165 protein-coding genes, 3 tRNA genes and 3 pseudogenes (1 of these 171 only partly in view) are annotated in these 166,581 nt (G+C 70.5%); 87 read left to right on the top strand and 84 right to left on the bottom strand.

Going from position 1 to position 166,581, the window contains the following annotated elements; all coding sequences use genetic code 11:
* Positions 1-160 precede the first annotated feature (160 nt).
* The 7 genes and pseudogenes from ACGF0J_RS28525 to ACGF0J_RS28495 all read right to left on the bottom strand — a co-directional run bounded on the left by ACGF0J_RS28525 (position 161) and on the right by ACGF0J_RS28495 (position 7,509).
* The gene (locus tag ACGF0J_RS28525; RefSeq protein WP_393150514.1) at positions 161-1,057 is read right to left on the bottom strand and encodes a hypothetical protein; all 897 of its coding nucleotides are present in this window, start codon (positions 1,055-1,057) and stop codon (positions 161-163) included.
* Positions 1,054-2,091, bottom strand: coding sequence for a CU044_5270 family protein (locus tag ACGF0J_RS28520; protein WP_393150512.1), 1,038 nt, complete (start codon positions 2,089-2,091; stop codon positions 1,054-1,056). The genes ACGF0J_RS28525 and ACGF0J_RS28520 overlap by 4 nt, the downstream gene beginning before the upstream one ends.
* On the bottom strand, positions 2,084-2,701 hold the full coding sequence (locus ACGF0J_RS28515) for an RNA polymerase sigma factor (protein ID WP_393150510.1): 618 nt from the start codon (positions 2,699-2,701) through the stop codon (positions 2,084-2,086). Before ACGF0J_RS28515 ends, ACGF0J_RS28520 begins: the two co-directional genes overlap by 8 nt.
* Before the next feature lie 324 nt (positions 2,702-3,025).
* A pseudogene (locus tag ACGF0J_RS28510) lies at positions 3,026-3,400 on the bottom strand (transposase); the annotation flags it as partial.
* A gap of 489 nt (positions 3,401-3,889) precedes the next feature.
* Positions 3,890-5,521: a hypothetical protein gene (locus ACGF0J_RS28505; RefSeq protein WP_393150508.1), complete on the bottom strand. Its 1,632-nt coding sequence runs from the start codon at positions 5,519-5,521 to the stop codon at positions 3,890-3,892.
* Between the two features lie 223 nt (positions 5,522-5,744).
* A complete protein-coding gene (locus ACGF0J_RS28500; RefSeq protein ID WP_393150506.1) occupies positions 5,745-6,938 on the bottom strand; it encodes a CU044_5270 family protein in 1,194 nt (397 codons plus the stop codon).
* Entirely contained in the window at positions 6,931-7,509 is a 579-nt protein-coding gene (locus ACGF0J_RS28495; protein WP_393150504.1) for an RNA polymerase sigma factor, read from the bottom strand. Before ACGF0J_RS28495 ends, ACGF0J_RS28500 begins: the two co-directional genes overlap by 8 nt.
* A gap of 189 nt (positions 7,510-7,698) precedes the next feature.
* Between ACGF0J_RS28495 and ACGF0J_RS28490 the strand changes: the two genes are divergently transcribed.
* Together ACGF0J_RS28490 and ACGF0J_RS28485 are read left to right on the top strand one after the other, a co-directional pair.
* Entirely contained in the window at positions 7,699-8,115 is a 417-nt protein-coding gene (locus ACGF0J_RS28490) for a hypothetical protein (protein WP_393150502.1), read from the top strand.
* A gap of 30 nt (positions 8,116-8,145) precedes the next feature.
* The gene (locus ACGF0J_RS28485; RefSeq protein ID WP_393150500.1) at positions 8,146-8,553 is read left to right on the top strand and encodes a hypothetical protein; all 408 of its coding nucleotides are present in this window, start codon (positions 8,146-8,148) and stop codon (positions 8,551-8,553) included.
* 24 nt (positions 8,554-8,577) lie between these two features.
* Here ACGF0J_RS28485 and ACGF0J_RS28480 read toward each other — a convergent pair whose 3' ends face one another.
* From ACGF0J_RS28480 to ACGF0J_RS28465, 4 genes are all read right to left on the bottom strand, one after another.
* On the bottom strand, positions 8,578-9,072 hold the full coding sequence (locus tag ACGF0J_RS28480) for an SRPBCC family protein (RefSeq protein ID WP_393150498.1): 495 nt from the start codon (positions 9,070-9,072) through the stop codon (positions 8,578-8,580).
* Complete coding sequence (locus tag ACGF0J_RS28475; RefSeq protein WP_393150496.1) at positions 9,069-9,440, bottom strand: metalloregulator ArsR/SmtB family transcription factor; 372 nt, start codon at positions 9,438-9,440, stop codon at positions 9,069-9,071. Before ACGF0J_RS28475 ends, ACGF0J_RS28480 begins: the two co-directional genes overlap by 4 nt.
* Before the next feature lie 29 nt (positions 9,441-9,469).
* Positions 9,470-10,198 (bottom strand): class I SAM-dependent methyltransferase, encoded by a 729-nt coding sequence (locus ACGF0J_RS28470; protein WP_393150494.1) that lies wholly within the window; start codon positions 10,196-10,198, stop codon positions 9,470-9,472.
* Positions 10,199-10,437: 239 nt separating this feature from the next.
* The gene (locus tag ACGF0J_RS28465) at positions 10,438-10,899 is read right to left on the bottom strand and encodes a nuclear transport factor 2 family protein (protein WP_393150492.1); all 462 of its coding nucleotides are present in this window, start codon (positions 10,897-10,899) and stop codon (positions 10,438-10,440) included.
* A 153-nt stretch (positions 10,900-11,052) separates the two neighbouring features.
* On the opposite strand from ACGF0J_RS28465, the gene ACGF0J_RS28460 reads away from it, so the two are divergent.
* Positions 11,053-11,829: a neutral zinc metallopeptidase gene (locus ACGF0J_RS28460; RefSeq protein ID WP_393150490.1), complete on the top strand. Its 777-nt coding sequence runs from the start codon at positions 11,053-11,055 to the stop codon at positions 11,827-11,829.
* A gap of 7 nt (positions 11,830-11,836) precedes the next feature.
* On the opposite strand, the gene ACGF0J_RS28455 is transcribed toward ACGF0J_RS28460, so the two are convergent.
* Positions 11,837-13,075: a hypothetical protein gene (locus tag ACGF0J_RS28455; RefSeq protein WP_393150488.1), complete on the bottom strand. Its 1,239-nt coding sequence runs from the start codon at positions 13,073-13,075 to the stop codon at positions 11,837-11,839.
* A gap of 106 nt (positions 13,076-13,181) precedes the next feature.
* Here ACGF0J_RS28455 and ACGF0J_RS28450 point away from each other — a divergent pair, with 106 nt between their 5' ends.
* The 3 genes from ACGF0J_RS28450 to ACGF0J_RS28440 are packed head-to-tail and all read left to right on the top strand — an operon-like array spanning position 13,182 to position 15,790.
* Positions 13,182-13,922 (top strand): TetR/AcrR family transcriptional regulator, encoded by a 741-nt coding sequence (locus ACGF0J_RS28450; protein WP_393150486.1) that lies wholly within the window; start codon positions 13,182-13,184, stop codon positions 13,920-13,922.
* A 10-nt stretch (positions 13,923-13,932) separates the two neighbouring features.
* Positions 13,933-14,697, top strand: a complete 765-nt coding sequence (locus ACGF0J_RS28445) for a DNA-formamidopyrimidine glycosylase family protein (protein ID WP_393150484.1) — start codon at positions 13,933-13,935, stop codon at positions 14,695-14,697.
* 19 nt (positions 14,698-14,716) lie between these two features.
* Entirely contained in the window at positions 14,717-15,790 is a 1,074-nt protein-coding gene (locus ACGF0J_RS28440) for a spore photoproduct lyase family protein (protein ID WP_393150482.1), read from the top strand.
* 69 nt (positions 15,791-15,859) lie between these two features.
* Here ACGF0J_RS28440 and ACGF0J_RS28435 read toward each other — a convergent pair whose 3' ends face one another.
* The 3 genes from ACGF0J_RS28435 to ACGF0J_RS28425 all read right to left on the bottom strand — a co-directional run bounded on the left by ACGF0J_RS28435 (position 15,860) and on the right by ACGF0J_RS28425 (position 19,519).
* Positions 15,860-17,638 carry a PA14 domain-containing protein gene (locus ACGF0J_RS28435; protein ID WP_393150480.1) on the bottom strand — a complete coding sequence of 593 codons (1,779 nt, stop codon included), beginning with the start codon at positions 17,636-17,638 and terminating at the stop codon, positions 15,860-15,862.
* A 258-nt stretch (positions 17,639-17,896) separates the two neighbouring features.
* Positions 17,897-18,919, bottom strand: a complete 1,023-nt coding sequence (locus tag ACGF0J_RS28430; protein ID WP_393150478.1) for an NAD-binding protein — start codon at positions 18,917-18,919, stop codon at positions 17,897-17,899.
* Positions 18,920-18,955: 36 nt separating this feature from the next.
* On the bottom strand, positions 18,956-19,519 hold the full coding sequence (locus ACGF0J_RS28425; protein ID WP_393150476.1) for an ArsR/SmtB family transcription factor: 564 nt from the start codon (positions 19,517-19,519) through the stop codon (positions 18,956-18,958).
* Between the two features lie 79 nt (positions 19,520-19,598).
* Between ACGF0J_RS28425 and ACGF0J_RS28420 the strand changes: the two genes are divergently transcribed.
* Genes ACGF0J_RS28420 through ACGF0J_RS28390 form a run of 7 tightly spaced genes read left to right on the top strand, consistent with a single transcriptional unit; the run spans position 19,599 to position 24,427 of the window.
* On the top strand, positions 19,599-21,056 hold the full coding sequence (locus ACGF0J_RS28420; protein WP_393150474.1) for an alpha/beta hydrolase family protein: 1,458 nt from the start codon (positions 19,599-19,601) through the stop codon (positions 21,054-21,056).
* 39 nt (positions 21,057-21,095) lie between these two features.
* The gene (locus tag ACGF0J_RS28415) at positions 21,096-21,452 is read left to right on the top strand and encodes an MmcQ/YjbR family DNA-binding protein (RefSeq protein WP_393150472.1); all 357 of its coding nucleotides are present in this window, start codon (positions 21,096-21,098) and stop codon (positions 21,450-21,452) included.
* A gap of 10 nt (positions 21,453-21,462) precedes the next feature.
* Positions 21,463-22,059: a GNAT family N-acetyltransferase gene (locus ACGF0J_RS28410; RefSeq protein WP_393150470.1), complete on the top strand. Its 597-nt coding sequence runs from the start codon at positions 21,463-21,465 to the stop codon at positions 22,057-22,059.
* Positions 22,060-22,073: 14 nt separating this feature from the next.
* Positions 22,074-22,451 carry a hypothetical protein gene (locus ACGF0J_RS28405; RefSeq protein WP_393150468.1) on the top strand — a complete coding sequence of 126 codons (378 nt, stop codon included), beginning with the start codon at positions 22,074-22,076 and terminating at the stop codon, positions 22,449-22,451.
* A gap of 18 nt (positions 22,452-22,469) precedes the next feature.
* Positions 22,470-23,372 (top strand): DMT family transporter, encoded by a 903-nt coding sequence (locus tag ACGF0J_RS28400; RefSeq protein ID WP_393150466.1) that lies wholly within the window; start codon positions 22,470-22,472, stop codon positions 23,370-23,372.
* Positions 23,373-23,382: 10 nt separating this feature from the next.
* Positions 23,383-24,006 (top strand): GntR family transcriptional regulator, encoded by a 624-nt coding sequence (locus ACGF0J_RS28395; RefSeq protein WP_393150464.1) that lies wholly within the window; start codon positions 23,383-23,385, stop codon positions 24,004-24,006.
* A 58-nt stretch (positions 24,007-24,064) separates the two neighbouring features.
* Complete coding sequence (locus ACGF0J_RS28390) at positions 24,065-24,427, top strand: hypothetical protein (RefSeq protein ID WP_393150462.1); 363 nt, start codon at positions 24,065-24,067, stop codon at positions 24,425-24,427.
* Between the two features lie 115 nt (positions 24,428-24,542).
* Here ACGF0J_RS28390 and ACGF0J_RS28385 read toward each other — a convergent pair whose 3' ends face one another.
* From ACGF0J_RS28385 to ACGF0J_RS28370, 4 genes are all read right to left on the bottom strand, one after another.
* Complete coding sequence (locus ACGF0J_RS28385; protein WP_393150460.1) at positions 24,543-25,589, bottom strand: 2-oxoacid:ferredoxin oxidoreductase subunit beta; 1,047 nt, start codon at positions 25,587-25,589, stop codon at positions 24,543-24,545.
* On the bottom strand, positions 25,582-27,426 hold the full coding sequence (locus ACGF0J_RS28380; protein WP_393150458.1) for a 2-oxoacid:acceptor oxidoreductase subunit alpha: 1,845 nt from the start codon (positions 27,424-27,426) through the stop codon (positions 25,582-25,584). The genes ACGF0J_RS28385 and ACGF0J_RS28380 overlap by 8 nt, the downstream gene beginning before the upstream one ends.
* 143 nt (positions 27,427-27,569) lie before the next feature.
* Complete coding sequence (locus tag ACGF0J_RS28375) at positions 27,570-27,644, bottom strand: putative leader peptide (RefSeq protein ID WP_357911006.1); 75 nt, start codon at positions 27,642-27,644, stop codon at positions 27,570-27,572.
* Between the two features lie 38 nt (positions 27,645-27,682).
* Positions 27,683-29,596, bottom strand: a complete 1,914-nt coding sequence (locus tag ACGF0J_RS28370) for a polysaccharide deacetylase family protein (RefSeq protein ID WP_393150456.1) — start codon at positions 29,594-29,596, stop codon at positions 27,683-27,685.
* An 85-nt stretch (positions 29,597-29,681) separates the two neighbouring features.
* On the opposite strand from ACGF0J_RS28370, the gene ACGF0J_RS28365 reads away from it, so the two are divergent.
* The 5 genes from ACGF0J_RS28365 to ACGF0J_RS28345 all read left to right on the top strand — a co-directional run bounded on the left by ACGF0J_RS28365 (position 29,682) and on the right by ACGF0J_RS28345 (position 33,294).
* Positions 29,682-30,053, top strand: a complete 372-nt coding sequence (locus tag ACGF0J_RS28365; RefSeq protein WP_393150454.1) for an NADH-quinone oxidoreductase subunit A — start codon at positions 29,682-29,684, stop codon at positions 30,051-30,053.
* 135 nt (positions 30,054-30,188) lie between these two features.
* A complete protein-coding gene (locus ACGF0J_RS28360) occupies positions 30,189-30,710 on the top strand; it encodes an NADH-quinone oxidoreductase subunit B (protein WP_393150523.1) in 522 nt (173 codons plus the stop codon).
* The gene (locus tag ACGF0J_RS28355) at positions 30,707-31,252 is read left to right on the top strand and encodes an NADH-quinone oxidoreductase subunit C (RefSeq protein ID WP_393150452.1); all 546 of its coding nucleotides are present in this window, start codon (positions 30,707-30,709) and stop codon (positions 31,250-31,252) included. Before ACGF0J_RS28360 ends, ACGF0J_RS28355 begins: the two co-directional genes overlap by 4 nt.
* Positions 31,245-32,186 carry an NADH-quinone oxidoreductase subunit NuoH gene (gene nuoH, locus ACGF0J_RS28350; RefSeq protein WP_393150450.1) on the top strand — a complete coding sequence of 314 codons (942 nt, stop codon included), beginning with the start codon at positions 31,245-31,247 and terminating at the stop codon, positions 32,184-32,186. Before ACGF0J_RS28355 ends, nuoH begins: the two co-directional genes overlap by 8 nt.
* Positions 32,187-32,421: 235 nt before the next feature.
* Positions 32,422-33,294, top strand: coding sequence for a hypothetical protein (locus ACGF0J_RS28345; RefSeq protein ID WP_393150448.1), 873 nt, complete (start codon positions 32,422-32,424; stop codon positions 33,292-33,294).
* A 43-nt stretch (positions 33,295-33,337) separates the two neighbouring features.
* Here ACGF0J_RS28345 and ACGF0J_RS28340 read toward each other — a convergent pair whose 3' ends face one another.
* Complete coding sequence (locus ACGF0J_RS28340) at positions 33,338-34,603, bottom strand: serine/threonine-protein kinase (RefSeq protein ID WP_393150446.1); 1,266 nt, start codon at positions 34,601-34,603, stop codon at positions 33,338-33,340.
* A gap of 208 nt (positions 34,604-34,811) precedes the next feature.
* On the opposite strand from ACGF0J_RS28340, the gene ACGF0J_RS28335 reads away from it, so the two are divergent.
* The 15 genes and pseudogenes from ACGF0J_RS28335 to ACGF0J_RS28265 all read left to right on the top strand — a co-directional run bounded on the left by ACGF0J_RS28335 (position 34,812) and on the right by ACGF0J_RS28265 (position 53,048).
* Complete coding sequence (locus tag ACGF0J_RS28335; protein ID WP_393150444.1) at positions 34,812-36,086, top strand: 4Fe-4S binding protein; 1,275 nt, start codon at positions 34,812-34,814, stop codon at positions 36,084-36,086.
* Positions 36,083-36,745 carry an NADH-quinone oxidoreductase subunit J gene (locus ACGF0J_RS28330; protein ID WP_393150442.1) on the top strand — a complete coding sequence of 221 codons (663 nt, stop codon included), beginning with the start codon at positions 36,083-36,085 and terminating at the stop codon, positions 36,743-36,745. The genes ACGF0J_RS28335 and ACGF0J_RS28330 overlap by 4 nt, the downstream gene beginning before the upstream one ends.
* Positions 36,745-37,029: pseudogene (gene nuoK, locus ACGF0J_RS28325) on the top strand (NADH-quinone oxidoreductase subunit NuoK); the annotation flags it as partial. The gene ACGF0J_RS28330 and the pseudogene nuoK, both read left to right, overlap by 1 nt.
* Before the next feature lie 254 nt (positions 37,030-37,283).
* Complete coding sequence (locus tag ACGF0J_RS28320; RefSeq protein WP_393150440.1) at positions 37,284-39,203, top strand: NADH-quinone oxidoreductase subunit L; 1,920 nt, start codon at positions 37,284-37,286, stop codon at positions 39,201-39,203.
* A complete protein-coding gene (locus tag ACGF0J_RS28315) occupies positions 39,203-40,921 on the top strand; it encodes a NuoM family protein (protein ID WP_393150521.1) in 1,719 nt (572 codons plus the stop codon). The genes ACGF0J_RS28320 and ACGF0J_RS28315 overlap by 1 nt, the downstream gene beginning before the upstream one ends.
* Entirely contained in the window at positions 40,918-42,525 is a 1,608-nt protein-coding gene (locus ACGF0J_RS28310) for an NADH-quinone oxidoreductase subunit N (RefSeq protein WP_393150438.1), read from the top strand. The genes ACGF0J_RS28315 and ACGF0J_RS28310 overlap by 4 nt, the downstream gene beginning before the upstream one ends.
* Positions 42,526-42,835: 310 nt before the next feature.
* Positions 42,836-44,203: a non-hydrolyzing UDP-N-acetylglucosamine 2-epimerase gene (gene wecB / locus ACGF0J_RS28305; protein ID WP_393150436.1), complete on the top strand. Its 1,368-nt coding sequence runs from the start codon at positions 42,836-42,838 to the stop codon at positions 44,201-44,203.
* 25 nt (positions 44,204-44,228) lie between these two features.
* Positions 44,229-46,022, top strand: a complete 1,794-nt coding sequence (locus tag ACGF0J_RS28300; protein ID WP_393150434.1) for a DUF2334 domain-containing protein — start codon at positions 44,229-44,231, stop codon at positions 46,020-46,022.
* 46 nt (positions 46,023-46,068) lie between these two features.
* On the top strand, positions 46,069-46,230 hold the full coding sequence (locus ACGF0J_RS28295; protein WP_393150432.1) for a hypothetical protein: 162 nt from the start codon (positions 46,069-46,071) through the stop codon (positions 46,228-46,230).
* Positions 46,227-47,471, top strand: a complete 1,245-nt coding sequence (locus ACGF0J_RS28290) for a glycosyltransferase family 2 protein (RefSeq protein ID WP_393150430.1) — start codon at positions 46,227-46,229, stop codon at positions 47,469-47,471. The genes ACGF0J_RS28295 and ACGF0J_RS28290 overlap by 4 nt, the downstream gene beginning before the upstream one ends.
* Positions 47,468-48,145 carry a hypothetical protein gene (locus tag ACGF0J_RS28285; protein WP_393150428.1) on the top strand — a complete coding sequence of 226 codons (678 nt, stop codon included), beginning with the start codon at positions 47,468-47,470 and terminating at the stop codon, positions 48,143-48,145. The genes ACGF0J_RS28290 and ACGF0J_RS28285 overlap by 4 nt, the downstream gene beginning before the upstream one ends.
* An 88-nt stretch (positions 48,146-48,233) precedes the next feature.
* Positions 48,234-48,938: a response regulator transcription factor gene (locus ACGF0J_RS28280; protein WP_393150426.1), complete on the top strand. Its 705-nt coding sequence runs from the start codon at positions 48,234-48,236 to the stop codon at positions 48,936-48,938.
* A 5-nt stretch (positions 48,939-48,943) separates the two neighbouring features.
* Positions 48,944-50,422: an ATP-binding protein gene (locus ACGF0J_RS28275; RefSeq protein WP_393150424.1), complete on the top strand. Its 1,479-nt coding sequence runs from the start codon at positions 48,944-48,946 to the stop codon at positions 50,420-50,422.
* 107 nt (positions 50,423-50,529) lie between these two features.
* The gene (gene htpX / locus ACGF0J_RS28270; protein ID WP_393150422.1) at positions 50,530-51,381 is read left to right on the top strand and encodes a zinc metalloprotease HtpX; all 852 of its coding nucleotides are present in this window, start codon (positions 50,530-50,532) and stop codon (positions 51,379-51,381) included.
* 119 nt (positions 51,382-51,500) lie between these two features.
* Positions 51,501-53,048 carry a hypothetical protein gene (locus ACGF0J_RS28265; protein ID WP_393150420.1) on the top strand — a complete coding sequence of 516 codons (1,548 nt, stop codon included), beginning with the start codon at positions 51,501-51,503 and terminating at the stop codon, positions 53,046-53,048.
* A 388-nt stretch (positions 53,049-53,436) separates the two neighbouring features.
* Here the strand turns inward: ACGF0J_RS28265 and ACGF0J_RS28260 are convergent, their stop codons facing one another.
* Positions 53,437-53,937, bottom strand: coding sequence for a YajQ family cyclic di-GMP-binding protein (locus ACGF0J_RS28260; RefSeq protein ID WP_393150418.1), 501 nt, complete (start codon positions 53,935-53,937; stop codon positions 53,437-53,439).
* A 238-nt stretch (positions 53,938-54,175) separates the two neighbouring features.
* Here ACGF0J_RS28260 and ACGF0J_RS28255 point away from each other — a divergent pair.
* Positions 54,176-54,257, top strand: a tRNA-Tyr gene (locus ACGF0J_RS28255).
* Between the two features lie 176 nt (positions 54,258-54,433).
* Here the strand turns inward: ACGF0J_RS28255 and ACGF0J_RS28250 are convergent.
* The 8 genes from ACGF0J_RS28250 to ACGF0J_RS28215 all read right to left on the bottom strand — a co-directional run bounded on the left by ACGF0J_RS28250 (position 54,434) and on the right by ACGF0J_RS28215 (position 62,487).
* Positions 54,434-55,669, bottom strand: a complete 1,236-nt coding sequence (locus ACGF0J_RS28250; protein ID WP_393150416.1) for an HNH endonuclease — start codon at positions 55,667-55,669, stop codon at positions 54,434-54,436.
* A gap of 48 nt (positions 55,670-55,717) precedes the next feature.
* Entirely contained in the window at positions 55,718-57,094 is a 1,377-nt protein-coding gene (locus ACGF0J_RS28245) for a tyrosine-type recombinase/integrase (protein ID WP_393150414.1), read from the bottom strand.
* A gap of 1 nt (position 57,095) precedes the next feature.
* Entirely contained in the window at positions 57,096-57,290 is a 195-nt protein-coding gene (locus ACGF0J_RS28240) for a helix-turn-helix transcriptional regulator (protein ID WP_393150412.1), read from the bottom strand.
* Between the two features lie 197 nt (positions 57,291-57,487).
* On the bottom strand, positions 57,488-58,597 hold the full coding sequence (locus ACGF0J_RS28235) for a DUF3631 domain-containing protein (protein ID WP_393150410.1): 1,110 nt from the start codon (positions 58,595-58,597) through the stop codon (positions 57,488-57,490).
* A 110-nt stretch (positions 58,598-58,707) separates the two neighbouring features.
* Complete coding sequence (locus tag ACGF0J_RS28230; protein ID WP_393150408.1) at positions 58,708-59,619, bottom strand: bifunctional DNA primase/polymerase; 912 nt, start codon at positions 59,617-59,619, stop codon at positions 58,708-58,710.
* Between the two features lie 112 nt (positions 59,620-59,731).
* Positions 59,732-61,597, bottom strand: a complete 1,866-nt coding sequence (locus ACGF0J_RS28225; RefSeq protein ID WP_393150406.1) for a DNA polymerase — start codon at positions 61,595-61,597, stop codon at positions 59,732-59,734.
* Positions 61,594-61,875: a hypothetical protein gene (locus ACGF0J_RS28220; RefSeq protein ID WP_393150404.1), complete on the bottom strand. Its 282-nt coding sequence runs from the start codon at positions 61,873-61,875 to the stop codon at positions 61,594-61,596. Before ACGF0J_RS28220 ends, ACGF0J_RS28225 begins: the two co-directional genes overlap by 4 nt.
* A 102-nt stretch (positions 61,876-61,977) precedes the next feature.
* Complete coding sequence (locus tag ACGF0J_RS28215) at positions 61,978-62,487, bottom strand: single-stranded DNA-binding protein (protein ID WP_393150402.1); 510 nt, start codon at positions 62,485-62,487, stop codon at positions 61,978-61,980.
* Positions 62,488-62,605: 118 nt separating this feature from the next.
* On the opposite strand from ACGF0J_RS28215, the gene ACGF0J_RS28210 reads away from it, so the two are divergent.
* Positions 62,606-62,872, top strand: coding sequence for a hypothetical protein (locus ACGF0J_RS28210; RefSeq protein WP_393150400.1), 267 nt, complete (start codon positions 62,606-62,608; stop codon positions 62,870-62,872).
* Positions 62,873-62,894: 22 nt separating this feature from the next.
* Here the strand turns inward: ACGF0J_RS28210 and ACGF0J_RS28205 are convergent, their stop codons facing one another.
* The 12 genes from ACGF0J_RS28205 to ACGF0J_RS28150 all read right to left on the bottom strand — a co-directional run bounded on the left by ACGF0J_RS28205 (position 62,895) and on the right by ACGF0J_RS28150 (position 70,886).
* Complete coding sequence (locus ACGF0J_RS28205) at positions 62,895-63,944, bottom strand: phosphoadenosine phosphosulfate reductase family protein (protein WP_393150398.1); 1,050 nt, start codon at positions 63,942-63,944, stop codon at positions 62,895-62,897.
* Positions 63,945-64,036: 92 nt separating this feature from the next.
* On the bottom strand, positions 64,037-64,255 hold the full coding sequence (locus ACGF0J_RS28200) for a hypothetical protein (RefSeq protein WP_393150396.1): 219 nt from the start codon (positions 64,253-64,255) through the stop codon (positions 64,037-64,039).
* A gap of 140 nt (positions 64,256-64,395) precedes the next feature.
* Entirely contained in the window at positions 64,396-66,681 is a 2,286-nt protein-coding gene (locus tag ACGF0J_RS28195; protein ID WP_393150394.1) for a cell division protein FtsK, read from the bottom strand.
* Positions 66,678-66,947 carry a DNA sulfur modification protein DndB gene (locus tag ACGF0J_RS28190; protein WP_393150392.1) on the bottom strand — a complete coding sequence of 90 codons (270 nt, stop codon included), beginning with the start codon at positions 66,945-66,947 and terminating at the stop codon, positions 66,678-66,680. Before ACGF0J_RS28190 ends, ACGF0J_RS28195 begins: the two co-directional genes overlap by 4 nt.
* Complete coding sequence (locus ACGF0J_RS28185) at positions 66,944-67,909, bottom strand: hypothetical protein (protein ID WP_393150390.1); 966 nt, start codon at positions 67,907-67,909, stop codon at positions 66,944-66,946. The genes ACGF0J_RS28190 and ACGF0J_RS28185 overlap by 4 nt, the downstream gene beginning before the upstream one ends.
* Positions 67,906-68,418 (bottom strand): hypothetical protein, encoded by a 513-nt coding sequence (locus tag ACGF0J_RS28180; RefSeq protein ID WP_393150388.1) that lies wholly within the window; start codon positions 68,416-68,418, stop codon positions 67,906-67,908. Before ACGF0J_RS28180 ends, ACGF0J_RS28185 begins: the two co-directional genes overlap by 4 nt.
* Positions 68,415-68,816: an RRQRL motif-containing zinc-binding protein gene (locus ACGF0J_RS28175; RefSeq protein WP_393150386.1), complete on the bottom strand. Its 402-nt coding sequence runs from the start codon at positions 68,814-68,816 to the stop codon at positions 68,415-68,417. Before ACGF0J_RS28175 ends, ACGF0J_RS28180 begins: the two co-directional genes overlap by 4 nt.
* Before the next feature lie 17 nt (positions 68,817-68,833).
* Positions 68,834-69,283 carry a transcriptional regulator gene (locus ACGF0J_RS28170; protein WP_393150384.1) on the bottom strand — a complete coding sequence of 150 codons (450 nt, stop codon included), beginning with the start codon at positions 69,281-69,283 and terminating at the stop codon, positions 68,834-68,836.
* Positions 69,280-69,627 (bottom strand): WhiB family transcriptional regulator, encoded by a 348-nt coding sequence (locus tag ACGF0J_RS28165; protein ID WP_393150382.1) that lies wholly within the window; start codon positions 69,625-69,627, stop codon positions 69,280-69,282. Before ACGF0J_RS28165 ends, ACGF0J_RS28170 begins: the two co-directional genes overlap by 4 nt.
* A gap of 81 nt (positions 69,628-69,708) precedes the next feature.
* Positions 69,709-69,885, bottom strand: a complete 177-nt coding sequence (locus ACGF0J_RS28160; RefSeq protein WP_393150380.1) for a hypothetical protein — start codon at positions 69,883-69,885, stop codon at positions 69,709-69,711.
* A 105-nt stretch (positions 69,886-69,990) separates the two neighbouring features.
* A complete protein-coding gene (locus ACGF0J_RS28155) occupies positions 69,991-70,650 on the bottom strand; it encodes an NUDIX domain-containing protein (RefSeq protein WP_393150378.1) in 660 nt (219 codons plus the stop codon).
* Positions 70,647-70,886, bottom strand: a complete 240-nt coding sequence (locus ACGF0J_RS28150; RefSeq protein ID WP_393150376.1) for a hypothetical protein — start codon at positions 70,884-70,886, stop codon at positions 70,647-70,649. Before ACGF0J_RS28150 ends, ACGF0J_RS28155 begins: the two co-directional genes overlap by 4 nt.
* Positions 70,887-71,201: 315 nt before the next feature.
* On the opposite strand from ACGF0J_RS28150, the gene ACGF0J_RS28145 reads away from it, so the two are divergent.
* The 3 genes from ACGF0J_RS28145 (at position 71,202) to ACGF0J_RS28135 (ending at position 75,771) form a co-directional block, all read left to right on the top strand.
* Entirely contained in the window at positions 71,202-72,041 is an 840-nt protein-coding gene (locus tag ACGF0J_RS28145) for a GntR family transcriptional regulator (protein WP_393150374.1), read from the top strand.
* Positions 72,041-72,742, top strand: a complete 702-nt coding sequence (locus ACGF0J_RS28140; RefSeq protein ID WP_393150372.1) for an HAD family hydrolase — start codon at positions 72,041-72,043, stop codon at positions 72,740-72,742. The genes ACGF0J_RS28145 and ACGF0J_RS28140 overlap by 1 nt, the downstream gene beginning before the upstream one ends.
* Positions 72,743-73,107: 365 nt before the next feature.
* Positions 73,108-75,771 carry a tetratricopeptide repeat protein gene (locus ACGF0J_RS28135; RefSeq protein WP_393150370.1) on the top strand — a complete coding sequence of 888 codons (2,664 nt, stop codon included), beginning with the start codon at positions 73,108-73,110 and terminating at the stop codon, positions 75,769-75,771.
* Between the two features lie 210 nt (positions 75,772-75,981).
* Here the strand turns inward: ACGF0J_RS28135 and ACGF0J_RS28130 are convergent, their stop codons facing one another.
* The 3 genes from ACGF0J_RS28130 to ACGF0J_RS28120 all read right to left on the bottom strand — a co-directional run bounded on the left by ACGF0J_RS28130 (position 75,982) and on the right by ACGF0J_RS28120 (position 79,656).
* Positions 75,982-76,407 carry an HIT family protein gene (locus tag ACGF0J_RS28130; RefSeq protein WP_393150368.1) on the bottom strand — a complete coding sequence of 142 codons (426 nt, stop codon included), beginning with the start codon at positions 76,405-76,407 and terminating at the stop codon, positions 75,982-75,984.
* Between the two features lie 2 nt (positions 76,408-76,409).
* Positions 76,410-76,988 (bottom strand): hypothetical protein, encoded by a 579-nt coding sequence (locus tag ACGF0J_RS28125; protein ID WP_393150366.1) that lies wholly within the window; start codon positions 76,986-76,988, stop codon positions 76,410-76,412.
* Positions 76,989-78,087: 1,099 nt separating this feature from the next.
* Positions 78,088-79,656: a hypothetical protein gene (locus ACGF0J_RS28120; RefSeq protein WP_393150364.1), complete on the bottom strand. Its 1,569-nt coding sequence runs from the start codon at positions 79,654-79,656 to the stop codon at positions 78,088-78,090.
* Positions 79,657-80,616: 960 nt separating this feature from the next.
* On the opposite strand from ACGF0J_RS28120, the pseudogene ACGF0J_RS28115 reads away from it, so the two are divergent.
* Positions 80,617-81,857 (top strand): annotated as a pseudogene (locus ACGF0J_RS28115) (IS256 family transposase).
* A gap of 118 nt (positions 81,858-81,975) precedes the next feature.
* Here ACGF0J_RS28115 and ACGF0J_RS28110 read toward each other — a convergent pair.
* Both ACGF0J_RS28110 and ACGF0J_RS28105 read right to left on the bottom strand, forming a co-directional pair.
* Positions 81,976-82,989, bottom strand: coding sequence for a hemolysin family protein (locus ACGF0J_RS28110; protein ID WP_393150362.1), 1,014 nt, complete (start codon positions 82,987-82,989; stop codon positions 81,976-81,978).
* Positions 82,986-84,332 carry a hemolysin family protein gene (locus tag ACGF0J_RS28105; RefSeq protein ID WP_393150360.1) on the bottom strand — a complete coding sequence of 449 codons (1,347 nt, stop codon included), beginning with the start codon at positions 84,330-84,332 and terminating at the stop codon, positions 82,986-82,988. Before ACGF0J_RS28105 ends, ACGF0J_RS28110 begins: the two co-directional genes overlap by 4 nt.
* Before the next feature lie 317 nt (positions 84,333-84,649).
* On the opposite strand from ACGF0J_RS28105, the gene ACGF0J_RS28100 reads away from it, so the two are divergent.
* From ACGF0J_RS28100 to ACGF0J_RS28070, 7 genes are all read left to right on the top strand, one after another.
* Entirely contained in the window at positions 84,650-85,483 is an 834-nt protein-coding gene (locus ACGF0J_RS28100; RefSeq protein ID WP_393150358.1) for an ion transporter, read from the top strand.
* A gap of 149 nt (positions 85,484-85,632) precedes the next feature.
* Positions 85,633-86,673, top strand: a complete 1,041-nt coding sequence (locus tag ACGF0J_RS28095) for a sporulation protein (protein ID WP_393150356.1) — start codon at positions 85,633-85,635, stop codon at positions 86,671-86,673.
* 655 nt (positions 86,674-87,328) lie between these two features.
* Positions 87,329-87,916, top strand: coding sequence for a helix-turn-helix domain-containing protein (locus ACGF0J_RS28090; RefSeq protein ID WP_393150354.1), 588 nt, complete (start codon positions 87,329-87,331; stop codon positions 87,914-87,916).
* 238 nt (positions 87,917-88,154) lie between these two features.
* Complete coding sequence (locus ACGF0J_RS28085) at positions 88,155-89,018, top strand: class I SAM-dependent methyltransferase (protein WP_393150352.1); 864 nt, start codon at positions 88,155-88,157, stop codon at positions 89,016-89,018.
* Positions 89,019-89,238: 220 nt separating this feature from the next.
* A complete protein-coding gene (locus ACGF0J_RS28080) occupies positions 89,239-89,586 on the top strand; it encodes a metalloregulator ArsR/SmtB family transcription factor (RefSeq protein WP_393150350.1) in 348 nt (115 codons plus the stop codon).
* A gap of 255 nt (positions 89,587-89,841) precedes the next feature.
* On the top strand, positions 89,842-90,675 hold the full coding sequence (locus ACGF0J_RS28075; RefSeq protein WP_393150348.1) for a universal stress protein: 834 nt from the start codon (positions 89,842-89,844) through the stop codon (positions 90,673-90,675).
* 106 nt (positions 90,676-90,781) lie between these two features.
* Positions 90,782-91,618 carry a universal stress protein gene (locus ACGF0J_RS28070; protein WP_393150346.1) on the top strand — a complete coding sequence of 279 codons (837 nt, stop codon included), beginning with the start codon at positions 90,782-90,784 and terminating at the stop codon, positions 91,616-91,618.
* A 52-nt stretch (positions 91,619-91,670) separates the two neighbouring features.
* Here ACGF0J_RS28070 and ACGF0J_RS28065 read toward each other — a convergent pair whose 3' ends face one another.
* Entirely contained in the window at positions 91,671-91,937 is a 267-nt protein-coding gene (locus tag ACGF0J_RS28065) for a DUF1876 domain-containing protein (RefSeq protein WP_393150344.1), read from the bottom strand.
* Between the two features lie 193 nt (positions 91,938-92,130).
* On the opposite strand from ACGF0J_RS28065, the gene ACGF0J_RS28060 reads away from it, so the two are divergent.
* Positions 92,131-92,952, top strand: a complete 822-nt coding sequence (locus ACGF0J_RS28060) for a universal stress protein (RefSeq protein WP_393150342.1) — start codon at positions 92,131-92,133, stop codon at positions 92,950-92,952.
* Positions 92,953-92,986: 34 nt separating this feature from the next.
* On the opposite strand, the gene ACGF0J_RS28055 is transcribed toward ACGF0J_RS28060, so the two are convergent.
* The 3 genes from ACGF0J_RS28055 to ACGF0J_RS28045 form a co-directional block, all read right to left on the bottom strand.
* On the bottom strand, positions 92,987-93,853 hold the full coding sequence (locus tag ACGF0J_RS28055; RefSeq protein WP_393150340.1) for a universal stress protein: 867 nt from the start codon (positions 93,851-93,853) through the stop codon (positions 92,987-92,989).
* 85 nt (positions 93,854-93,938) lie between these two features.
* Positions 93,939-94,352: an Hsp20/alpha crystallin family protein gene (locus tag ACGF0J_RS28050; RefSeq protein WP_393150338.1), complete on the bottom strand. Its 414-nt coding sequence runs from the start codon at positions 94,350-94,352 to the stop codon at positions 93,939-93,941.
* Between the two features lie 127 nt (positions 94,353-94,479).
* Positions 94,480-94,887, bottom strand: coding sequence for a hypothetical protein (locus tag ACGF0J_RS28045; protein WP_393150336.1), 408 nt, complete (start codon positions 94,885-94,887; stop codon positions 94,480-94,482).
* A 360-nt stretch (positions 94,888-95,247) separates the two neighbouring features.
* Between ACGF0J_RS28045 and ACGF0J_RS28040 the strand changes: the two genes are divergently transcribed.
* Both ACGF0J_RS28040 and ACGF0J_RS28035 read left to right on the top strand, forming a co-directional pair.
* Positions 95,248-96,183, top strand: a complete 936-nt coding sequence (locus tag ACGF0J_RS28040; protein WP_393150334.1) for a TerC family protein — start codon at positions 95,248-95,250, stop codon at positions 96,181-96,183.
* Between the two features lie 157 nt (positions 96,184-96,340).
* Positions 96,341-96,871: an STAS domain-containing protein gene (locus ACGF0J_RS28035; RefSeq protein WP_393150332.1), complete on the top strand. Its 531-nt coding sequence runs from the start codon at positions 96,341-96,343 to the stop codon at positions 96,869-96,871.
* 41 nt (positions 96,872-96,912) lie between these two features.
* Here ACGF0J_RS28035 and ACGF0J_RS28030 read toward each other — a convergent pair whose 3' ends face one another.
* Positions 96,913-97,116, bottom strand: a complete 204-nt coding sequence (locus ACGF0J_RS28030) for a DUF1918 domain-containing protein (RefSeq protein WP_393150330.1) — start codon at positions 97,114-97,116, stop codon at positions 96,913-96,915.
* A gap of 231 nt (positions 97,117-97,347) precedes the next feature.
* On the opposite strand from ACGF0J_RS28030, the gene ACGF0J_RS28025 reads away from it, so the two are divergent.
* From ACGF0J_RS28025 to ACGF0J_RS28005, 5 genes are all read left to right on the top strand, one after another.
* Complete coding sequence (locus tag ACGF0J_RS28025) at positions 97,348-98,244, top strand: universal stress protein (protein WP_393150328.1); 897 nt, start codon at positions 97,348-97,350, stop codon at positions 98,242-98,244.
* A 1-nt stretch (position 98,245) separates the two neighbouring features.
* Complete coding sequence (locus tag ACGF0J_RS28020; protein WP_393150326.1) at positions 98,246-100,783, top strand: cation-translocating P-type ATPase; 2,538 nt, start codon at positions 98,246-98,248, stop codon at positions 100,781-100,783.
* 68 nt (positions 100,784-100,851) lie between these two features.
* A complete protein-coding gene (locus tag ACGF0J_RS28015; protein ID WP_393150324.1) occupies positions 100,852-102,534 on the top strand; it encodes an NADH-ubiquinone oxidoreductase-F iron-sulfur binding region domain-containing protein in 1,683 nt (560 codons plus the stop codon).
* Positions 102,531-105,254 (top strand): formate dehydrogenase subunit alpha, encoded by a 2,724-nt coding sequence (gene fdhF, locus ACGF0J_RS28010; protein WP_393150322.1) that lies wholly within the window; start codon positions 102,531-102,533, stop codon positions 105,252-105,254. Before ACGF0J_RS28015 ends, fdhF begins: the two co-directional genes overlap by 4 nt.
* A gap of 132 nt (positions 105,255-105,386) precedes the next feature.
* Positions 105,387-106,565: a MalY/PatB family protein gene (locus ACGF0J_RS28005; RefSeq protein ID WP_393150320.1), complete on the top strand. Its 1,179-nt coding sequence runs from the start codon at positions 105,387-105,389 to the stop codon at positions 106,563-106,565.
* Positions 106,566-106,606: 41 nt separating this feature from the next.
* Here ACGF0J_RS28005 and ACGF0J_RS28000 read toward each other — a convergent pair whose 3' ends face one another.
* The 6 genes from ACGF0J_RS28000 to ACGF0J_RS27975 form a co-directional block, all read right to left on the bottom strand.
* The gene (locus ACGF0J_RS28000) at positions 106,607-106,990 is read right to left on the bottom strand and encodes a hypothetical protein (RefSeq protein WP_393150318.1); all 384 of its coding nucleotides are present in this window, start codon (positions 106,988-106,990) and stop codon (positions 106,607-106,609) included.
* 145 nt (positions 106,991-107,135) lie between these two features.
* On the bottom strand, positions 107,136-108,410 hold the full coding sequence (locus ACGF0J_RS27995; RefSeq protein ID WP_393150317.1) for a cytochrome P450: 1,275 nt from the start codon (positions 108,408-108,410) through the stop codon (positions 107,136-107,138).
* Positions 108,407-109,015: an ATP/GTP-binding protein gene (locus ACGF0J_RS27990; RefSeq protein ID WP_393150315.1), complete on the bottom strand. Its 609-nt coding sequence runs from the start codon at positions 109,013-109,015 to the stop codon at positions 108,407-108,409. The genes ACGF0J_RS27995 and ACGF0J_RS27990 overlap by 4 nt, the downstream gene beginning before the upstream one ends.
* Positions 108,996-109,352 carry a DUF742 domain-containing protein gene (locus ACGF0J_RS27985; RefSeq protein WP_393150313.1) on the bottom strand — a complete coding sequence of 119 codons (357 nt, stop codon included), beginning with the start codon at positions 109,350-109,352 and terminating at the stop codon, positions 108,996-108,998. Before ACGF0J_RS27985 ends, ACGF0J_RS27990 begins: the two co-directional genes overlap by 20 nt.
* Complete coding sequence (locus ACGF0J_RS27980) at positions 109,352-109,768, bottom strand: roadblock/LC7 domain-containing protein (RefSeq protein WP_393150311.1); 417 nt, start codon at positions 109,766-109,768, stop codon at positions 109,352-109,354. Before ACGF0J_RS27980 ends, ACGF0J_RS27985 begins: the two co-directional genes overlap by 1 nt.
* Positions 109,765-111,129 (bottom strand): ATP-binding protein, encoded by a 1,365-nt coding sequence (locus ACGF0J_RS27975; RefSeq protein ID WP_393150309.1) that lies wholly within the window; start codon positions 111,127-111,129, stop codon positions 109,765-109,767. Before ACGF0J_RS27975 ends, ACGF0J_RS27980 begins: the two co-directional genes overlap by 4 nt.
* A gap of 259 nt (positions 111,130-111,388) precedes the next feature.
* On the opposite strand from ACGF0J_RS27975, the gene ACGF0J_RS27970 reads away from it, so the two are divergent.
* A complete protein-coding gene (locus ACGF0J_RS27970) occupies positions 111,389-112,162 on the top strand; it encodes a glucose 1-dehydrogenase (protein ID WP_393150307.1) in 774 nt (257 codons plus the stop codon).
* Positions 112,163-112,206: 44 nt separating this feature from the next.
* On the opposite strand, the gene ACGF0J_RS27965 is transcribed toward ACGF0J_RS27970, so the two are convergent.
* Both ACGF0J_RS27965 and ACGF0J_RS27960 read right to left on the bottom strand, forming a co-directional pair.
* Entirely contained in the window at positions 112,207-114,576 is a 2,370-nt protein-coding gene (locus ACGF0J_RS27965) for an ATP-binding protein (RefSeq protein ID WP_393150305.1), read from the bottom strand.
* Between the two features lie 81 nt (positions 114,577-114,657).
* On the bottom strand, positions 114,658-115,545 hold the full coding sequence (locus ACGF0J_RS27960; RefSeq protein ID WP_393150303.1) for an NAD(P)-dependent oxidoreductase: 888 nt from the start codon (positions 115,543-115,545) through the stop codon (positions 114,658-114,660).
* A 44-nt stretch (positions 115,546-115,589) separates the two neighbouring features.
* Between ACGF0J_RS27960 and ACGF0J_RS27955 the strand changes: the two genes are divergently transcribed.
* Positions 115,590-115,940, top strand: a complete 351-nt coding sequence (locus ACGF0J_RS27955; RefSeq protein ID WP_393150301.1) for a winged helix-turn-helix transcriptional regulator — start codon at positions 115,590-115,592, stop codon at positions 115,938-115,940.
* Between the two features lie 209 nt (positions 115,941-116,149).
* Here ACGF0J_RS27955 and ACGF0J_RS27950 read toward each other — a convergent pair whose 3' ends face one another.
* Entirely contained in the window at positions 116,150-117,163 is a 1,014-nt protein-coding gene (locus ACGF0J_RS27950; protein WP_393150299.1) for a hypothetical protein, read from the bottom strand.
* A gap of 225 nt (positions 117,164-117,388) precedes the next feature.
* Between ACGF0J_RS27950 and ACGF0J_RS27945 the strand changes: the two genes are divergently transcribed.
* On the top strand, positions 117,389-117,730 hold the full coding sequence (locus ACGF0J_RS27945; RefSeq protein WP_393150297.1) for a hypothetical protein: 342 nt from the start codon (positions 117,389-117,391) through the stop codon (positions 117,728-117,730).
* A 34-nt stretch (positions 117,731-117,764) separates the two neighbouring features.
* Here the strand turns inward: ACGF0J_RS27945 and ACGF0J_RS27940 are convergent, their stop codons facing one another.
* The 7 genes from ACGF0J_RS27940 to ACGF0J_RS27910 form a co-directional block, all read right to left on the bottom strand.
* Entirely contained in the window at positions 117,765-118,475 is a 711-nt protein-coding gene (locus tag ACGF0J_RS27940; protein ID WP_393150295.1) for a hypothetical protein, read from the bottom strand.
* 270 nt (positions 118,476-118,745) lie between these two features.
* Positions 118,746-119,147, bottom strand: a complete 402-nt coding sequence (locus ACGF0J_RS27935) for a hypothetical protein (protein ID WP_393150293.1) — start codon at positions 119,145-119,147, stop codon at positions 118,746-118,748.
* Positions 119,148-119,181: 34 nt separating this feature from the next.
* Positions 119,182-119,397, bottom strand: coding sequence for a hypothetical protein (locus ACGF0J_RS27930; protein ID WP_393150291.1), 216 nt, complete (start codon positions 119,395-119,397; stop codon positions 119,182-119,184).
* Between the two features lie 101 nt (positions 119,398-119,498).
* Positions 119,499-119,798 carry a DUF6204 family protein gene (locus tag ACGF0J_RS27925; RefSeq protein WP_393150289.1) on the bottom strand — a complete coding sequence of 100 codons (300 nt, stop codon included), beginning with the start codon at positions 119,796-119,798 and terminating at the stop codon, positions 119,499-119,501.
* A complete protein-coding gene (locus ACGF0J_RS27920; RefSeq protein ID WP_393150287.1) occupies positions 119,786-120,439 on the bottom strand; it encodes a TetR/AcrR family transcriptional regulator in 654 nt (217 codons plus the stop codon). The genes ACGF0J_RS27925 and ACGF0J_RS27920 overlap by 13 nt, the downstream gene beginning before the upstream one ends.
* 136 nt (positions 120,440-120,575) lie before the next feature.
* Positions 120,576-120,893, bottom strand: coding sequence for a hypothetical protein (locus ACGF0J_RS27915; RefSeq protein WP_393150285.1), 318 nt, complete (start codon positions 120,891-120,893; stop codon positions 120,576-120,578).
* A 164-nt stretch (positions 120,894-121,057) separates the two neighbouring features.
* Positions 121,058-121,669, bottom strand: coding sequence for a class I SAM-dependent methyltransferase (locus ACGF0J_RS27910; protein WP_393150283.1), 612 nt, complete (start codon positions 121,667-121,669; stop codon positions 121,058-121,060).
* 206 nt (positions 121,670-121,875) lie between these two features.
* On the opposite strand from ACGF0J_RS27910, the gene ACGF0J_RS27905 reads away from it, so the two are divergent.
* Positions 121,876-122,289: a VOC family protein gene (locus ACGF0J_RS27905; protein WP_393150281.1), complete on the top strand. Its 414-nt coding sequence runs from the start codon at positions 121,876-121,878 to the stop codon at positions 122,287-122,289.
* Positions 122,290-122,374: 85 nt separating this feature from the next.
* Here the strand turns inward: ACGF0J_RS27905 and ACGF0J_RS27900 are convergent, their stop codons facing one another.
* Positions 122,375-122,761 carry a nuclear transport factor 2 family protein gene (locus tag ACGF0J_RS27900; RefSeq protein ID WP_393150279.1) on the bottom strand — a complete coding sequence of 129 codons (387 nt, stop codon included), beginning with the start codon at positions 122,759-122,761 and terminating at the stop codon, positions 122,375-122,377.
* Between the two features lie 330 nt (positions 122,762-123,091).
* On the bottom strand, positions 123,092-124,606 hold the full coding sequence (locus ACGF0J_RS27895; protein WP_393150277.1) for an FAD-binding oxidoreductase: 1,515 nt from the start codon (positions 124,604-124,606) through the stop codon (positions 123,092-123,094).
* A gap of 101 nt (positions 124,607-124,707) precedes the next feature.
* Here ACGF0J_RS27895 and ACGF0J_RS27890 point away from each other — a divergent pair, with 101 nt between their 5' ends.
* Positions 124,708-125,184: a MarR family winged helix-turn-helix transcriptional regulator gene (locus ACGF0J_RS27890; RefSeq protein ID WP_393150275.1), complete on the top strand. Its 477-nt coding sequence runs from the start codon at positions 124,708-124,710 to the stop codon at positions 125,182-125,184.
* A 90-nt stretch (positions 125,185-125,274) separates the two neighbouring features.
* On the opposite strand, the gene ACGF0J_RS27885 is transcribed toward ACGF0J_RS27890, so the two are convergent.
* Positions 125,275-126,276 carry a substrate-binding domain-containing protein gene (locus ACGF0J_RS27885; RefSeq protein WP_393150273.1) on the bottom strand — a complete coding sequence of 334 codons (1,002 nt, stop codon included), beginning with the start codon at positions 126,274-126,276 and terminating at the stop codon, positions 125,275-125,277.
* A 355-nt stretch (positions 126,277-126,631) separates the two neighbouring features.
* Here ACGF0J_RS27885 and ACGF0J_RS27880 point away from each other — a divergent pair, with 355 nt between their 5' ends.
* Positions 126,632-127,624, top strand: coding sequence for an anti-sigma factor RsbA family regulatory protein (locus ACGF0J_RS27880; RefSeq protein WP_393150271.1), 993 nt, complete (start codon positions 126,632-126,634; stop codon positions 127,622-127,624).
* A gap of 16 nt (positions 127,625-127,640) precedes the next feature.
* On the opposite strand, the gene ACGF0J_RS27875 is transcribed toward ACGF0J_RS27880, so the two are convergent.
* A complete protein-coding gene (locus ACGF0J_RS27875; RefSeq protein WP_393150269.1) occupies positions 127,641-129,620 on the bottom strand; it encodes a serine/threonine protein kinase in 1,980 nt (659 codons plus the stop codon).
* Positions 129,621-129,741: 121 nt separating this feature from the next.
* Here ACGF0J_RS27875 and ACGF0J_RS27870 point away from each other — a divergent pair, with 121 nt between their 5' ends.
* Together ACGF0J_RS27870 and ACGF0J_RS27865 are read left to right on the top strand one after the other, a co-directional pair.
* Positions 129,742-130,554 carry a hypothetical protein gene (locus ACGF0J_RS27870; protein ID WP_393150267.1) on the top strand — a complete coding sequence of 271 codons (813 nt, stop codon included), beginning with the start codon at positions 129,742-129,744 and terminating at the stop codon, positions 130,552-130,554.
* A gap of 131 nt (positions 130,555-130,685) precedes the next feature.
* The gene (locus tag ACGF0J_RS27865; RefSeq protein WP_393150265.1) at positions 130,686-131,039 is read left to right on the top strand and encodes a hypothetical protein; all 354 of its coding nucleotides are present in this window, start codon (positions 130,686-130,688) and stop codon (positions 131,037-131,039) included.
* A 36-nt stretch (positions 131,040-131,075) separates the two neighbouring features.
* Here ACGF0J_RS27865 and ACGF0J_RS27860 read toward each other — a convergent pair whose 3' ends face one another.
* From ACGF0J_RS27860 to ACGF0J_RS27850, 3 genes are all read right to left on the bottom strand, one after another.
* Positions 131,076-133,001, bottom strand: coding sequence for an amino acid transporter (locus ACGF0J_RS27860; protein ID WP_393150263.1), 1,926 nt, complete (start codon positions 132,999-133,001; stop codon positions 131,076-131,078).
* A gap of 15 nt (positions 133,002-133,016) precedes the next feature.
* On the bottom strand, positions 133,017-133,685 hold the full coding sequence (locus tag ACGF0J_RS27855; RefSeq protein WP_393150261.1) for a response regulator: 669 nt from the start codon (positions 133,683-133,685) through the stop codon (positions 133,017-133,019).
* 185 nt (positions 133,686-133,870) lie between these two features.
* Complete coding sequence (locus ACGF0J_RS27850; RefSeq protein WP_393150520.1) at positions 133,871-136,336, bottom strand: ATP-binding protein; 2,466 nt, start codon at positions 136,334-136,336, stop codon at positions 133,871-133,873.
* Positions 136,337-136,670: 334 nt separating this feature from the next.
* Here ACGF0J_RS27850 and ACGF0J_RS27845 point away from each other — a divergent pair, with 334 nt between their 5' ends.
* From ACGF0J_RS27845 to ACGF0J_RS27835, 3 genes are all read left to right on the top strand, one after another.
* A complete protein-coding gene (locus tag ACGF0J_RS27845) occupies positions 136,671-137,702 on the top strand; it encodes a saccharopine dehydrogenase family protein (protein ID WP_393150259.1) in 1,032 nt (343 codons plus the stop codon).
* Positions 137,703-137,848: 146 nt separating this feature from the next.
* Complete coding sequence (locus ACGF0J_RS27840) at positions 137,849-138,304, top strand: PPOX class F420-dependent oxidoreductase (RefSeq protein ID WP_393150257.1); 456 nt, start codon at positions 137,849-137,851, stop codon at positions 138,302-138,304.
* A gap of 94 nt (positions 138,305-138,398) precedes the next feature.
* Positions 138,399-139,202, top strand: a complete 804-nt coding sequence (locus ACGF0J_RS27835) for an aminotransferase class IV family protein (RefSeq protein WP_393150255.1) — start codon at positions 138,399-138,401, stop codon at positions 139,200-139,202.
* An 87-nt stretch (positions 139,203-139,289) separates the two neighbouring features.
* On the opposite strand, the gene ACGF0J_RS27830 is transcribed toward ACGF0J_RS27835, so the two are convergent.
* On the bottom strand, positions 139,290-140,564 hold the full coding sequence (locus ACGF0J_RS27830) for a serine hydrolase domain-containing protein (protein WP_393150253.1): 1,275 nt from the start codon (positions 140,562-140,564) through the stop codon (positions 139,290-139,292).
* A gap of 183 nt (positions 140,565-140,747) precedes the next feature.
* On the opposite strand from ACGF0J_RS27830, the gene ACGF0J_RS27825 reads away from it, so the two are divergent.
* The 4 genes from ACGF0J_RS27825 to ACGF0J_RS27810 all read left to right on the top strand — a co-directional run bounded on the left by ACGF0J_RS27825 (position 140,748) and on the right by ACGF0J_RS27810 (position 143,791).
* Positions 140,748-141,026 carry an FmdB family zinc ribbon protein gene (locus ACGF0J_RS27825; RefSeq protein ID WP_393150251.1) on the top strand — a complete coding sequence of 93 codons (279 nt, stop codon included), beginning with the start codon at positions 140,748-140,750 and terminating at the stop codon, positions 141,024-141,026.
* A 189-nt stretch (positions 141,027-141,215) separates the two neighbouring features.
* Positions 141,216-141,866, top strand: a complete 651-nt coding sequence (locus ACGF0J_RS27820; protein WP_393150249.1) for an AmiS/UreI family transporter — start codon at positions 141,216-141,218, stop codon at positions 141,864-141,866.
* Between the two features lie 80 nt (positions 141,867-141,946).
* Complete coding sequence (fmdA, locus tag ACGF0J_RS27815) at positions 141,947-143,194, top strand: formamidase (protein ID WP_393150247.1); 1,248 nt, start codon at positions 141,947-141,949, stop codon at positions 143,192-143,194.
* 165 nt (positions 143,195-143,359) lie between these two features.
* Positions 143,360-143,791, top strand: a complete 432-nt coding sequence (locus ACGF0J_RS27810) for a hypothetical protein (protein WP_393150245.1) — start codon at positions 143,360-143,362, stop codon at positions 143,789-143,791.
* Positions 143,792-143,827: 36 nt separating this feature from the next.
* Here the strand turns inward: ACGF0J_RS27810 and ACGF0J_RS27805 are convergent, their stop codons facing one another.
* A complete protein-coding gene (locus ACGF0J_RS27805; protein WP_393150243.1) occupies positions 143,828-144,826 on the bottom strand; it encodes an LLM class flavin-dependent oxidoreductase in 999 nt (332 codons plus the stop codon).
* Between the two features lie 74 nt (positions 144,827-144,900).
* Between ACGF0J_RS27805 and ACGF0J_RS27800 the strand changes: the two genes are divergently transcribed.
* A complete protein-coding gene (locus ACGF0J_RS27800; protein ID WP_393150241.1) occupies positions 144,901-145,569 on the top strand; it encodes a TetR/AcrR family transcriptional regulator in 669 nt (222 codons plus the stop codon).
* Positions 145,566-146,660, top strand: a complete 1,095-nt coding sequence (locus ACGF0J_RS27795) for a calcium:proton antiporter (RefSeq protein WP_393150239.1) — start codon at positions 145,566-145,568, stop codon at positions 146,658-146,660. Before ACGF0J_RS27800 ends, ACGF0J_RS27795 begins: the two co-directional genes overlap by 4 nt.
* Before the next feature lie 8 nt (positions 146,661-146,668).
* Here ACGF0J_RS27795 and ACGF0J_RS27790 read toward each other — a convergent pair whose 3' ends face one another.
* On the bottom strand, positions 146,669-147,412 hold the full coding sequence (locus ACGF0J_RS27790) for an ABC transporter permease (protein WP_393150237.1): 744 nt from the start codon (positions 147,410-147,412) through the stop codon (positions 146,669-146,671).
* Positions 147,393-148,343 carry an ATP-binding cassette domain-containing protein gene (locus ACGF0J_RS27785; protein ID WP_393150235.1) on the bottom strand — a complete coding sequence of 317 codons (951 nt, stop codon included), beginning with the start codon at positions 148,341-148,343 and terminating at the stop codon, positions 147,393-147,395. The genes ACGF0J_RS27790 and ACGF0J_RS27785 overlap by 20 nt, the downstream gene beginning before the upstream one ends.
* Before the next feature lie 275 nt (positions 148,344-148,618).
* Here ACGF0J_RS27785 and ACGF0J_RS27780 point away from each other — a divergent pair, with 275 nt between their 5' ends.
* From ACGF0J_RS27780 to ACGF0J_RS27765, 4 genes are all read left to right on the top strand, one after another.
* The gene (locus ACGF0J_RS27780) at positions 148,619-149,641 is read left to right on the top strand and encodes a GH25 family lysozyme (protein ID WP_393150233.1); all 1,023 of its coding nucleotides are present in this window, start codon (positions 148,619-148,621) and stop codon (positions 149,639-149,641) included.
* Positions 149,642-149,697: 56 nt separating this feature from the next.
* Positions 149,698-150,258 carry a C40 family peptidase gene (locus tag ACGF0J_RS27775; protein ID WP_393150231.1) on the top strand — a complete coding sequence of 187 codons (561 nt, stop codon included), beginning with the start codon at positions 149,698-149,700 and terminating at the stop codon, positions 150,256-150,258.
* Positions 150,259-150,331: 73 nt separating this feature from the next.
* Positions 150,332-150,535 (top strand): transposase, encoded by a 204-nt coding sequence (locus ACGF0J_RS27770; RefSeq protein ID WP_393150229.1) that lies wholly within the window; start codon positions 150,332-150,334, stop codon positions 150,533-150,535.
* 56 nt (positions 150,536-150,591) lie between these two features.
* A tRNA-Thr gene (locus ACGF0J_RS27765) sits at positions 150,592-150,664 on the top strand.
* A 197-nt stretch (positions 150,665-150,861) separates the two neighbouring features.
* On the opposite strand, the gene ACGF0J_RS27760 is transcribed toward ACGF0J_RS27765, so the two are convergent.
* Both ACGF0J_RS27760 and ACGF0J_RS27755 read right to left on the bottom strand, forming a co-directional pair.
* Positions 150,862-151,287, bottom strand: a complete 426-nt coding sequence (locus ACGF0J_RS27760; protein ID WP_393150227.1) for a PASTA domain-containing protein — start codon at positions 151,285-151,287, stop codon at positions 150,862-150,864.
* A gap of 140 nt (positions 151,288-151,427) precedes the next feature.
* A complete protein-coding gene (locus tag ACGF0J_RS27755) occupies positions 151,428-152,015 on the bottom strand; it encodes a phosphotransferase (RefSeq protein ID WP_393150225.1) in 588 nt (195 codons plus the stop codon).
* Between the two features lie 318 nt (positions 152,016-152,333).
* Here ACGF0J_RS27755 and ACGF0J_RS27750 point away from each other — a divergent pair, with 318 nt between their 5' ends.
* The 8 genes from ACGF0J_RS27750 (at position 152,334) to ACGF0J_RS27715 (ending at position 157,709) form a co-directional block, all read left to right on the top strand.
* On the top strand, positions 152,334-153,083 hold the full coding sequence (locus ACGF0J_RS27750) for a hypothetical protein (protein ID WP_393150223.1): 750 nt from the start codon (positions 152,334-152,336) through the stop codon (positions 153,081-153,083).
* A gap of 230 nt (positions 153,084-153,313) precedes the next feature.
* Positions 153,314-153,387: transfer RNA gene (locus tag ACGF0J_RS27745), tRNA-Met, on the top strand.
* A gap of 71 nt (positions 153,388-153,458) precedes the next feature.
* Positions 153,459-153,623 carry a 50S ribosomal protein L33 gene (gene rpmG, locus ACGF0J_RS27740; protein WP_101786011.1) on the top strand — a complete coding sequence of 55 codons (165 nt, stop codon included), beginning with the start codon at positions 153,459-153,461 and terminating at the stop codon, positions 153,621-153,623.
* Positions 153,624-153,826: 203 nt separating this feature from the next.
* The gene (locus tag ACGF0J_RS27735) at positions 153,827-154,276 is read left to right on the top strand and encodes a MaoC family dehydratase N-terminal domain-containing protein (RefSeq protein ID WP_393150221.1); all 450 of its coding nucleotides are present in this window, start codon (positions 153,827-153,829) and stop codon (positions 154,274-154,276) included.
* Positions 154,276-154,704: a MaoC/PaaZ C-terminal domain-containing protein gene (locus ACGF0J_RS27730; protein ID WP_393150219.1), complete on the top strand. Its 429-nt coding sequence runs from the start codon at positions 154,276-154,278 to the stop codon at positions 154,702-154,704. The genes ACGF0J_RS27735 and ACGF0J_RS27730 overlap by 1 nt, the downstream gene beginning before the upstream one ends.
* Before the next feature lie 48 nt (positions 154,705-154,752).
* Positions 154,753-155,781 carry a hypothetical protein gene (locus ACGF0J_RS27725; RefSeq protein ID WP_393150217.1) on the top strand — a complete coding sequence of 343 codons (1,029 nt, stop codon included), beginning with the start codon at positions 154,753-154,755 and terminating at the stop codon, positions 155,779-155,781.
* 59 nt (positions 155,782-155,840) lie between these two features.
* The gene (locus ACGF0J_RS27720) at positions 155,841-156,881 is read left to right on the top strand and encodes a UDP-N-acetylmuramate dehydrogenase (RefSeq protein ID WP_393150215.1); all 1,041 of its coding nucleotides are present in this window, start codon (positions 155,841-155,843) and stop codon (positions 156,879-156,881) included.
* 258 nt (positions 156,882-157,139) lie between these two features.
* Positions 157,140-157,709 (top strand): TMEM165/GDT1 family protein, encoded by a 570-nt coding sequence (locus ACGF0J_RS27715; RefSeq protein ID WP_393150213.1) that lies wholly within the window; start codon positions 157,140-157,142, stop codon positions 157,707-157,709.
* A gap of 21 nt (positions 157,710-157,730) precedes the next feature.
* Here ACGF0J_RS27715 and ACGF0J_RS27710 read toward each other — a convergent pair whose 3' ends face one another.
* From ACGF0J_RS27710 to ACGF0J_RS27700, 3 genes are all read right to left on the bottom strand, one after another.
* Positions 157,731-160,601, bottom strand: a complete 2,871-nt coding sequence (locus tag ACGF0J_RS27710) for an ATP-binding protein (RefSeq protein WP_393150211.1) — start codon at positions 160,599-160,601, stop codon at positions 157,731-157,733.
* A gap of 133 nt (positions 160,602-160,734) precedes the next feature.
* Complete coding sequence (locus ACGF0J_RS27705) at positions 160,735-160,881, bottom strand: hypothetical protein (RefSeq protein WP_393150209.1); 147 nt, start codon at positions 160,879-160,881, stop codon at positions 160,735-160,737.
* Positions 160,882-161,359: 478 nt separating this feature from the next.
* Positions 161,360-161,590, bottom strand: a complete 231-nt coding sequence (locus ACGF0J_RS27700) for a hypothetical protein (protein WP_393150207.1) — start codon at positions 161,588-161,590, stop codon at positions 161,360-161,362.
* A gap of 219 nt (positions 161,591-161,809) precedes the next feature.
* On the opposite strand from ACGF0J_RS27700, the gene ACGF0J_RS27695 reads away from it, so the two are divergent.
* The gene (locus ACGF0J_RS27695; protein ID WP_393150205.1) at positions 161,810-163,021 is read left to right on the top strand and encodes a sensor histidine kinase; all 1,212 of its coding nucleotides are present in this window, start codon (positions 161,810-161,812) and stop codon (positions 163,019-163,021) included.
* Positions 163,009-163,731 carry a LuxR C-terminal-related transcriptional regulator gene (locus ACGF0J_RS27690; protein WP_393150203.1) on the top strand — a complete coding sequence of 241 codons (723 nt, stop codon included), beginning with the start codon at positions 163,009-163,011 and terminating at the stop codon, positions 163,729-163,731. The genes ACGF0J_RS27695 and ACGF0J_RS27690 overlap by 13 nt, the downstream gene beginning before the upstream one ends.
* Here ACGF0J_RS27690 and ACGF0J_RS27685 read toward each other — a convergent pair.
* A complete protein-coding gene (locus ACGF0J_RS27685) occupies positions 163,664-164,689 on the bottom strand; it encodes a CPBP family intramembrane glutamic endopeptidase (RefSeq protein ID WP_393150201.1) in 1,026 nt (341 codons plus the stop codon). The genes ACGF0J_RS27690 and ACGF0J_RS27685 overlap by 68 nt on opposite strands.
* 184 nt (positions 164,690-164,873) lie before the next feature.
* Here ACGF0J_RS27685 and deoC point away from each other — a divergent pair, with 184 nt between their 5' ends.
* Both deoC and ACGF0J_RS27675 read left to right on the top strand, forming a co-directional pair.
* Positions 164,874-165,803, top strand: a complete 930-nt coding sequence (deoC, locus tag ACGF0J_RS27680; protein WP_393150199.1) for a deoxyribose-phosphate aldolase — start codon at positions 164,874-164,876, stop codon at positions 165,801-165,803.
* A 2-nt stretch (positions 165,804-165,805) separates the two neighbouring features.
* Positions 165,806-166,581: the 5' portion of an aldehyde dehydrogenase family protein gene (locus ACGF0J_RS27675; protein ID WP_393150518.1), read on the top strand. It continues 655 nt past the right edge of the window; 776 of the gene's 1,431 nt are visible here — the first part of the coding sequence; the start codon lies at positions 165,806-165,808; its stop codon lies off the right edge, out of view.

Raw genomic sequence — 166,581 nt, 5'->3', positions numbered from 1 at the left:
GGGCATGACACGCCGCATCACCCGAGGAGGGCCCGCCCGACGCCAGCCCCGCTACGTCTGCGAATGAAGCTGATCACCCATCTCAAACACGCTCTGAGGGGTCGGGATGCTTGGGGATGGCCGCTGCCCTGGCGCTGAGGCCAGGGCAGCGGTAGAGGTGTCAGTCAGCGGCGGGAGCGGTAAGCTTGTCGTCTGTCCAGCCGGCCGTGATGGTCTGCACGCCGGACTTGCCGAGCATCGGCTTGCCGCCGTCCTTGAGGTCGGTGTACTTGGCCAGCAGCGTCATGGTTTTGGTGTCCACCAGGAGCTGTTGCTTGAGCACCGAGTCCTTGTTGGAGGGGATGGGCAGAGCCAGCTTGTGGCCGGTGCGGCCCAGCGGGTCCTTGGCCCGGCCGAGGTCGGTGACGCCCTTGGTCGTCTTCAGCACCTGGTAGGCGGCGGTTCTGACCTTCTTGGGCACCGGGTTCGCGTACAGCAGCTCGCTCGCCCGTCCGGCCACGTACCTGTCGAGGTTGACCAGCCAGTCGTCCTTCTTGGAATTCGGGCTGGTGGTCTTGGCCTCCTGCGCTGCCACGTCGATCCAGGCTTTGACGTCCGCCACGAGGTGCTTCCTGAGCGTCTCAGCGTCCGTGGGCAGCGCCTGGAGCCGCTGGTAGGTGACATACTTCTCGCCCAGTCGGAATCCGTCCGGCCGTCCCTTGGTCGGCGTGATATGGCCCTGGCCCGGGGCGGTGGACAGGCGGATCTTCATGCCCTCCGTGCGGTAGTCCCACGTGGTCGGCGACCCGTCGGCGCGCCAGGCCGCCTCGTCCTTCGGGGTCGCGGGCTTGGCGCCCAGTTCGCGAAAGCCACTCCAGCTCTTGCCCTCGGGCGACAGCCACTCGGTGCTGACCTCGCGCTGGGTTAGGTAGTAGCCGCTGCCGACAGGGCGGGGATGAGTCGTGATGTGGGTCGTCTCGACCCGCCAGTATGCGCCCTTCGGCGTGTCGGCGGCCGCGGGCGTGGCGGTCAGGCCGGCGATGACCAGCCCAGCGGCGACGGCAAGGGGGAATCTCATTTCTTCTCCAATGGGTTGTCTGCCGCCCAGCGGCTGTCCTGGATCGCGGTGTACCGTAGGAGCAGGCCGTCGGCGGCGGAACGGGTTTCGAGGGAAAGCGGTTTGCCGGAAACGGGGTCGATCACCAGCCTGGTCATGGTCGTCCCCGCGTGGCCGGGCGGGACGAACTCGCTGGACGTGTACTCGATCGCCTGTCCGGTCCGGCCCAGTGCGTCGGTCACCTGCCCGACGGCGGTGACTCCGGGCACGGAGGCGAGCAGCCGGTAGGCGGCGGCCCTGGTCTCGCTTGCCACCGGCGCGAAGAACAGCAGCCGCGCCGCGGTATCGATGGTCGTGCGGTCGTCGGCGTTGAAGAGCCGCTTCAGTCCCTCGGGGGTGTCGGGGAGGTCGCTCATCTTGGTCAGCGGCTTGCCCGCTGTGAGGATACGGAAGTCCCAGTCCTCGGTGGACCACGTGCGCCGCTCGCCGGGCTCCGCCCGTACGACCTCCTCGGGGAGTCCCCCTGTCCGGGACCTATCGTATGTCCAGGACGTGGGCGAGCCGTCGGCGCGCCAGGCCGCCTCGTCCTGGGGCGTCGCGGGCTTGACTCCATGGGGAGTCTGGCGATACCAGGTCAGCCCTTCGGGGTCCGCGGGGATCCATGTCTCGATCGTCTCGCTCTTCTGCAGAACGTACCGGCCGCCTGGTTCGTGGAACTGCCGGCCGTGGACCTCCGTGCTGCCCCACCATGTGCCCTCGTCCGGCATGGCGGCCACCGTGGCCGCCGCGACCAGCAGAAACTGCTTGCCGTCCGCTTGGGTGACCGTGCCGGAAGTGGCTGGCGCGCCCGAGGGCACCGTCTGCGTGAACACGACAACCGCCGCGGCCGCGGCCCCCGCCAGGGCGAGCCCCAGCGCGCTCCACCTGGCAGCCCTACGGCCGCGTCGCCGCTCCTGGGCGAACGCGGCGGCCAGCCGTTCGCGCCCGGCCCGCTCGACCTCGGGCGACAGCGGCGGCGCGGGCAGCAGCTCCCGCACCGCCTGGTAATCATCCATCAGAGCCTCCAAGCATGGGATTGATGCCGTCCAGCGCGGCACGAAGCTTCTTGCGCACTCGTGACAGGCGCGATCCGACGGTCCCGTACGGGATGTCGAGCGCCTGAGCTACCTCTTCATGACTCAGCTCGCCCAGCGCGCTCAGCAGCAGCACGTCCCTGTCGCCGTCGGACAGCGCGCGCAGCTCCGCCGCGAGCCGCCCCTGTGCGCTCCCGGCATCGACGCGGGTGACCACCCGTTCCTCGTGTCCGTGTTCCGTGCTGTCGTGGGCGGCCGCGTTGCGCTGCAGCGCCGCAAGCCGCCGGGCTTCGGCGCGCCGGTGTAGCGCTATTACGTTGCCGGCGAAGCCGTACAGCCAGGGACGGACCGTGCCACGCTGGGGATCGAACGTCTCGCGTTTCCTGAACGCGGCCAGGAACACCTCGGCCGTGAGATCGTCCGCGGCCTGCCAATCGAGTCGCCGCCCTAGATACGCATGGATCTCTCTCACGTACCGGTCATAGATCTCCCCGAACCGCTCAGGACTTCGGCGCGACAGCTCCACCAGAGCCGCGTCGCTGATCATCTCCGATGGATCAACGGAATCCGAAGCCGTCACATTGGTAGTCACACCTCTCACTCCACCAAAAGGGCGGATTGCTTTCACACCCGTCACTGAGGTGATCTCAGCGAAGTAGTTCGAGGGATTGGGATTTTTGGGACGCTCTCTGTGCGCGCTCGGCCTGGTGCTCAACTGCAATCGTGCTGTGGAACACCCGCTACCTGGACAGCGCGCTGGGGTGTGTCCCGTAATCGGTGTATCTCGATCTTGACTGGTTCTATCGGGTGGTCGGGGTCAGGCGGCCTTCGAAGGTGATGGCGAAGGCGTTCAGAGCGGCCTTCCAGCGGGTGATCCAGCGTTTGCGGCCCTTGCCGGTCGGGTCCAGGCTTATGATCGCCGTTTGCGCACGATCTTCGGCTCGAAACTGCCGTCCCGATCGCGTGGCACGGTGATCTCCACCGGCCCGACGTCGGTGATGACGGCCTTGGCCCGGCTGCCGTTGCGGGTGTTGCCGCTCTCGTTGCCGGAGCGTTCATGCTTGTCGTAGCCGAGATGGTCGGTGATCTCGCCTTCGAGAGCGGACTCCAGCACCAGCTTGGTCAGCCGGCCCAGCAGCCCGTTCTCACCGACCAGTTCCACCCCTTCGGCTCGCGCCTGGTCGACCAGCCTGGCCACCAGCTCCCGATCCGTCGAGTTGTCCGGCTTCTTACGCGCCACCGCGGCGTCCTCCAGGTCGATCTCCGTCGATGCCTGGATCACCGTACTCATCAGGTGCGTTCTCCTTGATCAGGAGTTACACCGAAAACCGTACAATCCCGTACGGATTGGTGGAGGTGGTCCACGAGCAGGTGGGCCCGCCGGGTTAGCGTCCACGTCTGTGTAGAGCGGAGGACCAACGCGTTTGCTACTTCGGGTAGCAGACTCCTCGTATGAGCATGCCTGAGCGAGAATTCGCCCCGGGGGACGGGCCGGCGGCGAAGGTCAGCGTCTCCCAGGGAGCGGGCACCATACGCGTGACGAAGCGGCGGAGTTGTTCGGCCAGGTCAGGACGGCACCTGAACTCCAGGAGGAGGGTGGATGGCGGGCGGACTAAGCAGGCTGAGTGTGGGTCCCATCGCAGCCTGCCGGAGCCCGAGTACCTCGACACGTTGATCGAGCACGTCATCCGTGCGCTCACACCCGCCGAGCCGAGCTAGAGCACGTGATCCACGCCACCCGTCCTGCCGGCCGCCCCGACGGGCGACCCCCTGCGGGGGTCTACGCCGCCCTCCTGGCTGGATAGATGAGGATCAGATCCTCGCCCGGGCGCGTGTACAGCCGCAGCCGGTAGGTGCCGGGGCCGCTCCGGGCGAGGTTGGGGAAGCGCACCTTGCTCGCCGACAGCGTCTGCATCGTCAGGTGTCCCGATTCGCTGACGATGTCCGCCTCGACCACCTCGTCCCAGCCTCTGCGTCGCAGGGGTGGCGGGGCCGAGCGCAACGCCTTCGCCGTGACGCAGGTCGCCCAGTCCTGGCTGGGTGTGAAGACCAGGGCCAGTCGACCGCTGGTTACCAGGATGTCGGTCGGCTCCGCGTTCCGGATCGCCGAGGAATCTTCCTCGGTGTTCGCCTTCGGATCGTGGATTCCGTAGGGCTGGGAGTCCCAGTCGTAGTAGGACGCGGTCGCCTGGAAGCGAGTGCGGAGCGCGGGCCACGGGTCGCGGCACCGGGCGTCCTCCTCGCGCGCCTCGCGTGCCAACTGCTCGCGCTGGATGTTCTCCTTCTCGGCCTGTTGTCGCTGTACCTGGGCGGATGACAACAATAAGTCCGGATATTTCCGGCCGATCACTTCCGGGCAGAGCAGCGCGAGCAGGGCAGGGCGAGCCCTGACCGGCTCTCCCGCCGCGAACCTGGCGCACGCGGCCCGGCCCTTGCCGAGGAGCTCCTGGTCCGCGACCTGCCGATCAGGCTTGCTCACGCCGCACAGATAGGCCCGATGGCGCTCGTGGGGCGGGACGTCCGCGACACGCGGCAGGGTAAACCACGCCGTGCAAGCCCTCAGCCCGTCCTTCTGCCAGGTGTAGCTGAGACGCGGGCCGCCCTCGGGCCCGACCGCCAACAGCATGAGGACCGCGGCCACAGCCGTGACCGCCGTGGGCACGCGCGAAGGCGCCTGCCGCTTCGGCTCACGGCTCAGTTCGTGCGCCGTGCGCGCCAGCCAGACGACGTAGAGCACATCCATCGCCTCGGCGATCGACTCGATCGTGCCGCCCCTCGTCAGGGCGTCCACGAGCTCGACCAGGAACGCGCTCGCGAAGGTGCCCAGACCGATGAGGAACGTCACGCGGCTCCAGCGGCCGTCGCGCCGCTGAGCGAGCAGGAGCATCACCATCATGACGGACGAGGCCACTCCCGTGGCCAGGACAGCCACCCGGTAGGCCGGACTTGTGAAGAGTTGGAACGTCGCATCGTCCGCCAGGCCACCCGCGAGCGATGTGGCCGGTTCCACCAGCCCGAGCAGGAGCACAGCCAGCCGAAATGGCCGGCCTGACCCGGTGACCACCACCGTGAACAGCACGAGTGCAGGCACCCAGAGCGCCAGCCCGATGACCATCTCGACCATGTAGGGCAGGAACGAGGGGATCAGCAGCCACACCACGTCGGCGTACAGCAGCAGCCGTAGCCACCTGGCCGGCCGACGCATCGGCACGGCCACAGGCGCGGGCCGGCGCAGAACCTGCCACAGCATCCACGTGTTCACCAGCCCGAGCAGCAGCAAGCCGCCCAGCACCGGAACCAGCGGGGACTCCCCGGCGGTCTCGCCGGGCGGATACCACAGGGTGACCAGCCAGGCCGGTGTCGCGGTGCCGATCACCAGGCTGACGATGATCGAACCGAGCGTGACGACCAAGTAGGCGGAAGCCGCAGAACGGTGAATGCGCACAATGAGGCTTGATCGTAGTGCGACGACGGCTGGTCCGGGGCGCCCCGTCGAGCGCCCCGCCGGTCTGGGGACCGACGCGCTGACCGCCGGCGCCGCGAGAGTGGTCCGGCTGAGCGCCGCCGGCGGGGACGAGGACGCGAGGATGTTCGGAGAGGTCCTCGCGTCGCTCGTCGGCCAGGAGTTCGGCGGGTCAGCCGGGCGGCGGCACGTCGGTCCACTCGGCGGCTTCGTACGTCTCGTACTCGGACACCTCGCCGGGCTGGTGGAAGCGGTCGGGCTGGGTTCCGGCCGTGAGGCGGCGGGGCTTGCCGTCGTCTCCTGGGGGGAGGGCACGGGAGCCCCGTGGTGGCGTCGCCACCACGTCCCGCATGGCCAGCAGCGTTCCGTCGCCCGGGTTGATGATCCACTGGCGGCGGTAGGTACCGAGTTGCCTGGGCGCGGTGGACAGGCCGAGGGGAATGGTCGTCTCCAGCGGCAGGGAGATGCCCACGCCGGCGCGGCCCAGCGGGTCGGTCATCCTGCCCTCGACCTTGACGCCGGGCAGGGTGGCGAGCATCCGGAACGCGGCTGCGCGCACCGCCGGAGGGGCGGGCGCCAGGGCGAGCAGCGTGCCGGCCACATCGCTCAGCGCCCGAACACGCGTCTCACCCTCCAGGGCCCGGATCGGCTGCCTCGTCACCTCAGGCGCGTACGCCGACCAGTTGCCTTCGAGGTCCAGCAGGGCCGTGCGCAACTGCTCGGGCTGGGTCGGCAGGGAGGCCAGCTGCCGCGCTGTCATGCCGAAGAAGCGCTGGTCACGGGTCGTGCGGCAGATCGGTTTCCTGTCCGGCGCGTCCATGAACAGGGTGCCCGGCCCGTCCGGGGTCGCGACCCGCACCTTCGTGGGAGCTCCTGCCTCCTGCCATCCCCGCCGGTCGCGGGCGCTCCACGGGCGGGCAGGCAGGTCCTGGACGGCGGTGCACGCCGTGCCGTTCCGCGCGGTCCAGTGGTCGTACCGCATCCTCGACTCGACCTTGTAGTGATCCGCCGCGCTCTCACCCACCGCGTGGATCTTCCCGGCGACGCGGGTGGTGTGCCAGTACGTGCCGGCCGGCTCCGGCCGCACGTTGGCGGCGGCCACCAGCAGCGCGTTGCCCGGCGCGTCCGGACTCTCGCGCTCGCCCGGCTGGACGGGCGGGTCCGCGTCCGACGTCACCGAGACCGCGGCCAGGGACGCGGCGACCAGGACGGCCGCCGCCATCGAGCTGACCAGCGGAGCCGTGAATCTGCGGCGGGGGCGTGGCAGGGGAGCGGCGCGCCAGTCGGCCCGCAGCGCGAGCACGTCCGGACTCTCCTCACGGGCCAGTGTCGTCCGCATCCGGCGCAGCGCGTCGAGTTCATCCATCGTGGTCCTCCCCCGGAAGGCTGTTGCGGAGCTTCGTTCGAGCCCGGTGAATCTTGGCCTTGATGGTGCCGAGGGGCAGCTCCAGAATCGCCGCGATCTCGGCGTACGACAGCTCACCCCAGGCCAGCAACAGGATGGCGCTGCGGTCCTGCGCACTCAGCGAGGCGAGGGCCTTGGCCAGCCGAGGGCTGTGCGCCGCGGCGACCACGCGCTCGCTGACCAGTTCCGCGACGCCGTCCGTGGCGGGGTCCACGCCAGTCCGGGCGAACGCCCGGAACATGCGGGTCTCCTGCCGATGGTGCTTGGCGATCAGGTTGCTGGCGATGCCCCACAGCCACGCGCCGAACTCCGAACGCCCGTCGAATCGCCGCCGCTGCCGGAACGCGGTCGCGAACGTCTCCGCCACGATGTCGTCGGCGAGAGTACGCCCGAGGCGACGTTTGACGTAGGCGTGCAGTCGCGGCGAGTGGCGACGGAACAGCTCGCCGAACGCCTCGGGGTCTTCCTCGGAGGCGGCGACGATCTCCCGGTCGTCGAGCTGCTCCGTGGGCCGGCTCACCACTCTGTCCATCGCCACATGATCGGTTCCTTCGGGTTCGGGGTGTTGACTCACCTCTCTATCCCGAAGGCCGCTCCCGGGTTGCGTCCCTTTCCGCCAGGCGGTCGGCTCCACCGTTCCGGTTGCACCCCATCTGAGGCCGGTGGATGGCTCTTCGTCGCGGAACGGCCGGAGACGTCCGCCATGCGGCACAATGATCGTGTGACGGAGGAGGTTGCAGCCGAGCGGATGCCGGCCACCGTACGAGCCGCCAGGTTTCTCCTGATCCTGCAGCTTGCCCTCGGCCTTTTCGGCACGGCGATCATGATGCCGGGCATCGTGGCCGCTCTCGGCGACCCAGAGCTTCTTGTCCTGCTGCTCCAACCTGTCCTGGTCGTGGCGCTCCTGGGGTGGCTGATCTTTCGATGGTCGTCCCGCGGGAAGTGGGTGCGCTGGTGTGCCCTCGCCTTCGAGACGGTCGCCGCTGGTGCTCACCTCATCACGGCCGCCATGGACGGTGAGTTCGGTTGGCTGAGCCTGATCCACCCGAGCACGGTCCTGCCGCTGGCGATCGTCATCGAACTGTGCACGCCCTCGGCGGCCCGCTGGTTCGTCCGTCCCCTCAAGCGACTGCCGTAAGGCCGCGGCCGCGTAGGCTGTCGGGTGATCATGGCGCTCGACGGGGGTGGTGGGGTGGGCGACCGGTTCGCGTCATGGTGGCGGGGGGTGGCGGCCGCGCTCGCCGGGGCGGCGGTCGCGTCGTCGTCGGCCTGCGGGCTCATCGAGGAGCAACGGTTCGACAGGTCCGTCGCGGACATGGAGCGGGTGGCCCGGACGATCCGCACTGACGACGACCCGGCGGAGCGGCCCCGGGAGATCGGGTGGATCACGTTCGAGGACGTCTACCGCGACGGGGACCGGGTGTACTTCAAGCTGGACGACATCGGTGGCGTGGACCCGTACGGCTACGTCTACAGCCCGGCGGAGCGTCCGGCCGACAACGGCCCCGTCGACTCGGTCCATTCGACCTTCGAGCACATCCGGGGCCCCTGGTATCACTGGAGCGACAGCTACTGAGAGCCCCGGCTCGTCGCGGGAGCCTCAGGCGGTCAGGGCGTCGAAGTGGGGCTTGAGCGCGGGGTAGTAGTCGCCGAAGTCGGGCCGGGGTGAGCCGTCGCGGGCGGCCACGAGCATGTCGAGGTAGTACTCCCAGCCGGGGCCGATCTCGCCGAGGCCGTCGTCGGTGCTGAGGTGCTGGACGAGCCGCAGCTCGGTGCCGTCGTCCGTTTCGGACAGCAGGAGCTCCAGCCGCCAGGATCCGGAGGGGTCCGTCATGGACACGGCCAGCCGCCGCGGGGGCTCGCAGGCGTCGATGCGCAGGTCGCACCAGGGCGTCTGCTCCTCGTAGGCCAGTTGGACCTTGACCGTCCGGCCGGGGGCCGCGTCGCCTTCCCAGGGGCCGAACCAGCGGGCCGTGCGGTCGGGCTCGGTGAGGCTGGCCCACACGTCCTCGGCGGGGGCGCGGAACGTGCGGGTCAGGACGAGGTCGCTGCCGGCGCCGGTGCGCACCAGTCGGCCGGTGGGAGTGGGGCTCATGCTGTGTCTTCCCTTCGTCGGGTGGCCGGATCGCGGTCGCGGTGGTCGCGGTGGTCGCGGCGGGTCCGGTAGACCTCTGTCTCCAGGGCGTCGAGGCGGTGCTCCCAGCCGGAAGGCCGGGTGAGCCGGGCGATCCAGTCGGTGACCTCGGTGAGCGGGCCGGTGCGCAGGACGTAGAACCGTTGCCTGCCGACGAGTTCGTCGCTCACCAGCCCGCTGTCCCTGAGGACGCGCAGGTGGCGGCTCACGGCGGGCCGGCTGATGACGAACCGTTCGGCGATCTGTCCTGCCGAGAGCTGTTCGTCGCGCAGCATCATGAGGATCTCCCGCCGTACGGGGTCGGCGATCGCGCCCGCTACCCGGTCCACGACCGAAAGTGTAACCTGTAGGTTACGCGTCAGGCAACCGGCGGTCGCCGGAACAGGGCGGTCAGCAGAAAGGGGACCCCGAAGGAGGCGGCGCCGGGAGGCTGCTCCCGCATCGGCCGCAGCTCGACCGCCGTGTAGTCGGAGAAGATCCACCGCAGCTCGCCGGGGGTGTGGGCGAGGCCGCCGTGCAGGCGCCCCTGCTGGTAGAACGCGTCGTCGGGCAGCTCGGAGCCCATGGCCCCGGCGGCGAAACAGGTGAGGGCGAGGTGGCCGCCGGGGGCCAGCACCCGGTCCAGCAGGCCGAGGTAGCTCACCCGGCGGTGCGGCGGCAGGTGGTGCAGGCAGCCGGAGTCGTAGACCAGGTCGTACCGGCCGGGGAGCTCGACGGCGAAGGCGTCGCCGCAGTGGAACCGCACCTCGGCACCCGCCTCCCGGGCGCGTTCCCCGGCCCACGCGACGGCGGTGGAGGACAGGTCCACGGCGTCCACCTCGAAGCCGAGCGAGGCCAGGTGGACCGCGTTGCGCCCCGGCCCGCAGCCCAGGTCCAGGGCGCGGCCCGGCCGGAGCAGCCCGCGGTCGAGATACGACACCAGGTTCTCGTCCGGCTTGTCGGCGAAGAAGGGAACCGCCCGGTCGCGGTCGGCGTAGAAGGCGTCCCACCAGCCGGCCGCGTCCGCCGTCCACCGGTCCGCGTCCGGGGCGAACAGCCGGTCGAGGAGCCTCATGACGTCGTCCATGGTGCGGATGTTGCGGTTCACGGGGGTTCCCTCCGTCGCGTCGGCGGTCCCCTTGATCGTACGGCGGGCGGGATGCGTCCGTGCAGGTCAGCGGCCTCTTGTGGGCCCGCTGGCGACGTCGTGGAGGCGGTGTCGCACGCCCGTCGCCGGAGCCGTCACGGCCCGGGTCCGTCGCCCGGCAGCCTCGCCCTGGGCGACGGCGGGAGGCATCGTGGAGCCGCTTCCAGGGCGCTGCGGCGCGCCTGCGGATGTGTCGTCGGTCACATCGCGGGGTCCGCGCAGGCCGTGGCGACGCCCGTGGGGTCCCAGTAGAAGGGGCGGCATTCGAGCATGCGGCCGTCCCGTACCCGGATCAGTTGGAGAATCTCGGTCTCCACGTCCCGTCCGGTGGCGCGGGCGCGGAAGCGGACGCGGTTGCGCACCACGACCGTGTCACCGTCGCCCCAGTGCTCCTGCTCCAGGAACTCCATCGACTCCCAGAGCTCGCTGAACCTGGCCAGGAAGCGCTCCAGCCCGTCATGGCCGCGCCACGTCCCGGTGCCGGTGAACGGCAGGCCGGGCGCCTGGTGCAGCACCACCTCGGGGTCCAGGTGGACCGCCACCTCGGCGTAGTCGGCCGCGCCGTACCCGCCTGCCGCGACGTACGCCGCCTCGGCCGCGTAGAACCGCTCCATCACCGCCCAGGCGTCGTCCTGCCGGTGTTGCGTCAGTGCTGTGGTCATGGTCCCAGCGTCACAGCGAGGCGGGTGGCGCGCTGGCTGGATTCGGACGTCGCAGCCGCGGTTTCGGGTATGCCCGATTCGTGGGGAGTTCGCTTGATCGTCATGTTCACGACGTAACGGAATATGAGGGTCACCCCCACTATGATGCGCCTCATGCGTTTCACCCCCCTTGTTGCGGCCTGCGCGCTTTTCTTCCTCCTGTTCTCGGGAACGGCGCACGCGACCGCTTATCCCGTCAAGGATCCAGCCCTCACCAGGAACAAGCTGTACCGCACCGGCGAGCTCCGGCCGAGCGCGTGCCCCGAACGTGCCATCGAGGCGAACGACGTCCCCTCCGCCAAGCGCTACCTGACCGCGGTCTTCAACTGCCTGAACGCCTCCTGGGGCGCGCATCTCAAGCGCGCCGGGATGCCGTTCGCCAAGGCGCGCATCGGGTTCATCACCAAGCCGCGCCGATACTGCGGGGACCGCTGGGGAAAGCACACCGCGGGCGTCTATTGTCCCGCCGAGCGGCGTTTTCTCATCATCCTGGATGACGACACGATCGGCGAACCTGAGGACCTGTTCCTCTTTATGCTGGTCGCCCATGAATACGCGCACCACGTGCAGAACGTCACGGGCATGGGCCGCGCCTTCGACCGCTACCCGTACCGGAGCAAGAGCGAGCTGAACGAGCAGATCCGGCGCAACGAACTGCAGGCCCAGTGCCTGGCCGGCGTGTTCATGGGCAGCGTCTGGAACTCCCTGGACCGGACGGGCGAGGACTGGGAGGAACTCCTGGACGTCAACCGCGAGAGTGGCGACGAGTGGACCAAGGCCCGTGACCACGGCAAGGGCCGCAACATCGCCGCCTGGCTCGACAAGGGCTTCCGAAGCAAGTCGCCGGCGTCGTGCAACACCTGGACGGTTCCGTCGTCCCGGGTGGCCTGACCGAGCGTCAGCTCCTGCGCAGGGCGAGGTTCTCCCGCAGCTCCGCCGGGACGGGGCCGATCTCCACGGGGTCGCCGGGGGTGACCAGGCTCGCGCGGTAGAGCTTGGCCGTGCCGGCCTCGTCGTCGCCGGCCGCGATGATCAGCGAGCGGCGGTCCCGGGAGACGGCGACCGAGATGATCGGCGTCTCGGTGGCGGGGGCGATCTCGGCCTTGACCTTCACCTTCGTCGACTGCACGTGTTCGAGGTCGCCGCGGGCGAGGGCCGGGTCGACCGCGACGGTGTAGTAGTCGTTGCTCGCGCCCGCGCAGAGCAGGTCGGTGGCGTCGAGCCAGGTGACGGGCGTGCAGTCGCGCCATTCGCCGTCGTCCCGCACGGCGACCTGCATGGCGAACGGCTTGAAGTCGGGGGCGTCGGAGTACCTGTCCACCTTCTTCGCGATGAGGTCGAGCTGGAATCCCTGGACGGTGCTCAGCCACTGGGCGACGCCCCTCGACGCGGCGGCGAACCTCCCGGACGGATGGACGACGCCGCCCGGGCACAGCACGGCGACGGACTTCACGACGTGGTGGTAGGTGTCGTCGCCCCTTCTGCCGAAGCAGGCCAGGCTGAGCTGCCGCGGGGTCAGCCGGCCGGTGGGGTCGGCCGAGACGTACTCCTGGTGGTCGCGCAGGAACCAGAACGACCCGTCGGCGGCGAAGCCGGGCTTCTCGTCGGTGAACGTCCGCGAGACGTACCCCTTCTTGTTCGACGTGGCGGTGACGTCCGTGAACACCCCCGTGCCGAGGTCGAGCCAGCCGACGCGCGTCCCGGTGCTGTCGGCCAGCCCCACCTCGACGGCGACGCGCCGGCCGTCGGGGGAGACCGAGCTGACGCCGGCCTCGCACAGGCCGCGGACGGACGCCTCGTCGCCGCCCGCCTTCGCGGCGACCTCCATCAGGTGCGGCTCGATCGTCGCGCTGGAGAAGTGCGCGGTACGGGTACGGAAGGCGTCGTCGTAGGCCGCGGCCTGCCAGTGGTCGCCGCTGCGCGAGCAGACGACCGGCCCGGGGGCGGACATCAGGGCCGCCAGGCTCTTCGCCGCTTCGGCCAGCGCCGCCTTCCCGGCGTCGGGGGTGGCCGGGGTGGTCGGGGTGCCGGGCGCCCGCTGCGGCGCGACGGCCGGATCGGCGCCCCTCGCGCAGGCCGTGGCCAGCAGGAGGATCGCGGCCACCGTCGCCGTTCGGCCGCCTCCGCGCACGCGCATCCATGACTCCTTCAGTGATGATCCGTTAAAGTGCGAACACCATTAACCATGTGTTGACCCTTCACCGCAAGTGGCCGTCACGGTCCAGAGCCGAGAAGATGGGCGGATGACAGGGTTGACGCGACGGGAACGACTCCGGGCCGAGCTCGAACGCGATGCCACGGCCGCCGCCCGCCGGATCACCGAGGAGGAAGGTGTCGAGGGCCTCACCCTGGCCGCCGTGGCCAGGGCCGTCGGGGTGACCCCGCCCGCCCTCTACCGCTACTTCGACGGCCGGGCGGGTCTCGTCCGCGCCGTCTACGACGACGTCACGGCCGAGTTCATCGAGACCGTCGCCCGCGCCGTGGCCCGCCAGGACCCCGACGACGTCAGCGCCCAGTTGCACGCCGCCACCCGCGCCGTGCTCGACTGGTCGATGGCCAACAGGGCCGGGTTCGACCTGCTCATGGGCGCCGCCTTCCCCAAAGTCGCGGGGGAGGACGGCATCCCGACGGTCATCCTGCGCGAGCTGGGCCGCCTGTTCGGTGAGCTGTTCGCCCGGCTGCTGCGCGAGGGACGCCTGCCCCACCCCGCCGAGGAGGACATCGCCCCCGACCTCGCGCCGCAGCTCCGCGTCTATCGCGACATCATCGGCCTGGACCTGCCCGTCGGCGTGGCGCTGCTCATGATGACCTGCTGGCGGCAGATCTACGGCCTGCTCTGCCTGGCCGTCTACGGCCACCTCCGGGCCGCCTTCGGTGACCACCTGCCGCTGTTCGAGGACATGATGGACGACCTCCTCGGCCGCCTCGGCCTCACCCGGAGCCCCGGCCTGCGCGTGGGGAATGGCCGCCCCGGCACGGGGTAGGTCGGCGGGCATGCCGGAGGGCCACCTGCTCCACCGCTACGCGGGGCGGCTGCGCGAGGCGCTGGCCGGGCGGGTGGTGCGCGCGACCAGCCCGCAGGGCCGGTTCGACGCGCGCCCGTACGACGGGCGGCTCGTCACCGACGTGGAGGCGGTGGGCAAGCACCTGCTCTACCGGATCGAGGGCGCCGAAGCCCTCCACGTGCACCTCGGCATGCGGGGCGTCTTCCTGGCGTACGACGATCCGGCGGTGGAGCCCCGCGCGGGCACCCGGCTCCGGCTGGCCACGGACGAGGTGGCGTTCGACCTCATCGCCCCGGCCCGGTGCGAGCCGCTGAGCCCGGCGCGGGAGGCGGAGCTGCGCGGCCGGCTGGGGCCGGATCCGCTGCGGTCCGACGCCGACCGCGACGAGGCGGTGCGGCGGCTGGTCGCCGCCCGCGCGCCCGTCGGCGCCGCCGTGCTCGACCAGGCCGTATGGGCGGGCATCGGCAACGCGTGGCGGGCCGAGCTGCTGTTCCTGGCCGGGCTCGACCCGGACGAGCGCGGGGTCGGCGCCGAGCGTGCGGGCCTGCTGTGGGACGCCGCCGTGCGGTTCCTGGCGCTGGGCCGTGACGCCGGGCAGGTGGTGAGCGACCCGGAGGCGCCCGACGAGCGGTGGGTCTACAAGCGCGAGCTCTGCCGCCGCTGCGGGGCCGAGGTGCGGGCGTGGCCGCTCGCCTCGCGGACGGCGTACGCCTGCCCGGTCGAGCAGCGACCCGCGGGCGGAAGCCCTGGCTGACCTGGAACGTTCCATCAAAGTGAGTGCCATCGAACGTCACCCGTTGCTCGACATCCGGCGCATCTACGTCGAGCCCGCCGCCGCCGAGCTGCCGCGCGGCCGCGAGGTGCTCGACCGCTTTCCGGGGGCCGAGCTGGTCGAGATCGCCGGCCACCACCGCATCCCCGAGCTGTACGGCGACGAGGCCAACGTGGCCCGCTGGGTGCGGATCAAGACTGAGGCGCTGGTGCTCGGTGTGAAGAAGTCGCTGACGGCCCGGCCCAACGGCCGCTCGGCCGACTTCATCGCCCCCTCCACCGCCAACGGCTGCGCGATGGCCTGCGCCTACTGCTACGTCCCGCGCCGCAAGGGATACAGCAACCCCATCACCGTGTTCGCCAACATCGAGCAGATCACCGGGTACCTCCGCCGGCACGCCGGCCGGCAGGGCGTCAAGCCGGAGCCCGACCAGGTGGACCCCGACTCCTGGGTCTACGACATCGGCGAGAACTCCGACTGCTCGGTGGACGCGACCATCTCGGCCAACGTCCGCGACCTGGTCGAGCTGTTCCGCGACCTGCCGAACGCCAAGGCCAGCTTCGCCACCAAGCACGTCAACCGCGACCTGCTCGGCTGGGATCCCCGGGGTCGCACCCGGGTCCGCTTCAGCCTGATGCCCGCCGCCGACGCCAAGCTGCTCGACATCCGCACCTCCTCCATCGCCGACCGGCTGGCGGCGATCGACGACTTCGTCGCGGCGGGCTACGAGGTGCACGTCAACCTCAGCCCGGTCGTGGTGCGCGACGGCTGGCTGGAGGACTGGGTGGAGCTGCTCGGCCTGCTCGACGACGCCGTCGGCCCGGCCGCCAGGCGGCAGCTCGCCGCCGAGGTGATCTTCCTCACCCACAACGACCGGCTGCACGAGGTCAATCTCGGCTGGCATCCCAAGGCCGAGGACCTGCTCTGGCGGCCCGACCTGCAGCAGGCCAAGCGCTCGGAGACCGGCGGGCGCAACGTGCGCTACCGCACCGGGCTCAAGGGCCGCTACGTCGCCGCCCTCACCGGGCTCATCGGGGAACGGCTGCCGTACTGCCGGGTCCGCTACGCCTTCTGAGCGGGAGCACGAGGAGCCGCGTGAAACGGGTGGCCGACCGGCGTCCGGCCGCACCGGCCGGCCACCCGCCTAACCCGTGACGAGACGCGCCGCCGGGATGATCTGACGCGGGATGGACGGACTCGACCAGCGCAGCTCCGCGATCGCGTCGTGGCCGCTGTCGTAGAACTCCATCGTGATGTCGTGCCTGCCGGGGCTCAACGCGATCTGGGCGGTGTCGTCGCGCTTGGAGTGGTCCGTCCAGGCGTCGATGAGCAGCCGTCCGTCCACCCGCAGCCGCACGCCGTCGTCGCTCGTCGTGATGAAGGTGTACGTCTCGGCCTTGTCGATCACCACCTGGCCGGTCCAGCGGGCGCTGAAGGTGTCGGGGCCGATGGCCGGGTCGGGGGAGCCCGAGCCCCAGTCGAAGTTCACGGTGGGGTCGACGCGGGTGACGCTGCTGCCCGTCAGGTCGGCGTTGTCGAAGTACGTCGCGGTCAGGCCTGGCTCGCCGATCACCAGGGTGGTGGCCGAGCCGGCCGGCAGCGTCAGCGTGGCCCGGCCGCCCGAGATGGCCGCCGTGCCGGCCCGGTGCGGGGTCCAGGCGTCGGCGGTGCTCCGCCAGACGGCCGCGGTGCCGCTCGTCAGCCCGGTGAGGGTGAGGGAGGTCTCCAGCGGCTCGTCGCCCACGTTGACCAGGACGACGTTCTTGGCGTGGTCGGAGGCGAAGACGTGCAGCTCGTCGTCGTCGGCGCTCGCCTCGACGACCGTCGTGCCGAACGGCCGGAACAGGCCCTCGCCGGTGTACATGCCGATGCCGTGGTAGATGGGCAGCGGCTCGCTGCGTGCGATGCCGCCCTCTCCCTTGGTGCTGGTCAGGCCGAGCCGGCCGTTCTTGTCGCCGTACTGGAAGGCGCTCGCGCCGGCGTGCAGCATCTGGCCGAGGGCCGCCGCGCCCCACAGGGTGTTGAAGTGGGTCAGCGTCCGGTGGCCGTCGGGGTCGTCGAAGTCGGAGTTGAACTCGCCGATCTGCAGGTCGAGGTCGCGGCCCAGCTCCGAGCGGATGAGGGAGCGCACGGCCGCGATGTCGGTCGCGTACGAGCGGATCACGTCGCCGAGCAGCGCCTCGTCGGTGATCGGCTCGGAGCCGTTGCCGTAGTCGTGGTAGTCGACGAAGTCCACCCGGTCGCCGGAGCCCCGCAGGAAGGCGCGGATGTAGTCGTGGTCGTTCCACGCCGTGGCGGGCCCGCCGACCTTGACGGCCGGGTCCACGGCGCGCAGCGCGTCGGTGATGAGGTTGAAGCGCCTGCTGTACTCCGCGGCCGGCATCTCCGGCTTGTCCGGGGTGCACGCGCAGTTGAGCTCGTTGCCCAGGATGAAGCGCCGCACCGGCTTGCCGGAGGCGGCGAAGTGCCGGTAGAGGGCGACCGCGTCGTCCCGGTTGACCTCGGCGCTCTGGCGGCCGTCCACCTGGAGGATGACGACCGGCTCGGCGCCGAGGTCGCGGACGGCGGCGATCCAGGCGTCGCCGGACACCTCGGTGGCGCACCTGTAGCCGCCGCACACGATGGGGCTGTCGTGGTCGCCCGGGGTCTGGTAGTGCAGCTCGATCCGCATCCGGCCGACGCCGAGCCGGCGCAGGTGGTCGCGGTGCCTGGCGTCGTTGGTGATGTACGAGCCCTCGCCGTAGCCGGTGATCCCGACGCCGTAGTCGACGGCGGAGATGTTGCGGATCGGCTTGGTGAAGTCCACCGAGACGGAGGCGGCGGCGGCCGCCTCCGCCGATGCGCCCGCCGGCCAGACCAGCGTGGCGGCCACCAGGCCGCCCGCGAGCACGGCGCGTAACGTACGGCGCGCGAAAGTCGTCATGCTGCTCCTGTCAGAGGATCCTCGGAGATCGAGAGGATCATGACATGCGCGGATGACCGGTGGGTTGAGCGCGGTGGGATCGTGCTGTCAGCGCTCGCCGGGTGGCTTGACGAGCACGAGGTCTTCGAGGTAGCAGTCGCAGTTGCCGCAGCCTGGAGTCACCGGCCGCCCCTCTCTCGTAGTCCGGATGTCGGATCCGCTCCGACCGTATGACAGGGCGCCGCTCGGGGGCCCTGTCCGGGAAGGCCAGAGAAGCGTTCAGCGAAGGGCGGCGGTCAGCTCGTCGGCGGTGAGGCGGCGCGAGCCGATGTAGTAGAGCACCGCGCCGGCCGGCAGCTCGCTGCGCCAGCCGGGGTTGACGAGCAGCGCGTCGCCGGAGCGGGCGGCCAGCATCGTGGCGCCGTAGTGGCGGCCGAGCGCGGTCTGGCAGCGCTCGACCGGCACGGGGCCCAGCGAGGTGGGCAGGCGGACCGAGTAGGTGCCAGCGCCGCCGTGGGTCGTCAGCTCCGCGTAGATCTCGGTGATGCCGGGGTCCCGCAGCTCCTCGGTGATCATGTAGGGGCTGTGCCACTGGACGCAGCTCAGCGATTCGGCGACGTAGCGCAGGTGGCGCACCCTGCGCAGGTCGCGCAGGGCGACCACCAGATGGGCGCCCTCGGTGACGTGGTCGGCCGTCAGGGCGACGGCCAGCGCCTCGTTGTCGTCGCGGGCGTCCACCAGGACGCTGTGCGCCCGCTGCACGCCGGCCCGGCGCAGCACGCTCTCGTCGGTCAGGTCGCCGCGGACGAACTCCACGCCGTGCTCGGGCATCGGGTGCGTCGCGACCTCCTCCCAGGCGCACACCACGACCCGCGTGCCGTCGGCCATCAGCTCGTCGGCCATCTGCTCGGTGCGTCCGGGCGTGTAGCCCAGCAGCACGACGTGCCCGGAGTGGTCCACGGTGACGGCACCTCGCATCCTTCGTCCCCTGCTCTGTTCCAGCGCGGCGGCGATCCTGGTGAAGACGGTGGTCAGGGTGGCGATGCCGCCCACGATGACGTACGCGCCGACGACGTGCCCGGCGGTGGTCTCCGGCGCGAAGTCGCCGTAGCCGACGGTCGCGGCGGTCACCACGAAGTACCACCAGTAGGTGCCGGGTTGGACGAGCGCGCTGCCGGCGGGCTCGGCGAGCGCCATGAGCGGCCAGCTCGTCGCGAACACGGCGGCGAACACCAGCACCGGCGTCCACCAGGTGCCGAGCAGCGTCAGCCGGGCGAGCAGGCGGGCTATGAAGATTGTCACCCTACCTCCCACTCTGCACGGTTCTGGTGTCGTACCTTAGCCGTCGTCGGCGGGGAAGGCCCAGAGGCGGATGTGGATCGGCCGGGCGCCGGGCGCCGGTTCCTCGTCCCCCAGGGCGTGCTCGGTCAGCAGCGCCATGTACGCCTCGAAGAACTCCTCGAACTCGGCCTCGGTCATCCGGCCCAGGCCGCGCGACGCCTTGACCCAGCGCGGGTCGCGTTCGTAGACGGCGGGCAGGCGTTCGAGCATCCGCAGATCCTCCTCCAGCCCGATGCGGTGGAACTCGGCCAGCACCGGGCGGTCCTCGGGGGAGAGCTGGTCGGGGGTGGGCAGGCGCAGGTCGCGTGGGCCAGGCGCCTTGCGCCACCAGCGCTCGCGACCGGCCGAGCGTTCGGGGATCTCCTCGATGAAGCCGTACTTCTCGAGCTGGCGCAGGTGGTAGCTGGTCGTGCCGGTCTTGGCGCCGAGCAGCTCGCCGAGGGTGGTGGAGGTGGCCGGGCCGTGGATCTGCAGGTGGCTCAGCATGCGGCGGCGCATGGGGTGGGCGAGCGCCTTGAGTCGGGCGGGGTCGTCGAGGAGGAACGGCTCGTCGTCCTTCATGGCGAGCAGCCTAGTCCTCACGGAAGAGATCTGCAGAGAGATGTTTGCCGAGAACTCTCTGCAGAGTATTGTCGGTAACATGAGACGACGACGCATGCTGGCGGCGGTCATCGCCGCCGCGTTCACGCTGTTCGCCGCCGGGCCCGCGACCGCGACCGCGACCGCGACTGCGGCGGCGGCGGCGGGCGACGAGCCGCCCGCCCTACCCGCCGACCTCGCCACCACCGAGGTGAGCTTCCACGGTGACGGCGGCCTCACCCTGCGCGGCACTGTCCTCGCACCACGGGGGGCCGCGGCGCGGCGGCCCGGCCTGGTGCTCGTGCACGGGGCGGGCACCGGCACGCCCCGCACCAAACTCCTGGGCGAGGCCGTGGAGTTCGCCCGGCGCGGCATGGCGGTGCTGGTCTACGACAAGCGGTCCGTGGACTATTCGCTCTTCGAGCGGTCGTACGGGCAGCTCGCCGGCGACGCGCTCGGCGCGGTCGCCGCGTTACGGTCGCAGCCCGGCGTCGATCCGGCGAAGGTCGGCCTCTGGGGGCTCAGCGAAGGCGGCTGGGTCGCCCCGATCGCGGCGTCCCGGTCGGCGGACGTGGCCTTCGTCGTCCTCGTGGGCGCCAACAGCATCCAGCCGCTGCGCCAGCAGGCGTGGGCCGTGGCGGCCGGACTCCGCAAGGCCGGCGTGTCGGGCCCGCTGGTCGAACGGACCGAACCCACCCTCTACCGGGTGCTGGCCGACGGTGACCTGTTCCCGGAGCCCTACTACGACCCGGCTCCGACCCTGCAGCGCGTCCGGCAGCCGGTGCTCGGCATCTGGGGCGTCCACGACCTGCTGACCCCGCCCCGGGAGAGCCCGCCCGGCTTCGCCGAGGCGTTCGAGCGGGGCGGCAACCGCCACTACACGTTCCGCTTCTTCGCCGGAGCGGACCACGCCGCCCACCTGACGCCGGACGGCGGCGTCAGGCGGCTGCCCGGGCTGGCGCCCGGCTACGCGGACCTGGTCGGCTCCTGGGTGCGCGACGTCACCTCGGGACGGCCGCCGGCGGCGAGCACCTCCGGGCCCGCCCCCGTGCAGGAGACGCCCACCTTCCCCGTGCCGCCCACCGCCTGGTGGGAGTCGGCGGCGGTGCACCTGGCCGCGCTCGTGCTCTTCGCCGTGGCGTTCGCCGGCTACCCGGTGGCCGCCCTGGCCCGCCGGCTGCGCCGGGCCGGTCGCGCGCCGGTGAGCCGGGCGGCGCGGCTGCTCAGCGGCGGCGGGCTCACCGTGGTGCTGGGCTCGTTCGGATACCTGATGTACGTGGTGATGACCGGCGCCAAGCTGGCCTCGCCGGGGCCGCTGCTGGCGGGCCGGCCGGTGGCCTGGCTGGCGCTGCAGGCCCTCACCGTGGCGAGCCTGGTGGCCGCCGCGCTGACGGCACGGGCCTGGTGGCGGGAGCGCGGTCCCCTGCCGCGCGGGGAGCGCGTCCGGCTCGGGCTGCTGCTCGCGGGCGGGCTGGCGCTCGTGCCGTGGGGGCTCTACTGGGGGCTGCTGCTGCCCTGAGGCCGCGCTTTGTCGGCGGGCTCTGGTACACAGGGGCCCATGGGTGTGAGCGTCGAGGAGTTCCTCAAGCTGGTGGGTGGGCTGCCGGAGGTCGAGACGGGCCGCGGCGGCGACTGGGTGAGCTTCAAGGTGCGGGGCAAGGGCTTCGGCTACCTGTGGGAGGAGACCGAGACCGTCGGGGTCAAGGCCACGATCGAGGAGCAGATCGCGCTGGTGGCCGAGCGGCCCGAGGTGTTCGAGAAGCAGTTCACCGCCGGGCGCTACGGCTGGGTGGTGATCCACCTCGACCGCGTCGACCATGACGAGCTGTTCGAGCTGGTCGCCGAGGCGTGGTGCCTGACCGCGCCCCAGCAGCTCGTCACGGCCTTCGAAGCGGCCCACGGGATAGGGGGATAATCTGGCAGGGATGCCGCACACCACCATCGAGCTCCGCCCGTGGCGTGCCGACGACGCTCCGTCCGTGCTCGCCGCGTTCCAGGCACCCGACATGAGCCGTCAGGCGCCCTGGCCCATCGTGACCCTGAAGGACGCGACGGGCTGGATCGCCGCCTGGGCCGGCGTGGGGCACGCCTTCGCGGTGACGCTCGGCGGCCGGGTCGTCGGCAACGTCGCGGTGACGGGCATCGACGACCACGACAACGGCTGGGTCTCCTACTGGACGATGCCCGAGGTGCGGGGGCTGGGGGTCGCCTCGGCCGCCACCGACCTGCTCGCCCGGTGGGCGTTCGAGGAGCGGGGGCTGTTCCGGCTGGAGCTCGGCCACCGGACGAACAATCCCGCCTCGTGCCGGGTGGCCACCAAGGCGGGCTTCCTGGCCGAGGGGATCGAACGCGGCAGGCTCTGCTACGAGGGCGTCCGCCACGACGTCGAACGGCACGCCCGCCTGGCCACCGACCCGCCACCCCCGCCACCTTCGTCGCCGGCGGCCGTCGCGTTCGCCGCCTCCGTGGCCGGTCGTGTGGTCCTCGACGGGCTCGCGCCTGGTCAGGCGGCACAGGGCTGATCTAGGCTCAGGGCGTGGACAGCGAGAGTCAGGCCGCGGCCGGGCTGCTGGCCGGGCTGAGCCGCGCGGCGGAGATGCTGGCCGCGTTACGCCACCCCTTCGTCCGCAGCGAGCCCTACGTCTACCTGCTCCCGCCCGCCGGCGTCCGCACCGGCATCGCCTTCACCCTCCCCGACGGTCGCGAGCTGCGTCTTGAGGTATCCCTCCGCGCCGAGCACGGCGCCTTCCACGTGACGGGCACGGCCGACGCCGAGGGCGAGGTGCTCCTCGGCCTGCCCCGCCGCGCGATCCCCGGCATCCTCGACGCCCTGGCCCTGTTCGACGACTACGCGGCCGAGCTGGCGGGGGAGGCGGGCCGGCTGGTGGATGGTCAACTGGACGAAATTGTCTGATTGTCTGACAATGGTCCTATGAGGAACGGACCCCTGGCCGTCGTGGCCGCCTCCGTGCTGTGGGGCACGGCCGGCACCGCCGGGCTGCTCGTCTCCGCCGACTCCGTCGCCCTGGCCGCGGCCAGACTCGTCATCGGCGGTGCCGCGCTGGCCCTGTTCGCCGGGCGCGGCGTGCTGCGGGTGGTCAGTCCCGGGCTGGTGGTCGCCGCCGTGGCCGTCGCGGCGTACCAGCTCTGCTTCTTCGCGGCGGTCGGCCGCACCGGCGTGGCCATCGGCACGGTCGTCGCGATCGGCAGCGGCCCGGTGTTCACCGGCCTGCTGTCGTGGCTGCTGCACGGCGAGCGGCCGAGCGGCCGCTGGGCGCTGGCGACCACCGCGGCCGTCTCCGGGTGCACGGCACTGATCGTCGGAGGCGGCGCGCAGGCGGGCGGCCAGGTCGTGTCCGGGGTGCTGTTCGCCCTGCTCGGCGGGCTCCTCTACGCCTTCTACGCGGTCACGGCGGCCCGCGCGATCTCCGCCGGCGTGCCGTCCGGTGCCGTGATGGGCGTGCTGTTCGGCGGTGCGGCGGTGATCATGCTGCCGGTCCTCGCCTGGCGCGGGGGCGCCTGGCTCGCCGAGCCCCGCGGCCTGCTCACCGCCCTCTACCTGGGCCTGGCCGCCACCGCCCTGGCCTACTTCCTGTACGGGCGGGGCCTGCGCACCACCCCGGTGGCCACGGCCGCCACGCTCGCCCTGGCCGAACCGGCCGTCGCCGCCCTGCTCGGCCTGGCCGTGCTCGGCGAGCACCTGGCCCCGCTCTCCGTCGCGGGTCTCGTCCTGCTCGCGATCAGCCTGGTGGCGGTGGCCGTACCCGAGCGCGGGGCTGCGCCGCGGCCGGGGCGGGAGGTGGCCGCGGCCGCTCCCGGCGGCGAAGGGCGTTAGAGTCGCGGGCGTGACGTTGCCGCTCAGACCCGTCTCCGCCGTCGGCGCGCTCGCCGACGCGCTGCGCCGCAGGGTGCTCTCCGGTGAGATCGCGCCGGGCACGCCGCTGCCCGAGCAGGAGATCGCGGCCGCGTACGGCGTGGCCCGGCCGACGGTGCGCGAGGCGCTGGCCACGCTCGTCCACGAGGGCCTGCTGCGCCGCGAACGCAACCGCAGCGCCCACGTCCCCGAAGTGACCCTCACCGACCTGGACGACCTCATGTACGTGCGCCGGCCGCTGGAGGACCTCATGGCCCAGGCGGTGGCCGGGCGGCGGGTGCCCGAGGCGGAGGCGGCGCTCGCCCGGATGGACGCCCTGCCGGCCGACGCCGCCTGGGCGGAGACGGTGGGCGAGCACATGGCGCTGCACCAGGCCCTGATCGAGGCGGTGGGCAGTCCGCGGCTGGAGCGCCTCTACGGCACACTCGCCGCCGAGACCCGGCTCGGCCTGGTCCGCCTGCGCGAGGTCTACGCGGACCGCGACGTGCTCGTGCGCGAGCACCGCGAACTGCTCGACGCGATCGCCGACGGTCCCGCCGAGGCGGCGCGGGCGGCAGTGGCGGCCCACCTGAGCCATGCGTGGGGCGGCCACTGAGCGCGGGCGGTCCGGCGACTCTTGCGGTGCGGCCCCCCGACTCGCGAGAATCGCGGCCATGCACGGCAACCCGATGCCGGACTCCTACGTGTACGTCACGGAAGAGGGCGTGACCCGTCACTACGCCGACGGCAGCGTCGAGGCTCTCGCGTGGGAGGACGTGGTCGAGGTCCGTGTCATGACCGAACCGGGGACGCCTCCCGACTTCGAGATCCTCTACGTCCTGCTGGACCGCGACGGCGAGGGCTGCGTGGTGCCGCGCTCCGCGACCGACGCGACGTTCCTGGCCCGCCTGCGCTACCTGCCCGACTTCGACGTGGACCTGCTGCACCTGGCCGCCGCGTCGGCGACCGACGGCGCCGTGGTCGTCTGGCGCACCCCCGACCCGCCCTCCGCGCTGCCCGACTTCGACTACGACTGAGCCCGGGACGCCGAGAATCCCGGCATGCCGGGACCCGGGCACGCCGGGCACGCCGCACGCATGGAACGCGAAAGCGCCCCGGGCCGGGCCCGGGGCGCTCCTACGGCGGCGGTGGCTAGCCGATGCGCCAGGTGTCGCCGCCCATGAGCAGGTCGCCCAGGTCGCCGGGGCCCTGCTGCGCCACGGCCTCCTCAAGCTGCTCGGCCATCAGCACGTCGTACGCCGGCCGGTCCACCTGCCGGAAGATGCCGATCGGCACGTGCTCGAACGCCGGCTCGTCCAACCGCGACAGCGCGAACGCCACCGACGGGTCGGGGCTGTGCGCGTCGTGCACGAGGATCCGGTCCTCGCTCACCTCGGCCCGCGGCACCACGGCCAGCGCGCCGTCGGCGCCCCGCACCACGGCCTTGGTCGCCGACGCGATCGGCTGCCCGTGCTCCAGCCGCACCGTGATGTCGTCGCGGACCTCGGGGTCCTTGAGCGGCTCGAAGGCGTTGTCGTTGAAGATGTTGCAGTTCTGGTAGATCTCGACCAGAGACGTGCCCCGGTGGGCGGTCGCCTCGCGCAGCACCGACTGCAGGTGCTTGCGGTCGGAGTCGATCGTCCTGGCCACGAACGACGCCTCGGCGCCGAGCGCCAGCGAGATCGGGTTGAACGGCTTGTCCAGCGACCCCATCGGCGTCGACTTGGTGATCTTGCCGACCTCGGAGGTGGGCGAGTACTGGCCCTTGGTCAGACCGTAGATCCTGTTGTTGAACAGCAGGATGTTGAGGTTGACGTTGCGGCGCAGCGCGTGGATCAGGTGGTTGCCGCCGATCGACAGCGCGTCGCCGTCACCGGTGATCACCCACACGCTCAGGTCGGGCCGGCTCGCCGCGAGGCCCGTGGCGATCGCCGGCGCGCGGCCGTGGATGGAGTGGAAGCCGTAGGTGTTGAGGTAGTACGGGAAGCGCGAGGAGCAGCCGATGCCCGAGACGAACACGATGTTCTCGCGCCGCAGGCCCAGCTCCGGCAGGAAGCTCTGCACCGCGGCGAGGATCGCGTAGTCACCGCAGCCGGGGCACCAGCGGACCTCCTGGTCGGACTTGAAGTCCTTCAGGCTCTGCTTGGCGTCGGTCTTGGGAACGAGCGACAAACCCTTCCCGTTGAGCAGCTCAGTCACTGTCGATCACGTCCTGGATCACGCCGGCCAGCTCCTCGGCCTTGAACGGCAGGCCGCGCACCCGGTTGTAGCTGATGATGTCGACGAGGTAGCGGGCACGCAGCAGCAGGGCGAGCTGGCCGAGGTTGATCTCGGGCAGCAGCACCTTGTCGTAGCGCTTGAGGATCTCGCCGGTGTTGGCGGGCAGCGGGTTGAGGTGGCGCAGGTGGGCCTGCGCGACCTTGCCGCCGTCCTTCCTGATGCGCCGCACGGCCGCGGCGATCGGCCCGTACGTCGAGCCCCACCCGAGGACCAGCACCCGCGCGTCGCCGTCGGGGTCGTCGACCTCAAGATCGGGCACGTCGATGCCGTCGATCTTGGCAGCGCGCAGCCGGACCATCCGGTCGTGGTTGCCCGGGTCGTAGGAGATGTTGCCCGTGCCGTCGGCCTTCTCGATGCCGCCGATCCGGTGTTCCAGCCCGGCCGTGCCGGGGATCGCCCACGGCCTGGCCAGCGTCTCGGCGTCGCGCTGGTAGGGCAGGAACGCGCCGTCCTCGCCGTTGGGCTCGGTGGTGAACTCCTGCGAGATGTCCGGAAGGTCGGCGACCTCCGGCAACCGCCACGGCTCGGAGCCGTTGGCGAGGTAGCCGTCGGACAGCAGCATGACCGGCGTGCGGTACTTGACCGCGATCCGCGCGGCTTCGACCGCCGCGTCGAAGCAGTCGCTCGGCGACATCGGCGCCACGATGGGCACCGGCGACTCGCCGTTGCGGCCGAACATGGCCATCAGCAGGTCGGTCTGCTCGGTCTTGGTCGGCATGCCGGTGCTCGGGCCGGCGCGCTGCACGTCCACGATGATCAACGGCAGCTCGGTGGTGACCGCCAGGCCGACCGTCTCCGCCTTGAGCGCCACGCCCGGACCGGACGTCGTCGTCACGCCGAGCGCGCCGCCGAACGCGGCGCCCAGCGCCGCGCCGACTCCCGCGATCTCGTCCTCCGCCTGGAACGTGCGCACGCCGAACCGCTTGTGCTTGGACAGCTCGTGCAGGATGTCGCTGGCCGGGGTGATCGGGTAGGAGCCGAGGAACAGCGGCAGCTTGGCCTGCACCGAGGCCGCGATCAGCCCGTAGGCGAGGGCCTGGTTGCCGGAGATGTTGCGGTAGACGCCGGGGGCCAGCTTGGCCGGCTTGACCTCGTACGACACGGAGAACGACTCGGTCGTCTCGCCGTAGTTCCAGCCCGCCTGGAACGCCGCGATGTTCGCCTTGGCGATCTCGGGCTTCTTGGCGAACTTCTGCTGCAGGAACGAGATCGTGTGCTCGGTGGGCCGGTGGTACAGCCACGACAGCAGGCCGAGGGCGAACATGTTCTTCGACCGCTCGGCGTCCTTCTTCGACAGGTCGAAGCCCTCCAGGGCCTTGACCGTCAGCGAGGTCAGCGCCAGCGCGTGGACCCGCCACTCGGCCAGCGAGTCGTCCTCCAGCGGGTTGGTCTCGTAGCCGACCTTCTGCAGGTTGCGCTTGGTGAACTCGTCGGTGTTGACGATGATGTCGGCGCCGCGCGGCAGGTCGCCGAGGTTGGCCTTGAGCGCGGCCGGGTTCATCGCGACGAGGACGTTGGGGGCGTCACCGGGCGTGAGGATGTCGTGGTCGGCGAAGTGCAGCTGGAAGCTTGACACGCCCGGCAGGGTGCCTGCGGGGGCGCGGATCTCGGCCGGGAAGTTGGGCAGGGTGGACAGGTCGTTGCCGAACTCCGCCGTGCCCGCGGTGAAGCGGTCACCGGTGAGCTGCATGCCGTCGCCGGAGTCACCGGCGAAACGGATGATCACCCGATCGAGTTGCTGGACCTGCTTCGTCACAGCTCAGTCCTCCTCGACGCGCCCATGCGCGGTCGCTCGTGGCGCGTTCTCTTTTCCATGCTAGATCCTCGCGGGGGTCAACACGTTTCCTCAGCGCATAATGCGGGTAAACGCGGTCGCAGTCAGGGCAGGCGTCGAAACCGTTAGAGGTGACACAGGCCGGAGGCGAGCCTGCACAGGTCCACGTGGAGGCGAGCGAAGAGGACGGTTCGGGTCACGAGCGCCAACTATACGTCCCCCTCGCGAGTGGCCCGCGTCAGGGGCCGCCCGCCGTCGCGTTCTTCCCGGACCCCTCGGCGAGCTCCGTCCCCGGGCCGGAATCCCCGTACAGCTCGCCGACGGTCACGAGGGCGTAGCCCTTCCCGCGCAACCCTTCGACGATCGCCGGCACCGCGTCCACGGCCGCGCCGCTGGTGTCGTGCAGCAGGATGACCGCGCCGTCGTGCGCCCCTTCGACGGCCCGCCTGGCGATCGTCTCCGCCTTGGGCCGGCCGGCCGTCGCGGCTCCCGCCGTCTCGGCCGGGGCGACCGTGTTCACGTCCCAGCCGACCAGCGTCAGCCCCAGCCGGCGGGCGGCGTCGCGGACCTCCTCGTTCACGGCCCCGTACGGCGCCCGCGCCAGCGTGGGCCTGCGCCCGGAATGAGCGGTGATCAGGTCCTGGGTGCGGTCGAGCGTGTCGATGAGCTTGCTGGTGGTCAGGCGGGTCAGGTCGCGGTGCGCCCAGCTGTGGTTGCCGACCTCGTGTCCCTCGGCGGTCATGCGGCCCAGCAGCCACGGGTCGGCGGCGGCGTTGACACCGACGGTGAAGAACGTGGCGCGGGCGCCCCGTTCGCGGAGCAGGTCCAGCAGCCGCGGCGTGTCCGGGCCGGGGCCGTCGTCGAAGGTCAGCGCGACGCACTTGGCGACTGCGCAGTCCACCTGCTCGGACGCCCGCTCGGCGGAGCCCGGGGCGGTCACGCCGGGAGCCTGGGGGGTGGTCGCGGCGGGGGCCTGAGGATCGGTCACGCCCTGAGGGTCGGTCGCGGCGGGGGCCTGAGGGTCGGTCGCGGAGGGGGCGTCCGCCTGGGGGACGGTCAGCGCGCCGCCGAAGTCCGTGGGCCCCCCGCCTCCCGCGGACGGGCCGCCCGCCTCGGCCGACACGTCGAACACGCCTGGCGCGAAGGTCCTGCCCACCGTCCGGGGGCTGTGCTGGGCCCGGCGCCCCGTCGCCGACAGCCATGACACGACCCGCTCGGCGGGCACGGCCACCGCCACCCGCCCCAGCGAGCACGACGCGACCTGGCAGTCGTCGAACTCCACCACCAGGTCGCCGTTCCGATTGAACGCCATCGAGTCGAACAGGTCGGCGTCGGCGGTCACCCTGCTCCGGTCCACCGCCGTGCCCCGGTCCGCCAGGCCGTCCCTGACCAACCGGGTGAGGTGCTCCAGCGTGACCCGCCCGGACAGCAGCCCCGCGGACCCAATCACCGTGCCGCGGCTGCGGTCGTACCAGAGGGTGCGGCTCGACTTGCCCCAGTCGACGCCGAGGTGCCGCCCGGTGCGCAGCCGTACCCCGATGACGTCGGGAGACGCGGCGACGAGCTGCCAGTCGACGTTCAGCTCGGGGCGTGCCCCGGCGCCCACGGCAGTGGCGATCCCGTCCACCTCGGCGGTCCCGTCGGTGCTCGCCGTCCCGGCCGAGTCGACCTCTTCGGTGCTCGCCGTCCCGGCCGAGTCGACCTCTTCGGTGCTCGCCGTCCCGGCCGAGTCGACCTCTTCGGTGCTCGTCGCCCCGGCGGAGTCGACCCCGTCGGCGTCCCCCGTGCCGTCGGCGTTCGTCGCGCTGTCGGCGCCGCCCGCGTCCGGGCGGCCCGTGCTCGCGGGGCGCGAGGTGTCGGCGGCGACGCGGAAGTCGAGGAGCTGCCGCTCCGCCTCCTGACGCAGGGCCTCGTTCAGGGTCGGCGCGTCCTTCAGCCAGGGGTAGCTGATGTGCACGCGCCGGGGCGCGTCCTCGCCTTCGGTCATGGTCATGGTGACCAGGCCGTCGACAGCCGAAGGGTCCACGTAGCCGATCATGGTGGGGTTCGCCGGTACCACGACGTCGGGTTTGGGGTTGGCCGGGAACAGGCCACAACCCGCGGCCGTCAGCACCATGACGGCACATCCTCCGGCGAATCGGCTTTTGGGCATGCATGTCAGGTTATGTGGCCGATCTTGCGCTTTACCCCGTTTTGGGGTGATAGGTCCGGAGCTTTGACTGGGTTACGATCGGGATGTGGACGGCTACTTCGGGTCCTACGCGCTCGTCGCCGCGCTCCTGGCGGTCGGCGTGGCCATCGTCGCCGGCGCCCTCATGGCCAACCGCCTCCTGCGGCCCAGCAGGCCGACACCCGACAAGCTCACCAGCTACGAGTGCGGGGTCGACCCGGTGGGCGAGGGCTGGGCCCAGTCGCAGATCCGCTACTACGTCTTCACGTACCTGTACGTGGTCTTCGCCGTGGACGCCGTCTTCCTGTTCCCGTGGGCGACGGTGTTCGCCGCGCCCGGCTACGGGCTGACGACGCTCGTGGAGATGTTCGTCTTCCTCGGCTTCATCGCGCTCGGCATCCTGTACGCCTGGCGCAAGCGCGTCCTCACCTGGACGTAGCTCCCGTACGCTCACTGGACGTAGATCCCGTACGCTCGCCTGGACGTGGTCCCGTACGCGGTCGGCCCGCGCGGCCCCCTACTCCTCGCCGCCTTCTGGCGAGACAATGGGGACATGGCAGCGACGGATCTCCCGATGCCCACGGTGGGGCCGGTCTCCCGGCTGGCGCCGAAGCCGATGCGCTTCGTGCTCAACTGGGGGCGGCGCTATTCGCTGTGGGTGTTCAACTTCGGGCTGGCGTGCTGCGCCATCGAGTTCATCGCGACGTCGATGAGCCGGCACGACTTCATCAGGTTCGGGGTGATCCCGTTCGCCAACGGGCCGCGGCAGGCCGACCTCATGATCGTCTCGGGCACCGTCACCGACAAGATGGCCCCGGCCGTCAAGCGCCTCTACGAGCAGATGCCCGACCCCAAGTACGTCATCTCGTTCGGCGCCTGCTCCAACTCCGGCGGCCCGTACTGGGACTCCTACTGCGTGACCAACGGCGTCGACCAGATCATCCCCGTGGACGTCTACGTGCCCGGCTGCCCGCCGCGTCCCGAGGCCCTGCTGCACGGGATCATGAAGCTGCAGGAGAAGATCGCGGCCGAGCGGCTCACCGACCGCTTCACCTCCGACCGCTCCACCTCCGGGCGCGACAGGGCGGAGTCATGACCCGGCCCGCCGGCCTGTCCGAGCGATTCGGCGACCGGGCGCAGCTCTCGGAGTCGTACGGCGAGACCACCCTCGACGTCGGCGCCGGCGACTGGACCGAGGTGCTGACCGGGCTGCGCGACTCCGGCTACGCGTTCTTCGACTGGCTGACCGGCGTGGACGACCCGCCCGAGGGGTTCCTCGTCGTCGCCCACGTCTACGATCCGCTCGCGTGCCACCGGCTGCTCGTGCGCACCCGCGTGCCGCGTGCCGACCCGCGTCTGCCGTCCGCCGTCGGCGTCTACCGCGGCGCCGACTGGCACGAGCGCGAGACGCACGAGATGTTCGGCGTGATCTTCGAGGGCCACCCCAACCTGGTGCCGCTGCTGCTGCCCGACGGGTTCGAGGGCCATCCGCTGCGCAAGGACTTCGTCCTCGCCGCCCGGGTCGCCAAGCAGTGGCCGGGCGCCAAGGAGCCCGGCGAGTCGGGGCACGGCGCGCCGAGCCGCCGCAAGACGCTCCCGCCCGGAGTCCCGGCCGACTGGGGGACACCCGATGCTTGACGTGGTGATCAGCTTCGCCGTCATCCTCGTCGTGTTCCTGGTGCTGCCGCTGATCGTCGGGCAGACCGAGCACAAGGTCATGGCCCACATGCAGTCACGCCTCGGGCCCATGTACGCGGGCGGATTCCACGGGTGGGCCCAGCTGATCGCCGACGGGGTGAAGTTCGCGCAGAAGGAGGACGTCATCCCGGCCGCGGCCGACCGGCGCGTCTTCATGCTCGCGCCCGGGGTGGCGCTGGTGCCGTACCTCGTGGTCATGATCGTGATCCCGCTCGACCGCGACCTCGTCGCCGTGCACCTCGACGCGGGCCTGTTCTTCGTGCTCGCGGTGATGGGCGTGGGCGTGCTCGGCTCGATCATGGCCGGGTGGGCGTCGGGCAACAAGTATTCGGTGCTCGGCGGCATGCGCTCGGCCGCCCAGCTCATGTCGTACGAGCTGCCCCTCGTCCTGGCCGCCTCCTCCGTGGCGATGGCCGCCGGCACCCTCTCGCTGCCCGGCATCGTCGAGGCGTGGCAGTGGTGGTGGCTGCCGTGGCAGGCGATCGGCGGGGTGGTGTTCTTCGTGGCCGGCCTCGCTGAACTGCGCCGCCCGCCGTTCGACATGCCGATCGCCGAGTCCGAGATCATCATGGGGCCGATGACCGAGTACACGGGCATGCGGTTCGCGCTGTTCATGCTGTCGGAGTACGTCGGCATCGTCGTGCTGTCGTTCCTCACCACCGTGCTGTTCCTCGGCGGCTGGCACGGGCCGCTGCTGCCGGGCTGGCTGTGGACGCTGGTCAAGGTGTTCGTGCTGGCGTTCGTGGTGATCTGGCTGCGGGTCAGCTTCCCGCGGCTGCGCGAGGACCAGTTGCAGAAGCTGGCCTGGGCCGGTCTCGTCCCCCTCGCCCTCGTCCAGCTCGCCGTCACCGGCGTGGTCAAGGTCCTGCTCTGACCTCCCGGCTCCTGCCGCCGTCCGACGATCCCGAGGTGGTGAACCGTGACCGCACCTGCAGCCCATCAGAGCCTTGTGATCGCGCGACCAACCTCTTACGGACGTGCGTGCGCCCGCGCGACCTCCTTACGGGCGTGAGCCTGTGACCGCGCGATTGGTCCCGTACGGGGGTGCGACATGGCAGGCACGGTGTCCCAGGACCTCCCTGTCGTGGCGTGACGGGACGTTCACGGCCGTGGACGGGGCGACCGGCGGGTGGGTGTCGCTGAACCCGGCGACTCTCTACCACTACCGCTACGGGCAGGAGGTGTCGGGTCCTCACGGCAAGGTGGAGGCTCGGCCCGTCACCGGCATCGCCCTGCTCGACACCGACGGTCTCGTGCTGCTCGACCTGCCCGGCGCCTGGGACGCCCAGGGTGTGCGGGGCTTCGCGGAGGCGGCGGGGCTGCCGGTCGTGAACGCCCTGGCGACTCCGTCCGGCCAGGTGCGGGCGGTCCTCGCCGGACGGGCGCCGGGCTGGGGCCGCATGTCCGGCCTGCTCCGCCCTCGCCTGCGGAGGTGGCGGCTGCCCATCGCCGTCTGCGCGGGCATCGCCGGGCTCGCGGTGATGACGTACCTGACTCTGGCGGGAGCGTGGCAGGCCTGGCGCGGCTTCGCCTCCGTGGGGCGGCTGGTCCTCGACCTGCTCGACGCGAAATGGCTGGCCGTCGCATTCAGCCCCGTGTTGCTGCTCGTTCGCCCGCTTTCGAGCCGCCTGCACGGGTGGCGAAGCAGGCGCGGCACCATCCTCGGGCCGCCCGGCGGGCCGCATCTGGAGATCAAGAACGACTGGCTGCGCATCACCCGAGGCCGGGATCTCATACGCGCGCTCCTCCTGGCCCGGGCCGGGGGTTCCGTCGCGGCCCTCCTGCTCTACCGCCACGAGACAGCCGCCGGCCTGGTCGTCACGACGTGGGCCGGGCGCCCGCTGCACCACCTGCCGGGCCCGTGGCCGCCCGAGGACGTCCACCGGTTCGCCACGAGGAACGGGCTGCAGTTGCGGGTGTGCTCCCTGTCGCGAGAGGAGTACGTCGCCCTCCTCCGGTCCTGCCCGGACGCCTCACCCTGACCGGCGGGCCGATCCCGGGCCTCCGGGGGCGGGACGGTCCGGGTCAGTGGACGATGGCGAGCATCACGTCCGAGGCCGAGGGGCGGTCGTCGGGCTGTTTGTGCAGGCAGGCGCCGACGACCCCGCGGAGCGCGGCCGGCAGCGGCGACAAGTCGGGGTGGACGGTCAGCACCCGGTTGAACACGGCCGGCACCGTGTCCTCCCCGAACGCCGGACGGCCCGTCGCCGCGAACACCATCGTCACTCCCCAGCTGAACACGTCGGACGGCGGCCCCACGGGGGCGCCCGATAACTGCTCGGGCGACATGTAGGGCGGCGTACCGACCATCTTGCCCGAGGTCATCGTCATCTGGTCGAGGGCCCGCGCGATGCCGAAGTCGATCACCCGCGGCCCGTCGTGGCCGATCAGGACGTTGCTCGGCTTGAAGTCGCGGTGCACGATCCCCGCCTTGTGGATGGCCGCCAGCGCACCGGACGTGGACAGCGCCAGCCGCGTCAGGCTGTCCTCGTCGCGCGGGCCGTGCCGGCGGACGAGCTGCTCCAGCGAGGGGCCGTCGACGTACTCGCTCACGATGTAGGCGTGCTGGCCGGTGATGTTGACGTCGAGCAGTCGGGCCGTGGAGAACGTGGCCACCCTGCGCGCCGCGTCCACCTCCCGCGCGAACCGGGCGCGGGCCGTCTCGTCCACCAGGTCGTGCAGGACCTTGACCGCCACCTGCGCCCCGCTGGCGGCCGCCGCGAGATAGACAGCCCCCTGGCCGCCCCGCCCGAGCGGGCGGAGCACCCGGTAAGGACCGATCCATTCGGGCTCGCCCGGCCTGAGCTGCGACGCCGGAGGGGACGGCCGCCGGCCTGGGGCGGAGGGATGGCGGTGCGACGGGTTGGTGGGCTGGCTCCGGGGCGGACCGGCCTGGGGCCGCCCGCCCGCGTGGAGCCAGGCAGGGGGATGGGTCTCGGCGACCGCGTATCCGAGCCTGCTGAGGCGGGCCCTGGCCATCGCCGGGACGAGAACGCCCGAATGGATCACGCCGCCCAGCCAGCTCACCACCAGCGCCAGCGAGACCAGCGTGGACATCGGCTCGGGGATGTCCTCGAACTGGTCGTAGCTGCCGGCCACGATGACGAACGAGCCGATGCACACCGTGTAGACCGCCGCGCCGACCACCTGCCACACGCTGCGCAGCCAGTACGCCGCGAACCCGATCGTGAACGGCGTCGCCAGTCCGCATGTCAACAGCGGCAGGACCGCCCACCCAACGGCGGCGGCCCACGCGAGCCCGCTGGGGCGGCCCGGACGGCTGTTCGACATGCCGGAAGGCTATCGCCCTGAAGCGGCGCATAGCGGCTGTGGACGAATCTTGTGGATAACCTCCCGCCAACCTGTGGATAGCTGTGGAAAAACTGGGGATAACGCGTCCGGCTCATTCACCTGTGCCGCCAAGTGCGCAATGATGATGACCATGGCGCGGATACCGGGAGTGGGGTTGGCGAAGGGGCTCTCCGTCACCCTCCGCCACATGCTGCGCAAATCCGTGACGCAGCAGTATCCCGAGGTCAAGCCCGATCTGCCGCCCCGCAGTCGTGGCGTGATCGCCCTGGTCGAGGAGAACTGCACCTCCTGCATGCTGTGCGCCCGGGAGTGCCCCGACTGGTGCATCTACATCGATTCCCACAAGGAGACGCTGCCCGCCCCCGAAGGCGGCCGCCCGCGCCAGCGCAACGTCCTCGACCGGTTCGCCATCGACTTCGCCCTGTGCATGTACTGCGGCATCTGCATCGAGGTGTGCCCGTTCGACGCGCTGTTCTGGTCGCCGGAGTTCGAGTACGCCGAGGGCGACATCCGCAACCTGCTGCACGAGAAGGACCGGCTCAACGCGTGGCGCTCCACGGTCCCGCCGCCCCCCGCGCACGACCCGGGCGCCGAACCACCGAAAGAGCTCGCCGCCGCTCCCCGCCGTCCGGCCCGCCCCTCTTCCGCCGACGCGCCGGCCTCCCCCCGTACGCCGCCTTCTCCTCGTACGTCATCGGACCGTCCTCCCCGTCCGACCGGCACCCCGACCGGCACCGGCACCCCGACCGGCACCGGCACCCCGACCGGCGGTGGCACCGGGCCTGTGTCCGGGGGTGACAGCGGGCCGGGGTCCGGCGTCGGCACGGGGACCGATTCCGGCGACGCGGGTGCGGGGTTGTCGGAGGCCGCGGATGCCGAGGAGCGGGCCCCTCGCCGTCCGACATCGCAGGGCCAGGACCGGGCCACGGCAGCGCGGACCCCGCGGGAGGGGCGGATGGCGAACGTGCGGAGCATCCGGCCGCCCGGCACCCTTCCTCCGCCGCCCGCCGCGAACGAGAGTCCCACGCGGTCCGCCGCCGACGAGGCCGGAAGCGCGGGGGAGGACAGGCCTGCGGAAGGGCCGGGAGCTCCGCGGAGCGGCGAGCCGGAAGGGACGTCGGCGGTTCCCGGCCCGGGACCGGCTGCGGAGGCGTCCGACCCGTCCCGGTCGGACCCGTCGGAGGCGTCGGACCCGTCGGACCCGTCCGACCCCTCGGACCCGTCGGGATCGTCCGTGCCGTCCGCCGGGTCGCCCGTGTCGGAGCGGGCTTCTTCATCCACAGGCCAGGCGTCGTCCGAAGAGTTGTCCACAGCCCAGGGCGAGCCACGCCCGACGCCCGGCTCGGAAGGGCAGACTGCTGCTCCGAGCCCGCGCAGGCGACGGATGGCCGATCCCCGATCCATCCGCCCGCCCGGGCGGCTCACCCCTGATGAGACGAGGGAGTCCGAGGAGGAGTCGTGACCGAGGCGGTGCCCTCCTACCTGTCGCCCACCGGCCAGGAGATCGTGTTCCTGCTGCTGGGCGCGGTAGCGGTCGGATCCGCGCTGCTCGTCGTCACGACCCGGCAGCTCGTGCACGCGGCCCTGTGGCTGGTGCTGTGCTTCGGCGCGCTGGCCGGCTGCTATCTCGTGCTCACCGCGGAGTTCGTCGCCTGGGTGCAGGTGCTCATCTACGTGGGCGCGGTGGTCGTGCTGATGCTGTTCGGAATCATGCTCACCAGGGCGCCGATCGGCCGCTCCGCCGACCTCGACAGCGGTAACCGCGTCGTCGCGGCGCTGGTGGCCGTGGCGACGGCCGCCGTTCTCGTCACGGTCGTCATCGACGCCTTCCGCACGGCCTACGTGCCGCTCGTTGCGGGGCGGGGGTCGGCGAAGGAACTGGGGGCCAGTGTGTTCAGCACCTGGGTGCTGCCGTTCGAGGCGCTGTCCGTGTTGCTGCTGGCCGCCTTGATCGGTGCCATCGTCCTGTCCCGTACGGACATCCCCGGAGCCGCGGCGAGCCCGTCGGAGACCGGCGCCCCGAGCGGCGGCACGTCCGAAGGTCCCAGGGAGGGCTCGCCGCCCACCGACCCTGATCATCGAGGCGCGGAGCCGCCCCCTGACCAGGTCGGGGGGCATTAGTGCACGTCGTCTATCCGGCGGTCGTCTCCGCTCTCCTCTTCTCCATCGGCGTGTACGGCGTGCTCGCGCGCCGCAACACGATCCTGGTGCTCATGTCGGTCGAGCTCATGCTCAACGCCGTCAACCTCAACCTGGTGGCGTTCGACGTGTGGCTGCGCGACCGGCTGCACAGCGGGCAGGTGCTGACGTTGTTCGTCATCGTCATCGCGGCGGCCGAGGTCGGGGTGGGGCTGGCGATCGTGCTCGCCCTCTACCGCAACCGCCGGACCGTCGATCTCGACCGCCTTCGTGACCTGGCCGAACCGGCCGGACCGTCCCCTGTCCCAGAGCCGGACGCCTCCGCCGCCATCGCGGGCCCGCCTCGTGGGCCGTCGGCGTCCGCTGCCGCCGGTCCCGCGGCGGGTGTGTCCGGTGGCGGTTCAGGGGCGGGTGTGTCCGGTGGCGGTTCGGCGGCGGAGCCTCGTGGCGGTTCGGCCGGGGACGTGGCGGCGGCATCTCAGGAGGAGGCCGAGCAGGCGGGCCGGCGAGGAGGCGAGCTGTGACCACCTTCCCGTTGCTGGCCGTGCTGCTGCCCTTCGTCGCCGCCTTCGCGGGGCTGCTCCTGTCCCGCCGGCCGCGCCTGCCGCACCGAGCCGGACAGGGAGAAGCAGGTGATGAGAGGCGGCGGGTGCATCGGCGGGCCGCGTCGATCGCGGTCGTCCCGACGGCCGTCGCCGCGGTGCTGGCCCTGGCGTTGGCCTGGGAGCCCGGGTTCGCGTACCTCCGAGGGGACGCGCTGGGCGAACCGGTGGGCCTCGACTACGGCGTGATCGTCACCGGCGGTGTCCCGATCTCCCTGACGCTTCAGGCCGACGACCTGTCCGCCATCCTGGGCGTGCTCGTGACGCTCGTGGCGCTGGCCGTGCAGGTCTACTCCGTCGGTTACCTCCACGACGACCCGCGCTACCCCTCCTACAGCGCCTTCATCAGCCTGTTCACCAGTGCGATGCTGCTCGTCGTCTACTCCGGAGACCTCCTCGTCCTCTACGTGGGCTGGGAGATCATGGGCTTGTGCTCCTACCTGCTCATCGGGCACTGGTGGGAGGACCGCGGCAACTCGCGGGCCGCGGTCAAGGCGTTCCTGGTCACGAGGCTCGGCGACGTGGGATTCCTGTTCGGGATCTTCGTGCTGGGCTTCGCCGCGGGGAGCTTCCGGATCGCCGACGTGCTGGCCGCGGTGCCCCAGATGGCCACGGGGACCCTGGTGGCCGCCACGATGCTGCTCCTCGCCGGGGTCGCGGGCAAGAGCGCCCAGGTGCCGCTGCACACCTGGCTGCCGGACGCCATGGCAGGTCCGACGCCGATCAGCGCGCTCATCCACGCCGCGACCATGGTCGCCGCCGGCATCTTCATCGTGGCCAGGCTCTTCCCGGCGTTCCAGGGTGCCGGGCCGACGCTGGACGTGCTGGCCGTCGTCGCGGCGGTCGGCATGCTCGGCGCCGCCCTGGCGGCCCTGGCCCAGGACGACCTGAAACGGGTGCTCGCCTACTCCACCGTCAGCCAGCTCGCGTACATGGCCGGAGCGCTGGCGGCCGGGTCCGACAGGGCCGCGATCTTCCACCTGGTGACGCACGGCGCGTTCAAGGCGCTGCTGTTCCTGTGCGCGGGCGTGGTGATCCACCAGGTGGGGTCCAACTTCATGAGCCGGATGGGCGGGCTGCGGCGGCGGCTGCCGGTGACGTTCGCCGCGACGACCGTGGGGTTGGCGGCGCTCATGGGGTTGCCTCCGGCCAGCGGCTTCTTCAGCAAGGACGCGGTGTTGCTCGCCATGGAGCAGGCGCCGGCGGGCGGCGGGCTGACGGACGCGGCCGCGCTGTTGCTGTACGGCTGCGCGCTCGCCACCGTCGCCGTCACCGGGGCGTACGCCGCCCGCGCCTGGCTGCGGACCTTCTTCGGCGCGGCGAGAGCCGTCGCCGCCCTGCCCGAGCCGCCGCCCGGCACGGCGCACGTCGTGGACGTGCGTGAGGCGCCGCGCAGCATGCTGGTGCCGGTCGTGCTGCTGACAGCCCCCGCGCTGCTGCTCGGCTTCGTGGGCGGGGCGCATCTCGACATGGCGGTGGCCGCCGTCGGCGTCGCGCTGGCGCTGCTCGGGGCTGCCGTGGTGTACGCGTCGTGGCGGAGCGACCCGACGGCCGATCCGGCGCGGGTGCTCGGGCCGCTGCGGGTTCCGTGCGAGCGGGCGTTCTACGTCGACGACCTGTACGCGGCGGTGTTCGCGCGGCCGGTGACGGCGCTGGCCAGGCTCGTCGTGCGGACCGACGACGTGGTCGTGGACGGGGCGGTGCGCGGCTCGGGCAGCGCGGCCCGCGGCCTGTCCGGCGTGCTGCGGCTCGCCCAGAACGGCAACGTGCAGTTGTACGTGAGCGGGGTGCTCGCCGGAATCCTGCTGATCGCGGTGGGGGCGGTGATGTTCGCATGATGGGCTGGCTTCCCGTCGCGATGCTGGCCGTGCCGTCGCTCGGAGCGCTGGCGCTCGTCGCCGCGCCCGGTGCGCTGCGTCCCGTGATGCGCTGGTACGGGACGGCCGTGTCCGGGGTCGTGCTGGCGCTGGCCGTCGTCCTGGTGGCGGCGTTCGACTACGGGCAGGCGGCGCGGCCGCAGTTCGCCGTGGACCGGCCGTGGATTCCGGGCCTGGACCTCAGGTTCCACCTCGGCGTGGACGGGATCTCGCTGCCGCTGATCGCGCTGACCGCGCTGCTCACGTTCCTGTGCTTCGCTTATCTGGGCTGGGGCGGCGGGCGTGGTCCCGGCCAGTTGCTCGGGGCGCGGCAGGGGGGCGCCCGGCCGAGGGCGCTGGTGTTCACGCTGCTGGTGCTCGAGGTCGGCATGGTCGGCACGTTCCTCGCCCTCGACCTGCTGCTCTTCTTCGTGTTCTTCGAGATCGTGCTGATCCCGATGTACTTCCTCATCGCCGTCTGGGGCGGCAAGAGGCGGCGGGGCGCGGCGCTCAAGTTCCTCCTGTACACGCTGCTCGGCTCCGTCGTGATGCTGCTCGGCCTGCTGCTCATCTGGGCGCACACCGGGACGCTCGACATCGTCGCCCTCGGCCGGGCCCACGGCGCGGGCATGCCGCGGGCCGTACAGATCGCCGCGTTCGCGGCGGTCGGGCTCGGGTTGGCGGTCAAGACCCCCATGTGGCCGTTGCACACGTGGCTCCCCGACGCGCACACCGAGGCGCCGACCGTCGGCTCCGTCCTGCTGGCAGGCGTGCTGCTGAAGATGGGCACGTACGGCTTCGCCAGGATCGCCATCCCCGTCCTGCCTGAGGGGGCGGTGGCGGTCGCGCCGTGGCTGGGGGCGCTGGCCGTGGTCGGGATCGTCTACGGAGCCCTCGCGTGCCTGGCACAGCGTGACCTGAAACGCATGATCGCCTACTCGTCGGTCGGGCACATGGGGTTCGTGCTGCTGGGGTTCGCCACGCTGACGACGGTGGGTGTCAACGGGGCCCTGTTCGCGAACGTCGCCCACGGGCTGATCACCGGGCTGCTGTTCTTCGTGGCGGGCGCCGTCAAGGACCGGTACGGCACGGCTGACATGCCGTCGCTGGGCGGTGGCATGCTGGCGACGCTTCCGCGCCTGGGTTCCGTCCTGACGTTCGCGTCGATCGCGTCACTGGGGCTGCCGGGGCTGGCCGGGTTCTGGGGGGAGATGCTGGCGCTGCTGGGCGCCTTCCAGCCGGGTGGCGGGCTGCCTCGGGGGATCTTCCTGACGTTCATGGTGATCGGCGGGCTGGGAGCGGTGCTGACGGCGGCGTACTTCCTGGTCATGCTGTCCCGTGTCACCCACGGCCTTCCCGGCCGGCGCGCCCTGGCCCCCGTGGTCATGGAGGCCGCGGGGCCGGGCCTGGTGGCGGTGGACGAACGCCCGGTGCTCCCGGAGCCGGAGGAGCGGCACGCGGCGGTCCGTCAGGACCGGTCGCTCCGGGAGGACCAGCCGCTCCGGGAGGAAGCGGCGTTGGGCGAGGCGGCGTCGGGTGAGGCGGCGTCGGGTGAGGCGGTCGCGCGGGATGTGCGGGGTTACGAGCTTGTCGCGTGGGTGCCGTTGATCGTGCTCATCCTGCTGTTCGGGCTCTGGCCCGGCCTGCTGCTGTCGCTCACCACCCCGGCCGTGCAGCTGCTGCTGGGAGGGCTGAGGTGATCCAGCAGATCGACTACTTCGCGATCGCGGCACCGCTGACGCTGGCGATCGTGGCCGGGCTCGTGCTGCTGCTCGACGCTTTCCTGCCGGCCCGCCCGCGACTGCGGACCGGGCTGGGGCTGGTCACGCTCGGCGGGATCCTGACGGCCCTGGGCTTCGTGGTGGCACAGGCTGTCCGGGGCGGGCGGCCGCCGGCCACGTTCTGCGTTCCCGAGGCCCTGACCCGCGGGGCGGGTGCCGTGCCGCCCGACGCCGAGCTGTGCTCCTTCGTCGCGGACCGGTTCACCCTGGTGTTCGCCGGGCTGGTGCTGGTGGCGGCGGTCGTGGTCGTCCTGATGTCGATGACCGAGCTGGCCGCGGGCGGAATCCCGGTCGGGGAGTGGTACTTCCTCCTGCTCTGCACGCTCGTCGGCGCCGTGACGCTGCCCGCCGCCCGCGACCTCGTCATGCTCGTCGTGGCGCTGGAGCTGGTGTCGCTGCCGGTCTTCGCCCTGACCGCGCTGAAACGCTACGACGGGCGCGGCTCGGAGGCCGCGGTCAAGCTCTTCGTCGTCTCGGTGGTGTCGACGGCGGTCATGCTGTTCGGGGTGTCCCTGCTGTACGGGGTGGGGGGCACGGTCTTCCTGTCCCGGCTTGGCTCCGTGCTCGGCGGCGCAGAGCCCGCGCCCGGCCTGGTGGAGGCGGGCACGGCCGCGCCCGGCCTGGTGGGCGGGGGCACGGGGCTGCCCGCGGTGGTCACGGTCGGTGTCGTGCTGGTGCTGGCCGGGTTCGCATTCAAGATCGCGGCGGTGCCGTTCCACTCGTGGGCGCCGGACGTCTACCAGGGTGCTCCGCTTCCGGTCGCCGCGCTGCTGTCGGTGATCTCGAAGGCGGCGGGGTTCGCGGGGCTGATCCTGCTGCTGGTGACGGCGCTGGCCGGGCAGGTCGCCGCCTGGGGGCCGGTGATCGCGGTCGTCGCGGCGCTCACGATGTCCGTGGGCAACCTGCTGGCGATGCGCCAGCGCTCCGCCGTACGGCTGCTCGCGTGGTCCTCGGTCGCCCAGTCCGGCTACATCCTCGCCCCGATCGCCGTGGCGTCCCAGTTCCCAGGAAACGGGGCCGCCGCGTCGGGAACCGAGGTGCCGGTCGCGGGAGCGGTGGGGGCGTCGGTGGCCTACCTCGTCATCTACGCCGCGATGAACCTGGGGGCGTTCGCCGTGGTCATGCTCGTGTCGAGGGTGGCCGTGCGCAACGAGCTCGACGACTACCGGGGGCTCGCGTTGCGGAGCCCGGCGGCGGGGCTGGCGCTGGCCTTCTGCCTGATCTGCCTGGCAGGGCTGCCGCCGGGCCTCGCGGGGCTGTTCGCCAAGGTCGTGGTGTTCCGCGAGCTCGTGAGTGGTGGAGCGGGCTGGCTGGCCGTGGTCATGGCGGTCAACACGGTGATCGGCCTCTACTACTACGCCGTCTGGACTGCCCGGCTCTTCACTCCCGGGCCTGCGGTGGTGACGCGACGGCCGTACGCCGCGACCTGGGTGGCGGTGGGGCTGGCGGTGGTGGTGGCGGTGGCGTTCTCCCTGGCGCCTCAGCTCGTGTTCGACTTGACGGCCCTGTCGGCTCCCCGCTGACCCTTGCCTGGCTGCGCGGACTTCCTGGCTGCGCGGGCCTTCGGCTGCGTGGGCTTCCTGGGTGCGCGGGCTTTCGGCTACGCGGCAGGGTGGCCACCGAAGGTTGAGGCAGTGCTGAGGGAGCCTTGAGGATTGCTGAACGTTCCGATGCGAAATGTCGTTTTATGCGCTCTTCAATCGTTCTCGCGATGTCGGGCGGGTGGCGGGCGTGCGGATCCCGTCCGGCCCGCGGGCGGTCCCAAGCCTTCTCCCTGAGCAGGGGACGTCGTCCGAAGGCATGCACAGCGGCAGCGGGTGTACGGGGGTAGGCATGCGTCGCGTCATGGTGGTCTACGGCACCCGGCCGGAGGCGATCAAGGTCGCGCCCCTGGTGATCGGGCTCATGGACGCGGAGGTCTTCGAGCCGATCGTGGTCGTCACCGGACAGCATCGGCAACTGCTCGACCAGGTGCATGAGACGTTCGGCGTCAAGCCCGACGCCGACCTGCGGCTCATGCGGCCGGGGCAGACACTCGCCGAGCTGACGAGCCGTGCGGTCTGCGGGCTGGACACGCTGGTGGCCGAGCAGCGCCCCGACGCCGTAGTCGTACAGGGGGACACGACGACCACGCTCGCGGGCGCGCTCGCCGCCTTCTACCACCGGGTGCCGGTCGTGCATCTGGAGGCGGGGCTGCGCAGCGGCGACCTGTTCGCGCCGTTCCCTGAGGAGGCGAACCGCAGCCTCACCAGCCGGATCACCTCCCTGCACCTGGCACCGACAGCCGGCAACGCGGGCAACCTCATGCGCGAGGGAGTGCCCGCCGAGTCGATCGTCGTCACCGGCAACACGGTGATCGACGCCCTGCTGCGGAGTGGCCAGGCGTGGCACGGCTACCGGGACCCGCGGCTCGCCTCGCTGGAGCGGGACGGCCGGCGCGTGATCGTGGTCACCGCCCACCGCAGGGAGTCCTGGGGACACCGGATGGAGGGCATCGGGCGGGCGCTGTCCCGGCTGGCGGCTCGGGAGCGGGACGTGCGGATCGTGTTCCCGATGCACCCCAACCCGGCCCTGCGGCGCACGCTGCTCCCCTGGCTCGACCGGCACCCGAACATCACGGTCACCGAACCGCTGCACTACGGCGACTTCGCCCGCCTGCTGCACCGCTCGTACCTCGTCCTGACCGACAGCGGCGGCATCCAGGAGGAGGCGCCGAGCCTGGGCAAGCCGGTGCTCGTGATGCGCGACACCACGGAACGGCCCGAGGCGGTGCGGGCCGGAGCAGCGCGGCTGGTGGGAACCGGCGAGGACGGCATCGTGGCGGCGGTGACGGGCCTGCTGCGCTCGCCCGAGGCGTACCGGCACATGGCCCGGGCGCGCAATCCCTATGGCGACGGGCGGGCCACCGAGCGGGCGCTGGCGGCGCTGGCTCATCTCTTCGGGCTCGGACCGCACCCGGCCCCGTTCCGCCCGGATCCGGGCGAGGACGAGGCGACCACCGGCCGGGACGAGCGGGCCCTCGCGAGGGACAGGATGGTGCCCGAGCAGGGCCGTCCCCTTCTACACGGACGAGCGGAGTGGCGGGTCACGGTATCGGCGGCGCAGGACGAGCCTCCCGGCGAGGGCGACGGCGGACGTCCGTCTGCGGGCGGCGGGCGGAGACGGGCCATGAACCCCGACGGGAGGGGGAGCGGGCCGTGAACGCCGACGGGAGGGGGAGCGGGCCGTGAACGCCGACGGGAGCAGGAACGGGCGGCGTCGGCACGCCGGCCTCAGGTGGCTGGTGGCCGTGCTGCTGAGCGCCCTCGTCGTGTCGGGCGCCAGTCTGGGGATCTTCTCCCGCAAGGAGCCGGCGACCCTGCCCGCGCCGCGCTCCTGGCCGGAGTGCGGCACGAGCGGTCCCCGGACGCCCACCGGACACACGACGGGCCTCGCGGCGGCGTACGACGACCCGGACGGCGGTGTCGACGACAGCGCGATTGACGGCGCCGGTGACGGTGCGGGCGGCCAGGCTGCCGGCACGACGCTGGTCGTCGCCGACGACGCGGGCGGCCCAGCGGCGTTCCAGGTGCACGCGACCCGTGCCGCCAACCTGATGTCGCACTTCGGGCCGGTGCGGGTGGTGCGGACGAGCGCCTACCGGGCCGGGATGGCGGACCGTCACCGTGCCCTGGTGTACCTCGGCACGTCGGCCGAGCAGCGGCTGCCCGACGGCCTGCGCCGGGACGTGCTCGCCGGCCGGCGACCCGTCCTGTGGATGGGCGGCAACATCGGCACTCTCACCACGGCGGAAGACTTCGCCGCCCGGTACGGCTGGCGGTGGGACGGCGCCGGCCTGGCCCCCAGGCAGGCCTTGGGGCAGCCGCCCGCGCCGGACCGGACGCGGGTGACCGGCCAGGGGCTGGAGGGCGTGACCGGGGTCCGGTACAAGGGGGCGCTGCTGAGCCGTACCTCCACCCAGGGCCCGGTAGCCACGTTCACCACGCTCGATCCGAGGCGAGCACGGGTGCTGGCCACGGCCGTCACGGACGACGGCCGGACGCGCCCGTGGGCCGTCCGGTCCGCGAACCTGACCTACCTCGCCGAGGTCGCGCTGAACGCCGACACCGACGACGACCGCTTCCTGGCCACGGCCGACCTGCTCTTCGACCTGCTCGCCCCGGGCACGCCGGTCCGCCATCGGGCGCTGGTCCGCCTGGAGGACATCGGCCCGCAGGCGGACCCCGTCGCCGTCCGCGAGGCGGGTGACGCGCTGTCCCGACTGGGCGTCCCGTTCAGCTTCGGGGTCATCCCCGTCTACCGCGGCCCGATCGAGGACGGCGCGGAGCGGGCGACGGTCCGGCTGCGGGACCGGCCGGAGCTGGTGCGGGCGCTGGTCCACCTGCTGGAACGGGGCGGCACGATGGTCCTGCACGGCTACACCCACCAGTCGGACGGCCCGCCCAACCCGACGAACGGGGAGACCGGTCACGATTTCGAGTTCTTCCGCACCCATTTCGACGCGCGACGGCGGCTCGTCTACGACGGGCCGATCCACGGCGACTCGGTCACCTGGATGGAACGCCGTCTCGACGAGGCGGTCGCGGAGCTCGCGGCGGCGCACCTGCCCGTGCCGCGCATCTTCGAGACGCCTCACTACGCCGCCTCACCCACCGACTACCGGGTGATCGCCCGGCGGTTCGCCGCCCGCTACGACCGCGGCTCCTACTTCATGCCGGGCTGGGAGGGGCGCACGCCCGTCTCGCCGTACATGGACGAGCAGTTCGCCCCGTACGTCACCCGCGACGTCTACGACAGCGTCGTCATCCCGGAGACGCTCGGCATGGTGGAGCTGGAACCGGCCAACCCCGACGAGGGCACGGTCGAGGCGATCGTGGCGCACGCCCGCGCGCAGCTCGTGGTGCGTGACAACGTCGCCGGCTTCTTCTACCACCCGTTCCTCGGCACCGAGCAGCTTGAGGAGGTGGTGGAGCGCATGCGGTCGATGGGCTACCGGTTCGTCGCCCCCTGCGAGCTGTGAGACGCGCGGCAAGATCCTGACAACGTCCAGGAGAGAGGCAGGCACCATGACTCCCGCGACCACCTCGTTCCTCGTGCCCGCTCTGGACGCCGGCGCCATGGCGTTCGGCGTCGCCCGGCTCGCGCTGGCCGTCGCCGGGCTGCTGTGGGTGCTGTGGGTTCTCACCGTCGTCGTGCTCGTCCTCGTCGCCCACCGGAGGGCCCGATGACCACCGTTCTCATCGTGTGCGCGGTGTCGGCCGTGCTGATGGTCTTCGCCTACACGCTGGGGATGTACCTGGAGTCGGCGGGCAGCACGGAACGCCCGGGCGGCAACGGCGACGGTTTCACCGTCGTCTACCTGGTGCCCTGCCTGAACGAGGAGCGGGTCATCGCCGCGACGCTGCGCCACCTGCCGGACGGCCCGGTCGTGGTCGTCGACGACGGCTCCGACGACGACACGGCCGAGGTGGTGCGTCAGCTCGCCGACCCGCGCGTCCGCCTGCTCAGGCGCGAGCCGCCCGACGCCCGCCAGGGCAAGGGCAACGCGCTGAACCACGCCCTGCGCCGGCTGCTGGCGGATGTGCCGGCCGCTCGCCGCACCGCCGACCGGCTCCTGGTGTGCCTCATCGACGCCGACGGCCGCCTCGACCCGCACAGCGTCGACGCGGTGCTGCCGTACTTCGATGATCCGCGGGTCGGCGCCGTGCAGATGGGCGTGCGCATCGGCAACCGGGCCCAGAGCGTCCTGACGCGGATGCAGGACATGGAGTTCGTCGTCTACACCCGGATGTTCCAGCGGACCCGCAGCAGCATCGGCTCGGCGGGACTCGGCGGCAACGGCCAGGTCATGCGGCTCAGCGCGCTGCTCGACCTCGGGGATGACCCGTGGTCGCGGAGCCTGACCGAGGACCTTGACCTCGGCGTGCGGATGGTGCTGTCCGGCTGGCGCACCGCCTGCGTCCCCGACGCCACCGTGCGCCAGCAGGGGCTCACCGGCGTGCGCGCGCTGGTCCGGCAGCGTTCGCGCTGGTTCCAGGGTCATCTGCAGGCGCTGCGGCTCGTGCCGCCGGTGGTCGGCCGGGCGTCCGGCAGGGTGGCGGTCGACCTGCTGAACGTCCTCCTCAGCCCGTTGCTGATCTTCGTGGGCTCGTTCATGACACTGTCCCTGATGGCGTCCCTGGTGGGCGTGACGTTCTCGGCCTCGGCGCGAGAGCAGCTCTTCCAGCCGGTGCCGATCGCGTCGTGGTACGTGCTGACGTTCGGCGCGGCCTTCCTGCTCGGCCCGCTCTACGCGCGGGTCAGCGGCGACATGGGCTGGCTGCGTGGCCTCGGCTACGGCCACCTGTTCATCGTCTACAACCTGGTGTGGCTGGTGGCGGCCTGGCGGGGGCTGTGGCGCACGGCGCGGGGCCGGCGGGCCTGGCTGAAGACCGAACGGCTCACCGACCCGTCACCGGGACCGGCATGAGAGCGGCCCTGCCGCGCGTGCTCGCCGCCGTCACGCTGCTCGCCCTCCCCGTCGGGCAGGGACGGCCCGCCCCGTGCGCTCCGTGGGCGGAGGGCACGGTGCGGGCGGGGCTGTTCCTCGAGTACGACGGGTACGGCGGGGCGTGCACGTACCAGGACGCCGGCCGGTGGGTGTGGCGGCTGTCGCCCAAGCCGGCCCGGTTCCCCGCTGAGACGCACGCGGCCCTGGCCCTGACCACCGTCGACTACGGGGACGTCCGGCTCCGCGTCCGGGCCAGAACGCTCCACCAGCTCCGACGCCCGACACCGAACCCGTGGGAGGTCGCCTGGGTCGTGTGGCACTACACCGACGACAACCACTTCTACTACCTCGTCCCCAAGCCGAACGGCTGGGAGCTCGGCAAGGTCACTCCCGGTTACCCCGGCAACCAGCGCTACCTCGCCACGGGGGAGGACTCCTTCGGGCTGGGCGCGTGGCACACGATCGAGGTCCGCCAGGTGGGCGACACGATCACGGCGGGTGTGGACGGCCGCGAACTGGTGCGCTTCCGCGACCGGGAACGCCCCTATCTGGGCGGCCGCGCCGGTCTCTACAACGAGGACGCGACGACCGACTTCACGAACCTGCACGTCACACCGGACGCCGAGCGGTTTCGGGGCACCGTGCGGCGGTAGGTGACGCCTGAAACGGGCAGAGTCACGGGCCTGCGACCGTGCCGCGCCGGGGGGTGCCGGCGTTCGGTCGCTGACTAGAGGTGATGGTGTGGTGGATCGGCCGGGGGCGCTGGTCATCGAGGACGGCGCGGAGGCGCGCCGGCTGCTGTGCGAGGTGTTGCGCATGGCGGGGTTCGACGTCGCGGAGGCGGCGACCGGCGCGGAAGGGCTCGACCTGGTGGCCGAGAGACGCCCCGACCTGGTGACGCTCGACCTCATGCTGCCCGACATGGACGGAATAGAGGTGTGCCGGCGGCTGCGTGGCATGACGAGCGCGTACGTGATCGTGGTGTCCGGCCGCACGGAGGAGGCCGACCGGCTCGTCGGCCTGGAGGTGGGCGCCGACGACTACCTGACCAAGCCGTTCTCGCCGCGCGAGCTGCGGGCGCGGGTCGCGGCGATGTTCCGCCGGCCTCGCCGGGACGACCTGCGGGAGGCCGGCGGTGACCGGCCGCGGATCCTCGCGTTCGGTGACCTGGTCGTGGACGAGGAGAGCCGCGAGGTGCACCTGGGGGGTCGGCCCGTGCGGCTCACCAAGATCGAGTTCGACCTTCTCGTGCTGCTCGCCTCCCACCCGAGGCGGGTGTGGGCTCGGGAGACGCTGACCCGGATGATCTGGCACACCGACTGGCCCGGCAATGCCCACGTCATCGACGTCCACGTCGCCAACCTGCGACGCAAGCTGGGCGACGACGCCCGCTCCGGCCACTGGGTGCGCACGGTGCACGGCGTGGGCTACCGGTTCGGAGGCTGACGGTCATGGTCGTCCCGATTCACATCCTGCTGTGCGAGGCGGACGATGACGACGCGCTGCGGATCGTCGTCCGTCTGCTGCGCGACGGGGTGGAGGCGACCCACGAGCGGGTGGAGGACGCCGAGTCCGCGGCTGCGGCGTTGCGGCGGCGCCCGCCCGACATCGTCTTCTCCGACTACCGGATGCCGTCCCTCACCGCGCACGACGTGCTCCGGCTGCTCCACGAGGCCGCGGCCGACATCCCCTTCATCCTGGTCTGCGGGCAGATCGGGGAAGAGCGTGCGGCGACACTCATGCGCGCCGGCGCCCGCGACTTCGTGCGCAAGGACCGGCTCTCCCGGCTCGCCCCCGTCGTACGGCGGGAGCTGCACGAGGCGGAGTGCCGGCACCAGCGCCGGCAGGCGCAGGATGCGCTGCGGGAGAGCGAGCAGCGGCTGCGGCTCTACGCCGAGAACGCCCCCGACATCATCTTCCGCTTCCGGCCGTCCCCGCAGGCGCGGGTGGAGTACGTCAGCCCCGCCACGGCCGCGATCCTCGGCCGCTCGCCGGAGGAGCTGAGCGGCGATCCCCGTCACCTGCTCGCCCTCGTCCACCCCGCCGACCGCGACAGCCTGGAACGTTCCTGGCGGTCGCCGGGCGGCGAACCGCTGCCGGTGCGCTGGCTCGGGCCGCACGGCACCGTATTCACGGAGCAGCGGACGACCGGCATCCGCGACGACGACGGCCGGCTGCTCGCGGTCGAGGGCATCCTGCGGGACGTCACCGCCCGGGTGCAGACCCAGCGCGAACGCGATCATTTCGAACGGCGGCTGCGTCAGGTCGAGCGGCTGGAGCCGCTCGGCAGGCTGGCCGGAAGCCTCGCGCACGACGTCAACAACCTCCTCGGCGTGATCCTGGGGAACGCCGAGCTGGCTCTCGACACGCTGCCGGAGGACGCCCCTGGCCGGGCCGGCGTCGAGCGGATCCGGCAGGCGGCCGAGCGCGGCGAGACCATGGCGCGCCGGCTCCTGGCCCCCGCCGGCGCGGGCCCGCCGCGACCGGCCGACCGGAACGCCGACCTGAACACGGTCGTCGAGGAGACGGCCGGCCTGCTGCGCCCCACCCTCGCCGACGGCGTCGAGCTCGTCACCCGGCTGGCTCCCGGCCTGCCGGCCGTCGGCATCGATCGGGCCGATCTCGAGCACGTCCTCATCAACGTGATGGTCAACGCGCTGGCGGCGATGCCCGACGGCGGCCGGCTGACCGTCGAGACGGCCCACGGCGACGGCGAGGCGCGGCTCACCGTGTCCGACACCGGCCACGGCATGCCCGCCGAGGTGGCCGAGCGCGCTTTCGAGCCGTTCTTCACCACCCGGGAACACGGCACCGGTCTCGGCCTGTGCACCGCCCGCGGCACGGTCGAGGAGGCAGGCGGCCGGGCTACGCTCACCTCCCGGCCGGGCCGCGGCACCACCGTTCGCCTCCACCTGCCCGAAGCCCGTTGACCTGCGGGGTCCGCCGCTCTGCTGCGACGCCCGCACGCGCCGGGGAACGATGGGCCGGGGGCCGGTCGTTGGACGTGGTGACCCCGCTTCACGAAAGGGGGTGCACCATGCACCACAACGGTCTGCGCACCGCCGTCCTGCTGGGCGGCATGTCGGCGTTGATCGTCGCGGCGGGCGCGTGGCTGGGCGGCGGCACCGGCCTGCGGATCGCGCTGGTGCTCGCCGTGATCGGCAACGGCGTCGCCTACTTCCTCTCCGACCGGATCGCGCTGTCGGCCATGCGGGCCCGGCCGGTGAGCGAGGTCGAGCACCCCGTCCTCTACAAGATCGTCCGGGAGCTGTCCACGCAGGCCCGGCAGCCGATGCCGAGGCTGTACGTGTCGCCGACCGCGCAGCCCAACGCCTTCGCCACCGGCCGCAACCCGCGCCGGGCCGCCGTCTGCGTCACGTACGGGCTGACCAGGCTGCTCGACGAGCGGGAGCTGCGCGGTGTGATCGGCCACGAGCTGTCGCACGTCTACAACCGCGACATCCTCATCTCCTCCGTCGCGGGCGCGCTCGCCACGATGATCACCTGGGTGAGCTACGTGGCGGTGTTCTTCGGCGGCTCCGACGACGACGAGGGCCCCGGCTTCCTCGGGGCGCTGCTCATGATGGTGCTCGGCCCCGTCGCGGCCGGCGTGATCCAGCTGGCCGTCTCCCGGACGCGCGAATACCAGGCCGACGAGTCGGGGGCCCGGCTGACCGGCGACCCCCTCGCGCTGGCCTCGGCCCTGCGCAAGATCGAGATGGGCGCCCGGCGGCTTCCCCTGCCGGAGAACAGCCGGCTCACCTCCGCCTCCCACCTGATGATCGCCAACCCGTTCAGCGGCTCCGGCTTCGGACGGTTCTTCTCCACGCACCCGCCCACCTCCGAGCGGGTGGCGCGGCTGGAGCGGATGGCCGGCTACCGCCGCTGAGCCGTCGGCGCGTGCTGCCGGAGAGCCCGTGGCAGGCTGCGCCTCGTGGACCCCGCCGCGGAGCCCGTCGATCATCTGAGCCACGTGGCCGCCTGCCCCTTCCGGACATAATCATCCCCATGGCCCGAACTCCACGCCTCACCAAGGCCGAGCGAAAGCTCTGGAACGCCTTCCCCACCGGCGAGACCGTGGCCCTCGGCCCCGTGATGGGCGGCCCCTCCACCGGCGGCCCTTCTAGCGGCGGCCCTTCTAGCGGCGATCCCTCTACCGGCGGCTCCGTGGCACTGGCGGGTCAGAACGCGCCCGAGGACGGCGACGCCTGGGGCCCCGAGCGGACCGTGCGCGCCGACGTGATCACGTCCCTGCTGCTGGGCGCCCGCGAGGCCGCCACCGGCTCCGTCGCCGCCGTCCGGTTACGCGGGGCCAGGATCACCGGGTCCCTGGCCATCATCGGCGGCACCGTGGAACACGACCTCGACCTCAAGGGCTGCCACCTCGACCAGCCCGTCCTGCTCACCGGCACCACCACCCGCTCCGTACGGCTGACCGACTGCGCGCTGCCCGGTCTCAGCGGCGGCGGCATGCGCGTCGCCGGGCACCTCAGCCTGTCCGGCTCCACCGTCACCGGCACCGTCCGCCTCGCCCGCGCCCAGTTCGAGAGCGGGCTGTGGCTGGCCGGCACCCGCATCACCGCCGACGACGCCTGGGCGCTGTCCGCCGGTTCGATGGTGGTCGAGAGCGGCGCGACCCTGCGCAACGCCGACATCACCGGCGGCGTCCGCCTGGTCGGCAGCCGCGTGAACGGCGACCTCAACCTCGAAGGGGCCACCCTGCGCAACCCCGGCGGCCGCGCCCTGAACGCGGACGACATGGTGGTCGAGGGCGCCGTGCACTGCACCCGCGGCTTCACCGCGCTCGGCTGCGTCCGGGTGCGCGGCGCCCGCGTCAACGGTACCTTCTCCGTCAGCGGCACCATCCGCAGCGCCGACACCCCGTACGCGCTGCACGCCAGCCACATGGAGGTGCGCGAGTTCTACCTCAAGCCCGCCGAACCCATCGACGGCGTCGTCAACCTTGCCTACTCCCGCATCGGCACCCTCCAGGACGACCCCGACACCTGGCCCGACAGGCTGCGCCTCAACGGCCTCGTCTACGACCGGCTGCGCGGCAGCGGCGTCACCCGCCGCATCGACTGGGCCGGCCGCGACCCGGAGGGCTTCCGGCCCCAGCCGTACGAACAGCTCGCCGCCTGGTACCTGCGCGACGGCAACGACGCGCTCGCCCGCCGCACCCAGCTCGCCAAACTCCGCGCCCGCCGCCGCACCCAGGGCCTCGGCCTGCGGGTGTGGGGGCGGCTGCTCGACGTCACGGTCGGCTACGGATACCGGCCGTGGCTGGCCGGCGTGTGGTTCGCCGTCCTGCTGCTCACCGGCACCATCTCCTTCGCCCTGAACCCCCCGCGTCCCCTCAAACCGGACGAGGCCCCCGTCTTCGACCCGTTCGCCTTCAGCTTCGACCTGCTCCTGCCGCTGCCGGCCTTCGGGCAACGCGAGATGTTCGACCCGGCGGGGTGGACGCAGGGACTCGCGTACGGGCTGGTCATCGCCGGCTGGATCCTCGCCACGGCGTTGGTGGCGGGCGCCACCCGCGTCCTGCGCCCCCAATAGCCCGCGCCCACCCGCGCCCAAGAGGCCCAGCTCCCCGGGGCGAGATCGAGACTCTTCCCGGCTCGGTTCTCGTGACGGTCGTGAAGCCGCGCCGACGTCTGCGACCCCGGCATGAGGGCTGTCACAAGCGCTCGCGCTCGCACGTAGGACAGCGGCCCGAAGCGCGGGAGAGGACGCGTGGTCTGGTGGACCGCGCCCTCGATCGTGTGCCCCGAACGGCCCCGCCGAACACGATCGCCCGGGATCTCACCTTCCGGGTGTTGCGGCGGCCGTACGGCTTCGAGCGGGCGAGCAGCCGGGGCACGGGACATCCCCCACCCCGGCCGTCTGCCCCTGATCAAGGACAAGAATCGCGAAAGCCCAGGTCCAAGGCTGACCGCCCGGCTGGCTAACGGTAGTTCACGAACTGCAGCGCGATGTCCAGGTCCTTGCCCTTGAGCAGCGAGATGACCTCCTGCAGCTCGTCCTTCTTCTTCGAGCTCACCCGGAGCTCCTCGCCCTGGATCTGCGCTTTGACGCCCTTCGGCCCCTCGTCGCGGATCAGCTTGGAGATCTTCTTCGCATGCTCCTGGTCGATGCCCTCCTTCAGACCGACCAGCATGCGGTACTCCTTGCCCGACAGCTTGGGGTCGCCCGCGTCGAGGGTCTTCAGGGACAGGCCGCGCTTGATCACCTTCTCCTTGAACACGTCCAGCACGGCCGCGGCCCGCTCCTCGCTGTTCGCCTTGATCTCGATGTTGTCCTGACCCGACCAGGCGATGCTCGCCCCCGTGCCCTTGAAATCGAACCGGTGCCCGATCTCCTTGACCGTCTGGTTCAGCGCGTTGTCGACCTCCTGCCGGTCGATCTTGCTGACGATGTCGAAAGATGAATCGGCCAAAACGCACATCCTCTCAGCTACCCACGCATGTCATCGGTGCCCCGTCCCAGGTGTCGCCGACCGCCCGGCGCGTCCCCGAACACGGACCCAGCGAACGAGCCTAGCCAGCATCGAGTGCCCGCGCAGCGCCGCGACCCGCCCGTGGCCTCGCGGCGGCCGAGAAAGATCCTCGCCGGGACAAACCGGTGTCACGTGCACCCCGGAAGTCCGCTATTCTTCTGTCTGTCGCCGCGAGAGCGGATGGCACGGCAGGTTGCCCGAGTGGCCAAAGGGAGCGGTCTGTAAAACCGTCGGCTCAGCCTACGCAAGTTCGAACCTTGCACCTGCCACACCAGGACGAACGGCCCCTGACCAGCGGAGACGCTGGGATCAGGGGCCGTTCGCGTTATCCGGCAACTACCAGCCATTCCCGGCGGTTGCCAGCGATCCACGGAACAGCCACGGAACATTTGGAGCACGCAGGGCCCTCCCTGGGTGCTCACCCTCCAGCGACCGGGAGGGGGTATCAGCCCTGCCCCTGCCAGCGCTCGTAGGCCCAGCGCAACGCATCCTGGTGGGGGTGCATAGGTAGGTCCTTCACGCCGGCCGGGTAGCGGATACCCAGAGCGTCCGCATCAGGACCAGAAGGCCGCGTCTCAACTTCGAGTGTGTCGGGATTGATCGCGAACAGCCCGGCATCGAACGCGCGATGGACAGCGACGTTCAGGGGAAGGCCATTCCTCGGGTCGTCGGTACCACCCTTGGCATAGCCCACGATGTGTGCGGCTTCGAGAAGTTCTGGCACCGAGACGCCCGACAGTGGGCAGCGGGGGCCGTAGCGTCGGAAGACCCGTAGCTTGAACATCCGCTGGTTGGGGCGTTGACGGACTCTGCGAGTCGAAGTCTTGTGAGGCAGTCGCATGAGGTCGAAAGGTTCGTCCAGCGCAGGCGCTTCAGACTGTGCCAGCGGAGGAGGAGTCTCTGAGAAGGCGATGGAGAAGAGCTTGCTCTTGTCCTCCCACCCTTCAATCCAGCCGAGCCTAACTTCTCGCATGGTGGCGCTTGGTTGGGTGACGACGAAGATGGGCATCCAGAGCTCAGATGCAGCCTTCAGCGCCCTCACCTCGGACTCGTCCCGGCCGGGCGGACGATTTGTGTCGGGGTAGTGATAGAGGATGCCGTCGCTGGAGAGGTCGTCTGGGTAGTGCCGGCCAGTATGAAGAACGGATACCGCGATGCCGTCTCGGTGGAGAAGCTTTGTGCGCTTCGCATCAACCCAGACGCCCTGTGCGCCCCCGTAAGCGCCGAACGCATGAAGCTCAGCAGGGCGAACTACGACTGTACTTAGCGTCGTTGAGATGGCTCGTAGGTGACTCCACACGGCCAGGCGCCATTGCAACTCGGCATCAGTGTCGGTCGGGTGGGAGTTGATGACCTCGAAACCAAGGCGTTCTAGTGCCCGGTTGGCGGCGGCAACTCCTCCCGAGAGCTGGTCATTGGAGAGCGCCCCCTTGCTCGTTTGGTAGCCGTGGGCCACTCCAACGATGGCTTTCGCGTCATAGAGGCGTCCGTTGAGTCGAAGGAAGTATTGTCGAGCCGCCCCAAAGTAGTACTGCGCGAGAAACCCCTGTCGTCCTACCTGGTCATATTCGCTTGCTGCCTTCAGGACAGCATCAGGATCTGTCAGATCTGCCAGCCCCACAGCTACCTCCACCTCATTCTCACCGGAAGGAAGAGTAGAGCTCAGCTCTGACAGTTTCACCCTGATGCCATCCCTATGCCATCGTCGCGGCCGTGGGGCATGTCGCTTCTAGTGCTCGGAGTCTGTTTTGAGGACCTCGTCTATCCGCGTGTTCCAGATCTGATCATGGCCGTCGATACATCCGGCGTAGACCCGTAGTAGAACTTCCACGCTGTGGCCGGCGCGCCGTGCAACCTCGGGGGCGGGGACGCCCGCGTTCAAGGCGAGGGTCACACCACCGTGCCGGAGGTCGTACGGTCTTGCCGCTAGGGGCGAACGGACCTGAGCCGGGGACAGAGCGGCCTTGCGGGCTTTCTGCCAGACGGGACCATAGACGCTCTCGCTGAGAGGGCCACCGCGGGCACCGCGGAACAGCAACCCATCTCCGGCCGCCGTATCGGTCCGTTTGAGATGATCCCGCAGTAGCCGTACCAGAACTGGGGGGATAGGCACCTCCCGCTTGGTCTTTTCGGCACGGTGCTTGAGGTGGCGCTGGTCGTGACTCTTGCCGGTGTCGGTCCACTGTGCGCCGACGCGTGGGGCGTTATCTGTGAGGACGAGATGGCCCCACCCATTTTCGGGTAGACTTATGCAGTTTTCCTGCCGGAGGGATACGGCCTCGCCGGGGCGCATGTAGGCGTAGTAAAGGCACCCGAAGAACGCGGCCAGCTCGGGCCGTTCAGCCTTGATCGCGGCCAAGAGTTCTTGCGCTTGGCGTGGGCTTGCCACGACTCTACGGTCCACCTCTTCGGCGACCTTCGGTGCTTTCCAGCTCACCTTGTCGATTGGGTTCGCTGGAAGGATGTCCAGCTCAACCGCATAAGCAAGTACGCCATGGAACACCGCTCGTTTCCGAGCAACCGTTGTAGCCGCGGCCGGCTTGCCGTCCATGCGTAGGGCGAGTGCGTTGAGAGCACCGCGGATGAGTTCGGAGCGCCGTTCCTTCTCATCGAGAGCAGTCACTTTGAGGGAGTTCTCGCGAATCCAGGTCAGCGCGTCCGCAACGTCGCCTTCGGGCTCGCCGAGGTCGCGGCGTGCTTTGTGGAATGCCCAGGCATACAGCACTTCTCGAAGGACCTTGGGTTCTGGCATGTGCCGGGTGGTCGCGACGAGTACGGGTGTCACGGTGGCGAGGGCATCGGCGGTAGAGGTGCGTGTCTTCGCCGCGGCTCGGGGCCATTTGAGGTCTACGTACCGGCATGCGAGGTCGAACCACGTAACGGCACGCTGTTCCCGAAGGACCGACTCTGGCATGCCGCTCTCAGTGTCGAACCCTTCCCCCTTACGCGTGCATCTCAGCAGACGGGAGCGGTAATTGTCAGCGAGGGCGTAAGTGGTGAACCACTTCGAGAACTCGTTCTTCTCGACCCGCCAGCGGACCCCGTGGCCACGGTTGCGTTTGCGGGTGGCCAGCTTCCATATCTGTACGTCGTGTGAGAGTGTCACGTCAGCTCGCCTCGGCTACTTCTACGCGTGTGGCCAGCCACGCATCAAGCGCGCTTCGCCGTACGCGCAACTTCCCGTTGGGAAGCTTGATGCATTCTGGGGCGAGACCGAGTGACCTCCAGGCGTCGAAGGTGCTACGGGCGACCTGGAGCTCTGCTAGAACCTCTGCGATGGTCAGCAGGGCGTCGTCGTTCATGATGCGATGAGCCTTCACAGCGTTGCCTTTCGGAATGATCCGGCGTGGATTGATGAGGCCTCGGCGGCATGCTGGATGGCTGTCGCCGAGGCCGTTGCAGGGGTGGGCGGTTGTACTTCTGGAGGGGTATCCGTCCCATCCGTCCCAAGCTCATTTCCGCAGGTCAAGCCTGGGACGGGTAGATAGCCTGGGACGGGTCAACCCGTCCCAGGCGCGGTTCCCGTCCCGCGCTGACCTGCAGTGACGAGGTTGGGACGGATGGGACGGGTATCCCTGGCGAACAGCACCACATCGCCCTCAGGAACGGGCTCAACGGTCGGGCAGTAACGGCCCCAGGCGTCCAGGAAATCGGCGCGCTGGTAGCCCTTGACCTGTCCAGTGGTGAACCGGATGTTGGCCGAACGGATCTCGTATTCGCCGAGCATGATGCCGAGCTTCCGGGGCGTCAGTCCGGCGGGGCCGTGCTCGTTCCATTCGGCCTCGGGGTCGGCCTTGAGCCGTTCCAGGAGTACGGCGGTGGGCAGCGCTGTGTCAGTGCCGAACGCGGTGCGGCAGGCGGCCAGCAGGCGCACGCGCGCTGAGGTGTGGCCGTTGTCGTCGGCTTCGGCGGTCAGGGCCACGGCGGCGGCGCGGGCGCGGTCGGGCCATGTATCGCCGGCGTAGTCAGCCACGATGACCAAGGGTTCCCACGTGTCGGCGGCGCGGTCCTCCACGGGCATAGCAGGTTCCGCCTGTTCCAGAATGGCCAGGTCAGCGCGTAGCCACCGGTTGAGGTCGGCGGCCAGGTCACGCAGGGGCGTGCGGTCGCGGCGATGCCGGTAGGGTGCGGCGCTCTCGCCGGGGGCACGCCGGCGCATCCGGACGACCACGGCACGGTCTTCGATGGTGTCGGGCATCGCGCCGATACCGGCCAGGGCCGCCATGGCGAAGGTGGGGATGGACTCCACCCGGTTGGCGTTGGCGTCGTAGCGCTTGGCCGGCCGGTTGCGCTGGTGTCCGGCGTTGAGCAGGCCGCGGAGGTCTTCATTGCCGTCCGCCTTGGGGCCGAAGATGGTGTCGGCCTCATCCACGAGCATGGTCGGCGGGTCTTCGGTGATGGAGCGGTAGACGGCGGCGCTGGAGGAGTTGACCGTGATGAACGGGTTGTGACAGGTGGCCTCCACGATGTCGAGTAGCCGGGACTTGCCGCACCGCTTTTCCGGGCCCCGGATGACCAGGCGGGGCGCGTGCGCCCATGCGGGTTGGGCGTGGGTGGCAGCGATCCACAACGTGACGGCGTCAGCGGTTTCGGTGGTCGGCAGGATCACGTATCGGGTCATGGCGGCGCGGAGCTGGTTGAGCAGGACCGCGCCGTTGGGTGTGCGGTGGTGCATGGTGTGGTCTCCCGAAGTCGGTTGCCGGTCAGCGCAGAGACGGTTCATGCGGCGCGTATACCGGCATCGATGCCGAAGCCGATGACGGCGGCCAGGGCACGCGGTGGACGCGGATCGCGGCTGTGGCCGTTGGCGGTCTCGGCGGCGGTTTGCAGGGCGTGTTCGACCAGGTCGCGAGGTAGCGCGCCACGGGCGATGAGCTTGCCAAGTTTCCAGGCGGCCAGGTTGAGGGCGCGGTTGCGGCCTCCGTCCGGCGCGGTGGCCACCCGCTCAATCTCGCCGGTCAGCGCGGCGTGGCCGTAGGCGGTCAGCCGGCGGACGGGCAGGCTGACCAGCAGCTCAGCGACCATGCCCGTGGCGGGTTGTTGCGGGGGTGGGGTGAGCGCGTCGGCCAGCCAGTCGGGCAGCGGTGCGGGCGGCTGGTCGCGAGTCAAGGTGTAGGGGCCGGTGCCGTCGCGGGCAGCCACGTAGCTGCCGGGTGCGACGACGTAGCCACCGGCGCCGCGGGTGTCGATGAGCCAGCCCAGCCCCTTGCCGCGCACTCCCGAGGTGTTGCCGAGATGCCGGCCGGGTGGGGCGGTGAAGTACAGGTGCAGGCCGCCGCGGCGGGTGGTCACGGTGCGGGTGTCGTCGGGGTAGGGCTGGCCGTGCTCGGCGCACAGATGGCGGAAGACCTGCTCACCGGATGCGATGCCACGTCGTGCCCATGCGGCGGGCGGGTGCTCACCGGGTTTGGGCAGGTCCAGGTCGATGACCAGCAGATCAGAGGGTCCGCAGGCGATGCCCACGTTGTAGGGGGCGCGCCGCCACCACGCGGCCAGTCGGTCGGGGTTGGCGGTGGCGTTGTGCTCCCAGTCGGTGAAGCCGCGGGCGGGGTACTTGCCGCGCGGAGTGAGCGGGAAGACGCGCCAGCCACGTCGGGCGGCGTCGGTGGCGGCGGTGAGCAGGTCGGTCACGGGTCACACCTTTCGGTCGCGCGGGTCAAATGGTTGATCGGGACGGGCTTCCCCCAACTGGTGGCCTTGTCGGATGGCTGGTAGGGCCACCAGTTGGGGGGCGGTGCCACCGTCAGGCGGCGATGTCCTTGGCGGTGTCCTGGTCGGGCAGGTGGCCCCAGTGGGTGCCGAGGATCTCGGCGTCGGCCACGATGGGCGCGCCCCGGAAGCTGGTCGTCATCGCGGCTTGAAGGGCAGCGCACAGGCGTTCGGCGTCGCGGGCGGGCGCCTGGATGATGACTTCGTCATGGACGAACAGCCACAGCTTGGCGTGCGGGTGGGCGGTGGCGAACCGGTAGACGGCGGCCAGCAGCAGGTCACGGGCGGTGGATTGGACCATGTAGTTGCCGTTGGCGTAGCCGCGGGCGGGGTCGGCGGGGATGCGCCGGCCGCTCGGGGTGGTCACCACGCTTTGGCCGGCGAGTTGCTTGGTGTAGGCGATCACGCGCGGATAGGTGGACTGCCACCGGTCGATGACCTGCCGGGCCACCTCGGGTGTGACGCCGGTCTGGTCGGCTAGTGCGGTCGCGCCGCCGCCGTACAGGGTGCCGAAGGTGCACCGCTTGGAGATGGTGCGTTGCTCTTTGGTGTAGCCGTCGCCGTACATCAGGGCGGCGGTGGCGTCGTGGATGTCGGTGCCGGAGGCGATCACCTGTTTTAGGGTCGGGTCGTTGGACAGGGCGGCGGCCACCCGTACCTCTACCTGTGAGAAGTCGCAGGAGATCAGCACGTGGCTGGGGTCGGCGCGAAAGCAGTGCCGTAGCCGTGGGTCGTGCTTCTTGAGCGTCTGCAACGCCGGGCCGGTGATGGACATGCGTGCGGTCTTGGCTCGCAGGGTGTTGATCTGCGGGTGGACACGGCCGGCCGGGTCGGCGGCGCGTAGGAACGCGGTCAGATTGGCGATCAGGTTGGAGGTGCGGGCGACGGTTTGCCGCGCGGTCAGCAGGTCACCCACCGGGGCGGGCAGCGCGCCGGCGCTCAGTTCGGTGAGCGTGGTGAGGGTGTCGGCGGTGACCTTCAGGCGGCCGGTGGGGGTGCGTGGCAGGTCGGTGATGCCCGCCTCGGTGAGGTGGCCGTCCAGCCAGGAGGCGAACCGGGGTGAGCAGGCCGGGAAGCCGAGTGTCTGCGCGATGGCCGTTTCGGCGGTGTGGTGCTCGCGCTGGACCTGGTGAAGTAGCGCGGTGGTGTAGGGGCGATCCAGCAGCAGGCCGCGGATGGTGATGCCGGTCGCGTGGGCGGCCAGCCATTGTTCCATCCGCACCAGGTGCGTGAAGTCCAGGCAGCGACGCAGCAGCACCGGCAGCAACCGGCGCACGTAGATGGCGTCCAACCCTGCGTACACGAGGTATGCCTCATCGCTGGTCGGCAGGTGGTTCCATCCCCAGATCTGCCAGGTGTGGCCGGCGCGGTGCCCGATCGGGGCCAGGGCGCGCATCCGGGCGTGTAGGGCGGCCTCGGCGTGCTGTAGGCCGTCGTCCAGGTGGCGGCCGGTCAGCTCTTTGAGCCCGTGGCCGGCGCGCTCGTCTGGGTCGATCAGCTTGGAGAGCAGGTGCGTGTCGATGACGCGCTGCCCGAGCGCGATGCCGAAGGCCGCCCAGACGGCCAGCGGATCGTAGGAGGTGTGGGTCACGAACCGGCGCGCGGGATCGGCCAGCGTCGCCCTGATCGCGGCGTGCTGATCGGGGTCGGCGGGGTCGAGCACCCACGCCTCACGCGGGGAGCCGAATTGGACCAAGCGCACGGTGAAGGCGGGCGCGAACTGGCGGGGACCTTTGTCGTCAATGGCGCTGGTCTCCACATCCAGCCCCAGCATCGCCTCAGCGGCGCGGAAGCGGGCGAACGCGGCCGGCTCGAACACGGCGGGCGGATGGACGGTCATGACGTGGCCGGCGTGCTCGCGTACGTAGCAGCCGGCCGGGGCGGTGGGTGGGGCGGTCATCGGGCCTCCACGGGGTGGCAGTGCGGACAGGTCCACAGCACCGGTGCACTCGCCGGCAGCACGGTCACGCGGTGGCAGGTCGGGCAGGTGGGCGGCCTCGGCGCGGGCAGCGCGGCGGCCAGCCAGCCGTAGCCGTCGCCGGCCAGCGCGGCATCGTGGGCGGTGGGATCGGCGGCGGTGAAGCGCACGCCGGACACCGCAGCGTTGGCGCCATCCGGCGCGACGGCGAACAGCGACGCCTGGTCGTCGGGATCGGCGGTCAGCGTGGGTCGCGACATGGGCACACGGGTCCTTTCTTAAGGGAGAGGGGGGCACCTCGGCGCGGCGACAGCGGGTGAGGTCAGGCCGCGCCGCGCCGAGGCGTCAGGGACCGGGGCGGGTCAGAACGGCGGCTCATCTCCGTCGCCGGTCCAACCGTTGTCGCGTGCCGAGGCCGCCGCGGGGGTGGCGCTGGCCCACGGGTCGTCAAACCCGCCGGCCGGTGCGCTGCCGTTGGAGGCGTTGCGGTTGGCCTGGCCGTTGCCACGGGCGGCCTTGACCGGTCGGGCGGTGGCGAAGCGCAGCGACGGGCCGATCTCGTCAACGGTCATTTCGGTGACGGTGCGCTTGTCACCGTCGCTGGTTTCGTAGGTGCGCATGCGCAGCCGTCCCGAGGCGATGACGCGAGTTCCGCGGGTCAGCGACTCGGCGGCGTGCTCGCCGAGGTCGCGCCACGCTGAGCAGCGCATGAACAGGACCTCGCCGTCTTCCCACTGCTCCACGCTCTTGTTGTAGGTGCGGGCGCTGGAGGCGATGGTGAAGCCGGCGACGGCGGCGCCGCTCTGGGTGAAGCGCAGTTCGGGGTCACCGGTCAGATTGCCGATGATGGTGATCGTGGTCTCGCCGGACATGGCGGATTTCCTTTCAGGTGTTCGGAATTGGTGTCGGTTGACGGGCATCGGAGGGGGTGTCTGAGCACGCGCGCCGGTTCGACTCCCTGCCGGGGTGGCGGCGCGTACCGTCTTGCGTATGGCTGAGGAGAGCTACACCAGCGATGACCTGGTGGCGTGGGAGCGGTCGGTGGACGTGCTGCGCGATGGTCCGCGTGACGACGCGAACGACGGGCGGGCGGCGTATGAGGCGACCGCGAATCTGTGCTCGGCGTGGGGTGGCTGGATGGACATGCCGGAACAACTCGTCAACATCGTGCACCGCGCGGTGGAGACCGGTTATGCGCAGGCGCTTGCGGACGTGCGTGACGGACGTGTGGCCGGGCTGGGGGTAGTCGAGGAGTGACCACAGCCGGCCGGAGCTTGTGTCAGGCCGATTGGGGCAGCGTGGGGGCGGGTGGGCACGGGGCGAGAAGCCCTTGCTTGGCCCAGAGGTCTAGAAGGTCGGTCTGACCGTCGCCGCTGGGGCACTTGGAGCAGAGCCGGCCGGCGATGCTGCCTGGTTTGGTGGTGTCGCGGGTGCCGGGCGGGCGTTGTCCCCACTTGCAGGCGGTGATGCCGGCGGCTTCGGCCTTGGCTTCCAGGGAGCGGATGCGGTAGGCGGTCTGGGGGTAGAAGAATTCAATCTCGTCCAGTTCGCCCTCTTTGGCGAAGCAGCCGCACTCGCACTCTCCGGACATGTGCAGGTGCTCGGAGACGGGGTTGCGGGGCAGGTTGAAGCGGCGCCGGTATTCGGCCATCTGGGCGTTGGTGAAGTGCACGATGGGTGAGCACCAGATGATGCCGCCCTCGGGGTCGATCTCTTCGGCGTTGCGCATGCGCCGTTCGGACTCGTCCCAGCGCATGCCGGCTAGGTAGAGCACCTTCTCTCGGCGGCCTCGTGTGCTGATGATGGCGGCGCGGTTGCGCTGCAACGGCTCGTCTTTGAGCCGGCGATACATGACCTTGTGCGAGTCCCCGCCGGGGCCAGGAAAGCCGACCCAGACGGAGCGCCGGCCGGCGTTGGGGCCGGTGCGGGCGAGCACCCGACCGAGGACCAGGTCATCGTAGGAGTCGCGGGGGTGCAATTCGCGCAGCGGCAGGTTCCAAGCTTCGGCTACGTCGCGGACGTGCTGGCGGGTTTCCTCGATGCCGATGCCGGTGTTGACGTGCACGACCGCGTCATGCGGTGAGGAGTCCAGGTAGCTACGCGCCAGATGGAGCAGCACGCTGGAGTCGTTGCCGCCGGAAAACAGTGCTTGGCGCGCCACGATGGGGTAGCGGTCCAGGGCTTCGGCGATGATGTCGTGGCTGCGGGCGATCGCCTGGTCCAGGGTGCGCGCCGGCGGCGGCGTGATGGACTTGACCGGTTGTTTGGCGACGGCGTCCGGCATGCCGGGCAGCATCTCGGCCAGGTTGCTGGCGTAGCGGCGACCCATCACATCCCCCTGTTGGGCGAGTCGGTGCGTGAGGTGGTCACGATCAGAGGGCCTTTCGGTAGTGGCTGTGATTCGGGGAGGGTGGGCGGGCTTCAGCGGGTGCCGTCGCGGTGCAGGCGACGGAGGTAGACGTAGAGCTGCCAGCCGAGGCGGGGCCGCATGCCGGTGCCCTCGCAGGCGCGGCAGGTGTGGTTCTTGCCGCCGGGCGCGCACCGCCGGCAGACGCCCCACGGGGAGACGTAGCACCAACCGATGTAACCGATTGTGACGACGGGTAGGCAGACGACTAGCAGGGCGATGATGGTTGCCAAGATGGCCTCCAGGGCCGTTTCCGGGGGTTTGTGCAGGTCAGCGTCTAGACGCTAGATTGCTGGTAGGCCGCGGTTTTCGGGTCTAGGGGAACCTCTAGACCTAGAGGGGTCGGCCTCTAGGTCTAGAGGTGATCAGGCACTCAGGAAGCCGCTCCGGAACCCCGTCGCCTGTCACTCTCGGTGACGGCGTTGAGGATGTCGTCGCGGGCGATGCCGATGCGGTTGGCGCCCTTGCCGCCGCCCTCGGGGGTGCCCCACACCTGCATCGTCTTGATGCCGTAGGGCTTGAGTGCGGTGGTGAGCTGCGCGGTCTTCGCGCCACCCTCCAACGTGTCCCACGCGCCGTAGACCTCGGGGCGTAGGTCGGCCAGGCGGGCGATGACCACCTCGTTCCACACCTTGGCCTCCGAGGCGCTGACCACGGCCAGGATGTCGGCCAGCAGGTCATAGCTCGGGGTGAGCTGTTCGGGCGTCTCGCCGAGGGCGTGACCGGACAGGGTGCCGGCGGCCTTGCGCAGCGCGTGCGCGCGATCGGCGATGAGCTGGGTTTGCGGGGTGTCCAGGTAGGCCGACTTGACCACCTTGGGCATCGGGGTGGCGCCGATCAGGTAGCCGGTGCCGGCGTCGTCCTTGGGCACGAACACCGTGGCGCGGATGCCGTTCTTGTAAGCGGACGTGCCGAGGATCATGTCGTTCTCGGTCTGGCCGGCCACCTTCAGACAGAACCGAATCGACACGTTCGCCGAGATGCCGGTGGGCAGGCTGTCCTTGTCCGGCCGCTGGGTGGCCAGGATCAGCACCACGCCGAGGGCGCGCCCCAACTTGATGATGAACTCGGCATCCTCGCCGGCCTTTGCCCCGTACGTAGGGTGGGCGAACAGGTTCTGGCACTCATCGAAGATGGCCACCAGCGGATGCAGCCCGAGGGAGCGCTTATCGGCGATCTGCCGGGTGACGCGCTTGTCCGGGCACAGATCGCTTGGCAGCGTCTTGAGCGCGGCGGCGCGGCGCATAACCTCCTTACGCAGCAGGGCCAGGGAGTCGGCGGCGTAGGCGATGGCCTCGTCTTCGATGCCGGACACGTAGCGGTGGCAGACCTTCTCGTACGGGTCCAGGTCGCCGGTGCCCTTGAGTTCGTGGAACCAGCCCTCGGCGGTCGGGTCGAGCACCACGCCGGCGGCCAGCTCGCGCACGGAGGCGGTCTTGCCCTGGCCGGGTAGCGACCCGATCAGCACGTTGTGCTGAATGAGCGGCACTGTGACCAGCCGGCCGCGCGGGTCGTTGCCGAACGGGATGCCCTTGAACACATCGTGGGCGGTGGCCTTGAGCAGGGGCGACTTGACGATGGTCTTGGACAGGTCCTTGTCGCCCACCCACAGGATCAGCCGACCCTCGTGGATGGAGGAGTCTCCCTCGGGCCAGATGCAGCCGAGCGGGCGGCGCAGCGCGCCGGACAGCCGTTCCCGTTTGTCCAGCACGTCGCCCACGGTCACGCCGTAGGGCAGGTCCAGGTCGGCGCGCCAGCCGGGACCGTCGCGGGTGATCGGGGAGACGAACCGGATGGCGTCTTTGGGATTCTTGGCCATGGCCTGGGTGATGCCGGCGATGCCGAGGGAGGTCAGCGACCTGATCACGATGTCGCTGGTCAGCTTCTCCACGGTGGAGGCCAGCACGGCGCGTTCGATCAGCGGCCGGTCGGCGGGCTTGCCAAGGATGCCGAGGGCGGCCAGCGCCACCGCGAGGGCGCCCCACTGCACGGCGTCCGGCTGGTTGACCACGATGATGGCCGCGAGCAGGAGCGTGACCAGCACCACCAGCATGATTGGGACGCGCAGCCGGACGCGGGAATCGCGCTGCCGGGACAGCTTCATGTATGCCTCGGGGTCGGCCTTTTGCACGGCGGCTAGCCGTACCGGCTCGCCTTCCAGGTCGAACGTCCAGCGGACCATGCCGCCGGCGAGCCGGGCCAGGCCGCGCGGGGAGCGGAAGGCCAGCCGGCCGGCGTACATCGGGGTGCGGGTGAGCTGGTAGCCGGCCACGTGCGCGTAGTGCTTGCCGACCCAGGCGAGGGTTTGCATCGCCTCGGTACGGGAGCGCAGCCACAGCGGCACGACGGGGCGGCGGGTGCGCACCTTGGCTTCCAGCTCGGCGCGCCAGTCGGAATCTTCGTTGCCGGGCTGGTCAACCCGGATGACCTGGCCTTCCAGGGTGGGGCGGTCGCCGGCGGGGGCCGGGCTGGACGGTTCCGGGTCGTCGGGGCGGTAGGGGTGGCGGCCGGCGCGGGCGGCGTCCAGGTGAACGATGTCCGCACCCTTGCCGTGACCGACCTCGGCGGGCTTGTCGATGTGCTCAGGGGTAGGGGCCGCCGGCTGCCCGGTCGGAGGCGGTTCGGGCTGGTCAGAGTGGTTGAACGGGTCATGCGTCATGATGGGATCACCTCGTGGTCGTTGCAGGTTGCGGGGTAGCAGGGCGCGGACTGGTCTTGGCGGATTGGGTCCGCGCCCTGCATGCGCAGAGGATTTACTGTGAGGACGACGTTTTGGTGGTTCTTGGAGACACGACCACCGACGATCGCGTGACCCTCCCAGTCCGGGTCTGTCCGTGACCAGTCGAGCTTCCGGGATGGCGCGAGCCGGGGCTTCCAGCCTTCACCCTGCGTGTGGGCCGGCTGGAGAATGCCGCGGGTTATCAAGCCGCTTCCTTGGCGAGAGCGTCGCGAACGGTGCGGGCGTCGTCCATGCCGCAGCGCAGTGCTCGCTGGATCTTGTAGGCGCTCGGGGTGGTGGGTAGCTCGCCGGCCGCGATGAGAACCTGTACGCGCTCGATCAGCGGGGCCACCTCGGCGGCGGCTCGCCTTACCCGATCACCAGTGTTTGCGCTGTACGTAAGGCCGGTAACCCCGCCCTCAGCCGCCCCCCGGGTGGGGTCGAGCTGGGCGAAGGCGGCCAGGATGATCGGCAGGGCGGTGACGATGGCCACGGCCACGATCGGCCCCAGCACATGCAGCACCAACCGCGACAGTGAGAACTCGTCGGTGCTCCACGGCAGGTACGGCCAGGCGTTCATGCCCAGCGTCAGCCCGAGGAACAGCCACTCGATCCGGATCAGCTTGCGATCGTTGAGCGGTTGTCCTTGGGTGCCGAGGTAGGCGCGAGCACCCACGACCACGAGTAGGGCGATGGACATGAACGGCTCGACCAGCCAGGCGAAGACCCAACTGGGTGACCAGGTGGGGGCGCCCTCGGCGGCGAAGTGCTGAACGCCGGCCGTTGACCAGGCCAGCGCCAACGTCAGCGCGACCATCGCGGCAGCGACCAGCAGTCGGCGCATTCGCGCGGCTTGCCACGCACGCATGGCCGGGTCTTGGCCCAGTAGGTGCAGGCGGGCTGCCTCGTGGGCCTTCTTGCGGCGCTTGCGCAGTCGGGGCGTGTCCAGCAGCAGCGGCGTGTCGTCGGTCTGGAGCTCAGCAAGTGCGCGGGCCTCGGCGACCTCGGCGCGCAACCGCCGTACCCGCCGGGTCTCCCCCGCCTCGTCGGAGTCTGCCGGCGGCTCGGGTGGGGGCGGCGGCGGTTCGGTCAGATGGCGTTCGATCTCGGCCAGCGCGCGGGAAACATCCTCTGGGCTCGGCTCAGGGGTCGGCATGGCGATGCTCATGCGGCTTTTCTCCAATCAGTCTTGTCGGTACGGGCGGGAGCAGAGTCGCCGTTCCACAGACGGCGTAGCCGGTGCACGGCGGCGATATCGGGCAGGTCCTTCGGCCGGTGGGCGCGCTGCTTCCAGGCCAGAACGTCGCCCAGACGCATGAAGGGGATGCCGTCGATCAGGTCGGCGGATGCGATCAGGTAGTCAGTGGGCCAACCGGCCGTCCAGCGGTCCACGAACTCAATCGCCGCGGCTGGGTGGTTGACGACCAGGCCGTGACCGGACAGGGCCACGGTTGGCGGCACGCCCAGGCTGAGCACCTTCTGCCAGGCAGGGCCGCGGGTCAGGACATCGAGGTCACCCATGCGAGCGCGCAGGCCGCGCACGTACAGGGCGGCCGACCCGCACACCACGTACTCCCCTTGCGGCAGGTCCAGGCGGGCCAGCTCGGCGAACAGGCCGGCGGGATCGGTGAGCAGCGTGCGCGGCCGGGACAGCGCGGGGACGGCGGTCAGCGTCATGCCGCCACTCCCTCAGCTTGCGCGGCGTACTGGTCGGCGCAGTCCAGGCAGGTGCCGAGGTGGCGCGGCAGCACGTAACCGACGTCCCGCAGGCACTCGGGGCAGGTACGGCGGGCGGCGTTGGCCTTGCCGAGGGCGGCGCGCTGGCGCGCGGTGGCGGTCCGCTTCGGCAGTGCGAAGCGCACGTCATACAGGTAGGCGGCACGCACGCCGGGCGCGCCATGGCGGCGCGAGCACCACAACACCTGAGCCTGCACGCCCTGACCACCGGGCCGTAACCCTTCAGCGGTCAGTTGGCGCAGCGTGAGCAGGTGCGGCGGGGCCATCTTCCACGGGTAGGTGGGGATGCCGTACCGGTCGCCGGCAGGGTCCCAGAAGGCTGCGCGGATGCGAGACATGACGGTGAACCCTCCGTTCAGGAAGCGATGATCAGGGCGGCGATGAACAGCCACAGGTGGTGCCAGGACTGGTCCAGGGCGTAGGCGCCGGTGCCCAGGTGCGGGGCGTCGTCGGTACCGGGGCGGGGCGCGCCCATGCGGTAGAAGTCGCGCTTGCCGATCAGGTCGGCCAGCCGGGCGAGCGGGGCGCGGCGGTCGGCCCAGTAGTGCGAGCCGGCGTCCACGGCCAGCCCCAGCAGCAGCGCCGGGGGTGAGAGCGGCAGGTCGGTCACCAAGACGACGGCGCCCACGGCAACGGCCTTGGTCAGGGTCAGCGTGGTCACGTGGCGCAGACAGGCCAGCCGTCCCGAGCGGGTAGCCGCGGCCTTGGCACACGCCTGGTGGTGGGTCTGAATCCAGTGATCGCCGAAGCTGTGAGCCGCGTACAGGGCGGCGAAGACGGCAGCGAAGATAGCGGGGCCGGTCATGAGGCTGCCTCCAGGACGGGCACGCCGGTACGGCGGGACAGCGCGGTGTGGTCCTCGGCGAGCTCGGCGGGGGTGCTGCCGGCCCAGATCCCCGAGGCGGGGCGGACCTTTAGCGCGTACAGGCCGCACTGCACCAGCGCCGGGCAGGTGGCGCACACCTCGCGCGCCACGTGCTCGCGGGCGGCGCGCTCGGCGGCGGTCTCGATGGTGGCGCGCGGGCCGGTGTGCAGCTCCGGGTCGTAGGTGCACTCGGGCAACGGCGTGTCGCCGTCCACCTGCCACAGCGCTTCGACCTCGGCGAGCGACAAGCACGACGGGTGGATCGGAACGTCGGAACGAACCATGATGGTGCTACTCCTTCGGGAGTCGAGCGGGGGCGGCTCAGGTCTTGGCGGATGAGGGCCGCCCCCGGGGTGATGAGCGGGTCACTTGGCCACGGCGCGGACGAACTCGGCGAAGTGCTGCGCGCCGGCCGCGGCGGTCTGAAAGGCCCACTTGAACGCCACGGCGGCGCCCTGCGGGTCGGTGAAGATGTAGAAGACGATGCAGATCAGAAACAGCGTCGGCAGGAACCGACCGATGCTCTTGGTGGGTTGGATCACGAGAAGCTCCCTGGTCAGGTGACGGAACCGGCAGAGCAAGCCGGAGTGCCCCGGCAGGGAGTCGGACCCTGCCTGCGACCATCGGGGCAGAAGAACGGGGGCTGATCAGCCGAGCAAGTCACGGAGCATGACCCGGTGGGCGCGGAACACCTGACCGCCATAAACCGCGCCGAGGTGCGAGACCAGCGCGTCGTAGCTGTCGGCGCGGACCCAGACGGCGCGCTTGGCGTCATCGGCCCCGATTACGGCCGGCAGTTCGGCGTGAGGCATGCTGCCGAGGTCGAACCGCACGGGCACGGTGACCATCCACGCCTCATCGCTGGCGCGGGGGTCGGGCACGTACCGCGCCGGGAGTACCTCGCGCGACGCGCTCGTCAGGCTGAGGCCGGTCTCTTCCGCCAGCTCGCGAACCGCCGCCGCTTCCGGGTCTTCTCCGGGCTCTACGTAGCCGCCGGGGATGGCCCAGCCGTGACCGTCTGACCGCTCGACCATGACCAGCCAGCGGCCCGCCTCGGTGTCGGCGGTGACGATGGCGTCGGCGGCCAACTGCTCACCCCAATGCCCCAGCTCATTGCGTCCGTAGCGGATGCCCGTCGTCTCGCACGGGTTGACTGGCCGGCCTTCGATCACCTCGAATGGGATCGCGGCGCCGGCCTGGCGGGTGGTCCAGTCGATCTGCGTAGGGTCGGTGTGCGGGTCCGCCCAGCCTTCGCGGACGCCTCGGGTGAACACGTCGGGGTGCGTGAACGTCATGTGCGCGCTCATGTGGATTCCTTCGGTTGTTGGGTGGGCGATCTCGGCGTCAAGGCCGGCCGAAGCGCGCCCCGGCAGGGAGTCGAACCCTGCCTGTGACCATCGGGGCGGATGATCTGATCGCTGTTGCGGATGGTGGTGACCTCGCTCAGGAACGCCTGCTCGGGATCCATGAAGGACGCGAAGTCATCCAGGTCGGCCTGGCTCAGGTGGTCCGCGTTGGCGAGGGTGTGAGCGAAGAAGCTCATGTCGTCTTCTCGGAATAGAGAGCGACAGCAGTGAAGAGTTCGCCTTTTTCGGTGGGAGGCGATGGCCCTGTATGCAGTTGTCCAAGTGGCTTGTGCTTCAGCCCGTCGGCGTGCGGCTTGTGCCGCCTTCCCAGGTCTTCCGGCTGAGCGTGGGGGCGGTGTGGCATGCACCAACTCGCCCTATGCACCACCCGCCTGACCAGGTTGGCTAGGCAGGTCGTACAAGCATCATGTTGACTGGCCTGCCTAGTCATGTCAAGAGGCATGCTCAACTTGGCTAGGAATGTTGTTCAGACTGCCGGTAGGATCAAGGGCATGCGACTCGATCCAGACGACCCGAGACCGCCCTACCTCCAGGTCGCTATGCAGCTCAGGGCGGCCATCCTGACCCGGACGTTCGTCCCGGGTGAGAAGCTTCCCTCTGGGCCGGAACTCGCGAAAACCTTTGGCGTTGCACGACAGACGATCCAGCAGGCCATCCGGGAACTCAGAGATGAAGGGCTGATCGTCTCCCGCCAAGGGAGCGGTGTCTTCGTGCGAGAAAAGACCGCGCGTCCGGTTGGTCTACGCCCTCACATCGAAGAGGCATTCAAACGGCCAGAGGTCACCATTGACTTTGCCGGGCTCTCTGGCGAGACGCTGCACGGGGCAATTCAGGAACCACTCGACAGCATCCGTGCTGGACGCCTGACCCCAGAGCGCATCTCGATCCGCCTACTTCTGCCGGATACTAATCGTCCTTGGTCACTGCCTTGTCGCATGGACAACGGGCAGGACGAGCCCATGTTCAGGCAGCGCGCCGAAAAGATCACATCACGGCACGCTCATGCCATCGTGGATTCCGTGCAAGAGCTAAGCGATCTGGGTCTGGTGACACACGCATCGGCTCAAGTCCGAATCAGTGGAGAACCGCCGCGATTCAAGATCTACGTTATCAATCGCGAGGAGGCGTTCTTTGGCTACTACGCAGTAGCGGCGCACACGGTCGCGTTGGGAGGGGAACCGGTGACAATGTTCGACCTGATGGGGAAGGACACCGAACTGTTCCACTTTGCCCTGAGCGATGGTCCGGACTCTACGTCGGCGCAGTTTGTGCAACAGTCGTCTGCATGGTTCGATGCGGTGTGGAACAACGTGGCACGTGAGGTGGCCTGATGGCCTTGTCTGGAGCTGAAGCCGTACGGGCCATCATGGACGGGGCTCAGTGCTTGCTACTCGACTTCGACGGACCAGTCTGCGACATCTTCGCAGGACTCTCGGCGCCGACAGTAGCTGCCAGGCTTTGCGCCATGCTGGAGGCGGCCGGCGCAGCGCTCTCGCCGGAAGTGCGTGGCACGGATGACCCTTTGGAAGTATTTCGATTCAGTGCCTCCCTCGGCGATGAAATGGCTCGTCTTACGCTGAGGGCTCTCACCGAACTGGAGGTGAAGGCGGTCGCTACGGCGCGGCCGACGCCTGGTGCGGCAGATCTTATAATTCGCGCACGCGACAATGGCATGACGGTTGGGATCGTCAGCAATAACTCAGACGAAGCCGTGGCAAACTTCGTAGATAGGGAAGGGCTCGGCGAAGGGGTGGATTACATCTCGGCACGTTCTATTGCGGACCCTTCTCTGATGAAACCGAATCCCTATCTACTTGACCAGGCGCTCATTCATTTGAGTGCCGATGCGTCAGTTGCTTTGCTAGTTGGCGACTCAGTGACAGACGTCGAGGCCTCCAAGCGTGCTGGGATAGTGGCGGTCGGCTACGCCAACCGACCAGGGAAAGCTGAGCGCCTTATCCGAGCTGGCGCCGATCTCATCGTGTCCAGCATGGAAGAACTGGTAGCTCCGCTGAACAGCCGCAAGCCCTAGCAACGTCGCGCTCCTGGTGTCGCCATAACTCGAACTTCATAGGGCCGCCACATGGGTATAGGGTTAGGTCAGGATTGCTCCGGCTGAGGGCGGAATATCTAGTGATCAGCCATCGAAACTGAGGTCTACTACTTAGGCCGGTGGCGGCTAGGGAAGGCTGCCTAGATCGGACATCAAGGCGATACCGCTCCCTCTTCGTTCAGTTCGCGATGTTTCGCTATCCCATCGATGCTGTTTGGACTTGGCGAGAGGGCGGATCCTCAGGTGGAATAGCAGGGGGCCAGGACTGTCCGGGGGATTGAGCGGGAGGGTGGCCTGCGGTGGATTCTCGGTGGCGGGCGCGCTTGGGTGGATACGGTAGCGCGGTGCTACTGCTGGCGGTCGCGGTCTTGGGTAACCAGGTGCTTGACGACAGCGGGTGGAGCTGGGGGTGGGGAACGGCAGCGCTGGCTGCGGTACTGGTCACCGCCGCCTGGGATCGTTGGAGAAGCCAGCCAGAGCCGGAGGGGAGGCTGCGCCTAGCCGATGCCGATGGGCGACCGTTGCGGCTGGAGCAGATCAGACTTATTCAGCTCGGGGTCACCGACTCGCGTTTCGCCGGTCCCGATGGGTTAGCCCCCCACATCACCCGGCCGGTAGACGCGGTGCTTGGGGAGGCGTTGGAAGCCCTGGTTGATGGACATGGTCGGCGCGTAGTCGTGGTGCAGGGAGAACGTCTGGCCGGCACCACACACGCACTGGCTCATGCGGCGCAGACCTGCATTCCTCATTGGAGGGTGGCCACGTTCGATCGTGAGCAGGAGCTGACCTTGGCGGCGATGGTGGAGCAGGCCGCTGGGTGGGTGGAGCCGCAGGCTGGTGTGGTGGTGTGGCTGGACGCAATAAGCCTGGATCATCTGGGGCAGCTCACAGAGGCACTGGTGGCCAGCATCCCGCCTCGGGTCGGAATCTTGGCCACTGTGCACACCGAGGAAGTCACTGGCCCCAGCGGGGAGTCTGCGGCCCGCCTTCCCTCTCATGTGCTGGGAGTTTTGGGTGAGCACGCCGTGCATCTCATCCTAGGCGCAGTCTCCCCTTGCGAGCGGGAACTGATTCGCACCAAACCTGCCTACCAGGCGCTGTACCCAGCTGTGGACGATGTCGCGGCTGAGGTACTGATGGGCCGTCTGATGATCTCCCTGAAGCAACTGCGCGAAGCGCTAACACCGGGTAGCTCTGACCAGGCTGCCGACCGTGTGGCATTGCTTCGCGCTGCCACTGACTGGTATCGCGCCCAGATGCCGGAGCGGCTCACCAGGAAAGCTCTACAGGAACTGTGGACTAGCTACCGGCGCCACCTGACACGGCTATCACCGCGTACCCGACTTCCGGCCGAGAATTTCACCCGCGCACTGGACTGGTCGAAGGCGCCGGCGTCAGCCGGCCGTCCGCAACTGCTCAGCGCCACCGCCCCGTACCGGCCACATCCACTGCTGGCCGTACTCGCCGCGGAAGACCAGCCGATCGGCTGGCCCATCGCCCCAGCCCTGTGGGATTACGCTTACCGCCATCTCGACGGTAAAGGCCTGCTCAAGCTCGGCTACACAGCACTCGACTATGGCAACTTCGAAGCCGCCTCGTTGATCCTGGGTCGCGTTCCTACCGCTGACATCAGCCTGCCCGTACCGATGGCTATCGCTGACTACTTCTACACCATCCATAACTTCGACCATTGCCGCCATTGGCTAATGCGGGCAGTAGAGTTTGGTCATCCTGACTTTGCTCCGCAGGCGATGTTCAACCTTGGCGCCATAGAGGCGGAGCAGGAACAGGTAGAGCAAGCTTGCCACTGGTGGGTTCGGGCAGTTGAGTCTAGCCACCCTGAACAGGCACCAAAGGCAATGCTCAACCTTGGCACCCTAGAGGCCGACCAGGGACGGGTAGACCTAGCCCGCCAATGGTTTGAGCAGGTACTTCAGTCCCACCAAAACTTCGCGCCGCAGGCGATGTTCAACCTCGGCACTCTGGAGAGGAGAGAGGGGCGGGTGGAGAGGGCCCGCCATTGGTGGGCTCGGGCGGTTGAATCCGGCCACTCTGAACAGGCACCGAGGGCAATGCTCGACCTTGGCATCCTAGAGATAGAGCAGGGGCGAGAAGAGCAAGCCCGCGGACTGTTTGTACGGGCGGTTGAATCCGGCCACCCCGAACAGGCGCCGAGGGCAATGGTCAACCTGGGCATCATAGAAGGGAGGCAAGGGCGAGTTGGGCGAGTTGGGCAGGGCCGAGTGGAACAGGGGCGAGTGGAACAGGCCCGCCAGTGGTTTATGCGGGCGGTGGAATCCGACCACCCCAAAGAGGCACCACGGGCAATGCTCAACTTTGGCCTCCTAGAAATGGACCGAGGGCGGGTGGAGGAGGCCCGTCACTGGTTTGTGCGGACGATTGAGTCGAATCATCAGGACTTCGCGCCGCAGGCGATGTTCAACCTTGGCTTCCAGGAGGAGGAGCAGGGTCGGATAGAGCAGGCCCGCCACTGGTTTGTGCGGGCGGTTGAATCCGGCCACCCCGAGCAGGCACCAAAGGCAATGGTCAACCTCGGCACTCTGGAGAGGAGAGAGGGGCGGGCGGAGAAGGCCCGCCACTGGTGGGCTCGGGCAGTTGAGTCCAGCCACCCCGAACAGGCGCCAAAGGCAATGCTCAACCTTGGCACCCTAGAGGCGGGGCAGGGGCAGACGGAACAAGCCCGCCACTGGTATGGGCAGGCAGTTGAGTCTTGCCACCAAGAGATTGGGCCCATAGCGATGGTGGACCTCGCCTCTTTGGAAGCGGAGCAGGGGCGGATAACCGAGGCGCGAGGATGGTTCGCAAAAGCAGCCGCGTCTACGTACCCTTACGCATCAGACCTAGCGCGAAGCCGGTTGCGCGACCTGGACCGTCGAGAGGCAGAGTTGCGTCGGGCAGAGTGGTACGGCAAGTACGGCTACATGGGCTCCGCAACAGACCCCATCACCGCACACCCACCCACAGTGCCGAAAGAAAACGAGGATTGACCAGTCCAACCCAAAGCCGGCCGGATTTCACTACTGAAGATCGAGCTCAGCACTCGGTATCGCACGCTGAGAAGCATTCAAGGTATGGAGTCATGGTCATCAGCAGCGAGAGATGGAGGGAGAGCACCTCCTAGTGGTACCAGAGGCCCTATTGCAATGGGTATCGGGTCGTACGCAGGGTCCGCTCCCTGAAGAAGCTCAGGGGGAAACCTAGTAGGACTGCTGTTCAGGGATAACTCCTCGAACGCCTCCGCGAGGGTTCGAAGTGTCGCCAAACCTACGAGGGATTAGGTGTACGTGAGCATGGAGGATAGTCTGCCCTGCTGCTATGCCACAATTGGTACCCACATTGAATCCGTCTATCTTGGGGTCCTCTCTTAGTAGCTCCGCGCGGAGACGGTGCAAAGCTTCCCAAAGATCATGTGTTTCCTTTTCGGACATATCGAAGAAGTCGACCACATGGCGTATTGGGGCCACGACATGGTGACCAGGGCTTACTGGATACGCATCTGGGAATAGAACCACAGACCCGTGCCGCATGTGCGCTTCGGTGCCGTTTTGTATGATGTCGCAAAATTTACATACGGAGCATCCATGACGCTCCTCCAAATTGGTGCCTGAAGTAGCAGGATTCACTATTACTTCTCCTTTGATATGAGCTTATAGAGAGCTGCATAGTCGCTATTGATGTCTTCCTCGAACTGTCGCGGGAAATATTCAAACCTGTTATTTCTGGCAAAAGGTTTCCCGGTGAAGGCGCGCTCAAGCATGTAGTAATGTCCCAGGAAAAGTGAATAGCTCTGTGGTATCTGCCTAAGACTTAGGCCGGCGCTCTTTTCGAGGATCAGTGCGATTTTCTTGTTGATTGCGATGATTTGTGAAGCTATCTGATTATCGGTGTCATCGGATATTACAGTTGCTACATTGTCCAGAAGGTGCCAACCTTCCGGCTTGCCTTCGCGCAAATGCTCTATGAGCACCTTATCTTGATCCAGCAGTAGTTTTATGGGGGCATAGAATTCATTCAGGCGTTTGAGGTGAAGATCCTTGCTTACGGATCTTTCCTCTTTCTTGCCGGTGAGTCGGTAGGTTGCATACGCAACAGTAACCGCCGTGATGAGGGAGATCACGGCCGCCAGTACTGTTGCGATGGGGGCGGAGAACAGAGTGGTTTCCTGCGGAGCCATCGCCCATTGAGCCACTTGCACAACCTTCATGGTCAAACTGTAGACGACCCCACTGACAGTTCCCGATGTAGGCGCCGGTGTGCGGCCTCGGCCAGGGGGTTGTGGGTAGGCGCAGTGATCAGGTAGGTCTTAGCAGGTGCCACGGCCGTCCGCTGCACCGGCGCGCCGGTGCAAGTGGAGGGACTCACCTGTAGATCATCCGCAGCCTGTCGTCGAAGAGCGCGGACAAGTGTGGATCTTATGACTGTGAGGGTCCGACGCGCCGGAGAGAGCCGCAAGGGTCGGATGGTAGTGGAGGCTAGCAGTCGCGCTCAGAGGCCCGCTCAGGCTTGATTGTCCCCCAAAGCGTCCCCAACCGCCTGGCCACGGACAACGTCACATCCCAAACTTCGAGCTCAAGAGAATGGGCAGTCTGGTGTGTAGCTTGGACCTCTACTCCGGTGGTCTTGTTTGAAGCCCCTTTCTTGTCTAGTACTGGTGGGCCGCTACACCAGTCTGCGCGCACGCAGCCCTCCGGCCGGAGCCACGGGTGGGGCCTATCGTCTCGGTACCACGAGTCGGGCTGGGACGGCTGTGGAGCACTTGACGTCTTCATCCCTGAGCCGTCTTAAAGTGGGCAGAGCAGAAACTTGTTCCGAGGTCTCGGTCTAGGATTCAATCATAGAATCGAGGTGAGTAAGGAAAATGGATAGCCATGAAGGAAACCACTCGTCCTCCCATGCATAGAAATGAACATCGTTGGACTTTCCTCGATTATGAACGTCGCAAAGCCAGAGCCCGTTCTCTACTACGCTCCGCCCGCCTAAGCTGTACGGCCAAAAATGATCAATTTGATGCGTTGCTCGCGCTTGTGGGCATTCATAGCCCCATATCAAATAGGAGGCGCATCGAGTTCTCCGCGGACGAGCAACATTGAACGAGCGAGGCCCTAAGTACTTAAGCCAGTCGCTGCGAGAAATGGGGGCGACGTCGGGATGAAGAAGAGCAAGCGCTTCAGGGAGATTGCGCTTTGCGCAAACATCAACATATCTTAGCTTCCAAGCATCTGCGGAAATGCCTTCAAGGTCACTTACGGCTTTAAGGTAACTAAAGGCAGATCTGAAGCGCACTCGAATAACCTCGATATCGATCACCAGTTGATCTGCAACTCCGACTCGCTTGACAGATCGCCATAGTGATCCATGATTACGATGATTTCCAGGGGTCTTGAATATTTCTCGCTGAGAACTAGACCCTTACCCGCCATCTCCTTGTAATGCAAATGGCGTCCCGCAGTCTTGGCATCTACGATAGCAAAGTCACCGACATTGGATGTCTGTTCCGTAGCCTTTACGTGGGTCGCCGTGCCAGCGTTATGGCTGCCTACGGCCCCTCGCGTCATCTTGTATTCTTCCCTGCCATGTCTGGCTGGTCGCTTCGCGGGAGTAAGCTGGCTGAAGGTAAGAACTACGGCAGCACCATTACCTTTAAGATAATCAGCCAAGGTGCCACTGGACTCCGGAAGCGTTCCCGTCACCAGGGCATCTTCTAGAACAGCACGAGCGATTTTCTTGCTGACCGTGTTAGGCGGCCCACTCAGAGTGCGAACCCAAGAAAAGTCCCAGTTGGTATTCTGAAATTTAAGATCCTGCAATAGGGCACGGTAGTCAGCCGTCGGACCGTGGGCGAGAGCGCGCGCGAGAACCCCTAGCAGGAAAGCCTCTTGCATGATCGTCTGCTGCTTCTGCGCTTTTCCAAAGAAAACTGAAGACTCCTGATTTCCAACGGTTTGATGAAGTGCCAGGTAGGCATGGCTCAGTTCTGACGCCAACTCAGCCGGATTGAGATGCTTATGATGCTGGAGGGGGAGATTGTAATAGTGTCGAGTTATCAAATCGGCAAGTTTATTGCACTTGAAAGTAAAGCCGCCGTAAGTAGGGGCGGCCGGACGATGCTCGTTAAATTGAACGTTATTGAAGAACGGATTCGACGTGCCGCGGAAGCTCGGCGTCCGGCAAATATCGACGACGGACTCGAAGGCTAGCTTCGCCGCACTACTCGTAGTATTTTCTATCGAGTACTTACCCAGGTCGAAGGCGTATGTTAGCCACTCATTATGCAACTCATCCAGTTTAGTCGCTGCTGTTGTCACTTGCGCAAACAAGCTTGCAAGTAGGGGGCTACTGTATGAGTTGCTGCCATCGTCCAAGAGAAGGACGATAGGTACGGGATCCTGGGATTGTGCAGATTTGCTCAGTCCAGCAATACGGTGCTGTCCATCAAGAATCCAGAGTGGCCGGCTAGCGGAATCTTGAGCACCCTCGGGAACGTCGACGATAAACGTGCCTGTGTCATACGAGGTATTTGGGATTTGCTTTGGAGAAATGCTAATTCCGGACGCAAAAGCGTTCTTTGCAAGCAATACCGGATTAGGCATAAGGCCGCCGGAGTTGTTGAACGCATGAGCAATCTGATCCACGCGTTCATGGTTGATTGGACGCTGCCAATCGCGCACGGGCTCAGCTGAAATATTGGCCGCAATTTGCTGATGGTCGGTATTCGTTGTGAAAGCAGGAGCCACTGCAATAGATGATATCTGGGCTGCGGATGCAAATCCGATATAAATCGGAAAGACTTTTCCGCCGCTGGAAATGTGAGAGCGCAGGCATTCAATCTGCATATGCTTCACCCTGTCGTGAGAACGGACATTGTAGATCATGCTAGCATCATATGTCAATTAAGGCGAGACTGAACGAGCTCACGTTGCAGGCTGTTCACTCGTCTATCGACCTTGGCAGTGTGCGCCAGCGCAGGAGACTGATTGAGGTGAGATTGGGCAGGTCGACGGGAATGTCTTGATTGTGAGAAGCCTGTATTTCCTCGCCGTGGCGCGGCCGGGGGCAGGTACTGAACACGTAGTCGGCAGGCCGGCGAACACCAACGCTCGTCTCGAAACCGTCTGGCCGCGGGAGCGTGGCAAGGCGGAAGCTCTGTAAGGCACGTGGAAGCCCAATCGCTAGGGCGTCGGGCACCTATCAGCGGGCAGTGGTGGATCTTGATTCTGTGGCGTCTCAGCCATGAACACGGAACCATGGCGGAACAACGGTGGGTCCGGACACTGCCGCTGGTTGAATTGGGCCAGGTCAAGCGATGTGCGGATCCTTTTGACTGGTTCCTCTGTAAAACCGTCGGCTCAGCCTACGCAAGTTCGAACCTTGCACCTGCCACACCAGCAGAAGGAGGCCCTTCACCAGCGGAAATGCGGTGAGGGGCCTCTCTCGTTGATCGCCCGTGTGTGCCCGTGGTTCCCCCTGTTTTCCCGTGGCATCTGGCACGGATCTGGCACGGCGATCACCGGTTCTCCCCGTGCGGACGCACGTATCCCTCCCGCCGGATCTTCCCGTCGCCGTCGTCCCACCCGTCAGGGGAGCGGGCCAAGGGCTGGAGGTGAAGGTGGAGCTCCCCGCCGGAAGAACGACCTTCGCCTCCAGCCCTTGGTCTGCTCGGCTTGTCCTGGGGCGACGGCGACGGGAAGAGCCGGCCCGCCTCAGCCACTGACTACGGGCTGCGTCCACGGGAGTGGTGTAAGAGTTTGGCCTGGTGACAGGCGTGGTGCCGTGAGATGAAGACGGCCATCGCGTGATCCTTTGAGTGCAATCGAAGATCAAAGGAGATGGCGATGGCCGTAGACCACAGTGTGACGCCTGAGCAGTGGCTGGCGAAGCAGATCGAGACAAGCAACCCCGATGTGTTGCGATCCATGGTGAAGACCATGGCTGAGGCGTTGATGTCGGCCGAGGCCGACAGCCTGTGCGGCGCGGAGTACGGCCGGCGCAGCAGCGATCGGACCAACTTCCGTAACGGCTACCGGGCGCGAGAGTGGGACACCCGAGCCGGGACGATCGAGCTGGCCATCCCGAAGCTGCGTCAGGGCTCGTACTTCCCGGACTGGCTGCTGGAACGCCGGCGGCGGGCCGAGCAGGCGCTGATCAGCGTCGTGGCCACGTCGTATCTGCTGGGTGTGTCGACCCGGCGGGTGGACAAGCCGATCGAGCAACTCGGCATCAAGACGATCTCCAAGAGTCAGGTCTCCCAGATGGCCAAGACCCTGGACGAGCAGGTCGAGGCCTTCCGCACCCGAGCGCTGGATGGCGGGCCGTACACGTTCGTGTGGCTGGACGCCCTCACCCAGAAGGTGCGCGAAGGCGGCCGGATCATCAACGTGCACGTTCTGGTGGCCACCGGCGTCAACGCCGACGGCCGGCGCGAGATCCTCGGCCTGGAGGTCACCTCCGCCGAGGACGGCGCGGGCTGGCTGGCGTTCCTGCGCGGCCTGGTCGCCCGCGGCCTGTCCGGTGTCCAACTGGTCATCTCCGACGCCCACACCGGTCTCGTCTCCGCTATCGGCGCCACGCTGGCCGGTGTGTCGTGGCAGCGTTGCCGCACCCACTACCTGCGCGACCTGCTCACCGTCGTGCCGAAGTCCGCCCAGCCGTTCGTCGCCACCCTGGTGCGCACCATCTTCGACCAGCCCGACGCCGCCTCCGTCAGGGCTCAGTACGCCTGGGTCGTCCAAACGCTGGAGACCAAGCATCCGGCCGCGGCCGAACATCTGGACGCCGCCCGCGACGACCTGATCGCCTTCGCCGCCTTCCCCCGCGAGATCTGGACTCAGGTCTGGTCCAACAATCCGCAGGAACGGCTGAACAAGGAGATCCGCCGCCGCACCGACGTGTCGGCATCTTCCCCGACCGGCCCGCGATCATCCGCCTCGTCGGCGCGGTACTGGCCGAGCAGACCGACGAATGGGTCGAAGGACGCCGCTACATGGGACTGGAAGCCCTCGCCAAAGCCCGCCTTCGCGTCCTGCCCTGCGACACACCCACCCAGAACCCACTCCCGCAGACACTTACCGCTTAACCTGCAGAAACAGGATCACGCGAAGATCGACTCATACACCACGTCCGTGGACGTGACCGAGGTAGGGGTTGCCTTCTCTGCCAAGGTACGGGAGTTCCCGCTGGCCGTCCGAGCATGTTCAGGCGGCTACCAGCAGGCTGGTCAGAAGCTCGTCCAGGCTGATGAGACCAAGAACGGTGCCGTCGTCCGTGCGGATCAGCGCCAGCTGGCTGTGTGCCTCGCGCAGCTTCGTCACCGCCTCGGACACGGAGATGTCCGGGGGCAGGGTGGGCACCCGGTAGGCGAGGCTTCCCGCAGTGGTGGAGATCCCGCGCTGACGTGCGAGGTAGGCGTCGCGGATGTGGACCACTCCGGCCGGCTCCGTCCCCCTCCAGACGACGAGGCGAGAGCGCCGGGCCTGCAACGAAACGATGATGATGTCCTGGGGCGAAGCGTCGGCGGGGACAGCGGCGATGCGGTCGCGTGGTGTGATCAGCGGGGTGATGTCGGTTGTGGGGGCACGGAGGGCCTGGCTCAGCACAGCGTGATCGTCGCTCTCGATCAGCCCGAGCCTGCGTGATTCCTCGACCAGGTGCTGAAGCTGCTCGGTAGTGCGAGGCGCGGCGTCGGACTCACGCGGGTGCACGCGGAACAGACGTAGCAGCCCGTTGCTGATCCCGTTCAACGCACTGATCAGCGGGCGGACCAGCAGGGTGAAGCCGCGGAACGGCAGGGCCAGGATGGTGGCTGAGCGTTCGGGATGGGCGATCGCCCAGGACTTGGGCGCCATCTCGCCGAGCACCATGTGCAGGAATGTCACGAGGGCCAGCGCGATGACGAAGGCGACCGCGTGGGCGGCGGCCTCCGGGAGGCCGAAAGCGTGGAAGACGGGGGTGAGCGTGCCGGCGATCAGCGGTTCGGAGACCACGCCCAGCCCCAACGAGCACAGCGTGATGCCGAGCTGGGCACCGGCGAGCATGAGAGACAGCTCGCGGATGCCGGCCAGGGCCGCGGCGGCGGGCCTGCTGCCATGGGCGGCGGCCCTTTCGAGCCGGTGGCGCTTGGCGGCGACCAGGGCGAACTCGGCGGCCACGAAGAAGCCGTTGCCGATCAGGAGGAAGAGGGTCAGCAGCAGGCCGACGGTCAGGTTCATGGCTGCTCCTCGTCGTCCTGGCGGTGGGTGGTGATGCGGACCCGTTCGGGGACGTGCCGGCTCAATGTCTGGACCTCGATCCGGGCGTGGGTGGGCGCGTCGGTGTCCAGGGTTGCGGGGAGTTCGGCGGTGACGACGTCCCCGGGCGTGGCGAAGCGGCCGAGCCGGTGCAGGATGAGACCGGCCAGTGTGTCGTACTCGTCCTCGTCCGGCAGATTGACGCCCGTCTCCAGAGAGATCTCGTCGATGCGCAGTCCTGCGTCCAGTTCCCAGGCGTCGCCTCGCCGAACGACCGGTGGAGCAGCCGCGTCGTTCTCATCGGCGATCTCGCCGACCAGTTCCTCGGCGACGTCCTCCCAGGTGACCAGCCCAGCCAGGCCGCCGTGCTCGTCGACCACGCACGCCACCTCCTCGCCCCGCTCGTGCAACTGGCTCACCAGGTCGGGCAGTGACAGGGAGAACGGCACGATCAGCACGTCGCGCGCGATGTCGGAAACGCGGGTCGTCGGCCCTCGTTCGATGGGAACGGCGGCGACGTCACGCAGGCTCACCAGGCCGACCACCTCGTCGAAGGTGCTGCCGAGCACCGGGTAGTGGGTGTGTCCCTGGGCCGCGATGAGCTCGTCCAGTTCGGGGACGGTGGCCGTGCCGCTGACGGCGATCACCTCGGCCCGTGGCACCATCACCTCTTCGGCGGTGTGCTCGGAGAAGGCCAGCGCCCGTTCGAGTACGTCGGCCTGGCTGCCGGGCAGGTGTCCGTGGGCCTCGGACTCGCCGATGATGTGGCCGAGTTCCTCCAGGGTGGCACCGTGGTGCAGTTCCTCGACTGGTTCGATCCCCACGGCCCGCAGGAGGCGGTTCGCCGCGGTGTCGAACAGTTTGATGATCGGGCCCGCCACGGCGAGGTAGACCAGGGTGGACGTGGCCAGTGCACGGGCCAGGGGCTCGGGTTTGGCCAGAGCGAGATTCTTGGGCGCCAGTTCGCCCAGCACCATCTGGATGACGGTGGCCAACGCGAAACCGATGCCCAACGCCACTCCGTCGACCACACCCGCTGGCATGTCGAAGGCGGTCAGCGCGGGAGCGATCAGCTCGGCGAGCGCGGGCCGGGCGATGAAGCCGACGACCAGAGCGGTGACGGTGATGCCGAGCTGGGCGCCGGACAGCATGAACGACAGCCGCTCCATCACCTTGATGGCTTTGGCGGCCTTCTTGTCGCCGGCCGCGGCCTGCTGTGACAGGACGATCCGGTCGGCGCTCACGTAGGCGAACTCCTGGGCGACGAAGTAGCCGGTGGCCAGAGTGAGGACGAAGATTGCCAGCAGGCCGAGAGCCACGGTCATGCCGTATGCCTCCAGCGCGCGGGTGTGGTCTTACTGTTTGGGTCCGTTGACACGGACACCACCACCGTTCCTTCCTGTCCGTCACTTGACGCGCTGAGAGCGGCCTGTCGCGCGGGCTGCGGCCGCGCATGTCTGGAAGGTATCCGATAGGCCGGAACCGGCACCCACCAGACACACCCCTCTGGCCAACGGGCGAGGGGTTACCGAAGTGCCGGATGTGATCCGTATCTCAGGCATACCCTCCTACAGGCCGGAGTTTCCACGTCTGCTTACGATGATCAGCAATTTGAGGTCCCCACCCCGAGGAGCGGTCGGAGTTGTCAGGACAAGAGCGCGTTCGTGTCTTCCTTGAGAACCGTCTCGTCCAGCGGGCGATCATCCTGGTGATCGTGGTCAACGCGATCACCATCGGCATGGAGACCAGCGCGTACCTGATGGACAGGATCGGTGGGCTGCTCCACACGGTCGACCGGGTCGCCCTTGCCGTCTTCACCGTCGAGATCCTGGCGCGCCTCTATGCCTATCGCAGAAACTTCTTCAAGGACCCCTGGAACTGGTTCGACACCATCATCGTCGCCATCGCACTCATCCCGGCCTCGGGGCCGACCTCGGTACTGCGGGCACTGCGGATCCTGCGGGCGCTGCGTCTGGTCTCGGCCGTGCCCAGTATGCGCCGGGTCGTCAGCGCGTTGCTCACCGCGGTGCCCGGCATGGCTTCCATCATCGGCCTGCTGGTCCTGATGATCTACATCGCCGCCGTGATCGCTACGAAGCTGTTCGGCGACATCGTGCCCGAGCGGTTCGACGAGCTGCCGCGCTCGCTGTTCACCCTCTTCCAGATCATGACCGGGGACGACTGGGGGAACGTTGCCCAGGACGTGATGCAGCACAAGCCGTGGGCGTGGATCTTCTTCATCGCCTACATCCTGATGTCCACGTTCGTCGCGCTGAACCTGTTCATCGCGGTCGTGGTCAACGCCATGAACGACGCCGAGCCGTCACCGGCGGAGACCCGTGCGCAAGCCGACATCGAGGTGATGAAGCAGGAACTGGCAGCGGTCAACGCCAAACTCGACCAGTTGCTGATGCGCGAACACCCGTCCGCAGCCCCGCCGGCCACCAACGGCCAGACGCCAAGCGTTCGCAGCTGACACCGTGCCGCATACATTCGGCCGGGCACTTGACACCAAACCATCTCATATCGCATCAAACGCCAACCCCTGTCTCACCTGCGAGGACACCTTTCACTAGCCGCCGGAACCCGACTCCGCTGTTGATCGTTCAGGCGGGTGGCTGATCCATGCCATCAACCGTTCGACAGGAGAGACAAGCCGTGGTCTTCAAACGGATGCTGGGTGCCTTCGGTGTGGGTGCCCCCTCGGTGGACACCGTACTGACCACTCCGCGCACCCAGCCGGGAGGGATGCTCACCGGCGAGGTACGGCTCAACGGCGGCGACTTCGACGCCGAGATCGAGCACATCACCCTCGGCCTGGTCGCCCGGGTCGAGTTCGAGCACGGCGACGGCGAGGGAGCCGGGGTGGGGGAGTTCTCCCGCGCCCAGGTCTCTGGACCGTTCGTCCTCCGCAAGGGCGAGGTCCGCAGCATCGACTTCAGCATCCCTGTCCCGTGGGAGGCCCCTGTCAGCGAGATCGGCGGCCAGCACCTCAACGGCATGGCACTCGGCGTGCGCACCGAGCTGGCCATCGCCAAGGCCATCGACAAGGGCGACCTCGACATGGTCGCGGTTGAGCCGCTGCCCTCACAGCTGCGCATCCTGCAGGCGTTCCTGCAACTCGGCTTCCACTTCAAGTCAGCCGACCTGGAGGCTGGGCACATCTACGGCTCCAGCCAGCAACTGCCGTTCTACCAGGAGATCGAGTTCTATCCGCCGCCTCAGCACGCGGGTGTCGTCGGCGAAGTCGAGCTGACCTTCATCGCCAACCCCGGAGGGCTGGAGGTCATCCTGGAGGCCGACAAGCGCGCCGGCCGCTACGGCGGCGACGCCATCGGCCGCTTCACCATCAGCCACGACGACGCCATGCGCACCGACTGGCCGAGCGAGATCGACCGCTGGCTGGCCGGCCTCAGCCAGTACGGCGGCCACCACGGCGGCTTCGGTCACCAGGAGTACGGCCACGGAGGCTATGGCCATGACAGCCACCACGGCGGCTACGGTCACCCGCAGCACCACGGCCACCACGACTCCCACCACGAGCACCGGAGCGGCCCCGGCTGGGGCGCGGTGGCGGCGGCCGGCGCCGCCGGCGTGGTCGGCGGTCTGGTCGCCGGCGAGATCGTCGAGGAGATGTTCGAGGGCGACGAGGAAGAAGAGGGCTGAGCCGACGGCTGATCGTTCGCCTCGGAAGGCGGCCGCGGCCCGCGTCTGAGCCTGGACAGCGGGCCGTCCAGTGGTCGTCCGCGATGGGCTGTCCACTGACCGGCGCGGCGAAAGCCATCCCAGAGCGGCATCTCGGTTTCCGGCGTGTAGTCGCACGCCGTACTGGAACGCTCGGGGTCGCCCATGTGCGCCGCGTTGGGAAATGCGCACGACGGGCGTGCGGTCGATACGCCGGGCGAGGACGTCGAGCGGGCCGCGGATGGCCTCGGAGCGTTCGAACCAGGTGACGGCGCGCTGTTCGCGAAGGACCGACTCCGGCATGCCGGAGTCGGTGTCGAACCCTTCCCCCTTCCGTGCGCACCTCAGAAGGCGAGAGCGGTAAGTGTCGGCGAGGGCATAGGTGGTGAACCACTTCGCGAACTTCGTTCATACGCGGCCGATCTTGTTTCCAAGGGGCTGAGGAACTGTGACGTTCAGGGGATCCGATCCCGCACAGTCGCTCATCTGGAGAGGCGTGGTCGTACCAGTGTCGTTTTGCCTGGTCAGGGCTGGTATGGCAGTTGGCTGGTAGGGGTCCCCTCTCGAACGGGACGACGGCGGCCTCGGAAAGGGCGCGCGGCGGCCCGGATTGCATGACGGGCATACGATGTTGCTCATGACGCAAGAAGGCGGAGAGCTGGACAGCCTCGTACGCAAACGCATCCGTGCTCTGCGGGTGGCACAGGGCTGGTCGCTGGAGGAGCTGGCTACCCGCGCCCACCTCAGCCAGTCCTCGCTGAGCCGCATAGAGAACGGCCAGCGCCGCCTCGCACTGGATCAGTTGGTCACTCTCGCCCGCGCCCTGGACACCACGCTGGATCAGCTCGTGGAGACCGCCGCCGACGACGTGGTCACCAGCCCGACGATCGACAACGCCCGCCGCCAGATGCGCTGGACCGTCAAGGCGGATCCCGGGATGAGCGTGGTGCGCCAGCGCATGACCGAACCGCCACCCGAGAACCCGGCGCGCATGCGTGCCCACCCGGGGCGCGAATGGCTCGTCGTCCTGTCCGGCACCGCGATCCTCATGCTCGGCCACCGCCGCTTCCGCCTGGAGACCAACCAGGCCGCCGAGTTCCCCACGATGATGCCGCACGCGATCGGCGCCGGGGGCGGGCCCTGCGAGATCCTGGGCATCTTCGACCGCGACGCCCGCCGCGGGCACCAGCGCGACGGTGACGGCGGCGACGGCGGTGGGGGGTGACGGGGCTGGCGTCACCGGCGGCGACGAGGGCGACGCCGGTGACGCCGGTGGGCGGTGACGGCGGTGACGGCTGCGGTGGTGGCGGCGGCGCTCAGGGGACTCCCGCATGACGGCGCGGGCCGCGCGACGGTCTCCGCAGCGGTGGCCTCTTGCGCGTCGGGCAGCATCCCGGACCATCGCCTTGCGCAAACGGAAAGATGTCGTGCCTTAGGCGCATAGCCGCCCTACTGTCCAGAGCATGAACCAAGCACGCGTACATCACCCTGCTTCGCACGGTCACCACCACAAGCACGGAACCGACGGCCAGGCGGAGATCCTCGACCTGGACGCCGAGGTCCTCGCCGAGCACACAGCCTCCATCACCGCATGGCTGCCACGGCACACCGGCCCACATCGCATCGTGGATCTGGGCTGCGGCACGGGCGCGGGCACCTTCGCCCTCCTCGACCGCTTCCCCGACGCGCACGTCACCGCCGTCGACGCGTCCGCCGAACACCTTCAGCGCTTGCGCGCAAAGGCTTGCGCCCGCGGCGTCCAGGAGCGCGTGCACCCCGTGCAGGCCGACCTGGATGAAGCCGTCTGGCCCGACCTCGGCTCACCGGACCTGGTGTGGGCGTCGGCCTCGATGCACCACATGGCTCACCCTGACCGCGCACTGCGCGCCGTTCACGATGCGCTCGCGCCCGGTGGCCTGTTCGCCGTCGTCGAGCTGGCCGGCCACCCTCGCTTCCTGCCCGGCAACGCCCCCGAGGCCCGGCCGGGCCTGGAAGAGCGCGTCCACGCCGCGGCCGACCGCCTCCAAGCCGAGCACATGCCCCACCGCGGCGCCGACTGGGGCCCGATGCTGGCCGCCGCCGGCTTCACAGTCGAGGACGAACGCGCCATCGCCGTGAACATCGAAAGCTCCCGCAGCGAGGCGATCGGCCGCTACGCCCTCGGCATCCTGCAGCGCATCCGCGGCGTCATCGCCGAAAGGCTCTCCCCCGAGGACCTCACCGCGCTCGATCAGCTCATCGACACCAGCAGCCCGCACAGCATCCTGCGCCGCGACGACCTGATGCTACGCACCGAACGCACCGTCTGGGCCGCCCGCCGGACCTGACCCCGATCACGGTGTGCCGGTCGGGAGGCTGCCACCAGTCGCGAACGAGGGGGTGCCACGTCCGGCGGGTCCCGCTCGGCAGCGCGTCGAGCGACTGCGTGGCCGGCCCTCCGCTCCCGAACGTGTCCCCAGCCGCCAGGCCAGGCCACGGCTTCCGTGTTCGCGCCGCCGACCTGCCATCGACTATAATTTCGATGCACGTCGAATCATGGAGGGTTGGATGACCGCGGTCACGATTCAGTGCTGCGCGCCGATCGCGCGTGAACCGTTGCCGGAGCGCGAGGCGGCCGAGCTCGCGGTCATGCTCAAGGCGGTCGCCGACCCTGTACGACTGCGCCTGCTGTCCATGATCGGATCCCACGCCGGCGGCGAGGCCTGCGTGTGCGACCTCACCGACGCCTTCGACCTCACCGCCCCCACCATCAGCCACCACCTCAAGGTCCTCCGCACCGCGGGCCTCATCGACGGTGATCGCCGGGGCACCTGGGTCTACTACCGGATCATTCCCGAGGCGGTGAACAAGCTCGGTGCCCTGTTCGCTCCGCTGAGCGAACCCGCCACCGCATGACGGGCAATGAACCTCCAGCGTGGCCGTGCGGGTCCCGTCTCCTCTCCTGACGGGCGGACACCGACGCGGGTGTAGCTGCTGCCAGAGGGTCCAGCCGCGCTCGCGGGAGTGGCGCCCGCCACCGGTGCGGTGGTTCCGGGCGGCACCGGCCAAGGGGACCAACGGCCCAGCGACCAGGGACTTCGTCCCCATGTGCCGATCTCGCGGCTCGACCAGGATGGATGCCGGACATCAGTCGCAGGGAGGCGATGCACGATGGCTGGACGGATCGTGGCCGGGGTGGACGGGTCGGCGGCGGCGACCGCGGCCGTGGGGTGGGCCGTAGCCGATGCCCGGAGGCGCGGGCTCGCGCTGCGCCTCGTGCACGTGTGCGGCTGGGCGTCCCATACGGGCGGGGCCGACTACTGCGAGGAGGCGCTGAAGGCCGCAGCCGACACGGCGCGGCGTCTCGCGCCGGAACTGGACGTGAGCACCGACCTGTTCGCCGGTGAGATGATCGCGGGGCTCGTCGGGGAGTCCGCGACGGCCGACAGCGTCGTCGTGGGCAGCCGAGGACTGGGCGGGTTCGCCGGCCTGGTCCTCGGCTCGACGGGGCTGGCCCTCGCCGGCCATGCGGCCGGACCGGTGGTGGTCGTGCGGCAGGATGCCGAGGAGGGGCACGGCGAGATCGTCGTCGGCTACGACGGCTCGGAGCATTCGGACGCGGCCATGGACTATGCCGTCCAGCAGGCTCGCGCCCGAGGAGTCCAGCTGAAGGCGATATACGCCTGGCCACCGCCTGTCCTGGGCCCCTACGCGGCCGCGTACAGAATCCTCGACGACGACTTCGAGGAGGCGGCTCGCGCGGCGACGCAACAGGTGCTTCCCTGGCGCGAGAAGAATCCGGACGTACGGATCGTCGACGAGCAGGTGCGCGACCACCCCGCCGCCGCCCTCATCAAGGCCGCCGCCACAGCCGACCTGCTGGTCGTCGGCTCGCGCGGGCTGGGCGGCTTCGCCTCGGCGGTGCTGGGGTCGGTCAGCCACGCGGTCCTGCACCACGTCACCTGCCCGGTCGCCGTGGTGCGACCACGTCAGGCTCAGGGCTGAGCCCCCCGCAGCCGTCCGCGGGACGCGAGACGCGGGACGCGGGACGGCGGGACGCCGGACGCGGGTGCGAGCAGGTGAGTGGTTCGGCTCGGGGGAGGAGCTGGGGATGGCCGGATGGATCGTGGCCGGCGTGGACGGGTCCGCGCCGGCGACCGCGGCGGTCGCATGGGCCGCGGCCGACGCGCGACGGCGCGGGCTGGATCTTCGGCTCGTGCACGTGTGCGAGCAGTGGGCTCACGACGCGGGGGCGACGGGGTATTGCGCCGAGGCGCTGGCAGCGGCGGCCGGCCGAGCACGCGAGTCGGCGCCGGGCGTCCAGGTGAGCACCGAGATGCTGACGGGCCCGGTGATCGACGCTCTGGTGAAGGAGTCGGTGGCGGCCGACAGCGTGGTGCTGGGCAGCCGAGGGCTCGGCGGGTTCGCCGGGCTGGTCCTCGGTTCCGCCGGCCTGGCGGTGGCGGGGCACGCCGCCGGACCGGTCGTGATCGTACGGGGACCCGAAGCGGCGCGCCACGGCGAGGTCGTGGTCGGCCATGACGGGTCCGAGCACGCGCGGGCGGCCGTGGAGTACGCCATCGAGCAGGCTCGCGCCCGTGAGGCGCAGCTCCGTGTCGTGTACGCCTGGCAGACCCCGTTGCTCTCCTCCTACGCGGCCGCCTACGGCATGCTCGACGAGGATTTCCGGCGGGAAGCCCGCACGGCCGCCCAGCAGGTGGTCCCCTGGCGGGAGCGGAACCCCGACGTGCGGATCGTCGACGACCAGGTGTGCGCCCATCCGGTCGCGGCCCTCATGAAGGCCGCGACGACCGCTGACCTGGTCGTGGTGGGCTCGCGTGGGCTGGGCGGGTTCACGTCGGCGGTGCTGGGGTCGGTCAGCCACGGGGTGCTGCACCACGTGACCTGTCCGGTCGCCGTGGTGCGACCGCGCCGGGCGCGGAGCTGAGCGGTGGGACGGCGAACGCCCGGCGGGCGGCCCGCCGGGCGTCGGACTGCTCTCAACGTGCCTCTACGGGTCCGCCCAGTCGCGCGACGTCGTCGGCGGCGTCACCGATGAGCTTGTCGGCCAGGTCCATCAGGGCCCGGCCGGCGGCCAGCTCGTCGCCGATCTCCGGCACCGGGCGGTCGTGCGGGTTGCGCCGGGCGAGCCCCACGCTCTCGTGCCACTTGCTGCCCCGCGCGTACAGGACCGCGCGCGCCAGCGTGCGGTCGTCGCCGTCGTCCTCACTGATGAAGATCTGGACGGTCCATCTCTTGGCTTGCATGATTCCCCCTCGCGGTCACCTCTCTCCAGCATCCGCCCGGGCCGGCTCGCGGGGATGAGGCCAAAGTCCCGATCAGCACCGCCGATGGGCCCGCGCCGGGGCGCGACGTCGGACGGCCCGGTCGACGGCGGGGAGACCGCCTCGGGGTATGCCGGCGATCTCAGGGTAGAGGTCGAGGTGGGGGAGGCGATGGATGATGGCTGGACAGATCGTGGTCGGGGTGGACGGGTCAGCACCGGCGACCGCCGCCGTGGAGTGGGCCGCGGCCGACGCCGGCAGACGTCGGCTCGGCCTGCGACTGGTGCACGTGCGCGAACGATGGGCGCGCGATCTGGGAGAGCCGGATGCCGGGGTGTTGGAGGCCGCTGCCGACAGGGCGCGCGCTCTCGCGCCGGGCGTGGAGCTGAGCACCGAGATGCTGACGGGCCGGGTGGTCAACGCCCTCGTCGCCGCGTCGGCCGCGGCGGACAGCCTGGTGGTGGGGAGCCGAGGTCGGGGCGGGTTCGCCGAGATGGTCCTCGGTTCGACCGCTCTGGGCCTGGCCGGGCACGCCGCCGGACCGGTGGTGATCGTGCGGGAAGGGCCCGCGCCACGTCAAGGGGAGATCGTGGTCGGGGAGGACGGGTCGGAGCCGTCGAAGGCGGCCATGGACTACGCCATCGAGCAGGCTCGGGCCCGCGACGCGCGGATACGCGTCGTGTACGCCTGGCAGTTGCCGGTGCTGGCACCGTACGCCGCCGCCTACACCGCGCTGGACGAGAGCTACCAGGAGGAATCCCGTGCGGCGGCCGAGCGGGTGGTCGCCTGGCGGGAGAAGAACCCCGACGTGTCCATCGTCGACGACCAGGTGTGCGAGCACCCCGTCGCCGCGTTGATGAAGGCCTCGGCCACGGCAGACCTGGTGGTGGTGGGCTCACGTGGGCTCGGCGGGTTCGCCTCCGCCGTGCTGGGGTCGATCAGCCACGGCGTGCTGCACCACGTGACGTGCCCGGTCGCGGTGGTGCGGCCTCGATAGTCGTCGGTGCCCCGGGCCCGCGGTGACGGACGCGTCAGTGGGGGACGACGACGACGGGCGCCCGGGCGTGGTGGAGGACGGCGTGGACGGTGCCGCCCAGGCCGCCGAGCAGGGCACGTGCCGGGCCGTGCGAGGCTCCCACGACCACGAGGTCGGCTTCCGCCGACGCCTCGGCCAGTGCCTTGCCCGGGTGGGCGTGCACCACGTGCTGGACGAGTTCGACGTCGGGGAACTTCTCCCGCCATCCGGCGAGGACCTGCGCCAGCAGCAGAGCCTCGTCCTGACCCACGGCCTCGATGTCGTAGACCGGGGGATCCACCGTCCAGGGTGTCACGGTGCCGGGGTGCGTCCAGGCGTGCACGGCCCGCAGGACGGCACGGCGCAGCGCCGCCTCGTGGAAGGCGAAGTCCAGCAGGGATTCCTGACCGGGCCGCCCGGTCACCCCCACGACGATCACGCCGGAGTCGCGGGCAGGGGGCTGCCGGATGACGGCCACCGGGCACGGCGCCCTGGTGGCGACCTGGCGGCTCACCGAGCCGAGCAGCAGCTCGGCGAACCCGCCGCGTCCCCGGTTGCCGACCACGAGGAGCTGGGCACCTTCGGCGGCTCGTAGGAGGCCCTCCGCCGCGCCGATGGAGACGATCTCCGTGGTGACCGTCAGCCTCGGCCTGCCGGCCCGCGCGTGGATCGCCGCCTGCTGGAGCTGCTGGCCGGCGGCGGCCTCCGCCTCGATCTCCCAGCCGGCCGGTTCGGGCACGAGCAGGGCGTCGGGCGTCCATCGTTCTGTGGCGTGCACCAGGTGCAGCGGGGCGTCCCGGATCATGGCTTCCTGCCCGGCCCAGCTCACGGCCTGCAGCGAGGGCGCTGATCCGTCGAACCCGACGACGATCGGCTGAGTCATGGTCATCACCTCGTATGCTCCGGGTGGCGCCGTCACCGAGCAGTGCTCATGGCCCGCCCTGTCACGAGCGGGCCTGGGCGGCTGATCATTGCTGGGTCTCGACCTGGATTCGCCTGGCCTCGTGCTTCTCCTCCGGCAGCTTCACGCTGACCTCAAGGATCCCCTTGTCGTACACCGCTTTCACGTCCTGCTCGTCCGCGCCCGCCGGCAGCGCGATGGACCGGGTGAAGCTCCCGTACCGGAACTCCGTCCGGTGCTGTTCCTTCAGCTCCTCGCGCCGCTCGGCGTGCAGGGTGAGGACGCCGTTCCGCAGGGTGATCTCCACGTCCTTCTCCGGATCGATGCCCGGCAACTCGGCCCGTACGACGTAGCGGCCTTCCTTGACGTAGTCCTCGAACCTGATCGGCTGTTGCTGGGAGCGGATGACCGGCGGCCAGTCCAGCCAGTCGAACAGTTCAGGGAACAGACCCCGGTGCTCCCGGCGCGCTGGCGTGCTCATGTGCACCTCCGCGGATTCCTTCCGGTTGTTTCCTCCCTCCCATCCCAGCGCGTGGCCGTTCCATGGCGCAGGGGCGGAGGTCCTCCGGGCCCAGGGCCTTTGGACCCATGGCCGCGACGGCCGGCGATCACTTGTCCCCGCGCTCGGGCGCCGGGGGGGCCGCTTCACGGAAGTCCGGAGACCCCTCCTGTGGAGGGCCCGGTGTCGGGTTCAGCGCCTCCAGCGGCGTGTCGTCCCATACGGCTCGCTCGGCCTCGGCGGTGTCCTCCACCGCCTCGATCCGCGCCGGACTCTCCAGGAGGCCGAGCGTGTCCTGCTCCCCGCGGTCACGGATGACCCTGTTGATCTCTCCCGTCATCTCCTGCCGGGTGTAGTCGCCCTCCGGCAGCTCGTTGAGGTGCGCCAGCATGTCGGCGGTCAGGCGGATGCGCTCGGAGGCGCAGGAGTAGACGTCACGGACCGCGACCCGGTCACGATCGCGGAAGGCCTCGTCAAGCACCTGCCGCATCTCCTCCATCCAGACTTGATCGGCCATCTCGTCCCCCTCTGCTCGACACTTCAGCCGTACCCACATCAGGTCCTGCGGCACGCGCTGGAGTGGATGCCGCGCCGGCGATGCTGAAGGGGCGGCCATGTTCGAGGGCGTCCCGTATCCGCAGGTCGCGCGGCTCGGAGACGATACCCGACCCTTGACACACGAAATAAATATCGTGAATAGTAGAGCGTAGTTCGAGGGGGAGTACCCGACTCGTCACCGCACCGCCGTCAGTACGGGCCCGGCCCATCCGGGCCCCGGTGGAGCAGCCGCCCATCACGCAGGGGGCCCGGGGAGACCGTCGACCGCGAGGAGTGCCGCCGCGCGACGCGCGGCGGACCGGTCGAGGGGAGTCACCCGTTGTCTGTTGATTGGTGGGCCTGGGCCGCGGTGCTGCTGGCCGTCGCCGCGATGCTGGCCGTCGACCTGCTGCTGCACCGCGACAACCACGTCATCGGCTTTCGTGAGGCGGCCGTCTGGTCAGGCGTGTGGATCGCCGCCGGCCTGGCCTTCGGCGCGATCCTGTGGTGGTGGCAGGGCGGGCAGGTGGCCGGCACCTACTACGCCGGCTACCTGATCGAGAAGGCGCTGTCGGTCGACAACGTCTTCGTCTTCGCGCTGATCTTCACGACCTTCGCCGTCCCCGCCGAGCTCCAGCACAAGGTGCTGTTCTGGGGTGTCATCGGCGCGCTGGCCTTCCGGCTGGTGTTCATCTTCCTCGGCGTCGAACTGCTGGAGACCTTCTTCTGGACCGCCTACCTGTTCGGCGCGTTCCTCATCTACACCGGCTACAAGATGGCCTTCCGGCACGACCAGCAGTCGCCACCGGACCGCAACCCGGTGGTACGCCTGGTCCGCCGGGTGGTGCCCACCGATCCCCGCTACCACGGCGCCCGGTTCTTCGCCCGCGTCGATGGCAAGCGGGTGGCCACCCTGCTGCTGGTGGTGCTCATCGCGGTGGAGGCGACCGACCTGATCTTCGCCATCGACTCGGTCGCGGCGATCCTGGCGATCACCACCAGCACCTTCATCGTCTGGACCGCCAACGCCTTCGCCATCCTGGGGCTGCGCAGCCTGTACTTCTGCCTGGCCGGGCTGCTACGCCGGTTCGTGCACCTGCACTACGGCCTGGCCGTGCTGCTGGCCTTCGCCGGCGTCAAGCTCATCCTCTCCGAGACCCCGATGGGCAAGCTGCCCATCCCGATCACGCTCGGCGTCATCGTGGCCACCCTCGCCACCTCCATCGTGTGGAGCCTGCTGGCCACCCGCGCCACCGGCGTCAACGAACCGTCGTGAACGCCGCCACCCTGGTCACCGGCGCCGCGCGACGTTCTGTGGCCGACCTCGTGGTCCTGGGCCCCTTGGAGGCCATCCTCGGGACCTTCGGCCCTAGGGGGTCGTCTGTACGAATCGTCAGCATTCTGGTAAGCGAGATTTCAGCACGGGGGCTTTCATGGACATGGACCGACGAAGGCGAGGCGCTGACCTGGCGGGCAGGATCGAATCTTTGTCACAGGCATGCCGACCGCTGCGAGCGGTCACACAGGTGTCCGACGGCGTCACCACGGTGGGCATCAGAGGTGAGCTGGACCTGGCGACCGCGGAGCCGTTCTCCGCGCTGATGAACACCGTCCTGGCGGGCGCGGGGCCGCGCGTCACACTCGACGTGTCCGGCATCAGCTTCTGCGACATGTCCGGCCTGAGAGCGCTGCGCCGCTGTGGCGAGCTCGCCCGCGTCTCGGGAACGGAGCTCCTGCTCACCGGGGTGCCCGATCGGATGCGGCGGCTCTTCGCGATCAGCGGCCTCATGCCGGTGTTCGCACCCATCATGTCGAGGCGGGGCCGACCGCCCTGCCAGGGCCCGGCGCCGGCCCGCGTCCCGCGGCCACGGACGGGTTCGCCGGCGCCGATCGCGCGTCGCCTGTTCTGCTGGCAGTCACCGGGACTGCCCGGCGACGGCCAGAGGCGCGACCGGCGATCGTAGCCTACGCCGGACTCCACCGGCAGCCGTCGTGTTGCGGGCTGTCACCGCGGTGTTCTCGGCTCAGGGTGCTCGACGTGGGCGTCGGGGCCCGGGAAGACCAGGGTCTCGTGCTCGTCGTCGAGCCACCGGACCACGTAGGGCGGTGTGCCGTCGTCGTGCCGCAGAGCGACGATGACGCCCACCCGGCGTGCGTCGCCCTCGTGAGTGCTGTGCACGACCAATCGGTCACCGACTGCTGCCTTCATGGCTCCTCCTGCTGTTGTCAGGCTCGCCTGCGGGCCGGGCCCTCGTCGGGGCCCGACTCAGTTCAGTCTTCGTCCATCGGCCTCGCCTCACAAGGGGACTTGGTCCCTCGTCCGAGGGGACCTCTGGACCCTGGCTGAGGGCGTGCCAGGTTCGTTCCTTTCCTGGTCAGGTGACTTTCTGCCCTGGCGGTGGAAGGCGCGGCTTCGGATGATGGGCGCGAGGTGAGGAGCATGGCTGGTTCGCGAGGGGTCGTCGTCGGATACGACGGTTCTGATTTCTCCATGCAGGCGCTGGACTGGGCGCTCGACGAGTGCGAGCTGCGGAAGCTGCCGCTGACCGTCACGCACGCGTGGCGCTGGCCCTACGGCGAGGCCTCCGAGGAGGCCAGGCGGCACCTGCGCAAGGCCGCCGAGCACGTGCTCGAGCACGGCGCCGACTGCGCGCGCGCCTCCAGCACGGTCGCCGACGTGACCGCCGACCTGTACGAAGGTCCGGCCGCCGAGCGTCTCGTCGAGCTGTCGGCCGGTGCGGACCTGGTCGTGGTGGGCTGCCGGGGTCTGGGGGCGCTGGCCAGGTCCGTGGTCGGCTCCGTGACCGGCTACGTGGCCGCCCACGCGCAGGCTCCGGTGATCATCGTGCGGGGGCCCGGCCCGATCCCCGCGCCGCTCGAACCCGGCCCGGTGGTGCTCGGCCTGAGTCCGGCCACGCCGGACGAAGCGGTGGAGTTCGCCTTCGCCGAGGCCGCCCTGCGGCAACTGCAGCTGGTCGCCGTGCACGCCGTCCACCCGCCTGTCATGGCGTGGGGACTGGCCACGGGGCCGGTGCCCGACTACGCGGCCGTCACCCGTGCCGGCCGCGAGCAGATGGAGGAACGTCTGGCGCCATGGCTGGGCGCCTACCCGGACGTGCGCGTCGAGTCCCGCGCCGTCGTGGCGACGGCCAAGGAGGTGCTGCGCACCGCGTCGGACACGGCGAATCTTCTCGTCGTGGGCGCGGACCGCACCCGGCACCACGGCCGCCTCGGCTCGGTCGTCCGGGCGATGGCCGAGCACGCCTCCTGCCCCGTCGCCACCGTACCCGCCCGGCCGAACGGGTCGCAGGAGGTCGCCGGGCAGCGGAAGCCCTGACGTGGCGGGCGGCCGTCCCTCCGAGGTTCTGCCGGGCGGGGCCGGCCTCACCTCGGCGGAGGCGGCACGCCGGCTGGCCGCGGACGGCCCGAACCGGCTGCCCGCGGGTGAGCGGAGCCCGGTGCTGCTGTTGCTGCTCCGGGAGATGGTGCACTTCTTCGCGCTGCTGCTGTGGGCCGCGGCGGGGCTGGCACTGCTGGCCGGGATGTCGCAACTGTCCGTCGCGATCGTCGTGGTGGTGCTGTTCAACGGTGCTTTCGCCTTCGTGCAGGAGTACCGGGCGGACCAGGCGAGCAGGCGGCTGCGCGAGCTGATCCCCGCCGACGTCACGGTTCGCCGTGACGGCCGCCGCACGGTGGTGAGGGCCGCTGACCTGGTCAGGGGAGACGTGGTCCTGCTGGAAGCCGGCGACCGCATCAGCGCGGACCTGGAACTGGCCGAGGTCCACGCGCTGGCCGTCAACGAGTCCACGCTGACCGGGGAAAGCGTCCCGGTCCGGCACCGCGCGCGGGACACGGTCTTCGCCGGCACCTTCGTCGTCGAGGGGCAGGCGGAGGCCGTCGTGACGGCCACCGGTGACCGGACCAGGCTGGCCGCCATCGCCACGCTCACGCGCACCGCGACGCGCCCGCCCAGCCCGCTCGCCCGCCGGTTGAGCAAGGTCATCAAGGTCATCGCGGGTATGGCGCTCGGCGTGGGCACGGTGTTCTTCGCCGTCACCCAGGTGCTGGGCATGGCGCCCGCCGACGGCTTCCTGCTCGCGCTGGGTGTCACCGTCGCTCTGGTGCCGGAGGGGCTGCTGCCCACGGTCACCCTGTCGCTGGCCCGGGCCGCCCGGCTGATGGCGGGCCGCAAGGCGCTGGTGCGTCACCTCGAAGCGGTGGAGACCCTGGGTTCGGCCACGTTCATCTGCACCGACAAGACGGGCACCCTCACCCGTAACGAGATGACGGTCGTGGAGATCTGGACCCCGGCAGGCCCCCTCGACCTCGGCTCTCCCGCCTGCGCCGCGGAGATCATGCGATCGGCGGTCCTGTGCTCGACCGGGAGGCTGGTCCACGCGGACGGCGGACACCGGGGCGTCGGCGATCCGATGGAGGTCGCGCTGCACGCGCTGGCCCTGCGTGCCGGGGCCGGCGAGGACGCGGCGGTCACCCGGCGCCACCCGTTCGACCCCGTCCGCCGCCGTTCCTCGGCGGTGGCCGGCGGCCGGCTGCACCTCAAGGGAGCTCCGGACGCGGTCCTGCCGCTGTGTGCGCCGGCTGCGGGCGCGAGCCGTGCCCTGGCGGACATGAGCGAGCGCGGCCTGCGCGTGCTGGCCGTCGCCCGCCGTGACGATCCCGGCGAGGGCGCGGCGGAGGAGACCGAACGCGGCCTCACCCTGCTCGGGCTGGTCGGCCTGGAGGATCCACCCCGTGCGGACGTCGCCGAGGCGATCGCCACCTGCCGGCGGGCGGGGATCAAGCTCGCCATGATCACCGGCGACCATCCCGGCACCGCCCGCGCGATCGCCGCGCAGGTGGGCCTGCTGGGCCCCGACCCGCTCGTGCTCACCGGCCGCGAACTCCCCGGCGACGACGCGTCCCTCGGCGAGCTGCTCGACCGCGACGGGGCCGTGATCGCCCGGGTGACCCCCGAGGACAAGCTCCGGATCGCCCGCGCGCTGCGCTCGCGCGGTCACGTGGTCGCGATGACCGGGGACGGCGTCAACGACGGCCCGGCGCTGCGCGAGGCCGACATCGGCATCGCGATGGGCGCCTCCGGCACCGACGTCGCGCGGGAGGCGGCCGACCTGGTGCTGCTCGACGACCATTTCGCCACCATCGTCACCGCCGTCGAGCTGGGCCGGGCCACCTACGCCAACATCCGCCGCTTCCTCACCTACCACCTGACCGACAACGTGGCCGAACTCACCCCGTTCCTGGTCTGGGCGCTCAGCGGCGGCACCGTCCCGCTGGCCCTGAGCGTGCTCCAGGTGCTCGCCCTCGACATCGGCACCGACCTGCTGCCCGCCCTCGCCCTCGGCGCCGAACCCGCCAACCCCCGCACCATGCGGGGCCCGGCACGCACCGGGGCGCTGCTCGACCGGCGGCTGCTCCGCCGCGTCTTCGTCGTGCTCGGCCCCGCCGAGGCCGCAGCGGAGATGGCCGCCTTCGCCGTCGTGCTGCTGCTGGGTGGCTGGGCGCTGGGCGCCACGCCGTCCCCGGCGCTGCTGGGCGCCGCCTCGGGGACGGCATTCACCGCTGTGGTGCTCGGGCAGCTCGCCAACGCCTTCGCCTGCCGCAGCGAGACCCGCTGGGCCGGACGGCTTCCGTTCGCCGGCAATCGGCTCCTGCTGTGGGCGGTGGCGACCGAAACGGTGATGCTCATGGTGTTCCTCGGCTTCCCGCCGATCGCCGCTCTCCTGGGCGGGTCCTTCCCCCCACCCGTGGGGTGGGCGCTGGCCGCCCTGGCGGTCCCGGCGGTCGTCGGGGCGGACGCCGTGCACAAGGCGCTGCGCGCCCGCTTGTCCGCACCCCACCCGGACAAGGGCATTTGACCGAATACTTCCACTTCGTTGCGCCGGGGATCCGCGGCGCAACGCCGGCAGCGGGAAGGTATGCGACCGTGGATCCAGCCAACCGTTTCGACGCGTTCCGCGCGCTGGCCGACCGTCGGGGACGTCCCGGGATCGATCTCATCGAGTCTCTCGCCGCGGCGGCTGAGGGCTCGACCAGTGGTCCCGAGGCGTGGGCGCCAGGCGTCGCCGTACGGTGGGGCCTGCCGGCCGCCGCCGGGCTCGGACCGGCCACCTTCTTCGCGGACCTGGCCACCGGGCGGGGCCGCCGCCAGGTGCGGGTGTGCACGGCGGCCGCGTGCTTCGCCGCCGGCCTGGGCCGGCACCTGCCGGAGGTGGAGGAGGCGCTCGGCGTCGCGGCGGGCGCGAGCAGCCCGGACGGGGCCGTGTCCCTGCGGGCGGTGCGCTGCCTCGGCTACTGCTACGCCGGTCCGGCCTGTCTCGACGGCGACACGCCGTGCGTGGGCCCCGACCTCGCCGACCAGCTGATCGGCCGCGCCGATCCCCGCGACCCGCCGATCACGGCGAGCGACGCCACCGGCGATCCGGTGGTGCTGGCCGGGATCATCGGTGCGGAAGCCCCTTGGCAGGTGTGGCCCCGCACCGTGGCGGCGGGCACACCGGATCAGGTCAGCGCCGAGGTCGCCCTCTCGGGGCTGCGGGGACGCGGAGGCGCCGGGTTCCCGGTGGCCGCCAAGTGGGCCGCGGCGGGCCGAGCTCCGGACACCGTGGTGATCGCCAACGGTGACGAGGGCGATCCCGGCTCCTACGCCGATCGGCTGCTCATGGAGCGGGATCCGGGACGCGTCCTCGAAGGGCTGGCGCTGGCCTGCTTCGCCTGCGGGGCGCGCAGGGCCGTGGTGCTGGTGCGTTCGGAGTACCCGCGGGCGCTCGCGTCGATGCTGGTGGCGCTCCGGCAGGCGTACGCCGACGGACAGCTGGGCCGGAAGGTGCACGGCAGTGAGGTGGACCTGGACATCCAGGTCGTCAGGGGCGCCGGCTCGTACGTCGCGGGAGAGGAGACGGCGCTCATCGCCTCGCTGGAAGGCGGGCGGGGATGCGCGCGGCCTCGCCCGCCATACCCGACCAGGCGAGGGCTGTGGGACGCGCCCACCGTGGTGAACAACGTCGAGACGCTGGCGGCGGTGCCGTGGATCGTCCGCCACGGCGGGCACGCCTATGCCCGCCGGGGCTTCCGCGGCGAGACGGGGACGAAGATCGTCTGCCTTTCGGAGCGGTTCGACCGGCCCGGATGTCACGAGGTCGAGCTGGGTACCCCGGTGTCGCGGATCGTCTCCGAGCTGGGCGGCGGGCTGCGGCGCGATTCGCGGCTCCAGGTGCTCCAGGTGGGCGGGCCGCTCGGCGGGTTCCTGGGAGCCGATGATCTCGACGTCCCGTTGGCGGAGTCCACGCTGGCCGAGCACGGAGCGGCCCTGGGCCACGCCGGGCTCGTCGCCTTCGACCAGCGCGTGGAGCCCGAGGCGATCCTGCGACACGTGTGGCGGTTCGCCGCGGAGGAGAGCTGCGGAGCCTGTTCCCCGTGCCGGGTCGGCTCCCGCCGCGGGCTGGAGCTCGTCCAAGCAGGCACGAGCGCGCCACGGGCCGAGGAGTACGGCCGGCTGCTGCGGCTGATGGGCGAGGCGAGCCTGTGCGCGTTCGGGCGGCGGGTGCCGGCCGCGGTCCGCAGCCTGGTGCGCGCGTGTGGAGGTCGCCTCGCGGGGTGGGACCTGTGACCCGCGCGCCGGCTCAGGACAGCGCGGGGGCTGCTGGAGCGGGTGAGGTCCGGCTCCAGATCGACGGCGTCACCGTCCAGGTGGCGGACGGCGCCGCGCTGCTCGCCGCCGTACGGGCCGCGGGCGTCGAGATTCCCGCGCTCTGCCATGACGACCGGTTCCCCTCGGCGGGCTCCTGCCGTACCTGCCTGGTCAGGACGGACGGGCAGGTCACCGCCGCGTGCGTCACTCCGGCCGGCGACGGCGCGCGGGTCGAGGCCGACACCGGCGAACTGCGGCGACTGCGCCGCGACGCGGTCGAGGTCATCGTCTCCGCCCTCCCGCCTCGCGCGCTCGACGGGGGCGCGGACGGCAGCGAGCTGGCCCGGACCTGCCACGAGCTGGGCATCACCGCTGAGGCCGCCCACGGGCTCGGCGGCCGGGGCCGCGACGACAGCCACCCGTACGTCCGCCTGGACCGCGACCTGTGCATCGCCTGCGGCCGGTGCGTGCGCATGTGCGCCGACGTGCAGGGGACCTTCGCCCTCACCCTGGCGGGAAGGGGCGCGGACACCGTCGTCGCGCCGGGCACCGGCGGAGTGTGGGCCGAGTCCGACTGCGTGGCGTGCGGCGGGTGCGTCGACACCTGCCCCACCGGGGCGCTGTCCGAGCCCGGACTGCCGTACGGCGCCCGCCCGGCCACGCCGACCCGTACCCGGACCACGTGCGGGTACTGCGGAGTCGGCTGCGCGCTCGACGTGCTCACCCGGGAGGACGAGGTCGTGGCGGTCCTGCCCGCGCATGACGGGCCGGTCAACCGGGGACATGCCTGCGTCAAGGGACGCTTCGCCCACGGCTTCCGCACCTCACCCGAACGGCTCACCGCGCCGCTGCTGCGCCGCGACGGCCGGTTGGAGCCCGTGACCTGGGACGAAGCGCTCGACCACGTCGCCGTCGGACTCCGCGCGGCCGTCGCCCTCGGTGGCCCCGACGCGGTGGCCGCGATCTCCTCGGCCCGCGCCACCAACGAGGAGAACTACCTGATCCAGAAGTTCATGCGGACCGTGATCGGCACCAACAACGTCGACAACTGCTCCCGGCTGTGCCACGCGCCGTCCGCCGCCGGGCTCACCGCCGCGTTCGGCCTGTCCGGGGGCACCGACTCGTTGGACGACGTCGAGCAGGCGGACTGCCTGCTGGTGGTGGGGGCCAACCCGATGGAGGCGCACCCCGTGGTCGGAGCCCGCCTGCTCCAGCGGGTCCTGCGCGGAACGCGGCTCGTGGTCGCGGACCCGCGCGCCGTGGGCCTGGCCCACCACGCCGACGTGCACCTGCGCCCCAGGCCCGGCACCAACGTGGCCCTCTTCCACGGCCTGGCGCACGTGCTGCTCGACGAAGGCATGGCCGACGAGGAGTTCCTGCGCCACCGCGCCACCGGCCTGCCGGAGCTCGCCGAGGCGCTCACCGCCTACCCGCCGGAGGCGGTGGCGGCCATCACCGGCGTTCCGGCCGCGGACCTGGTGGCCGCCGCCCGGCTGTACGGGCAGGCCGAACGGCCCGCGATCGTCTACGGGCTCGGCGTGACCGAGCACCTGCACGGCACCGACGGGGTGCGCGCCCTCGCCAACCTGGCGATCCTGCGCGGCGCGGTCGGCACCGGCCGCGGCTTCGGCGTCAACCCGCTACGCGGCCAGAACAACGTCCAGGGCGCCTCGGACATGGGCGCCCTCCCCGACCTGCTGCCCGGCTACCAGAAGGTCGCCGACCCCGCTGCCCGGGAGCGGGCCGCCCGGCTCTGGGGCGGCGAGGTCCCCGCCCGGCCGGGGCTGCGCATCCCGCAGATGTTCGCCGCCGCCCGAGCCGGCGACCTCGGGGCACTGTGGATCATCGGTGAGGACGTGTGCGCGACCGACCCCGACGCCAACCGCGTCGCGGAGGTGCTGGAGAGGTGCCCGCTCGTCGTCTGCAACGAACTGTTCCTGTCCGAGACCGCCCGCCGGGCCGACGTCGTCCTGCCGGCGGCCTCGTGGCTGGAGAAGGAAGGCACGTTCGTCAACTTCGACCGCCGCTTCCAGCGGGTACGGCGAGCCCTCAGCCCTCCGGGCCGGGCGCGGAGCGACTTCGCGATCGTCCACGCGCTCGCCTCGGCCCTCGGCGCCACCCTCGGCTGCCCGACCCCCGCCGCGGCGCTTGACGAGTGCGCCCGCCTCGTCCCGCACTACGCCGGTCTCTCCCACGAACGGCTGGACCGGGAGGGCGCCGTCTGCTGGCCCGCGCCCCACCCCGACAGGCCAGGGGAGGCCCGGCTCTACCGTGATCGGTTCGCCACGCCCGACGGTCTGGCCCACCTGGCGGCCTGCCCGTACCTGCCCCCGGGAGAGGAACCCGACGACCGCTACCCGCTCATCCTGGTCACCGGGCGGCGCTGGGCGCACTACAACTCGGGCAGTATGACCCGGCGCGGCGGCAACCTACGACTCGACGCCACCGACCGGCTCGACCTGCACCCTGACGACGTCACCCGGCACGGCCTGCGCGACGGCGACCGCGTCACGGTGGAGAGCCGCCACGGCCGGGCCCGGCTCGTGGTTCACACCACTCCGGACGTCGCGCCGGGGCAGGCGTTCTGCGCGTTCCACTTCCCCTCCAGCGGGGTCAACACGCTGATCTCCGGTCGCGGCGACACCGTCACCTCCTGCCCGGAGTACAAGGTCACCGCGGTGCGGCTGTCTCCGGCGTGACCGAGGCCGGGCGGGTCACCAGGCGGATGGTCGCCGCCACGTCGCCGAGGCCACCCGCGCGTGGACAGCATGCAGTCCCAATGGTCTAATATCGGCCCAAACGGGACCGTGGACGAGCGAATGGAGCCCCCCATGTTCGACGATCTCGACCTCGAAGTCCTGCGCCGGCGTCCGGGAGTGAAGTGGGCGGAAGCCGGGCCCGGCGTGCTGCCTGCCTGGATCGCCGACATGGACTTCCCGGTGCCGCCCCCGGTACGCGAAGCGCTGACGCGCGCCGTCGAGGTCGATCTGGGCTACCCCGCCTGGGACGACCAGCCATGGGCGAACCCGCTCAACGAGGCCTTCGCCGAACGGATGAAGCGGCTCCACGACTGGTCTCCGGACCCGTCACACGTCCACCACTTCACGGAGCTCATCCAGGCCCTGCAGGTCCTGCTGCACCTCACGACCCGACCTGGCGACGCCGTGGCCATGCACACGCCCGCCTACCCGCCGTTCATCAAGACGTTGACGGACATGGATCGCCGGCTCGTCCCCATTCCCATGGTCGACGACGACCACGGCTGGCGCTTCGACGCCGATCGGCTGGCCGAGGACGTCGCGCGGCACGGATGCCGGGCCATCATCCTGGTCAACCCGCACAATCCCACCGGGCGGGCGTTCAGCCGCGACGAACTCGCCAGGATCGCGGAGATCGCCGACCGGCACGACCTGCTCGTCATCTCCGACGAGATCCACTCCGACCTCGTGCACGACCCGCACCGCCACATCCCGTTCGCCGCGCTGGGGCCGGAGGCCGCCGCCCGCACGGTGACGCTGACCTCGGCCAGCAAGGCGTTCAACCTCGCCGGGTTGCGCTGCTCCGTCGCGCACGTCGGCGACGCCCGCGTCCGCCGGGCGTTGGCCGCCCAGCCGCCGCTGCTGTTCGGCGAGGTGAACTCCCTGGGCGTGCTGGCCACGCTGGCCGCCTGGAAGGACGGCGACGACTACCTCGCCGAGGTGCGCGCCACCCTTGCCCGAAACCGCGAACGGGTCGCCGCGTCACTGCCCACCGGGGTGCGTCACCACCTGCCCGATGCGACCTACCTGGCCTGGCTCGACTGCCGCGGCCTGGGCCTCGGCACCGACCCGGCTGCGTTCTTCCTGGAACAGGCGGGCGTCATGCTCAGCGGCGGCCCCGGCTTCGGTCCGGGTGCCGACGGCTTCACAAGGCTCAACTTCGCCACCTCCGAGCCGATCCTCGCCGAGATTCTGCGCCGCATGCGCGATGCCGTCGAACGGGCGTCCGACGGGGACCCGCTCAGCCGCTGACCTGGGTCAGCGGTGAGGGCGACGTCAGCATGCCGGGAGCCCTAGGACGAGACGACGATCCACGCCGTGGCGGCCCACGACCCGATGGAGATCGGTATGGCCCACCAGCCGACGGTGGGCCACACCACCCACAGATATCCGATCCAGGCAGCGACGTTGGCCATGATGCCGACCGAATCGGAGTCGGGGACCCAGACGCCCCAGATGATCCAGGAGACGACGAGGAAGGCGACGGTCCCCCCGATCACGCCGACGGGACCGATGTGGTCGAGCGGACCGGGATCATCGCGCTCCTGCGCCTCGGGCGACGGTGTCGCGGTGGCCACGTTGCCGGGCGGGCCGGCCGGCCGATTGCCCGCCTTGTCGTTCTGGAAGGCCAGGAACGCCACCACCAGGCCACAGATCGCCACAAGGAGACCGAGCACTGTGGCGATCTCGGCAATGACTGTCAGGCGCTTGCGCGGAGACCCTTCCATGCGACCTCGCCGTCCGCTCGGGTGCAGGCGTCAAGCGTACGCGGGCTCACCAGGGCCACGCCCGCGCACGCGGGGATCCGGCTGGATCCGGAGTTCACACCGGATAGCCCGGGGTGAACTCGACCGGCAGCGACTCCAGGCTGCGCATCTGGATCGACGACCGCCATTCCAGCGACTCGGGGGGCACCGCCAGCACCACATCGGGCAGCCGGTCCAGCAGCGTCTCCACCGCGATGTGCGCGATGACCTCCGCGAGCTCCGGCGCGGGATGCGGGCAGCCGTGCGCGCCGTAGCCGAACGACATGTGCGCGTGATTGCTCACCGACTCGCCGTAGAGGTCGGGGCGGACCTGGGGATCGAGGTTCGCGGCGGCCAGGCCGCAGACGAGGAGGTCGCCGGCCCGGATACGGCGGCCGCTGAGCTGGGTGTCCATGACCGGCCACCGCCCGATCGCGATCTGCCCGGGAGCCTCCTTCCACAGCACCTCGTTCAGCGCCTGACCGATGCTGCGCCGGCCGCCCGACAGCGTCATGGCGAACCGGTCGTCCGTCAGCATGAGCTGGATCGTGTTACCGATCCACGTGGCCGTCGGGTCGTGGGCCGCGGTCAGGGTCAGGAGCAGATCCTGGGTGAGCTCCTCGTCGGTGAGGCCGGCGGGGTGGGCGAGCAGCCGGGAGGGCATGTCGGGCCCCGGGTACATCCGTTTCGTCTCCAGCAGCCGGCTCATGACGGCCTGCACCCGCTGGTACGCCTCCATCGCGGCCGGCCCGCCGTTCAGCGTCGTGGCCACCTCCCCGACCAGCGCGCGGGTGTCCGGGTCCGGCAGGCCGAGCATCGACGCGAGGACGAGGAGCGGGATGGGGTTGGCGTACTGCGCCATCAGGTCCGCCCGGCCGGAGCCGATGAAGGTGTTGATCAGCCCTTCGGCGACCCGCTCGCAGCGTGCGCGCAGCTCGAACTGGTCGGCCGCGGCGAGCGCGTCGCTGACCGCGCCGGCCCGGCGCTCGTGCGCCGCGCCCACCTCGAACAGCATGGACGGCTGGTAGGCGACGTACGCGTTGAGAGGCCAGTCGGGCGGGATGTTCGGCCACTGGTTCCAGTGACGCGAGTCGCGGACGAACAGCTGGGGATTGCTGAGCACGTAGCGCAGCTCGCGGTAGCCGAGCACCAGCCAGCCGGGCACGTCGCCCTCCAGCAGGATCGGGACCACGGGACCCTGCTTGCGCATCTCCTCGAAGGCCCGGGCGGGATCGCGATGGTACTCCCTGCCGTACATGCGGAAGGCGCCGTCGAACGCGCTGCGGTCAGGCCCCGCCGGAGGGGCGGCGAACCAGTGGACGGGTTCGGGGGAATGCGTGGCGTCGGTCATGAGGTCACCTGCCGGACGGTGGACAGAGCATGGAGATGGTTGACGAGCGTGATGAGCACGGCTTTGCTGGACTCCCGCCGGCGCGCGTCACACGCGATCAGCGGCACGTCGCCGGAGAGGTCGAGCGCGTCGCGGATCTGGTCGAGCGAGTGCGTGGGCTCGCCGAACTGGTTGTGGGCCACGACGAACGGCGTGCCGTGGTGTTCGAGCCGGTCGATGGCGTACCACGAGTCGGCCAGGCGGCGCGTGTCCACCAGCACGACGGCGCCGAGCGTCCCGGTGAACAGCCGATCCCACAGGAACCAGAACCGCTCCTGGCCCGGGGCGCCGAACAGGTAGAGCACCAACTGCTCGTTCAGGCTGATCCGGCCGAAGTCGAACGCCACCGTGGTGGTGGACTTCGCCTCCACCCCGCGGGCGTCGTCGACCCCGATCCCCGCCCGCGACATGGTCTCCTCGGTGCTCAGCGGGCGGATCTCGCTGACCGACTTGACCATGGTCGTCTTTCCGACGCCGAACCCGCCGACGATCACGATCTTGAGCCCGGTGGTGGCGGAGCTCGGCAACGGCGTGCGCGCGAGCGGCTCAGAGGTTCTGGAGTCCAACGAGTACCTGCTTCAGCATGTCGGGATCGGGCAGACGCGTCTCGGCGGGCGCCGGACGCGGGTTCCGGGCGGTGATGCGTCCCGTGTCCAGCAGGTCGCACAGCAGGATGCACACGACGCTGACCGGCAGCCGTAACTCCGCCGCGATCTCCACGACCGCCGTCGGGCTCCTGCAGAGCCGGAGAATGCGGGCATGCTCGGACTGCATGCCGGGAGTCGGGTCGCACTCGCTCACGATCAGCGTGACCAGGTCGAAGGCGTCGTCCGTCACGCTGCTGCGCCCGCCGGTCACCATGTACAGGCGGTCCGGATTCTCGTCCTCCAGGCGCGGCGACATCAGAGCCGGCTGCTCTGCTGCGGTTCGCGGGGTGGGGCGGTCAGGTATTCGCCGATCTGCTCCACCAGTTCGTTCATGTTGTGGCCGATGACACCGGGATCGGCGTCCTCGCCGGCCACCACGGCCAGGTGCGCCCCCGCTCCGGCCTCCACGATGAACAGCAGCCCGCCGTGGAACTCCGTCATGGACTGGCGCAGGCCCCCCGTACCGTCGCCGAACTCGACGGACGCGCCGTACGACAGGCTCTGGATGCCGGAGGCGATCGCGGCGAGCTGGTCGGCGCGGTCGACGGAGAGCCCGGCGGTGTGGGAGAGGCGCAGGCCGTCGCGTGACAGCACCAGCGCGTACCTGGTCTGCGGAGTCCTCCCCAGGAGGTTCTCCAGCAGCCACGCGAGTTCCTGATCCGAGCTTTTCATCGAGGTCCGTCCTCACCAATCTGTCGTGCCCTGCTCGCCTGATGGAAGGCCGCGAACTTCGCCGCGGCGTCGGAAGCCGGCCGCGTGGACCTGCGTTCCTGGCCGCCAGCCGGTGGCGGCGGTGTGGATGCGGGTGTGGTGGCCGCGAACGTCTGCCCTCGGCGGCGTCGCGGCAGGCCGTGCAGTTCGCCGTCCGTTCCGGGGTCCGCCTGCGGTGTGGCCTGCTGATCGCGCCGGGCCGGCGGAGGGGAGGGTGCGACCCGCGGTGCCGGAGGGGTGTGGCTGATGAGCTGCTGCGGGATCATGACCACCACGCCGGTGCCGCCACGCGAGGACGGGCGGAAGGAAACCGTCAGACCGTGCTTGCGGGCCAGGCATCCGACGACCGCCAGCCCGAGCCGGGACCCGGACAGCGTCGTGAAGTCCAGCGGCTCGGCGGACACCGCGCGCTCCGCCCGGGCCAGCGCGGCCGGGCTCATCACCAGGCCGCAGTCCTCGATCGTGATCACGATTCCCGTGCTGACCTCTTCCACGTACACGTGGACCTCTTCGGTGGGCGGGGAGAAGCTGGTGGCGTTGTCCATCAGCTCCGCGAGGGCGTGCATGACCCCCTCCGCGGCGTGCCCCGCGATCGCGGCGGTGCTGACCGAGTGCACCCGGACCCGCTGGTAGGCGCTGATCCTGCCGATCGCCCCGCGCAGGATGCTCTCCATCACGATCGGCTTGGTCCAGCGCCGCCCTGATCTGGCCCCGGTCAGCAGGGCGATGCTGTCGGCGAGCCGGCCGGCCTGCGCGGTCGTGTGGTCCAGCTTGAGCAGGTCGCCCAGGGTGATCCGATCGTGGCGGTCCTCCATCTCGCGCAGGTCGGCCAGCATGCTGGTGGCCAGCGCCTGCACCCGCCCGGCGGCGCTGGCGCACGCGGCCGTGGTGGCGGCGCGTGCCCGCTGTTCCCTGCTGATCTCCTTGACGAAGACGTACAGCAGGTGCTGCTGGGCGGTGCTCGCCGGGCGGGGAGTGCCCGCGAGGACGGTCTCCGCCGACGCGCCTTCCCGGATGCGCGTCACGGTCCCGGGCATCGTCTCCGTGGCCAGCCGGATCAGCTCCGCGTCGCCCGCGGCGAGCCGGCTGCGCAACTGCCGGATCTGCCGGCTGCCGTAGGCCGCGAACGTGACCGCGCCGCACACCAGGACGGCCGCGACGCCGAGGGCCCACGCCAGGACAGGCCGAGCCGGGAGGGGAGCGGTGAGCACGGCCGTCAACGACGCGGCCCCCGTGACGGCGACCGCGGCCGCCAAGACCACCAGCGCTTCACCCAGCGGCGGGCGTGCCGCACGGTGGCTGGTGTGTACCTGTACTGACATCGATGAGCTCCTCGTCGGCGAGTGGAGCCCGGCCATCGTGAACGCGACGCGACCGGAGTCGAACGCGCGGCGACGACCTGTTCCGGCCGATCTCCTTGATCGCGGGGCGAGCGACAAAAGATCTTACAGGACTTTACTCTGCGTCATAAGGTCGCATCCCACCGCAACCCATCAGATCCTCCCGAAAGTCGACATGTTGATCAACCCTCAAGTACGGTGCCCTTCCTATCGCCTCAGGCAGAACGGGAGTCGGCTCTTCATGGCAGGTTCACTTCTCGACGGCAAAGCGACGTTGATCACGGGCGCCGGCTCGGGCATCGGAGCCGCGACGGCGATGGTGTTCGCCCGTCACGGGGCCAAGGTGGTGGTCGCCGACATCGACGAGGAAGGCGGCAGGCGCACGGCCGCCGAGGTGCAGGCCGCGGGCGGCGAAGCGGCCTTCGTGTGGGTGGACGTACGGCAGGCCGACGCGGTCAAGGACATGGTCGACTTCACGGTCGAGCGGTACGGCCGCCTGGACTGCGCGGTCAACAACGCCGGCGTGGACACGGCGGGCGACGGCCGGCTGCACGAGGTGGGCGAGGAAGCCTGGGACGCCTCGATCACGGTCAACCTCAAGGGCGTCTGGTGGTGCATGAAGCACGAACTCGCCCGCATGGTGGAGCAGGGCTCCGGCTCGATCGTCAACGTGGCCTCGGTGGCCGGGCTCGTCGGCATCGAAGCACCCTTCGTCTCGGCCTACGTCGCCGCGAAACACGGGGTGGTGGGGCTGACCAAGGCGGCCGCCCTGGAGTACGCGACCTCCGGGATCCGCGTGAACGCCGTATGCCCCGGCGCCGTCCGCACCCAGATGGTGGACGACCTCATCCAGCAGGGGATCATGACGCTGGAGCAGACGGCGGCCTACCACCCGGTCGGGCGGTACGCCAACCCTCCCGAGATCGGCGAGGCGATCGCCTGGCTCAGCTCCGACGCCGCCTCCTTCGTCACCGGCCTGCCGATGGCCGTGGACGGCGCCATGACGGCCCGATGACCCCGCCTGCGACACCGTCGCCGGTTGACCGGCGCGTCCCGGTGTCACCCCTCCGGAGGCGGGGTGAACCGGTTGACGTACCAGGCGGCGATCTGTGCGCGTGAGGTGAAGCCGAGCTTGTCCAGGATGTGCTTCACATGGCCTTCGGCCGTGCGCTGGGAGATGACCAGCCGGGCCGCGATGTCCCTGTTGCGCATGCCTTCCGCGACCAGACCGGCCACCTGAACCTCCCGTGGGGTCAGCACCGGCTGCGACAGCGCGGGCGCCGGTGGGGCGGGGGGCGCGGAGTCCGCCTGCGGCTCGGCCGGCTCCTGCAAGGCGTAGCCGATGGCCTCGTTGAAGTCGAAGCTCGCGCCCTCGTCGACAGCCCTGCGGTAGTCCTTGTCGCCGAGACGGGCGATCAGCGACGACTCCGCGGCACGGTGGGCGTCGTCGTAGGGGCGAAAGCCGCCCAGCGACACTTCCAGCAGGCGTCGCATCATGTCGGCGGCGCCGATCAGGCGCGCGGCGGGCACGTCGCGCCCCTGCGCGGCGAGGACCCAGGCGAGCGTTTCGACGAACCAGGCCGGGCTGTAGCGGTAGCCGACCGACCGTTCGAGGCGCAGGCTGGACCGGAACATCGAGGCCGCCTGCACCAGGTCGCCGGCGGACCAGTGCCCGATGCCGGCGGCCCACATCGCCAGCGCGATCTCGCCCCGCGAGCCCGCCGCCTCGGCGATCTCGCGGCTGCGCGCCAGCCAGGACCCGGCGCGCGGATCTCCGGCGAAGACGGCGGCCAGGGCCAGGTAGAACGTCGGAAGAAACGGATCGCGCAGAATCCCGTCCTCAGCGACCTCGCCCGTGCCGTGCTCGTACCAGTCCAGGGCCGGTTCGAGCAGGTCCATCGCGCCCCGGTAGTCACCCTTCATCAGCGTCAGCCGGCCTGACAGGAACCTCGTGATCGCCTTCGGCCCCTGGCGCTCGCTGCCGTCGGCGAGCAGCCGGCACTCCTTGAGCAGCGACTGCGCGGTGTCGATCCGGCCCTGCATGAGAGCGAAGAACGTGCCCACGGTCAGCACGCTGAAGCGTTCCCGCCCGGTGAGCTGCCGGCATTGGAGCAGCCGGTCGACCCAGTGGCGGGCTTCGGACGGACCGCCGAAGAGACTCCAGTAGCCATCCAGCGACGTGAAGATCCGTACCGCCCTCTCGGGGTGGAGGTCTTCACGGAGGCAGTGGTCCAGCGCGGCCCGCAGGTTCGGCATCTCGGGGACGACCGTGGTGAAGCACTCCACCTGGTTCGAGCCGTACCAGTCGGCCCTGTGACGCTCGGCCAGGCCCTGGTAGTACTCGGCGTGCCGGCGTCGCGTCGCCGGCGTCGCCTCGCTCTTGTTCAGCCGGTCCTGACCGTACTGTCGCAGGGTCTCCAGGATCCGGTAGCGGGGCCGGGCGCCGCCGGTCTCCCTGATCACGATCGACTTCTCGGTCAGCCCGGCCAGCAGCGGCAGGACGTCCTCGCGGGCGAGCGGCGCGGCCGAGCAGACCTCCTCCGCCGCTGCCAGGTCGAAGCCGCCGGCGAACACCGACAGCCGGGCCCACATGATCTGTTCCTGCGTGGAGCACAGTTCGAAGCTCCACGCGACCGCCGCGCTCAGCGTCTGGTGGCGCGGCAGGGCGGTGCGGTAGCCCCGGGTCAGGAAGCGCAGGCGGTGGCCCAGCCTGTTGATGATCTGATCCAGCGACAGGACCCGCAGCCACACCGCGGCAAGCTCGATCGCCAGCGGAATGCCGTCGAGCAGGCGGCACAGCCGCGCCGCCGCCACATGCTGCGCGGCGATGTCGACCTCCGGCGCGATGTTCTTGGCCCGCTCCGCCAGCAGCGCCAGGGCGTCGTAACGCAGGACGTCGCTCCGGGTGACCTGGTCGTCGGGGTCGGGGAAGGACAGCGGCGTCACGATGAACGGCGTCTCGCCCGGCACTCCCAGCGCCTCGCGACTGGTGGCCAGCAGCCGCACCTCGGGTGCCGCGCCGAGCAGGGTGCCGGCCAGCGAAGCGCAGGCCTCCACCAGATGCTCGCAGTTGTCCAGCACCAGGAGCATCCGCTTGTTCCGCAGATGGTCGATCATGCTCTCGGTCGACGGTTGCGGCATCTCCTCCTGCAGCCCCAGAGCCTCCGCGACGGCCACCGCGAGCAACTGCTCGTCCTGCAGAGAGGCCAGCTCGACCAGCCACACCCCGTCGGGGAAGGCCCGCTGCACGTGGGCCGCCACATGGGTCGCCAGGCGCGTCTTGCCCACACCGGCCGTGCCTGTCAGGGTCACCAACCGAGTGGTGGACAGCAGGCTCTTGATCGCGCCGATCTCACGCTTGCGACCGATGATCGTGTTGGTTTCGGCAGGGAGGTGAGGAGTGAGCTGTTCGGCTACCAATCGACCCATGAGGCCGACTATCTGCCCTGGACCCGCCCGGCCGTAACCGGCCCGCAGTCGAGGTGTGGCATAGGTATCACCAAGGAACGGTCAGCGCGGGTTGAGGATCTCGACGACCCGCATGAACCCGTCGGTGTCGTGCCCGAGGCCGATGGCGCGGCGGGCCAGGCCCTCGGCGGCGCGCATCACGCTCGCGTCGATGCCATGCCCCTCGGAGGTGTGGACGATGTGGGCCATGGTCGACACCGTCGAGGTGATCGGGTTGCCGTCGCCGGGATACCTGCCGTTGTCCACGTCCTCCATGCCCTCCCCGAAGAGCGGCGGCAGGATCGCGGCGATGCCCTGAGCGAACGGCGCCAGTTCCTGGGCGGTGATGCCTTCCGCCCGGGCCACGGCCAGCGCGTGGGCGTAGCCCGCCATCGCCGTCCAGAAGATGTCGAGCAGCGCGATGTCGTACGCGGCCGCGCGGCCGATCTCGGCGCCCAGGTGGGTGTGGGTGCCGCCCAGGGCGTCCAGCACCGGCCGGTGCTCCTGGTAGAGCTGCTCCGGGCCGCTGTAGAGGAACACGGCGGCCGGCGTTCCGATGGTGGTGGTCGGTGTCATGATCGCGCCGTCCAGGTACTGGATGCCGTGGGCGGCCGTCCAAGCCGCGGCGTCGCGGGCCCGGTCGGGGGTGTCGGCGGTCAGGTTCACCACCGCGCGGCCCTTCAACGCGGCGGTGACCGCCTCGCGCCGTACGACGGCGTCGGCCGCGTCGTAGTTCACGACGCAGATCACGGTCAACGGGCTCGCGGCCACGGCCGCTTCCGGCGTCTCGGCGCGTACCGCGCCCCGCGCGACGAGTTCCTGGTCCCTGCCCGGTGTCCGGTTCCACACGGTGGTCGTCAGACCGGCGTCCAGAAAGGCGCCCGCCAGGGCCCGCCCCATCGGCCCCATACCGAGTACGGTGACGGCGGACTGTCCGAAATTCGACACCATGCTGCAACTCCTGAAGACTTCGATGACTGATGGAAGGAATGAGGATGACGCGCAGCCGTGCTCAGGACCCGAACGTCTGCGGAGTGACCGCCGCGGTCGCCGTGATCGACGGCAAGTGGAAGACGCTGGTGCTCTGGCTCCTGGAGGACAGGCCGTACCGGCCCGGGGAGCTGCGCCGACAGGTGCCGGGCCTCACCGAGAAGGTGCTGACCCAGACCCTGCGGGAGATGGAGGACGACGGACTCGTCCAGCGGGAGGTACACGAGGTGCGGCCGCTGAAGACCGTGTACTCCCTGACGGCGTTCGGCCGTGAGCTCTGCGAAGCACTTGAGCCCGTCTCCGCCTGGGGTTACCGCCGCCTGGAGAAACTGGCCCAGGTCCAGCAGGCCTCCTGATCACATCGCCCGACTTCTCCCTCCGAACGGCTCCTGCGGCCGCCTGGACCAAGCTTCGAGCCATCCGGGCAAGGCCGGCAAGTACCCACAAAAAGGTGGCCTTGCTTGCGCCGTCCGCGCATGCCCCGCGGACGATCAGGACAGCGCTGAGACCTGCTCCGGCCCGTCGTGGGAGGGGGCGGGCGGGACAGGAGCGGGGCGGCGTCGGGTCAGCGCCCGCGGCCGGCGACGATGCCGGTGTAGGAGCCGATCACCTTGACCTGGGCGGGCTCGGCGGTCTTCGGTGGGATGTACGCGGCCACCTGCAGCAAGTCGCCGACCGTCATGTACGTGTAGTACTTGCCGGGCAGGATGCCGTTGTCCTTCTGGAAGACGTAGTTGCGCTGCGAGCTCTGGATGACGTCGTAGCGCTTGGTCCGCTGGAGCGTGGTGAAGACGAGCGCGCCGCCGTCGGCGGTGCGCAGCGCGTAGGAGGGGTACTCGGTCGCCGGGTTGACGTCCTCGGTGAGCCGGGCGTAGCGCCTCATCTTGATCCGGTTCGTGGCGGCGTTGGTGGTGAGGACGTCGGCCGCGAATCGGCTCCTGGTGGCGGTCGAGCCCTTGCCCATCAGATGGTCGGCGTAGTCCCCGGCGAAGTCCGCGGGCGACATCAGCAGGCCTGTCGCGTCCGCCTGGTCCACTTCGGTGGCCGCGCCGGCGGCATCGGTCTGGAGCTTCGGCACGTCATCGGCGGTGAGGTTCTCGAAGACGTCGGGAGCGTACATCTGCCGCCAGGCGCCCCGGTCGCGGGCGAACACCAGGTAGGTCGGATCCTCGGCGGTCTTGCTCCTGCCCTTCCAGTACACGCTCGCCAGGAACCACTGCCGCGTGGCCGGCGCCACGAACGTGGGCCTGACGTAGCTGAACGGTGTGTACTCGTCGTCGCCCAGCTTGCGCTGGGAGAGGTAGGCGGCCTTGTCGATGGCGAGGCTGGAGCCGCCCTCGTAGGTGGCGAGCAGGTCGTCGCTCAGGGCCTCGTTGGCCGCGTTGTTGCGCTTGATGTAGTCCTTGAGCACCGATTGGGCCATCGGGGCGAGGGCCGACGCCGAGGGCTTCGGTGTGGCGGTGGCGGCGGGCGTCGCCTGCCCCTGTTCCGCCGTCCGGTTCAGCCCCGGCAGGAACGAGCAGCCCGCCACCAAGCATCCGGCCAGCACGCCACCGGCCACACGTCCCCACTGCCGCACTTCACACACCTCACAGAATGGCCCTTCAAAGCGCCCAAAACTACCAATAGCGGTCTCGTTGCCTGGCCGGAACCCCTTGATTGCCGTACCGGAGGCGGCGAATCCGAGGTGGGGAGGGCGGCCCGGTACGCGCCCGGCCGGTAGCGGGCACCCGCATCAGGCTCTGTCCCCTGCGCGACAGCCCGCTGATCGACTTCAACGGTCAAGGCGGTGATGATGTCACTCATGAGGCCACAAGACTTCGACGACCTTGGCAGCATGGTGACCCATTCGAGCCACGCGCTCTCGGGCGCCGAGCTCTCCGACGTGGCTCACGCGGTGACGGGGGAGGCCGCCCGGCTGCAGGCGGACCTCGCCGCCCTCGGCGACCGCTGGGGCGGCGGTGAGGTGGGCGCCACGATCGGCAGGCTCGACGGAGCCGTGCTGAGGTTGCTGCTCGACCGGTGTGCCGACCTGGCCGAGCTGCACCAGGCCGACTCCGGCAAGGTCATGGCCAGGTCGGCGTTCCATCGCGAAGCCGAGCTCGACAACATGACCGCCGTCGAGCCGGGCGCACTGGACGTCTGACCGTCCTCATGAGCCCTTTCTCATGAGTCGCCTCTCACGAGTCATCGGGGTTCCACGTCGGTCTCTTCGCCCGCTGCCAGGCCTCGACCTGTCTGGCGGTCTCCGAGGCGTCGTCCGCCGCCACCTGCGCCCGCCTCGCCGCCCCGGGGTCGGGCGAGAAGTGCCGGGCGATCTCTTCGGCACGTGACTGCGGCTGCGCCGGCGCGGCGGATGGGGCCGGAGTGCCCCTCGCGGGCGTGGCGGTCGTGCCGGGCGACGGGACGGCGCGGGCCGCCCGCCGCCTCGCCAGAAGCGCCGCCGCCCGCTCGAACAGCCAGCGGCAGATCCCGCTCAGCAGCCGTAACGTCGTGCGCAGGAGGAAGCCGATGAGCGCTCTCGTGCCCTCGATGGCGGCCCTGGAGATGGCGGCTCCCGCCATCCCGAAGAAGCCCGCGGCCCTCAGCTTCATGATCAGGGCAACGGCGGCCGCGACGAGCGACACCTTCAGCGCCGCCCAGAGAAAGCTCGCCGAGACGTGGCCGCCGGCGGTGGCCAGCGCGGCCCGGACGATGTCCCTGGTCTGCGCCCGGGCACCCTCGTCGCCCGCCACGCCGGCCCGCATGGCCGCCACGCCGGCGCCGGCGTTGTCAGCTCCGACGCGTCCGACCGCTCCGTCCGCCCGTTCGTTCTCCCACCGCAGGGTGTCGACGAAGGAGATCAACCGTCGCCCGGACGCCAGCAACCGCTCGGAGTCCAGGTCAGGCACGGACAGGCCCGTCAACGCAAGGGCCAGCTGGACCTGGCCCGGTAACTGAAGGCCCACTAGACACTCCAAGATCGACGTAGACGCGATCTTACTGACGCTACCGGCAGGTGGTGAGGGAAGGATGCAGACCAAGTGGCGACCCTCTTGCTTCCGTCCCCGGCGATTCCGCCGCGCTCGGCGTTGCCCCTGTTGACCCTGGCGGCGTCTGAGCGCGCTCACGATTCCGTACGCAAATCGATACTGCGGGCTGCGCCGCGCAGGCCCGTTCGTTCAGCTCGCGGTGAAGTTCTCGCCCACCTCGCGTTGGAGGTTGGTCAAGGCGTCGTCCACCAGGGCGTCCACGTCCGCGTGGGCGTCGTCGGGTACCGTCACGCCGACCTCGACGCGGGCCGCGCCGGCGCCCGCCTGCCCGACCTCCAGCCATCCGCGTGCTTCCGGGCCGTCCTCGGCGTGCCATTCGACGCGCATCCGCTCGGCGTCCCTGGACACCGCCAGGCGCGCCTCTCCTTCGCGGGAGTCGAGCCGCCAGCGGGCCAGGACCAGCCCGTCGTCCTGACGCTCGGTGGTGACGTCGGTCGGCAGCCAACGGCGCAGCCGGTCCAGATCGCCGGCGGTGTTGTAGACGACCTCGGCCAGGGCCGCCACCTCGCGGGCGGCTCGGTACTCCTTCATCACGGTCCTTCGCGGTAGGCGTGCGGGGGTGCGGTCAGCGTGCGTCCGGGTCCTCGTCCGCCGCGTCGCGGCCGCCGGTGAGATCGCTTGCTGTCTGGCCGGACTCGGCGAGCGCCGCCTCCATGGCGGCCCGCCCGGCCGGGCGGGGTCCGGTGTTGTCGTCGCGGGCCGTCCGCCGGGTCTCCTCGGCCGGGGATTCGAGCAGGGGCGAGGTGTCGGTCTTCGGCGCGCTTTCGTCAGGTGTGCTCATGACGTCCGTGCTACCCGTCCGCACGGGAGTTACCACCTGCGGGTCTTCCGCGTGGCGTGGTGGGGGGGCGTGGGCCGTGACGGCTTCGGCAGTGGCGAGGCTCAGCTGGTCGTCGCCCCTTTTCGGCGGATCCTGATCGTACGCATGTCCGTCACCGCGACCTGCAAGATCTCGTGCGCATACCCGTACGCCTCCAGCGCGGCCATCGCCTGTAGGGCGGCATCGTCCTCGTCGTCGTCTGGCCCGGCGGGCACCTGGCAGCGGAAGGTGAAGGTCGATACGCTCGCGTCGTGAGTGAACGTGCCCGCTTCGGTGTAGGCGGCGCCGCTCCCCGTTGTCACGGCGGCCCGGCCGGCGTCGTCGAGCCCCTTGAACTTGCCTCTGATCGTCACTCTGAACACGGTCGTTCCTCTCGTACGGCATAGCCCAGGACTCGTTCACCGAGCAGGCTCTCCACGGTGTCCAGCAGTTCGAGGACGGCCTCGGCGATCGCGTCGGGGCGCTCGCCCGCCGTCGTTCGCCTGCCGATCTCGGTCATGACCAGTGCGTGCAGGCAGCCGAGGTGCCAGGCGACCGCGCGTGGCAGCGGATCGTGCTCGGATGCGTGAGTCTCCTCGGCGAGCGCAACCGTCAGCGCGTCCGTCATCTGGCGGCCGAGGTCCTCCAGCCGGGCGGACAGCGTGGGCGCGGCTCGCATCATCTCCAGCACCCTGCCGAATCCGGCGCTCAGCCCGACGCGGCGCTCGCGGCCGCGCACCTCCTCCCGAAGGCATGCCAGCACCGCGCCCGCCGCGGACTCGCCAGGCCGACGCTGCCGCACGATGTCGGCCAGCCGCTGCGGGGAGGCCTCCTCCGGCGGCAGGACAAGATCCTCCTTGGACTCGAAGTAGTTGTAGACGGTGTTGACCGACACCTCGGCGGCCGACGCGACCTCGGCGATCGTCACGCTCTCGAAGCCGCGCTCCACGAACAGGCCGATGGCCACTTCGGAGATTCGCTGCCGAGTTTGCCGCTTCTTGCGCTCCCGCAGTCCTTCCCGCATGAGGGAAGTCTACTGCAAAATTTAAGTCAACTACATTTTTGCAATGTACTGCAGTTCGGTGCCGCGACGGTCCGGTCAACGGGTCACGGGAGGCGGCGGGTGTTCGGCGCGCACGCCCGGTCGGTGAAACGCCGGATCAGCGTGGGCGGGTGAGGGCGGCCTCGGCGAGATCCGTCCACGTCGGGGCCGAGGAGTGGGGCACGACCACCCAGTCCTTCACCAGCCTGCCGTGCCCCGAGGGGTCGAACAGGGACGCCCCGGGCAGCTTGAGCGCGGCCGTGTGCTCGGGGGTGCCCCTGACCAGCCGGAACACCATCGCGCCGTCGCGCTGCAGGCTCGCGAACACCTTCCCCGCCTGGTCCTTGAGCGCGGGACGCCCCATCATCGTGGAGATCCGTACACCCAGGTCGGCCAGTTCGGCGCCGACCTGCTTGAAATCCTCTTCGGCGCTCATGCGTAGGTCGGTTCCCATTCCGGGGCGGGGCGGCGGTACGGCGATCAGGCTAGTCGTCCCGACAGCACTGATCAAGGTCGGGTGCGGTAAGCGCCGGCCGCCGAACTCCCGGCGGCACCGGGAGTTCGGCTGGTGTCGCGCGTCCGGGACGGCGGGGGAGACGGTCAGGGACTGGTCGCCACGGTGGCGATCACGGCGCGGGAGCCGACGTGCGCGAGGCGCGCTTCGGCGTCGACGAGGCCTGCCCGGGCGGCGAAGGACAGCGCGTCGTCGACGGTGTCCGGGATCGGCACGTCGGAGGCGACCAGCGCGGCGAACGCGCCGCTGGGCCGGAACTGCGAGGCGACCGGGAGGGTGAACCCGGCCCGGCCCCCGGGACGCAGGGCACGACGCCAGTCGGACAGTGCCTCAGCACCGAGGAAGTGCAGCGACGACGAGCAGAGGACCAGGTCGAGCGAGGCGTCGGGCACGGGCAGCGGGACGGCCTGGCCCACCCGCCAGTCGATCGCCGCGGCCAGACCGGACCTCTCGGCGCGGTCACGGCCGACGGCGACCATGCCGGGGGAGATGTCCACGGCGAGGACGGGGGTGCTGACACCCGTCCGGGCGAGCGCGAGCGCGACGGCGCCGTTGCCGCAGGCGACGTCGGCGGCTCTGTCGCCCGGGGCGGGCCGGACCAGGTCGAGCAGCAGGCGGGCGACCTCGTCGTGGTGGTCGTTGTCGTAACCGCCGGCCAGCTCGTCGAAGGCCTGCGCCATCTGGGGAGGGTTCGTCACACGTCGATTATCGGGCACCGGGAGCGGTCGGGCCGCTGCGCAGGTCTCGCACCATCGACACCGCACAGCGGCGGCACAGCGGCGGACAGCCCTGATCACCGCTCGGATGAGCGAACCGGTCACGAATCGAGAAGCGCCGGGCACGGGCCTGCTCGTAGCGTGACCCGCATGTGCATCATCCGCGCACACATCGAAGGAGACAAGGCATGAAGGCGCACGTCAGCTCCATCCTCCTCGGCGTTCGGGACATGGACCGGGCCAAGCGGTTCTACACGGAGGGGCTCGGCTGGAAGATCAAGAACGACTACGGCATCTCGGTGTTCTTCGAGTCGGACGGAGCCTCGCCCGTCGGCTTCTACGGCCGCGACGGCCTGGCCGACCAGGTGGGCGCGACGTCCGAGGGCAGTGGCTTCAGCGGGCTGGTCCTCACCTACGTGGTCCGTAGCGAGACGCGCGTGGACGAGATCATCGCGCAGGCCGAGAAGGCCGGGGCCACGGTACTCAAGCCCGCCGGCGCGCTGCCGTGGGGCGGGTACGGCGGCACCTTCGCGGACCCGGACGGCTACATCTGGAGCCTCGGCTACAGCGCCCAGGGAGAGGACCAGCCCTACGCGGAGTAGCCGGTGAGGAGGCGGATGCCGGCAGTTCGCGGGCGTCCCGTGCGGGAGCCGCCCCTGGGCCACAGGTGACCTCCGCGGGGGCCCGTCACGACGGTTCCGGCGACTTCTCCGTCACGGTCCGGGTGGTCGAATCGACCCGGCGGACCCGTCCGTCCGGGGCGAACGTGGCGAAGAGACAGACCTCGATCTCCAGCGTCTTGTCCTTACGGGTGCGGACCCGCAGGGTGTAGCGGGCGGCGGCACGCTCACCCTGGATGACGGTGTCGTGCACCTGGAGGTGCAGCTCGCGGGCGTTCTTGCGGGCGGGCGCGGCGTGGGCGATGAGCCGGTCGCGGTCGAGGGTGACGCCGTCGTTGCGGTAGGTGATGTCGGGAGTGTAGTAGCGGTCGACGACCTGCGCCGCGTCCTCGGTGCCGAGGCCCAGTTCCCTGGGGAGACGGGTCAGGAAGTCGTGGAAAGCGCGGTCCAGCATCTCTCTCCAGTGTCGTGTCAGCGATACGGGGTGGCCGTCCGTCGTCCGGGTGCGCTGCGCCTCCCGCGCCGGTCGCGGAGCAGGGGCCGTGGACAGCGGCGCGAACGCTTCGACGGGTCGGACGAGCACGTCGGGATCTCCTGGGGGACGGAGAAGGTGTCACCTCATGGTGAGATCGTCGCCGTGCAGGGCCCCCGCGGTCGTCCTCCCCGAGGAGGCTTTCCGCGCTACCGCGTGGAGAGCAGACGCGGCGACGATCACTGCGCGGGGAGCAGTGCGGATCTCAGCCTGCGCTGCCCGGTGACTCGGCACCGCCCCTGGGGGAGATGTTCAGGGTCGGGTGCCGTCACCGGACGGCGGGATGTTGTGGTTGACGCGGAAGACCTGGTGGGGGTCGTACTCCGCCTTCAGCGCGGCCAGCCTCCGGTAGTCGGCCTCGGTGTAGGCCCGGCTGACCCGCTCGGGAGCCGAGTCGGGGTCGAACAGGAACCCGGGGAGCATGGCGCCGGTGTCCCACCGCCGGAGCCGCTCCAGCACCTCGTCGGCGGCCTGCTCGGCCGGCGCCGGCATCCGCATCCACAGGTGGAAGGCCGCGCCCTGGGTGCTGACCGGGTGCGGGCGGCGGGGCGGCCGGTTCAGCGCTCCGCCCAGGTGACGTAGCTCGATGCCGGGCAACGGCCCCTCGGGCGCCGCCGGGTCGATGAACGAGACCAGTTCCGCCACGGCCTCGGCGTCCGGTTCGCGCAACAGCGCGCTGCGCAGGTGCGCCATGACCGGGTGCTTGGGGTCCTGGTGGATCTCGGTGATCTGCGGGTACGGCATGGCGCCGCAGCCGTCCTTCTCGGGGCCGAGCGCGCGCAACGGCTCCACCAGCCGCGCGCCCTGTTCCTCGGTCCCCGTGAAGACCACCCGGACCTGCACGAGGGAACGGCCACGGAACTCCTCGGGCAGCTGCGGCGCGTCAGGCAGGCGCAGCAGTGTCACCGAGGACGACATCTCCTCCGGCTGCTCCCTGGCCCAGGCCAGGTAGGAGCCGAGCACGTGGGCGGCCTGCCGGGGGTCCTCGCCCGGGTAGGTGAGCTCACCACCGTAGACGGTGCGCAGCGGCAGCAGTTCGATCTCGGCCGCGACCACGACACCGAAGTTGCTCTTGCCGCCCCGCACCGCCCAGAAGAGGTCGGGCTCCTGGGTGGGCGAGACGGTGCGGAGCAGGCCGTCGGCGGTGACGACGTCGAGCGATCGGACGTGGTCGGCGGCGAAGCCGTGGGTGCGGGCGGTCAGCGGCAGGCCGCCGCCCGTCAGGTAGCCCATGACCCCGACCTGGCCGGAGGAGCCGCACAGCGGTGCGAGGCCGTGCTGGGCCGCCGCGGCGAGCACCTCGTCCCAGCGCAGCCCGGCTCCGATCCTCGCGGTGCCGGCACGCGGGTCCACCGACAGCTCCCGCAGCTCCCCGGTGGCGATGAACACGGCTCCGTCGGCGGGCACCGACTTGCCGTGCCCGGTCGACTGCACGGCGACGGGGCGTCCCGTTTCCGTCGCGAACCGGACGGCGGCGGCCACGTCATCGGCGTCGGCGGCGACCACGACCGCCGCTGGCCGGTGCTCGACCGTCAGCAGCCAGCCGGAGCAGGCCTCCTCGAAGCCCTCGTCGCCGGGGAGGAGCGTGCGCCCCCGGATCGGCGCCCGCAGGTTCGCCACGTCGTGCCGGGCCGCCCGCCCGCCGGTGGACGTCGCCGAGGTGGTGTGCATGCCGTCGGGGGTGCCCCTCCTGACCGTGCCGGTCCCGCGATGTGCGGCCCGCGGGGGAGTCCGCGGCGCGTCGGCCGCGGAGTTCGTGTCTGCCATGTGAGTCGCTCCAGGGTCGTTTCTGTTGGCAGCGCCAACGTTGGTCGGTCCAACAATATAGGTTATCGTTGGTCGTGCCAACCATTTGTTAGATTGCCCCCGTGGAGAACGCACCGGCGCGACTGCGCGCCCTGCCGAGCCGGCTGATCAACCACGTGGCGCTGGTCGCCAACCGGGTCGTGGACCGCGCCCTGGCCGAGGCCGACGCCCGGCGCTACCACTACGCGCTGCTGGCGGCGCTGGAGGAGTTCGGCCCGGCCAGCCAGGCGGCGCTCGGCCGCCGCACCACCATCGACCGCAGCGACATCGTGGCGGCCGTCAACGAACTGGCCGAGCGGAACCTGGTACGCCGCGAGCCCGACCCGGACGACAAGCGCCGCAACATCGTGACCATCACCACGGCCGGTGCCCGGCACCTGGCGCAGCTCGACCGCCTCCTCGCCGAGGCTCAGGACGAGTTCCTCGCCCCGCTGAGCGCCGTCGACCGGCGGCGGCTGGTGGACCTGCTCAGCCGCCTGATCCCCGAGGAGACCCCGCCGATGCCGCACCCCCGGACGGCCGACCGGCCCGACCGCTGAGCGGCAGCCTGTCCGGCCGGGCACCCCACGCCGCACGTCGGGTGGCGCGCGGCTCGCCCCCACCGCGTCGTGGCCCGCCACCAGGGCGGGCTAGTCCCAGCACTGCCGGCGGCCGAAGACGGTGTTCCTGGACTCAAGACCGGGGGCGGGCTTGTTGGTGATGAGCCGGACGCCGGTGTCGGTGTAGCCCGACGCCTTCACCCCCGACTCGGCGTACTCGACGACGGCCCGGACGCCCATCTCGGCCATCTTCAGCGGGTACTGCTGCGCGGTGGCCGCGATCTGGCCGATCTCCACGGCCTGCACCCCGACACAGCCGCCGTCGACCGACACGATGAGCACCCCCTTCTCCAGGCCCCTGGCCCTGAGGGCGGCGTAGGCGCCGAAAGCGATGGGCTCGTTGGCGGTGTACACCACGTTGATGTCCGGACTTCTCCGCAGACAGTCGTGCATCATGATCCGGCTCATGACGCGGTCGCCGTACGTGTCGCGGGAGCACACGATCGAGGGGTCGCGCTCGGCGATGCCGAAGCCCTGCAGGAAGCCGGCGTGCCGGAGCCGGCTCGGGGAGCTGCCGGGCGAGGTGTCGAGGGTGGCGATCCTGGCCGGCCTGTCGCCCATCATGGCCTTGGCGTACAGGCCGATCAGCCGGCCGGCCTTGAGGTTGTCGGTGGCGAGCAGGGCGTCGGTGGCGTTCTGCGGCTTGGTCGGCGAGTCCAGCGCGATGACGAGGACCCCGGCCTCCCGGGCCTTCTTGATGGACGGGACGATCGCCGCCGCGTCGTTCGGCGTGATCAGGATGCCCTTGACGCCCGCCGCCACCATGTCCTTGATGGCGGCGGCCTGGGTGGCGTTGTCGCCGTTGAACCTGCCGGCCGCGGTCAGCAGGGTGACGCTCTGGGCCGTGGCCATGGCCTGCGCGCCCTGCCTCATCGTGACGAAGAACGGGTTCGTCTCCGTCTTGGTGATCAACCCGACCTTGATCTCGGGTGCCCCGGCCTCACGGACGGCGGCGGGGCCGCAGGCGGCCAGAGCCGTCGCCGCGGCCACCGCGCAGACCGTGAGCCGGGCGGCGCGTACGATGCGGCGCACGACCGGCTCCCCGGTCAACCGGTTGATCGTCGTGCTCGCACGAGGTTCGCCTGACCGCATCCTCGACATCCGTGAGAGTTGCCTTTCCCGTGCCAGGATGGGGGACGCCTCTCCCGAACGCTTCCATGTCGGGGCAAGGACTTGGCAAAACGGTGCGATCAGCCCGTCACGGGGTGTCCGGGGCTCGGCCGTCGTCCTTTGTGAGCGCGGCACGGTGCGGAACTCCCTGAAGGGTTAAAATCCCAGAAGTTGGGCATTCGGAACAGCTTGCCGGATGGGTGCAGGGCTGTGAGGCGAAGATGACGATCGGCATGGCGGGCTGGGACGAGCAGCCGGATCTCGTCGTCCTGCCCGCATGGGAGGCATCGGAGTGAGCAGCGTCCACGTCCATGACGGCCGGCCGCGCACCGGCAGCCGGCGCCTGGTCCACCAGGGTCTGATCTACGACAGTGACGAGCAGTTCCTCGACGCCACCGTTCCCTTCTGCCTGGACGGGTTGGAGCAGCAGGACGCGGTCCTGGCGGTCACCAGCCCCTCCAACATCGGCCTCCTGCGCCAGGCACTGGGCGGGGCGGCGGGCCAGGTGGAGTTCGTCGCGTCGAAGGACTGGTACGAGGCCCCGGGGCGGACCCTGGCCGCCTACTACCACTACGTGGACCAGCGCACCGCCGCGGGCCCGCACCGGCGGGTGCGGGTCGTCGGTGAGCCGGTGTGGCACGGTCGCGATCAGGTGGCGAGCGCCGAATGGACGCGCTACGAGGCGGCGATCAACGTGGCCTTCGCCGCCTGCCCGGCCTGGATCGTGTGCCCGTACGACAGCAGGCTGCTCCCGCGGCAGATCGTCGAGGACGCCCGGCGTACCCATCCCCAACTGGTGACGGGCACCACCGTCGAGCACAGCGGACACTACGCCGACCCCGCCTCGTCCGACGGAGCGTGGGACCGCGAGCCGGCCGCCGCTCCCGGCGACGGAACGGCGCCGGCCATGTCCTTCGACGCCGACCTGGCGGCGCTGCGCGCCTTCGTGCGCACCGCGGCAGCCGCGCTCAAGGTGCCGCCCGACGTGGTCCAGCGGCTGGTCTCCGCGGCCAACGAGGTGGCCACCAACGCCGTCCGGCACGGCGGCGGCAGCGGCCGGGTGAAGCTGTGGCGCGCCGGGCGCCGGGTCGTCTGCGAGGTCGCCGACGGCGGCGAGGAGACCGGCGCCCGCTGGTGGCTGGGCTACCTGCCGCCCGATCCGGCGCAGCCGCACGGGCATGGCCTGTGGGTCGTGCGCCAGCTCTGCGACCTGGTCGAGATCCATCCCGGGCCGTCCGGGACCACCGTCCGCCTGCACCTGGATCTCTGACGCGTCGCCCTCCGTTTCAGGAGGTCCTGGACGGATTGATGGTGAAATAAGGTATCAAGCCGAGCTTTGGCGGCACTTCCAGTAGTTTGCGGACGAGCTTGCCGTCGAAGCCCACGACCTGGAGCTCGATCCGGGACCCGTTGTCCCGCTCCCAGCAGTACAGATGCGTCTCGTCGTACCAGCCGAGCACCGTGTCGCAGTCCGAGGAGAACCGGCGGACCTGTCTGCCGGTGCGGGTGTCCCAGAGGCAGTGGTCGCCTCGATGGCCGCGCGGGCAGTCGGTGACGAACGTCCTGCCGGAGGGCGAGAAGATGTCCACCACGTCGGCCGGTACCGGCCCGACGTCCGGCACGTCGCGCGTGGCCCTGCCGGCGGCGTCGAAGAAACGCAGGCCCTCGTCCGCGCCGTAGACGCTCACCACGCCCTCCTCGTCGCCGTCCCAGCCGAACTCGCCGTCCCGGATCGAGCTGTCGTCCACGTCGATCACGCGCGCCTTGCTCCGGGCCACGTCGCGCCGGTCGACGTCGATGACGGCGAAGCCCAGGGCGGTCCATTCGTCCTCGCCTCCCTTGGTCTCGGTCCTCCTGTTGACATCGAGCAGAATCTTCGAGCCGTCCTTCGACCACGCGCGGAGCAGGCTTTCCAGCGGCTTGCGCACGGTCTTGACGCGGAAGCTGGCTCCCGCCTCCCGGTCGGTGACGAGGATCGAGTCGTAGCCGTCGGCGGTGTAGTCCTCGTGCCGTCCCGCGAGATAGCGGCCGTCGGGGGAGACCAGCGACTCCAGGTTGCCGGCGTGCTTCTCGAACGGGCCCCGCAGGGACTGCCTGGCGTAGTCGACGTGCTCGTCGGCGCTCTTGCTGTAGATCTCGTACGCGGTCAGGATGATCGGATCGGACGGGTGCTCGTAGAGGACGGCCGAGCCGCCGGGCAGTCCGGTCCTGACGGGCACGGCCGGGGCCCGCGGCGGCGAAGTCGTCCCCTCCGCGGTCGCGACCGCGGATCGCGTCGGATCGCCCCCGGGCGGAACCCGCCGCAGCCCTTCGGCCACCGCCACCCCGGCCACCACGAGAAGCACGGTGATCGAGGCCCCTATGACGACCCGCTTACGTCGCGACCCGGGGCGGTCCACCCGCGGAACACCGCTCGGAGCCGCCTGCCTGGTCCCCTCCTTCAGGAGGTCGGAGCTGGGCACCGGGTGCCGCAGCAGGCGCATGATCACCTCTTCGGCCGTCGGCCGCTGCGCCGGATCCTTGGCCAGGCACTGCCGGACCACCTCACGTAGCGGCCCGTCGAGCAGGCCGAGGTCGGGTGGATCACGCAGCACCCTGCTCATCACCGCGTGCGTCGTGTCGCCGCCGAACGGCGCGTGCCCGCAGGAGGCGAAGACCATCGTGCCGGCCCAGGAGAACATGTCGGTCGCGGGTCCGACCGCGTGCCCCATGATCTGTTCGGGAGACATGTACGACGGGGTGCCGATCTGCGTGCTGCTCGTCATGGGGACAGGGCCCAGCGGCCGCGCGATGCCGAAATCGATCACCCGAGGCCCGTCGGCGGCGATGATGACGTTGCTCGGTTTGAAGTCCCGATGCACCACCTTGGCCTCCTGGATCGCGGCCAGCGCGGTGGCGGTGCCGATGGCCAGCCGGTCCAGTGCCGCGCCGGAGCGCGGGCCCTCGTCCTCCACGACTCTGTGCAGGGTGGGCCCCTCGACGAACTCGCTCATGATGTACGGCCGGTTCGCCTCGACACCCGTGCTGAGCACGGCCGCGGTGCAGAACGGCGCCACCCGCTGCGCGAGCTGCGCCTCGCGAAGGAAGCGCTCGACGCTCTCCTCGTCGGACCGGTCGCCGCGCAGCCACTTGACGACCACGTGCGCGCCCATCGGAGTCGTGGCCAGGTAGACGACGCCCTGCCCGCCCTCGCCCAGCCTGCCGAGAAGCTTCAGGCCGCCCAGCTCGCGGGGGTCGCCGGGCAGGAGCGGCATGGAGGATGGCATGGCGTGATTATGGCCCTCCGGAGAGTATCCGCGGGATCTTACTTGACGATATTTCTGACGGGACCATGCTGGTGTCAAGAGCGCCGCCGTGGCCTCGGGCGCGTAGGAGAGGATCGCGAACATGGCGTGGACGGCGCGTACGTCCTCGAAGGTCGACGTCTTCCCGAAGGGGCACGACAGCCTCGACGAGCTCCCCCCGGCCGCCCCTGGCACCCTGGTCGTCCGAGGCGCCAACGGCGGCATCCGCGTCGCACCCGACGCCGGATTCGACGTGGTGTTCGGGCGTTGCGAGCCGGACGTGCACGTCTGCGTCGGCCCCGACGACCCGCACGTCAGCCGGCGGCACGGACACATCACGCGCGAGCAGTCGCGGTGGGTGCTGTACAACACCGGCAGGCTGCCCATCCGTTTTCCCGGGGCACGGCTGGTGCTCGCCGGGCACCGGGCACCGTTGCCGGTGGCGCACACGCCGCTGTTCATCGTCGCCCCCGAGCGGGAACACCTCCTCGAAGTACGGATCGTCGCGAGGACACCGGGCGCGAGCCCTGCGCACCGCCACGAGGCCGACACCCGTGACCCGGCCGGGTGGCGGCTGAGCCCCGCCGAGCGCCTGGTCCTGGTCTGCCTCGCCCAGCGATACCTGCGCTCGGAGCCCTGGCCCCAGCCGCTGACGTGGGCGCAGGTCGCCGACGAGCTCGGTCGTCTCCACCCGGGCGACCCGTGGACCGCCAAACGCGCCGCGCACGTCGTCACCCAGGTCCGCAAGCGGCTCAGCGCCAAGGTGCCCGGGCTCCTGGAGGAGGAGCATCCACCGCCGCTGGGCAACGCGCTCAACCACCACCTGATCACGGAGTTGCTCGCCACCACCACGATCGGGCCGCCGGACCTGCGGCTGCTCGACGAACCGGGCCCCACGCCGCCCGGCCCTCGGTGACGGACGGGCGATGCCGCTCGGGCCGGACGATCCCGGGACCCCTCCCGGACCGGGGCCGGTAGAAAGGCTTCACCCCCGCGGCTCCGCGCAGGCACGGCGCGGCGGTGCCGCGAACCGAAGAAAGGGAAGCCATGCACCGGTCCGCCATCGCCGCCCTGACTCTCGCGTGCGCCATGACCGTGACGCCGGCCCTGGCCGCCACCCCGGCCGGCGCCGCCGTCAAGCCGAACCTTCGTGCGTGCTACGACGGGAGGTGCACGTTCACCTTCACGAAGGCGCTGAGATTCCGCGTCGCGAAGAAGTACGGCCTCGCATGGGTGCGCGTCGCCCGGTACAACGCGGACATGGTCGTCGTGCGGGCGCCCTATCTCACCGCGTTGCTGGGAGAAGGCGCCGCCGGGAGCTTCTCGACGGGGCGGGAGCGCCTCTCGTTCCAGGTGCTGTCGATCACCGACCGCGGCGCGAAGATCCGCTTCACCGGGTGACACCCGCGCCGACGGCCACGACGCCCCAGGCCCCGCTCAGCCGGCGTGGACGACGGGGCGGCGGGCGGTGTCCGGTTCGGCCTGGCGGAGCACCTCGCGGGTGAGGGGCGGGATGTCGCCGCCGCCGAAGACGAGGTAGCGCAGGAGGGCGCCGATGGGGTTGCCCTCCGCGGCCCAGTGGAAGTACACGTGGGGCGTCTTGCCGGTCTGGTCGCGCAGGTAGAGCAGGAGAGCGGCGATGGCGTTGGCGATGGTGGGGCTCTCCATCCGCAGGATGCGGAAGCCGTGGCGTTCCTCGCCGACCACCCGCAACTCGCCGGCGAACTCCGACGCGTCGGGGACGCTCACCTCCAGGAACAGCAGCCCCTCGCTGGTGCGCAGGCGGTGCAGCTCCCAGGCTTCGCGGGCCTTGTCCACGTACTCCTTGCAGTCACGCGCGTGCGGCTCGTTGGCGACGAGCCGCAGCTCACTGGCCTCGTTGACGTACCGGCGGGCCTGGTCGTCCAGGGTGATGCGGGTGACGCGCAGTTCGGTGGAGCGGGTGGCGCGGGAGACGAGCGAGGTGGTGACGATGGCCAGGACGAACAGCAGGGCGATCACCAGGCCGTCGGGCCGTTCGATGATGTTGGCGACGGTGGCGTAGGCGAAGATCAGCGTGATGATCCCGAACGGGACGGCGACGCGGGTGCGGCCGCTGGTCCAGGCGGACAGGGTGACCGCGACGGCGGCCGAGAGGATCAGCGCGAGCACGCCGGTGGCGTAGGCGCCGCCCTGGGACTCGACGTCCGCGCCGAAGACCACGGTGATGAGGCAGGAGACGGCGGTGAAGACCAGCGTCATCGGCCTGACCGCGCGCGACCAGTCCGGGGCCATCCCGTAGCGGGGCAGGTAGCGCGGCACGATGTTGAGCAGCCCCGCCAGCGCCGAGGCTCCGGCGAACCACAGGATGGCGATGGTCGACAGGTCGTAGGCGGTGCCGAACCAGTCGCCGAGGTGTTCGTGGGCCAGGTAGGCCAGGGCGCGGCCGTTGGCCGAGCCGCCTTCGGCGAACTCCCGCGCGGGGATGAGGACGGTGGTGGCGAGGCTGGAGACGACGAGGAAGGCGCTCATGATGAGGGCCGCGGTGGTCAGCAGCTTGCGCGCGCCCCTGATCCGCTGGGTGAGGTCCCCCTTGACCAGGGGCATCACGGCCACCCCGGTCTCGAAGCCGGACAGCCCGAGGGCGAGTTTGGGCATGACGTACAGCGAGACGGCGATCATGGCGATCGGGCTGGAGTGCTGGCTGGTCAGCGCCGCCTGCCAGTCGGCGACCAGCACGGGTTCGGCGAGGATGTGCCGGCCGGCGGTGACCAGCACGACCACGTTCAGCACGAGGTAGACGGCCACCAGGACGACCGCTATCGAGATGGCCTCGCTGAACCCGGCGAGGAACACTCCGCCCAGCGCCGCGATCAGCGCCAGGGTGACCGGCACCTGCCAGCCGGCGAAGACGTCCGGGACGAACGGGTTGTGCAGGATGTGCGCGGTGGCGTCGGCCGCCGACAGCGTGATGGTGACGATGAACGCGGTGGCCACGAACCCGAGCAGGAACAGCACCAGCAGCTTGCCTCGCCAGCCGGGCAGCAGGCGCTCCAGCATCGACAGCGACCCGAGACCGTGCGGGCTCTCCGCGGCGATGGCCCGGTAGGTGGGCAGCGCCCCGAACAGGGTGAGCGCCACCAGCAGCAGGGTGGCGATCGGGCTGAGCGAACCGGCCGCCAGCGCGGCGATGCCGGGCTGGTAGCCCAGCGTGGAGAAGTAGTCGACCCCGGTCAGGCACATCACCTGCCACCAACGGTGGCGGTGGGTGGCGATCTCCTCGTGGTGCGGCCCGCTGGTGGCCGGGTCCGAGCGTTGCAGTCCTTGCAGTAACCAGGCCCGCAGGCCGGACTCGGTCCGCTCGCGGGTCGACGCGCTTGTCACGATCTTCTCCCGCGGTCAGGGCTTGAAGCGGTAGCCCATGCCGGGCTCGGTGATCAGGTGGACGGGGTGGGCGGGGTCCCGTTCGAGCTTCTTGCGTAGCTGGGCCATGTACTGGCGCAGGTAGTGGGTCTCCCTGACGTGGTGGTGCCCCCAGACCTCGGCGAGCATCTGCCGCTGGCTGATCAGCTTGTCGGGGTTGCGCAGGAGGAGTTCGAGCATGTGCCACTCGGTCGGTGTGAGCCGGAGCCCGCTGGAGACGGTCTTGCGCGTCAGGTCGATCACGTGGTCGCCGATGCGGACCGCGGCGAGCTCGGCCTCGTGCACGGCGGCCCGCCGGGTGGCGGCGCGGACGCGGGCGAGCAGCTCGTCGATGGCGAACGGCTTGGTGACGTAGTCGTCGGCGCCCGCGTCGAGGGCTTCCACCTTGTCGGCGCTCCCGGCCCGCCCGGACAGGACGAGGATCGGGATCGTGGTCCAGCCGCGCAGCCCGTGGATGACGTCGACGCCGGCGATGTCCGGCAACCCGAGGTCGAGGATGACCAGGTCCGGATGCCAGTCGGCGGCCTGGCGCAGCGCGGAGGTCCCGTCGGCGGCCTCGGCGACCTCGTACTGGCGGGCGAGGAGGTTGATGCGCAGGGCTCGCAGGATCTGGGGTTCGTCGTCGACGAGGAGGATGCGGGTCATGGTGGCTCCGGTCGCGCTGAGCACCCTGGATCGGGGCCGCCGGGAGAGACGGCTAGGGAGAGCTAACCGCACGATCTGGAGGTCTTTGCGCATCTTGACGCGTTTCATACGCCGTACGCCTGAATCTTGACGCGATTTCTACGCCCCCGACCCGGCCGACGCCCGGTGGGCCGCCGGCGCGGTCCTCACCCGGTGGCGACAGGCATCGAGACGATCATGGTGAGCCCCCCACCGGGTGTCTCGTCCGGTACGAGCGTGCCACCCATCGCCTCGGTGAGCCCGCGCGAGAGAGCGAGGCCGAGCCCGACGCCCGCGCCGTTGTCGCGGTCGCCGAGCCGCTGGAACGGCAGGAAGACGTGGTCGTAGGACTCGCGCGGGATCCCGGGCCCCCGGTCGACGACGCGGATCTCGACGTGGTCGCCGTGCCGGCTCGCCGCGATGTGCACGTTCCGGCCGGCGGGGCTGTGGCGGACGGCGTTGGTCAGAAGGTTGACCAGGACGCGTTCGAGCAGTGCGGGGTCGGCGGCGATCTCGGGGAGGTCGACGGAGATGTCGCCCTCGACGCGGTCGCGCAGCGGCCCGAGGTCGTCGACGGCGCGAGGGACGATCTCCTCCAGGGCGACGGGCTGGAGCACCAGGCCGAGCACGCCGGCCTGCAACCGGCTCATGTCGAGCAGGTTCTCCACCAGCCGGCCCAGCCGGGCGAGTGACTCGTCGGCGGTGGCCAGCAGCTCCTCGCGGTCCTCGGGCGTCCAGGCGACGTCGTTGCTGCGCAGGCTCTCGACGGCGGCCTTGGCCGCCGACAGCGGGGTGCGCAGGTCGTGGCTGACGGCCGCGAGGAGCGCGGTACGCATCCGGTCCGCCGCGGCCAGGGGCTCGGCCCGTTCGGCTTCCCGGCGGAGGCGTTCCTGGCGTAGCGCGACGGCGGCCTCGGCGGCGAAGGCCTCCAGCACCCGCCGGTCGCTGGCGTCCAGCAGCCGCCCGCGAGCGGCCAGCACCAGCTCCTCGCCGATCTTGACGTCGGTGTCGGCCATGGCGGGGCTGGTGCACGGGGCGGTCCCGGAGGTGGCGACGATGTGCCAGGCGGCGGGCTCGGCCTGGTCATCCGGGGTGCGCTCGCCGAGGCGTTCGAGCAGGGTCACGGATTCCAGGGCGAACGTCTCGCGCAGCCGGCCGAGCAGGGAGGGCAGCGCGGCCTCGCCGCGCAGTACGTGCCCGGCGAGGGTGGACAGCGTCTCGGCGTCGGCCCGCGCCCGGGCCGCCTCCCTGGTGCGCCGGGCGGCCAGGTCGACGATCGTGCTCACCGCCGCGGCGACCAGCACGAACACGATCAGCGCCAGCAGGTTCTCCGGGGCCGCGATGGTGATCTGGCCGGTGGGCGGGGTGAAGAACCAGTTGAGCACCAGCGAGCCGGCCACGGCCGAGGTGAGCGCGGGCCGGCTGCCGCCGACCAGGGCCACACCGACGACCAGGCACAGGACCAGCAGGATCTCGTGGGACAGCGACAGCACGCCGCGGAAGGGCAGCAACGCGGCGGTCAGCAGCGGCAGGCCCACGATCGCGAGGCCCCAGCCGGCGAGCCTGCGCCTCCTGTTCAGCGCGGCCTCCGAGCGCTGCGGCCGGCCGCGGCCCTTCTCGGCCTCCTCGTGCGTGACCAGGTGCACGTCGATGGGGCCGGACAGCGCCGCGGTCTCCACGCCGACACCCCGGGAAAGGATCTGGGCGAAGCGGCCCCTCCTTGAGGCTCCCAGGACGAGCTGGGTCGCGTTGACGCCGCGGGCGAAGTCGAGCAGGGCGCGGGACACGTCGCCGCCGACGACCTGGTGGTAGGTGCCGCCCATGCTCTCCACCAGGGCACGCTGGCGGGCCAGCTCGACCGGGTCGCCCCCGGCCGAGCCGTCGGAGCGGGTCACGTGGACCGCCAGCAGGTCGGCTCCCTTGGTCCGGCCGGCGATCCGGGCGGCGCGCCGTACCAGCGTGTCACCCTCCGGACCGCCGGTGAGCGCGACCACCACCCGCTCCCGCGCCTCCCAGCTGCTCTCGATGCCGTGCTCGGCACGGTAGCGGTCGAGCTGCTCGTCCACCGTGCCCGCCACCCACAGCAGGGCGAGCTCGCGCAGGGCGGTCAGGTTGCCGACGCGGAAGTAGTTGGACAACGCGGCGTCCACCTGCTCCGGCGCGTAGACGTTGCCGTGCGCCATCCTCCTGCGCAGCGCCTCGGGCGCCATGTCGACCAGCTCGACCTGGTCGGCCCGCCGCACCACCTCGTCAGGCACCGTCTCGCGCGGCGGGACGCCGGTGATCTGCTCCACCACGTCGTTGACCGACTCCAGATGCTGGATGTTCACCGTGGAGACGACGTCGATGCCGGCGTCGAGGATCGCGTCGACGTCCTGCCAGCGCATGGCGCGCGGCGAGCCCGGGACGTTCGCGTGGGCCAGCTCGTCGACCAGCGCCACCCTGGGGCGGCGGGCGATGACCGCGTCGACGTCCATCTCGGTGAAGGTGGCGCCCCGGTGGAAGGCCGTCCGGCGGGGGATGACCTCCATGCCGTCCAGCAGGGCGGCGGTGCCGTCACGGCCGTGGGTCTCGACGAACCCCACCACGACGTCCCGGCCGCGGTCCAGCGCCCGGCGGCCCTCACACAGCATCGCGTACGTCTTGCCCACGCCGGGCGCCGCCCCGAGGTAGACCCGTAGCCGGCCCCTCACGTCAGCAGGTCTCCGATGCGCATCCGGACTGTTCCCCCTGACCTTCACACGGGTGTGACCCCTACCGTCGCCAGTATCGCCGACCAGGGACGGTGCGGGGACAGCGGATGGCAGGACCGGAGCCCGATCGCCGGCCCGGCGCGCCCCTCACCACAGGCGCGTCGTGTGTCCGTAATTGTACGGGTCGTGGCGTTCCAGACACTCGCGCAGAATGTCCGGCCTTGTCAGGATGTACCCGACAGATCGCAGCAGGTCATTGAGCACGGGAGTACCCATGGGATCAGGACAGACGGTGACGGTGTTCGGCGCGTACGGGCACACCGGGCGCTTCGTGGTGGCGGAGCTGCGGGATCGCGGATTCGTGCCGGTCCTGTCCGGCCGCGACGCCGGGAAGCTGGCAGCGCTGGCGGAGTCCTTCCCGGGGGTGGACGTCCGGCCCGCCTCGGTAGACGATCCGGCGTCGCTCGACCAGGCGCTGGCCGGCGCCGCGGCGGTGATCAACAGTGCGGGGCCGTTCGCCGCGACAGCCGCCCCGGTGATCGAGGCGGCGCTGCGCGCCGGCATCCCGTACGTGGACGTGGCAGCCGAGATCGAGGCCAACGCCGACACGTTCGCGCACTTCACGGAGCGGGCCCGCGCCGCCGGGGCCGTGGTCGTCCCCGCGATGGCCTTCTTCGGCGGGCTCGGCGACCTGCTGGCCACCGCCGCGATGGGCGACTGGTCGGCCGCCGACGAGGTGCATGTCGCCTACGCGCTGAGCAACTGGCACCCCACCGAGGGGACGCGCGTGTCGGGCACGGTCTCCCGGGAACGGCGGGACGGCCGGCGGGTCCGCTTCACCAACGGGAAGCTGGAGTACCACCAGGACGCTCTGCCGTCGCTGAAGTGGACGTTTCCCGAGCCGATGGGCGTGCGGCCCGTCATCGGGGAGTTCAGCATGGCCGACGTCGTGACCATCCCCAGCCACCTGACGGTCCCCGAGGTGCGCTCGTACATGACGGTCGAGGCGGTGGAGGACCTGTCGGCCCCGGACACGCCGGCTCCGGCCGCGGCCGACGAGCACGGACGCTCCGACCAGACGTTCCTCGTCGACGTCGTCGTGCGCTCCGGCGGGGCCGAACGGCGCGCCACGGCGAGCGGCCGGGACATCTACGCCATCAGCGCGCCGCTCGCGGTGGAGGCGGTCCGCCGCATCCTCGCCGGTCAGACCAGGACGACCGGGGTCGCCTCCGCCGGGGAGATCTTCGACGCCGCCGACTTCCTCCGCGCGCTGTCCGCGCACCTGTCGTTCGAGGTGCGCCAGTGACCGCCCGCCGGACTCGGCGGCGCGGCCGAGTCTGATCCCGGTACGCCGGCTGCGCGCACGAGCCGGGACCAGGGCGCCGCATGCCTCCAGAATCGACCGGCTACGCTGCGGCCACGAAGCGGACGCCTCCGAGAACGGACGACAAGATGCACGAACCGGACACCAGCCCCCCGGCACCCGGCGCCTTCGACCCGCGCACGCTGCTCGCGGAGAGCCGCCTCGGCGTCCTCGCCACGATCAAGTCGGACGGTCGCCCCCAGCTCTCCCCGGTCATGCCCCACTACGACCGGGAGGCCGAGGTCATCTACGTCTCGACGAGCGCGGGAACGGCCAAGACGGCCAACCTGCGCCGGGACCCGCGAGCCGCGCTGGAGGTCACCGGCCCCGACGGCATGTCCTGGGCCACCGCGGAGGGCACGGCCACCCTCGTCGGCCCCGGCGCCGACCCCCACGGTCCTGAGGTCGAGGCCCTGGTGCGCTACTACCGCCTCGCCGCCGGGGAGCACCCGGACTGGGAGGAGTACCGGTCGGTGATGGTGTCCGACCGCCGGGTGCTCGTGGTGATGACGGTCGAGCACGTGTACGGCGCCGAGATCGGCTGACGGCGAGGTTGACATTGTCACTGGTGTGAAGCCTTAGCGTCTCCTCACGAGCGACATTCCGGGCGTTCGATTCCGTACTACTGGAGCAAGTGAGATGACGTCTTTCGTGGTGCAGCGCAGTGGCCGGGCGGCGACCGCCGGGGAGCTGGCTCCACTCGCCTTCGCAGGCTACGCCCACTTCACCGCCATGCAGGTGCGCGGGGGGCGGGTCCGGGGTCTCGACCTGCATCTGGAGCGGCTGCGGTTCGCTTCGGAGGAGATGTTCGGTGCGGCGCTGCCCGACGACCGGGTGCGGTCCCACCTGCGGGCGGCGATCGAGGCCGGGCCGGACGACCTCTCGCTGACGGCCACGGTGTACTCGACGGCGGGTGAGTTCACCGTGGCCGGGCCCGAGGCCGAGCTGGAGGTGCTGGTGCGCACCGGACCGGCGGCGTCCGGCCCGCGGGGGCCGCTGGCGCTGGCGGTCGTCGAGCACGAGCGGGAGCTGCCGGCGGTGAAGCACGTGGGCGAGGTGGCGAAGACGTACTACCTGCGCCAGGCCGCCGCCCAGGGCTTCGACGACGCCGCGTTCGCCGACCGCCGGGGCCGGCTGACGGAGGCTTCGATCTGGAATCTCGCCTTCTGGGACGGTGACGCGGTCGTGTGGCCCGAGGGCGAGATGCTCGGCGGGACCACGATGGGCATCGTCCGCCGGCAACTGGATCGCCTCGGCATCGCCCAGCGGGTCCAGGAGGTCACGTCCGCCGACCTGCCGTCGCTGGCCGGGGCCGTGGTGATGAACTCCTGGACGCCGGGGGTGGCGGTCCATCGGATCGGCTCCACGCCCCTGCCCGAGGCGCCGGCGTTCCTGGACGCGCTGCACCGGGCCTATGACGCCGAACCGCTCACCGCGCCGTGAGGCCGCGCGGCCGTGCCGACGCGCCCGTGCCGACGCGCCCGTGCCGACGCGGCCGGGTCCGGCTGACGGGCTCTCTGGGCCGCGGGATCAGGTCGCGGCCTGGTAGGCCGTCGTCCAGAAGTCGCGGATGAGCCGGGGTGTGTCCTGGGAGTCCTGCGCGGTCTGGGTGAGCAGGACGCCGACGAGGTCCTCTGCCGGGTCGGCGTAGGCGCTCGTGCCGAGGCCGCCGTCCCAGCCGAACTGTCCGGGCGAGGCCAGGTCGCGGCGGTGGGTGCGGACGGCCATGCCGAACCCGTAGCCGCCGTGCCGGCCGAAATGGTCGCCGAAGGCGTCCTTCTCGGTCTTCTGCCCGGGCGTGAGCCGGTCGGAGGTCATCAGCTCCACGCAAGCGCGTGACAGGACGCGCTCGCCGCCGAGCGTGCCGCCGTTCAGCAGCATCCGGTAGAACGCGTGGTAGTCGTCGGCGGTCGAGACGAGACCGTCGCCGCCGGCCGCGAACGCCGGAGGCCGGCTGTACTTCCCGCCCGCGGCCTCGTCCCACACCGCGAGCTCGCCGGTCGCCGGGTCGTGGGCGTAGCTGACCGGCAGCCGGTGGATCTTGTCCTCGGGTACGTGGAAGCCGGTGTCCTTCATGCCGAGCGGGTCGAGGAGCCGCTCGCGCAGGAACGACTCGAATGGCTGTCCCGCGACCCTGGCGATGAGCACGCCGAGCACGTCGGAGCCGGTGTGGTAATGCCAGAGCTCGCCTGGCTGCCGCATCAGTGGAAGCTCGCCCAGCCGCCTCATCCACTCGTCCGGCCCGAACGCGGGCGAGGTGGTGTCGAGCCCCCGCTCCCGGATCGCGACCTGGATCGGGTACGTGTCCGGCGCCGCGAGCACGACGCCGAAGCCGAAGGTGAAGGTGAGCAGGTCGCGCAGGGTGATCGGCCGGTGGGCCGGCACGGTCTCCGTCAGCGGGGCGTCGATGCGCGCCAGCACCCTGCGGTCGGCCAGCTCGGGCAGCCACGGGTCGACGGGGTCGTCCAGCCGCAGCCGGCATTCCTCGACGAGGATCATCGCGGCGGCGGCCGTCACGGGCTTGGTGGCGGAGGCCATGCGGAAGATAGTGTCCCTGCGCATGGGTTCGCCGCCGCCGGCGCGCAAGGTGCCCATGACCTCGACGTGGGTGTCGCCCCCGCGGCTCACCAGGGCGACCAGGCCGGGGACCGCGCCCGACTCGACGGGCCGCGCCAGCGCGTCGCGCATCCGGGCCAGGCCCGCGGGGGAGAGGCCCCGGGGGGCGGTGTCGCATCGTCCGCGGGTGGTCCAGCCTCCCTTGGCGTCCCAGGTGCCGTGCATGTCCCAGGTGGTGCTCTGCGTCATGGCCTGCGTCCTCTCGTGGAGCCGTTGCGCACACTGTACTCAAAGAGGAACAGTGTGCGCAACCGAGGGGTTCCACTGCCCTCTTGACAGGGTGGCGGGGAGGGGCGTTGCCTGAAGAGGGGCCTGTTTCCGCTGCTCACGCGTGCGGCGACAGGGCGCGGAGACGGTGTGCGAGGGATGCCCATGGCGACCTACGAGTACCACTGCCACGACTGCGGGCCGTTCGAGGTGCGCCTGCCCATCGGGACCGCCGAGACGGTCCGCGACTGCCCGGCGTGCCTCGGTCCCTCCCGGCGTCTCTTCACCGCGCCCAGCCTCACCCGGCAGTCTCCGGCGATGTCCGCCGCGCTGACGCGCGAGGAACAGAGCCGGGAAGCACCCGAGGTGGTCACGAGCGTGCCCGGCGGGCGGCGGCGGCAGAGCCGGCCGCATCCGGCGCTCTCACACCTGCCTCGGCCCTGACCAACACAACAGCGTTCGCGGGCACCGGCCGCGAACCACGCCTCGGCGAGCCGACCTGAGCCGGCCGACCTGAGCCGGCCGACCTGAGCCAACGGTGGCCTCGCGTCGCAGACCGTGCCTCGCTCCCGTCGCGACCCGCGACCCGCGAACCCGAACCGCCCGTCCCGGGCATGAGGAGGTGCGTCGTTGATGGGAGCCGTCGGACTGCTGTACGTGGGCGCGGTGCTCTTCCTCAACGGGATGATGCTCCTGGGGAAGGTCGAGCCCCGCGCGGCCGGGGTCTTCAACCTCTTCGTCGGAGCGATGCAGGTGATCACGCCCACCGTGCTGATCATCACCGGTCTCGGTGACACGGCCACGATCCTCGGCGCGTCGGGGATCTACCTCTTCGGGTTCACGTATCTGTACGTGGGGATCAACCTGCTCGGAGGCTTCGACACGACCGGGGTCGGCTACTTCTCCCTGTTCGTGGCCATCATGGCGATCGGATACTCCTACGCCAACTTCCGGATCCTGGGCGACCCGGCCTTCGGCGTCATCTGGCTCTACTGGTCGTTCCTGTGGGCGTTGTTCTTCGTGCTGCTGGGCCTCAAACGCGAGCAGATCACCAGGTACACGGGCTGGGTCACGGCGATCCAGGGCTGGGTCACGGCCGCGATCCCGGCATTCATGATCCTCTCCGGGTTCTGGCGCAACACCAACCTCATCGCGGTGATCCTCGCCGTCTTCGGTCTGGTCGCGTTCATCGCGCTGTGGCCGCTGACACGGGGCAAGGAGACGGCCGCCGGTGGAGAGGCGCCGAGGGCGGAAGAACGGACCCATCGCCCTCGATGGACCTGACGGACCGCTGAGCTGGAGAAGAGGTGAGGGGTGAAACGTCGTCCCCGAAGGGGGTCATTCACCAGAGAAGGGCATCCATCATGCCGAAAGTGGTATTCAGTATCGATCAATCGAAGTCGATGCGCGACCAGGCGACCCCAGGGCACAACCGCTGGCATCCAGACATTCCCGTAGTGGAGATGGTGCGACCTGGAGATGAATTCCGCGTCGAATGCCGCGAATGGACCGACGCCCAGATCGGCAACAACGATTCGGCGAACGACGTGCGCGACGTCGACCTGACCGTGGCGCACGTGCTGAGCGGGCCCATCGGGGTCGAGGGCGCCGAACCCGGCGACCTTCTCATCGTCGACATCCTCGACCTCGGGCCGGTGCCCCAGCAGACCGGGGACGCGCCGGGACAGGGATGGGGCTACACCGGCATCTTCGCGAAGGAGAACGGCGGCGGGTTCCTGACCGACTACTTCCCGGACTCCTACAAGGCGATCTGGGATTTCCACGGCCAGGTCGCGGTGTCCCGCCACCTGCCCGGAGTCCGCTTCACCGGCATCACGCACCCCGGCCTCTTCGGCACCGCGCCGTCGGCCGAGCTGCTCAGCTCCTGGAACCGCCGCGAACAGGCGCTCATCGACACCGATCCGCAACGCGTGCCGCCGCTCGGCCTGCCGCCGCTCGCCGACAACGCCATCACCGGCACGGCGAACGGGGAGGTGGCGCAGCGGATCGCCGCAGAGGGGGCGCGTACGGTGCCCGCCCGGGAGAACGGCGGGAACCACGACATCAAGAACTTCACCCGAGGGGCCAGGGTCTTCTACCCGGTCCATGTCCAGGACGCCAAGCTGTCGGGAGGTGACCTGCACTTCAGCCAGGGGGACGGCGAGATCACCTTCTGCGGTGCGATCGAGATGGGTGGCTACATCGACTTCCACGTCGACCTGATCAAGGGCGGCATGGAGAAGTACGGCGTCAGCACCAACCCCGTCTTCATGCCGGGCAACGTCGAGCCGCGCTACTCGGAGTTCCTGTCGTTCATCGGGATCTCGGTGGACCACGACACCGACACCAACTACTACCTCGACGCGACGGTGGCCTACCGCAGGGCCTGCCTCAACGCCGTCGAGTATCTCAAGAGGTGGGGTTACAGCGGCGAGCAGGCCTACCTGCTCCTCGGCTCGGCCCCGATCGAGGGGCGGGTCAGCGGGATCGTCGACATCCCGAACGCCTGCTGCTCGCTCTACCTGCCCACGGCGATCTTCGACTTCGACGTGCGCCCGAACGCGGACGGGCCCGTCAGCGAGGACCGCGGGCAGTGTGCTGTGACCAGTTGAGCGCCGTCGCCGCTGGCCGAGGTTGCCGGGAACATCGCTCCCGGCAACCTTAATGCTTCGGCAAAGAATGGCGATGAGGCCGCAATTCAGGATATTTGGTACTAAATGTGCGTAAAACTTTGGTGTAGCGCGATGCTGAAGAGCGCCGCTCCGAAAGGTTGATCAATGCACAACGACGCCGTGTGGGTCCGAGGCGTGACAGGCATTCAGTTGCACCACACCACCGACCTGCAGGACGCTGTCCGGTTCCTGAGCAATGCGGCGATGGCGCTGCGCGCCGCGCACGTGCGTACCGGTGACGCCCAGTACTCCGACCTCGCCGCCCAACTGAAGACCATGGCGACGGAGGCGCGGACCCTGGAGAGCCAGGCCAGGGACCGCATGCGGCACCTGCACGCCTCCGACCCGGCGCGGTTCGGCCGCTGCCGTGACGGACACGAGCCGTGGCCCGACGAGATCCAGCCCGGGTTCGTCCCGCGCCACACCTGTATGGACCAGTGCCTGTACCACGACCACAACGTTCTGGAAGCCATCACGCAGTGCACGTGCGGACAGCCTCCCTGCCGGGCGTGCGCGATCGGCGGCGCCCCCAGCTAGCCGAAACAGCTGGCCGGGGCCGATCCCGGGCGCCGGTCAGGGCGCGGGGGTCCCGTGCAGGCTCATGGCCTCGGCCGTCAGCCGGACGGAGCGGAGGCGGTCCGCCACGGTGGTCGTCTGGTGGGCGACGATGAGCTCGTCGGCGTCGGCGTGCGTCGCGAAGTCGGCGAGGTAGTCCCTGACCGCGGGCGGGGTGCCCACGGCGGCGTACTTGAGGTTGTGGTGCACGAGCCCGCCCTGCGGTGCGGCGAGGATCTGGTCGGCCTGCTCGTCGGTGTAGTGGCGGTCGCGGCCGAGGAGCATCCGGACCCACTGCCGCTTGAGCGTCAGGAACTGCCGCCGCGCCTCGTCATCGGTGTCCGCGGCGATGACGTTGACGCCCGCGATGACGTACGGCCGGTCGAGCTGCGCGGAGGGCCGGAACTCGCGCCGGTAGACCGCGACCGCGTCCTGCAGGGCGTCCGGCGCGAAGTGGGAGGCGAACGCGTACGGCAGCCCGAGCGCGGCCGCGAGCCGGGCGCCGAACAGCGACGACCCGAGGATGTACAGCGGGACGTCGGTGCCCTTGCCCGGCGTGGCGTCGACGCCCGGGATCAGGCTCTCCCCGGTGAGGTAGCCGCGCAGTTCCTGGACGTCCTCGGGGAAGGTGTCCGCGGACTGCGCGTTGCGGCGCAGGGCGCGCAGCGTCTTCTGGTCGGTGCCGGGAGCCCGGCCGAGGCCCAGGTCGATCCGGCCCGGATGCAGCGTCTCCAGCGTGCCGAACTGTTCGGCGATCGTCAGCGGCGCGTGGTTCGGCAGCATGACGCCGCCGGAGCCGAGGCGGATGGTGCTCGTCCGGCTTGCGACGTGGGCGATGAGCACGCTGGTGGCCGAGGAGGCGATCCGCGGCATGTTGTGGTGCTCGGCGTACCAGACCCGCCGGTATCCGTGGGTCTCGGCGACCTGGGCGAGTGCCACGCTTCCCTGCAGGCTCTGTGCGGCGGTCTCGCCGGGGCCGATGGTGGCCAGGTCGAGGATGGAGAGGGGAAGGGTCACTGGTTCGGGCCTTTCGCGGTGGTGGTGGCGGTGGCGCGGTGGTGGGCTCGCCTCGTGCCCGTACTATGCGGAGCATGGCTCCGCAAAGTAACCGGAGCGACGCTCCGGATGTATCGTACGTCAAGCGGAGCGACGCTCCGGAACCGGCCGTGCCGCGCGCCGACGCCCGCCGCAACCGTGCCCGCATCCTCGACGCGGCCCGTGAGGCCCTCGTCGCCGAGGGAACCGACGCGTCCCTGCGGGCCATCGCCCGGCGCGCCGGGGTGGGCGTCGGCACCCTCTACCGCCACTTCCCGACCCGGGAAGACCTGATCAAGGAGCTGGTCCGGGAGAGCTTCCATGCCCTGACGACCCGGGCCGGAGGGCTAGGCGCGGACGTCCCGTCGCTCGACGCCCTCGCGACCTGGCTCGACGACTTCGCCCGGGCCACGACGATGTACCAGGGGCTGCCGGCCTCGCTGATGGCGACGATCGCCGACGAGTCGTCGCCGCTGAACGTGGCCTGCCACGACATGCGGCAGGCGGGGGCCGCGCTGCTGCGTCGCGCCCAGGACGACGGCGTCATCCGCGGCGACATCGACGACACGGACCTGTTCGCGCTCGTGAGCGCCATCGGCTGGGCCGCCGAGCAGACCGCGACCCCCGACGCGCGGCGGGCTCGTCTGCTGAAGGTGGTCATCGCGGGGCTGGCCATGAGAGACGCGGGGCTGGCCATGGGAGAAAGGACATCGCGCAGCACATGACCCGCTACCTCGCGAACCGGTGGACTGTCGGTGTACCCGTCCTGGCCCTCCTGGCGCTCGCGCTGTCATGGGGAAGCGAGCTGTCGACGTCGTGGGCCGTCGTCCTCGCCGTCGTCCTGGCCGGAGCGGTCCTGGCCGCCGTGCACCACGCCGAGGTGATCGCCCACCGCGTCGGCGAGCCGTTCGGGTCCCTGGTGCTCGCCGTGGCGGTCACCGTGATCGAGGTGGCGCTCATCGTCAGCCTGATGATCTCCGGCGGCGACCAGACGGCCACGCTGGCCCGCGACACCGTGTTCGCCGCCGTGATGATCACATGTAACGGCATCATCGGGCTGTCGCTGCTCACCGGAACGTTGCGGCGGCGGACCGCCCTGTTCAACGCCGAGGGGAGCGGCGGCGCCCTCGCGGCCGTCGCCACGCTGAGCACGCTGAGCCTCGTCCTGCCGACGTTCACCACCAGCGCGCAGGGACCCGCCTTCTCGCCCGGCCAGCTCGGCTTCGCGGCGGTGGTGTCGCTCGCCCTGTACGGGCTGTTCGTCCTCACCCAGACCGTGCGGCACCGCGACTACTTCCTGCCCGTGCCCAGGGAGGGCGGTGAGGCCGGCGGCGAGGTGGAGCACGCCCCCACGCCGAGCGGCCGGACCGCGCTGGTCAGCCTCGGGATGCTGCTGGTGGCGCTCGTGTCGGTCGTCGGCCTGGCCAAGGTCGAGTCGCCGGTCATCGAGACGGCCGTCCGCGCGGCCGGCCTGCCCCACTCCGTGGTCGGCGTGGTGATCGCCCTGCTCGTGCTGCTGCCGGAGACCCTCGCCGCCGTCCGGGCCGCCCGGCGCGACCACATCCAGGTGAGCCTCAACCTCTCCCTCGGCTCCGCGATGGCCAGCATCGGCCTGACGATCCCGGTCATCGCGGTGTCGTCCATCTGGTTGGAGGGGCCGCTGGTGCTCGGGCTGGGCGGCACGCACATGGTGCTGCTGGGGCTGACGTTCGTCGTCACGACGCTCACCGTGGTGCCGGGGCGCGCCACGCTGCTGCAGAGCGGAGTGCACCTCGTGCTGTTCGCCGCGTTCCTGTTCCTCGCGATCAGCCCCTGAGGCCCCGGCTACACGCCTTCGCGCATGGCGCGGTTGCCGAGGACGAGTCCGGCGACGGCGACCACGGCGGCGGCGGCCGCGCCGTACAGGACGGACAGGTCGGTGAGCCGGCCGGAGAACAGCGCGCGCTGCGCGTCCACGACGTACGAGACCGGGTTGAGCTGCCCGACCACCCGCAGCCAGTCAGGTCCGGCGTCCATAGGCAGCAGCACGCCCGACAGCAGGAGCATCGGGAACAGCAGCGTCTGCGTGACGATGTAGAACAGCGTGCCGCTGGGCGCCGACCTGAACGCCAGGACGAACGACAGGGCGCCCAGCCCGACCCCGAACAGCACGAGCAGCGCCAGCCCCGCCAGCGCCCCCGTCAGGTGCAGCCGGAACCCCAGCGGCACCGCCAGCACGATGATCAGCACCGCCTGGCAGAGCAGGACCGCCATCTCCTTCATCGTCCGGCCCACGAGCATGGCCGTGCGGTTGAGCGGGGTGACCATGAGGCGCTCGGTCGAACCGCCGATCAGCTCCACCAGCAGCGTGTAGCCGGCCGCCATCGGCCCCGACAGGCACATCATCACGAGGATGCCGGGCACGAACCACTGCCACGACGAGCCGACCGCCCCGTCCAGCAGCGACCCGAACAGGAACAGGAACAGCAGCGGCTGCCCCATCTCGAACATCAGCCCGAGCGGTTCGCGCAGCGAGGGCCTGATCTCGCGGGTGAAGACGGTGGCGGTGTCACGAAGGAAGGTCGTCATCGGTGAGGCTTCTCCCGGTAAGCGTGAGGAACACGTCGTCGAGCGTCGGTCGGGTGGTCTCCGCGCTGGTGACCTTGATGCCGGACTCCTCCAGCGCGCGCAGCAGGTCGGGCAGGGCGGCCGGGGCGTTGGCGACGCGCAGCCGCACCGTCGTGCCCTCGGTGGTGGCGTCGCCCCCGGTGAGGGGCACGCACGCGGCCGCCTCCCGCTCGGTGCGGGTGGTGATCGTGATGTGGTCGCCGGCAAGGTCGGTCTTGAGCCGGTCGGCCGTGCCGTCCGCGATGATGCGGCCGCCATTGATGATCACCACCCGTTCGGCCATGGTGTCGGCCTCCTCCAGGTAGTGGGTGGTCAGGAAGATCGTGGTGCCGTACGCCTCGCGCAGCCGCAGGATGTGCGTCCAGATCTCGGCGCGGCTCCTCGGATCGAGGCCGGTGGACGGCTCGTCGAGGAAGAGCAGGTCCGGGCGGTGCACCAGGCCGAGCGCGATGTCGAGGCGACGGCGCTGGCCGCCGGACAGCGTGCCGGGCTTGCGCCGCGCCATCGGCCGCAGGTCGAGCAGGTCGAGCAGGTCGTCTGCGCGCCGGCCCGACTCGGTCGTGCTCAGGCCGTAGCAGCGGCCCTGGGTGACGAGCTCGTCGCGGACGAGGAAGTTCTCGCCGGCGCTGTTCTTCTGGCCGACGTACCCGATGCGGCCGCGCACCCTGGCGGGGTCGCGGCGCACGTCGTGGCCGGCCACGACGGCGGTGCCGGACGTCGGGGGCAGCAGGGTGGTGAGCATGCGCAGCGTGGTCGACTTGCCCGCGCCGTTCGGGCCCAGGAAGGCGACCAGTTGCCCGGCCGCCACATCGAGGTCGACGCCGCGGACGGCCTCGACGGTCACGTTCTTCTTCATCGTGAACACGCGGGTCAGCCCCCGTGTGTGGATCATGGCCGCTCTTCTCCGGGCATGGCGAATAACCCCTTGGGGAGGGGTGCCGGGGTGGGTGGGTCGCCGCCATCTTGCGCAGGTGGATCGCGGCTTGGCAAACGCGAATGTAGTGTTCACAAATCGCTGTGACCTGCGAAAACGATGGAACGGGAAGCGGGCGGACGCAGGCTTTCCCGGTGGGCTGAAATGGGCTTTCCCCGCTGTTCGGAATTTTTTCGATAACAGTGGACGAGAACGGCTTGCAGCGATAAGTCGGGCCCGCGATGATCACCGGCGTGAAACGTCAGTGGTGGTACGGAGTAGCCGGCGCGGTCCTCGCGGCTGGCCTCGCCGGCGGCGCGCAGGCGGCGCACGCGGCCGACGGGATCGCCGGGGTGGACGTGAGCAACTGGACCGGCGACGTCGACTGGGCCGCCGTCGCCTCGGGCGGCGGGAAGTTCGCGTTCGTGCACGCCACCGAGGGCGCCGACTACCGCAGCCCCAAGTTCGCCGCGCAGTACGACGGCGCGGCGGCCGCCGGGCTGCTGCGCGGCGCCTACCACTTCGCCCAGCCGCACGAGTCGGACGGGACCACCCAGGCCGACCACTTCCTCGCGAGCGGCGGCGGGTGGCGGTCCGACGGCCGGACGCTGCCCGGCGTCCTCGACCTGGAGGACAACCCCTACCGCGACCGCAACGGCAAGAACACCTGCTACGACCTCTCCCCGGCCGACATGGTCACCTGGATCAAGGCGTTCACGACCAGGTACCGCAAGGCCACCGGCAGGCACGCGATCATCTACACCAGCACGAGCTGGTGGCGCACCTGCACCGGCGACTCGGCGGCGTTCAAGGCCAACCCGCTCTGGCTGGCCCGCTGGGGCGCCGACCCGGGCGAGCTGCCCAAGTCGTGGCAGAAGCACACCTTCTGGCAGTCGGCCGAGAAGGGGCCGCTCGCCGGCGGGCAGAACGCGTTCAACGGCACCCAGGCCGAGCTGGACGACCTCGCCCACCCGCCCGCCGAGGTGACCGTCTCCGGCCTGGCCAAGGACCGCAGGCACTACATCGTCACCGTGGCCAACACCGGCCCGCACCCGCTGACGAAGATCTCGATCTCCGGCCGCGCGTACGGCGGGCAGCGCGTGTTGCGCGCCCCCGGCTGCAGGTTCAGCGGTACGGCGGTGCGGTGCGAGGTCGCCGAGCTGAGGCGAGGAGGGAAGGTCACGCTCACCTTCACCACCGATCCACGCTCGACCAAGGGCGCCGTGGGCATGCGCTTCGCCGTCGGGACCGTCGACCTGGACCTGCGCGCCCCGTGACCGGGTGAGGCAGGATCTCCCGGAGAGGTGCTGTCGGCGCGGAGGGAGCGGGCGGGGTGTCGGTGCGTCGCCGGGCGGCCTGGGCGTGCCGGGTCCTCGTGGCCGCGGCGCTCATGGTCGCGGTGCTCCTGGCCGGCGCGACGGCGTCGGTGCCGCTGCGGCCGTACGTGCCGCCGGAAGCCGTCGTCGCCGTCGCGCTGGACGTCGAGGGACGCGGCATCGTCTACTCGTGGGGCGGCGGGCACGCCGACGAGCCAGGGCCCTCGAAGGGGACCTGCCTCGGCTACACCGGCCGCGTCCGGCCCTGCCCCGCCGCGCGCACCGTGGGGCTCGACTGCTCGGGCTTCACCCGGTGGGTCTACGCGCTCGCGCACGGCCGCGACGTGCTCGGGCCGGGCAACACCGACGACCACGTGCGCCGGATGCGCCGCGTGAGCGCGCCGGTGCCGGGCGACCTCGTGTTCTTCGGCGAGGTGACGAGGCAGCGGGTCCGCACCCACCACGTCGGGATCTATCTGGGCGGCGGGAAGATGGTCAACGCCCCCGAGACCGGGGCCGTCGTGCGGGTGGACCCGATCTACCGGCTCAAGGACTTCGCGGGCTTCTACCGGCTCTGAGAGGCCCGTGTTATCGGTGTAACGGGGGTCGCGTGACGAAAAATGAGAGACCCGAGGGCTAACCTGTGCCGCTATGGACAGGCGATGGGTCGGCCCCGGCGGCCTCGAGATCGTTCCCGCCCGCCGCGACGGGCGTCAGGTGCTGCGGGTGAGCCGCGACGGCAGCTTCGTGGCCGACTGCGTGTCCGTCGCGCAGGTGGCCCGCCTGGTCGATCTGGCCGACCTCTGCGAGGTCATCGCGCTGCCCGTGAGGCGGGGGTTCGAGGCGGTCGGATGAGTTCGCGTCATCGCTGAGGGCCGTGTATGGTTACACCTGTCCGCAGCGCCGGACAGGCCCCTATAGCTCAGTCGGCAGAGCGTCTCCATGGTAAGGAGAAGGTCAACGGTTCGATTCCGTTTGGGGGCTCCCAGCCAGAGCACTGACAACGCCCGGTCCGAGAAACCTCGGAGCCGGGCGTTCCTCGTTGTGTCCGACATCTGCGTGCTCGCCGGGTGCCTTTCACGAAACCCGCCGGCACCCGCACGGGGGAGCGAGCGGGCCCGCACCGGACCCGCTTCGCGCGCCGCATCCGCGACCCGTGCAAGCCGGCCTGATCGGAGGGGCTATTCGCCGATCTTCTTGGCGTACAAGGTGATCAGCGTGTCCGTTCTGACGGTGCGTCCTCCGGCCGGTGACTGCTTCGTGACGACCCAGTTGCGGTCGAGGACCTGCAGCCGGTTCTGCCCTGTGGCGTCCTTGTCGTTCAGCAGGTAGAAGCCCGCGGCTTGCAGCGTGTCCTGGCCTTCCTGGAGGTTCATGCCGACCACGTTCGGCAGCTTCTTCTCCGCTGCCGGCTTTGCCGCCGGCCCCGTCTCCTGTCGTGGAGGGTCGGTCTGCTCAGGGCTGTCCGTGATGCTGGGGGCGGGGGCGGGCACCGTGGCCGTCACGGTCGCGGTGGGGCCGGCGGGCGGAGTTCCGCCGCAGCCGGTCAGCGATGCGGCGGCGATGACAACGCAGGTGGTCAGGACAGGGCGGACTGAGCGCATCATGGGTCCTCGGGTCGGGGAGACACAGAACGCACCGTGAGACGTCGGACGGTCACGGATGGTTGCCCGCCATGCCTGTTCGGTTGGGACTCCCACGGCGGGTAGGCCGGCCACCCGGCCGGCAGATTGCCAGGCCTCCGGTGTCAGGCCCGGTACTCGACCCACGTGGCGCCGTGGCAGGCGAGCCCCCAGTCGAGGACCCGCACACCACCAGCGGTGGCGAGCAGGTTGCCCTCGTGCAGGTCGGCGTGCAGCAGCGTGTCCCCAGCGAGGGCGTCGAGGTCGAGACCGGCCCGAGCTGTCCGGTAGACGGCGAGCGCTTCCAGGTCCGCCGGCGGGTCGGCGAGCAGCTCGTCTGCTCGCTTCCGCAGGAGCTCGACGTTGTCGCTGATGGGCGGCACGTCGACGCCCGGGTTCGGGGTGGGCTCCTGACCGAGCACCCGCACGAGGTCGAGCATGCCGGCCAAGTCCGGCGAGTCGAGCCCGAGGTCCACCTCGCGGACCGCGCCCACGTACTCGAAGGCCAGGCACACCCAACCGGCCGTGTGCCCGCTCCACAGCATCCGCGGGGCGGGCACACTCTCAGGTAGGGCGGCGCCGACCAGGCGCTCCCGCTGGTACAGACGAGCCGACGGCACGTCGTCCGGCAGGGCCTTGAGGAACACGGGCCCGGATGCGGTGTCCAGTCGGGCGGCGAGGCCTGCGGTGAGGCCTGCCGGTAGGGGGGTCACGTTCCGAATCGTTCCGACAGCGGCCCCGATGGTGGCACGCACGAGCGCGGAGAGGTCGTCCCATCGGTGTTCGGCCATGTCCCGCACCGTACGCCGCTCCTACGGGCTGGGGTTGTCTATCAGGTGCTGTCGACGCAGCCTCTGGTTGCACTTGGCGCTGCGCGGCCACAGGGTGAGGTCGACGCGGTAACCGGCAGATCACCCCGGCCAGGTGGGCGAGGTCGCGGTGCTTGGTGCGCTCCTGGAGGTGGGGCGGTTTCGTTCGCCCGGCCTGGGTAGCGGTCGGGCCGGAACATCCGAGCGTCGCGAGGGGGGACCATGGCGCGGTCGCTGACCACCGCCGCCCGGACGGCTCTGGGGGCCGTCTTCAACGTGGCGGCCCATCTGCGGCGGGGCCGGCCGCTGCACCCCGCGGGGCTGCTCTTCGACGCCGAGCTGCGCCTGCACGGCACCGGACGGGCGTGGGGGTCGCCGTTCCTCGACGAGCGGACGACCCTGCGGGGGACGGCCCGGCTGTCCCGTTCCGCCGGGCTGCCGCCGCCGCTGCCCGACATCCTCGGCGTCGCCCTGCGCTGGGAGCAGGCGGGCGTCCACCCCGAGCTGCTCCTCGCCACCACCGGGCACACCGTGCTCGGTCGCCGGCTGCTGCGGCCCGCCGCCCGGTGGGCGCCCGGCATGTACGGCTCGCTGTTCCCGTACGAGGCCGACGGCCGGCGGGTGCTGCTCGGAGCGCTCCCGCGGGCGGACCGGCCGCTGCCGGCCCGCTTCGACGTGCTCGCCCGTGCGGTGGAGCGGGCGCCGCTGCTGCTCGACCTGCTCGTCGCGACGCCGTCGGGGCCCTGGCAGCTCTTCGGCCAGGTGCGGCTGGCCGCGCCGGCCCGGTCGGACGCCGCGGCTCCGATCCGTTTCAACCCCCTCCGCCACCCGATCCCGGGGCTGCGTCCGGCGGGGTGGCTCCAGCGGGTGCGCGGGTCCGCGTACGACGCCGCGCAACGAGTGCCGGACCCGGCGCCGGGCCGGGCGGGCGAGGCGTCGCCGCGCGAACACGCCGGTTCGCGATCGGGGTGACTCGCTGGTACGCTGGCGCGCACTCCGACCCCGACCCGCGGTCCGGCCGGGGCTCCACCGGCGAACGAGTCCCACCGAGGAATGCCCGCGGGGCCGTTGTCGTTGAGTTCGTCAGTGGGGTGTTCTTCAGGCATACTGGGAGCACCCTCGCCCGATCAGGCGAAGTACAGATGTGCTTCCCGGTTCGGGTATCCTCTACGGGGCCGGGTCGTTTTCCGCACCGGCTTCCAGGCGGAGTAGCTCAGTCAGGCAGAGCAAACGGCTCATAATCGTTGTGTCGCCGGTTCAAGTCCGGCCTCCGCTACTGCCCCATTCCAGGTCCGCCGACCTGGGCATGGGCATGTCCTAGTCCCGAACGTAGAAAGGCACTCCCACGTGGCTGCCACCGACGTTAGGCCGAAGATCACGCTGGCCTGCCAGGAGTGCAAGCACCGCAACTACATCACGCGGAAGAACCGGCGCAACGACCCGGATCGGCTTGAGCTGAAGAAGTACTGCCCCAACTGCCGCACGCACCGCGCGCACCGCGAGACCCGCTAGCTCGTTCCCGAGCGCGATCTCGCCGGGCAGCACTGCCTGGATTTCTCTTCGCACAACCGGCGCCCTCGATCGAGCGCGCCGGTTTGTCGTGTGTACGGGTCCCTTGTGGCCGTGGGCAAAATCGTGACCATGCCCGGAGACAGCCGAACCTTGTTCTGTTAGCGTCTGGCTCAAACGTGCGCAGGACACGCGAGGGAGCACAGATGGCCTTGAACCGTGACTTCGTGGGGCGGACCTACCAGGCCGGCGCCCCGTACGAGGTCAGCCGGGTGAAGATCAGAGAATTCGCGGCGGCGATCGGCGACGCCAACCCCATCTACCGCGACCCGGAGGCCGCCCGCGCGGCCGGACATCCCGACGTCGTCGCGCCGCCGACGTTCCCCATCGTGTTCAGCCTGCAGAGCGGCGGCGAGGCGCTGATGGACCCCGACCTCGGCCTCAACCTGGCCATGGTCGTGCACGGCGAGCAGCGCTTCGAGTACACCCGGCCCGTCCACGCCGGGGACGAACTGGTCACCACCGCGACGATCACCGACATCCGCACCGCCGGGCGCAACGAACTGCTGACGGTGCGCAGCGACGTCAGCACGGTGGACGGCGAGCGGGTCTGCAGCACGTACAACACGATCATCGAGCGCGGAGGGGCGGCCTGATGACCGCGACGGTGAAGTACGACGAGGTCGAGGTGGGCCAGGAGCTTCCCGCCGTGGACTACACCGTGCGCCGCAAGGACCTGGTGATGTACGCCGGGGCGTCCGGCGACTTCAACCCCATCCACTGGAACGAGCGCTTCGCCAAGGCCGTCGGGCTGCCCGACGTCATCGCGCACGGGATGTACACCATGGCGCAGGGCGGCCGGTTCGTCACGGACTGGGCGGGCGATCCCGCCGCCGTGCTCGACTACGGGGTGCGTTTCTCGTCCATGGTGGTCGTGCCGGACGACGACCACGGGGCCACCGTCACGGTCGCCGGCGTGGTCGAGGAGAAGCTGCCGGACCAGCGGGTGGTCGTCGCGCTGACGGCCCGGTCGGGCGACGCCCAGGTGCTGTCGAAGGCGCGGGCCGTGGTGCGGCTCGCCTGACCGCCCCCGGCATGATAGGCGGGGCGGCTCGCGGGTAAGCGAGAGCCTATGACTGAAGCCGCACACGATGTCACTGTCTGGCCGACGGTCCACTCGATCCCCGTGTCGGCCGTGACCGACGACGGGCCGCCGGGCCACCTGCGTCCGCCCAAGCCGCAGGACGTGGCGGGCGGCACCGGCACCGGCCGCGACACCACGGGCGGCGCCCCCGGCGGACCGGCCCCCGGCGGGGCCGCCACGGGCGTCGGCACGGCGCGGGCCCGGCCCGCCCGGGCCGACGCGGGCGCGGCGGCCCAGTCGGAGGCCGGCGCGGGGACCGGGACGGGGGCCCGGGCGAATCCGGCCGCCGAGTTCGGCTTCTCCGGCGACCCCGGCCAGCACGGCGCCCCAGCCGACGACATGCTGCACGCCCAGCGCACCTGGGACGCCTCGCTCGCCACCAACCGCCTGGACGACCTGGGCGTCACCGCCGAACGCCGGCGCGTCGAGACGGCCCCCATCAGCACCGCCGTGGGCCTCGTCGTGGACGGCGGCCCCGCCCGGGTGCGTGAGGTGCTGCAGTCGTTCCTCGACCACACCGACGCCCGCCTCCTCGTCCTCGACCTGGGCGACGTGGACGGCGCCGGCGCCGTGGTGCGCGAGTTCGCCGGTCGTGAGCCGGAACGCGTCACCGCCTGGCATGTCGCCGAGCGGCCGGCCTGGCGGGACGGCACGGCCACGTGGGGCGCGTGCCGTACCAAGCTGTTGCAGCTCGACACGTCCGAGGTGCACGTCGTGACGGACGGCGCCGTAGTCCTGGAGGGGGACGCGCTCACGCCGCTCGTCGCGGCGGTGGACGACGGCGCCGTGGCCGCCGGATGGACGGGGATGGAACGTGACGGCGAGGAGTGGCGCCCGGCCGGTCCCGGCAGGGTGACCGCGCTGGGCGGCGAGCTGATGGCGGTGCGGCGGGCCGTGGCGCTCGGCGCGGCCGTGGCGGAGGCGCGCGACGGGGCGGAGCTGTCGCGGGCGCTGCGCGGCGAGCTGGTGGTCCCGGAGGACCGGCTGCCGGTACGGCGCGCGGGGGAGGCCCCGTAGCCCGGTGACCCGATGAGGTGGGGCGCCGGGCGCCGCGCGGTCTCCTAAGCTTGTGCCTCATGGAGATGCTCGCGCCGTACACGACCCTGGGCCTGGGCGGCCCCGCTCGCCGTTTCGTCGAGGCCGCCACGGCGGAGCAGCTCGTCTCCGAGGTGGCCGACGCCGACCGGCGGGGCGAGCCGACGCTGGTGCTCGGCGGCGGGAGCAACATCGTGGTCGCCGACGAGGGATTCGACGGCCTGGTCGCCAAGGTGGCGACGAAGGGCGTGTCGGTCGCCCGCGACGGGGAGCAGGTCGTGGTGACCGCCGAGGCCGGCGAGGACTGGGACGACCTCGTCACCCGCGCCGTGCAGGAGGGCTGGTCCGGGCTCGAATGCCTGTCGGGCATCCCCGGCCTGGTCGGCTCGACGCCGATCCAGAACGTCGGCGCCTACGGCCAGGAGGTCGCGCAGACCATCAGGTGCGTGCGCGTCTACGACCGCAGGACCCGGCACGTCGTGGACCTGGAGGCCCGGCAGTGCGGGTTCTCCTACCGTGACAGCGCGTTCAAGCGTGACCTGGCCCGCCACGTGGTGCTCGCCGTCACCTACGCGCTGGAGGTCTCCGACCTGAGCGCCCCGATCGCCTACCAGGAGTTGGCCACCCGGCTGGGGGTCGAGCCGGGGGAGCGCGTGCCGCTGGCGACCGCCCGCGAAGGCGTGCTGGCGTTGCGGCGGGGCAAGGGCATGGTGCTCGACCCGGCCGACCCCGACACGCGTAGCGCGGGCTCGTTCTTCACCAACCCGGTGCTCGGCCCCGAGGAGGCGGCGGAGCTGGCCGCCCGCGCTCCGCGGCACCCGCGCTGGGAGCTGCCGGGCGGCGCCGTCAAGGTGCCCGCCGCCTGGCTGATCGAGCAGGCCGGCTTCCCCAAGGGTTACACCCGTGGCGCGGCCCGCATCTCGACCAAGCACACGCTGGCCCTGACCAACCCCACCGGCTCGGCCACCACCGCCGACCTGCTGGCCCTCGCGGGTGAGGTGCGTGCCGGCGTCCGCGAGAAGTTCGGGCTCACCCTGGTCAACGAGCCGGTGCTGGTGGGCTGCGAGCTGCCCCCGGAATAGAGCGCCCCCGGAATAGAGCGTCCCGGCGCGCTTGTTACAGTTGTTCGGAAACACCGAAGGGGAGTAGTCCCAATCGCGTGATCGACACACTGGCGCTCCGGCGCCCGGTCACGCGGGCCTGTCCGACAGGCGGACGAGACCTTCGGCCTGGCCGTCATTGATGCACCCCTGAGGGACAAGACGCTGCCGGGCCGAAGAGTCGTGCCCGAAATCCCCTCGGGTGTGCAGCTCCCGGTCCGGCCGCGCGGAAGAGGACCGGTGGAAGCGTTCTGGATCAGTCTCGTCGTCATCTTCGTCGCCGAGCTGGGCGACAAGAGCCAGCTCATGGCGATGACGTTCGCGACCCGTTTCAAACCCTGGCCGGTGCTGGCCGGCATCACGATCGCGACCACGATCGTGCACCTCGTCAGCGTGGCCGTCGGCGGCCTCATCGGCGACGCGCTGCCGACCACCGCCATCTCCGTCGTGGCCGGCATCGCCTTCCTGGGCTTCGCGTTGTGGACGCTCCGGGGTGACGAGCTGACCGAGGAGGAGTCGCGCAAGGCCCAGCGCACCACCCGCAACGCGATCATCGCCGTCACCGTCGCGTTCTTCCTGAGCGAGCTGGGCGACAAGACCATGCTCGCCACGATCACCCTGGCCACGCAGCACGGCTGGGTCGGCACCTGGATCGGCTCCACCGTCGGCATGGTCGCGGCCGACGCGCTGGCCATCGTGGTGGGCCGCATGCTGGGCAGGCACCTGCCGGAGAGGGTCATCAGGTACGGCGCCGCGGCGGCGTTCGCCGTCTTCGGCGTGGTGCTGCTCGGCGAGGCGCTCCTGGCCTAGGACCCCGGAGCGCCCAGGACCCTAGAGCGTGACCAGCGACAGCCGGTGGGCCGCCGCGGCGGCCTCGCCGCGCGTCGTCACCCCCAGCTTGGCCAGGATGTTGGAGACGTGCACGCTGACCGTCTTGGCCGAGATGAACAGCTCCTTGGCGATGTCGCGGTTCGTCCGCCCGAGCGCCACCAGGCGCAGCACCTCCAGCTCGCGCGGGGTGAGCTGCTCGGGTGCCGCCTGCCGCAGGTGCTGCTGGTGCTGGACCCCGCCGACGCGGCGCGACAGCGTGTCGATCTCCTCCATGAGCGGCGTCGCGCGCAGCGCGGCGGCCAGCGGCCCGGCCACCGCGAGCCGGCTCGCCGCGCCTTCCCTGTCGCCCGCGTGCGCCGCCACGGTGGCGGCGCGCAGCAGGGTCTTGGCCTGGTTGTGCGGGCGGTTGAGCCGTTCCCAGGCCGCCGCTGCGGCGTCGAAGTCGCGAGAGTACGACAGCCGGTACGCCTCGGCGACCGGTCCGCTCACCGCGAGGCCTGCGGCCACTTCGGCGGCCTGCGTCCGCAACGCTCGGGCGCGGGCCGGCTCGGCCGGCTCGGCGGCGTCGCACACCGTGGTGAGCTGGGCGAGCAGCCGCCAGCCGAGCATGGCCTTCGGTGACTGGGAGTGCCGGGCGAGCGTGCGCTCGGCGACGGCGAGAGCGGCGTCGGGCTCGCCCTTGACCAGGTGCCAGCCCATGTGCAGCCGCATGCTGTTGGTGATGTCCTGGACGAAGTCCATCGGCCGTTCCTTGAGCACGCCGATCTCGCTCAGGATGTGCTCCACGAGGGTCAGGTCGCCGCGGCCGAGGGCCACGTCGGCGCGCACGCGGAGCAGATGGTGGCGGTTGCGCAGCACCGGCCCGAGGTTGAGCGCCCGCTCGACGGTGTCGACGGCCTCGTCCCAGCGGCCGATCGCCTCCAGCGTCTCGGCCATGTTGTTGAGGATGAACAGGCCGCTCAGCCGGGTCCGGCCGTACTTCTTGGCCAGCCGCCAGCCCTCCTCGGCCAGGTCGAGGGCCTCCTGCCAGCGGCCGAGGTCGTTCAGCGTGTCGACGGTGTTGCCGATCGCCCGGGTGATCACCCGGCCGTAGTCCTCCTGCCTGCCGAGCTCCAGGGCCTGGGAGTTGGTGACGAGCGTCGTCTCGATGTCGCCGGAGATGGCGTGGCCGAGTGCCAGGTTGAGCAGCAGCTCCGACTCCAGGCACCGGTCGCCCAGCTCCCTGGCCAGCCGCAGGCCCTCCTCGACGAGCGCCCGGCCCTCCTCGACGTCGCCTCGCAACATGAGGTGCGCGGAGATCGGATCGATGATCTCGGCACGGGCCAGGCTGGGCTGCGGGACCAGGCGCAGGGCGTGGCGCAGGTCCTCGACGACGCCCATCTTGCCCTTGTAGACCTTCAGCTGGGCCCAGTTGACGATCAGTTTGGCCACCCGCTCGGGTTCGCGCTCCTCGTCCAGCTCGGACAGGGCCGCCTTGACGAACTTCACGCCCCGGTCCAGCTCGCCGCTGGCCCGGGCGGCCTCGCCGGCCCGCTCCAGCACCGTGGTGTGGTCGGCCCCGATGCGCTCGGCCGCGTCGGGCACCCGGTCCCACAGCATGAGCACGCGCTCCAGCAGCGGGATGGCCTCGGTGTAGGCGAAGGCGTGGAACGACTTGCGCGCCGCCTCCCAGGCCGAGATCAGCGCCCACAGGTCGTCGCGTGCGCCGTACCAGTGGTGGGCCAGCTCGACGGCGGCCCGGCCCGGCGGGACGAGTGTGCGGTCGCGGGAGATCTCCTCGGCGTAGCGGGCGTGCAACCGCTGCCGCTCGCCGGGCAGCAGCTCCTCGTGCACGGCCTCGCGGATCAGCGAGTGGCGGAAGACGTAGGCGCGGCCGTCGGCGATCTGCAGCACGTTGCGGGCGATGGCGGGGCGCAGCGCCCCCTCCAGCTCCACGTCCGACAGGCCGCTCACGGCGGCGAGCAGCGGGTGGCCGACGCGGGTGCCGCCTGCGGCGGCGATGCGCAGCACCCGCTGGGTCTCCTCGGGCAGCCGCTCCACGGTGCCGAGGATCAGGTCCTGCATCGACTCGGGGAAGCTGCCCTCCTCGCCGCCGTCGAGCAGGGCCTCGACGAACAGGGGGATGCCCTCGCTGCGGTCGTAGACCTTCTGCACCCGGTGGAAGGCGGGCACGGTGCCGAGGATGCCGGCCATCTGCTCGGCGACCTCGTCCTGGGTCAGGCGCGACAGGTCGACCCGCAGGACCCCGTTGACCCTGCTCAGCTCCGCCAGCACGGGCCGCAGCGGATGCTGGCGGTGCAGGTCGTCGGAGCGGTACGTCATGAGGATCAGCACCTGCGGCGCCCGCAGGTTGCGGCTGAGGAACGCGATGAGGTCGCGGCTGGACCGGTCGGCCCAGTGGATGTCCTCGATGAGGAGGATCGTCGGGCGGCTGTCGGCCAGCCGCTCGATCAGGGTGAGGAACTGCTCGAACAGCCGGGCCCGGCCCGACTCGGTCTCGCCGTCGCCGTTGGGCTCGCCGAACTCGGGCAGCAGCCGGGCCAGGTCGCGCTCCGCGCCCTCGGGCAGCAGCGACGCGATCTTGGCGGTGCCCTGCTCGCGGACGAGCTGCCGCAGCGCGGCGGTGAACGGGGCGTAGGCCAGGCCCTCGGTGGACAGCTCGACGCATCCGCCGTACAGGACGAGCGCGTCGCTGTCGCGGGTCACCTGCTCGGCGAAGCGCTGCACGAGCCTGGTCTTGCCGGCGCCGGCCTCGCCGCCGAGCAGCACGGCCGTCGCCGCTCCTGCGCGGGCCTGGGCGAACGCCTCGGAGAGGGTGGCGAGTTCGTCCTCGCGTCCCACGAAGACGGGACTCACCGATCGGCCGAGCATGTGTTCCAGCATGGCACGCCCTGTGCAGAGCTTTCGACGGGTTTTGGGGGATGTGTGACGCGTTGGGTGGTGCGTCAAGGGGGGACAGAGGCCCGGCCGCGAGGGAGGTTGCGGCCGGGCTCTCGTGGCGTGTTCATGAGGTGCGGCGCTTGCCGAAGACCGAGCGGCGCTCGGACTTGTTGCCCTCCTCTGCCTCGCGTACGCGCCGGTGACGGGCGGCCGCCTGGCGCAGCTCGCTCGCGTGGCTCTTCATGAGCTCGAAGTGAATCTCGGGGTTCACGATGTCTCCTGACATGTCGTGCTTCTTGCTGACACCCTTAACTTTCGGGCTAAGGCCCACCCCGGCACATCGGGCGGATGCCCTATCTCCGCGGGTCGTGAGCCCGGGGGATACCTAGGACCGGGCGCGGGGCGCCTTAGACGCCTCAGGCGCCCTACGTCCGAGGGGCCTTGGACGCCTCAGACGCCCTACCTCTTGTCAACGGCCAAGTGCGTGCGTGTCGCCGCTGGTGGCCAGGTGAAAGTCCCCAGGTCTTCGCTGCGGTGTTCTGTCGAGGACTGCGCGGATGCGGTCCGGTTGGCCTCATCGTCGTCGAGGAGAATGGCTGGGCACAGGCCGTCGGACAGGGCGACTGATTCTGTCGTGAGTAAGCAACAGCGTTTGCTGGTCAGTGTGGACAGCACTTGACGGCTGATCGGGCGCGGCATGTCGGGGAGAAGTAGCGGCACCCAGCGGGAAGGCGTGGCCGCCTTCTCGCTCAGCGGCGGCGACGTCCGCGCGCGCTGTCGACGACCAGTGCGAGCACGCACAGCGCCGCCGTCACGCCGAAGGCCAGTCGCACCGGGGTCGACATGCCCGACAGCGAGGCGACCGCGTTCGCGGCAGCGCTCAGCACCAGCACGGTCCACAGCAGGGCGCGCAGCGCGCGGCGGCCGAAGGAGGACGGGCGTCGCCGCGCGGCGCTCTGGTCACGGTACGGGTCGGGCATGGCGGTGTTCCCTTCGTCAATGAGCCCTCCTGACGCTAGAAGGGGCGGCGCTTTCGCCGACAGGACGCATGCACCCGAGTCCCGGTGGTGCAGGCTCTACTTTCCGCATCCCTTCACACGTCACGCCCGTGTCGGGACATACAGTTCGAAACGGATATGTAGGGGGTTGTCATCAGCAACAACGTGCGGGCCGCCGGGCGCGGGCTCAGCGCGCGGGATGTGCTCGAGGCGGTGGAGCGGCTCGCCGGAGGCCTGGGAACAGGTCTGCTCGCGTTGTTCGCCGTGGCCGGGCTCGCGGCGGCGGTGGCGGCGAGCGTGGTGGGTGTCGGACTGCTGCTCCTGCCGTTCATGGTCTCGCTGGTACGGCTGGTCGCCGAACGTGAGCGCGCGCGGCTCGGCCGATGGCGGCACCAGGTGATCAGCCCGTACGCCGCCCGCCCCGCCACTGGCTGGGCCGGCCGTACCCGCGCGGTCGCCCAAGACCCGGCGACCTGGCGTGACCTGCGCTGGCTCGCCTGCCACGCCAGCCTGGGCCTGCTGCTGGGCCTTCTGGGAGTCGTGCTGCCGGTCCTGGCCGTGCGCGACCTGAGCTTCCCGCTGTGGTGGCAACTGCTTCCACCCGACGAGACCGGAACGTCCCTGGGCTTTCCAGTGCATACCTGGCCGGCCGCGCTGGCGGTCAGCCTGATGGGCGTGAGCTGGGCGGCCATCCTCGTCGGTCTCGGCCCGGCGATGGCCCGCCTGCAGGCCCTGCCGGGGATACGACTGCTCGGCCCGCACCCGTCGGTGGATCTGTCGGAACGCCTCGCGCGGCTGTCGGCGACCCGCGCGGGCGCCCTGCAGGCGCACGCCGCCGAACTGCGCCGCATCGAGCGGGCGCTGCATGACGGTACCCAGAACCGGCTCATCGGCGTGGCCGTGCTCCTCGGCGTGGCGCGCGATGCGCTGACGCGCGATCCCGCGAGCGTGGAGGGAGCCATCGAACGTGCCCAGAGCGCCGCCGAACAGGCGCTGAGCGAGCTTCGGACCGTGATTCGGGGGATCCTGCCGCCGGTGCTGGAAGAGCACGGTCTGGCCGGTGCCCTCACCTCGCTGGCGGCCGACAGCCCCGTACCTTGCCAGGTCACGGTGGCCGAACTCGGCCATCTTCCCGTCGCGGTCGAGAGCACCGCCTACTTCATCGCAGCCGAGGCCCTCACCAACACCGCCAGGCACGGCCGCGCCGCCACCGCGTCCGTCATCGTCCGCCGCTCAGGCGACTTGCTGAGGCTTCAGATCGGTGACGACGGCCAGGGCGGGGCGGCCGTCGGCGCGGGCACCGGCCTGACCGGGATCCGGCGGCGTGTCGAGGCCCACGACGGAACCATGACCCTGATCAGCCCTATCGGCGGACCGACAGTCCTGGAGATCGAACTGCCATGCGCATCGTGATCGCGGAGGACGACGCGCTGCTGCGCGAAGGCCTCACCCTGCTGCTGACCACCCGCGGCTTCGATCTGGTGGCGGCCGTGCCGACGCCGGAGGAGTTCCTGGCGGTGGTGGCCGAGCACCGGCCGGACGTCGCCGTGGTCGACGTACGGATGCCGCCGACCTTCACCGACGAGGGCATCCGCGCCGCCGTACAGGCGCGGCGGATGCATCCGCCGCTGGCGGTGCTGGTCCTGTCGGCCTATGTCGAGCAGTCGTTCGCCGCCGACCTGCTCGCCGACGGCGTCGGCGGCATTGGCTACCTGCTCAAGGAGCGAGTCGGACGAGTTCAGGAGTTCCTGGACGCGCTGCACCGAGTGGTCGCCGGCGGCACGGCGATCGATCCGGAAGTCGTCGCCCAGTTGTTCACCCGTCGGCGCGCCGTCGATGTCCTGCGGCCGCTCAGCCCCCGCGAACGCGAGGTGCTGGCGCTCATGGCCGAAGGGCTCGGCAACACGGCCATCGCCGAGCGGCTTTTCGTCACCGACAAGGCCGTGCACAAGCACATCCGCAGCATCTTCCTCAAGCTTGGTCTGCACTCCGACGACCAGAGCGATCGCCGGGTCGCGGCCGTGCTGCGCTACCTCGACAGCCGACCCGCCGTACTCACGCAACCCTCGCACGACCCCGCCCTCGCACATGCGCCCGCGCGAACGAGCCGGCCGGGCGGATGACCAGCACCGCCACGATGAGCGCGGTCGTCACCCAGACGGGAATCTGGCTGAGGAGCGGATCCACCTGGGTCGCGGCGTTCACGCCGAGCCCCGAGGTGATCAGCACGGCGAAGGTGTTGTTGGAGCTGTGCGCGACGACCGCCGGCCAGACCGAACCCGAACTGAGGTCGAGCCAGCCCAGGACGATGCCGGCCAGCATGCACGACACCGTCATCGCCACCATTCCCGCGATGCCGCCGTCGTCGTAGTTGAAGCCCCGCAGCACCAGCGGAGCGTGCCACAGAGCCCACAGCGCGCCGCTGATCAGCAGCGTCGGCCACATGCCCAGGGGCAGGAGCCTGGGCAGCAGGTAGCCCCGCCAGCCCCACTCCTCCCCGAAGCAGGGGATCAGCCCGATCAGAAAGCTGACGGCCATCGCCAGGACGCCGCTCAGCATGATCTGTGCCGGGTCGGCCGAGGCGAGTTCGATCCACGGCGCCACCAGGGCGCGGACCCCAGACATCTGGGTCAGGTCGAGCTCATTGATCCCGGTGATGAGGCCCAGCGGGAGTGCGAGAAACGCCGCGACGATCGGATAGGCCAGGCCCAGGAGGCTGTAGCCCCACATCTGCCGCCACGACGGCGGGATGAGCCCGGTGGAGCGCGCCATGCCGCGCGCGGGGCGGAAGATCCGCAAGGTCACGAACGCCCCGAGTGAGGGTGTCAGCATGGTGCCCACGCTGATCAGGAGAAACGCCGCGTCACCCGGGCCTACGTCGGCGATCCACATCGGCAGTGCGGTGATCCACGCCGCCGCCATGGTGAAGAGCAGGAAGAAGGTGACCTCCTTCCACGGCACTGTGGTGAACTCGGCGGAGGTTTTCGTGTTTTGAGTGGTTATGGACATGGCGGTAACGCTAGAAATCAGCCCCGGTCCGGCACGACGACGCAGGCTCCCCAGAAAAAGTGGTGCAGGCACGACCTGGGCTACTCGGCCCGCGCCACAGCACGGCGCAGCGCTCCGGTGCGGATCAGGGCCATGACGGCGGCGATGTCGGCGTCCAGGGGCCCATGGACAGGCCTGAGGCGCCTTAGACGCCTCAGGCGGAAGATCCGGTTTGGAAGTAGCCCACCTGGTCGGCGATGCTGTGGAGGTGTCAACCATGACTACCTCGCTCGCGGACGTGGCCTCCTCCGACGCGACGCTGAGAGCATTCCTGCACGGCCTCCCCGGTGTCGACCGGGTGGGCGCGGACCAGCGGGCGGCGATGCTGAGCACCCGTTCGATCAAGACGACGGCCAAGGCACGAGCGATCGATCTGGCCATTTCGATGGTGGATCTGACAACGCTGGAAGGAGCGGACACCCCGGGCAAGGTCCGGGCGATGTGCGCCAAGGCACTGCGTCCGGGTGAGGACGCGCCACGGGTGGCGGCGGTCTGCGTCTACCCGGACCTGGTGGCGGTCGCCGCCGAGGCGGTGGCCGGGTCGGGGGTGAAGGTGGCCTCGGTGGCGACCGCGTTCCCCAGCGGCCGTTCGTCGCTGGAGGTGAAGGTGGCCGACACCGCGCTCGCGGTGGCGGCGGGCGCCGACGAGATCGACATGGTGATCGACCGGGGGGCGTTCCTGTCCGGTGACCTCATGAAGGTCCACGAGGAGATCGTCGCGGTCAAGGCGGCCTGCGGCGCGGCCCATCTGAAGGTGATCCTGGAAACCGGCGAGCTGGCCTCCTACGACAACGTCCGGCGGGCCTCCTGGCTGGCGATGCTGGCCGGGGCCGACTTCATCAAGACCTCGACCGGCAAGGTGTCGCCGGCGGCGACGCTGCCGGTGACGCTCATCATGCTGGAGGCGGTGCGCGACTTCCGGGAGCGCACCGGCCGGCAGGTGGGGGTCAAGCCCGCGGGCGGCATCCGCACCACCAAGGACGCTGTCAAGCACCTGGTGCTGGTCAACGAGACGTGCGGGGAGGACTGGCTGTCGCCCGACTGGTTCCGGCTGGGCGCCTCCTCCCTGCTGAACGACCTGCTCATGCAGCGCCAGAAGCTCGCCACCGGCCGTTACGCGGGCCCCGACTACTTCACCCTGGACTGATGATGGCTGTGTTCGAGTACGCGCCCGCGCCCGAGTCGCGTGATGTGGTCGACCTCCGGCCGTCCTACGGGCTGTTCATCGACGGTGAGTTCGCCGACGGGGCCGGGCCGTCGTTCAAGACGGTCAACCCGGCGACCGAGGAGACGCTGGCCGAGGTGGCCTGCGCCGCCGAGGCGGACGTGGACCGGGCGGTGCGCGCCGCGGGCAGGGCGTTCGGGCCCTGGAGCGCGCTGCCGGGGGCGGAGCGGGCCAAGTACCTGTTCCGCATCGCGAGGCTGATCCAGGAGCGCGCGCGCGAGCTGGCGGTGCTGGAGACGCTGGACAACGGCAAGCCGATCCGCGAGTCACGCGACGTGGACCTGCCGCTGGTGGCCGCGCACTTCTTCTACTACGCGGGCTGGGCCGACAAGCTCGGCCACGCCGGGTTCGGTCCCGACCCGCGGCCGGTGGGCGTGGCGGGCCAGGTGATCCCGTGGAACTTCCCGCTGCTGATGCTGGCCTGGAAGATCGCTCCGGCGCTCGCGTGCGGCAACACCGTGGTGCTCAAGCCGGCCGAGACGACCCCGCTGACCGCGTTGGCCTTCGCCGACATCTGCGTGCAGGCCGGCCTGCCCGCCGGAGTGGTCAACATCGTCACCGGAGCCGGGGCGACCGGCGCCGCCCTGGTGGCCCACCCCGAGGTCGGCAAGGTGGCCTTCACCGGCTCCACCGAGGTGGGCCGGCAGATCGCCCGCACCGTGGCGGGCACCGGCAAGAAGCTGACCCTGGAGCTCGGCGG

Source organism: Nonomuraea sp. NPDC047897, from assembly GCF_043204415.1.
Lineage (GTDB): Bacteria > Actinomycetota > Actinomycetes > Streptosporangiales > Streptosporangiaceae > Nonomuraea.
The sequence above is the reverse complement of the archived record's forward strand: the minus strand, read 5'-3'. Positions and strand labels throughout refer to the sequence as shown.

What these genes read in the sequence shown, in the direction of transcription:
- ACGF0J_RS28525 (WP_393150514.1), bottom strand. Translation starts at nt 1,057, where the DNA reads ATGAGATTCCCCCTTGCCGTCGCCGCTGGGCTGGTCATCGCCGGCCTG.
- ACGF0J_RS28520 (WP_393150512.1), bottom strand. Translation starts at nt 2,091, where the DNA reads ATGGATGATTACCAGGCGGTGCGGGAGCTGCTGCCCGCGCCGCCGCTG.
- ACGF0J_RS28500 (WP_393150506.1), bottom strand. Translation starts at nt 6,938, where the DNA reads ATGGATGAACTCGACGCGCTGCGCCGGATGCGGACGACACTGGCCCGT.
- ACGF0J_RS28495 (WP_393150504.1), bottom strand. Translation starts at nt 7,509, where the DNA reads ATGGACAGAGTGGTGAGCCGGCCCACGGAGCAGCTCGACGACCGGGAG.
- ACGF0J_RS28485 (WP_393150500.1), top strand. Translation starts at nt 8,146, where the DNA reads ATGGCGCTCGACGGGGGTGGTGGGGTGGGCGACCGGTTCGCGTCATGG.
- ACGF0J_RS28480 (WP_393150498.1), bottom strand. Translation starts at nt 9,072, where the DNA reads ATGAGCCCCACTCCCACCGGCCGACTGGTGCGCACCGGCGCCGGCAGC.
- ACGF0J_RS28465 (WP_393150492.1), bottom strand. Translation starts at nt 10,899, where the DNA reads ATGACCACAGCACTGACGCAACACCGGCAGGACGACGCCTGGGCGGTG.
- ACGF0J_RS28460 (WP_393150490.1), top strand. Translation starts at nt 11,053, where the DNA reads ATGCGTTTCACCCCCCTTGTTGCGGCCTGCGCGCTTTTCTTCCTCCTG.
- ACGF0J_RS28455 (WP_393150488.1), bottom strand. Translation starts at nt 13,075, where the DNA reads ATGCGCGTGCGCGGAGGCGGCCGAACGGCGACGGTGGCCGCGATCCTC.
- ACGF0J_RS28450 (WP_393150486.1), top strand. Translation starts at nt 13,182, where the DNA reads ATGACAGGGTTGACGCGACGGGAACGACTCCGGGCCGAGCTCGAACGC.
- ACGF0J_RS28445 (WP_393150484.1), top strand. Translation starts at nt 13,933, where the DNA reads ATGCCGGAGGGCCACCTGCTCCACCGCTACGCGGGGCGGCTGCGCGAG.
- ACGF0J_RS28435 (WP_393150480.1), bottom strand. Translation starts at nt 17,638, where the DNA reads ATGACGACTTTCGCGCGCCGTACGTTACGCGCCGTGCTCGCGGGCGGC.
- ACGF0J_RS28425 (WP_393150476.1), bottom strand. Translation starts at nt 19,519, where the DNA reads ATGAAGGACGACGAGCCGTTCCTCCTCGACGACCCCGCCCGACTCAAG.
- ACGF0J_RS28420 (WP_393150474.1), top strand. Translation starts at nt 19,599, where the DNA reads ATGAGACGACGACGCATGCTGGCGGCGGTCATCGCCGCCGCGTTCACG.
- ACGF0J_RS28415 (WP_393150472.1), top strand. Translation starts at nt 21,096, where the DNA reads ATGGGTGTGAGCGTCGAGGAGTTCCTCAAGCTGGTGGGTGGGCTGCCG.
- ACGF0J_RS28410 (WP_393150470.1), top strand. Translation starts at nt 21,463, where the DNA reads ATGCCGCACACCACCATCGAGCTCCGCCCGTGGCGTGCCGACGACGCT.
- ACGF0J_RS28400 (WP_393150466.1), top strand. Translation starts at nt 22,470, where the DNA reads ATGAGGAACGGACCCCTGGCCGTCGTGGCCGCCTCCGTGCTGTGGGGC.
- ACGF0J_RS28390 (WP_393150462.1), top strand. Translation starts at nt 24,065, where the DNA reads ATGCACGGCAACCCGATGCCGGACTCCTACGTGTACGTCACGGAAGAG.
- ACGF0J_RS28370 (WP_393150456.1), bottom strand. Translation starts at nt 29,596, where the DNA reads ATGCCCAAAAGCCGATTCGCCGGAGGATGTGCCGTCATGGTGCTGACG.
- ACGF0J_RS28360 (WP_393150523.1), top strand. Translation starts at nt 30,189, where the DNA reads ATGCCCACGGTGGGGCCGGTCTCCCGGCTGGCGCCGAAGCCGATGCGC.
- ACGF0J_RS28355 (WP_393150452.1), top strand. Translation starts at nt 30,707, where the DNA reads ATGACCCGGCCCGCCGGCCTGTCCGAGCGATTCGGCGACCGGGCGCAG.
- nuoH (WP_393150450.1), top strand. Translation starts at nt 31,245, where the DNA reads ATGCTTGACGTGGTGATCAGCTTCGCCGTCATCCTCGTCGTGTTCCTG.
- ACGF0J_RS28340 (WP_393150446.1), bottom strand. Translation starts at nt 34,603, where the DNA reads ATGTCGAACAGCCGTCCGGGCCGCCCCAGCGGGCTCGCGTGGGCCGCC.
- ACGF0J_RS28335 (WP_393150444.1), top strand. Translation starts at nt 34,812, where the DNA reads ATGCTGCGCAAATCCGTGACGCAGCAGTATCCCGAGGTCAAGCCCGAT.
- ACGF0J_RS28315 (WP_393150521.1), top strand. Translation starts at nt 39,203, where the DNA reads ATGGGCTGGCTTCCCGTCGCGATGCTGGCCGTGCCGTCGCTCGGAGCG.
- wecB (WP_393150436.1), top strand. Translation starts at nt 42,836, where the DNA reads ATGCGTCGCGTCATGGTGGTCTACGGCACCCGGCCGGAGGCGATCAAG.
- ACGF0J_RS28295 (WP_393150432.1), top strand. Translation starts at nt 46,069, where the DNA reads ATGACTCCCGCGACCACCTCGTTCCTCGTGCCCGCTCTGGACGCCGGC.
- ACGF0J_RS28290 (WP_393150430.1), top strand. Translation starts at nt 46,227, where the DNA reads ATGACCACCGTTCTCATCGTGTGCGCGGTGTCGGCCGTGCTGATGGTC.
- ACGF0J_RS28285 (WP_393150428.1), top strand. Translation starts at nt 47,468, where the DNA reads ATGAGAGCGGCCCTGCCGCGCGTGCTCGCCGCCGTCACGCTGCTCGCC.
- ACGF0J_RS28275 (WP_393150424.1), top strand. Translation starts at nt 48,944, where the DNA reads ATGGTCGTCCCGATTCACATCCTGCTGTGCGAGGCGGACGATGACGAC.
- htpX (WP_393150422.1), top strand. Translation starts at nt 50,530, where the DNA reads ATGCACCACAACGGTCTGCGCACCGCCGTCCTGCTGGGCGGCATGTCG.
- ACGF0J_RS28265 (WP_393150420.1), top strand. Translation starts at nt 51,501, where the DNA reads ATGGCCCGAACTCCACGCCTCACCAAGGCCGAGCGAAAGCTCTGGAAC.
- ACGF0J_RS28260 (WP_393150418.1), bottom strand. Translation starts at nt 53,937, where the DNA reads ATGTGCGTTTTGGCCGATTCATCTTTCGACATCGTCAGCAAGATCGAC.
- ACGF0J_RS28240 (WP_393150412.1), bottom strand. Translation starts at nt 57,290, where the DNA reads ATGAACGACGACGCCCTGCTGACCATCGCAGAGGTTCTAGCAGAGCTC.
- ACGF0J_RS28225 (WP_393150406.1), bottom strand. Translation starts at nt 61,597, where the DNA reads ATGACCGCCCCACCCACCGCCCCGGCCGGCTGCTACGTACGCGAGCAC.
- ACGF0J_RS28220 (WP_393150404.1), bottom strand. Translation starts at nt 61,875, where the DNA reads ATGTCGCGACCCACGCTGACCGCCGATCCCGACGACCAGGCGTCGCTG.
- ACGF0J_RS28215 (WP_393150402.1), bottom strand. Translation starts at nt 62,487, where the DNA reads ATGTCCGGCGAGACCACGATCACCATCATCGGCAATCTGACCGGTGAC.
- ACGF0J_RS28210 (WP_393150400.1), top strand. Translation starts at nt 62,606, where the DNA reads ATGGCTGAGGAGAGCTACACCAGCGATGACCTGGTGGCGTGGGAGCGG.
- ACGF0J_RS28205 (WP_393150398.1), bottom strand. Translation starts at nt 63,944, where the DNA reads ATGGGTCGCCGCTACGCCAGCAACCTGGCCGAGATGCTGCCCGGCATG.
- ACGF0J_RS28195 (WP_393150394.1), bottom strand. Translation starts at nt 66,681, where the DNA reads ATGACGCATGACCCGTTCAACCACTCTGACCAGCCCGAACCGCCTCCG.
- ACGF0J_RS28185 (WP_393150390.1), bottom strand. Translation starts at nt 67,909, where the DNA reads ATGAGCATCGCCATGCCGACCCCTGAGCCGAGCCCAGAGGATGTTTCC.
- ACGF0J_RS28180 (WP_393150388.1), bottom strand. Translation starts at nt 68,418, where the DNA reads ATGACGCTGACCGCCGTCCCCGCGCTGTCCCGGCCGCGCACGCTGCTC.
- ACGF0J_RS28175 (WP_393150386.1), bottom strand. Translation starts at nt 68,816, where the DNA reads ATGTCTCGCATCCGCGCAGCCTTCTGGGACCCTGCCGGCGACCGGTAC.
- ACGF0J_RS28170 (WP_393150384.1), bottom strand. Translation starts at nt 69,283, where the DNA reads ATGACCGGCCCCGCTATCTTCGCTGCCGTCTTCGCCGCCCTGTACGCG.
- ACGF0J_RS28165 (WP_393150382.1), bottom strand. Translation starts at nt 69,627, where the DNA reads ATGGTTCGTTCCGACGTTCCGATCCACCCGTCGTGCTTGTCGCTCGCC.
- ACGF0J_RS28155 (WP_393150378.1), bottom strand. Translation starts at nt 70,650, where the DNA reads ATGAGCGCGCACATGACGTTCACGCACCCCGACGTGTTCACCCGAGGC.
- ACGF0J_RS28150 (WP_393150376.1), bottom strand. Translation starts at nt 70,886, where the DNA reads ATGAGCTTCTTCGCTCACACCCTCGCCAACGCGGACCACCTGAGCCAG.
- ACGF0J_RS28145 (WP_393150374.1), top strand. Translation starts at nt 71,202, where the DNA reads ATGCGACTCGATCCAGACGACCCGAGACCGCCCTACCTCCAGGTCGCT.
- ACGF0J_RS28140 (WP_393150372.1), top strand. Translation starts at nt 72,041, where the DNA reads ATGGCCTTGTCTGGAGCTGAAGCCGTACGGGCCATCATGGACGGGGCT.
- ACGF0J_RS28125 (WP_393150366.1), bottom strand. Translation starts at nt 76,988, where the DNA reads ATGAAGGTTGTGCAAGTGGCTCAATGGGCGATGGCTCCGCAGGAAACC.
- ACGF0J_RS28120 (WP_393150364.1), bottom strand. Translation starts at nt 79,656, where the DNA reads ATGATCTACAATGTCCGTTCTCACGACAGGGTGAAGCATATGCAGATT.
- ACGF0J_RS28110 (WP_393150362.1), bottom strand. Translation starts at nt 82,989, where the DNA reads ATGAACCTGACCGTCGGCCTGCTGCTGACCCTCTTCCTCCTGATCGGC.
- ACGF0J_RS28105 (WP_393150360.1), bottom strand. Translation starts at nt 84,332, where the DNA reads ATGACCGTGGCTCTCGGCCTGCTGGCAATCTTCGTCCTCACTCTGGCC.
- ACGF0J_RS28095 (WP_393150356.1), top strand. Translation starts at nt 85,633, where the DNA reads ATGCCATCAACCGTTCGACAGGAGAGACAAGCCGTGGTCTTCAAACGG.
- ACGF0J_RS28090 (WP_393150354.1), top strand. Translation starts at nt 87,329, where the DNA reads ATGACGCAAGAAGGCGGAGAGCTGGACAGCCTCGTACGCAAACGCATC.
- ACGF0J_RS28085 (WP_393150352.1), top strand. Translation starts at nt 88,155, where the DNA reads ATGAACCAAGCACGCGTACATCACCCTGCTTCGCACGGTCACCACCAC.
- ACGF0J_RS28080 (WP_393150350.1), top strand. Translation starts at nt 89,239, where the DNA reads ATGACCGCGGTCACGATTCAGTGCTGCGCGCCGATCGCGCGTGAACCG.
- ACGF0J_RS28075 (WP_393150348.1), top strand. Translation starts at nt 89,842, where the DNA reads ATGGCTGGACGGATCGTGGCCGGGGTGGACGGGTCGGCGGCGGCGACC.
- ACGF0J_RS28070 (WP_393150346.1), top strand. Translation starts at nt 90,782, where the DNA reads ATGGCCGGATGGATCGTGGCCGGCGTGGACGGGTCCGCGCCGGCGACC.
- ACGF0J_RS28065 (WP_393150344.1), bottom strand. Translation starts at nt 91,937, where the DNA reads ATGCAAGCCAAGAGATGGACCGTCCAGATCTTCATCAGTGAGGACGAC.
- ACGF0J_RS28060 (WP_393150342.1), top strand. Translation starts at nt 92,131, where the DNA reads ATGATGGCTGGACAGATCGTGGTCGGGGTGGACGGGTCAGCACCGGCG.
- ACGF0J_RS28055 (WP_393150340.1), bottom strand. Translation starts at nt 93,853, where the DNA reads ATGACTCAGCCGATCGTCGTCGGGTTCGACGGATCAGCGCCCTCGCTG.
- ACGF0J_RS28050 (WP_393150338.1), bottom strand. Translation starts at nt 94,352, where the DNA reads ATGAGCACGCCAGCGCGCCGGGAGCACCGGGGTCTGTTCCCTGAACTG.
- ACGF0J_RS28045 (WP_393150336.1), bottom strand. Translation starts at nt 94,887, where the DNA reads ATGGCCGATCAAGTCTGGATGGAGGAGATGCGGCAGGTGCTTGACGAG.
- ACGF0J_RS28035 (WP_393150332.1), top strand. Translation starts at nt 96,341, where the DNA reads ATGGACATGGACCGACGAAGGCGAGGCGCTGACCTGGCGGGCAGGATC.
- ACGF0J_RS28030 (WP_393150330.1), bottom strand. Translation starts at nt 97,116, where the DNA reads ATGAAGGCAGCAGTCGGTGACCGATTGGTCGTGCACAGCACTCACGAG.
- ACGF0J_RS28025 (WP_393150328.1), top strand. Translation starts at nt 97,348, where the DNA reads ATGGCTGGTTCGCGAGGGGTCGTCGTCGGATACGACGGTTCTGATTTC.
- ACGF0J_RS28005 (WP_393150320.1), top strand. Translation starts at nt 105,387, where the DNA reads ATGTTCGACGATCTCGACCTCGAAGTCCTGCGCCGGCGTCCGGGAGTG.
- ACGF0J_RS27995 (WP_393150317.1), bottom strand. Translation starts at nt 108,410, where the DNA reads ATGACCGACGCCACGCATTCCCCCGAACCCGTCCACTGGTTCGCCGCC.
- ACGF0J_RS27985 (WP_393150313.1), bottom strand. Translation starts at nt 109,352, where the DNA reads ATGTCGCCGCGCCTGGAGGACGAGAATCCGGACCGCCTGTACATGGTG.
- ACGF0J_RS27980 (WP_393150311.1), bottom strand. Translation starts at nt 109,768, where the DNA reads ATGAAAAGCTCGGATCAGGAACTCGCGTGGCTGCTGGAGAACCTCCTG.
- ACGF0J_RS27975 (WP_393150309.1), bottom strand. Translation starts at nt 111,129, where the DNA reads ATGTCAGTACAGGTACACACCAGCCACCGTGCGGCACGCCCGCCGCTG.
- ACGF0J_RS27970 (WP_393150307.1), top strand. Translation starts at nt 111,389, where the DNA reads ATGGCAGGTTCACTTCTCGACGGCAAAGCGACGTTGATCACGGGCGCC.
- ACGF0J_RS27965 (WP_393150305.1), bottom strand. Translation starts at nt 114,576, where the DNA reads ATGGGTCGATTGGTAGCCGAACAGCTCACTCCTCACCTCCCTGCCGAA.
- ACGF0J_RS27960 (WP_393150303.1), bottom strand. Translation starts at nt 115,545, where the DNA reads ATGGTGTCGAATTTCGGACAGTCCGCCGTCACCGTACTCGGTATGGGG.
- ACGF0J_RS27955 (WP_393150301.1), top strand. Translation starts at nt 115,590, where the DNA reads ATGACGCGCAGCCGTGCTCAGGACCCGAACGTCTGCGGAGTGACCGCC.
- ACGF0J_RS27945 (WP_393150297.1), top strand. Translation starts at nt 117,389, where the DNA reads ATGAGGCCACAAGACTTCGACGACCTTGGCAGCATGGTGACCCATTCG.
- ACGF0J_RS27935 (WP_393150293.1), bottom strand. Translation starts at nt 119,147, where the DNA reads ATGAAGGAGTACCGAGCCGCCCGCGAGGTGGCGGCCCTGGCCGAGGTC.
- ACGF0J_RS27930 (WP_393150291.1), bottom strand. Translation starts at nt 119,397, where the DNA reads ATGAGCACACCTGACGAAAGCGCGCCGAAGACCGACACCTCGCCCCTG.
- ACGF0J_RS27920 (WP_393150287.1), bottom strand. Translation starts at nt 120,439, where the DNA reads ATGCGGGAAGGACTGCGGGAGCGCAAGAAGCGGCAAACTCGGCAGCGA.
- ACGF0J_RS27915 (WP_393150285.1), bottom strand. Translation starts at nt 120,893, where the DNA reads ATGAGCGCCGAAGAGGATTTCAAGCAGGTCGGCGCCGAACTGGCCGAC.
- ACGF0J_RS27905 (WP_393150281.1), top strand. Translation starts at nt 121,876, where the DNA reads ATGAAGGCGCACGTCAGCTCCATCCTCCTCGGCGTTCGGGACATGGAC.
- ACGF0J_RS27900 (WP_393150279.1), bottom strand. Translation starts at nt 122,761, where the DNA reads ATGCTGGACCGCGCTTTCCACGACTTCCTGACCCGTCTCCCCAGGGAA.
- ACGF0J_RS27895 (WP_393150277.1), bottom strand. Translation starts at nt 124,606, where the DNA reads ATGGCAGACACGAACTCCGCGGCCGACGCGCCGCGGACTCCCCCGCGG.
- ACGF0J_RS27880 (WP_393150271.1), top strand. Translation starts at nt 126,632, where the DNA reads ATGGGAGGCATCGGAGTGAGCAGCGTCCACGTCCATGACGGCCGGCCG.
- ACGF0J_RS27875 (WP_393150269.1), bottom strand. Translation starts at nt 129,620, where the DNA reads ATGCCATCCTCCATGCCGCTCCTGCCCGGCGACCCCCGCGAGCTGGGC.
- ACGF0J_RS27870 (WP_393150267.1), top strand. Translation starts at nt 129,742, where the DNA reads ATGGCGTGGACGGCGCGTACGTCCTCGAAGGTCGACGTCTTCCCGAAG.
- ACGF0J_RS27865 (WP_393150265.1), top strand. Translation starts at nt 130,686, where the DNA reads ATGCACCGGTCCGCCATCGCCGCCCTGACTCTCGCGTGCGCCATGACC.
- ACGF0J_RS27855 (WP_393150261.1), bottom strand. Translation starts at nt 133,685, where the DNA reads ATGACCCGCATCCTCCTCGTCGACGACGAACCCCAGATCCTGCGAGCC.
- ACGF0J_RS27850 (WP_393150520.1), bottom strand. Translation starts at nt 136,336, where the DNA reads ATGCTGTGTGAGGGCCGCCGGGCGCTGGACCGCGGCCGGGACGTCGTG.
- ACGF0J_RS27845 (WP_393150259.1), top strand. Translation starts at nt 136,671, where the DNA reads ATGGGATCAGGACAGACGGTGACGGTGTTCGGCGCGTACGGGCACACC.
- ACGF0J_RS27840 (WP_393150257.1), top strand. Translation starts at nt 137,849, where the DNA reads ATGCACGAACCGGACACCAGCCCCCCGGCACCCGGCGCCTTCGACCCG.
- ACGF0J_RS27835 (WP_393150255.1), top strand. Translation starts at nt 138,399, where the DNA reads ATGACGTCTTTCGTGGTGCAGCGCAGTGGCCGGGCGGCGACCGCCGGG.
- ACGF0J_RS27830 (WP_393150253.1), bottom strand. Translation starts at nt 140,564, where the DNA reads ATGACGCAGAGCACCACCTGGGACATGCACGGCACCTGGGACGCCAAG.
- ACGF0J_RS27825 (WP_393150251.1), top strand. Translation starts at nt 140,748, where the DNA reads ATGGCGACCTACGAGTACCACTGCCACGACTGCGGGCCGTTCGAGGTG.
- ACGF0J_RS27820 (WP_393150249.1), top strand. Translation starts at nt 141,216, where the DNA reads ATGGGAGCCGTCGGACTGCTGTACGTGGGCGCGGTGCTCTTCCTCAAC.
- fmdA (WP_393150247.1), top strand. Translation starts at nt 141,947, where the DNA reads ATGCCGAAAGTGGTATTCAGTATCGATCAATCGAAGTCGATGCGCGAC.
- ACGF0J_RS27810 (WP_393150245.1), top strand. Translation starts at nt 143,360, where the DNA reads ATGCACAACGACGCCGTGTGGGTCCGAGGCGTGACAGGCATTCAGTTG.
- ACGF0J_RS27800 (WP_393150241.1), top strand. Translation starts at nt 144,901, where the DNA reads ATGGCTCCGCAAAGTAACCGGAGCGACGCTCCGGATGTATCGTACGTC.
- ACGF0J_RS27795 (WP_393150239.1), top strand. Translation starts at nt 145,566, where the DNA reads ATGACCCGCTACCTCGCGAACCGGTGGACTGTCGGTGTACCCGTCCTG.
- ACGF0J_RS27790 (WP_393150237.1), bottom strand. Translation starts at nt 147,412, where the DNA reads ATGACGACCTTCCTTCGTGACACCGCCACCGTCTTCACCCGCGAGATC.
- ACGF0J_RS27785 (WP_393150235.1), bottom strand. Translation starts at nt 148,343, where the DNA reads ATGATCCACACACGGGGGCTGACCCGCGTGTTCACGATGAAGAAGAAC.
- ACGF0J_RS27770 (WP_393150229.1), top strand. Translation starts at nt 150,332, where the DNA reads ATGGACAGGCGATGGGTCGGCCCCGGCGGCCTCGAGATCGTTCCCGCC.
- ACGF0J_RS27760 (WP_393150227.1), bottom strand. Translation starts at nt 151,287, where the DNA reads ATGATGCGCTCAGTCCGCCCTGTCCTGACCACCTGCGTTGTCATCGCC.
- ACGF0J_RS27750 (WP_393150223.1), top strand. Translation starts at nt 152,334, where the DNA reads ATGGCGCGGTCGCTGACCACCGCCGCCCGGACGGCTCTGGGGGCCGTC.
- ACGF0J_RS27735 (WP_393150221.1), top strand. Translation starts at nt 153,827, where the DNA reads ATGGCCTTGAACCGTGACTTCGTGGGGCGGACCTACCAGGCCGGCGCC.
- ACGF0J_RS27730 (WP_393150219.1), top strand. Translation starts at nt 154,276, where the DNA reads ATGACCGCGACGGTGAAGTACGACGAGGTCGAGGTGGGCCAGGAGCTT.
- ACGF0J_RS27725 (WP_393150217.1), top strand. Translation starts at nt 154,753, where the DNA reads ATGACTGAAGCCGCACACGATGTCACTGTCTGGCCGACGGTCCACTCG.
- ACGF0J_RS27720 (WP_393150215.1), top strand. Translation starts at nt 155,841, where the DNA reads ATGGAGATGCTCGCGCCGTACACGACCCTGGGCCTGGGCGGCCCCGCT.
- ACGF0J_RS27710 (WP_393150211.1), bottom strand. Translation starts at nt 160,601, where the DNA reads ATGCTCGGCCGATCGGTGAGTCCCGTCTTCGTGGGACGCGAGGACGAA.
- ACGF0J_RS27700 (WP_393150207.1), bottom strand. Translation starts at nt 161,590, where the DNA reads ATGCCCGACCCGTACCGTGACCAGAGCGCCGCGCGGCGACGCCCGTCC.
- ACGF0J_RS27690 (WP_393150203.1), top strand. Translation starts at nt 163,009, where the DNA reads ATGCGCATCGTGATCGCGGAGGACGACGCGCTGCTGCGCGAAGGCCTC.
- deoC (WP_393150199.1), top strand. Translation starts at nt 164,874, where the DNA reads ATGACTACCTCGCTCGCGGACGTGGCCTCCTCCGACGCGACGCTGAGA.